Genomic DNA, 175,749 nt, shown 5'->3' on the forward strand with positions numbered 1-175,749 from the left:
TGTCGCGCTCGCGGTCGAGCGCGTCTGAGCAGGGTCTGACGACACGGTTCGCTGCGGGGCGCTGGCTGGCGTCGCAGGCGAACCGGGCAGGTTTCGCGCATGACAAGCAGCCAATAACAAGCGCGGGGTTCCGGTGCGTGCCGCGCCCGCGACGCGGGCGGTTGCGCATCGAAGCGGTGGGGCGGCAGCAGGTACGATGCCGCCGCCCCGCATTCATCGATTACTTTTTTGTCGGTAATTTATAGGATGACTAAGCGAATTGCAGTTGTGACAGGTGGAATGGGCGGTCTTGGCGAAGCGGTCAGCATCAGGTTGAACGACGCGGGCCACCGGGTAGTCGTCACGTATTCGCCGAACAACGCCGGCGCGGACCGCTGGCTGACCGAGATGCATGCGGCCGGCCGCGAGTTCCATGCGTACCCGGTGGACGTGGCCGATCACGATTCGTGCCAGCAATGCATCGAGAAGATCGTGCGGGACGTCGGCCCGGTCGACATTCTCGTGAACAACGCGGGCATCACGCGCGACATGACGCTGCGCAAGCTCGACAAGGTCAACTGGGATGCGGTGATCCGCACGAACCTCGACTCCGTGTTCAATATGACGAAGCCCGTCTGCGAAAGCATGGTCGAGCGCGGCTGGGGTCGCATCGTCAACATCTCGTCGGTGAACGGCTCGAAGGGTTCGGTCGGCCAGACCAACTATGCAGCCGCGAAGGCGGGCATGCACGGCTTCACGAAATCGCTCGCGCTCGAGATCGCGCGCAAGGGCGTGACGGTGAACACGGTGTCGCCGGGCTACCTCGCGACGAAGATGGTGACGGCGATCCCGCAGGACATCCTCGACTCGAAGATCCTCCCGCAGATTCCGGCGGGCCGGCTCGGCAAGCCCGAGGAAGTCGCGGCGCTGGTCGCTTACCTGTGCTCGGAGGAGGCCGGCTTCGTGACGGGCTCCAACATCGCGATCAACGGCGGCCAGCACATGCACTGACGCGCGGCGGCCCGCACGGCGTTCGCGCACGTGTCGGGCCGCGTTCCGCACTATCCAGTGCCAGGGCGGCGGCAGGCGCGCCGCTTCGGCCTCGCATACCGGAGAACGCATGGGCGACACCTGGATGGGACTCGCGATCGGCGGCACGGCACTGGCCGTCGCGTTGACGATGGCGGTCTCGCTCTACTGGCTCGAGCGGCGCCGCGCGCGGCTGCTGCGGAACTTCGATCATCGCGATTGCTGGCTCGTCGCGTACGGCAGGTGCTTCGCGCGCAGGCCGGCACGGCCGGCCCGCCGCGTGCGCGGGGCGCGTTGACGGCGCCAGTACCGCGCTAGTGACGCCATGATCGATGCACGGTCACGCGTCGCGCGCAGGCAGCCTGCGCGCGACGCGCGTGATCAATCGCTCTTGTCGCTCTTTCCGGACGACTCGCCCGAGTCGCTCTTGTGGAAGATCCGCTTCGTCGTGCGCTTGGTGGCATCCCAGCCTTCGCGCGACGCATGCGCGACGCCGTGCCCGACCGCCTTCGCGGCGCTCGCGGTCGCATGGCCGAAGCTGCGTGCCGCTTCGCCGGTCTTGTGTGCGGCTTCCTTCGAATCGCGCTTGATGTCCTGCTTCACTTCCGACATGTCCGCGTGCGCGATCGGGCTGATCAGCGCCAGAACGAGCGCGGTACCAATGAACTGACGAACTTTCACGACCTGGTTTCCTTGGGGTTTGCCTCTTCAGCGAGGATTCGTGGCGCCGGCTGGCGCCGGTTGAAACGCGCCGGCGGCCGATGCGTCGAGCATCACCGCGGCGCGGCCGGATAGCAGCACGCGATCGCCGCAGCGCACCGCGAAACCGTACAGCACCGAGCGGTCATCGCCGCTCACGCGTTCCGCGTCGACGACGAGCGGTTGCGCGAACGTGTCGAGCCGGTCGACGAACGCGTCGACGTTGCGCACGCTCGCGAGATAACCGGCGCGCGGGCGTGCTTCGCGCGCGCCGAGCAGCGCGCCGTGCACGGCCATTGCCTGCGCGGCGTATTCGATGCCGCAGACCGACGCGAGCCGACCGTGCGAGCGCAGCGGGTTGTGCGGATCACGATGGCTCGTCGCCGTGCAGCGGATCCGTTCGGCATCCCATGCATCGACCGTATCGAGCACGCACATCGCGCCGCCGTGCGGAATGTGCGCGGCGATCCATGCGTGGTCGAGCGGCGGCGCAAGCGGGCGTGTGACGGTCATCACGCACGCTCCGAGAAGGATTCGGGCATCGCGACGTCGACCTGCACGCGCGTATCGGCCAGATAGTCGAGCACGACACGCGTCGAACGCCGCGCGGCGAGTGCGTCGAGCAGCGGCAGCACGCGCGCGGCCGGATTGCCGGCGCGCAGCGCGTCGAGTTCGGCATTCGCCAGTGTCGTCGCGGGCGCGTCGGTGAGCTGCACGTCGATGCGGGCGAGTGCACGTTCACTCGCGTCGGGCGCGAGCACGAGCGCGATGCCGAACGCGTCGCCGATCGGCCGCACCGCGCGCAGCGGTTCCGGATAGTCGGTGTCGTACGCGATCAGCAGCGTCGGCATGCGATCGACGACGACCTGGCACAGGCTTTCGAGCAGGCCGGCGGCAAAGCTGCCGTCGTGCGCGCACAGCACGTTCGACGTCGCCATCGCGCGGGTCGCGATGCTCCAGTAGCCGGCCGGCGCGTTGTGCACGGAGTTGTGGAAACGCGTCGGCGACAGCTGGCGATCGTCGCCGGCCAGCGTTTCGCAGATCGCGTGGCAATTCTGGCCGTCGCCGCCGGATGCGCTGAACACGGTCGCGAGCGTCGCCGCGTCGCGGCCGCTCGCGGCCACCGCTGCGTGGCCGACCGCAAGCGCCGTGCGCACGACAGGGCCGGTGCGGCGCCGCTCGGCCGACGGCAGCCCGGCCGGCGGCGGCAGTTCGGTGCGCGCGGGGGCATAGGGTGCGTGGCCCGCAAGCACGTCGGCCGCGTGCGGCCAGTCGTTCAATCCGGGCCCGACGAGGCCGATGCTTTCGATGTAGGCGGTGAGTGTCATGGCGGGCCTCAACGGCGTGCGTGATCGGCGCGGCCGAGGATCAGGCTGCAATTCGTGCCGCCGAAGCCGAACGAATTGGAGAGTACGGCGCGCATGCGCGCGTCGCGGCTCGCGAGCACGTAGTCGGCCACGAGTGCCGGGTCGGGTTGCGTCGTGTTGACGCCGGCCGGCACGAACTGGTCGCGCAGCGCGAGCGCGGCGACGATGGCTTCGAGCGCGCCGGCCGCGCCGAGCGTGTGGCCGGTCGCGCCCTTCGTCGAGCTGCACGGCGTGCTGGCGAACAGCGCGCCGACCGCGCGGCTTTCGGCCGCGTCGTTGCTCGGCGTCGCGGTGCCGTGCAGGTTCACGTAGTCGATGTCGTGCGCGCCGAGGCCGGCGGACGCGAGCGCCTGCTCGATCGCGGTGCGCGCGCCGAGCCCCTCCGGATGCGGCGACGACATGTGATGCGCGTCGCTCGATTCGCCGATGCCGAGCAGCAGGATCGCGTCATCGTCGAGCGCGGCGGGCAGCTCGGGCACACGCTCGACGAGCGCGAACGCGGCGGCCTCGCCGATCGAGATGCCGTCGCGCGCGACATCGAACGGCCGGCACGGCTGGCGCGACAGCAGTTCGAGCGAATTGAAACCGTACAGCGTCGTCAGGCACAGCGAATCGACGCCGCCGACGACTGCCGCGTCGATCAGCCCGGCTTCGATCATGCGTCGCGCGGAGCCGAACACCTTCGCGCCGGACGAGCACGCGGACGAGATCGCCATCGCCGGCCCGCGCAGCGCGAAGTACGCGCGCACGAATGCGGCCGGCGAATACGGGTTGTGCGTCTGCGCGTAGCGGAAATCGGCCGGCAGCGCGCCGCTCGCCGGATCGCGGCGCTGGTATGCGTGCTCGGTCTCGAGGATGCCGGCCGTGCTCGTGCCGACGAACACGCCGACGCGCGCCGCGCCGTAGCGGGCGACGGCCGCCGCGACACGGGCGTCGAAGCCGTCCTGCGTGAGGCCGAGCTGCGCGAGGCGGTTGTTGCGGCATTCGAAGTCGGCGAGGTCGGCGCGCACGGGGTGCGCATCGACGCCGTCCACCGCGCCGATCCACGTGTCGAGATCCGCGCGCTCGAAGTGGCACGGCGTGAGCCCGCCACGCGCTTGGCGCAGCGCATCGAGGGTCGCATCGAGGCCGCGGCCGATGCAACTGGTGGCGGTGAAGTGCGAGAGCAGGAGAGGGTTCACGAGGGTCGTATCCGGTGGCCGGAACGGGCGCCGCGGCAGGGCTGGCGGGCGCGCCGTTCGAGGTCAGATTTTATCAAACGGGGGGGCCGGAACGCCCGGCTGGCCGGGCGGTTCGGGCGCGAGCGCCGCGCGCAGCGTGGTCCAGTGCAACTGCGCATCGGCGGCTGCGCGCAACACCGCCTGCAGCACGTCGAGCACGACCGGTTCGCCGCGCGCATCGCGTGCCGCATGACCGTCGTGCACCAGCAGGATGTCGCGCGCATCGAGACCGTGCAGCAGGCGACGCGTGACGATCGCGGCATCGCGGGCGCGCGTGTCGAAGCCGCGCCGCGTCCAGCTGGCGAGCTGCAGGCCGAGTTCGCACAGCACCGGTTCGAGAAACGGATTGCGCAGGCCGGCCGGCGCGCGGAAGAACAGCGGGCGGGTGCCGGCGATCTCGGTCAGCGTCTGCTGCGCGGCCGCGATCTCGCGCCGCAGCGTAGCGGGCCCCGACAGCGAGAACGTGTGCCGGTGCCGCTGGCTGTGGTTCTCGACCGCATGGCCACGCGCGACGATTGCCTCGATCCACCGAGGATGGCGGCGCGCAAGATCGCCGATGCAGAAGAACGTCGCACGTGCGTCGTAACGATCGAGCAGGTCGAGTACGCGCGGCGTGACGTCCGGGTCCGGGCCGTCGTCGATCGTCAGTGCGATCTTGCGGCCGGCGCCTGCCGGCAGGCGCGTCCAGTTCGGGCCGAGCAGCGCGCTGCGCGGCCACAGGCCGGCGGCCGTCAGCGCGAGATGCGACGCGACCACACCGCCGACGGCCCACGGCCACGTAGCCGGTTGCGCGATGACGGCGGCTGCCGCACCCGCGTGCAGCGCGGCTGTCCCCGCGATCAGCGGCGTCGGTTTCCAGCGGCGCGTATTGCCGGCCTGGTGCGATGGAACGGACGACGGCGCGTTCATGCCGGACTCCGTTGATGACGCGCGCCGGCCGTTGCGGCACGCGGCGCGAGAATCGCCGCGAACGCGAGCGCGAGCATTGCACCGGGGCCGACGGTCAGCCCGAAGGTCTCCAGCAGCGGCACGCGCGACAGCGCGAGCAGCCCGAAGCCGGCGACCGTCGCGAGGTTCGCGATCAGCAGCGACACGAGTGTGTAGGGCGTCACGGGCTGCGCGTCGTCGCGCTTGCAGAAGAACAGCGCGTAGTTCGAGCCGACCGCGACGATCAGCAGCATCCCGACGAGATGCAGGATCGTCAGTTGCACGCCGGCCAGCGCGAAGCCGGCCGTCACGACCAGCACGGCCGCGACGAGCGGCGCGAGCGCGCGCACGGCAACGCGCGGCGAACGCAGCGCGATCAGCATCAGCACGGCGATCGCAGCAAAACCCGCGAGCGATAGCCGGATGTCCTCGCGTACGTAGCTCACGTACAGGCGATCGGCTTCGGCCTTCATGTCGACGAACAGCGCATCGGGCACACCCGCACGCGCGACGGCCGCGCGAATCGGCGTCGCATCGAGGCCGGACGCCGGCTGCGCGGTGCGTGCGGCATCCGGCGCGCGCAGCGACAGCATTGCGCTCCAGCGGCCGTCACGTTCGGTCAGTAGCGCATCGACGGCGAGCGCCATCGACGTGCCGCGCAGGTCCGCGCGCGTGAGCAGCGGCGCATGGCGGGCGGCGTCGACGTCGGCGATGAACGGCGCGAACAGGTCGGGCTTCACCGCGATCGGCTGGTTCGCGACGGCGTCGCGCATCCGGGCGGCCAGCACGCTTGCATCCGGCAAGCTCGCCTTCCGCGCGCGCTGCGCGGCATCGCTCGGCAGGTAGCGCGCGGGGCTTTCGAACCCGGCGAGCACGCCCTGGTCGACGAGCGGCTGCAATTGTGCGGCCACGTGTTCGGCGCCTTCGAGCGCGGCTTGTTCGGTCGGCGCGGCAATCACGACGAGGTAGCGCACGTCGGGCGCGCCGACGTCCGCGCGCAGCCGCGCGTCGAGCGCCTGCGCTTGCGCCGGCACGGGGCTGAGCGCGGCGAGCTCGCGGCTCCACAGGCCGTCGCGATGCAGCACGAGCGTCGCGATCGCGGCAACCACCAGCACGGCGAGCGGCCAGCGCAGCCGCGGCGCGGCATCGGCCGCGCGCGCGAGCACCGCGCCGACGCGCGACACGTCGCGGATCGCGACATGTTCGCCGCGCAGGTGCGGCAGCACGAAGCGCGTGACGAGCGCGGCGGCCGTCAGCCCGACGATCGAATACAGCCCGAGCTGCACGAGGCCCGGGAATCCGGAGAACAGCATCGACGCGAAACCGCACACGGACGTCAGCACGCCGAGCCGGATCGTCGGCCAGTACGCGGCGACCCATGCGCGCGTCGCATCGCCCGGGCGCGCGGTGCCGCGCGTGCCGGCTTGCGCCGATTGCACGAACAGGTAGATCGAATAGTCGACGGCTTCGCCGATCAGCGTCGTGCCGAAGCCGAGCGTGAGCCCGTGGACCGTGCCGAACGCGACGCTGACCGCCGCGATCCCGGCCGCGACGCCCGTCAGTACCGGCAACAGCCCGAGCACGAGTGTGCGCGGCGAACGGTACAGCGTCAGCAGCAGCGCGACGATCAGCACGACGCTCGCCGTCGACAGACGCTCGACGTCATGCCGGATCGTGTCGCGTGTGTCGACCGAGAACACGCCGGGGCCCGTCATCGCGAGCGTGGTTGCGGTTGCATGCGGCACGGCCTGCTTCGCCACGGCGAACGCGCTCCGCACCGTGTCGATCGCGCGTGCCTGTGCATCGGTATCGGAGCCGGCGGCAGCCGTCTGCACGACGAGCACCGCGCGCGTGCCGTCGCGCGATGCCCACACGCCGTCGCGGCTCGCCGGTTCGGCCGCGCTGTCGAGCTGGTCGACGAGCGCGGTGACTTCGCCGGTCGGGTCGCGCGGCAGCATCGCCTTGGCCACGAGGCCGGCCGACGAACTCAGCAGGTCGAGGCTGTCGCCGAGCGCCTGGTGCAGGCCGTCGGCGCTGAAGCGCTGCGGCGTGACGGCCGGGCTCAGCAGGTAGCGGTGATCGAAGACGAACTGCCGGTCGCGCGCATCGTTCGCGGCTTCGCCGTTGTGCACGGCCGCGAATTGCGGATCGGTGCGCAGTGCGCCGGCGACGCGCCGCGACAGTGCGGCGCGCGTGGCCGCATCGCTGCCGTCGATCGCGACGAGGATCAGCCGCGACACGATGCCGTCCCGCAACTGGTCGACGAGCACGCGCTGTCCGGCGCTCGGCGAACTCGGCAGGAACGCGGACAGGTCGGCCGTGAAGTGTGCGCGCCCGATCGCGACGCCGCACGCGACGAGCGCGAGCAGCCACACGAGCACCGCGCGCTGCCGCCACACGTGCAGGTGGCGGGCGACGGGTGACGGGCGCGTGCGTTCGTCCATCAGTTCGCGGTCGCCGCAACGGGTTGCAGGCGCATCACCGAATGGTCGCCGTCGGCCTGCCGGATTGCGACGCTGCGCAATACGTCACGCGTGCCGTCGAGCGTGATCGTGCTGACGACCTTCAGCATCCGGGAGTCGAGCGGCGTGAGCGTCAGCGTCCAGTCGTCGCCGTGCCCGGCGAGCGCGACGTTGTATATCTGTTCGAGCGCGAAGCGGTTGCCGGCGAGCGTCGCGCGGATGCTGTCGATGAACGCACCGAGTTCCGGATAGCGCGCGAGCGCGAGCGTGAACTTGCGGTTGTTGCGCTCGACGGTGAGCATGTCGCCGTCGACGACGAGGTGTTCGGGCTTCGGGCTCAGCGTGTGTTTTTCCAGATGATCGGGCGCGACGAACACGAGCTCGCCGGACGATTCGACCGGCTGCGTGGCGATCGACAGGTACTTCGTCTCGGTGAACGTCGCGCGTCCGGACTTATGCTGGGCGAGCGTCGACATCAGCCGGTCGAGGTTCCATGCCGGTGCCGTGTCGGCCGCGTGCGCGGGCACGGCCAGCGAGATCGCGGCGGCGGTGGCCGCGAGCAGGCGGGCGGCGCGGCGCGGCGCGAGCGGAAGCAGAAAGCGGCGAACGGCGGTCATGCGTCGGAATCCCTCGTGGCGGGCAGGTCGGTACCGGCGTGCGCCATGTCGCGGCGCGCGGCCGGGGCATCGCCGCCCTGCCAGAAATCGAAATAGTTGAACCAGTTGTACGGCGCCGCACGGCAGTACTTGTCGAGCAGCGCGACGTAGCGCGCGAGTGCCGCGTCGACGGCAGCCGCGCGCGCGTCGCGCCGCACGTCGGAGAAGTCGGCGAGCGTCTCGAAGTGCACATCGTAGCGGTTGCCGTCGCGATAAAGGCCCGTCATGAAGATCACCGGGCGCTTCAGCATCGCGGCCATGTACAGCGGCCCGAGCGGAAACGCGGCCGGCTTGCCGAGCAGCGGCAGCCGCCGCAGCGACGCGGCGGCGTCGTCGAGCAGCGTACGGTCGGCGAGCATGCCGACCATGCAGTTCGCGTCGAGGCGCTCGCGCACCTTCAGCATCGAGTCGACCTGCCCGAGCGGAATCACTTCCGGCTTCGCGGCCGGGTTCACCGCGGCGAGCGTCGCGTTGATCTTGCGCGCATTCTTCTCGTACATCGTGACGACGACGCGCAGGTCCGGATGCGTGCGGCCGATCGCGCGCACGACCTCGAAGCTGCCGAGGTGCGCGCCCATCAGGAACGCGCCGCGGCCGCCCGCGAGCGCATCGTCGACGAGCGTCTCGCCGTGCAGCCGGATATCGAACAGGTCGAAGCGCCCGTTCATCAGGTAGACGCGGTCGTGAATCGTCGCCGCGAACGTGAACACGTGCCGGTACACGTCGCGCCAGCGCACCGGGCGGCCGAGCACGCGGCGCAGGTAGTCGCGCGACGCGGCGCACGCGACCGGCGAAAACAGCACGAAGTACGTCGCGATCAGGTGCAGCACGATGCGCGCGCGCTGCCGGCCGAAGCGCAGCGAGATCCATGTCATCGTGCGCAGCAGACCGGCGTTGCTGCGCTCCTGGCGTTCGGCCCACGCGGTGCGCTTCATGGCTGCGCGCCATCCTGCGCGGCCGGCGGCGCGGACAGCACGCCGGTTGCGATCTCGCGCGACCCGGCACGCAGCGTGAAGCGGATCGCGCCGCTGGGCGCGGCGGCGTACGCGAGATCGAGCGGTTCACCCGGCGCGACCGGGCTCAGGAATTTCGCGGAACCGAGCCGCCACGCGTGCAGCGGGCGGTTCAGCGCGGTACCGATCGCGTGGATCGCATGGTCGAGCAGCACGACGCCCGGCACGACCGGATGGCCGGGGAAGTGGCCGGGCAGCGCCGGATGGTCGGCGGGAACCGTGAACGCGAGTGCGCGCGCGGCGGCCGTGTCGCGTTCGGGCACCGGCGCGGCCGCGGTGCGCGCGTGTTGCGCGACGAGCGCGGCGAGCACGTCGCGCGGCAGTTTGCCCGTTTCGTTGCGCGGCAGTGCGTCGACGAACACGAGCGGGCGCGGCATGAACGCGGGATCGATCCTCTCGCGCAGCGCGCGCTGCAGGTCGGCGGTCGTAAGTGTCGGCGCGACGACGAGCGCGACGAGGCGCGTGATCGGCTCGAGGCGAGTGTCGTCGTGCGCCGGTGCGGCTTCGTCGGGCATGAAGAACACGCCGTCGACCACCTGCGGAATCGCGTTGAGCTGATGGTTCAGGTACGCAAGCGACGTGCGCTTGCCGGCGATGTTGACGAGGTCGGCCTTGCGGCCATGCAGCAGGAACCGGCCGTCACCGAGCAGTTCGAGCGCATCGCCCATCGGCACGGGCGCTTCCACGTGGCCGCCCGACACCCAGACGGTCGGCCCGCTGTCGTCGTCGTCCGGTTCGTCGCGCGCGTCGAGGCGGATCTCCGGGAACAGTTCCCACGTCGCGCCCTGCGACGTGCGGCGGGTCGCGATCTGGCCGGTCTCGGTGCTGCCGTAGATCTCGACGAGCGGCGCGTCGAGCGCGGCCTCGGCTTCGCATGCGAGCTTTTCCGACAGCGGCGCGGTGGCCGACAGCACGAGCGCCGCCGGCGGCAGCGCGTGGCCGGCGGACAGCAGCGCGCGCAGGTGGATCGGCGACGTGACGAGCACGCGCGGTTGCGGGATCGCGTCGAGCTCGTCGCGGATGTCGACCGGGTAGAACGGCTGGCGGTTGCTGAACGCGAGGCCGCCGATCAGCGCAAGCAGCACCGTCGACTCGAAGCCATACATGTGCTGCGCGGGCACCGTGCCGATCAGCGTGGCCGCGCGGCCGTCGAGCAGGCCGAGGCGGTCGGCCGCCGCACGCACGCAGCCGACCAGGAAACCCCAGGTCTTGCGGTGCGGCACCGGCGCGCCGGTCGAGCCGGACGTGAACACGTAGGCCATGATCCGCGCCGCATCGATCTGCGGCACGGCGAACGGCGCATCGCTCGCAAGTTCGCCGGGCGCGGTGTCGGGATACGCGAAGCGCGGCAGGTCGATCGTGCAGTCGGGCGCGTCGTGCAGGCAGAACGCGTCGGGTGCGAACGAGGCGAGCTGGCGGACCATTTCCGGCGTGTGCGTCGACGGCAGCAGGCTGATCTTGCCGGCGACGAGCGCCGCGCACAGGCTGACCGCGAAGCGGTAGCGGTCGCGGCACACGTTGAATACGTGGCCGCCGGCGGGCAGCGCGGCGGCCACGCGCGCGACGTCGGCGACGAACGCGCGCACGGTGACGGGCGTGCCGTCGCGCCAGGCGATCGTCTGGTCCGGCGAGGAATGGAATACCAGCGGGTGAGTCGGCATAAATCGGTCAAGACGGGAGCGAAGGCCGGCGCGGCCGCGTGCGCGGCGGCGCGCCGGTCATGAATTCATCGGGACGCCTGCGACGCGTGTGTCGTCGCGCGATATGCGCGCACCGCGTCGACCATCCGCGGCCGCGGTTCGTGCGGCAGCGCGAAACGCCGGCACGCATGCTCGGCGGCGAACATCACGGCGACGAGCGGCAGCGACAGGTAGTTCGCGAACGTCGACCACGTGACGATCGGCGCGGTCGCGAACAGCAGCGTCGACACGGCGGCGGTCGCGACGAAGAACAGCGTCCACGCGAGCGTGATCTGCCGCGTATAACGGGCGACGGCCGGCGTGACCGTGCCGTGGATCATCGCCGCGAAGCGCGTGCACAGTGGCACCTGGCCGGCTGCGAGCGTGCGGCCGAACAGCAGCGCCATCGCGAGGTTGAAGCTCGCGTGTTCCAGATACAGGCCCCATTCGAAGTGCTGCGCGAGCGGCGCGCGCGCGGCCCACAGCGCGGCGGCGGCCAGCAGCCAGGCCGGCGCGAGCCAGGCGCGCCGTGGCGAGCGCAGCGCCGCGCCGAGCGCGAGCAGCAGCGGCGGCACGAGCGCCATCGCGAGGCCGAAACCGTGCGCGCCCGGCGTCGCGGTCGCGTAGTGCGCGCCCACCTGGTAGGCCGCCACGGCACCGACCGCCGCGGCGCCGCGCAGGACGGACAGCAGCCTGGTCATCGGCCGCCTCCATGCGCGCGGCGCGGGCACCGGCCGGCGGCCGCGGCACGCCGGCGGACGAGCGGTCGAACCGGAACGGAGCGGAAGGTTGGACGCGGCATGACTGGAGACATCTAGCGGATCGTGGCCGGACGCGGTGGTCGGGCCGTCAAACATCATATGAATGGCGGCCGGGACGCGGGTCCGGGCCGGTGGTCGGGTATGCTCATTTTAGGGCCGCGGCACCGCGTGTTCGGGGCCGGTGCGACCGGGTTTTGTAACCGATTGTATGGGACCGGACGAACGGTTTCGCGGGGTCGGTCCATTTCCATCCAAAGCGGCTCAAGCGTCTCGTGCATTCGCGTGCCGAAACGGGCCGCGGCGCCGGCTCGCCAGTCTGTAACCATTCGCGGTATACGACCCGATACCCTTCGTCTAGAATCCGCGTAACTTTTACAAACAATCCCCAAATAACGCAGGCGGGGAAGCCGGCAGACGCCGGAGGGACGGAGATTTGCACGCGCCGGGCGTGCACGACAGTTGCCGTTTCCGGGCGCCTCCCGCTGCCATGGGCCGCCTGCTCGCACGCATGATGAACGCACTGGAACAAGAGCTCGCCACGCTGATCATCGGCGAACTGAATCTCGAAGATGTCCCGCTCGACACAGTGACGGCCGACACCCCGCTGTACGGCGAAGGTTTCGGGCTCGACTCCATCGACATCCTCGAAATCGCGCTGCTGATCTCGAAGAAATACGGCTTCGAGCTGCGCTCGGACAACCCGGACAACCAGAAGATCTTTGCGACGCTCGGCGCGCTGGCCGCGTACGTCGCCGCGCATCGCACGAAGTGACGGCAGCGCGCAATAAATGACGGCATGCGGCGGCGATCGGCATACGAATCGACGCCGCGTCGATCGAGGTGAAACGCGATGAACGGAGCAATTCGATGCGGGCGCTCGTGACGGGCGGCAGCGGCGCACTCGGGCAGGCGATCTGCGCGGCGCTCGCGCAGGCCGGCCATGAGGTGTGGGTGCATGCGAACCGCCATCTCGCGCAGGCGGAGGCGGTCGCGCAGCAGATCGTCGCGGCCGGCGGCGTCGCGCACGCGATCGCGTTCGACGTGACCGACGCCGATGCGACGCTCGCCGCGCTGAAGCCGTTCATCGACGAGTCGCCGGTGCAGATCCTCGTCAACAACGCGGGCATTCACGACGACGCGCCGATGGCCGGCATGTCGCACCGGCAGTGGCACAGCGTGATCGACGTGACGCTCAACGGCTTTTTCAACGTCACGCAGCCGCTGCTGTTGCCGATGATCCGCACGCGGCGCGGGCGGATCGTCAACATCGCGTCGGTGGCCGGCGTGACCGGCAACCGCGGGCAGGTCAATTACGCGGCCGCGAAGGCGGGGCTGATCGGCGCGACGAAGTCGCTGTCGCTGGAGCTCGCGTCGCGCGGCATCACCGTGAACGCGGTGGCGCCCGGCATCATCGAATCGCCGATGGCCGAACAGGCGTTCCCCGCCGAACGCATCAAGCAGCTCGTACCCGCGCAACGCGCGGGCCGGCCCGACGAAGTCGCGGCGATGGTCGCGTATCTCGTGTCCGACGCCGCGGCCTATGTGACGGGGCAGGTGCTGTCCGTCAACGGCGGGCTCGCGTGATGGCGCGCGCCGCGTCCGTCGAGTAACGCAACGCGGCGCAGGGCCGTGTTGCCGCGCGGCCTGCGCCGCATAGTGAGGAAATCGAAGTGTCCGTACATCCAGTCGACGCCGAACGGCGCCCCTGTTCGCTGCCGTCCGCCACCGCGCCGTTCGCGCAGGGCGGCGACCGCGCACTGCGGCTCGTCCAGATGAGCCGTGCGCGGCTTGTCGCGTTGCTGGACGATGCACGCTTCGAACACGTCCTGCCGGGCGCGTTGGGTGCGGTGTGCATCGGCGCGGCAGGCTCGCATGCCGATGCGGTGGAACGGCTGCTCGCCGATCGCGTGCCCGGCCTGCCGGTCGCACCGGTGCAGATGGCGCTGCTCGGCGCCGATGCCGCAGCGGACGATGCCGTCTGCGAAATCTGGCAATGCGATGCGCGCGATTTGCGCAGCGAACGGCGCGGCGCGCTGCACTACCGCTACAGCGATACGGCCGGCCTCGTGTTCGGCAGCATCGTCGTGCACGAGACGCACGCCACGCGCGACGGCGATATGCCGCTCGAGCGCGCGACGTTCGACGCATACCGCATGCTGTTCGACCTGCTCGATACGCTCGACATGCCGCATCCGCTGCGCATCTGGAACACGGTGCCGGCGATCAATGCGGTGCAGTTCGGGATCGAGCGCTATCGTCAGTTCAATATCGGCCGGCAGCATGCGTTCGACGCGTGCAGTCGTGCGCTGACGGGCGGCGTGCCGGCCGCGTGCGCGCTCGGGTCGGTCGTGCCGGTCGCGGGCGATGCGCCGCCGGCCGCGCCGCTCGCGATTCATTTCCTCGCGAGCCGCACGCCGGCCGATCCGGTCGAGAATCCGCGCCAGGTCAGCGCGTACCACTACCCGGCGCAGTACGGCCCGCGTGCGCCGACGTTCGCGCGCGCCGCCGCATGGGCCGATGACGACGCGGCGCCGGTGCTGTTCGTCTCGGGCACCGCGAGCATCGTCGGGCACCACACCGTGCACCACGGCGACGTCGTCGCGCAGACGCGCGAGACGGTCGCGAACCTCGCGGCGGTGCTCGAGCAGGCCGCGCGGCAGGGGCATGGCCCGTTCTCGCTCGCCGATTTGAGCTATCGCGTCTACGTGCGCGACGCCGGCGATACCGCGGCGCTCGCCGCGATCGGGCGCGTGCTGCGCGATGCGGCCGGCCCCCGCGTGCGGCCGCTGTTCGTCCACGCGGACGTGTGCCGCGACGACCTGCTGGTCGAGATCGAGGCCAGCGCCGGGCATGCAATGGAGTGGCTGTCATGAAGCGCGAGAACCTCACGATCCGGCAACCGGCGCACGACGTCGACGATGTCCTGGTCGACGAAGCCTGCCGCCATTCGTCGGCAAGTCATAAACTTTTGTCAGGATCCCCGTCTTCGCAATCGGCTGTTTCCATGTCCAAGCTGCACGCCTCGTCCACCCATCTCGTGCTGATCCCGAGCTACAACCCGGGCGTCAAGGTCGACACGACCGTGCGCAATGCGCGCGCGCAGTGGAATCCGGTGTGGGTCGTCGTCGACGGCAGCACCGACGGCAGCGCCGAACGGCTGCAGGCGATGGCCGAACGCGATCCCGGCTTGCGCGTGATCGTGCTGCCGGAGAATCGCGGCAAGGGCGCCGCGGTGCTCGCGGGGCTCGATGCGGCGGCCGCGAGCGGCTTCACGCACGTGCTGACGATGGATTCCGACGGCCAGCATCCGGCCGACCTGATTCCCGCCTTCATGGCCGCCTCGCAGGCCGAGACCGACGCGATGGTGCTCGGCGTGCCGAAGTTCGACGCGAGCGCGCCGCAGTTGCGCGTGCAGGGCCGCCGCCTGTCGAACGCATGGGCCGACCTCGAGACGCTGTGGGCCGGCATCGGCGATTCGCTGTACGGGTTTCGCGTGTATCCGGTCGCGCCGCTCGCGGCGATCATGCGCCGCCAGCCGTGGATGCGCGGCTTCGACTTCGATCCAGAAGCGGCCGTGCGGCTGTGCTGGGCCGGCGTGCGCCCGATCCGCATCGACGCGCCGGTGCGTTATTTCGGCCGCCATGAAGGCGGCGTCTCGCACTTCCACTATGGCCGCGACAATGTGCTGCTCGCATGGATGCACCTGCGCCTGTTCACCGGCTTCGTGGTGCGGTTGCCGATGCTGGTCGCGCGGCGGTTGACGCGACGCCGCAACCAGGCTGCCTGAGCGGCGGCTCGCCCGTTCTCCCTCCCGATCGTCGCCCGGGTGCGACGATTGCCACGATTTTCGTCGCCAATCCGGCGACGGATCGCTGCTTCATTTCGATTCGTCGAGTAATGAACGTGTCATCTGATGTAAACATCTGGTAATTTTCTGCCGGATTATGCAAAATCGCCGCTCCCAAATACAACTATCGAGGGATTCCGGGATGCAACTCAAGAAAGCGGTAGCGGCGTGTGGCGTGGCGTTTCTGTTGAGCGCATGCGGCGGGGTGCAAGGCCTTGACGCGAACAGCCTGACGTCGGCGGGGACGAACCTGTACAAGGCGGCGACGCTGTCGGACAGCGACATCGCCGCACTGTCGAACGAATCGTGCAAGTCCAGCGACGCCGAGTCGAAAATCGCACCGGCGAACAGCGCGTACGCGAAGCGCCTGACGAAGGTGATGAAGGGCTTCGGCGACATGACGCTGAACGGCCAGAAGATCAACTACAAGGTCTACATGACCAAGGACGTCAACGCGTGGGCGATGGGCAATGGCTGCGTGCGCGTGTACAGCGGCCTGATGGACATGATGAACGACGACGAGCTGCGCGGCGTGATCGGTCATGAAATGGGCCACGTTGCACTGGGCCACTCGAAGAAGGCGATGCAGACGGCGTACGCGGTGAGCGCGGCGCGCAGCGCGGCCGGCGCGGCATCGCCGGGCGTGGCGGCACTGTCGAGCTCGCAGCTCGGCGACATCACCGAGAAGTTCATCAACGCGCAGTTCTCGCAGACGCAGGAAAGCGCCGCGGACGACTACTCGTTCGACCTGATGAAGCAGAAGGGCATGAGCCAGAAGGGCCTCGTCACCGGCTTCCAGAAGCTCGCGCAGATGGACGGCGGCCAAAGCTCGATGATGAGCTCGCACCCGTCGTCGGCGAGCCGTGCGCAGCACATCCAGGATCGCATCGCGAAGGGCAGCTGATCGCGCCACGCGCATGACGAATCGCCGGCCCGCGCCGGCGATCGGCACGCGAAGGGAAAAACCCCACGCTCGTTCGGGCGTGGGGTTTTGTCTTTTTGGGCCCGGCTGTGCGCCGCTTACGGCACCATGCCCGGCAGCACGTACGCCTGCACGAGCGTGATCAGCCCGACGATCACCGCGAACAGCAGGCTGTGCCGCACCGTGAAGCGGAACAGCTCGGACTCCTTGCCGACGAGGCCCGTCGCCGCGCAGGCGACCGCGATCGACTGCGGCGAGATCATCTTCGCGGTCACGCCGCCCGTCGTGTTCGCGGCGACCGCGAGCGTCTCGGGCACGCCGAGCTGATGGGCCGTGGCCTGCTGCAGCGAGCAGAACAGCGCGTTCGACGACGTGTCCGAGCCCGTCAGGAACACGCCGAGCCAGCCGAGGAACGGCGAGAAGAACGGGAATGCGGCGCCCGTCGCGGCCAGCATCAGCGCAAGCGTCGACGACATCCCCGAGTAGTTCGCGACGAACGCGAACGCGAGCACGAGGCCGATCGACAGGATCGGGCGCGTCAACTCCTTCAGCGTCTCGCCGAACGTGACGAGCGCGTCGCGAGGCTTCATCCGCAACAGCGCCATCGAGATCAGCGCGGTCACGAGGATCGCGCTGCCGACCGCCGACACCAGATCGATCTTCAGCACCGCTTCGAGCGCCTTCGGCGTCGCGGCGATCGGCGCGGTCTTCACGACGAGCTGGTCGAGCCCGGCCACATGGAACTTCAGCACGGTCGACGCGAGTGCGCCATGCGCGGCGAACAGCGCCTTGAACGGCGCGATGCTCCAGACCGTGACGACGGCCGTCAGGATCAGGAACGGCGACCACGCGCGCACCGTCTGCGCGAGCGTGTACGGTGATGCCTGCCGGCTCGTGCCGGTGCCGGTGCCGAAGCCGTTGCGCGAGCCCGTGCCGCCGAAGCCCGCGAGCGCAGCGCCGCCGCCGGACGCGACGAGGCCGCCGGCCGGCTGTTTCGCGGTGCGCGGCTGCCACACCTTCAGGAACGCCGCGAGCGCGACGAGGCTGACGAGCGACGACGTGATGTCCGGCAGCTCGGGCCCGATGTGGTTCGACGTGAAGTACTGCGTGACCGCGAAGCTGCCGCCCGCGACGAGTGCGGCCGGCCAGGTCTGCCGCACGCCGCGCAGCCCGTCCATCATGAACACGAGCCAGAACGGCACCGCGAGCGACAGCAGCGGCAGCTGGCGGCCGGCCATCGCGCCGATGTGGAACGGATCGATGCCCGTCACCTGCCCGGCGACGATGATCGGAATGCCCATCGCGCCGAACGCGACTGGCGCGGTGTTTGCAATCAGGCACAGTCCTGCCGCATGCAGCGGCTTGAAGCCGAGCCCGACGAGCAGCGCGGCCGTGATCGCGACGGGCGCACCGAAGCCGGCGGCGCCTTCGAGGAATGCGCCGAACGAGAAGCCGATCAGCAGCATCTGCAGGCGCTGGTCGTCGGTGATCGACAGTACGGACGCACGGATGACGTCGAACTGGCCGGTTTTCACGACGATCTTGTACAGGAACACGGCCGCGACGATGATCCACGCGATCGGCCACAGGCCGTAGGCGAAGCCGAAGCCGGCCGCGGCAAGCGCCTGCGGCACGGGCATCCCGTACGCGAGGATCGCGACGCCGAGCGACAGCAGCAGCGTGATCGCGGCGGCGACATGGCCTTTCATCCGCAGCGCGGCGAGCGCGATGAAAAAGAAGATGATCGGAATCGCGGCGACGAATGCCGACAGCCCGAGGCTGCCGAGCGGCGTGTAGATCTGATGCCAAACCTGCATGGGTGTCTCCTCCATGGATTTATTGGGGTACGGGTTTGAAAGCGAATGGGCTATTCGGGCTGGTCGCGCGCGCGCAGCAGGTCGGACAGGCTGCGCGGCGCCGGTTCGAGCGGCGTGCGGTGCTGTGTCCAGCCCATCTGTTTCGCGGGTGTCAGCGCACGCAGGCGCGTCGCGGTCCAGCGGAAGGCGCGGTACGCGCGCGGATGCGCGAACGCGCCCGACCAGAAGCGCCACACGAGGTCTTCCGCGCGGTTGTAGTTCGCGCCCTGGCCGCGCAGCGGATGCGCGACGGGTTCGTCGGGCTTGCGGTTTGCCTCGGTGCGCAGCCGCACGAGCAGCTGCGGGATCGGGATCCGCACCGGGCAGACCTCGCCGCATGCGCCGCACAGCGTCGACGCGGTCGGCAGATCGGCCGTCGCGTCGAGGCCGAGCAGGTGCGGCGAGATGATCTTGCCGATCGGGCCCGGGTAGGTGGTGCCGTACGCGTGGCCGCCGATGCGCGTGTAGACGGGGCAGTGGTTCATGCACGTGCCGCAGCGGATGCATTGCAGCGTCGCGCGCAGCTGTTCGTCCGCGTATGCCTGCGTGCGGCCGTTGTCGAGCAGCACGAGATGCAGCTCGCGCGGGCCGTCGCGTTCACCGTCGCGGCGCGGGCCCGAGATCAGGTTGAAGTAGGTCGTGATCGCCTGGCCGGTGGCCGAGCGCGTGAGCAGGCTCGACAGCGGCACGATGTGCTCGAGCTTCTCGACGACCTTTTCGATGCCCATGATCGCGATGTGCGTGTCGGGCACCGTCGTCGACAGGCGGCCGTTGCCTTCGTTCTCGACGAGCCACAGCGTGCCCGTGTCGGCCGCCGCGAAGTTCACGCCCGAGAGGCCGATGTCCGCTTCGGCGAACGCGCGGCGCAACGCGCGACGGCCGGTCTGGATCAGTTCGTCGACGTCTTCCGTGTAGCGCGTGCCGGGGATGTGTGCCTCGAACAGCTCGGCGATGTCGCCGCGCGTCTTGTGGATCGCCGGCATCACGATATGCGACGGCTTCTCGCCCGCGAGCTGCACGATGAACTCGCCCATGTCGGATTCGATGCAGTCGACGCCGTGCTCCGCGAGGTAATGGTTCAGCTCGATTTCCTCGCTCGCCATCGACTTGCCCTTGATCACGCGGCGCGCCTTCTTCGTCTGCGCGATGCCGAGCACGATCGCGTTCGCGTCGGCGGCCGTCTCGGCCCAGTGCACGTGCACGCCGGCTTCGGTGAGCTTCGTCTCCAGCCGTTCGAGCAGCGCGGGCAGTTGAGCGAGCGCGTGCTGGCGTACGGCTTCGCCGAGATCGCGCAGTTGTTGCAGTTCGGCGTCGTCGGGGAATTGCGTCGCGCGCTTGCCTTGCAGGAAGTCCATCGCGCCGCGAAAGCTCTGACGCAATGCGGGATCGTCGAGCGCGGCACGCGCGCGGGCCTTGAAGTCGCCGGGCGCGACGAATTGCAGCGTGTGGTCGCTCATCGCGGCTGGTCCTCGCTGGTGGGTACGGTCGACCGGACGGCCGAATCGGTGACGATCACGACCCACAGGCGGCGCGGGCCGTGTGCGCCGTAGGCGAGCGTCTGCTGGATGTCGGAAGTCTTCGACGGGCCCGACACCAGCACGAGATTGGTCGGCATGCCGGCGTGCCAGCGTTCCGCATGCACGGCTGCGTGCAGGTCGGCATGCAGCGTGTTCGCGTGAACGAGCGCGACATGCAGCGGCGGCACCAGCGACACCGTGCGCGGCGAGCCGGCATCGGGTGCGAGGACGACGGTGCCGGTTGCCGCGATGCCTGAGCGCGCGACGGTGAAGCCCGCGTCGATCGTGTCGAACAGTTCGGCTTTCCATGCGTCGATCGGCCGGTCGAACGGTACCGGTGCGACTGCGTCGGGCAGTGCGCGGGCGAGCGCGGCGGATTCGGCGCGGGCCGGGTCGAGCAGCAGGCGGCGCACGCCGGCATCGGCGAGGCGCGCGGCAAGCTGCGCGGGCCATGCGTCGGCGGTCGCGCACCAGACGTCGGCGTGCGACGCGGCCAGTGCGGTCTGCATGGCCTGCGCGAGCGCGTGCGGGTCGCGTTCGGTCGATGCGCGGCGCGTGTCGTAATGCGTGTCGATGCGTGCGTCGAGCGCGGGGGCGGCCGTCGCGACGACGCCCGGCGCGGCGGCGCGCAGGCGCGCGAGAATGGCGGCGCGCGCGCTCATCGCTTGTCTCCGCGCAACGACGCGGCGCCGGCCGTGCGCCGCCACAGGAAGCTCGCGAGATGCTCGACCGGCAGCGCCGCACCGGCCTTGGCCGCGGCGTGGCCGATGTTCAGCAGGCAGCCGCAGTCGGCGGACACGAGCCGGTCGCAGCCGGTCGCGCAGGCCGACGCGACCTTGTCGCGCACCATCGCGCCGGAGATGTCCGGATGTTTCAGCGAGAACGTGCCGCCGAAGCCGCAGCATTCGGATTCGCGTTCGTGTTCGATCCGCGTGACGCCCGGCAGCGCGTCGACGAGCGCGACACCATGCACGCGCGTGCCCATCTCGCGGCGTGCCGCGCACGAGGTGTGCAGCACGACGCGCTCGTCGGGCCCGGCGCTGGCCGTGGCCGCGTCGAGCTGCACGTCGAGCACGTGGACGAGGAATTCAGCGAGTTCGTAGGTCCGGTCGGCGATCGCGCGGGCCTTCGGGCCGTTGACGGGGTCGTCGGCGAACAGCGCGGGCCAATGGTGCCGGATCATGCCCGCACACGAGCCGGACGGCACGATCACGGGCCACGCTTCGGCGAACAGGTCGAGCTGCGCGGCCGCGACGCGGCGCGCTTCGTCGGGATTGCCGCTGCTGTAGGCCGGCTGCCCGCAGCAGCTCTGGCCGCGCGGATAGTGGACGGTCAACCCTTCGCGCTCCAGCAGTCGGACCGCGTCGAGCCCCGCTTCGGGGACGAACAGGTCGACCAGGCAGGTCGCGAACAGATAGACGTGCGTGGGGGCGGCGGCGGGGTACTGCCTTTCGTTCATGTCTCGCTCCAGAGGCGACGGCCCGGCATGCGGGTCGACGATTTCGCTGCATAATTCCCGCGACGGCGCCGCAGCTCAAATTGGTTGGGCCAATCGGCGCGACAGGCATTCCGCGGGGAGACGCGACGATGGCAGCGATGACGGCACGAGGCCGGACCGAAGTGGTGATGCGCAAGATCGAGACGGCGCTGCTCGACGGCACCTGGCCGGCCGGCGCGCGGCTGCCGGCCGAGCGCGTGCTCGCGCAGCAGTACGGCGTCGCACGCAATACGGTGCGCGAGGCGACGCAGCGGCTCGTCGCGCGCGGGCTGCTGCAGAGCCGGCGCGGCGCGGGCGTCTACGTGACGGACCAGCTGCGCGCGGGCATTGCCTCGCCGTGGGGCCAGCTGGTCGCCGATCATCCGGCGCTGCGCGATGACATCCTCGAATTCCGCCGCGTGCTCGAAGGCGCGACTGCGTATTTCGCCGCGCTGCGTGCGGATGCGAACGACCGGCGCCGGATCCGCACGCTGCTGCGCGAGCTCGAAACCGCGCACGCGAACGGCGCGGCGGCCGTCGAAGCCGCGACCGACGCGAAGCTGCACGAGGCGATCGCGCTCGCGTCGCACAACACGATGTTCCTGCACCTGCATACGAGCGTGATCGGGATGCTGCGCGAGCACATCTCGATCAACGTGGCGGGCATGACGACGCACGACGAGCAGGCGTCCGAGCTGCTGTTGCTGCAGCACCGCGTCGTGTGCGACGCGATCTGCGCGCAGCGGCCCGAAGAGGCGCGCACCGCGATGCAGACGCATATCGACTACGTGCGCAGCCATTTCGAGCGCAGCGGCGATGCGCAGTGAGATTGGTTGGACCGCTTCGGGTCACGGCCCGTCCGGCGGGCGAATCAGGCGTGCGCGGGCATCGCCCCCGGCAATCCGCCGCGCGCGAGCTGCCGGGAGCCGCCGGGAGCCGCCCGCGCGATTGACCGGTTTATCGGCCGCCCACTAGAATCGGCCGGAACCGCGCGCCAGCCGCGCGCCGCGGCGAATGCGGACCGTCGTTCCGCCAGTCGAGGAAGCTCCCGTGCTCACGTCTTTCATCCGGCGCGCGCCGGCCGCGCCGTCATGGCGTGCCGCATGCCGCCCGGCCCGTGCGCTGGCCGTTTGCGCACTGCTGTCGCTCGTCGCCGCGTGCGCGACGCATCCGCCCGCCACCACGCTCGATCGCCCGGTTTCCCACGCGCTGCCGCCCGATACCGCGACGCCGTTGCGCGACGCACTGGCCGCGCCCGAGGCCGCGCATCCGGGCCAGTCGGGCTTCCGGCTGCTCGCCGACGGCGCGCAGGCGCTGCAGATGCGCATCGCGCTCGCACGCGCCGCGACGAAGACGCTCGACATGCAGTACTACATCACGACCGAGGACACGACGGGCAAGCTGCTGCTCGCCGCGGCGCTGTACGCGGCCGATCGCGGCGTGCGCGTGCGGATGCTGGTCGACGACCTGAACTTCCGCGATATCGACCGCGTGATGGCCGCGCTGAACACGCATCCGAACATCGAGATTCGCGTATTCAACCCGTTCGGCGCGTCGCGGCAGCGGATGGTCGAGCGCACGACCAACTTCTTCACGCGGATCGACAGCTTCACGCGCCGGATGCACAACAAGGCGATGATCGCGGACAACCAGATCGCGATCGTCGGCGGCCGCAATCTCGGCGACGAATACTTCAGCGCGAGCCCGACGCTGCAGTTTCGCGATCTCGACGTGCTCGCCGCCGGCCCCGTGACGAACGACGTCTCGGCGAGTTTCGACACATACTGGTCGAGCGCGAGCAGCTATCCGTTGCGGGTGCTGAATCATCAGGCTTTCGATCCGAAGGATCTCGACGCGATGCGCGACGAGCTGCGCAACCATTGGCGCCAGAACGCCGAGCCGTACAACGCGAAGCCGCTGAATGCGACGCCGCTCGCGCAGCAGATTGCGCGCGACGAACTCGGGCTCGTGTGGGCGCCGGCCGAGTTCAAGGTCGACGCGCCCGACAAGGTCGCGCAGCCGACCGACGCGTACGTGAGCCCGCCGATGCAGCGGCTCGTCGAGCTGACGCGCGGCGCGCAGCAGGAATTCCTCGCGTTCTCGCCGTACTTCGTGCCGCACGACGCGGGCGTGAAGATTCTCGGCGACACGACCGCGCGCGGCGTGCGCGTCGCGATCCTGACGAATTCGCTCGCCGCGACCGACGCGGTCGCCGTGCAGGCCGGCTATGGACCCTACCGCGTGCCGCTGCTGCAGCACGGCGTCGAGCTGTACGAGTTCAAGGCGCAGCCGGGTCGCCAGCGTCCGCGCCTGTTCGGATCGCGTTCGCGCGCGAGCCTGCACGCGAAGGCGTACGTGATCGACCGGAAAATCCTCGTGATCGGCTCGATGAACCTCGATCCGCGTTCCGCGCACCTGAATACCGAGTTGGCGCTGGTGATCCATAGCCCGACGCTCGCCGAGCAGGTCGCGAAGATCTTCGCGCGCGCGACGCAGCCGGACGAAAGCTATCGCGTGAGCCTCGTCGCGCCGGCCGGCGGCGGGTCGCCCGAACTCGAGTGGACGGGCACCGACGACGGCAAGCCGACGACCTATCACGTCGATCCGCACGCAGGGCTGATGCGCAACCTGATGACGGGCATTTTCATGCTGCTGCCGGTCGACGACCAGCTTTAAGGGGACGGAAGCGCTCCGGCTAAACCCGCGTTAACGCGGTATGGGGAAGGTGATATGGTTGTGCACGCAACCATCGTGGCGGCATGGCAGTTCGACGACACGGCCCGACGGCCCGCGCCACGCACACCCGCAACCGGAGTTCCCCATGCAACGTGTACCGAACCAGCCGTTCACGCGTCCGGCCCGCTTCTCGGAAGCCGAATGGCAGGCGCGCATGCAGCTCGCGGCCGCCTACCGCATTTTCGATTACCTCGGCTGGACCGAGCTGATCTACAACCACATTTCGCTGCGCGTACCCGGCGAGGACGGGCATTTCCTGATCAACCCGTTCGGACTCCATTACCGCGAGGTATGTGCGTCGAACCTCGTGAAGATCGACATCGACGGCAACCTGATCGGGCATTCCGACTGGCCGATCAATCCGGCCGGCTTCACGTTCCACAGCGCGATCCATGCGGCGCTGCCCGACGCGCACTGCGTGATGCACGTCCATACGACGCCCACGATGGCCGTGTGCTGTTCGCGTGACGGGCTGTCGTTTTCCAACTTCTATTCGGCGCAGCTGTACGGGAAGATCGCGTATCACGACTTCGAGGGCATCACCGTGCATCTGGAGGAGGGGCGGCGCATCGTCGAGAGCGCGGGCGGGCGGCCCGTGCTGCTGCTGCGCAACCACGGGCCGGTGACGATCGGCGCGACGCTCGCGCAGACGTTCTCGCTGATGTGGCTGCTCAACCGCGCGTGCGAGGTGCAGGTCGCGACGCATGCGATCGGCGATGCGCTGCCGATCGCGCCGCCGGTGCTCGAAGGATGCGTGCGCGATTCGCTGAATTTCGATCCGAAGCATGGCGCGGGGCAGGACGCGTTCGACGCGCTGCAGCGTATCGTCGATCGCATCGATCCCGGCTATCGCGCGTGACGTGCCGCGTGTGCCGGCGGCGCAGGCAAAAAAAACGCGGCCGGGTGGCCGCGTGAATACTCGCAGACTCCTTCGGACGAAGGAAACAAGCAACTGTGAAACGAAGTGTAGCGAAAGGCCGCGCGCGGATTCAGCCGTCAGGCTGCAAAGGTCCGTTCCAGCTTGACGCAGACTGACGTGACGCTGCGCGTCGCGCTGCGACGGTTCGCAGCATGGCCGTTCGGTGGGCTCCCGCAACGGCGGCGATCGACTACCATCCTATCTGGCGCCCCCGTTCGGGCGGCGTACAACGTCGTACAAGGAGAGTCCATGCTCAAGCTGCGTTTGCTCCAGGTCGCGTTACTCGCGGGCGTGCTGGCCGCCGGCAGTGCCGCCGCCGAAACGGTGCGCCTGTCCGCCAGCCTCCAGCCATCGAGTGAAGTGCCGCCCACGGCGACCAAGGGTTCGGGTAGCGTCGACGCCACGTACGACACGGCCACCCATACGCTGCAGTGGATCGCAACTTACGAACACCTCACGGGGCCGGCCACTGCCGCGCATTTCCACGGGCCCGCACCGGTCGGCCAGAACGCCGGCGTGCAGGTGCCGATTCCGAAGGACGAGCTGGCGAGCCCGATCAAGGGTTCGAAGGAACTCACCGACGCGCAGGTCACCGACCTGATGGGCGGCAAGTGGTACTTCAACGTCCATACGAAGGAGCATCCGGCCGGCGAGATCCGCGGCCAGGTGATGCCGGCGAACTGAGCGCCGGTGTTTGATTTAGAGGCACCTGTCGAGCGGTGCGGGAGCGTTCGCACGTACCATCGTCACACTGCGATTACGGAGTGCGTCCGATGAGTTGGCAAAGCAAGTTCGCCTGCTGGCTGCTGCGCTGGCAGTTTCGTCCCGAAACCACGCGTGAGGTGCTCGATCCCGCGCGTGCGCGGCGCTTTACCGACTTGCGGATGGTCGTGCCGCGCCGCGCGCCGTCGGGCTACCGGCTGCGCCAGTGTCATGGCGCAGGCGACGCGCCGCTGCGCGGCGAATGGCTCGAGCGCACCGACGCGAGCGCGGTTCGCGGGCCCGGCCGCACGCTGCTGTACATCCATGGCGGCGGCTATTACTTCTGTTCGACGAGGACCCACCGGCCGCTCGTGTTCGGCCTGACGAAGCGCGCGGGCGTGCGCTCGTTCTCGCTCGACTACCGGCTCGCGCCCGAAAACCGCTTTCCCGCCGCGCTTGACGACGCGCTCGCTGCCTATCGGCAACTGCTGGCGCTCGGTACGCCGCCCGAGTCGATCGTGCTCGGCGGCGATTCGGCGGGCGGCGGCCTCGCACTCGCGACGCTCGTCGCACTGCGCGACCGCGGCGAGCCGTTGCCGGCCGGCGCGATCCTGTTCTCGCCGTGGACCGATCTCGCGGCCACCGGCGCGACGTTGCGCACGAACGACGGCGCCGATCCGATGTTTGCCGGCGCGGCGCTGCCGAAGGCCGCGAAGCTGTACCTCGGCGACACGCCCGCGACGCATCCGTACGCGTCGCCGCTCTATGCGGACTTCACGGGCCTGCCGCCGCTGTATATCCAGGTCGGCAGCACCGAAGTGCTGCTCGACGATTCGCGCCGCGTCGCCGAGAAGGCGAAGGCGGCCGGCGTGGCGGTGGAGATCGAGGTGTGGCCGGACATGCCGCACGTATGGCAGCTGTACGCGCCGATGGTGCCGGAAGCGCGCGACGCGCTCGACCGTGCGGCCGCGTTCCTGCGCCGCGTCGCGGTCGAGCGTGCGGTTCAGCGGGTCGGCGAGGCGTCGATCGCCTGATAGGCGGCCTTGACGGCCACCGAGCCGTACTTGCGCTCGAGCCGGCGCACCGTGAAGTGGCCGTGTGCCATCTGCTGGAAGTGGTCGATGAACAGCGTGTTGACGGTCGCGCCGAGCACGGCGCCGATCGCAGGGATCGACTTCGCGGCCATCTGCTCGGTCACCTGCACCGAGAAGCGCGACGCCACCGTCTGCACGAGCTTGAACACGGCCGCCGAGCTGTGCGCGGCGATCCCTTTCGTCGTGATGTCCGACGACGCCTTCGAGATCGCCTGGGCGAGCGCGCCACGCAGTACGAAATAGCCGAGGTCGGCGTCCTCTTCCTGCTTGTCCGGGTTGCCGCCCATGCCGAGCACGGCCAGGCATTGCAACTGCGTATCGACCGACGTCAGGTCTTCGCCCTCGCTGCGCGCGATGTCGCACACCGAGCGAAAGATCAGCGTGGTCGTCACCGGCAGTTCGACCGGCAACGCGAGAAAGCCGAACGCACCGCCCGCCGCGCCGGTCGTCGCGACCGCGAGCTTGTGCAGCAGGTTGCTCGGCTTGTCGGGCTCGGCGTCCGGCGCCGGCGGCTTGCCGAGCGTGCGCAGCGCGATGTTCAGGCACTTGCGCAGCGCGAGCTGTGTCGCATCGTTGATCTTGCCGGTCGCGAAATCGGGCAGCCGCGCGATCATTTTCTCGACCGGCGCGCCGAGCATGCCGGTCAGCTTCATCGTCAGCGACGGGCTTTCCAGCACCTGCTTCGCGCGCCACAGCGCGTCCCGATCCTCCTGCGAAAGCGTCGTTGCAGGGGTGATTGAAATCGGTTCCATCTTTCTCCTTGGCGTGAACAGGCCCTAAACCGTCGCCCGCCTAGATTACTCCGCCATGCTAGAATTTTGAGATTGTTTGACTCGTCAAAAGTTGCACCAACAAAAAATGGCTGTCCACACTGCCGCCCATCATTCGAGCGGGCAAGTCCTGCCGTTCCGCGAATCGCTGATGGCGATGATCGGGATCTCGTTCGTGACCATGCTGGTCGCACTCGACCAGACCGTCGTCGGCACCGCGCTGCCGACCATCGTCGCCGAGCTTCGCGGTTTCGACCTGTACGCTTGGGTCGCGACCTCGTACCTGCTCAGTTCCGTGATCACGGTGCCGATCTTCGGCCGCCTCGGCGACTATTACGGCCGCAAGCCGTTCGTGATCGTGTCGATCGTCGTGTTCACCGCTGCATCCGTGCTGTGCGGGATGGCCAACGACATGCTGTACCTCGTGCTCGCGCGCGGGCTGCAGGGGATCGGCGGCGGGATGCTGGTCGGCACCGCGTTCGCGTGCATTCCCGACCTGTTCCCCGATTCCGTCGTGCGGCTGCGCTGGCAGGTGCTGATGAGCTCGGCGTTCGGCATCGCGAACGCGGTCGGCCCGTCGCTCGGCGGCGTGCTGACCCAGTCGTTCGGCTGGCGCTCGGTGTTCTACGTGAACCTGCCGGTCGGCCTGCTGTCGCTGTTCTTCGTGTGGCGCTACCTGCCGCACCTGCGCCACGTCGCGCACGATCGCAAGATGCGGCTCGACTGGCCGGGCGCGCTGCTGATCGCGCTGTCGCTCGGCGCGTTGCAGCTGTTCGTCGAATGGCTGCCGAAGTACGGCGTCGCGAGCTGGGCGTCACTGCTGCTCGTCGTCGCGGTCGCGGCCAGTGTCGGCCTGTGGCACTGGGAGAAGCGCTGCGCGCAGCCGATTCTGCCGTTCGACATGTTCGGCAACCGCGCGCTGTCGGCGCTGTTCGTTCTCGCGATCCTCGCCGGCTTCTCGATGTTCTCGCTGCTGTTCTACGCGCCGCTGCTGTTCCAGGGCGGCTTCGGGATGTCGCCGAAGGAAGCCGGGCTCGTGATCACGCCGCTCGTCGTGTTCATCACGATCGGCAGCATCATGAATGGCCGCGTCGTCACGCGCATCCGCAATCCGAACGCGATGCTGCACGTCGGCTTCGTGCTGTTCGCGATCGCGTGCGCGGGCATCGTCGTGTCGACCCACACGACGCCGACCTGGATGCTGATGGCGCTGATGGTCGCGGGCGGCATCGGGCTCGGTTTCGTATTGCCGAACCTCACCGTATTCGCGCAGCAGGCAGCCGGCCGCGAGCACCTCGGCATCGCGACGGCGCTGCTGCAGTCGCTGCGGATGGTCGGCGGGATGCTCGGCACCGCGCTGACGGGCACGCTCGTCAACCAGATGTACTCGGGCGGCGTGCGCAACGCGCTGACGGCCGATCATGCGATGCAGTGGCATGCGCAGCTCGCCGATCCGCAGATCCTGATCGATCGCGCAGCGCAGGGCGGTCTCGTCGCCGAGCTGACGCGTGCCGGGCATAATGGCGCGCTGCTGCTGGAAGCGGCCCGCGAATCGCTCGTCGGCGCGATTCACCTGGGCGTCGCGATGGCGGCCGTCATTGCCGTGGTGTCGGTGTGGCAGTGCCGTCGCGTACCGCCGATCGCGCTGCGGCGCAAGATCGAGCCGCACGTCGCGGCCGATTGACCGATCAGGCGATTCAACGATTCAACGATTTACCGGAAACGAAATCAGCGCATGGAAGAACAGGACCGCGTCGCGATCTTGCAGCAATTCGGACGCACTTATCGCGCGTTCATGACAGCGTTCGAAGCGCACGTCGGGCAGCCGATGCCGCGCTGGCGCATCATGGTCGCGCTGCACACGATGGGCGGGCATTCGTCGCAGAAGAAGCTCGTCGAAGTGCTGCGCATCGATCCGGGCGCGCTCACGCGCCAGTTGAAGTCGCTCGATGCGCTCGGCTGGATCCAGCGCGAATCCGATGCACGCGACAACCGCGTGACCAACGTCACGCTGACGGACGAAGGCCGCGCGGCATTCGACGCTTGCCTGCCGCGCCGCAAGGCGTTCATCGAACAGACGATGGCGCAGTTGCCGGACGATGTGCTGAATGCGTTGTCGGGTGCGCTCGCGATGCTGGAAACGCGCATCGCGGACGTCGGTCCGGCGCCGGTCGCGCGCTGAAACGCCGGGCAGGGCGGCGCGAGCGCGCCGCCGGCCGGCACATCATCCCTTCCCGATTCGATTCAGGTTCACAGCTCGATGCGCGTGCCCAGCAGCGCGAGGAACTGCGCGAGCCAGGCCGGGTGCGCGGGCCAGGCGGGTGCGGTGACGAACGGCGCGTCGGTCACGGCCGCGTCGACCGGAATGTCCGCGTATTCGCCGCCCGCGAGCTTCACCTCGGGCGCGCACGCCGGGTAGGCCGAAATGCGCTTGCCGCGGATCACGTCGGCGGCGGCGAGCAGTTGCGCCGCATGGCAGATCGCGGCGATCGGCTTGCCGGCTTCGGCGAACTCGCGCACGAGCGAGATCACCTTCGGATCCAGTCGCAGGTATTCGGGGGCACGGCCGCCCGCGATCGCGAGTGCGTCGTAGCGCGCGGCGTCGACGTCGTCGAATGCGGCATTCAGCGTGAACTGGTGGCCAGGCTTCTCGGTGTAGGTCTGGTCGCCTTCGAAATCGTGGATCGCGGTCTTGATCTTGTCGCCCGCGCGTTTGCCCGGGCAGACTGCATCGACGTGGTGGCCGACGGCCTGCAGCGCCTGGAACGGCACCATCGTTTCGTAGTCTTCGGCGAAATCGCCGGTCAGGAACAGGATCTTCTTCGCGGCCATGGCTTTCTCCAGTGAAGCAGCGTTGAAGGCCCGTTCGCGCCGTGCGCAACGGCCGCGAGGGGCCCCGAGGACGAAAGCGCAGTGTACTCCGGCAGATTGAAGCGCGCGTGACGGCCGCCCCGCGCGAGCGGCGGGGCGGGGCGCGCAATGGGCGTCAGAAGAACGTTTCGACGACTTCCGTCACGCGGAACTGCGGATCGAGCACGAGCACCTGGCGCCACTTGTCGAACGTCAGGCACGGGTGCGAGATGTCGAACGCGACCATGTCGCCGACCTTCACGTCCGCGCCCGGCGGGATCTGCAGGTACGCGTGCTGGTCCATCATCCCGGTCACGGCCCAGCCTTCGCTCGCGGCGACGTCGCGCGGCGCGGTGTCGCGGCCCGGGCGGAAGTGGCGCGCCGGCTCGGGCAGGCCCGCGTCGAACGCCGCGTCGCGCTTGCCGAGCGCGACGATCGCGCGGTCGGCTTCCGGCACCGACTGCACGTACGCCCACAGCTGCAGCGCCGGCAGCAGCCCTTCGCCCATCGTGCGCGCGATCGGGTTGCGTGCGAACACGTCGGTCTGCGCCTTCTTGTAGATGCCGACGTCGTGCGTCAGGTAGCAGCCCGGACGCAGCACGACTTCCGCGAAGCCCGCGTCGGACGCCTTCCTGAACTCTTCCGCGACCACGTCGTACCACGCCGAACCGGCGCCGGACAGGATCGCCGGCGTGCGCGCGAAGCGGCCTGCCTCGGCGAGTTCGCGCGTGAGCGCGACGGCTTCCTGCAGGAACGTGCGGATCTCGCCTTCCTCTTTCAGCACGCCTTCATAGAGTTCGATGCCGGCCAGCTTCAACGTGTCCGGATAGCGCGCGATCGCGGCCAGCACGGCCTCGCGCTGCGCGGCATCGCGCACGCCCGCGCGGCCGCCCGGCACGCCGAGCTCGATCAGCACGTTCAGCGATTTCTTCGCGTCGCCGAAGAAGCGGCCGAGCTGGTCGACGCTTTCCGCGGAATCGACGAGGCAGAAGAATTCGAAATCGGGATCCGACAGCAGCCCGGCGATGATCGTCATGTTCTGGCGGCCGACCAGCTGGTTCGCGAGCAGCACGCGCCGCACGCCGCCGTGATACGCGGCCTGCGTCTGGTGCGCAGTCGCGAGCGTGATGCCCCACGCGCCGGCGTCGAGCTGGCGGCGGAACAGTTGCGGCGCCATCGTCGTCTTGCCGTGCGGCGCGAACTGCACGCCATACTTCTGGACGAATGCCTGCATCCAGTTCAGATTGTGTTCGACGCGGTCTTCGTAAAGCACGGCGGCCGGCAGGCTGACGTCTTCGGCGAGCAGGTTCCATTCGAGCCGGCCTGCGTCGCCGAGCGGCACGCTCGCGCTCGGCAGATTGCCCAGACCCTTGCCGAACGGGTCGATCGTCGCTTCCTGATAGTTTGTAACTTTCATGTCATCCCGCTCCATCATCACTATGCATTGCACTGAAGTTGACACGCAGATGGTACAGAAAGTAGCATCTGCGCGGTGATGTTATTTAGTAACATCAAGCTTCGCACCCTTATCCGCAGATGAATACGCCCGCATCCCCGTCCGCTCCGCTCGCGGCCCCGCTCCAGCCGGCTGCGGCCGCCGCGCCGGTCCTCGACATCGTCGCGCGGATCGCCGAATGCGCGCCCGAGCTGCGTGAAGCCGAGCGCAAGGTCGCCGCGTTCATCCTCGCCGATCTTGCGCGCGCCGCGCATGCGAGCATCGGCGCGCTCGCGCGCGACGCGGAAGTCAGCGTCGCGACGGTCACGCGTTTCGCGAAAGCCGTCGGCTGCCGCGACGTACGCGAACTGAAGGTGCTCGTCGCGCAGGCGGCGGCCGTGGGCCAGCGCTTCCTGGTGCCGTCCGACGACGCGCCGGCCGACGATGCGAGCCCCGCGTCGATGGTCTACGACGAGATCCGCGTGGCGCTCGCGCACAACCATCAGTTGCTGCGCAACACGTCGTTCGAGGCAGCGGCCGACCTGCTCGCCGGCGCGAAGATGACGTACGTGTACGGGCAGGGCGGCGGCTCCACCGCGCTCGCCGACGAGCTGCGCTTCCGGCTCGTGCGCTTCGGCCGGCCGGTCGCGAGCTATCAGGACAGCGTGCTGCAGCGCATGGTGGCCGCGACGCTGTCGCGCGACACCGTGGTCGTCGCGCTGTCGGTGAGCGGGCGCGTGCCCGAGCTGCTCGAAAGCTGCCGGCTCGCGAAGCGCTACGGTGCGAAGCTGATCGCGATCACCGCGCCGGCGTCGCCGCTCGCGAAGCTCGCCGACCACCTGATCCCGGTCGTCGCATTCGAAACCGATTTCATTTACAAGCCTTCGACATCGCGTTACGCGATGATGATGGCGATCGACGTGCTCGTCACCGGAGTCGCATTGCGGCTCGGCGATGCGGGCCGAGAATCGCTGCGCCGCATCAAGCATGCGCTCGATGCGCACCGCGGCGGCGGAGACCGTCAACCGGTAGGAGACTGACCATGCATTCGCATCCCGAAGCCGCCGATACGCTGATCGTCGGCGCGCAGCTGTACGACGGCACCGGCGCACCGCCCGTCACGCGCGACGTCGCGATCCGCAACGGCCAGATCGCCGCGATCGGCAACCTGTCGAACTGGCTGGCCGAGAACGTCGTCGATGCGAACGGTCGCGCGTTGGCGCCGGGCTTCGTCGACGTGCACACGCACGACGACACGCACGTGATCCGCGCGCCGGAGATGATCCCGAAGATTTCGCAGGGCGTGACGACCGTGATCGTCGGCAACTGCGGGATCAGCGCATCGCCGGTCACGCTCGCCGGCGATCCGCCCGATCCGATGAATCTGCTCGGCGAGCGCGGCGCGTTCCAGTACCCGACCTTCGCCGATTACGTCGCGGCCGTGAACGCCGCGCATCCGGCCGTCAACGTCGCGGCGCTCGTCGGTCATACGGCGCTGCGCAACAACCAGATGGACCGCCTCGACCGCGCGGCGACCGACGGCGAGATCGCCGGGATGCGCGCGCAACTTGAAGAGGCGCTCGCGAACGGCGCACTCGGCCTGTCGTCGGGCCTCGCGTACGGCTCCGCGTTCGCGGCGCCGGCCGAGGAAGTGATGGCGCTCGCCGAGCCGCTTGCGAAAGCCGGCGCGCTGTACACGACGCACATGCGTACCGAATTCGACGCGATCCTCGATGCGATGGAGGAGGCGTACCAGGTCGGCCGCCATGCGCGCGTGCCGGTCGTGATTTCGCACCTGAAATGCGCGGGCCCGTCGAACTGGGGGCGCAGCACCGAGGTGCTCGCCTCGCTCGAAGGCGCGCGTCGTTACCAGCCGGTCGGCTGCGACTGCTATCCGTACAGCCGCAGCTCGTCGACGCTCGACCTGAAGCAGGTGACGGGCGACATCGACATCACGATCACGTGGTCGGAGCCGCACCCGGAAGTCGCGGGCAAGCTGCTGAAGGCGATCGCGGCCGACTGGGGCGTGACCGAGCAGGAAGCCGCGCAGCGCATCCGCCCGGCCGGCGCCGTGTACCACAACATGTCGGAGGACGACGTGCGCCGGATCCTGTCGCACCCCGCGACGATGGTCGGCTCCGACGGCCTGCCGAACGATCCGCTGCCGCATCCGCGGCTGTGGGGGGCGTTCCCGCGCGTGCTCGGCCATTACGTGCGCGACACGAACCTGCTGCCGCTCGAGGAGGCGATTCGCAAGATGACGTCGCTGTCGGCGCGCCGCTACGGGATCGCGAAGCGCGGCGAAGTGCAGGTCGGCTACCACGCCGATCTCGTGCTGTTCGATCCGGCGCGCGTGATCGACGCGGCGACGTTCGAGAAACCGCAGCAGCCCGCGCACGGGATCGACGCGGTGTGGGTGAACGGCGTGCTGACTTATGAAAACGGCCAGCCGACCGGCGAGCGCGCCGGCGGCTTCGTCGCGCGCGGCGAGCGCGTGGCGGCGAGTGCCGACGCCGCGTTCTGAGCGCGGCGGTTGTTCCGATCTTCCGCGCGTGCCGCAGCCGGCGCGCGCATCCGTAACCGAAATGTGAGGAGTGAAACGATGAAGCGATATGGCGTGGGCGAAGCGAAGGGAACCGGCGGCCAGGTGATGCCGTTCGCGCGTGCGGTCGAGGCCGACGGCTGGCTGTACGTGTCGGGCCAGACGCCGATGGTGAACGGCGAGGTCGTCGAAGGCGGGATCGTCACGCAGTCGAAGCAGACGATCGAGAACGTGATCGCGATCCTGAAGGAAGCCGGCTACGGCCTCGAACACGTCGTGCGCTGCGGCGTGTGGCTCGACGACGCGCGCGATTTCGCGTCGTTCAACAAGGTGTTCGTGTCGTACTTCGGCGAGCATCCGCCGGCACGCGCGTGCGTGCAGTCGAGCATGGTCATCGACTGCAAGGTCGAAGTCGACTGCATCGCGTACAAGGCGCCGGCGAAGTAACGCCGCAACGGCGAGCCGCTACGCAACGGGCCCGGCGCATTTACGTGCGCCGGGCCCGTTTTGTCATGTGCCGCGCACGGTTCGACCGTTGCTCGACACTCCTGCGGCGGCAACCGCCGCAACGCCACCCGCCGGTTCATGTAATGTGCCGCATGACCATACGGACGGGAAATACATGGAATGGGCTGCGCTGGTGCCGGAGCTGATCTGCTCGGACCTTGCCGGAAGCATTCGCTTCTATCGTGACGTGCTGGGATTCCGGATTCGCTTCGAGCGTCCCGAAGACGGCTTCGCCTATCTTGAAATCGGGCGGGCTCAGTTGATGCTCGAGCAGTACAGCCCGGAGGGCTGGCTGACCGGCCCGCTTGAGCCGCCGTTCGGGCGCGGGATCAATTTTCAGATCGAGGTCGATGCGCTCGACCCCATTCTCGACAGGATTCGCGCCGCGGGCGTGACGCTGTTCGTCGAGCCGCGTACGTCCTGGTATCGGGAGGACGAGATCGAGCATGGCCAGATCGAGATGCTGGTACAGGATCCCGACGGTTACCTGCTGCGCCTGGTGGAGATCCTGCCGGAGCGGCCGGCAAGCGGGTGAGCGCGGGCCGTCCGCGCTCCCGCGCGCAATGAAAAACGGCCCGGCCGGTTGAATCCGGTCGGGCCGTTTTGTCCGGGGTGGCGGCCACGCGTCGCCAATCGGGCACTGCGAACTGCGGCGGTCACCCGCCGTCGTCACTGCCGCGCGGTGCGTGCGTTGTCCGGCATCGGCTGGTTGTAGTTGGTGCGGAACGGGTTGATGTCGAGCCCGCCGCGACGCGTATAGCGCGCGTACACCGCGAGTTTCACCGGTTTGCACGCATGCAGGATGTCGAGGAAGATCCGCTCGACGCACTGCTCGTGAAAGCCCGTGTGATTGCGGAACGAGATGATGTAGCGCAACAGGCCCGCGTGGTCGATCTGCGGCCCGACGTAGTGGACCTGCACGCTGCCCCAGTCGGGCTGGCCCGTGACCGGGCAGTTCGAGCGCAGCAGGTCGGACACGAGCGTCTCCTCGACCGGCGCTTCGTCCTCGGCTGCCGACAGCAGCGACGGATCGGGTTCGTAGATGTCGGTATCGAGGTCGAGGCGGTCGAGCGACAGCCCGTCGAGCTCGTCCATCTCGAGCTTGCCGAAATCGTGCGCCGACACGAGCTGCACCGACACGGTCGCGCCGCATGCGGCCGACACGTCGCGTTTCAGCACGTCGCGCACCGCGTCGATCGAGTCGAACTTCGACTGCGCGAACGAGCCGAGATACAGCTTGAACGACTTCGATTCGACGATGGCCGGCGATTCGGCCGGCACATAGAACGTTGCGACCGCGACCTGCGGCTTGCCGCGTGCATTGAGCCACGACAGCTCGTATGCGTTCCAGATGTCGGTGCCGAAGAACGGCAGCGCCGACGTGATGCCGAGCTGCTCGCGCGCACCGGCGCGCGGGATCGGGAACAGCAGCGACGCGTCGTACTGCGCCGCGTAGACGGTGGCCTTGCCGAGCGGGGAATGTTCGGGATTCATCGTGTGACGCCTTTACGACAGGAAGAGGCGGTAAGCCGGGTTGGCGCTCTCTTCGACATACGGATAGCCGAGTGCCGCGAGGAAGCGTTCGAATTCGGCGCGATCGGCCTGCGGCACCTGCAGCCCGACGAGGATCGAGCTGTAATCCGCGCCCTGGTTACGATAGTGGAACAGGCTGATGTTCCAGTCCGGCGCCATCGACGACAGGAACTTCATCAGCGCGCCCGGCCGCTCCGGGAATTCGAAGCGGAACAGGCGCTCGTCGAGCGCGAGCGGCGAGCGGCCGCCGACCATGTAGCGGATGTGTTCCTTCGACAGCTCGTCGTGCGTCAGGTCGACGCTCTTGAAACCGTGCGACTCGAAGTTCGCGGCGATCTCCGCCGATTCGCCGCGCCGCTTGATCTGCACGCCGACGAAGATGTGCGCGGACTGCGCATCGGCGATCCGGTAGTTGAACTCGGTGACGTTGCGGTCGCCGACGAGCGAGCAGAAGCGCTTGAAGCTGCCGCGTTCCTCGGGGATCGTGACCGCGAACACGGCTTCGCGCGCCTCGCCGACTTCCGCGCGTTCGGCCACGAAGCGCATCCGGTCGAAGTTCATGTTCGCGCCGGACGTGACCGCGACGAGCGTCTGGTTCTCGATTCCTTCGCGTTCCGCGTACAGCTTCGCGCCCGCGACCGCGAGCGCGCCGGACGGCTCGAGCACGCTGCGCGTGTCCTGGAATACATCCTTGATCGCCGCGCACAGCGCGTCGGTGTTGACCGTTACGACGCCGTCGAGGAATTCGCGGCACAGCCGGAAGGTTTCCTCGCCGACGAGCTTCACCGCCGTGCCGTCCGCGAACAGGCCGACCTCGCTCAGCTCGATGCGCTCGCCGGCGTCCAGCGACTGCGCCATCGCGCACGAATCCTCGGCCTGCACGCCAATGACCTTGATCTCCGGGCGCACGGCCTTCACGTACGCGGCGACGCCGGACGCGAGCCCGCCGCCGCCGATCGGCACGAAGATCGCGTGGATCGGGCCCTGGTGCTGGCGCAGGATCTCCATCGCGATCGTGCCCTGGCCGGCGATCACGTACGGATCGTCGAACGGGTGGACGAACGTGAGGTCGCGCTCCTGCTGCACCTTGACCGCGTGCGCATACGCGTCGCTGTACGATTCGCCCGCCTGGATCACCTCGACGCTCGGGCCGCCGTGCGCGCGCACCGCATCGACCTTCACCTGCGGCGTCGTGACCGGCACGACGATCACGGCCTTCACGCCCATCCGGGCTGCCGAGAAGGCGACACCCTGCGCGTGATTGCCGGCCGACGCCGTAATCACGCCGCGCGCGAGCGCGTCGGCCGGAATGTGCGCCATCTTGTTGTACGCGCCGCGCAGCTTGAACGAGAACACCGGCTGGTTGTCCTCGCGCTTCAGGTAGACGGCATTGTGCAGCCGGGCCGACAGGTTGCGGGCGGGTTCGAGTTCCGTCTCGATCGCGACGTCGTAGACGCGCGCGGTGAGGATTTTTTTCAGGTAATCGTGGGGTGCCATGGGCGCTCGCGTGCAGTGCGGAAGCAGACGGTAAAGGATCAATGATAGCGCCAAGGGTCCGCCCGCATGCAAGCGGCATGCCGGGCGAGCGGTCGCGGCGGCGCGCGCAGGGGGCGTGCGCGACACGAAACGTCCTTTTTTTACCGGCTTAACCGTACGGTTACCGACCGGACGGGCGGCGAATGATCGCACGAAACCGCGCCGAACCCCGCCCGGCGCGGCTGGAGGCGATAGCCCCACGACCTGTCCGGCGTGTCACGGATGGCCCGATCATGGGTTAGAATTCCGTTTTGAATCAAGGATCGGAAGATGCAGAGGCACCCTCGGATCGCACCGTTGAAGCCGACGCTGCGCGCAGCCAGCCCCGCGGCCGAACGGCATGCGCGCCGCGCGCGATCGTGCTGATCGTTCCGAGTGCCGCCAGGCCCTGTCGCCGGCCAGGAGGGGCAAGTCGCCCGCTCCGGCCCCATGAAGGACAGCCGCGCGCCTGGTAACAGAACAGATTTCCCCAAGATTGCGCCCACGCGCTTGCCGACGCCCGTGCACGGTGTATCGGCCCTCCGAGTCGTCCGAACATGAACGCACCACAAGTTTTCGATCCGCATGGCGCGGCCGCCGCCGTCGCCGCTGACCCCGCGCCCCGCTTGCGCGAGATTCCCTATAACTACACGTCCTTCTCGGATCGCGAGATCGTGATCCGCCTGCTCGGCGAGGAGGCGTGGTCGGTGCTCGACGAACTGCGTGCCGAGCGCCGCACGGGCCGCTCGGCACGGATGCTGTATGAAGTGCTCGGCGACATCTGGGTCGTGCGCCGCAATCCGTACCTGCAGGACGACCTGCTCGACAACCCGAAGCGCCGCGCGCTGCTGATCGAGGCGCTGAACCACCGCCTGACCGAGATCGGCAAGCGCCGCAGCGCGGATCTCACCGAGCACCGCGACGACGCGGGCCGCGAGCGCGCATCGCGCGTCGAGATGCTCGAAACCGCCGCACAGCGCGCGGTCAACGAGTTCGCCGACGAATTCGAGAAGATGGCCGACCTGCGCCGCCGCGCGACCAAGGCGCTCGGCCGCTGCACGGAGAAGGACAATATCCGCTTCGACGGCCTGTCGCGCGTGTCGCACGTGACCGACGCGACCGACTGGCGCGTCGAATACCCGTTCGTCGTGCTGACGCCCGACACCGAAGCCGAGATCGCGGCGCTGATCAAGGCGTGCTTCGAGCTCGGCCTGACCGTGATCCCGCGTGGCGGCGGTACCGGCTACACGGGCGGCGCGGTGCCGCTCACGCCGTTCTCCGCCGTCATCAACACCGAAAAACTCGAACAGCTCGGCGCGGTCGAGCTGACCGAACTGCCGGGCGTCGCGCACAAGGTGCCGACGATTTTCTCCGGCGCGGGCGTCGTCACGCGCCGCGTGACCGAGGCGGCCGAAGCGGCCGGCTACGTATTCGCGGTCGATCCGACGTCGCTCGACGCATCGTGCATCGGCGGCAACGTCGCAATGAATGCGGGCGGCAAGAAGGCCGTGCTGTGGGGCACCGCGCTCGACAACCTGGCCTGGTGGCGGATGGTCGACCCGGACGGCAACTGGCTCGAAGTCACGCGCCACGAGCACAACCAGGGCAAGATCCACGACATCGCAGTCGCGCGCTTCGAGCTGAAGTGGTTCGACGGTGCGTACGCGCCGGGCGAGAAGCTGCTGAAGACCGAGATGCTCGAGATCGAAGGCCGCCGGTTCCGCAAGGAAGGGCTCGGCAAGGACGTCACCGACAAATTCCTCGCCGGCCTGCCGGGCGTGCAGAAGGAAGGCTGCGACGGGCTCATCACGTCCGCGCGCTGGGTGCTGCACAAGATGCCCGCGCACACGCGAACCGTCTGCCTCGAGTTCTTCGGCCAGGCGCGCGAGGCGATCCCGAGCATCGTCGAGATCAAGGATTACCTGTTCGAAACGTCGAAGCAGGGCGGCGCGATCCTCGCGGGCCTCGAGCACCTCGACGAGCGCTACCTGCGCGCGGTCGGCTACGCGACCAAGAGCAAGCGCAATGCGTTCCCGAAGATGGTGCTGATCGGCGACATCGTCGGCGATGACGCCGACGCGGTCGCGCACGCGACGTCCGAAGTGATCCGGATGGCGAACGGCAAGAGCGGCGAAGGCTTCGTCGCGATCAGCGCGGAGGCGCGCAAGCGCTTCTGGCTCGACCGCAGCCGCACGGCCGCGATCGCGAAGCACACGAACGCGTTCAAGATCAACGAAGACGTCGTGATCCCGCTGAACCGGATGGGCGAGTACACCGACGGCATCGAGCGGATCAACATCGAGCTGTCGCTGAAGAACAAGCTGCAGCTCGTCGATGCGCTCGAAGCGTTCTTCCGCGGCGGCAACCTGCCGCTCGGCAAGACCGACGACGCGAACGAGATCCCGAGCGCCGAACTGCTGGAAGATCGCGTGCAGCAGGCGCTGGAGTTGCTCAAGCGCGTGCGCGCACGCTGGGAATTCGTGCGCGACCGGCTCGACCAGCCGCTGCGCGAGGCGCAGCACTATCTCGTGCAGCTCGGCTACGAAGCGCTCGCCGAGAAGTTCGCGGATCGCGCGGACGAGCAGCCGGGCGCGACCGTGTTCCACATCACGCAGGACCGCACGGTCCGCATCTCGTGGAAGCAGGAGATCCGCGCGGAACTGCGCGCGATCTTCAACGGCGGCGCGTTCAAGCAGATCCTCGACGAAGCGCAGGCGATCCACAAGCGCGTGCTGCGCGGCCGCGTGTTCGTCGCGCTGCACATGCACGCGGGCGACGGCAACGTCCACACGAACATCCCGGTCAACTCCGACAACTACGAGATGCTGCAGGACGCGCACGCGTCGGTCGCACGCATCATGAAGCTGGCGCGCTCGCTCGACGGCGTGATCTCCGGCGAGCACGGGATCGGCATCACGAAGCTCGAGTTCCTGACCGACGACGAGATCGCCGAATTCCGCGCGTACAAGCAGCGCGTCGACCCGAACGGCCGTTTCAACAAGGGCAAGCTGCTCGACGGCGCCGATCTGCGCAACGCCTATACGCCCAGCTTCGGGCTGATGGGCTACGAATCGCTGATCATGCAGCAGTCCGACATCGGCGCGATCGCCGATTCGGTGAAGGACTGCCTGCGCTGCGGCAAGTGCAAGCCGGTGTGCGCGACGCACGTGCCGCGCGCGAACCTGCTGTACAGCCCGCGCAACAAGATCCTCGCGACGTCGCTGCTGGTCGAGGCGTTCCTGTACGAGGAGCAGACGCGCCGCGGCGTGTCGATCAAGCACTGGGACGAGTTCAACGACGTGGCCGACCACTGCACGGTGTGCCACAAATGCGCGACGCCGTGCCCGGTGAAGATCGACTTCGGCGACGTCACGATGAACATGCGCAACCTGTTGCGCAAGATGGGCAAGAAGAAGTTCAACGCCGGCAATGCGGCGGGCATGTTCTTCCTGAACGCGACCAATCCGCAGACGATCAACATCGCGCGCAGTGCGATGATGGGCGTCGGCTACAAGGTGCAGCGCTTCGCGAACGACATGCTGAAGAAGGTCGTGACGAAGCAGACGCAGCACCCGCCCGCGACGGTCGGCAAGCCGCCCGTCGTCGAGCAGGTGATCCACTTCGTCAACAAGAAGATGCCGGGCAACCTGCCGAAGAAGACGGCGCGCGCGCTGCTCGACATCGAGGACAACAAGATCGTGCCGATCATCCGCAACCCGAAGTCGACGACCGTCGATTCGGAAGCGGTGTTCTACTTCCCGGGCTGCGGCTCCGAGCGCCTGTTCTCGCAGGTCGGCCTCGCGACGCAGGCGATGCTGTGGGAAGCCGGCGTGCAGACCGTGTTGCCGCCGGGCTACCTGTGCTGCGGCTATCCGCAGCGCGGCTCGGGCCAGTACGACAAGGCCGAGAAGATCGTCACCGACAACCGCGTGCTGTTCCACCGCGTGGCGAACACGCTGAACTACCTCGACATCAAGACGGTGGTCGTGTCGTGCGGTACCTGCTACGACCAGCTCGCGGGCTACGAATTCGACAAGATCTTCCCGGGTTGCCGGATCATCGACATCCACGAGTTCCTGCTCGAGAAGGGGATGAAGCTCGACGGCGTGTCGGGCACGCGCTACATGTATCACGACCCGTGCCACACGCCGATCAAGACGATCGACCCGGTGAAGCTCGTCAACGAGCTGATGGGCGCGGAGAAGGACGGCTACAAGATCGAGAAGAACGATCGCTGTTGCGGCGAATCGGGCACGCTCGCGGTCACGCGCCCGGACGTGTCGACGCAGGTCCGCTTCCGCAAGGAAGAGGAGATCCGCAAGGGCGCCGCGAAGCTGCGCGCGATTCCCGTCGTGGCCGGCGATGCGCCGGCGCCGGCCGCCGCGGCCGCGAACGGCCCGGACGTGAAGATCCTGACGAGCTGCCCGTCGTGCCTGCAGGGCCTGTCGCGCTACAGCGAGGATGCGAACCTCGAAGCCGACTACATCGTGGTCGAAATTGCGCGCCAGGTGCTCGGCGAGAACTGGATGGCCGATTATGTCGCACGTGCCAACAATGGCGGGATCGAGCGCGTGCTGGTCTAATGCGGGCATGACGACCGCCCGACCGGGCCAGGAATGAGCGGGCGCCGGCGCGGCAATGCCGGCGCCTGTCCACATGGGAGCGACGATGGAATGCGTGTTTTGCCGTGAAGACGGCGGCGATCTGCTCTGGCAGGACGATGCGGTGCGCGTCGTTCTCGCGACGGGCGAGCACGACTACCCGGGCTTCTGCCGGGTGATCTGGGGCGCGCACGTGGCCGAGTTCTCCGATCTCGGCGAATCCGAGCGGGCCCACCTGATGCGCGTGGTCTACGCGGTCGAGCGGGCCGTGCGCCGCGTGATGCAGCCGAACAAGGTGAATCTCGCGAGCCTCGGCAACATGGTGCCGCACGTGCACTGGCACGTGATCCCGCGCTTTTCCAACGACGCCCACTTCCCGCAGCCCGTCTGGGCGCCGCGCCAGCGCAGCGTGTCCGAGGCGCTGTTGCGCACGCGCGCCGCGCAGGCCTCGCTGCTGCACAATGCGGTGCGCGAGGAAATTCAACGCATGACCGATTCGAGGCAACCATGAGCGGTTTGACTTCCACGACGCCGATTCCGTCCGGCGTCGTCGTGCACGCGGTGTCGCGCGTGCTCGAATTGCAGTACCCGAACGGCGACAGCTACCGGATTCCGTTCGAGCTGATGCGCGTCTATTCGCCGTCGGCCGAGGTGCGCGGACACGGGCCCGGCCAGGAGACGCTGCAGACCGGCAAGCGCGAGGTGACGATCACGGCGCTCGAGGGCGTCGGCAACTACGCGCTGCAGCCGACGTTCTCCGACGGCCATTCGACCGGCATCTACTCGTGGGATCTGCTGTACGAACTGGCGACGCAGCAGGATGCGCTGTGGCGCGACTATTTCGACAAATTGAAGGCAGCGGGCGTCGAGCGCGACGCCCCGATGCAGGCGGCCTCCGCGTCGCACGGCCACTGCCACTGAAATCGACGGCGCCCGCTCGGCGCCGTCTTGCCATTTACTGAGGATCAACGCGATGAGCAAAACCCACTTCGGCTTCGAAAGCGTCGAGGAAAACGAAAAAGCGAAGAAAGTGGCGGGGGTGTTCCATTCGGTCGCGAGCAACTACGATCTGATGAACGACCTGATGTCGGCGGGCATGCACCGCGCGTGGAAGGCGTTCACGATCGCGCAGGCGAACGTGCGCCCCGGTTTCAAGGTGCTCGATATCGCGGCCGGCACCGGCGACCTGACGAAATCTTTCAAGAAGGCGGCCGGGCCGACGGGCGAGGTCTGGCATACGGACATCAACGAATCGATGCTGCGCGTCGGCCGCGACCGGCTGCTCGACAAGGGGATCGTGACGCCGTCGCTGCTGTGCGACGCGGAGAAAATTCCCTTTCCGGACAACTACTTCGATGTGGTCACGGTCGCGTTCGGGCTGCGCAACATGACGCACAAGGATGCCGCGCTGGCAGAGATGCGCCGCGTGACGAAGCCCGGCGGCCGCGTGATGGTGCTGGAATTCTCGAAAGTCTGGGATCCGCTGAAAAAAGCGTACGATCTGTATTCTTTCAAAGTATTACCGTGGCTTGGTGACAAGTTCGCGAAAGATGCTGAAAGTTACCGGTATCTTGCTGAATCTATCCGGATGCACCCCGATCAGGACACGCTGAAGACGATGATGGAACAAGCGGGCCTCGATGCCGTCAAATATTACAATTTGTCAGGTGGCGTGGTAGCTTTACACCTAGGAACCAAGTACTAAGGGGTTCTTTCCATACATTCGCCTTACATCTGGAGAAGCTGATGTCCGAAACGCGTTCGTTGTTCAACCGTAGCAAGCCGTCGAAGCCGTGGGCTCGACGGGTCGGCACGCTGCTGATGGTCGGCCTGCTCACGGCCGGCACGTTCGCATCGCTCGACGCTGAAGCCAAGCGCATGGGCGGCGGGCGCAGCATCGGCCGGCAGAATTCCACCGTCACGCAGCGCCAGGCCACGCCGCCCGCGCAGCAGCCGATGCAGCAGGCCGCGCCGTCGCAGGCGCAGCGTGCGAATCCGGCCACGCCCACGCCGGCCGCGCAGCCCAACCGCTCGCGCTGGCTCGGGCCGATCGCCGGCCTCGCGGCCGGTCTCGGCATCGCGGCGCTGCTGTCGCACTTCGGCCTCGGCGGCGCGTTCGCGAGCATGATGGCGAACGTCATCGTGATTGCGCTGCTCGCGATGGTCGGCATCTGGCTGATCCGCAAGTTCATGAACCGCCGTCGCCCGCAAGAGCCGGCGTACTCGGTCGGCGGCTCGGCGTCGTCGTCGGGCGGCTACTCGCAAAGCCCGTCGTTCCAGCAAGGCAATACCGGCAGCAACTATGCCGGCAGCGGCAGCAGCTATGCGAACGAAGCGCAGGGCGTGTTCGGCGGCGGTGCAGCGGCCGCCGGCGCGGCAGCGGCTACGGCGGCACCGCTCCAGGTGCCGGCCGGCTTCGATTCCGAAGCGTTCCTGCGCAGCGCGAAGGTCTACTTCGTGCGCCTGCAGGCGGCGTGGGATCAGGGCAACCTGGCCGACATCCGCGAGTTCACGACGCCCGAAATGTTCGCCGAAATCAAGATCGACCTCGATTCGCGCGGCAACGAGGCGAACCAGACCGACGTCGTGCAGCTCGACGCGGAACTGGTTGCCATCGAGGATCGCGGCATCGAGCAATCGGCGAGCGTGCGTTTCCACGGCCTGATCCGCGAATCGGCGAGCGCGTCGGTCGCACCGTTCGACGAGGTGTGGAACCTGTCGAAGTCGGGCAGCCAGGGCTGGCTGCTCGCGGGTATCCAGCAGATCAACACGCACTGAGCGTGCCCGGCGGCCCACGCCGCCGGGCACCCGGACGACGGCCGCCGCACTGCGACCGCTTGCCGCCCGGGTGTGCGGTCAGGCACGGTCTGCCGACGATCCGACGTTACAATAGAAACCCGCGTGGGCGCCCGGCCTGCGCGGGTTTTTTCTTTCCCAGCCCGATGACCTTTGCCGCCAAGCCATTTGCTGCTGCTGTCAATCACCTGCTCGCGCGCGAATCATGGGCGCGCGACCGCCTGATTCCTTATGCGGGCAAGACTGCCCGGATCGACGTGCCCCCCGTGACGCTCACGCTGCTGGTGCAGCCCGACGGCTATCTGTCGGCCGTCGACGCGCACGATGCGCAACAGGTCGACGTGTCGATCGCGCTCGCCGGCGACACGGTCGCCGCGTTCCTGCAGGGCGGCCAGGCGGCCGTGATGAAGCACGTGAAGATCGAGGGCGACGCGGAATTCGCGACGCAGATCGCGAAGCTGGCCGAGCACTTGCGCTGGGAACCTGAAGAAGATCTCGCGAAGCTGGTCGGCGACGCGGCGGCATACCGGATCGCGACGGTCGTGCGCGACGCCGGTTCGCGCGCGCGACGCACCGGCCGCAACGTGCTCGATTCCGTCGCCGAATACTGGCTCGACGAGAACCCGCAAGTCGTCCGGCGCACGTCGCTCGGCGGCTTCGACGCCGAACTGGCGCGCGCACGCGATGCGCTCGCGCGGGTCGAAAAGCGGGTCGAGCGACTCGAACAAAAAATCGGCGCGCGCACGGGCCCAGGCCCGCGCGGCGCGCACTGAGGGCCGCAGGGCATGCGCATTTTCCGTTTCATCAAGATTGTCTACACCGTCATCCGCTTCGGTCTCGACGAAGTGATGCTGTCCCGGATCGACGACCGGCGCGTGAAGCTGCTGTTGCGGATCACGACGATCGGCCGCCGTTATTCCGATCCGCCCGCCGTGCGGCTGCGTCACGCGCTCGAAAGCCTCGGCCCGATCTTCGTGAAGTTCGGCCAGGTGCTGTCGACGCGTCGCGACCTGCTGTCGGTCGATTTCGCGAACGAACTCGCGAAACTGCAGGACCAGGTGCCGCCGTTCGATTCGGCCGTCGCGATCTCGATCATCGAGAAGTCGCTCGGTGCGCCGGTCGACGAGCTGTTCGACGAATTCGAGCGTGAGCCGATCGCGAGCGCGTCGATCGCGCAGGTGCATTTCGCGAAGCTGAAGCAGGGCGTGCATGCGGGCAAGGCCGTTGCGGTGAAGGTGCTGCGCCCGAACATGCTGTCCGTGATCGACTCGGATCTCGCGCTGATGCGCGACATCGCCATCTGGACGGAGCGCATGTGGGCCGACGGCCGCCGCCTGAAGCCGCGCGAGGTCGTCGCCGAATTCGACAAGTACCTGCACGACGAACTCGACCTGATGCGCGAGGCCGCGAACGGCAGCCAGCTGCGCCGCAACTTCGCGGGCCTCGACCTGCTGCTCGTGCCCGAGATGTTCTGGGATTTCTCGACGTCGCAGGTGCTCGTGATGGAGCGCATGACGGGTGTGCCGATCAGCCAGGTCGAGACGCTGCGCTCGGCCGGCGTCGACATCAAGAAGCTCGCGCGCGAAGGCGTCGAGATCTTCTTCACCCAGGTGTTCCGCGATGGCTTCTTCCATGCGGACATGCACCCCGGCAACATCCAGGTGAGCCTCGACCCGAGTACGTTCGGGCGCTATATCGCGCTCGATTTCGGGATCGTCGGCGCGCTGTCCGATTTCGACAAGAACTACCTCGCGCAGAACTTCCTCGCGTTCTTCAAGCGCGACTACCACCGCGTCGCGACGCTGCACCTCGAATCGGGCTGGGTGCCGCCCGAGACGCGCGTCGAAGAACTCGAAAGCGCGATTCGCGCGGTGTGCGAGCCGTATTTCGATCGTGCGCTGAAAGATATTTCGCTCGGCCAGGTGCTGATGCGCCTGTTCTCGACGTCGCGCCGCTTCAACGTCGAGATCCAGCCGCAGCTCGTGCTGCTGCAGAAGACGATGCTGAACGTCGAAGGGCTCGGCCGCTCGCTCGACCCCGAGCTCGACCTGTGGAAGACCGCGAAGCCGTACCTCGAGCGCTGGATGACCGAGCAGATCGGCCTGCGCGGCTGGTACGAGCGCTTCAAGGTCGAGGCGCCGCAGTGGAGCAAGACGCTGCCGCAACTGCCGCGCCTGATCCATCACGCGATGGCCGCGCGCCATGACGCACCGCGCGCCGCGAGCGAGGACCTGATGCGCCAGATCCTCGTCGAGCAGAAACGTACCAACAGGCTGTTGCAGGCGCTGCTGATCTTCGGCCTGTCGGTCGGCGTCGGCGCGCTGGCTGCGCGCGTGCTGTTCGCGCTCGCGTACGGCGCCTGACCGAAAGGAGCAACGCGATGTCCGATCCGAAGCAACCGGCTGCACCGACGGCCGCCGATTTCGCGACGCGCGACCCCGGCAACGCGTCGTTCTGGGACGAGCGCTTCGAGCGTGGCGTGACGCCGTGGGAATTCGGCGGCGTGCCCGAGGGCTTTCGCGCGTTTGCGCATCGGCTCGAGCCGTGCACGGTGCTGATTCCCGGCTGCGGCAGTGCGCAGGAGGCCGGGTGGCTCGCACAGGCCGGGTGGCCCGTGCGCGCGATCGATTTCGCCGCGCAGGCGGTGGCTGCCGCGAAGGCGCAGCTCGGCGCGCACGCGGACGTCGTCGAGCAGGCCGATTTCTTTACGTACCGGCCGCCGTTCGACGTGCAGTGGGTGTACGAGCGCGCGTTCCTGTGCGCGTTGCCGCCGGCCATGCGCACGGGCTACGCGGCACGGATGGCCGAGCTGTTGCCCGTGGACGGATTGCTGGCCGGCTATTTCTTCGTGATGGCGAAACCGAAGGGGCCGCCGTTCGGAATCGAGCGTGCGGAACTCGATGCGCTGCTCGCGCCGCACTTCGAGTTGATCGAGGATTTGCCCGTGACCGATTCGCTGGCCGTGTTCGAAGGGCATGAGCGCTGGCTCACGTGGCGCCGCCGCTGATGCACGGGCGTAGCGGCCGTTGCCGGATCGCGCCAGGGTTTCGGCTATAATTCAAGGTTTTGCAAGCTGTTTCCAGTTTCCGCGGGAAAAATATCATGCCGATCTACGCCTATCGATGCGAAGCGTGTGGTTTCGCGAAGGACGTGCTCCAGAAGATGAGCGACGCGCCGTTGTCGCAGTGCCCGGAATGCGGGAAGGATGCGTTTCGCAAGCAGGTCACTGCCGCGGGCTTCCAGTTGAAGGGTTCGGGTTGGTACGTCACCGATTTCCGCGGCGGTTCGGGTGGCGCCAGCGCGCCGGCGACCGCGTCGGCTGACGCGGCTGCGGCGGCGCCCGCCGCGGCGGAGCCGGCAGCGGCCGCGCCGGCCGCTGCGAGTTCCGAAAGCACGACGTCGACGAGCGCCGCGCCCGCCCCGGCTGCAGCGCCCGCCGCCAGTAGTTGACCGTCGCGGTCCGACCGGGCCGCGACCACCCCGCGCCGCCGCCGGCGCGGTTCATTGACGGCAGATGATGAAAAAGACGACCCTGAAATCGGTGTTTCTGACCGGCCTGCTGGTTCTCGTCCCGCTCGCGATCACGCTGTGGGTGCTCGGCCTCATCATCGGCACGATGGACCAGACGCTGCTCCTGCTGCCCGAATCGTGGCAGCCCGAGCGGATGCTCGGCTTCCATCTGCCGGGGATCGGCGCGGTGCTGACGCTTGCGTTCATCTTCGTCGTCGGTCTGGCCACGCGGAATTTCGTCGGCCAGAAGCTCGTCACCTGGTGGAACGCGGTCGTGCGTCACATCCCGGTCGTGGGGCCGATCTACACGAGCGTCAAGCAGGTGTCGGACACGCTGCTGTCGAGTAGCGGCAACGCGTTCCGCAAGGCGCTGCTGATCGAATATCCGCGCCGCGGCTCGTATACGATCGCGTTTCTGACCGGCACGCCCGGCGGCGACGTGCTCAATCATCTGACGGAAGAATACGTGAGCGTGTATATCCCGACGACGCCGAACCCGACGTCGGGCTTCTTCCTGATGCTGCCGAAGAGCGAAGTCATCGAACTCGACATGTCGGTCGATGCCGCGCTCAAGTACATCGTCTCGATGGGCGTCGTGGCGCCTCCGGCGCCGGCTCCGGCGCCCGCCCGCCGCCCCGTCGAGCCGCCGCTGTAAGTAAAGAATCATCGCCCGGGCCGCGCGTTGCGGCGCCCGTTGATCAAACCGAACGAAAGCAAACATCATGTCGATGCGTACTGAATACTGCGGTCTCGTGACCGAACACCTGCTGGGCCAAACCGTGTCGCTGTGCGGCTGGGTGCAGCGCCGCCGCGATCACGGCGGTGTGATCTTCATCGACCTGCGCGATCGTGAAGGCCTCGTGCAGGTAGTGTGCGACCCGGATCGCGCGGAGATGTTCGCGACCGCCGAAGGCGTGCGCAACGAGTTCTGCGTGCAGATCAAGGGCCTCGTGCGCAACCGTCCGGAAGGCACGGTCAACGCCGGCCTGAAGAGCGGCAAGATCGAAGTGCTGTGCCACGAACTGAACGTGCTGAACGCGTCGGTCACGCCGCCGTTCCAGCTCGACGACGACAACCTGTCGGAAACGACGCGCCTCACGCACCGCGTGCTCGACCTGCGCCGCCCGCAGATGCAGCACAACCTGCGCCTGCGTTACCGCGTCGCGATCGAGGCACGCAAGTACCTCGACGAGCAGGGCTTCATCGACATCGAAACGCCGATGCTGACGAAGAGCACGCCGGAAGGCGCGCGCGACTACCTCGTGCCGTCGCGCGTGAACGCGGGCCAGTTCTTCGCGCTGCCGCAGTCGCCGCAGCTGTTCAAGCAGCTGCTGATGGTCGCGAACTTCGACCGTTACTACCAGATCACCAAGTGCTTCCGCGACGAAGACCTCCGTGCCGACCGTCAGCCGGAATTCACGCAGATCGACTGCGAAACGTCGTTCCTCGGCGAGCAGGAAATCCGTGACCTGTTCGAAGACATGATCCGTCACATCTTCAAGACGACGATCGACGTCGATCTCGACGCGAAATTCCCGGTGATGCCGTACTCGGAAGCGATGGCGCGTTTCGGTTCGGACAAGCCGGACCTGCGCGTGCAGCTCGAATTCACCGAGCTGACCGACGCGATGAAGGACGTCGACTTCAAGGTGTTCAGCACGCCGGCCAACGCAAAGGACGGCCGTGTCGCGGCACTGCGCGTGCCGAAGGGCAGCGAACTGTCGCGCGGCGACATCGACGGCTACACGGAATTCGTGCGCATCTACGGTGCGAAGGGCCTCGCCTGGATCAAGGTCAACGAGAAGGCGAAGGGCCGCGACGGCCTGCAGAGCCCGATCGTCAAGAACCTGCACGACGCATCGATCGCGGCGATCCTCGAGCGCACCGGTGCTGAAGACGGCGACATCATCTTCTTTGCGGCCGACCGCGCGAAGGTCGTCAACGACAGCCTCGGCGCACTGCGCCTGAAGATCGGCCATTCGGAATTCGGCAAGGCGAACGGTCTCGTCCAGGCCGGCTGGAAGCCGCTGTGGGTCGTCGACTTCCCGATGTTCGAATACGACGACGAAGATGCACGCTACGTCGCGGCACACCACCCGTTCACGAGCCCGAAGGACGAGCACCTCGAGTACCTCGAGACCGACCCGGGCCGCTGCCTCGCGAAGGCGTACGACATGGTGCTGAACGGCTGGGAAATCGGCGGCGGCTCGGTGCGTATCTATCAGGAAGAAGTGCAGAGCAAGGTGTTCCGCGCGCTGAAGATCGGTGCGGAAGAAGCGCAACTGAAGTTCGGCTTCCTGCTGGACGCGCTGCAGTACGGCGCGCCGCCGCACGGCGGTATCGCATTCGGTCTCGACCGCATCGTCACGATGATGGCCGGCGCCGATTCGATCCGCGACGTGATCGCGTTCCCGAAGACGCAGCGTGCGCAGGACCTGCTCACGCAAGCGCCGAGCCCGGTCGACGAGCGTCAGCTGCGCGAACTGCACATCCGCCTGCGTCAGCCGGAACAGCCGAAGGCGTAACGCGTTTGGCACCCGGTCGTGTGTGCGGTCACGCGCACACGACGCACATGAAAAAGGCGCGCGATGCGCCTTTTTCATTTTTTGCGGTACAGTCGCAGCACTTGCCGCCCGTTCGGGGCACATGCCCGACGCACGGCCCTGTGCCGCATGAAACAACGATGACGAAGCCGCCGAAAATCCCCGAATCCGTTCTTGTCGTGATCTACACGCCCGACCTCGATGTGCTCGTGATCAAGCGTGCCGACCAGCCCGATTTCTGGCAATCGGTCACCGGCTCGAAGGACGCGCTGGACGAGCCGCTCGCGCTCACCGCCGCGCGCGAGGTGGCGGAGGAAACCGGCATCGCGATCGGCACGGCGGACGTGCCGGCCAGCGCGCTCGTCGACTGGCGTCACCGGATCGAATACTCGATCTATCCGCAATACCTGCACCGCTATGCGCCGGGCGTCACGCGCAACGTCGAGCACTGGTTCGGCCTGTGCGTGCCGCATCGCGTCGGCGTGACGCTGTCGCCGCGCGAGCACGTCGACCACGCGTGGCTGCCGTTCCGCGAGGCGGCCGCGCGCTGCTTCTCGCCGTCGAACGCCGAGGCGATCCTGCAACTGCCCGCGCGCGTGGCCCTGTCGCGCGCGCCGCACGGCTCGTCCGCATGACGGCGGAAGCCCGCAAGCGCTTCGCGCAATTGCGGCAGATGTTCCTGCAGGAACGCGGCTCCGCCTCGCGGCTCGCGTTCACGTCGGGCAACACCGTGCGGCTGTGCGAGAGCGGCGGCGCGTTCTTCCGGGCCCTGATCGAACGGATCGATGCGGCCCGCGAGCAGGTGATGCTCGAAACCTACATCTTCTGCGACGATGCAGCCGGCCGGCCGGTGTCGGACGCGCTGATCCGTGCGGCGCAGCGCGGCGTGCGCGTGCGCGTGATCACCGACGGCATTGGCACCGCGCGCCTGCCGCTGTTCGACACGTGGGTCGAGGCCGGTGTCGAACACTGCATCTACAACCGCTTCCTGTTCGGCCGCTTCGGCTTCTCGCGCACGCATCGCAAGCTTGCGGTGATCGATCATGCGGCCGCGTTCTGCGGCGGCATCAACATCGTCGACGACTACGCGCAGAACGGCACGACGCTGCCGTTTCCGCGCTGGGATTTCGCGGTCGAGATGGCAGGGCCCGCGGTGTCCGACGTGCGCGCGGCGTTCGAGCTGCAGTGGCACCGGATCCAGTTCGGCCACAAGCCGTATGCCCAGTACGCGGCCGGGTTGCACGGCGGTGAAGCGTTCCCCGACATGTTCCGGCGCTGGATGCGCAGCCACCGGTGGATCAAGGCCGGCGCACTCAGGGTCGTGACGGAGCCGAGCGTCGCGTTCGTCGCGCGCGACAACGTCGTGAACCGCCGCGCGATCGAGAAGGCCTATCTCGCGGCGATCGGCCAGGCGCGCCAGCGGATCCTGCTCGCGAATCCGTACTTCATGCCGGGTCGCAAGCTGCGCCGTGCGCTGACGGGCGCCGCACGACGCGGCGTCGACGTGCGGATCCTGATCGGCCGCAAGGAGTTCGCGGCGCTCGATACGGCCGTGCCGTTCCTTTATCACGCGCTGCTGCGCGCGGGCGTGCGCGTCGCCGAATACGACAAGACGATGCTTCATGGCAAGGTCGCCGTGATCGACGACAACTGGGCGACGGTCGGCTCGTCGAACCTGGACGCGCTGAGCCTGATGCTGAACAATGAAGCGAATGTCGTGCTGGTGCGTTACGATGCTGTCACGAACGAACTGCGCGACGCGATCGCGGCTGCGTTCGCCGATGGCCGGGAAATCGACCCCGCGCGCTTCGCCGCGCGCCCGCGCATCGAGCGTTTGCTGAACTGGCTTGCGTACACCGCATATCGCGTCGTGATGAAGGCGCTGACGGTCGGCGGTTACGACTGACGCAGACTAAGCATTCACTTCAAAATATCTGTCCGCACGTTCGTGCGGAAAAGCCGCTCCGGTCCCGCCGGAATCGCGCAAAATAGCGGCTCGGTTAGACACCGGTTTCTAATAATTTCCTTGTTTCGCGAGCGGCCGCACTCAATAATAGTACGGCCGTTCGATTTTATTCGAACCCCCGAACGGTTACAGAAATAGCTATGCGAAAAGGCGAACAGACGCGTGCCGCGATACTTGAAGCTGCTTTGGACCTCGCCAGCCGTGACGGGCTGGAGGGGCTGACGATCGGCCTGCTGGCCGAGCGCATGCAGATGAGCAAGAGCGGTGTGTTCGCGCACTTCGGATCGCGTGAGGACCTGCAGGTCGAGGTCGTCCGCGAGTATCACCATCGTTTCGAAAACGAGGTGTTCTTTCCGAGCCTGCGCGAGCCGCGAGGCTTGCCGCGCCTTCGGGCGATGCTGGCCCGCTGGACGGAGAAGCGCATCCAGGAGGTGACGACGGGATGCATCTACATCAGCGGTGCGGTCGAGTACGACGACCGGCCTGACAGCCCCGTGCGCGAGCAGTTGATCGCGAGCGTGACAGCCTGGCGTGCCGCGATGCTGCGTGCCATTTCGCAGGCGAAAGAAGAAGGCCATCTGCGTGCGGATACCGATCCGGACCTGATGCTCTTCGAGTTGTACAGCTTCACGCTCGGCCTGCATCACGACGCCCGCTTCCTGCATTCGCCGGACGCCGTGCGCCTCACGTGGGCCGCGCTGGAAAAGACGATTGTTTCGTATCAGAGCGAGAGCCGTTAGCGGCGCGTGACCCGCCCGCCAGGAGCTCGAGCCGTTTTGCCCACCTTTGGAGAGAGTCATGGGACAGTACGCCGCGCCGCTGCGCGACATGCAATTCGTGTTGCACGAGCTTCTGAACGTCGAAGCCGAAGTCAAGCAAATGCCCAAGCATGCGGACCTCGACGCCGACACGATCAACCAGGTCCTCGAGGAAGCGGGCAAGTTCTGCTCCGAGGTACTGTTCCCGCTGAACCAGGTCGGCGACCGCGAAGGCTGCACGTATGAAGGCGACGGCGTCGTGAAGACGCCGACCGGCTTCAAGGAGGCCTACCAGCAATACGTCGAGGCCGGCTGGCCGGCGCTCGGCTGCGATCCGGAGTACGGCGGCCAGGGCCTGCCCGCGTTCGTGAACAACGCGCTCTACGAAATGATGAATTCCGCGAACCAGGCCTGGACGATGTATCCGGGCCTGTCGCACGGCGCCTACGAATGCCTGCACGCGCACGGCGCGCCGGAACTGCAGAAGGCCTACCTGCCGAAGCTCGTGACCGGCGAATGGACCGGCACGATGTGCCTGACGGAGCCGCATTGCGGCACCGACCTCGGCATCCTGCGCACCAAGGCCGAACCGAACGGCGACGGCTCGTACTCGATCAGCGGCACGAAGATCTTCATCTCGAGCGGCGAGCACGACATGGCCGCGAACATCATCCACCTCGTGCTCGCGCGCCTGCCGGACGCGCCGCAGGGCACGAAGGGGATCTCGCTGTTCATCGTGCCGAAATTCATTCCCGACGCAGCGGGCGAGCCGGGCGAGCGCAACGGCATCAAGTGCGGCTCGATCGAACACAAGATGGGCATCCACGGCAACTCGACGTGCGTGATGAACCTCGACAACGCGAAGGGCTGGATGGTCGGCGAGCCGAACAAGGGCTTGAACGCGATGTTCGTGATGATGAACGCGGCCCGTCTCGGCGTGGGCGCGCAAGGTCTCGGCCTCACGGAAGTCGCGTACCAGAACTCGCTCGCGTATGCGAAGGATCGTCTGCAGATGCGCTCGCTGACGGGCCCGAAGGCGCCGGACAAGCCGGCCGACCCGATCATCGTGCACCCGGACGTGCGCCGCATGCTGCTCACGCAGAAGGCCTACGCGGAAGGCGCGCGCGCGTTCACGTACTGGTCCGCGCTGCAGATCGACAAGGAGCTGTCGCACGGTGACGAAGCCGTGCGCAAGGAAGCCGCCGACCTCGTTGCGCTGCTCACGCCGATCATCAAGGCGTTCCTGACCGATAACGCGTTCGAGTGCACGAACCACGCGATGCAGATCTACGGCGGCCACGGCTTCATCTCCGAGTGGGGCATGGAGCAGTACGTGCGCGACGCGCGGATCAACATGATCTATGAAGGCACGAACTCGATCCAGTCGCTCGACCTGCTGGGCCGCAAGGTGCTCGGCGACATGGGCGCGAAGCTGAAGAAGTTCGGCAAGCTCGTGACGGAATTCGCGGAAGCCGAAGGCGTGAAGCCGGAAATGGCCGAGTTCATCAACCCGCTCGCCGACATCGGCGACAAGGTGCAGAAGCTGACGATGGAAATCGGCATGAAGGCGATGCAGAACCCCGACGAAGTCGGTGCTGCGGCCGTGCCGTACCTGCGTACCGTCGGCCACCTGGTGTTCTCGTACTTCTGGGCGCGCATGGCACGCCTCGCCCTCGACAACGAAGCGTCGGGCGACCCGTTCTACAAGTCGAAGCTCGCGACGGCCCGCTTCTACTTCGCGCGTCTGCTGCCCGAAACGGCGTCGACGATCCGCGCCGCGCGCGCCGGCTCGAAGACGATGATGGAAGTCGACGAATCGCTGTTCTGACGCGAGTCCGGGCGGTGCGCGCCGCGCGCCGCCCGAACGCAACGGTTCCTGGTACTCACTTCGCCGTGCAGCCCTCACAACCCGCGCTGCACGACACTATCCGGAGACATCCCGTGAGCAATTTCCTGATTCGCAAGGTCGCCGTGCTGGGCGCCGGCGTGATGGGCGCGCAGATCGCCGCGCACCTCATCAACGCACGCGTGCCGGTGCTGCTGTTCGACCTGCCGGCCAAGGAAGGCCCGAAAAACGCGATCGCGCTGAAGGCGATCGAGAACCTGAAGAAGCTGTCGCCCGCGCCGTTCGGCGTGAAGGACGACGCGAAGTACCTCGAAGCTGCGAACTACGAAGACGACATCGCGAAGCTGGCCGAATGCGACGTCGTGATCGAGGCGATCGCCGAGCGGATGGACTGGAAGCACGACCTGTACAAGAAGGTCGCGCCGCACATCGCGCCGAACGCGATCTTCGCGACCAACACGTCGGGCCTGTCGATCACGAAGCTGTCCGAAGGTTTCTCGGACGAGCTGAAGTCGCGCTTCTGCGGCGTGCACTTCTTCAACCCGCCGCGCTACATGCATCTCGTCGAACTGATCCCGACCACGCATACGCGCCCGGAGATCCTCGACCAGCTCGAAACCTTCCTGACGAGCATCGTCGGCAAGGGCGTCGTGCGTGCGAAGGACACGCCGAACTTCATCGCGAACCGCGTCGGCATCTTCTCGATCCTCGCGGTGATCACCGAGGCCGCGAAGTTCGGCCTGCGCTTCGACGAAGTCGACGACCTGACGGGCAGCCGCCTCGGTCGCGCGAAGTCGGCGACGTTCCGCACCGCGGACGTGGTCGGCCTCGACACGATGGCGCACGTGATCAAGACGATGCAGGACAACCTCGCCGACGATCCGTTCTTCCCGGTCTACCAGACGCCCGCCGTGCTCGCCGAACTGGTGAAGCAGGGTGCGCTCGGCCAGAAGACGGGCGGCGGTTTCTACAAGAAGGAAGGCAAGGCGATCAAGGTGCTCGACGCGAAGACGGGCACCTACGTCGACGCGGGCGCGAAGGCTGACGAAACCGTCGGCCGCATCCTGAAGCGTCCGCCGGCGGAGCGCCTGAAGCTGCTGCGTGAAACGGACCATCCGCATGCGCAGTTCCTGTGGTCGATCTTCCGCGACGTGTTCCACTACATCGGCGTGCATCTCGAGTCGATCGCCGACAACGCGCGCGACGTCGACCTCGCGATCCGCTGGGGCTTCGGCTGGAACGAAGGCCCGTTCGAAGGCTGGCAGGCCGCCGGCTGGAAGCAGGTCGCCGAGTGGGTGCAGGAAGACATCGCGGCCGGCAAGGCGCTGGCAAACGTGCCGCTGCCGTCGTGGGTGCTTGAAGGCCCGGTCGCCGAGAAGGGCGGCGTGCACACGGCCGAAGGCTCGTGGGCGCCGGCTGCGCAGCGCTTCGTGCCGCGTTCGGACCTCGCGGTCTACGACAAGCAGGTATTCCGCGCACCGCTGCTCGGTGAAGCAGGCGCCGATCCGAAGACCTACGGCAAGACGCTGTTCGAGACCGACGCGGTGCGTGCATGGGTCGACGACCGTGCGGGTGAAGACGACGTCGTGATCGTGTCGTTCAAGTCGAAGATGAACACGATCGGACCGAGCGTGATCGACGGCCTCGTGCAGGCGATCGAGCTCGCGGAGAAGGACTACAAGGGCGTGGTGATCTGGCAGCCGACGTCGCTGAAGCTCGGCACGCCGGGCGGCCCGTTCTCGGCCGGCGCGAACCTCGAAGAGGCGATGCCCGCGTTCATGATGGGCGGCGCGAAGGGTATCGAGCCGTTCGTGAAGAAGTTCCAGGAAGGCATGCTGCGCGTGAAGTACGCGAACGTGCCGGTCGTCGCGGCCGTGTCGGGCATCGCGCTCGGCGGCGGGTGCGAGCTGATGCTGCACAGCGCGAAGCGTGTCGTGCACGTCGAAAGCTACATCGGTCTCGTCGAGGTGGGCGTCGGCCTCGTGCCGGCGGGCGGCGGCCTGAAGGAAGCGGCGCTGCGCGCAGCGGACGCCGCGACGGCCGCGAACGCGACCACCGACATCCTGAAGTTCGTCACGAAGTCGTTCGAGAACGCGGCGATGGCGAAGGTCTCGGCGTCCGCGCACGATGCACGTGCGATGGGCTACGTGAAGCCGTCCGACACGATCATCTTCAACGTGTTCGAACTGCTCGACACCGCGAAGAAGGAAGCGCGTGCGCTGGCCGCCACCGGCTATCGCGCACCGCTGCGTGCGAAGGACGTGCCGGTCGCAGGCCGCTCGGCGATCGCGACGATCAAGGCATCGCTCGTCAACATGCGTGACGGCCGCTTCATCAGCGACCACGACTACCTGATCGCGAGCCGCATCGCCGAAGCCGTGTGCGGCGGCGACGTCGAAGCCGGTAGCCTCGTCGACGAGCAGTGGCTGCTCGCGCTGGAGCGCCGTGCGTTCGTCGAGCTGCTCGGCACGCAGAAGACGCAGGAACGGATCATGGGCATGTTGCAGACCGGCAAGCCGGTGCGTAACTGAGCGAGCGGATAAGGCAAGGAGTCTCAAATGAGCAAACAATTGCAAGACGCATACATCGTCGCCGCTAGCCGCACGCCGATCGGCAAGGCCCCGCGCGGTGTCTTCAAGAATACGCGCCCGGACGAGCTGCTGGTCCACGCGATCAGGTCGGCGGTCGCGCAGGTGCCCGGCTTCGACACGAAGCTGATCGAGGACGCGATCATCGGCTGCGCGATTCCGGAAGCCGAGCAGGGCCTGAACGTCGCGCGCATGGGCGCGCTGCTCGCGGGCCTGCCGCAGACGGTCGGCGGCGTGACGGTCAACCGCTTCTGCGCGTCGGGCATCACCGCGCTGGCGATGGCGGCCGACCGCATCCGCGTCGGCGAATCGGACGCGATCTTCGCGGGCGGCTGCGAATCGATGAGCATGGTGCCGATGATGGGCAACAAGCCGTCGATGTCGCCGCACATCTTCGATCGCAATGAAGACTTCGGCATTGCGTACGGGATGGGCCTGACGGCCGAGCGCGTCGCCGAGCAGTGGAAGGTGAGCCGCGAAGACCAGGACGCGTTCTCGGTCGAGTCGCATCGCAAGGCGCTGGCCGCGCAGCAGGCCGGCGAGTTCAACGACGAGATCGCCGCGTACACGATCACCGAGCGTTTCCCGAACCTCGCGACGGGTGAAGTCGACGTGAAGACGCGCGAGATCGCGCTCGACGAAGGCCCGCGTGCGGATACGTCGATCGAAGGCCTCGCGAAGCTGCGCACGGTGTTCGCGAACAAGGGCTCGGTCACGGCCGGCAACAGCTCGCAGACGTCGGACGGCGCGGGCGCGTTGCTCGTCGTGTCGGAGAAGGTGCTGAAGGAATTCAACCTGACGCCGCTCGCGCGCTTCGTGAGCTTCGCGGTGCGCGGCGTGCCGCCGGAAATCATGGGCATCGGCCCGAAGGAAGCGATTCCGGCCGCACTGAAGGCTGCCGGCCTGAAGCAGGACGATCTCGACTGGATCGAGCTGAACGAGGCGTTTGCCGCGCAGTCGCTGGCGGTGATGCGCGACCTCGGCCTCGATCCGTCGAAGGTCAACCCGATGGGCGGCGCGATCGCACTCGGCCACCCGCTCGGCGCGACCGGCGCGATCCGCGCGGCGACCGTCGTGCACGGCCTGCGCCGCCGCAACCTGAAGTACGGGATGGTCACGATGTGCGTCGGCACCGGCATGGGCGCCGCGGGCATCATCGAACGCCTGTAAGCGGGGCGCGACGCAAAGCGACGACGGTGCGCGGGCCACGAGCTCGCGCACCGTTTTTTCATTCCGATAGAGGAAAGTCAAGGAGACGGTTGTGGCCGAAATTCAAGTGGAACGCGCCGAAGGCGTGATGACGATCACGATCGCGCGCCCGGCGAAGAAGAATGCGCTGACGGCGGCGATGTACCAGACGATGGCCGATGCGCTCGCCGACGCGCAGGAAGACAAGGCGATTCGCGTGATCCTGCTGCGCGGCAGCGACGGCAATTTCACCGCGGGGAATGATCTCGAGGATTTCCTGAAAGCGCCGCCGAAGGACGACACCGCTCCGGTGTTCCAGTTCCTTGCGCGGATCAGCAGCGCGAGCAAGCCGATCGTGGCCGCGGTGCCGGGCCTGGCGATCGGCGTCGGCGTGACGATGCTGTTGCACTGCGATCTGGTGTACGCGGCCGACACCGCGACGTTCTCGCTGCCGTTCGCGCAGCTCGGGCTGTGTCCGGAAGCCGCGTCGAGCGTGCTGCTGCCGCGCCTGGCCGGCCATCAGGTCGCGGCCGAGAAGCTGCTGCTGGGCGAGGCATTCGACGCGCTGGAAGCGCACCGGATCGGCATCGTGAACCGCGTGCTGCCGGCTGCCGAGCTCGACGCATTCGCGGCGAAGCAGGCGGCGAAGCTCGCGGCGCTGCCGGCGGCATCGCTGCGCGTGACGAAGGCGCTGCTGAAGGATACGGGCGGCGTGGCGACGTCCGCGCGGATGGCCGAGGAGGCGGGCCACTTCGCCGCGATGCTGCGCGCGCCGGAAGCGCGCGAGGCGATGACGGCGTTCTTCGAGAAGCGCAAGCCGGATTTCCGTCAGTTCGACTGACGGAGCTGGGCGCGCCGGGGTCTGACCGCCGGCGCGATCCCGTGGTCGCAGTCAGGCCGTGCCGTAGTCGACGTGGCCGGTTTCGCGGCAGAAGCTGACGAGTCGCAAACCGGCCGCCTTCGCGATTTCGATCGCGAGCGACGACGGCGCGGAGATCGTCGCGACCATTGGAATGCCGACGCGGGCGGCCTTGCGCACGAGCTCGTAGCTCGCGCGGCTCGACAGGAACACGAAGCCGTCGGTCGCGTCGGCGCGCGCCAGCACGAGCGAGCCGATCAGCTTGTCGAGCGCGTTGTGGCGGCCGACATCCTCGAATGCCATCCGGATCGCGCCTGTTGCGTCGCACCACGCGGCCGCGTGCAGGCCGCCGGTCAGTTTCGTGAGCGCCTGGTGCGCGGGCAGCGCCTGCGCCGCATGCGTGAGCGCGTCGGGCGCGAGGCGCGCGAGAAAGCCCGTGTCGGGCACGCGTTCCGGGGCGAGATCGAGCAAATCGATGCTTTCGATCCCGCACACGCCGCAGCCCGTGCGCCCCGCGAGCGCGCGGCGCCGGTCCTTCAGCGCGGCGAACGCCTGCTGGACGACCTCCAGGTGCACTTCCGCATGCGGCAGCGGCGCATCGGCGTGCAGGATCACCTCGATATCCTTGATGTCGCTGCCGCGCGCGACGATCCCTTCGGAGATCGCGAAGCCGACCGCGAACGCTTCGAGGTCGCACGGCGTACACATCATCACCGCGTGCGAAATGCCGTTGAACACGAGCGCGACCGGCCATTCCTGGCCCACGTAGTCGTGCGCGGTTTCGACGACGCCGCCGCGCGTGCGGCGCACGGACAGTTCGATCGCGCCGCGCGGTTCGTCGCGCAGGTCGTCGCGCAGTCCATCGGATTGGGTCGGATTCACGAGCACTCCCGTTGATTCGAAGCACGGCCGGCGACAATCGCACCGCCGCCCGCGCGCAGAGGTTCTAAAATACCTCAGGCAGGCCGGCCGCGCCGGCATCCGCCACGTCAGGTAACGACCATGGGACTCAGCGACGCTCCGTTGCTCTTCAACTTCGAACACGATTCGTCGGAAAACTTCACGTACATCCCGATGATCGTGCGTTTCAATCTCGACCGCTTCGGTCTGCGGATTTCGCTCGAACAGTGGCAACTGCTGCCGCTCGAGGACCGCAAGCTGCTCGCGCGCTTTCCGGCCGACGACGACACCGCGATCGAGCCCAACTTCGATCATGCGTTGTTCGAAATGCTGCGCACGCACGCGGATCTGGAACCGTCATGGTTCCAGCCGGACGAGCAGCCGACCTGGCGCGCCGTCGACACGGTGCCGGAGACGCTCGTGCAGCAGAGTGCGCTGGCCGGGCTGACGGCGCCCGCGCTCGCGCAGTGGCAGCGGCTCGCGCCGTTCCAGCGCTACGTGCTGGTCAAGCTGTCGCGCAAGCCGAAGCTGAATCACGATTTCCTGCCCGCGATGCGGGAGTTCGGGCTGACGGCCACGCACTGACGCGACCGTGCGCCGCACGGTCGCGGCGCTCGCCGGTCAGAGCGGCGGCAGTTGCCGCGGCTTGCGGTCCGTGCCGGTCGCGACGTACGTGAGCGTCGCTTCGGTGACCTTCACGATTTCGCCCATCAGGCGCATGCGCTGCGCGTACACCTCGACGTCGACCGTGATCGACGTGTTGCCGGTGCGCGTGATGGTCGCGTAGAAGCTCAGCAGATCGCCGACGAATACCGGCTGCTTGAACACGAACGAGTTGACCGCGACCGTCGCGACGCGGCCGTTGGCGCGCTGGCTCGCGGGGATCGAGCCAGCGATGTCGACCTGCGACATGATCCAGCCGCCGAACACGTCGCCGTGGACGTTCGCGTCGTGCGGCTGCGGGACGACGCGCAGCGCGGGCTGCATCTGCGGGAGTTCGAGGGTCGAATCGGTCATGGCGGGGGCTTTCATCCTGTAATAAATGTGCCGCCGCGCGCAGGCTGGCCGGCGAGGCCGCCGGCAGCGGCGCGAAGCGGCTTCTGCGACAATACAACGTTCGCAAATTGTACGAGAAAGCGCGCGAGCCGGCCGTCGATACACGCGTCGGGCACCGCCACCGAGACTTCCCCCATGCGCCGATTTCCTGCTTCCGGCGAGCCCGCGCCGGCTTCGACCGGGCCCCGCAACGACTGGCAGACCATCCGGTCGCTGCTGCCGTACCTGACCACCTACAAATGGCGCGTCGCGCTCGCGCTCGCCTGCCTGATCGGCGCGAAGGTCGCGAACCTCGGCGTGCCGGTCGTGATGAAGCGCATCGTCGACCACCTGTCCTACGTGCAGCAGATCACCGCGCTCGGCCGCGCGGAGCAATCGGCCGGCATCGTGCTCGCGGGCGGCGTCGGGTTGCTGGTCGTCGCGTATGCGTTCGTGCGGTTGTCTACTTCACTGTTCACCGAGCTGCGCGAAATCCTGTTCTCGAAGGTCACCGAGAGCGCGGTGCGCCAGCTCGCGCTGCAGGTGTTCCGGCACCTGCACGGGCTGTCGCTGCGGTTCCATCTCGAACGCCAGACGGGCGGCATGTCGCGCGACATCGAGCGCGGCACGCGCGGTATCCAGCAGTTGATCTCGTATTCGCTGTACAGCATCCTGCCGACGCTCGTCGAGGTCGGGCTCGTGCTCGGCTTCTTCGTGGTCAAGTACGAGGCCTATTACGCGTACGTCACGTTCGCGGCGCTGGTCACGTACATCGTGTTCACCGTGAAGGTCACCAACTGGCGCACGCATTTCCGCCGCACGATGAACGAACTCGATTCGCGCGCGAATTCACGCGCGATCGATTCGCTGATCAACTATGAGACGGTGAAGTACTTCGGCAACGAGGAGTGGGAGGCGCAGCGCTACGACGAGAACCTGAAGCGCTACCGGAAGGCCGCGATCCGCTCGCAGAACTCGCTGTCGGTACTGAACTTCGGTCAGCAGGCAATCATCGGCACGGGGCTCGTGTTCATCCTGTGGCGCGCGACGCAGGGCGTGCTCGCGGGCAAGCTGACGCTCGGCGATCTCGTGCTGATCAACACGTTCATGCTGCAGCTCTACATTCCGCTGAATTTTCTCGGCGTCGTGTACCGCGAGCTGAAGCAGAGCCTCACCGACATGGACCGGATGTTCGGGCTGCTGTCGGCCGCGAAGGAAGTGGCCGACCGGCCCGATGCGCAGCCGCTCGCGGTGGCCGGCGCGCAGGTGCGCTTCGAGCACGTGAACTTCGCCTACGAGCCGGCGCGGCAGATCCTGCACGACGTGACGTTCACGATCGACGCGGGCACGACGACCGCGGTGGTCGGCCACAGCGGTTCAGGGAAATCGACGCTGTCGCGCCTGCTGTTCCGTTTCTACGATCTCGACCGCCAGGCGGGCGGCGCGATCCGGATCGACGGCCAGGACATCCGCGACGTCACGCAGGATTCGCTGCGCGCATCGATCGGGATCGTGCCGCAGGACACCGTGCTGTTCAACGACTCGATCTACTACAACATCGCGTACGGCCGGCCGACCGCGACGCGCGACGAGGTGGTCGCGGCCGCGCGTGCCGCGCACATCCACGATTTCATCGAAACCTTGCCGAAGGGCTATGACACGCCGGTCGGCGAGCGCGGGCTGAAGCTGTCGGGCGGCGAGAAGCAGCGCGTCGCGATCGCGCGCACGCTGCTGAAGGATCCGCCGGTGCTGCTGTTCGACGAGGCGACCTCGGCGCTCGATTCGCGCTCCGAGCGCGCGATCCAGCACGAGCTCGACCAGATCGCGCGGCATCGCACGACGCTCGTGATCGCGCATCGGCTGTCGACGGTCGTGCACGCGCAGCAGATCCTCGTGATGGACCACGGCCGGATCGTCGAGCGCGGCACGCACGACGAACTCGTGCGTGCGGACGGGTTGTATGCGCAGATGTGGGCGCTGCAGCAGCAGCGCGCGGCGGCCGGCGGGGAAGAGGCCGAGGCCGCGTAGGCACGGGCGCCGCGCGACGCGGTGCGCGGCGGGAACGGGCGGTGTGGTGCCGTCGCGGCACGGCGTGCCGTGCGAAGCGTCCGCGACATTTGATTCCGGATTGGTCCGCCGCCGGTCGGCCGCGCAGTCGTCGGCCTGCCAGGGGATCGGCGGCCGAACCGGCGAACCGGCGCGCGACTGCGAACCGATCAGCCCGCGGCGCGCAGCCGCGCGTCGAGCTCGCCGAGCTGCGCGGGCGTGCCGACGTTCTCCCAGAACCCTTCGTACAATTCGCCGCTCGCGCGGCCGGCTTCGATCGCCGCGCGGTAGTACGGCGTCAGCGCGCGCCGCGTGCCGGGCGCCAGATCGCGGAACATCCGCGTGTCGTACAGGCCGATGTTGCCGAACGTGACACGCGCGGCGCCGTCGAGCGCCAGCCGGCCATCGTCGCCGAGCGCGAAATCGCCGGTCGGGTGGAACGGCGGGTTCGGCACCATCACGAGGTGCATCGCCGGCGTGTCGAGCGCGGCCATCCGCGCGGCGCGCGGCGCGAGCGTCCGGTAGTCGAACGCGCAGTACACGTCGCCGCTGACGGCCGCGAACACGGCCGGCTGCCCGTCGCGCTCGAGCAGCGGCAGCGCCTGCGCGATGCCGCCCGCGGTCTCCAGCGCTTCGCCTTCGGCCGAATACGCGAGCCGCACGCCCCAGCGCGAACCGTCGCCGAGCGCGGCCTCGATCTGCTCGCCGAGCCACGCGTGGTTGATCACGATCGTTTCGATGCCCGCGCGCGCGAGCGCCTCGATCTGCCACACGATCAGCGGCTTGCCGCCGGCTTCGAGCAGCGGTTTCGGGCGGGTGTCGGTGAGCGGGCGCATCCGTTCGCCGCGCCCGGCGGCGAAGATCATCGCCGTGGTCAGGGGTGTGCTCATGTTCGGCCGGGTGTCAGGGCTCTATGGGGCAGTCAAAACGTATAGCCGACGTCGGCCGGCGCGTTGCCCTCGAGCTCGTCGAGCAGCTTGGCGAACGGCACGAGCGGGCGGTAGCGCAGCGCGACCTTGCGTGCATACGCGATGAAGCGCGGCAGATCGTTCAGGTAGTGCGGCTTGCCGTCGCGGTAATTGATGCGCGCGAACAGGCCGAGGATCTTGATATGGCGCTGCAGCCCCATCCATTCGAGCTGGCGGTAGAACTCGCCGAAATCGGGGTCGACCGGCAGGCCGGCCTTTTTCGCCTTTTCCCAGTAGTACGCGAAGCAGTCGAGCTCGAACTCCTCGTCCCAGCTGATGAACGCGTCGCGCACCAGCGACACGACGTCGTACGTCAGCGGCCCGTAGACGGCATCCTGGAAGTCGAGCACGCCCGGATTCGGCTCGCAGACCATCAGGTTGCGCGGCATGAAGTCGCGCAGCATGAAGCCCTGCGGCTGCGCGTGCGCGCTGGCGACGAGCAGCGCGAACGTGCGGTCGAGCGTGCCGCGCATGGCGTCGGTGACGGGCTTGCCGAGGTGGCGGCCGACGAACCATTCGGGCAGCAACTCCATTTCGCGGCGCAGGAACGCTTCGTCGAACGGCGGCAGCACGTCGGGCTTCGACGTGAGCTGGAAGCGGATCAGCGCGTCGAGCGCGTCGCGCATCAGCGGGCGCGCGGCGATCGGGTCGGCCGGGTCGAGCACCGAGATGTACGACGTGCGGCCGAGATCGGTCACGAGCATGAAGCCCGCGTCGAAATCGTGGGCCAGCACGTCCGGCACGTGGTCGCCGGCCGCGGCGAGCAGCTGTGCGACCTGGACGAATTCACGGCACTTCTCGGGCGGCGGCGCGTCGACGGCGATCAGCGTGCCGCCGGCGCTGGTGGCCGATGCGACACGGAAATAGCGGCGGAAACTGGCGTCCGACGACGCGGGCGCGAGGGTCGACAGGTCGAGGGCATAGCGCTCGGCGAGCGGTTGCAGCCACGCGGTCAGGGCGTCGAGGCGGGCGTCGGGCTGGGATGCGGCGGATGGGGGCGTCATGAAACTCGGGGGAGGGGGGAACGTCTTGCCATATAATACCCCACGACTTTTTTGACGCGCCCCGCGTCAGCTTCCGCCGTGCAGGCTCGCCGCCTGTCGCGCCGCCCGCCCGATCGCCTCCCCGGTTTGCGCTCCGCCGCAGTCGCGGTGCGACGGCGCGGCCCGCCGTGCGCGCATGTGCCGTGAAGGTGCGGTTGACAAGGGGCGATTCGCCAAACGATAGATGCCGCCCAAACCGCTATTCCCGAATGTTTTCCCCGGTGACGGGGCGCCGCGCAAACGGCGGCTCGCGCTCGCGCTCCTGGCCGTGCCCGGCCTTGTGCCGGCCGTGTCGTACGCGCAGCTGTCGGGCGCGGCCGCGCAGCCGCAGCCGCTCGACTCGCCGTGGGATCTGCGTCTCGCGCCCCAGCTCGAGGATCGTCCGCTGAAGGACGGCGCGAAGCCGGCCGCCTTCGTGATCGCCGACCACACGAGCGGCACGGCCGAGCAGGACCTCGCCGCCAAGGGTTCCGCCGAGCTGCGGCGCGGCGACGCCGTCGTGAAGGCCGATGCACTCCACTACGATCAGGATACCGACATGGCCGATGCGTACGGCCAGGTCAAGGTGGTCAATGGCGGTACGTCGTTCGCAGGCCCCGAGGCGCACCTGAAGATCGAGGCGAACCAGGGCTACATGACGGCGCCGAAGTACCACTTCAACATGACGGGCGGGTCGGGCAGCGCCGAGCGCGTCGACATGGTCGACAACGAGCGCTCGGTATTCGTCAACGGCACCTACACCGCGTGCCAGTGCTCGACGAACCCCGCGTGGTACATCAAGGGCAGCCGCTTCGACTTCGATACGGGCGCCGACGAAGGCACCGCGCGCAACGGCGTGCTGTTCTTCCAGGGCGTGCCGATCTTCGCGAGCCCGTGGATGACGTTCCCGCTGTCGGGCGAGCGGCGCAGCGGCCTGCTGCCGCCGACGTTCTCGATGAACTCGAGCAACGGCTTCGAGCTGACGCTGCCGTACTACTTCAACATCGCGCCGAACCGCGACCTGACGCTCACGCCGCGCATCATCTCGCGGCGCGGCGCGATGATGGAAGCGACTTTCCGCTACCTGTCGCCGTCGTATTCGGGCACGTTTACGGCCAATTACCTGCCGGATGACCGGCTCGCGCACCGCAACCGCTACGCGATCTACTGGCAGCACCAGCAGAACTTCGGCGGCGGCTTCGGCGGCTACGTCTACTTCAACAAGGTCTCGGACAACACGTATCCCGAAGACCTTGGGTCGATGAACCAGTTCATCAACGGGACGCAGACGCTGTACCAGCAGGAAGCGGGCCTCACGTACAACAACGGCCCGTGGTCGGTGCTCGCGCGCTACCAGCACTGGCAGACGCTGCCGCCGTCGATCGCGCCGTACAGCCGCGAGCCGCAGTTGAACGTGAAGTACACGAAGTACAACGTCGGCGGCTTCGACTTCGGCGCGGAAGCCGACTATTCGCGGTTCCGCATCACGACGGCCGATGCGACCGAAGGCGACCGGATCGTCTTCAACCCGTATATTGCGTACGGCGTGTACGGCCCCGGCTACTTCGTCGTGCCGAAGGTCCAGTACCACTTCGCGTCGTACGACCTGAACTACCTGTCGTCGACCACGCCGAACAGCCCGAAGCGCTTCACCGAGTCGATCCCGACCGTGAGCTTCGACACGGGCCTGATCTTCGATCGCTCGGTGCGCCTGTTCGGCCAGGACTTCATCCAGACCCTCGAGCCGCGCCTGTACTACGTGTACACGCCGTATCGCGACCAGTCGAACGCGCCGCTGTTCGACACCGCGGAATCGGACTTCGGCCTCGCGGAGATCTACCAGCCGAACACGTTCGTCGGCAACGACCGGATCGCGGACGCGAACCGGATCACGGCCGGCCTGACGTCGCGCTTCATCGATCCGCGCACCGGCGACGAACGCGCGCGCTTCGTGATCGCGCAGCAGTACTACTTCGCCGATCAGCGCGTCACGCTGAATTCCGGCCAGAGCGCCGTGCTGGCGCGCCACTCGGACCTGATCGTCGGCGCCGCGCTGAAGCTCGGCTCGGGCTTCATGTCGGAGACGGCGTTCCAGTACAACCAGAACAACAACCAGCTCGTGAAGTCGAGCGTCGGTTTCGGTTACAGCCCGGGCGAGCGCCGCGTGATCAACGTCGGCTACCGCTACACGCGATCGAACACCACGCTCGACAACCAGCCGATCAACCAGTTCCTGATATCCGCGCAGTGGCCGCTCACGCGCCGCCTGTATGCGATCGGCCGTTTCAACTACGACCTTGCCGGAGATCGCGTGGTCGACGGTCTGGTCGGCTTACAATACGACGCGGATTGCTGGGCGCTCGGGGTCGGGGTGCAGCGGGCTGCGAACGGCATCAATTCGTCGGGACAGCAGAATTCGTCGACGCGATTCATGATGCAACTGACGCTCAAGGGCCTGTCGACCGTCGACAACGGCCTTGTGTCCGCATTCCGCGCCGGGGTACCGGGCTACACGCCGCTGCCGCCGCCGCCGCCGCCGATGTCCCGCTTCAGCAACTACGAGTAACGCCGGCTTGTCTGCACCGGTCAGCACGATTTCAATGGAGTTTCAGTGGCAATGAAGAAAAACCTTCGTTTCGCGGCAGTCGTGTCCAGCCTCGCCGCGTCCGCCGCGCTGCTCGCCGCCGCGCCGGCCGCGGCGCAGGCGCTCGGTTCGCCAGGTGCGCAGCTCGCCGACGAAGTCGTCGCGGTCGTCAACAACGACGTGATCACGGGCCGCGAACTCGACCAGCGCGCCGGCCTGATCGCGCGCCGGCTGCAGCAGCAGAACGCGCCCGTGCCGCCGACCGACCAGCTGCGCGCACAGGTGCTGAACCAGATGGTGCTCGAGCGCATCCAGGTGCAGAAGGCGAAGGACGACGGGATCCGTATCGACGACGCGACCGTGCAGTCCACGCTGCAGCGTCTCGCGCAGGCGAACGGGATGACGCTCGAGCAGTACCGCGCGCGTCTCGAGGCGCAAGGCGTGCCCTGGAGCATCTTCACGAGCGATGCACGTACCGAGCTGATGCTGTCGAAGCTGCGCGAGCGCGAGGTCGACGGCAAGATCACCGTGTCGGACGCCGAAGTCGCGAACTACATCGCGAGCCAGCGCGGGCCGAACGCGTCGCAGCAGCAGGACCTGCGCTTCCAGCACATCTTCATCAAGGCGCCGACCAACGCGCCGCAGGCCGACATCGAGGCCGCGCAGAAGAAGGCCGACGCGCTGCTGCAGCAGGCGAAGTCGGGCGCCGATTTCGAGCGCCTCGCGAAGAACAACTCGGAAGCGAACGACGCGAAGAAGGGCGGCGATCTCGGTTTCAAGGCACCGAGCGCGCTGCCGGCCGACGTCGTCGACGCCGCATCGAAGCTGCGCCCGGGCCAGGTCAATCCGACGCTGATCCGCGTGCCGGACGGCTTCGAGATCGTGCGTCTCGTCGATCGCCGCCAGAGCCAGGGTGCGACCGCCGCCGCGCCGAAGATCGTCCAGACGCACGTGCGCCACATCCTGCTGCGCGTCGGTGAAGGCAAGTCGGAAGGCCAGGCGCGCCAGCAACTGGCCGACATCCGCAACCAGGTCGAGGCCGGTGGCGATTTCGCGAAGTTCGCGCGCACCTACTCGCAGGACGGGTCGGCGTCGCAGGGCGGCGATCTCGGCTGGATCAGCCCGGGCGAGACCGTGCCGGAATTCGAGCGCGCGATGAACAACCTGCAGGACGGCCAGATCAGCCAACCGATTCGTACCGAGTACGGCTATCACCTGATCCAGGTGCTGAACCGCCGCGAAGCGGAAGGGTCGGTGCAGCAGCAGATGGATATCGCCCGCCAGGCGATCGGCCAGCGCAAGGCCGAGCAGGCCTACGCCGACTGGCTGCGCGAGCTGCGCGATTCGTCGTACGTCCAGTACAAGATCGGCGGCGTCGCCCCGGCGAACTGAGCGAGCTTCGGATGACCACGCCCGCGCTGCAGATCGCGATCACGACCGGCGAACCCGCGGGGGTCGGCCCGGAGCTGACCGTGCAGGCGCTGCGTGACGCTGCGCAGCGCTGGCCCGACGCACAGTTCACCGTGCTCGGCGATGCGGCGCTGCTCGACGCGCGCGCCGCAGCCGTCGGCGTCGACCGCGCCGTGCTGGCCGGCGGTGCGCAGGTGTCGGTCGCGCACCACGCGCTGGCCGTCCCCGCGCGGGCGGGCACGCTGGACGCCGCGAACGGCCGCTACGTGCTCGGGCTGCTCGACACGGCGATCGACGGTGCGCTGGCCGGCCGGTACGACGCGATCGTGACCGCTCCGCTGCAGAAGAGCACGATCAACGATGCGGGCGTGCCGTTTACCGGCCATACCGAATACCTGGCAGAGCGTACGCACACGCCGCGTGTCGTGATGATGCTGGCGGGCACCGGCGACAAGCCGTTGCGCGTCGCGCTCGCGACGACGCACCTGCCGCTGAAGGATGTCTCCGCCGCGCTGACGATCGACGGTCTCGTCGAGACGCTCGCGATCATCGATCGCGACCTGCGGCGCGACTTCGGTCTCGTCGCGCCGCGCATCCTCGTGACGGGGCTGAACCCGCATGCGGGCGAGAACGGTTATCTCGGCCGCGAGGAAATCGACGTGATCTCGCCGGCGCTGGCCCGTGCGAACGCGCAGCGCATCGACGCGCGCGGCCCGTATCCGGCCGACACGCTGTTTCAGCCGCGCCATCTGGCCGACGCCGATTGCGTGCTCGCGATGTTCCATGACCAGGGCCTGCCCGTGCTGAAGTATGCGACGTTCGGCGAGGGCATCAACGTGACGCTCGGGCTGCCGATCATCCGTACGTCGGTCGATCATGGCACCGCGCTCGATCTGGCCGGCACGGGACGTGCCGATCCGGGCAGCATGATTGCCGCGCTCGATACGGCCGTCACGATGGCGCGCCATCGCCGCGCGGCCTGACGCGGTCCGGCTTTACCTCATTCGTCGTATTTTTCGTTTTACTCAGTCGATGTCGAACAGCAGACAGCACCAAGGCCACTTCGCGCGCAAGCGCTTCGGGCAGAACTTCCTCGTCGATCACGGCGTGATCGATTCGATCGTGTCGACGATCGGCCCCGCGCGCGGTCAGCGTATGGTCGAGATCGGCCCCGGGCTCGGCGCACTGACCGGGCCGCTGATCGAGCGTCTCTCGACGCCCGAGTCGCCGCTGCACGCGGTCGAACTCGACCGCGACCTGATCGGTCGCCTGCAGCAGCGCTTCGGTGCGCTGCTCGAACTGCACGCGGGCGACGCGCTCGCGTTCGACTTCCGTTCGCTCGCGGCGCCCGGCGACAAGCCGTCGCTGCGGATCGTCGGCAACCTGCCGTACAACATTTCCAGCCCGCTGCTGTTTCACCTGATGACGTTCGCCGATGCAGTCATCGACCAGCATTTCATGCTGCAGAACGAAGTCGTCGAACGGATGGTCGCGGAGCCGGGCACGAAGGCGTTTTCGCGGCTGTCGGTGATGCTGCAGTACCGCTACGTGATGGAAAAGATGCTCGACGTGCCGCCGGAATCGTTCCAGCCGCCGCCGAAGGTCGATTCGGCGATCGTCCGGATGATTCCGTACGAGCCGCACGAACTGCCGGACGTCGATCCCGTGCTGCTCGGCGAAATCGTCACCGCCGCGTTTTCGCAGCGCCGCAAGATGCTGCGCAACACGCTCGGCGACTATCGCGAGACGATCGATTTCGAAGGGCTCGGCTTCGATCTCGCGCGCCGTGCGGAGGACGTGAGCGTGGCTGAATACGTCGGCGTCGCGCAGGCGCTTGCGGCGGTGCGCAAGGCCGTTTGACGCGCACGGCGCAGGCCGGACCGGAGGTGTCGAAGAGGCTGCCCGACGGGGCGGCCTTTTTTATTGCGCGCGTGCCTTTCGTTGCACATCACACCCGCCTGCGCGGCGGCGCGTTGACGAGCGCGATGCCGGTCAGCACGAGCGCGGCCGCGGACATGAAGCGCCAGCCGACCGATTCGCCGAGCAGCAGCACGCCGAATGCGACGCCGAACAGCGGCGACAGGAACGTGAAGACCGACAGCCGCGACGCGCTGTAGCGTGTCAGCAGCCAGAACCACGACAGGTAGCTGACGAACGCGACGATCACCGACTGGTACGCGAGGCTTGCGACCGCGATCGGCGTCACGTGCGCGAACGACACCTGCCCGAACAGCGCGGCGAGTGCGACCAGCACGACCGCCGACACCGCGAGCTGGTAGAACAGCGTCTTGCTCGCGCTCGCCCGCGCGAGTGCCGTCGAGCGCACGACGACCGTCGTCGCGGCCCACATCGCGCCGCCGAGAATCCCGAGCGCGTCGCCGGCCAGCCCGGCCAGTACCGATGCGCCGGGCGCGCGAGGCTTCAGGAAGCCGTCCGCGAACGCGAGCGCGATGCCGGCGAACGCGAGACCGACGCCGGCCCATTGCGTGCGCTGCAACCGTTCGCCCGGTGCGAACAGGTGCAGCCCGAGTGCGGTGAAGCACGGCGCCGTGTACAGGAAGATCGCCATGTGCGACGCGCTCGTCAGCGTGAGCCCGAAGAACACGCAGATGAATTCGCCGGCAAACAGCGCGCCGGCCGCGAGGCCCGCACCGAACGTGCCGTCGGCCTGGAACAGCGGCGTGCCGCGCGTGCGGGCCCAGCCCCACAGCAGCCCTGCCGCGATCACCGAGCGCAGCCCGGCCTGGAACATCGGCGCGATCGCGGCATTCGTGCTCTTGATCGCGACCTGCTGGAAGCCCCAGATCGCGCACAGCAGCAACATCAGGCCGACGGCGCGCAGGTCGAGCGCGCGGCGCACGGGGGCGGCGGCGAGGGTGGTCATCGGCGCGCCTCGGCTGATCGGTACGGCGGCGGCAAGGTCGGGCGGGTGGCGCGTCCGGCGCGCTCGAATCGGCGGTTTCGCACGGCAGTGTGGCTTCAGGGAAGGGTAGGTGGTCGCGTTCGGGCGGTGAAGCGCATGCCCGTTTTTGGTGCGAGGTGGAAGGATGTTACCCGATCGGCGTGGTAGCCGGGCGAGCGGGATCGTGCCGTTTTCCGCCGTTGCGAGCGTGCTTGCGCGTATCGCGCCGATGCGCCGTATCGGCCGCCCCCGCTCCGGGCGCCCCGGCGAGTTTTGGCCGACTCTGGTAGAGTTCCCGGTTCTGGAAAGTCCCCACAGGAGTACAAGACATGCGTTTGCTGCATACGATGCTGCGAGTCGGCGATCTCGACCGCTCGATCAAGTTCTACACCGAATTGCTCGGCATGAAGCTGCTGCGTCGCGAGGACTATCCGGAAGGCAAGTTCACGCTCGCGTTCGTCGGCTACGAAGACGAGAGCACCGGCACCGTGATCGAGCTGACCCATAACTGGGATACGCCGTCCTACGATCTCGGCAGCGGCTTCGGCCATCTGGCCGTGGCGGTCGAGGATGCGTACGCCGCGTGCGAGAAGATCAAGGCACAAGGCGGCAAGGTCACGCGCGAAGCGGGCCCGATGAAGCACGGCACGACCGTGATCGCCTTCGTCGAGGATCCGGACGGCTACAAGATCGAGTTCATCCAGAAGAAGTGAGCGCCGGATGAACGGGCCGCGGCGCGCGATGCGCGCGGGCGGCAAAAAGGGCGATGCGGGGTGACCCGCATCGCCCTTTTTTCATGGGCGGCGACGCCGCGTGCGTCGCGTCAAAGCGACGGCAGCAGCTCGGGCGGGTGATGCTTGAGCGTGTGCCGCGCTTCGCGGAACTCGGGGAAGATCGATTCGACGGTCTGCCAGAAGGCCGGGCTGTGGTTCATCTCGCGCAGGTGCGACAGCTCGTGCGCGACGACGTAGTCGATGATCGACATCGGAAAATGGATCAGCCGCCAGTTCAGGCGGATCTTGCCATCGCTTGAACAGCTGCCCCAGCGCGTCGCGGCCGACGACAGCGCATACATCGAATACGTGACGCCGAGTTTTTCCGCGTAGACCGGGAGGCGTTCGCCGAAGATGCGTTTCGCTTCGCCCTGCAGCCAGCCTTGCACGCGATCCTTGATCTGCTGCATGTCGGCCTGCACGGACAGCGGCAGCGACAGACGCAGCGCATCGGCGTCGAACGAGACGGCGCCCGCGCCGAGCGCGATCGTCACCGTCTTGCCGAGATACGGCAGCTGCGCGCCGTCGCGCCAGTCGATCTGCGGCAGCGCGCGCTGCTCGGTGCGCGTCTTCCACTCCGCGAGCTTCGCGAAGATCCAGCGTTGCTTCTCGGAGATCGCCGCTTCGATGTCGGCGAGCGTGACCCAGCGCGGCGCGGTGATCGACAACCCGCTGCCGTCGATCGTGAAGCCGATCGTACGGCGTGCCGAACGTTTCAGCCGGTATTCGAGCACGCGGCTGTCGAGCGCGAACGTGCGCACGCGCGAACGGTCGGGTGCCGGGCCCGGTGCGGGCGGAGCCGTGGGGGCGGCTTCAGGCGGCGCCGGCGGCGTGGTGGGCGCCGACGGTGCGGCGGCCGGCCCGTCGAAGAGAGGCAGATCCATCTGGCGATGATCGAGAGCCACGACGGCAGGCCGTGGCCGCGGACGCTGTTTCATCAGTTCGCTTCTTTTTGTCGTACGCAACGGCTGCAATCCGGGGGCTTCAGGCACGCGCGGCATCGCGCGAGCCGGCATTGCCCGCCTGGCGATAGGAATCGGGATCGATGCGGCGCATTTCCGCTTCGATCCATGCTTCGACCTGCGAGTTCAATACATCGGGTGTCAGCCCGTCGCTGGGGATCGGCTTGCCGATCGACACGGTGACGACGCCCGGGAATTTCGTGAACGAGTTGCGCGGCCACACCCGACCTGCATTGTGCGCGATCGGCACGACGGGCGCGCCGGTTTCGATCGCGAAGCGCGCGCCGCCTGTCTTGTACTTGCCCTGCTTGCCGACCGGCGTGCGGGTGCCCTCCGGGAACATGATCATCCATGCGCCTTCCGACAGGCGCTTCTTGCCCTGGCGGATCACCGACGTGAACGCGTTCTTGCCTTCCTTGCGGTTGATGTTGACCATGTGCAGCAGCCCGAGCGCCCAGCCGAAGAACGGCACGTACAGCAGCTCGCGCTTGAACACATAGCAGAGCGGCCTCGGCATCAGCGCCGGAAACGCGAGCGTCTCCCACGCGGACTGGTGCTTCGACAGCAGCACGGCCGGGCCGTCGGGCAGGTTCTCGTAGCCTTCGATCCGGTAGCGGATGCCGTTCAGCCAGCGCACGACCCACAGCGTGGACTTGCACCAGCCGGCCGCCATCCAGTAGCGCGCGTCGGGGCGCATGAACGGAAAGGCGATGAAGCACGCGGTGGCGTACGGCACCGTGTACAGGACGAAGTAGATCAGCAGCAGCAGGGAGCGGACGAAGCGCATCGGCGTAAGTCTGGCGTTAGGGAGGATGCGCGCGGCGCCCGCATCACTCGTGTTCGTGTGAAAGGAAATCGAGCGCGAACGCGCGCAGGTCGTCATGCACCTTCGTGCCGGGCGGCAGATTGCCCGCGGCGAGCGTCTTCTTGCCCTTGCCGGTCAGCACGAGGTGCGGCTGGAAGCCGACCGCGACACCGGCCTGCAGGTCGCGCAGCGAATCGCCGACGACCGGCGTGTGATCGGGATCGATCTCGAAGCGCTCGGCGATCATCTGCATCATGCCGGGTTTCGGCTTGCGGCAGTCACAGTGATCCTCGGCCGTGTGCGGGCAAAAGAACACGGCGTCGATGCGCGCGCCGACCGCGGCCGCCGCGCGATGCATTTTCAGGTGCATCTCGTTCAACGTGGCCATGTCGAACAGCCCGCGACCGATGCCGGACTGGTTGGTCGCGACGACCACGCGATAACCTGCGTGGTTGAGCCGGGCGATCGCCTCGAGACTGCCGGGCAGCGCGATCCATTCGTCGGGCGTCTTGATGAACGCATCCGAATCGACGTTGATCACGCCGTCCCGGTCGAGGACGACGAGCTTTCGGTTGGGGCTGATCGGCATCGTGCGGCCCTTATGCGGCGAGCTTCGAGATGTCGGCGACGCAGTTCATCTGCTGGTGCAGCGCGGACAGCAGTGCGAGCCGGTTGGCGCGCAGTGCGGGGTCTTCCGCGTTGACCATCACGTCGTTGAAGAACGTATCGACCGGTGCGCGCAGCGCGGCGAGCGCCGACAGCGCGCCCGTGTACGCACGCGCTTCGAGCTGCGATTGCACGTGCGGCGTCACGGCCGCGAGCTGTTCGTGCAGCGCCATCTCGGCGGCTTCGACGAGCAGTGACGGCTGCACCGTGCCGCTCGCGCCGCCTTCCGACTTCTTCAGGATGTTCGAGATCCGCTTGTTCGCGGCCGCGAGCGCTTCGGCTTCCGCCAGGCGCGTGAATTCGCGCACCGCGTCGAGGCGGGCGACGAGATCGTCGACGCGCGTCGGGTTCAGGCTCAGCACCGCGTCGATTTCACCGGCCGTATAGCCGCGCTCGCGCAGCAGGCCGCGCAGGCGATCCATGAAGAATGCGAAGATCGCATCGGTCGACTCGGCGACGCCCGGCACGCCTTCGAAGCGAGCGTGGGCCGTGCGCAGCAGCGACACGAGATCGAGCGGCAGCTGTTTCTCGAGCAGCAGGCGCAGCACGCCGAGCGCGTGGCGGCGCAGCGCGAACGGATCCTTCTCGCCGGTCGGCGCGAGGCCGATGCCCCAGATGCCGACGATCGTTTCGAGCTTGTCGGCCAGCGCGACGGCGGTCGACACGGGCGTGGTCGGCAGCGCGTCGCCCGAGAAGCGCGGCTGGTAGTGCTCGGCGCATGCGAGCGCGACGTCGTCGGCTTCGCCGTCGTGGCGCGCGTAGTACGTGCCCATCGTGCCCTGCAGTTCCGGGAACTCGCCGACCATGTCGGTCAGCAGGTCGGCCTTCGCGAGGCGCGCGGCGCGCTTCGCGTGGGTGGCGTCGGCGCCGATCGCGGGCGCGATCTCGCCGGCCAGCGCCTCGAGGCGCTCGACGCGTGCGAGCGCCGAACCGAGCTTGTTGTGATACACGACGTTCGCGAGCTGCGGCACGCGGTCGGCGAGCGGCTTCTTCTTGTCCTGCTCGAAGAAGAACTTCGCATCGGCGAGGCGCGGGCGCACGACGCGCTCGTTGCCTTCGATGATCTCGCCCGGCGTCTTCGTCTCGATGTTCGACACGATCAGGAAGCGCGAACGCAGCTTGCCGGCGACGTCGGTCAGCGCGAAATACTTCTGGTTCGTCTGCATCGTGAGGATCAGGCATTCCTGCGGAACCTGCAGGTATTCGTCCTCGAAGCGGCACGGGTAGACGACCGGCCATTCGACCAGCGACGTCACTTCGTCGAGCAGCGATTCGGGCATCACGACCGTGTCGCCGTTCGCGTGTTCGTTCAGCTGCGTGCGAATCGTTTCGCGGCGATCGACGAAGTGCGCGATCACGCGGCCCTTGTCGCGCAGCGTGTCGGCGTACGCGCGCGCATGCTGGATCGCGACGAGGCCGTCGGACAGGAAGCGGTGGCCGAGCGTGGTGTCGCCGGCGTCGACGCCGAACGCGGTGACGGGCACGACGCGGTCGTCGTGCAGCACCGTCAGGCGATGCACCGGGCGCACGAACTTCACGTCGGAGCCGTCCGGGCGCTGGTACGTCATGAACTTCGGGATCGGCAGCTTCGCGAGCGCTTCGTCGAGCGCGGCCTGCAGGCCGTCCGCGAGCGTGGCACCGGCCGCCGAATAGTTGATGAAGAAGGCTTCGGCCTTGCCGTCCTGCGCGCGCTCGAGATCGGCGATCGACAGGTTCGGGTGGCCGAGCGCCGCGAGCTTCTTCGCGAGCGGGGCCGTCGGCTTGCCTTGCGCGTCGAGTGCGACCGACACCGGCAGGACTTTTTCGCGGACCTGCTTTTCAGGCGCGACGGCGCGCACGTTCTGCACGACGACGGCGAGGCGGCGCGGCGTGGCGTAGCGTTCGAACACGAGTTCGCCTTCGACGAGGTCGCGCGCCGCGAGGCGTTGCGCGATACCTTCGGCGAATGCGTCGCCGAGGCGCGCGAGGGCCTTCGGCGGCAGCTCTTCGGTCAGCAGTTCGACGAGCAGGGGGGCGGGATGATTGTGCGTCATGATTGGAATAATTCTCGTCTCGTCAGTCCTGATCGATCTTGCGTTCGACCTTGAGCGGCGGCGCCCATGCCGGCTGCGCGGCGTCCTGGGCGTCGGTGGTGAGGCCCGGCACGCCCGGCGGGTTGCCGAGCATCGGGAAGCCGAGCTTCTCGCGCGAGTCGTAGTAAGCCTGTGCGACGAGACGCGACAGTGCGCGGATGCGGCCGATGTACGCCGCACGCTCGGTGACCGAGATCGCGCCGCGCGCATCGAGCAGGTTGAACGTGTGGCCGGCCTTCAGCACGAGTTCGTACGCGGGCAGCGCGAGCTGTGCGTCGATCATCTTCTTCGCTTCCGCTTCGTAGCTGTTGAACAACGTGAACAGCAGGTCGACGTTCGCGTGCTCGAAGTTGTAGGTCGACTGCTCGACCTCGTTCTGGTGATACACGTCGCCATACGACAGGCGGCGCAGCTCGGGGCCGTTCGGGCCTTGCTCTTCCCATTCGGTCCACACGAGGTCGTACACGTTCTCGACCTTCTGCAGGTACATCGCGAGGCGTTCGAGGCCGTACGTGATCTCGCCGAGCACCGGCTTGCACTCGAGGCCGCCGACTTCCTGGAAGTACGTGAACTGCGTGACTTCCATCCCGTTCAGCCACACTTCCCAGCCGAGGCCCCACGCGCCGAGCGTCGGGTTTTCCCAGTCGTCCTCGACGAAGCGCACGTCGTTCTGCTTCAGGTCGAAGCCGAGCGCTTCGAGCGAGCCGAGGTACAGGTCGAGGATGTTTTCCGGCGCCGGCTTGAGCACGACCTGGTACTGGTAGTAGTGCTGCAGGCGGTTCGGGTTCTCGCCGTAGCGGCCGTCCTTCGGGCGGCGCGACGGCTGCACGTACGCGGCGCGCCACGGCTCGGGGCCGACCGCGCGCAGGAACGTGTGGACGTGCGACGTGCCCGCGCCGACTTCCATGTCGATGGGCTGGAGCAGGGCGCAACCCTGCTTGTCCCAGTAGGACTGCAGCGTCAGGATGATTTGCTGAAACGTAAGCATGAAGAGCCTTCGTGGCGCTGGCGCTCCGTTGCGGGCGGCGCTCCGGGCGGGGCCCGGAGGGTCGGCTCGCGCGGCGGCGCGGCTTGTTAGTGTGCTGAAACGCGTAATTTTACCGGATCGGCGACCAGATGCGGCCGGAACGCGGGCGACACCGCCGCCGGCCCGCTTCCGGAGGGTGCGCATGGGCGGCCGGCGCGGCCCGTCCGGCCGTCCGCGGCCCGTCGCGACACGCGTGCCGTGCCGCCGCGCGCGAGCGTTAAGATGCGCATATTGCGGCGCGCGTCACGCGAGCCGCGTCACCGCTTTCCGACGCCGACTGCATGGACGACCCGACCGAACTCCTCATTCCGCTGCTGCCGCCGTTCCTCGCGCTGCTCGGGCAGGCCGCCGACGCGCAGGCGCGCGGCGAGCGCGCCGCGCACGATCTGTGGCTCGCCGCCGCCGCCCATCTGCATGCGGTCGATGCCGATGCACTTGCGCAACTCACGACGGCGCTCGTCGCGCGGCAGCGCACGGCCGACGCGCTCGCGCTCGCCGAGTGCGCGGTGCGCGTGCAGCCGGGCGCGACAGCGTACTTCAATCACGGCTATGCGCTGCAGATGGCCGACCGCCATGCGGACGCCGTCGCGCCGTACCGCGCGGCGCTGGCGATCGATGCCGGCCGGCCGTCGCTGCGCAACAACCTCGCGATCGCGTTGCGGCTGTCCAGCGGCGATCGCAAAGAGGAGATCGCGCTGCTCGACGCGGCCGTGCAGCACGATCCGCAAGACGTGCAGGCGTGGATCAATCTTGTCGTCGCGCGGATCGCGACGCACGACCTCGACGGCGCACTCGCGTGTGCCGCGCGGCTGGCCGACCTCGCGCCCGGCAACGCGCTTGCGATGAACAACGTCGCGATGGCGATGAAGGAGGCGCAGCGCTGGGACGATGCCGAGCGCTACGCGGCGCGCGCATGCGAGCTGGCGCCCGACGATGCATCGTTCCGTTTCAACCTGGCGATCATCCAGCTCGTGCGCGGCAACTACGCGGCCGGCTGGCGCGGCCATGAGGCGCGCTGGGACGGCGCAGGCGAGTTGCGCGGCCGCCGGCCGGTGCTGCCGGGCCCGCGCTGGCAGGGCGAGCCACTTGCCGGCAAGACGCTGCTGGTGTGGGGCGAGCAGGGCCTCGGCGACGTGCTGCAATTCTGCCGCTTCGTCGCGCCGCTCGCGGAGCGCGTGCATCGCGAAGGCGGCCGGCTCGTGTGGAATACGTTCCCGCAGGTCGGCACGCTGATGCAGCGCAGCCTTGGCGCGTACGCGGATGATTTTGGCGCAGGCGGCGGTGTCGACACGCTGCCGGCGTTCGACTACGAGGTGCCGCTGATCGGCCTGCCGCTGATGCTCGGGATGGAAGCGTCGACGCTCGCGTCGTCGGTGCCGTACCTGCGGGCCGACCCCGATGCGTGCGACGCGTGGCGCGCGCGGCTTGCCGGCGAACGTCGGCTGAAGGTCGGGCTCGTGTGGACGGGCAGCGCGGGCCACCAGCGCAACCCGTTCCGGCGCGTCGGGCTCGAGCGCTATGCCGATGCGTTTCGCGGGATCGACGGCGTTGCGTTCTATTCGCTGCAGCCGGGCGCGCACGCGGATGTCGCCGCGGCACGTGCGGCCGGCTTCGCGGTCGAGGATTTCACGGCGGAACTGACGAGCTTCGACGATACGGCCGCGTTCATCGGCGCGCTGGATCTCGTGATTACCGTATGCACGTCGGTCGCGCACCTGGCGGGCGCGCTCGGTGCGCGCACCTGGGTGCTGCTCGACGTGAACCCGCACTGGCCGTGGATGCTCGAACGCACGGACAGCCCGTGGTATCCGACCGCCACGTTGTACCGGCAGTCGACGTTCGGTGCATGGGCGCCGGTGATGGAGGCGGCGAGTCGCGACCTGCGGAGCCTGGCCGCTCAGCCGGATCGACTGGGTCAAGCGGCCCGGCAGGCCTGAGCGGCCTGCCGGTTCGCGGTCGTCGGCCGCCGCGCGCAGCGGCGGCCGTTTGCCTCATTCGGGCTGGTCGGCGCCGGTCTTCCGGCCGTTGCGCCGGCGCAGCCCCGGCCCGAACGTGAAGCCGAACGCCAGCAGCACGAACGACACCGCGAGCACGATGTTGTTGCCGCTCGTCACGTAAGGCGTGAAGCCGCTCGTGCCTTCGATCCGCACATCCAGCGAACCGATCGTGAACGGCTTCAGCTGGCCGAGTACGCGCCCGTGCGCATCGATCGCGGCCGTCATCCCCGTGTTGGTCGAACGCAGCATCGGCCGGCCCGTTTCGAGCGAGCGCATCCGCGCGATCTGCAGGTGCTGGTCGAGCGCGATCGTGTCGCCGAACCACGCGAGGTTCGTCACGTTGACCAGCACGCCTGGCGGCTGCGGATTGTCGCGGATCGTCGCGGCGATTTCCTCGCCGAACAAGTCCTCGTAGCAGATGTCGGCCATCACGGGCTGGTTGTGCACGAGGAACGGCTTCTGCACCGGCGCGCCGCGCGCGAAATCGCCGAGCGGCATCTTCATCAGGTTGACGAACCACCGGAAGCCCCACGGGATGAATTCGCCGAAGGGCACGAGATGGTGCTTGTCGTAGTGATAGATGTCGCGCGAGTTCGGCGTCACGCCGTACAGGCTGTTCGTATAGTCGACGTAGTGGCCGTCCTCGGTCACCGACGCGCCGACCGCGCCGAACAGCACGGCCGAACCCGTCGTGTCGCTGAACTTGCGGATCGCGACGGCGAACGGCTCGGGCAGCTCCTGGATCATCACCGCGATCGCGGTCTCCGGCGTGACGATCAGGTCGGCCGGCTTCTCGATGATCATCTGCTGGTACATCTTGATCGCCGCGTCGATGCCTTCCTGCTCGAACTTGATGTCCTGCTTCACGTTGCCCTGCAGCAGCCGCACGGTAAGCGGTGCATTCGCGGGCACCGTCCACGTGACCTGCGACAGCCCGAGGCCGGCCGCAATGAGCGCGACCGCCACGCCGGCCGGTGCGGCGATGCGCACGCGCGCGTTGCCGCCCGCACTGCCGGGGCCGGGGGCACGCGCGGGCGACGGGCGTGCGGCGGCGAGCGCCTGCACGACCAGCGCGGCGAACAGCGCGAGCACCCATGCGATTCCGTACACGCCGACCACCGGCGCGAAGCCCGCGAACGGGCCGTCGACCTGCGGGTAGCCGCTGGCGAGCCACGGAAAGCCGGTGAACAGCGTGCCGCGCAGCCATTCGCCGAAGGCCCACGCGCTGGCGAACGCGAACGCGCCGTGCCAGGTCGGCGAGAACGGGCGCGGATCAGGGGTGCGGCGATGCCACGCATGACCCGCGCAGAACGACCACAGCCCGGCCGAGAACGCCGGATACAGTGACAGGTACAGCGCGAACAGCACGAGCGCGCCGCCCGCGAGCGGCGCGGCCATCTCGCCGTACACGTGCATGCTGATGTAGAGCCACCAGATGCCGCTGATGAAGTTGCCTAAGCCGAACGCGCCGCCGGTGAGCGCGGCGCCGCGCCAGCTCGACGTGCGCGTCAGTTGCGCGAAAAACCAGACGAATACGACGAGTTGCAGCCAGCCGCCATGCGGCGTCGGTGCAAAGCTGAGCGTATTGGCGGCGCCGGCGAGCAGTGCGGCCGGGTAATGCCAGCGCGGTAGCGCGCGGCCGGGCGCCGGCGCGAGGAGGCCGCCAGCCGGGCGGGACGGGATCGGATCGTCCATGTGAAGCGGAAGTGGGCGAGCGGTTGAAGGAAACGCGGCTGGCGCGGAACGGTCAGTCTTCGTGCGAGGTTTCGGCGCGACGGCTGGCGAGCGGATTGCGGCGCACCAGCAGGACATGCACCTGGCGCGCATCGCCGCGCTGGATCTCGAACACGAGGTTGCCGAGCTGCAGCTTCTCGCCGCGATGCGGCACGCGTCCGAAATGATGGGTGATCAGGCCGCCGATCGTGTCGACTTCGTCGTCGGGGAAATCGGTGCCGAACGCCTCGTTGAACTGTTCGATCTCGGTGAGCGCGCGCACGCGGAAGCGGCCGTCCGGCCCCGAGATGATGTTGCCGGCTTCCTCGTCGAAGTCGTATTCGTCCTCGATGTCGCCGACGATCTGTTCGAGCACGTCCTCGATCGTGATCAGGCCCGCGACGCCGCCGTATTCGTCGACGACGATCGCCAGGTGGTTGCGGTTCACGCGGAAGTCGTGGAGCAGCACGTTCAGGCGCTTCGATTCCGGGATAAACACGGCCGGGCGCAGCATCCCGCGCACGTCGAATTCTTCCTCGGCGTAAAAACGCAGCAGATCCTTCGCGAGCAGCACGCCGATGACGTTGTCGCGGTTCTCCTCGTACACGGGGTAGCGCGAGTGCGCTTTTTCGAGCACGAACGGGATGAAATCCTCGGGCTTGTCGGCGATGTTGATCGCGTCCATCTGCGCGCGCGGCACCATGATGTCGCGGGCGCACAGATCGGATACCTGGAACACGCCTTCGATCATCGACAGCGAGTCGGCGTCGATCAGGTTGCGTTCGTGGGCGTCCTGGAGAATTTCCAGCAACTCGCCGCGGGATTCGGGCTCGGGCGAGATGAAGTCGGTCAGGCGCTCGAGCAGCGAGCGCTTTTCTTGCGGTTTGTCGGTTAGCTTACGACTGGGATACGAATCGTTCATGGTGGTGCGCCCGGGTCATGCCGGAGCGCGCTGTCACGGAGTAGGCAAGGATACACCAAGGGCACGACGCGACCGTGTCACCCTGGCCGTACGGCCAGGGCGGGCTGCGCGCGGGCCCCGCTCGCGGACGGCCGCGCCGGGCGCGACATCGTCCTCGGGTCCATCCTATCTCAGAAAAGGGCGAAGGCGCAGCAGCGGCAAAAAACGGGTTCGGGCAGGCAGGGCCGGCCCGACGCGAGGAAACGACCGGCCGACCGATGGGTGCCGGCGGCAATCTGCCGCATGCGATGGCTGCCGAAGACGGCTGCGGGGAAGAAAGCTCAGAAGCGCATGCCGGCCGAGCAGCCGCCGGCGGCCGCACCGTTGGTCGCGGCGCCGCCGCAGCCCAGGATCCCGCAGCCGGAGAGCGCGACGCTCGCGGCGACGAGCAGCGCGGCGACCTTGCAGCGCGACCAGCGTGACGGTTTCATCGGCGGGAACCTCGTTCGAATGCGCACACGGCGCGGGAGCGCGTGACGGCCAGCCGGGCGTCGGGCCGCGTCACCGGCATCGCGCGAGCAGCCCTTCCAGTGCGCGATCGGGGATGCCGCTCGCGCGCAGCGCGTCGACCGTGCGGCTCACGTAGTCGAGCGTCGTGCCGTAGCGGCCGGTCGCGCAGCTGAACACTTCCTTCACGATCGGGTCGGACAGCTTGCCCGTATAGGTCGGGACGTCGCGGCGCATCACGAAGGCGAGCGCGTTCACGCGTTCGCCGTTCTCGAGCGAGCACGGCAGCCAGGCGGGCCGGTACGAGCCCATGGGCATCTCGCGCTTCCACAGTGTCTCGAGGTGCGGCTGCGCGGTCGGGCCCGACAGCCGGAATGCGATGCCCGAGCACGAGCCGCCGCGATCGAGCGCGAGTACGAGGCCCGGGCGTTCGGGCGTGCCGCGGTTCACGCGCGACCACAGGTACAGCCCGCGGTGGTAGCCGTGCACCTTGCCGCGTACGGCGGCGACGGTCGGCAGACCGGGGTTCCAGATCAGCGAGCCATAACCGAACAGCCAGAGATCCTGCCGGCCGTCCCAGTCGCGCATCGTGTGCGCGAGCGAGGCCGCGAGTTCGTCTTCCGTCAGCAGCCGCCCGTCGCCGATCGCGGGCGGGTAGGCGGACGGGAGCATCGCGGCGTTGCGCATCGTACTGAAGGCTTACTGGTATGGGTTCGGGAAGCCCAGCTTCGCGAGGATGTCGACTTCGAGCGCTTCCATTTCGGCCGCGTCTTCGTCGCTCGTCTCGTGGTCGTAGCCCTGCGCGTGCAGCGCGCCGTGCACCAGCAGGTGCGCGTAGTGGGCCGTGAGCGGCTTGCCCTGCTCATGCGCTTCCTTCTCGACGACCGGGCAGCACAGCACGAGGTCGCCGATCACGGTGCCGTCGGGCGCCGCGTCGTACGCGAAGGTCAGCACGTTGGTCGGGTAGTCCTTGTGGCGGTAGCCGGCGTTCAGCGTGCGGCCTTCGTCTTCGCCGACGAAGCGCACGGTGAGCTGCGCGCTCGCGAACAGCGCAGGCTCGATCCATTCGGCGATCAGCTTGCGCTTGGGCAGCGTCTTGCGCATCTCGCTCGTGATCTCGTCGCCGTACTGCACGGACAGGTCGAGTTCCAGTGCGCGCGGTTCGTCGTCGAGATCGTCTTCGCGCGGCGCGAGCTCGGCGCCCACGTGCAGCGTCACGCTGTCGTAGTGCTCGGGCTGCAGCGCGAGCTTCGCGCGCATCGCCGGATCGTTGTGCTGCGCGACGATCGCGACGGCCGCGTCGCCCGAACTGCCCGACAGGTCGAACATCAGGCTGCGACCGTCCGGGAAGTCGATCCGCAGCCCTTGTGCGTTGACGGTGCGGGCCTTGCCCTTCGCGTCGAACAGCGAAAGACGGGGGGATTCGGGCGCGGCGGACTGGGCGCGACCGGACTTGCGGGAGCGGGAGGATTTCATGACGCGTACGGCGATTGGGACGCGTTGAGGATACACCAAACAGCCGATCCCACCCGCATTCGAACGGGCGAAAAAAAGCCCGGCGCGCCGTGTGGCGGGCCGGGCCGGCAGGCCGGGGCAGCGCCGCGCGGGCGCCGCCCGTCAGCCGTCCTGGTGCTGCGCGTGGAACTCGTCGTACGCCTCGACGATGCGCGCGACGAGCGGGTGGCGCACGACGTCCGCGCTCGTGAAGCGCGTGAGTGCGATGCCACGCACGCCGCCGAGCACCTGCTGCGCTTCGACGAGGCCGCTCTTGTGGCCGCGCGGCAGGTCGACCTGGCTCGTGTCGCCGGTCACGACGGCCTTCGAGCCGAAGCCGATCCGCGTGAGGAACATCTTCATCTGCTCGGGCGTCGTGTTCTGCGCCTCGTCGAGGATGATGAACGCGTGGTTCAGCGTGCGGCCGCGCATGTACGCGAGCGGTGCGATCTCGATCATCTGGCGCTCGAACATCTTCGCGGTCTTGTCGAAGCCGAGCAGGTCGTACAGCGCGTCGTACAGCGGGCGCAGGTACGGGTCGACCTTCTGCGCGAGATCGCCCGGCAGGAAGCCGAGCCGTTCGCCGGCTTCGACGGCCGGGCGCGTCAGCACGATCCGCTTGACCTGGTCGCGCTCGAGCGCGTCGACCGCGCAGGCGACTGCGAGGTAGGTCTTGCCGGTACCGGCCGGCCCGATGCCGAACGTCACGTCGTGCGACAGGATCTGCTTCAGGTACTCGCGCTGCGCGGGCGTACGGCCGCGCAGGTCGGCGCGCCGCGTGTACAGCTTCGGCGCGGGTTCTTCGTCCGGCTCGCTGGCGTCGAGCTGCACGACGGGCTCGTCGAACGGATGATCGGGGTCGCCGCGGAAGCGCACGTCGAGCGTGTCCTGGCGGCCGTTGCCGGTCGTGTGGCGCACCTCGACCAGCGCGAGCTGGATGTCGTCGACCGACAGCGGATCGCGCGCCCGGTTGTAGAAATTTTCGAGCGCGGCGAGCGCGAGCTTGGCGCCGCGCCCGCGGATCGTGATCCGGTGGCCGCGCCGCGCGAGCGTGACGTCGAGCGCCTGTTCGATCTGCCGCAGGTTCTCGTCGAGCGGGCCGCAGAGATTGGCGAGGCGCGCGTTGTCTTCGCGCGGGGCAGTGAATTCCAGTGCTTGGACGGTCTTCAAAGTAGCGTCGGGCTCCTGTTGAGCGTCAATTAGTGGGTGGCCGCGCTCGCGTCGTCGCTGACGAGCACGAGCTCGCCGCGCAGCGAATGCGGGTACGCATGGTTGATCTTCACGTCGATCATCTGGCCGATCAGGCGCGGGTGCGACGCGAGCGGCGCCGGGAAATTCACGACCCGGTTGTTCTCGGTGCGGCCCGCGAGTTCGTTCGGATCCTTGCGCGACGGGCCCTCGACGAGGATCCGCTCGACCTTCCCGACCATCGACTGGCTGATGCGCGCGACGTTCTCCTCGATGGTCGCCTGCAGATGTTGCAGGCGTTTGAGCTTCACTTCACGCGGCGTGTCGTCGTGCAGGTTCGCGGCCGGCGTGCCGGGGCGCGGGCTGTAGATGAACGAGAAGCTCGTGTCGTAGCTCATGTCGTGCACCAGCGCCATCATCTTGTCGAAATCGTCCTCGGTCTCGCCGGGGAAGCCGACGATCATGTCGGTCGACAGCGACAGGTCGGGGCGGATCGCGCGCAGCTTGCGGATCACCGACTTGTATTCGAGCACCGTGTAGCCGCGCTTCATCGCCATCAGGATGCGGTCGGAGCCGTGCTGGACAGGCAGGTGCAGGTGGCTCACGAGCTTCGGCACCTTGGCGTAGGTGTCGATCAGGCGCTGCGTGAATTCCTTCGGGTGCGACGTCGTATAGCGGATCCGCTCGATGCCGGGGATATCGGCGACGTATTCGATCAGCGTCGCGAAATCGGCGATTTCCGACGAGCCGGCCGCCAGCGCGCCGCGGTACGCGTTCACGTTCTGGCCGAGCAGCGTGACTTCGCGCACGCCCTGGTCGGCGAGGCCGGCCACTTCGGTCAGCACGTCGTCGAGCGGGCGCGACACTTCATCGCCGCGCGTGTACGGCACCACGCAGTAGCTGCAGTACTTCGAGCAGCCTTCCATGATCGACACGAACGCGCTCGGCCCCTCGACGCGCGCGGGCGGCAGGTGGTCGAACTTTTCGATTTCGGGAAACGAGATGTCGACCTGCGCGCGGCCGCTCTCGCGGCGCGCGTCGATCATCTGCGGCAGGCGGTGCAGGGTTTGCGGGCCGAACACGAGGTCGACGTACGGGGCGCGCGACACGATCGATGCGCCTTCCTGGCTCGCGACGCAGCCGCCGACGCCGATCAGCAGGCCGGGCTTCGCTTCCTTCAGCTCGCGCACGCGGCCGAGATCGGAGAACACCTTCTCCTGCGCCTTTTCACGCACCGAGCACGTGTTGAACAGGATGATGTCCGCGTCTTCCGGCGTGTCGGTCTTTTCGAGGCCTTCGGAGGCATTGAGCACGTCCACCATCTTGTCCGAGTCGTACTCGTTCATCTGGCAGCCGAAGGTCTTTACGTAAACTTTCTTGGTCATGGGGATTCGCCGTTCGCAGTGGTTGACCTGGGGGCGTCGTCAAGGGTGAATCGGGACGGCCGTGCGCTGCACGCGAAACGCGCGCATCGAGCAGGAAAAGCCGTCGGGAAAGCCCTCCATTATAGCTTTTCGCGCTGCCCTGGGCCCGCGTCGGGTTGCGGCCTCGCGACGTCGATCGGCGGGTTCCGACCCTTGAGCGACGACGCGCCAGCCGTCAGCGGCACGCGTTCAGCAGGTCGTCGTGCGCGGCTTCCTCGCGCGCGAAGTGCTCGGCGAGAAAATCGAGCAGCACGCGCACGCGCGGCGCCATGTAGCGCTTGCCGGGATAGATCGCGTGCAGCGGCGCGCTCTGGTGCCGCCAGTCGGGCAGCAGGACCTTGAGCCGTCCGGCGCGGATGTCGTCGGCGACATCCCAGATCGAGTTCAGCACGATGCCGTTGCCGCGCAGCGCCCACTCGCGGGCGAGGCCGCCGTCGTTGGTCTCGAACGCGGTGGCGAGCGGCACCGTGCAGGTCTGCGTGTCGTCGCCGCGCGTGAAGCGCCACGTATTCATCGGCCCGGACGCCACCGTGATCACGTTGCACTGAAAGCGGGCCAGATCGTGCGGATCGCGCGGCATGCCGTGGCGCTTGACGAACGACGGCGCCGCGCACGGCACGCGCCGGTCCGCGGCGAGCCGGCGGGCGATCAGCGCGCCGTCGGGCGGCGCGGCGAAACGGATCGCGAGGTCGATCTCGTCCTGCCACAGGTTCACCGTCGAGTCGGACGCCGTCAGCGAGAAGGTCACGTCCGGGTAGCGTGCGGTGAATTCGTCGAGCCAGTCGAGCAGCCGGCGGCGGCCGAAATCGGACGTCGCCGACAGCCGCACCCGGCCGCCGACGACGTTGCGGCCGGCCTGCAGCAGCGCGTTTGCGTCGTCGAGCGCCTGCAACGCCTGCCGGCAGCCGTTCAGGTACAGGCGGCCCTCGTCGGTGAGCCGCAACTGCCGGGTCGAACGGTCGAACAGCCGGGTAGCGACCGCCGCCTCGAGCTTGGCGAGGCGCGCGCTCGCGGCGGCCGGCGTGAGATTCAGCTTGCGCCCGGCGGCGGACAGGCTGCCCAGTTCGGCCGCCTCGACGAACAGCCGGATATCGCCCAGTCGATCCATGCGATTTTCCAGAAATATTTGAAAATGGTTCAAACGCCACGCCAATTATCAAATATCGGCATCTTCGGGACAATGCGCACATCCTGCCTTTTGTGCGGTGCGGCACCAATCGGGCGTCGCGTCCGCCGCCTTCCGGAGAACGTCATGCCCATCCCGTTACTGGCGCTCGCGATCAGCGCCTTCGCCATCGGCACCACCGAGTTCATCATCATGGGCCTGCTGCCCGAGGTCGCGCACGACCTCGCCGTGTCGCTGCCGTCGGCCGGCCTGCTCGTGACCGGCTATGCGCTCGGCGTCGCGGCCGGCGCGCCGCTGCTCGCGGTGCTGACGAGCCGCATGCCGCGCAAGGCCGCGCTGCAGTTGCTGATGGCGATCTTCATCGTCGGCAACGTGCTGTGCGCGACCGCGTCAGGCTACGCGATGCTGATGGTCGCGCGCGTCGTCACGTCGTTCGCGCACGGGTCGTTCTTCGGGATCGGCGCGGTGGTCGCCGCGTCGCTCGTGCCGGCCGACAAGCGCGCGAGCGCGATCGCGCTGATGTTCACGGGGCTCACGCTGTCGAACGTGCTCGGCGTGCCGTTCGGCACGTTCGTCGGTCAGCTGCTCGGCTGGCGCGCGTCGTTCTGGATCGTTGCCGCGCTCGGCGTGCTGGCGCTCGGCGGCGTGGCCGCGCTGGTGCCGAACCGTCACGACAGCGGGCCGGTCGGCCTCGGCCACGAGGTGCGCGTGCTGAAGGAGCCGCAGGTGTGGCTCGCACTGCTGATGACGGTGCTCGGTTTCGGCGGCGTGTTCGTCGTGTTCACGTACATCGCGCCGATTCTGGAAACCGTGTCGGGCTACTCGCCGCGCGCGGTCGCGCTGATCCTCGTGCTGTTCGGCGCCGGGCTGACGATCGGCAACACGCTCGGCGGCAAGCTTGCCGACCGTGCGCTGATGCCGTCGCTGATCGCGATCCTCGTCGCGCTGATGGCCGTGATGGCCGTGTTCGCGAAGACGAGCCACCTGCCGGTCGCGGCCGCCGTCACCGTATTCGTCTGGGGGATCGCCGCGTTCGCGACAGTGCCGCCGCTGCAGGCGCGCGTGGTCGAGAAGGCCGCGAGCGCGCCGCATCTCGCATCGACGTTGAACATCGGCGCGTTCAACGTCGGCAACGCGGGCGGCGCGTGGCTCGGCGGCCTTGCGCTGGAGCACGGCTTCGCGCTCGACGCGCTGCCGTGGGTCGCCGTCGCGGTGACGTTCGCGGCGCTCGTCGTCACGTGGTTCGCGATGCGGCTCGACGCGCGCGGCCCGGCACGCGGCGCGGCGCCGGCGGCGCAGTGAGCGACGCGATAGCGGCAGGAAAAGGTTCGCGAGAAACGCATTCCTCCGCGATGCTGATAACGGTGTGAAGATAACTTCGTTTGCCCGTGCAAGGCCGGGTGATAGCGTCTCGATACGCGCCATGGCTGGCGCAACGCGATTCCGATCCCGGCTTACCCCATACGCAGGGCCGCGCAGCGGCCCGGAGGCAATGCTATGTCTTCATCCCTGGCGCTCGTGCGCGACGTGTCTTCCTTCGAGTCCGGCAACGCTGCCGACCTGCGCGCGTCCGCGTCGCTCGACGTCCTCGAGCAGGTCGTCGGCGTGAACCTCGCGCGCTTGCGCGCCGAGCGGCAACTGTCGCTCGATGCGCTCGCGCGGCTGTCCGGCGTGTCGCGCGCGATGCTCGCGCAGATCGAATCGGCGCGCAGCGTGCCGTCGATCAAAGTGCTCTGCAAGATCGCCGCGGCGCTGAAGGTGTCGGTCGCCGCGTTCCTGCGCCGCCATGCGGTGAACGGCTTCGAGCACCTGGCGGCCGAACGCGCGTCGCGCGTCGTCAGCTCGAACGGCCGTTTCTCGGCCCGCGCGCTGTATCCGGAAGGCGAGCCGGCCGCGGCCGAGTTCCACGAATTGCGGATCGCGCCGCTGCATACGGAGCCCGGCGCGCGCCGCGCGCCCGGCACGACGGTCAACCTCGTCGTCAGCGAGGGCACGCTCGAAGTCAGCGTGCATGACCGCCGCCAGTTGCTGGCGACCGGCGACGCGATCGTGTTCGATGCCGATCAGCCGTACAGCCTGCGTAACCCGGGCGACAGCGAAGCGCGCGCGTTCCGCGTGACGGTGAGCCCCGAGGTGCCGCCGCGGTGGCTCGTGCCCGACGCGGCGCACGCGGCTCACTGACCGCACGGCTGGAGCGGAACGGTCGCTTTCCCGCCGTCTCGCGGGAGCGCGGAAGCGTGGCCGGGTGGTCGGCCGTTCGGACGATGCCGTTAGACGGAGTCGTCAGTAAGGTTTTAGGTGTGGTGCGCTGCGCGTCGCGCGCAGCTGTTGTATGCTTGGCCCGCCGTTGATGGGGTACCCCCGTCCGGCAATCAGTGCGTCTTCAGGGCGGGGTGAAATTCCCCACCGGCGGTAGGCTGGCGTAAGCCGGCGAGCCCGCGAGCGCCCGCGCATCCGCGCGGGGTCAGCAGATCTGGTCGAATGCCAGAGCCGACGGTCATAGTCCGGATGAGAGAAGATGTGCAGATAGTCATGTCCGTCAGGGCTGCTTCGCGATGCGTGCGAAGCGGGTTGTCGTTCTGTCTGTTTGCAATGCCCTGGAACGTTTTTCGCCCAAATCGTATTTGCGAGGAGCGTTTCACATGTCCTTGATGTCCCTTTCGTCGGCACCGGCCGACGCCTTTGCCGATCTCCCGTTGCTGGATTCCGAACCGGTGCCGCCGCGCATCGCCGCTGCGCTCGACGCCATGCGCGCAGGCCGTGCGGTCGTGCTGCAGGATGACCACGACCGCGAGAACGAAGCCGACCTGATCGTTGCCGCCGAGCGCATCACGCCCGAGACGATGGCGCTGCTGATCCGCGAGTGCAGCGGCATCGTGTGCCTGTGCCTGACGGACGACACGGTGCGCGCGCTTGAACTGCCGCCGATGGTGCAGACCAACGAAAGCCGCAACGGCACCGCGTTCACGGTGTCGATCGAAGCGCGCGAAGGCGTGCATACCGGCGTGTCGGCGGCCGACCGCGTGACGACGATCCGCGCGGCGATCGCGGAAGGCGCGAAGCCGCACGACATCGTGCGACCCGGCCACGTGTTTCCGTTGCGTGCGCAACCGGGTGGCGTGCTCGCGCGCCGCGGCCACACCGAAGGCACGGTCGACCTGTCGATTCTCGCGGGCCTGAAGCCGGCCGGCGTGCTGTGCGAGCTGATGAATCCGGACGGCACGATGACGCGCGGCGACGACGTCGAACGTTTCGCGCAACGGCACGGGCTGCCGATGCTGACGATCGCGGAACTCGTCGAGTTCCGCGAGGCGCTGGCGGTCGCGCGCGAGCGCTGCTGCGAACCGGCCTGAGCGGCGGGAAAACGGGTGCGTTAGCGCACCCGTCGCAGGCCGGCGTGACCTGACCCGGCCTGGATGACAATCAGGACTGCACGTCGCCGAATTCGCCTCGCATGCCGGCTTCGACGAGCGACGGCAGTTCGTCCATCTTGCGCATGATCCGCGTGATGCCCATCGCGCGCAGCGCGTCCGCGTAGTTGTCGGGGATGTGGCTCGCGCCGACGAACGCGATCGTCTTCATCCCGGCCGCGCGCGCGGCATTCAGCCCCGATACGCTGTCCTCGACGACGATGCAGCGCTCCGGCGCCACACCGAGCGTGTGCGCCGCATGCAGGTAGACGTCGGGGTAGGGCTTCGGCCGCGCCACCTGCTCGGAACTGAATACGCGCTCGCCGAAGATCTCGGTGAGCGACGCACGCTTCAGCGAATTGCGCACGCGCACGAGCCGGCTGTTCGACACCACGGCCGCCGGCAGCGTGACCTTCAGCAGCGCGTCGCGCACGCCGGAGATCGGCGCGAGCGATTGCGCGAGCGCGACCTCGATGTTGTGCTCGATGGTCTCGATGAAGTTCGCGGGCATTTCGATCCCGAAGCGGGATTCGATTCCGGTGAGGAAGCGCGACGTCTGCTGGCCGAATGCCGACTTGGCAGCGGCTTCGAAATCGAGGTTCGGGAACGTGGCGGACAGCGTTTCAAGCAGTACGCGGTCGGCAATGACTTCGCTGTCGACGAGCACGCCGTCGCAGTCGCAGATGAGGTGATCGAGCATGATGGTGACAAAGCAGACAATCGGCGACGCCGATCAATTCGTCATCATACGTGCTTTCACGCGCGCGCCGCGCGCCGTTTCGGCAAATTTGCCCGATCCGGCCGTAGCGTTGCCGCGCTTCATGCAGGCGTGCTGCGGATTGCGTGACGGCGGCGGCCTGTTTGCCCGGGCCGTCGCCGCTTGTCGCGTTACAGCTCGATCACGCGCCCCGTTTTCCACGATGTCATCGCGGCCTCGGCAAGTTCGAGCGCGGCGAGCCCGTCGTCGATCGTCGTCCTGACCGGCGTGCCGTCGCGCAGCGCGTCGACGAAGTGCGCGAGCTCGGCCGCGTACGCATGCCGGTAGCGTTCGAGGAAGAACGGCTCCGGCACGTCCGTCGCGATACCTCCGGCGAGCCACGCGCTTACCTCGGTCGGCCGCACGTTGCCGGCTTGCAGCATCCCGTTGCTGCCGAGCAGCTCGAAGCGCTGGTCGTAGCCGTAGGCCGCGCGTCGCGACGTGTTGATCTGGCACAGCAGCCCGCGCCGCGTGCGGATCGTCACGGCGGTCGAATCGATGTCGCCTGCTGCGCGCACGGCCGGGTCGGTCAGGCAACTGCCGGTTGCGTGCAGCGTCTGCGCTTCGTCGCCGAGAATCCAGCGGAACATGTCGAAGTCGTGGATCAGCATGTCCTTGAAAATGCCGCCCGAGCTGCGGAGGTAGTCGACCGGCGGCGCGCCGGGGTCGCGGCTCGTGACGACCAGCATTTCCGGTGCACCGATCTCGCCGCGCTCGACACGTGCCTTCAGCGCGGCGAACGTCGGATCGAAGCGGCGCTGGAAGCCGATCATGCAGGTCACGCCGGTGCGCCGCACGACGTCCGCGCATGCGCGCGAGCGCTCGATGCTCAGGTCGACCGGCTTCTCGCAGAACACGGCCTTGCCCGCGTTCGCGGCCGCGACGATGAGGTCTGCGTGCGTGTCGGTGCTCGACGCGATCACGACCGCCTGTACCGACGCATCGCCGAGCGCGCGTTCGATGTCGGCAACCTGCGCGCCGTGCGCGTGGGCGAGCGCGTCGGCCGACGGCGCATGGCGGTCGATCACGTACCTGAGCTTCGCGCCCGGATGGCGCGCGAGATTCGCCGCGTGGATCTTGCCGATCCTGCCCGCGCCGAACAACGCGAATTCGATCATTCCGTTCTCCTGTTGATTGGGTTTTGCCGGCACGCGGCGTGTGTCGGCCGCGTGCGGTGGTGACGTATCAGCGATCCGCCAGTTGGCCGCGCACGTAGTCGATGCTCGCCCGCAGCCGGTCTTCGATGTCGTCCGCCTCGGCGATCTCGCTCGCAAACGGTTCGAACGAGAACGCGCCGCGGTAGCCGCGCGCAAGCAGTTCGCGCAGTTGCCGGATGTTGCCGAGCCGGTCGGCGCCGCCGACCAGCACGCGGTGGCCGTCGCGCATCCGGTCGACCGGCAGGCCGGTTTCCTCGACGCCGGAGATATGCACGAGGCCCGTCAGGTTCGGGAAGAAGATGTCCTCGCCTGACAGGTGATGGTGGAACGTGTCGTGCACGAGCCGGAAGACCTGTTCGCCCGCCGCGTCGTAGAGGGCTTTCACCGCGTCCGACTTGCGGCGCAGCGCGCATTCCTCGAAGCCGAGCGGCTCGATGAAGCCGAGCAGGTTGCGCGCTTCGAGGATCGGCTTCAGCGCCTTCAATGCCTTCACGAGATCCGCATGGCGCTCGCCCGCGCCGCGCGTATCGTTGCGGCTGTTGGTCGGGCACAGCACCAGCGCGCGCGCGCCGCATTGCGCCGCGTAGTCGGCCAGCACGGTCGCTTCATCCGCGCGCTCGGCGTTCCATTGCTCGAAGCGCTGCAGCGCGTTGATCGTCAGGATCGTCACGCCACCGGCTTCGGCCGTCGCGCGCACGGCGGCGGCCGGCGTGCCGTCGGCGATCTCGATGCCGTCGAGATCGTTACGGATCTCGATCGCGTCGACACCGAGGCGCCGGCACAGCGCGACGTAGCGGTCGAGCGGCAAGCGCGGCGCGCTCATCCGGTTCAGCGAAAACGTAAGGGGTTGGGTCATCACGGGGCCTCGGTCGGGGTTCGACGCCGGGACGGCAGGCGACCGGCCGGCGCGACCGAGTGCCGCCCGCGTGCGGGGCGTCCATCGGTCGGGCCATCGTTTCCGGTGCATTCGTCGTGGCGAATGACCGTCAATGTAGGACGGCGCCGTCCCGGCTGCATGCGTGGCGTTGCCGAAAAATCGGCAAGAAGACGCTCCATGAGCGGGCGCGAAACGGGTGTGCCCGGCAGGCCCTAGACCGGTTGCAGGTACGGGCTCGTGCGCACATTGGCCGAGCAGAACACGCGGAACTCGACCGGCTCGGCCGGCGGCGGCTGCTCGACCACGCCGCACGCATGCATCAGGTGCTGCAGCGCCGAGATCGCCTGCCCGTCCGGGTCCTGGTCGATCGCGATGTCCATCGTGCCTGCCTCGATGTACGCGCGATGCTGGTCGAGCATCTCGTGGCCGACCCAGACGACGTTGCCGGCCGCGCCGAAGCGGCGCAGCGCAGCCTCGATGCCGGCCGAGCCGCCGCCGCTGTTGTAGATGCCGACCACGTCGCCGGACGCGCGCAGCGCCTTCGCGACGGCGCTGTAGGCGAGGTCGTCCTGATCGAGCGTTTCGGCGATTTCAGTGTCGCAGGCCAGTTCGGGGAATGCGCGCGCCAGTTCGAAGCGGCAGCCGGCGATCCGATCCATGTGGACGCGATAGCCCATCCGGCCGCCGAGCAGCAGCACGCGACCGGGCCGCTTCGCGAGACGGCCGATGCAGTAGCCGGCCGTGCGGCCCGCGCGTTCGTTGTCGATGCCGGCGTAGTGCGAGCGCGCGATTCCGCCGATGTCGGAGACCATCGTGACGACGGTCTCGCCGCGCGCGATCGCGCCGGCCAGCGCATCGCGCACGCGCGGCGTATCGCCGGCAGTCACGATCAGCGCCGCGCGGCGGTACGCGGGGCGCTCGATCTGCTCGGCGAGGCGCGTGCAGTCGGCGGCGGGAAGGATCGCCCGGTGCACGACGACGCGCCGGTCGAGCATCTGCACCGCGCGCTGCAGCGCCTGCTGCAGCCGTCGGTAGAACGGCGTGTCGGTATCGGGCAGCAGTACGTCGACGTGAATCAGCCCGTGCCGGACATCGGGAAGCTGACGCGGCACGCCGAGCGTGCGCGCCGCGGCGACGACGCGTTCGCGCGCGTGCGCCGATACGCTGCCGCGCTCATTCAGCACGCGATCGACGGTCGCGGTGCTGACGCCCGCGAGCTGTGCGATCTCGACGAAACGCGCGGTGCGTTTGCGCCGGCGAGGTGCGGGGGCGGCGGCCATCGTGTCGTCTCCTGTCGGCCAGGGGCGGTGCTTGCATGTTTCCCCGGCATGCGTGCGGCGGGCGCGCGCTGTCGTGAGGGTGCGGGGGCTGGCGGTATGCTGGCGCCGCGACGCGAGTTCGTCAACGACGGGGGCCGGGCAGGCGAGGGGAAGGGGAGTGGCGGGGGATGATGCGCGAAGCGCGCGACGCCGAACGCCGCGCGCTTCGTTCAAACCGCGATCAGATCGTGGAATGCAGGTGCAGATACAGCCCGGCCGCCGCGGCGCCGCCCAGCAGCGGACCGACGACGGGCACCCATGCATAGCGCCAGTCGCTGTCGCGCTTGCCGGGAATCGGCAGCAGCGCATGCATGATGCGCGGCGACAGGTCGCGCGCGGGGCTCATCGCATAGCCGGTCGGGCCGCCGAGCGAGATGCCGATGCCGAGCACGAGCAGGCCGACGGGCAGAGCGTCGAGTGCGCCGAGGCCGACTTGCGGCGATGCGAGGTACAGCACGCCGAGGATCAGCACGAACGTGCAGATCGCTTCGGTCAGCACATTGTGCGTGACGCTGCGGATCGCCGGCGCCGTGCAGAACACCGCGAGCTTCAGGTCGGCATCGGCTTCCCTCGCGAAGTGCTGGCGATAGGCGAGCCACACGAGCAGGGCGCCCGCCATCCCGCCGAGCATCTGCGCGAGGATGTAGCCGCCGACTTTCGACCACGCGAACTTGCCCGCGAGCGCGAGACTGATCGTGACGATCGGGTTCAGGTGCGCGCCGCTGAACGACGCGGTCACGTAGACGGCGACGAATACGGCCATCGCCCAGCCCATCACGATCACGATCAGGTCCGCGCCTTTGCCCTTGGTCTTTGCAAGCAGCACGTTTGCGACCGCGCCGTTGCCGAGCAGCACGAGGATCGCTGTGCCGATGAATTCTGCAATATAAGGTGACATGGTTGTCTCTCGTATGTCGCGGCGGACTCGCGGGTTGCGCGGTCCGCCGGTGTTGTTGTATTTCGTCTGGATGTCTGAAGATTACTGGGCGTCGTCGGCCCATGCCTTCGCCGCGCGTACCGCACGCTGCCAGCCCGACATGCAGCGTTCGACCTGCTCCTTCGGCATCGACGGTGCAAAGCGGCGATCGAGCTGCCACTGGTCGCGCACTTCGTCGAGGTTCTTCCAGTAGCCGATCGCGAGGCCCGCGAGGTAGGCCGCGCCGAGCGCGGTCGTCTCGGTGATCTGCGGACGCACCGCATCGACGCCGAGCAGGTCGGCCTGGAACTGCATCAGCAGGTCGTTCGCGCTCGCGCCGCCGTCGACGCGCAGCTCGCCGATGCTGATGCCCGAATCGGCTTCCATCGCGGCCAGCACGTCGAGCGACTGGTACGCGATCGCATCGAGTGCCGCGCGTGCGAGGTGCGCGGAGGTCGTGCCGCGCGTGACGCCGAATACCGAACCGCGTGCCCGTGCGTTCCAGTGCGGTGCGCCGAGGCCGGCGAACGCGGGCACGAGGTAGACGCCGTCGGTGTGCGGCACGCTCGCGGCGAGCGCTTCGATTTCAGCCGCGCTCTTGATGATGCCCATGCCGTCGCGCAGCCACTGCACGACCGCGCCCGCGATGAAGATGCTGCCTTCGAGCGCGTACTGCACGTCGTCGCCGACCTGCCATGCGATCGTCGTGACGAGGTTGTTCTTCGATTCGATCGGCTTGTCGCCGGTGTTCATCATCAGGAAGCAGCCGGTGCCGTAGGTGTTCTTCACCATGCCCGACGTCGTGCACATCTGGCCGAACAGTGCCGCCTGCTGGTCGCCGGCGATGCCCGCGAGCGGGATCTTCGACGCGAACACGGTGGTCTTCGTGTGGCCGTAGATTTCCGACGAGGCCTTCACTTCCGGCAGCATGCTGCGCGGGATGTCGAGCAGTTCGAGCAGCTCGTTGTCCCATTCGCGCGTGTGGATGTTGAACAGCATCGTGCGCGATGCGTTCGTCACGTCGGTCACGTGCAGTTCGTGCTTCGTGAAGTTCCACACGAGCCAGCTGTCGACGGTGCCGAATGCGAGCTTGCCCTGCCTGGCCTTCTCGCGTGCGCCCGGCACGTTGTCGAGAATCCAGCGGATCTTGGTTCCGGAGAAGTACGAGTCGATCGGCAGGCCGGTCTTCGCGCGCACCTTTGCCTCGAGACCCTGCTTCTTCAGCGAGTCGCAGAAGTCGGCCGTGCGGCGGTCCTGCCAGACGATCGCGTTGTAGACGGGCTGGCCCGTCTCGCGGTCCCAGACGATGGTCGTTTCGCGCTGGTTCGTGATGCCGATCGCGGCGATCGACGTGCCGTTCATGCCCGTGCGCGTGACGGCTTCAGCGGCGACGCCGGCTTGCGTCGACCAGATTTCCTGCGGGTCGTGCTCGACCCAGCCGGGTTGCGGGTAGATCTGTTCGAATTCCTTCTGGGCGATCGATACGATATTGCCCTGGCGATCGAACAGCATCGCGCGGGAACTCGTGGTGCCCTGGTCAAGCGCGAGGATGTACTGGTCCTGCATGTCTCTCATCTCCATCCGTGAATTGGCCTAGTTGTGATGCGCGCCGCATGTGGGGCGGCGCGTCGGTGAGTCAACGTCGGTAAGACAACTGCAACTGCATTCGGATCACGCGTGCGGCGCGTGCGCGGCGGCGAACCATGCGTCGACGGCGGCCGTCACCGTATCGAGCGTGCCTGGCGCGACGTGCAGGCCGAGCTTCGAGCGGCGCCACAGCACGTCCTGCGCGCAGGTCGCCCATTCGGCGTCGCGCAGGTAGCGCAGTTCGGCGTCGTGGATGCCCGGCGCGATTTCGGCGCCGAGATCGGCGAGCGACGTCGCGCCGTCGACCACGCGCTCCGCGCGCGTGCCGTACGCACGCGCATAGCGGCGGGCGAGCGCGGCGGGCAGCCACGGGTGGCGTTTCGCGAACGCGCCGGCAAATACGTCGAACTTCGCGTTCGCGATGTCGCCGCCCGGCAATGCGACACCGGCCGTCCAGGTTTTCGCGTCGCGGCCGAGCGCGCGGCACAGCATGTCGCCGGCTTCTTCCGCGAGCTTGCGGAACGTCGTGATCTTGCCGCCGAACACCGACAGCAGCGGGGCGCCCGCGCCGTCGTCGAGCTCGAGGCGGTAGTCGCGCGTGACGGCCGACGCGTTCGTCGCGTTCTCGTCTTCGAGCAGCGGGCGCACGCCCGAGTAGGTCCAGTGCACGTCGGCCGGCGAGATCTTGCGCTTGAAGTAGCGGTTGATCGAATCGCACAGGTACTGTGTCTCGTCGCGATCGATCGCGACCTTCGCGGGATCGTTCGTGTATTCGACGTCGGTCGTGCCGATCAGCGTGAAGTCGTGTTCATACGGAATCGCGAAGATGATTCGCTTATCCGGGTTCTGGAAGATGTACGCGTGATCGTGATCGAACAGGCGGCGCGTGATGATGTGGCTGCCCTTCACGAGCCGCACGCTATGCTGCGCGCCGCGGCCGAGTGCGCCGTGCAGGACTTCGCCGACCCACGGGCCGGCCGCGTTCGCGATCGCGCGCGCGTGCACCACGCGGATCGAACCGTCGGCGTGCTGCAGCCGCGCTTCCCATTCGTCGCCGTGGCGTTCGGCCGAGACGAGCTTTGTGCGCGTCAGGATCTCGGCACCGCGCTCCTTCGCATCCATCGCGTTCAGCACGACGAGGCGGGCGTCGTCGACCCAGCCGTCGGAATATACGAAGCCGCGCTTGATCGAGTCGATCAGCGGCGCGCCGGCCGCATGGCGGCGCATGTCGATGCCGCGCGAGCCGGGCAGCAGTTCGCGTTTCGCGAGGTGATCGTAGAGGAACAGGCCGATGCGGATCAGCCAGGCCGGACGCAGGTTCGGCATGTGCGGCATCACGAAGCGCAGCGGCCACATGATGTGCGGCGCCGCGCGCAGCAGCGTCTCCCGCTCCTGCAGCGCCTTGCGTACCAGCCCGAACTCGTTGTACTCGAGGTAACGCAGGCCGCCGTGAATCAGCTTCGTGCTGGACGACGACGTGTGCGACGCGAGGTCGTCCTGCTCGCAGAGCATGACCGACAGGCCGCGGCCGGCCGCATCGCGCGCGATGCCCGCGCCGTTGATGCCGCCGCCGACGACGAGCAGATCGTAGCGATTCGGTTGGGTCACCTGCTGTCCTTATCGTCTGTTGAAATAGGGTGAACACGAAATGTTCGGATTCGAAATTTAACGAACGAAATCGAAAAAGTAAAGTTCGAAAAAGCGGGGCCAGTAGCGCGCGGCGCGATCCCGGACGATACTGGCGGAATCGACCGTTTCGCGAGGTGAATCATGCGTATTGGGATGTGGGCCGGCATGTGCGCCGTCCTTCTGGCGGGGTGCGGCGCGGGCACGCCGCCGCTCGCCGGCAACTGGCGGGCGCCGTCGTTCGTCGACCTGCAGACGTCGTGCGGCGGCACGGCGCGCGACTGGGGCGCGGACGCGCAGCCGGTCTACTCGACGCTGTACGACGCGTATGTGGCGAAGCGGTATCGCGGGCTGACCGAAGCGAACTATTGTGCGTTCGTAAACGAACTTTCGGCCCACTATGTGGCGCCTGACGCGGCGGCGCGCGCTGGCTGGATCGCGTATTTCAACGGTGCGCGCGCACAGGCCATCAGTTGGCGGGCGGCGGTCGATCCGACGCTGCGCGGCGGTTGAAGCCGGCTGAGGTAGGCGGGCGGAGCAAGCGGAAGCGACCGCGTGGCCGGGAATCGGGCCGCGCGGTCAGGTCAGGAACAGCGGAATTTCACGAATAGCGGTACTTGATGGATCGCAGCGCGGCGTCGCCGCTCTCGGTCACGCAGTATTTGCGCCCCGAGCCGAGCCCTTCCAGGCGAACGAGCTGCTGTTCGAGCAGGATGTCCAGTTCATCCCGATCCATGTCGCGCTGATCAGGCGCGTCCTTCACAAGCAATAGCGTGGCGAATTCATGCGGACTCAGCATCGTTCTCTCCATGGCAATCGGACTGCCCGCGCGGCCGGCGCACACGCCGACGCGCGATACCCCGCGGGGTATGGCTTGGGGGGAAAGCTGTATTCGCCGGCCCTGCGGTTCGCACACGCCCTGGCACAGGCGGATCGGGCGAACGGGCCGGGGAACTGGAGTCTAGTCGAGCGCGCGGGCAACGACAAATCGTGCCCCGTTAATTTTCCGTTTGACAGAAGCGCTCGCCGCAAGCGGTCCACGCGCAGCGCCAACTTCTTGATTTCACTTGAAGTTTCAGGTGCGGTGCAGCATCGCAGCCGTCATTCCGCGACGTACACCTGGGTGCCGGCGGTGGCCACCGTGTCGGCCATCTCCGGCGGCAGCGGCTTGTCGGTGAAGAGTGCGTGCACCTGGCTCAGGTGGCCCTGGCGCACCAGTGCCGGGCGACCGACCTTCGAATGGTCGGCCACGAGGTAGACCGTGCGCGCGTGCTGCATGATCGCCTCGGCCACGCGCACCTCGCGCGTGTCGAAATCGCGCAGCGTGCCGTCGGCCTCGATCGCCGACGTGCCGATGATCGCGTAGTCGACCTTGAACTGCCGGATGAAGTCGATCGCGAGCTCGCCGACGATGCCCTTGTCCCACGGCCGCACGATGCCGCCCGTGATCAGCACCTCGCAGTCGGGGTAGCCGCTCATCATCGACGCGACGTTCAGGTTGTTCGTGATCACGTGCAGCCCGTGATGGCGGTTCAGCGCGCGCGCGACCTCCTCGGTCGTCGTGCCGAGGTTGATGAACAGCGACGCCTGGTCGGGGATGTGCGACGCCGCGAGCGCCGCGATGCGCCGCTTCTCGTCGTGGAACATCCGCTGGCGCGCGGTGTACGACACGTTCTCCGAGCTGGTCGGCAGGCTCGCGCCGCCGTGGTAGCGGCGCAGCAGGTTCAGGTCGGCGAGCCAGTTCACGTCGCGGCGGATCGTCTGCGGCGTCACCGCGAAGTGCGCGGCGAGATCGTCGACGGTCACGAAGCCGTCGCGCTGCACCCATTCGAGCAATTCCTGCTGGCGCGCGTTGAGGGTGAGGCGGGGATCTCGGGTCATGGCTCGATGGTCGTGTCGTGAGACGGAGCAGGTATTGTAAGGGCGGCAACGCCATTCGGCCGGCCTCGCCCGCACGAGCGCGCACGATTCATGCGGAAATTGCATGGATTCATGTGACAAATGAATTTGTGCGATTCCGCCGATCGCGCTGCAATGACGGATTGCCCGCGCGCGCGGGCGCGTTCATTTCAGCTTTCGACGAGGTGGCATCGATGACAGGCTTCAACTGGCACAACCCGTATCCGACGACCCGCATTCCGGTGTTCGCGCGCAACGTCGTGTCGACGTCGCACCCGCTGGCCGCGCAGGCCGGGCTGCGGATGCTGTGGAAGGGCGGCAATGCGGTCGATGCGGCGCTGGCCGCCGCGGCCGCGATCACCGTCGTCGAACCCGTGTCGTGCGGGCTCGGTGGCGACGCGTTCGCGCTGGTGTGGGACGGCGAGCGGTTGTCCGGGCTGAATGCGTCGGGCGTCGCGCCGGCCGCATGGAACGTCGACTACTTCCGCAAGCGTCATGGCGAGGATGCGCGCGGCATCGCGAACAAGCCGACGCGCGGCTGGGACACCGTCACCGTGCCGGGCGTGATCGCGGGCTGGGAGGCGCTGCACGCGAAGTTCGGTTCGCTGCCGTTCGCGGATCTGCTCGAGCCGGCGATCGAGATCGCGGAGCGCGGTTATGCGGTGCCGCCGATCGTCGCGCACAAGTGGGCGGCCGCCGTGCCCGAACTGCAGGGTCTGCCGGGCTTCGCGGACACGTTCATGCCGCGCGGCCGTGCACCGCTCGTCGGCGAGCGCGTGTGCCTGCCCGGTCATGCGAAGACGCTGCGCACGCTCGCGAAGGAGGGCGCCCGTGCGTTCTACGAAGGTGCGCTCGCCGAGCGCATCGCCGCGTTCTCACGCGAAGGCGGCGGCGCGCTGACCGAAGCCGACCTGCGTGCGTACCGGCCGGAATGGGTCGAGCCGATCGGCAAGCGCTTCGGCCGCCACACGATTCACGAGATCCCGCCGAACGGGCAGGGCATCGCCGCGCTGATCGCGCTCGGGATCGCCGAGCATGCGGGCGTGACCGAATGGCCGCTCGATTCGGTCGACTCGCAGCATCTGCAGATCGAGGCGATGAAGCTCGCGTTCGCCGACATCTATCGTTACGTCGCCGATCCGCGCGCGATGGAAGTCACGCCCGAGCAGATGCTCGACGATGCGTATCTCGCCGAACGCGCGAAGCTGATCGACCCGGCGCGCGCGACGCACTTCGGCGCCGGCCGGCCGCATTCGGGCGGCACGATCTACCTGTCGGCCGCCGACGAGCGCGGGATGATGGTGAGCTTCATCCAGTCGAACTACATGGGCTTCGGCTCGGGGCTCGTCGTGCCGGGTGCCGGCATCGCGCTGCAGAACCGCGGGCACGGCTTCTCGATGGATCCGGCCTCGCCGAACGTCGTCGCGGGCGGCAAGCGGCCGTTCCACACGATCATCCCGGCATTCGTCACCGAGGAGGTCGACGGCCGCACCGAGGCCGTAATGAGCTTCGGCGTGATGGGCGGCGACATGCAACCGCAAGGCCACCTGCAGACCGTCGTGCGGATGCTCGGCCACGGGCAGCAGCCGCAGGCCGCATGCGACGCACCGCGCTGGAAGGTCAATCGCGACTTCACGCTCGACGTCGAATCCACGATGAATCGCGCGACCGTCGACGCACTGGCCGCACGTGGCCATACGATCAAGTCGATCGACGATCCTTACATGGATTTCGGCTCGGGGCAGTTCATCTGGCGTCTCGACCGCGACGATCGCGAGCGCGGCTACGTGGCCGCGAGCGACAGCCGGCGCGATGGTCTGGCGGCCGGTTTCTGACGGATCGCTTCCGTTTTGCGTGATCGACGGGCGGCCGGATGGCCGCCCGTTTCGTTTGGCGCGGCCCATACCATCGAACGGACGCAAGCGGTTTGAAGGACTCGTCTAACGAACGGCAACAGACGCCGTGGAACTGCGCTTGTCGGGTATGGTCAGTGCTCTGGAGCACGAACATCAAAGTCCGGCTAAGATGCCTGCATGGTTCGGCCGGACCAATTCACTATAAACGACGTAAAACGCCGCCTGCGGGAAGGCTGGCGCCTGTGCCGGAGGCACGGGCCGGCCCCCGCGCGACGACTGGGAGCGCACCACCATGGACACTAAAACGACGCATGTCATGCCGTGGCGTATCGAGGACATCGACCTGAACCGGATCGATCGTCAGCGTGCCGCCGCGAACGAGGATCTGTTGCTGTTGCTGTGCGCGTCGTCGTTCATCGAAAGCGGCTCGGATCTCTACACGAGCAATCTGAGCACATTCTTCAATGACGATCCGGAAGTCTCCGCATGGCTCAACAATGCATGGGAGCACGAAGAATTGCAGCATGGCCGCGCGCTGAAGGCGTACATCGCGCACGTGTGGCCCGAGTTCGACTGGGATACCGCGTTCGCGAATTTCTTCGCCGAGTATTCGAAGACCTGCTCGGTCGAGGCGTTCGAGAAGACCCGCGCGCTCGAGATGGTCGCGCGCTGCGTCGTCGAGACGGGCACGGCCACGCTCTATCGCGCGATCAACGAATGCTCGGACGAGCCCGTGCTGAAGGAAATCACCGACAACATCCGCACGGACGAAGTGCGCCACTACAAGCACTTCTTCAAGTTCTTCAAGAAGTACAACCAGGTCGAAGGCAACGGCCGGCTCGCGGTGCTCGGCGCGTTGATGCGTCGCGTGATGGAAATCAAGAACGAGGATTCCGAGATCGCGCTGCGCCACGTGTTCGCGATCCGCTATCCCGATCGCATCGGCGACAATCAATACAACCGCGAGCGCGCGGCGCGCATCAATTCGCTCGTGCGGCGCAACCTGTCGGCCGACATGTGCGTGAAGATGCTGCTCAAGCCGCTCGACCTGCCCGCGAAGATCCAGCCGGGCGTCCACTATCCGCTCACGAAGATCACGCGGCACGTTTTCCTGCGCTGATCGCATCGGCACGGCCCGTCGCGCGTATGCTGGCGCATCCTCATCCGATCCGCACCAGGGCCACGCCATCATGACCGATACCCATCGCCACGCACTCGAACAATGGACGTTCGACGCGTGGCCGCCGGCCGTCGTCGCGCTGTTCGACGGCAGCGCGCTCGAGCGCCATGCCGATTTCGCCGCATCGCTGATCGTCGCGACCGACGACGGACAGTTGCGCACGACGCTGCTCGGCGTCGGCGAGATCTACGCGCACGATGCGCGCACGCTGCTGGTCGCGCTATGGCCGCAGTCGCGGGCGGCGCGCGCGATCATGCAACGGCGCACGGCCGCGTTGACGCTCGTCGCCGACGGCGCGTTCTTTCAGGCGCAATTGAAGATGACGCCGCTCGAAGGGGACTTCGGCGGCCTCGCCGGATTCGCCGCGACGATCGCGCATGGCGATGCGCAGCGGGTCGGCTATGCGCGTCTCGCGACAGGTATCACGTTCACGCTGGAAGGGGATCGCGCCGCGGTGCTCGCACGCTGGCAACGCCAGGTCGAGCACCTGCGGCACGCAGCCGCGCGGCTTCAGTGACCGCGCTGGCCGCTGCGCGACGAACGATTGCGGTTCGCGTGCGCGGCATTGCCGTTCGCCGGGCGTGCGCTGTTGCCGCCGCCGGCCGGACGTCCGCCGCTATTGCCGCCAGCGCCGGCGCCGCCTTGCGTGCGCGGCTTCGCGGCCTTCTGTTGTGCGGCTTTCGGTTGCGGGTTGCCGTCGCGTTTCGCGGCCGGCTGGCCTGAGCCGCCTGCACGCGGCTGGCGATTGCCGCCACCACCACCGCCACCGCCGCGCGGCTGCTGCTGGCCACGGCGCTGCTGGATCGGCTCCGGCTTCGCGTGCGGATCGGGTTCGAAGCCCGCGATGACTTCCTGCGGAATCTCGCGCTTGATCAGCCGCTCGATGTCGCGCAGCAGCAGCTTCTCGTCGACGCACACGAGCGACACGGCTTCGCCGGTCGCGCCCGCGCGGCCCGTGCGGCCGATCCGGTGCACGTAATCCTCGGGCACGTTCGGCAGGTCGAAGTTGACGACGTGCGGCAGCTGGTCGATGTCGATCCCGCGCGCGGCGATATCGGTCGCGACGAGCACCTGCAGCGTGCTGTTCTTGAACTCGGCCAGCGCGCGCGTGCGGGCCGACTGGCTCTTGTTGCCGTGGATCGCCATCGCGCTGATGCCGTCCTTCGTCAGCTGTTCGGCGAGCCGGTTCGCGCCGTGCTTGGTACGCGTGAACACGAGCACCTGGAACCAGTTGTGTTCGCGGATCAGGTGCGTGAGCAGCTCGCGCTTGCGATCGCGGTCGACCGGGTGGATCTTCTGCGCGACGCTTTCGGCGGTCGTGTTGCGGCGTGCGACCTCGATCAGCGCGGGCGAGTCGAGCAGGCTGTCCGCGAGCGCCTTGATTTCATCGGAGAAGGTGGCCGAGAACAGCAGGTTCTGACGCTGCGGCGGCAGCTTCGCGAGCACGCGCTTGATGTCGTGGATGAAGCCCATGTCCAGCATCCGGTCGGCTTCGTCGAGCACGAGGATGTCGAGATTCGACAGATCGATGGTCTTCTGCTGCATGTGGTCGAGCAGGCGGCCGGGCGTCGCGACAACGATGTCGACGCCGCGCTTGAGCGCGTCGATCTGCGGATTGATGCTGACGCCGCCGAACATCACGGTCGAGCGCAGCTTCAGGTATTTGCTGTATGCACGGACGCTTTCCTCGACCTGCGCGGCGAGTTCGCGCGTCGGCGTGAGGATCAGTGCGCGCACCGCGCGCTTCTCACCGCGGTTGTCCGCGTAGAACGTGTGCAGGCGTTGCAGGATCGGCAGCGTGAAGCCGGCGGTCTTGCCGGTGCCCGTTTGCGCGCCGGCGAGCAGGTCGCCGCCGCCGAGGACGGCGGGGATCGCCTGCTGCTGGATCGGAGTCGGCGACGTGTAGCCGAGCTCGTTGACCGCCTTGACCAGCGGTTCGGCCAGGCCGAGAGATTCGAAAGACATAGATACCACTCTTGAGTTTTATGATCGGCGATGCGTCGCGCGGCCCGCGCGGAAAACCTGCATCGCAAAAATGCAAAAGGGCGCGGCCGCGGTTTCCCGCAGCCGCGCCCCGTTTGTGTCAGCCGCTTCTTAGTCGAGCGGCGCGGAACGCAGGTCGCTCACCTGTTGCGGCGAGATCGGCGTACCGTTGTTACCCCACGACATCCGGATATACGTGACAACCGCCGCCACTTCCTGGTTCGACAGCGACTGTGCGAACGGCGGCATCCCGTACGGACGCGGATTCTTGAACGTGCTCGGCGGATAGCCGCCATTCAGCACCATGCGGATCGGGTTGACGGCCGATTCCATCATGATCGAGTGGTTGCCCGCGAGCGGCGGATAAGCGGGCGGCTTGCCGGCGCCGGTTTCGGCGTGGCAGGTCGCGCAGTTGTCCGCGTAGATCTTCTTGCCCTGGTCGAACAGCGCGTTGCCGAACTGCTTCGACGGCTCGTACTGCATGTTCTTCGGCGCTTCAGCCTTCTGCGGGATCGACTTCAGGTACGTCGACATTGCGCGCGTATCTTCGTCGGTCATGTACTGCAGGCTGTTGTGGACCACGTCCGCCATCGGGCCGAACACGGCACCCTTCTGCGACACGCCGGCTTGCAGCAGGTCGGACAGCTCCTGCACGTGCCAGTCGCCGAGGCCGAGTTCCTTGTCGTTCGTCAGCGACGGCGCATACCAGTTCTGCAGCGGGATCAGGCCGCCGGCGAACGCCGACGAGCTCACCGGGCCGCCCATCATGTTGATCGACGTGTGGCACATCGAGCAGTGGCCGAGGCCTTCGACGAGGTACGCACCGCGGTTCCATTCGACCGACTTCGTCGGATCCGGCTTGTACTCGCCTTCCTTGAAGAACAGCGTGCGCCAGCCGATCAGCAGGTTGCGGTTGTTGAACGGGAACTTCAGTTCGTGCGGACGGCTCGGCACCGACACCGGTGCGACCGAGCGCAGGTATGCGTAGATCGCGTCCGAATCCGAGCGCGTGACCTTCGTGTAGCTCGCGAACGGGAAGCCCGGGTACAGCAGGCTGCCGTCCTTCGAGCGACCCGTGTGCATCGCGCGGTAGAAGTCGTCCGACGTCCACTTGCCGATACCGTTCTGGTCGTCCGGCGTGATGTTCGGCGTGTACATCGTGCCGAACGGCGTCGCCATCGGCAGGCCGCCCGCGAACGACTTGCCGCCGCGCACGGTGTGGCACGCGATACAGTCGCCGACGCGCGCGAGGTATTCGCCCTTCTTGATCAGCGCGGCCTGGTCGGCCGGCGTGGCCGCGACGGCGGAAGCGCCGTGCAGCGTGTCGCTGCCCGGCCACAGGACCGGGACGAGGGCGGCGGCCGCGACGATCGCGGCGGCCGAGAGTGCAAACAGGGACTTGCGTTTCATTGTGTCTGTCTCCCTTGCCTTATTGCGGTTCGCTGCCGCAGGCGAGCGGAGTCTTCATCGAACGCGCCGGGGCCGGCACGGGGTTGGCGGGCGCCGGTTGCGCGGCGAGCCATGCGGTCACGGCCGTCACGTCTTCGTCGGAAAGCTTCGATGCGATGTCGTGCATGCAATCCGGTGCCTTCGCGTGGCGGTTGCCCGAGCGCCATGCGCCGAGCTGCGCGCTCAGGTAATCGGCGTGCAGGCCGACGAGGCCCGGGATCGCCGGCTGCATGCCGGTCAGCCCCGCGCCGTGGCAGGCCACGCAGGCCGGCAGCTTGCGGGACGGATCGCCCTGCGTGACGAGCTGCTTGCCGCGTGCGAGCGTCGCGGCCGGCAGCGTCGGCTTCGCCGGCGTCGGGTACGGCGGACGTTCGGCCGAGAAGTGCTCGGCGATTTCGCGCAGGTAGTCGTCGTTCAGGTACGTCAGCAGGTAGTTCATCGGCGGGTACTTGCGCCGGCCGTCACGGAAGTTGACGAGCTGGTTGTACAGGTACTCGGCCGGCTTGCCGGCAAGACGCGGGAAATAATCGTTGTCCGTGCCCTGGCCGTGAACGCCGTGGCATGCGGTACAGCCGCGCACGCGCTCGGCCATGGTATCGGGTGCCTTGAGCGGCGCCTGCTGGGCGTGCGCTTGCTCCGTGGGCTTGGTCTGCGCTTGGGCAGCGCTCATAAGGCCCGCGCCGCCGATCATCAGAACGGCGAGCAGCGGACGGAAGAGGCGTCTTGAAGACACACGAGACTCCATGTTTATTCGTCGGGGACCTTGTCCGGGCTACGATCGGCTCGGCGCATGGACGGCAGGACAGCCGGGCTGCTGCGACGCGGCATTCTATCATCGATGGGTAATGACGGCTATTTGGCAAAAGGGCATCGGTTCCTGTCTGTTTGCGACTTGCGACAATTTGACGCGCATTGCGGCGCCGCTGTGTGAACCGGCGTGCGTTTTCACCATCGAAGACCGTACACTCGCGGGTCGCGCGGCGCCGCCTCCGCCGCTGGTCCAGTCATTTCTCCCGTTTCCGGATTCATCGATGACGTTTTCTACCGTGCCGTTGCCTGCTTCACGCTGTCCGTTCCCTTGCCGCCGCCCTGCCGGCCCGTCGCTGTCGGGAGGGTGCGCGCGATGAAGTTCGACAGCTTGTGGATCGGTCAGGTCGCGCTCGCGGCGCTGATGGACGCCGCGTTCGCGATGGCGGTCGGCTCGGCATTGCTCAAGGCGTGGCTCGGCAAGGACGGCGCACGGCCGGTCATCGCGCCGTCGCATCCGGCGTGGCTGCGCGCGCAACATTCGCTGGTCGCGGCGGCGCTGGCGCTCGTGCTCGCGGATCTCGGCTGGCTCGTCTACGAGGCCGCGACGATGAGCGGCGCGGGGCTCGGCGGCGCATTCGCCGCGATCCCGACCATGCTGATGCAGACGCACACGGGCTTCGCATGGAGCGTCGCGTTCGCCGGCGCCCTCGTGCTCGCGATCGTCGCGCTCGCGAAGCCGGACGGCCCGGTCGCGCACGCGGTGCTGTGGCTCGCGGTGATCGTGGTCGCGGCCGGCAAGGCCTCGCTCGGCCATGCGGCCGATACGGGCGCGCTGTCCGCGGCGGTCGGCGTACAGACGCTGCACCTGCTCGCGACGGCCGTGTGGGGCGGTCTCGTGCTCGCGGGCGGGCTCGCGGTGCTGCCGGCGCTCGGTTCGTCGGTCGCGCGCGGCGCGCTGATCCGCGTCGGCCAGCACCTGTCGCGCACGTCGATCATTGCGGTCGTGTTCGTGCTCGGCACGGGCGCGCTCAACGCGATCCGCGGGCTTGGCGGTTCGCTCGCGCCGCTCGACGGCAGCACGTGGGGGCGCGTGCTGTTGCTGAAGCTGCTGCTCGTCGCGCTCGCGCTCGTGCTCGGCGGCCTGAACCGTTTCTCGGCGCTGCCGCGCCTGCGCCGCACCGCGTCGACGGAGGACGCGCACACGTTCCGCAACATCCTGCATCTCGAAGGGATGACGATGATCGGCGTGTTCGTCGCGGCGGCCGTGCTGTCGTTCAGCGTGCCGGGGTTCGCGGCGCTCGGCTGACCGAGGGTCCGGTGCGGGGCGGGGCAGCGATGCGCGCTGTCGACGCCCCGTCGATCGCAGAAGCAAAAAAGGCCGCCTGTCGGGCGGCCGTGTCGAAGCCGGTGCGCGGCGTGATCGTCGCGCATTCCGGCTCATCTCACCCCTTCATCACCATTCGGCGACACTGCCGTCCGCGTGGCGCCACACCGGGTTGCGCCAGCGGTGGCCCGTCTTCGCCATCTCGCGCACTTTCTCCTCGTTCACGTCGATGCCGAGCCCCGGGCCCTGCGGGATCGCGACGAAGCCGTCCTCGTAGCGGAACACCTCGGGGTTGCGCAGGTAGTCGAGCAGGTCGTTGCCCTGGTTGTAGTGGATGCCGAGGCTCTGTTCCTGGATGAACGCGTTGTAGCTGACCGCGTCGAGCTGCAGGCATGCGGCGAGCGCGATCGGGCCGAGCGGGCAGTGCAGCGCGAGCGCGACATCGTAGCTTTCCGCGAGCGTCGCGATCTTGCGGCACTCGGTGATGCCGCCCGCGTGCGACGCGTCGGGCTGGATGATGTCGACGTAGCCGCCCGCGAGAATGTGCTTGAAGTCCCAGCGCGAGTACAGCCGCTCGCCGAGCGCGATCGGGGTGTTGGTCTGGTTGACGATGTCGCGCAGCGCCTCGGCGTTCTCCGACAGCACCGGCTCCTCGATGAACATCAGCTTGTACGGGTCGAGCTCCTTCGCGAGCACCTTCGCCATCGGCTTGTGCACGCGGCCGTGGAAGTCGACGCCGATCCCGACGTGCGGGCCGACTGCGTCGCGCACGGCCGAGACGTTCGCGATCACCTGCTCGACCTTGTCGTAGGTATCGACGATCTGCAGCTCCTCGGAGCCGTTCATCTTCACGGCCTTGAAGCCGCGCTCGACGACCGCGCGCGCATTGTTCGCGACGTCGCTCGGCCGGTCGCCGCCGATCCACGAATACACCTTGATGCGATCGCGCACCTGGCCGCCCAGCAGCGCGTGCACGGGCACGCCGTGATGCTTGCCCTTGATGTCCCACAGCGCCTGGTCGACGCCTGCGATCGCGCTCATCATGATCGGGCCGCCGCGGTAGAAGCCCGCGCGGTACATCACCTGCCAGTGATCCTCGATCAGCAGCGGGTCGCGGCCGACGAGGTAGTCGGCCAGCTCCTGCACGGCGGCCTCGACCGTGTGCGCGCGGCCTTCGACGACCGGCTCGCCCCAGCCGACGATGCCCTCGTCGGTTTCGATCTTGAGGAACAGCCAGCGCGGCGGGACGACGAAGGTTTCGAGGCGGGTGATTTTCATGACGCGAGTCTCCATGGTTGACCGGCGCGGCCGCTCGGGCGCGGCGCACGGTCGCGTGCTTTCACGGTTATCCTAGCGTAGCCCGATAAAAAATAGTATTAATAGCATTATTGTGCAGATAGTGGGCAGCCGGCCTGCCGGATCAACGGAGAACGATCATTCAACGCGACCTGCATGGACAGACGGCCTTCCGGCTGGCGACGGCGATCCTGCGCGGCGACTATCCGCCCGAATCGCTGCTGCCGCGGGAGCCCGACCTGATGGAGATGTACGGCGTCAGCCGCACGGTGATGCGCGAGGCGCTGCGTACGCTGACGTCGAAGGGGCTCGTCGAATCGAGGCCGAAGGTCGGCACGCGCGTGCGGCCGCGCCGCGCGTGGAACCTGCTCGACGCCGACCTGCTCGACTGGTATGCGCGCGTCGCGCCGCCGCTCGCGTTTGCGCTGAAGCTGCAGGAGATGCGCGAGATGATCGAGCCGTACGCGGCCGCGCTGGCCGCGCGCACGCATACGCCGGAAGCGTTTGCCGCGATCGACGGCGCGGCGCGTGCGATGGCCGCCGCGCGCAACGTCGATGAATGGGTGCGCGCCGACCTGCGCTTTCACCTGAGCGTGCTCGAGGCCGGCGGCAACGAGCTGCTGGTGCCGCTCGGCGCGCTGATCGACCGCACGCTCGAGGCGCAGCTGCATCTGAACGCGCGCCGGGCCGACGTCTACAACGCATCGCTCGCCGAGCACGTGGCCGTCAGCGATGCGATCCGCGTGCGCGACGAGGAGGGCGCGCGCCGCGCGATGGCGACGCTGCTCGCGGTGACGCGCGCGCGGATCGAGATGTCGTGACGGAAAGGCGCGAGCGGCGAGGCGCCGTCAGGCGCTCGCGCAGCCGCCCGGCTTGACGATGCGTTGCGTCGATGGCGGGTACTTTGCGAGCAGGCTCGCCGGCCGCCGCGGGCGTGCGACCAGGTCGCCGCCGCAGTTCGGGCAGCGGCCCTTCAGCACGTCGTCGGCGCAGGTCGCGCAGAACGTGCATTCGAACGTACAGATGCGCGCCTCCGCCGAATCGGGCGGCAGGTCCTTGTCGCAGCATTCGCAGCCGGGGCGCAGTTCGAGCATGATGGTTTTCCTTGGTTGGACAGGGTCGGGGCGGGCGCCGCCGGACGTTGCGTGCGGCGCATGCGAGCGCTACTGTACGCGTTTGGATCGGCCCGGCCAACGGTGTCTGCCCGGATACCGTCGACGCGCACGGGCCGCACCGGGAGACGACCATGCTTTATCGCGGAAGCTGTCACTGCGGAGACGTGAAGTTCGAGGCGGAAGGCGACCTGCAGGGCGTGATGGCCTGCAACTGCTCGATCTGCCAGCGCAAGGGCGCACTGATGTGGTTCGTGCCGCGCGACCACATGAAGCTGCTGACACCCGAAGAACATCTCGCGACCTATCTGTTCAACAAGCACGTGATCAAGCATCGCTTCTGCAAGCGCTGCGGGATTCACGCGTTCGGCGAGGGCATGCATCCGGACGGCACCGCGATGGCGGCGATCAACGTTCGCTGTCTCGAGGATGTCGACCTCGACGCGCTGCCCGTCACGCACTACGACGGCCGCTCGCACTGAGCGGCGCACGGCGGCGCGAACGGTCGCGCGGCGGTCAGGACGGTTGCGCCGACACCGTGTCCGGCGCAGGCGTTTCCGCTTGCGGCGCCGGGCCCGCCGTGCGCGTCCCGGCGTCGGCCGGGCGTTCGATCAGCGGCGCGAGCGCTGGCGCCATCGACTTCAGCAGCTGTACGGCCATCGCGCTCGTGAAGTCGTAGCGGGCCGCGTACGGTTCGTGCGCGGTTGCCGTCAGGACCCCGAAGAACCGGTTGCCGATCACGAACACGAACGTGCCGCTGCGGTTGACCTTGCGCGACTCGATCAGCCGCGCGCCGCGCGCATAGACGTTGAAGCGCTGGTCGCCCGTCCCCGTCTTGCCGTACACGTCGAGCGTCTTGCCGTCGGGCAGCGTGAGGCCGCCCGCAAGGCGGCGCGCGGTGCCGTTGAGCACGACGTCGCGCAGCAGCGTGTGCGCCACGTTGACGATCTCCGGCGACAGCATCGGCTGCGGCTGCGCGGCCGCGCGCACGAAGCGCGTTTCGTACGGCGTGCCCTTCGCGAAGTCGAGCCGCGTGATCGTCTCGGTCGGCGCCTTCTGGCCGCCGTTCGCGATCAGGCCGATCAGTTTCGCGAGCGCGTCGGGCTGGTCGCCCGATGCGCCGATCGCGGCCGCGTAGGACGGCGTGACTTCCGCGAACGGGTAGCCGAGCGCGCGCCACGACTTCGTGATCTCCGCGTACGCGCGCAGCTCGACCATGCGACGGATGCGCCGGTCCTGGGTTGCGTGGTAGCGCGTCTTGTACAGCCACGAGTACGTGTAGAAACGCGCATCGCGGCTGTCGCGCTGGACCTCGGCGAGCGATGCGGCCGGGTGCGCGCGCAGGTAGTTGAGCGTCCACAGTGCGAGCGGATGCACGCTCGCGATATAGCCGCGGTCATTGAGGTTGAAGCGGTCGATTGCATATTTCGCGTAGAGCGCGGCGAGATCGTCGTCGGACAGCGTCGCGGCAGGCGTCCCCTTCAATTGTGCGCGCATCTGCGCATCGAACCATGCAAGCGATTCGTTCGGCGCGACGCTGCGCAGCACCGTCGTGATCTTCGGCGGCGACTTGCGCACGTCGCGCAGCATCAACGCGAGTGCATCGTCGGGCGCCTTGCCCGCATAGCGCGCGTAGTAGCGCTTCACGTAGACCTGGCTTTCGCCGTCGACGAACTGCTGCAGGTAACGCTGGCGTTGCTCGGGGTCTCCAAGCCACGACGACGACGGGCCGGCCGCCTGCAGCGTCTCGTAGTGGACGATGTCGCGCATCAGCCGCACGAACACGAGGTTGACCGAGTGCTCGAACGCCGCGTGCAGCGTCAGGATGCGGCCGTTGTCCGACTTCTCGAAGTTCGAGAACACCTGCGCGCCGCCGCCCGTGTAGAACACGTCGGGGCTCGCCGAGTACTTGCGTTCGACGGCCGCGTCGAGCATCGCCTGCAGCGAGCGGTCGCGCGTATGCGACAGGTAGTCGAGCGCCCAGTGCGACAGCCCGTCGATCGGGTCGGGCTTCACGCGCGCAAGCTCCGCGTTCGACAGGTTCGCGTAACGCGCGTGCAGGTCGGACACGATTTGCAGGTACGTGATCAGCGTGCGCAGTTTCGCGGTCGACCCGAGGTTGATGCGGCCGCCGCGGTTCACGTCGAACGGTTCGTTCACGCTGTCGGTCTGCACGCGCAGCATGTTCGCGCCGTTGCGGTGTTCGTACAGCGTGAAGCTGTACGTGAGGTGCGACGGGTCGTCCTTCGGCGCGAGCATCTCGAAACCGTAAAGGCCGGCGGCCTGTGCGCCGTCGCGTGTCGACGCCCGTGCGAGCCGTTCGGCAACGGCCTGCTGCACGCCGTTGTCGAGCGTACTGGTTGCCTGCAGGTCGAGCTGGTCGAGCTGGTACAGGTCGCCGATGCCGAGCGCCGACAGCAGCGACGCGCGCGCGGACGTCACGGCCTTGCGAGACACGAACGACTGCACGTGCGCGGCGGCCGGCGGCGCGCTGCGTTCGATCTGCGCGGCGAGCGCGGCATCGCGCAGCGCGGGCGAGATCACGCCGCCGGTCGACAGCAGCCGCAGGTAGCTGTCGGTCAGCTTCTCCAGCGCCGGATAACCGCGGTTGAGGAAGTACGACGGTGCGCGCTGCGCGATGATCAGCGACAGCACCTCGCGGAACGTCTTGCCCTGTTCGTCGACATTGTCGCCCGTCGTCGGCGCGGACAGGATCCGGTTCACGTCGTTGAAGTCGCGGCCGTACCACGCAGCGAGACCGTCGCCGATGCCGGTGATTTCACCGACATGCGGCCGCGCGGCGAGCGGCACCGAGTTCAGGTAGCGCACGACGATCGTGCGGCGCGCGAGCATCGTCTGCGGGCCGTTCAGGTACGCGCGCACCGATGCGGATGCGATCTGCCGCAGCTTTTCGGGCGGCGTCGCGGTGCGGCCTTCGGGCGAATGGCGGAACTTCTCGATCTGCGTCGCGAGCGTGCTGCCGCCCGGGCGCGCCTGGTGACGGTTGACGACGTGTAGCGCCTGGTCGGCGAGTGCGCGGCTGAAACGCCCCCAGTCGATCGCCGGGTTGCGGTTCGGCTCGTTCGCGTCGAGCAGGTAGCGATCCTCGATGAACAGCAGCGAATCGGCGACCACGCGCGGCACCGTGTCGAAGTCGGCGTACACGCGCTGCGGGAACACGGTCGCGAACAGCGGCGCGCCGGTCGAATCGAACAGCATCAGGCCGGCCTGGTCCTTCTCTTCGTATGGGAGGAACAACCCGCGATCGCCGAGCGACAGCATCCGCTGCGAATCGCGCGCCTGGTTGCCGATGACGAAGCCGCGCGCGAGCAGCCGCTCCTGGAATGCCGGCAGCATCGCGTAGCCGAGGCGCTGGTCGTACGGGCCGTTCGCGGGGAAGCGGATGTGATCGCTCGGGCCCGTTTCGATCGTGTAGCCGACGTCGCGGGTGAGCTCGGACAGATAGTGCGCCTGCAGCCGTGACGTCTCGATCTCGGTCTGCACGAGACGTGCAACGATCGCCACCGCGATCAGCAGCGCGGCGAGCAAGGACCACTTGATCCACGTCCAGACCGATGCGAGTCCGGTCACGCGCGGCAGGATACGATTTAGCGGCCGATTCATGGCGGCGTCTCCCTGAAAGTGCGGGCTCCGGCCGCACCCCATTAAGGATTAGTGTAGTCCTCCGCAGCGGGCTGCCAAGGGCGTCGACTACCGAGATGCGCCGACGCAACGCGCGTGCCCGTGATGCGCGGCAACGGGCGCTGCGCTGCGATGGTGCGCGCCGCTGCGGCGTAACGTTTGCGCGTTTTGCGCGGCGAAGTCCGCGTGGCAGGGGGAGGCGGCGGCCAGGCCCGCGTGGCCGGGCCGACGGACGATGCACGGATTTCGTGCGCTGCGGCATCGGTGCAATTCGGGCCGGAACCCGTTCGTGAAAGATGAGTGTCGAACGGCGGCGCTACGGGTTTCCGCGATAGCCGCGTGCGCCGGCGACGGGTACGATCGCCGGAGGTGCGGCGCATTTCCGCTTCCGCCCGGAGTCCCATGACGATCCATCCCGTCGCACTCGTGTGCACGGCCATCCTCGGGCTGCTGCTGTTCGGGCTCGGGCTCGTCGTGTCCGTCACGCGCTTTCGGTGCACCACCGGATCCGGGTGTGCGCCCGACCCGACGAACGGGCTGCACAAGGTCGTGCGCGCGCACGGCAACACGGCCGAATACGCGCCGTTTCTCGCGGTGCTGTTTCTCTATTTCGGCGCACACGATCCGTCTCGCGCGATCCTCGCGCTGATCGTCGCGGCAACCGTGTGCCGCTGCCTGCTGGTCATCGGATTGCTCGCCTGGCCGACGATGGCCAACCCGAATCCCGTGCGTTTCATCGGCGCGCTCGGCACCTATCTGTGCGGCGCCGCACTGTGCATCGCGCTGTTCGTCTGAGCGGCGCCGCTACCGCCACAGCAGCGCCGCGCGATCGTGCCGGCGCACGGCTTCGACGAAGCAGTGGATCAGGTAGTCGCAGGCAATCGTGTTCAGCGCATCGCGGCGCGTGAGCACGCCGACCGACACGGCCGGAATCGTTTCCTCCACGTCGATCGCGACCATCCGCTCGCGAATCCAGTCGACTTCCATGAAGCTCTTCGGCACGCACGACACGGTGTCGGTGTGCACCGACAGCGAAAACGCCGCGCTGAACGACGTGCATTCGACGATCGGCCGCGGCGCCGGATAGCCGTGCGCGACGAACACGTCCTGCAGCAGCCGACCGATGCTTTCCGGCGACGTGTTGAGGATCCACTGCGCATCCTGCAACTGCGCGAGCGAGGTGCAGTGACGTAGCGGATTGCTCGCGCGCGTCATCAGGATCAGTTCCGATTCGAGCAGCGGCCGGAACGTGAATTCCGGCGACAGCCGGGCTGCATCGACGATCGCGATCACGAAGTCGAGCGAGCCGTCGCGCAGCCGCGGCAGCGCCGTGTCGAGAAATCCTTCGCGCACGTCGAGGCGGATCGTCGGCATGCGTTGGCGGAACGCGTCGAGCGCGGCCGGCAGGAAGCCGAGCGACATCAGCGGCGTCAGCGCGCACGCGAGCGCACCTTCCTTGCCGCCCGACAGCTGGATCACGTCGTCGCGCGCGTGCTGCATCTCGGCAAGGATCAGCCGCGCGCGTGCATAGACGGCCTGCCCGAAACGCGTGAGCTGCGCGCCGCGCGCATTGCGCGTGACGAGCGGCACGCCGAGATCGAGTTCGAGTTCGCGGATCGCCTTCGTCAGCGCGGGCTGCGACAGGTGGATCGCGCGCGCGGCCGCGCGCAGGCTGCCGTGTTCGGCGATGGCGGCAAGCGCCCGGAGCTGGTGGTGTTTCACGGCGAGGCGGGGCGTGGCGGCAGTGGCGACGTTCGTATCCTACACCGCGTTTCCGCGTGGAAAGCACGCGATAACCGTGCGTTATCACGATCGAAAAATGTCGCTCCGGGCTGCGTATTTTGAATGCCTAGACTGCATGCGCAGGCCGTCGAACGGGCCGCGCACACGACACGCATAACCAGTACGGAGACACACCTTCATGAAGGCGCCCCGAGCGGACAGCATGTTCGGCGGGCATGTCGGCGACGTTGCCGCATCCCCGTCCAATCGTCAGCTGATTGTCGCGATCACGATCGGCAACGGCCTCGAATTCTTCGATCTCACCGTGTTCAGTTTCTTCGCGGTGCTGCTCGGCAAACTGTTCTTTCCCGCGGTCTCCGCGCAGCAGCAGTTGCTGATGTCGGTCGCGACCTTCGGCGTCGGCTTCATCGCGCGGCCGGTCGGCGGTGTCGTGATCGGGCTCGTCGCCGACCGGTTCGGCCGCGTGCCCGCGATGAACCTCACGCTCGTCACGATGGCGATCGGCACCGGGATGATCGGCGTGCTGCCGACCTATGCGCAGATCGGCATCGCGGCGCCCGTGCTGGTCGTCGTCGCGCGGCTGTTGCAGGGCTTTTCGGCCGGCGGCGAGGTCGGCGTATCGACGTCGCTGCTCGCCGAGCGCGCGCCGGCCGGCGAACGCGGCTACTACACGAGCTGGCAGTTCGCGAGCCAGGGCGCCGCGGCGCTGGCCGGTTCGTTCGTCGGCTTCCTGCTGTCGCATTTCCTCGATACCGCCTCGCTCGAATCGTGGGGCTGGCGCGTGCCGTTCCTGCTGGGCGTGCTGATCGCGCCGATCGGCCTCTACCTGCGCGCACGCTTCAGCGCGATCGAGCAGCACGCGCCGGCCGCGGCCGCGCGGCGTTCGTCGGCGGTGCTCGGCACCGTGCTGCGGCGCGACGGCCTCGCCGTGCTGACCGCGCTCGGCCTCGTGGTCGGCGGCACGGCCGCGCACTTCATCGTGCTGTATTACATGTCGACGTACGCGATCAAGGTGCTGCACCTGCCGATGGATGCCGCGCTGTGGTGCGGGATCCTGTCCGGCGCCGTGATGTTCTTCGCCGCGCCGATCGGCGGGCGGCTGTCGGATCGCACCGGCAGCAAGCGCGTCGCGCTGTGGTCGCGCATCGCGCTGACCGTGCTGATCCTGCCGGGCTTCTGGCTGATCCGCGCGGTGCCGTCGATCGCGACGATGTACGCGGTCGTGATGCTGCTCGCCGCGCTGCACTCGATCAACGCCGGCGCGAACGGCGTGATCCTCGCCGAGCTGTTCCCGAAGAGCACGCGCGCCACCGCGCTGTCGATCGCGTATGCCGGCGGCGTGTCGATCTTCGGCGGCTTCGCGCAGTTCATCGTCACGTGGATGATCGGCGCGACCGGCAATCCGGCGGCGCCAGCGTGGTACGTGATCGTCTGCGGCGTGCTGTCGCTCGTCGCGCTCGCGTTCGCATCGGATCGCAGCGAACACGATGCGTGAGCGCTGCCATCCCCATCCTTCCACTTCGCCCCGAACCGTATGACCGCCACCGTCTCGCTTTCGTCCCCGCCCGCCGACGTCACGACCGGCGACCTGTGCGACTTGCCGGCCCGCACGATGCTCGACCTGCTGAAGGCACGGCAGATCAGCGCGTGCGACCTGCTCGATGCGCATCTCGCACGGATCGCGACGGTCAACCCGCGCGTGAATGCGCTTGTGACCGTCGTCGATCCCGACGTGCTGCGCGCCCGTGCGCGCGACATCGATACCCGCTGGATGTGTGGCGAATGGCAGGGGCCGCTGCACGGGCTGCCGGTGTCGCAGAAGGATCTCACCGCGACGCGCGGCGTGCGCACGACCTACGGTTCGCCGTTGTTCGCCGATCACGTGCCGCTGCATGACGCGCTCGTCGTGCGCCGCTGCGCGAGCGCCGGCGCGCTGATGATCGGCAAGTCGAACACGCCCGAATTCGGCGCCGGATCGCATACGTTCAACGACGTGTTCGGCGCGACGCGCAACCCGTGGGACCTGACGCGTTCCGCGGGCGGCAGCAGCGGCGGCGCGGCGGCCGCGCTCGCGTGCGGGATGAATCCGCTTGCGTGCGGCAGCGACATGGGCGGGTCGCTGCGCAATCCGGCCGCGTGGAACAACGTGGTCGGATTACGACCGTCGCCGGGCCGCGTGCCGCGCGCGCCCGACCTGAACGGCTGGACGACGCTCGGCGTCGACGGGCCGATGGCGCGCGACGTGGCCGATACCGCGTTGCTGCTGTCGGCGATCGCCGGGCCGAGCGGCGAGACCGCGACCGAACTCGCGGAACCGGGCGCGCGCTTCGCGCAGCCGCTCGAACGCGACTTCCGCGGCACGCGCATCGCGATGTCGCGCGGCCTGCCCGGCGTGCCGGTCGATCCGGAGATCGCGCGGGCCGTCGATGCGCAGGCGCGGGTGTTCGCGGCGCTCGGCTGCGAAGTCGAATTCGACGATCCCGACCTGTCGGATGCCGAGGACGTGTTCCGCATCGAGCGCGCGTGGATGATCGGCACGCTGGTCGACGGGTTCGACGATGCGCAGCGCGCGGCGCTGAAGCCCGAGATTCACGATGAATACCGGCTGCACCGGTCGCTGACGGCCGCCGATCTCGGCCGCATGTTCGTGCGCAAGACGCGGCTGTTCGAGCGGATGCGTGCGTTCATGCAGCGCTACGCGTTCTACGTGCTGCCGACGACACAGGTGATGCCGTTCGACGTCGACCTGCGCGCGCCTGCGCATGTGCAGGGGGCCGCGAGCACGTCTTACATCGACTGGATGCGCGTGTGCTGGTACCTGTCGTCGACCGAGGCGCCGATCCTGTCGGTGCCGTGCGGCTTCGGCGCGACCGGTTTGCCGATCGGCATGCAGATCGTCGGCCGCTACCGCGACGACTGGGGCGTGCTGCAGTTCGGCCACGCGTACGAAGTCGCGGCCGGCCGCCGCTGGGCTCCACCGGCGGTCGTCGCCGACGCGATGCGCTAGCCGTCTTCCCCGATTTACCCCTGACCGTTCCGGTTCGCTCCGGAGCAGGCTGCGCGCCTGCGGGGGACGCGCACGCCTGCGTTTTGCCATTCGACCCGCGCAATGGAGACCTTCCGATGAAAAAACGGCTGTTGGCAGGCGCGGGCGTCGCGCTGATCGCGGGTGCGGCGCACGCACAGAGCAGCGTGACGCTGTACGGCATTATCGACGAAGGGCTGACCTACACGAGCAACCTCGCGGTCGCCGGCCCGAACGGCGCCGTGAGCGGCAAGCCGGCGTGGCGAATGCTCGGCGGCGTGCAGCAGGCGAGCCGCTGGGGGCTGCGCGGCGTCGAGGATCTCGGCGGCGGGTTGGCGGCCGTCTTCACGCTCGAGAACGGCTTCGACCCGAGCACCGGCAAGCTCGGGCAGGGCGGGCTGATGTTCGGCAAGAAGGCGTTCGTCGGGCTGTCGGGGCCGTTCGGCACCGTCACGCTCGGGCGCCAGTACGACACCAACGTCGACTTCCTCGGGCCGCTCGAGGCCGCCGCGCTGTTCGGCGGCTACATGGTTGCGCACCCCGGCGATCTCGACAACGTGAACAACGCGAACTCGACCAACAACGCGATCAAGTTCACCAGCAACGACTATCGCGGATTCCGCTTCGCGGCCATGTACGGCGTGGGCGGCATCGCGGGTGCGGCGACGCGCAACCAGGTGTGGTCGATGACGGCCGGCTACACGCGCGGGCCGCTCGCGGTCGCGGCCGGCTACCTTAATGCGCGCAACCCGAACGTGTCGTTCTTCGGCACGACCGGCAGCCCCGCGCCGGTCGTCGCCGGCGTGCCGGGCAACAACATGCTGTCGCCCGTATATTCCGGCTATGCGTCGGCGCGCTCGCTGCAGGTCGCGGCGGCGGGCGGCACCTACGCGATCGGCGCGGTGACGCTCGGCGCGATGTACACGAACACGTCGTTCCGCGGGCTTGGCGACCTGTCGTCCGGCCCGAATCCCGGCCGCGTGTCCGGCAACGCGGTGTTCAACAACGTCGAAGCCAGCGTGCGCTACCAGTTCACGCCTTACCTGTTCGGCGGCGTTGCGTACGACTACACGCGCGGCGGCGGCGTGAACGGCCGCGACGGCGCGACCTACCACCAGGTTGCGGCCGGGCTCGACTATTTCCTGTCGAAGCGCACCGACGTGTATGCGACCGCCGTCTTTCAGCGTGCGTCGGGCACCGATTCGACGGGGCACGCGGCGGTTGCCGCGATCAACGGCCCCGGCGCGTCCGCGAACGACCGCCAGTTCGAGGCGCGGATCGGCATTCGGCACAAGTTCTGACGGGCGCGGCGATCGGCGATCGGCAAGCGGCGGCCGCGAGCGGTGATATGCTCGCGGAACGCCCGCGACCGACGGGCGGATTCCGACTGCCCGTGCGCGACTGTGTTGCCGCCGCGCGGCGTTTCCGAGGGAAGAACCGACACATGAGCCGCAAATTCATTCTGAAGGGCGACACGACCGACCACGGCGGCGTGGTGCTCGACGGGATCGCCAACTCGTCGTTCGACGGACGCGAACTCGCCTATCTCGGCGCACCGGTGTTCTGCGCCACGTGCAAGACGACGGGCGTGATCGTGTCGGACGGCGGCGAGCGGACGATGACCGTGATGGGCAAGGTCGTCGCGCTCGAACACGACCTGTGCCAGTGCGTCTGCACGCCACAGCCGAAACTGATTCCGTCGCAGGCAACGGGGACGATCACGGGCTGACGCCCGGCCTGCGTCTCGCGGCGTCGGCGCACGGCCGCTGCCTGTCGTCAGGCGCTGCCTGTCGTCAGGCGCTGCCTGCCGTTTCGATCACGAGGATGCGCGCTTCGCCGAGCGGATGCGCGACATGCTCGGTACCCACCGTCGCGTGGAAGACGTCGCCCGTGTCGAGCACGGTCGCGTACTCGACGCCGGCCTCGCGGTAGCGCATCTCGACACGGCCGTCGAGTACCGCGAACACTTCCTCGCCGTCGTTCACGTGCCATCGATAGGGCGTGTCGGTCCAGTGTAACCGGACCGTGATGCCGTGCAGGTTCGCGATGTCGAGTGCGCCCCACGCGCGGTCCGCCGTGAAGTCTGCACTCCGGATAATGTTCATCGATGGGTTCTCCGGCGCGAATGCGCGTCGTCTTTCCGTCACTTCGTTCGTATCCACGTTCAGCGCGACGTTGCGCGCAGCGCCTGCTCGACGATCGCCTTGCGCTTCGCGAAGCCGGCCGCCGACCGTTCGGTGACGCGCTTCACGACCGCCGCCGGCGCGGTGTCGGGCGAACCGGCAGCGAACGGTGGCGCGGGCGCGTATTCGAGTTGCAGCTGGATCGCCTGTGCTTCTTCGTCCCCCACCAGTTCAGCGGCGATCGTCAGCGCAAAGTCGATGCCGGCCGTCACGCCGCCGCCCGTGATCAGGTTGCCGTCACGCACGACGCGCTCGCGCACGGGCACCGCACCCAGCGGTTCGAGCAGCGCGTGGAACGCCCAGTGCGTCGTCGCGCGCCGCCCGCGCAGCAGGCCGGCCACGCCGAGCACCAGCGCACCCGTGCAGACCGACGTCACATAGCGTGCGGCGGCCGCGCGTTGCTGCACGAACGCGATCGTTTCGGCGTCGAGCAGCAGGTCGTTGATCCCGATTCCGCCCGGAATGCAGATCACGTCGAGCGGCGGGCAATCGTCGAACGTGCAGGTCGGCGTGAGTGCCAGGCCGCTGCTCGACGCGACCGCGTCGCGCGACTTCCAGACCAGATGGACGGCTGCGTCGGGCAGCGACGCGAGCACGTCGTGCGGGCCGGTGAGATCGAGTTGCTGGACGCCCGGAAACACGAGAAGGCCGATATGCAGGGTCATGCGAGGACTCCGAGTAGAAGTGGCGTGCGCCGTTGCCGGCACGGATGGACAGATCGATTCTAGGCGCGTAGTGTTTGGCGAAATTGCCATATCACCCACGTTTTCAGCCAATCGCCATGCCTGCCGCCCCGCGTTCGATCCTGGTCCTCGCGTTCCCGCGTGCGCAACTGCTCGACGTGTCGGGGCCGCTGCAGGTGTTCGCATCCGTCAACGAACTCGCGCTGGAGCGCGGGCAGCCGGCGCCGTATGCACCGCGCGTCGTTTCAGTCGAAGCAGGGCCCGTCGAGACGTCGTCGGGCCTCGTCGTGATGGCCGAGTCGCTGCGCTCGGCCGCGCGTCATCCCGATACGCTGATCGTCGCCGGCGGCAAGGGCGTGCATGCGGCATCGAAGGATGCGCGGCTGGTGCGCTGGGTGCAGCAGCAGGCCGGGCGCGCGCGGCGCGTGGCGTCGGTCTGCACCGGCGCGTTCCTGCTCGCGGAGGCCGGCCTGCTCGACGGGCGGCGCGCGGTCACGCACTGGGCGCGCTGCGACGAATTTGCGGCGCGCTACCCGAACGTGCGCGTCGAGTCCGACCCGATCTTCATCCGCGAAGGCGCGCTGTGGACGTCGGCCGGCGTCACGGCCGGCATCGATCTCGCGCTCGCGCTGGTCGAAGAGGATCTCGGGCGTGCGACCGCGCTCGACGTCGCGCGCGAACTCGTCGTGTTCCTGAAGCGTCCGGGCGGACAGGCGCAGTTCAGCGCGATGCTGTCGATGCAGCGCACCGACGACCGGTTCGGCGAATTGCATGCGTGGATGGCCGAGCACCTGACTGCCGACCTCTCGGTGCCCGCGCTGGCCGAGCGCGTGCGCATGAGCGAGCGCAGCTTCGTGCGCCACTATCGTGCGGGAACGGGCCGCACGCCCGCGCGCGCGGTCGAGCAGATTCGCGTCGAGGCCGCGCAGCGCCTGCTCGGCGAAACGGCGTGGCCCGTCAAGCGGATCGCCGCGCGCTGCGGCTTCGGTTCGGAGGAGACGCTGCGGCGCAGTTTCGTGCGCGTGCTCGGCGTGTCGCCGCAGGGATATCGCGAGCGGTTCGTGCGGTGATGCTCGGGGCCGGATCGGGCCGGTGCGGTTGGCGTCCGGAACTGAACGGGAAACAGACGATTCCCAGTCCGAAGCGCTGAAATTATTCAGGATCGGATAACAATAGGTGGGGGCTTGTGCCGCGCCCGTCGCGCGCTCTATTCTGTTCCGTTGGGCGATTCGAAGGGGGAAGCAGCATGGACCGAATCCAGGCAATGGAAGTTTTTACCCGAGTGGTCGACGCGAACAGCTTCACACGCGCGGCCGACACGCTCGCGATGCCGCGCGCGTCGGTGACGACCATCATCCAGAATCTCGAGGCGCTGCTCGGCGTGCGCCTGATGCACCGGACGACACGCCGGCTGTCGCTGACGCCGGAAGGCGCCGCGTACTACGAGCATTGCACGAAGATCATCACGGAGATCGCGGAGGCCGACGCGAGTTTCCAGACCGGCAACCGCAAGCCGAGCGGCGTGCTGCGCGTCCATATGCCGAGCTCGCTCGGGCGGCGCATCGTGCTGCCGTCGCTGTCGATTTTCCGGCAGCGCTATCCGGACATCACGCTCGAGCTGGGGCTGTCCGACCGCCACGTGGATCCGGTCGAGGAGGGCATCGACTGCATGATTCGTGTCGGGCCGCTCGAGGATTCGTCGATGGTCGCGCGGCGCATCGGGATGCTCAAGCGCGTGACCTGCGCGTCGCCCGACTACCTCGCACGTCACGGCGAGCCGCACGAGATTGCCGATCTCGCCGATCACCATGCGGTGAATTTCCGTTCGAGCCACGGTGCACGCGCGATTCCGTGGGTGTTCATGATCGACGGCAAGCCGTTCGAGGTGCGGATGAACGGCAGCGTCACGGTCAACGATTCGGATGCCTACGTGACATGCGGGCTCGAAGGGTTCGGGATGATCCAGCCGACGCTGTTCATGGTGCTGCCGAACCTGCTCGACGGCTCGCTGGTCGAGGTGCTGCCGGACTGCAATCCGAAGCCGAAGCCGATTTCGATCGTTTATCCGCACAACCGTCATTTGTCGCAGAAGGTGCGTGTGTTCGCCGACTGGATCGCGGAAGTGTTCGAGTCGACGCCGTCGCTGGAAGGTGGTGAGAACTGGCGGGGGAAGGTGGGGGCGCAGGCGGCGCGGGAGCCGCGTAGTTCGGTGGCGGCGTGATGGGCACGGCGCTGTCGGGTTGTCGGCAGCGCCGGTTCTGGATGAGACGCGGCAGAGCCGTTCGCCGCCCGCCTTGGGTATGTGTCGGCAGACACGCCCCCGACACGAGGAATATCCGCGAACCTTGCGTATGATCGACCTACGGTGCCAGCCAGAAAGCACCGGGCGCAGGGGGAAACCGTCATGCACACTGATGATCCGTTCGCGGCGAGCCTGATCGACGACATCTACGCCGCTGCACTGGGCGACCACGGCTGGGAGGTCGTATTGCATGGATTGCGCGTGGCGATGGGCGCGCGCGTGGCCACGTTGCTCACGTACGACGATGCCGCGCAACTGGCGGCGATCAACCACGGTGTCGGCGATGACGACGCGTGGCTCGCGACCTGCCATCGCGACTACGCCCGCGAGTTCTACCTGTACGACCCGGCCGCGCCGGTGGTCGCCGGCTGGGGAGCCGGGCGCTGGTATCGCGACTCGGTCGTCCTGACGTCCGGGGAGCGTGCCCGAAACGTGTTTTATCAGGAGTTCATGCGGCCGCACGGGCTCGGCAGCCTGTCCGGCCTGTTCATCCATCGCAAGGACGGCGACAGTGCGTTCCTGAGCATGGTCAGTGCACTGGATGCGCCGGGCCTGTCGGACGCGCAATGCCGCGCCGTCAGCGCATTGGGCGTCCATGTCAGCCGGGCCTTGCGCATCCAGTCGCGCATGGGCCAGCTGGAAACGCGGGCGGCCATGGCGGAGTCGGCGCTCGATACCGCGCCGGTGCCGGTGTTCCTGTTGGGCGAGCACCGCAAGCTGCTTTTTGCGAACCGGATGGCGACCGAACTGATGGCGGCCGAGCCGGTGCTGCGCTTCGCGCATGGGTGCTTCGCGCCGGAGGGTGTCGCCGACGAGCCGGCCTGGCGGCAAGCGTGTGCGAAAGGCGGCGTCCTGCTGACCCGCCCCGACGGAAGTACGTTGCCGCTTGCGCTCATGCCCGTTCCCGAACGTTCGTCGCTGGCGCGACCCTGGCGTCACGGGGTGATGCTGATGACCGCGATGCAGATGGGCGCGGGGTCGGCGCGGGCGGATCGCCTGCGTCTCTTTTACGGATTGACGGCCAGCGAGGCCGAGGTTGCGGTGCTCACGTGCTGCGACGGGCTGTCGCCGAGCGAATGCGCCGATTTGCGGGGTGTGTCGCTCGCAACCGTCCGCTCACAGATCAAAGCGATCTATACGAAGACAGGCGTTTCTCGCTCGACGGAACTCGTCGGTTTGGTGCTGGCCGTGTGAGCAATGCGGGTGGTTGGCGCTTTCTCCCGGACTCGGGCAGCGCTGGCGAATCGGGCCACGCGAAGTGGTGGCTTGGGAAGGAAGCGGGAAGACACGCGCATCGCTGCGTAATCGACGTTGCCGCGATGTTGCCGATCGTGCGTGGGTCGAGCGGGAGCGTTGAAGTTGCGTGCGGATCGCGGAGCAATGAAAAAAGCCGCTGTTTCTTTCGAAACAGCGGCTTTTCGCATTTGGTGGCGAATCAGGGATTCGAACCCCGGACCTGCGGATTATGATTCCGTCGCTCTAACCGACTGAGCTAATTCGCCGTGAAGAATTGAATTATGTCGGCCGGCAGCCGGGCTGTCAACAGCTTTTTCCATCTTCCGTGAAAAAAGTTGCCGGCGGCCCATGCCGGCCGGGTCGCGGGGGCGGGTTGCCGGCCGCCGGAACACCCGTCCGGCAACCTGCCCCCGTCCGCATGACATCAATCCTGCGCGTAGATGTTCGAGTCCTTCGTCTCCTTGACGAACAGCAGGCCGATCACGAACGTGGCCAGCGCGATCACGATCGGATACCAGAGCCCCGAGTAGATGTCGCCCCTTGCTGCGACGATCGCGAACGCCGTCGCCGGCAGGAAGCCGCCGAACCAGCCGTTGCCGATGTGATAGGGCAGCGACATCGACGTATAGCGGATCCGCGTCGGGAACATCTCGACCAGCATCGCGGCGATCGGGCCGTAGACCATCGTCACGTAGATCACGAGGATCGTCAGAACCACGATCGTCATCGGCCAGTTGAGCTGCGCCGGGTCAGCCTTAGCCGGGTAGCCGGCCCCCTTCAGCGTCGACGCGAGCGTCTTGTCGAACGCCGCGCCCTGCGTCTTCGCGTCGGTCGCCTTGCCGTCGTAAGTCTGGATCACCGTGTCGCCGACCTTGATCTCGGCCTGCGTGCCGGCCGGTGCCGCGACGTTCTCGTAGTTCAGGCCGGCCTTCGAGAGCGCACTCTTCGCGATGTCGCACGAGCTGGTGAACTTCGACGTGCCTACCGGGTTGAACTGGAACGAGCAGGAGGCCGGGTCGGCTACGACCGTGATCGGCGCCTTCTGCGTCGCAAGCTCGAGCTGCGGGTTCGCGTAGTGCGTGAGCGCCTTGAACAGCGGGAAGTACGTCAGCGCCGCGATCAGGCAGCCCGCAAGGATGATCGGCTTGCGGCCGATCTTGTCCGAGAGCGAACCGAAGAACAGGAAGAACGGCGTGCCGATCAGCAGTGCGATCGCGATCAGGATGTTCGCGCTGGCACCGTCGACCTTCAGCGTCTGCGTGAGGAAGAACAGCGCGTAGAACTGGCCCGTGTACCACACGACGGCCTGGCCGGCGGTCAGGCCGACGAGCGCGAGGATCACGATCTTCAGGTTCTTCCACTGGCCGAACGCTTCGGTCAGCGGCGCCTTCGACGTCTTGCCTTCCGACTTGATGCGCAGGAACACCGGCGATTCGTTCAGCTGCATCCGGATCCACACCGACACCGCGAGCAGCAGGATCGACGCGACGAACGGCACGCGCCAGCCCCAGCTGCCGAACGCTTCCTCGCCGATGAACGTGCGTACGCCGAGGATCACGAGCAGCGACAGGAACAGGCCGAGCGTGGCGGTGGTCTGGATCCACGCGGTGTAGAAGCCGCGACGGTTGGCCGGCGCATGCTCGGCGACGTAGGTCGCCGCGCCGCCGTACTCGCCGCCGAGCGCGAGGCCCTGCAACAGCCGCATCGCGATGAAGATCACGGGCGCGGCGATGCCGATCGACGCGTAGCCGGGCAGGAAGCCGACCACGAACGTCGAGATGCCCATGATCACGATCGTCACGAGGAACGTGTGCTTGCGACCGACCATGTCGCCGAGGCGGCCGAACACGATCGCGCCGAACGGCCGCACCGCGAAGCCGGCCGCGAAGCCGAGCAGCGTGAAGATGAAGGCGGCGGTCGGATTGACGCCGGAGAAGAAGCTCTTGCTGATGTAGGCCGCGAGCGAGCCGGCCAGGTAAAAGTCGTACCACTCGAACACCGTGCCGAGCGACGACGCGAAGATCACCTTCTTCTCTTCGCCCGTCATCGGCGAGTGGGAAATTTGCCCGCCTAACGTTGCCATGAGTCGTCTCCAAGTCCCTTGATATAGGTGTGCGGCCGCCTTGGGTGGGCGGGCCTGTCGAGGATTATTGGTACGGAAACTTACGGCGGACTGACTCGCGCGCGCAAAACGACTGCGCGTTAACCCGCGCCGAATCGGCCGCTTCTCGTGTCGATTGTGGTGCGAACGTCCGGTAATTCGCCGGTTTCGGCGCAGTCGGGCAGCACGGCGGCGGCGCGTGTCAGGGTTAATCCGGGGCCGTGCCGGTCAGCGGCAGGCTGACGCGCACGAGCGTGCCGGCGAGACGCGGTGCCTGCTGGTAGACGTGATCGTCGAGCGTCAGCGTACCGCCGTGCTGTGTCGCGATCTCGCGCACGATCGCGAGCCCGAGGCCGCTGCCGTCGCCTTCGCGGCCGAGGATCCGGTAGAAGCGCTCGACGACGCGCTCGCGTTCGGCGGCCGGGATGCCGGGGCCCGTATCCTCGACTTCGAGATGCACGAACCGCGCCGCCGGGTCGGCATGCACGCGCACGGTGATGCGGCCGCCTTCGGGCGTGTAGCGGATCGCGTTGTCGATCAGGTTGCCGAGCATCTCGCGCAGCATCACCGGATTGCCGTCGACGTCGAGCGGCGCATCGTCCGGCGGCCCTTCGTAGCCGAGATCCATCCGCTTCGCGAGCGCGGCCTGCACCCAGTCGCGCACCGCGCGCCGCGCGAGCGCGGCGATCTCGACCGGCTCGAACATGAGCCCGCTCGCACGGTTTTCGGCGCGCGCGAGCGCCAGCAATTGCGTGACGAGCCGCGCGGCTTGCTCGGAACTCGTCGCGATCTGTTCGAGCGAGCGCTGCACGTCGGGCGGGACCGGGTGGCGCAGCGCGAACTCGGCCTGCGTGCGCAGGCCCGCGAGCGGCGTCTTCATCTGGTGCGCGGCGTCGGCGATGAAGCGCTTCTGCAGCGCCATGTTCTGTTCGAGACGCGCGAGCAGGTCGTTGAACGATGTGACGAGCGGCTCGATCTCGGGCGGCGCGCGCTGCGCCTCGACGGGCGACAGGTCGTCGGGCCGCCGTGCGCGGATGTGCGCCTGCAGCGCGTTGAGCGGCGCGAGCCCGCGCGACAGCCCGAACCAGACGAGCAGGATCGCGAGCGGCAGGATCACGAACTGCGGCAGGATCACGCCCTTGATGATGTCGTTCGCGAGCGCGTTGCGCTTGTCGAGCGTTTCTCCGACCTGCACGAGCACGGGCTGCGTGCCGCTCGATTGCGGCAGCGCGACCGTCGTATACGCGACGCGCACGTCGTTGCCGCGCAGCAGGTCGTCGCGAAACACGACGACGCCCGGCGGCGGGCGGTCCTCGTCGCGCGGCAGCGGCATGTCGGCTTCCCCGGCGACCAGTTCGCCGCGCGTGCCGAGTACCTGGAAGTAAACACTGTCGACGTTGTCCGCGCGCAGGAAGTCGCGCGTCTGTTCTGGCAAGGTCAGCTCGGCCACGCCGTTCACCGGATGAATCTGCCGGGCGAGCACGTACGCGTTGGTTTCGAGCGCACGGTCGAACGGGCTGTTCGCGATCGTCTTCGCGACGAGGTAGGTGACGGCGATGCTCATCGGCCACAGCAGCAACAGCGGCGCGAGCATCCAGTCGAGGATTTCGCCGAACAGCGAGCGCGGGCGCGGTGTCTCGGGCGACTCGGTTTCGTCGGGCGGCGCGAACGGGTTCTCGTAGCGCGCGTCGCGCGCATCGTCGGCGGCCGACGACGGCGCGCCGGTCGGGTGGCGGGAATGGGCCGGCGTGGCCATCGCGGCGACGCCCGGTGTCAGCGCAGCGGCGTGCCGGCCACCGCGGGCTGGGGCGCTGTCGTGTCGGCCGGCGCGGCGGGCGCGACCTTCTCGAGGCAGTAGCCGAGGCCGCGCACGGTCGAGATCCGCACGCCGCTCGGTTCGATCTTCTTGCGCAGCCGGTGCACGTAGACCTCGATCGCGTTGTTGCTGACTTCCTCGCCCCATTCGCACAGGTGATCGACGAGCTGTTCCTTCGACACGAGCCGGCCGATTCGCTGCAGCAGCACTTCGAGCAGGCCGAGTTCGCGCGCGGAGAGATCGAGCACGTGATCGTTCGCATACGCGATGCGGCCGACCTGGTCGAACGCGAGCGAGCCATGGCGCACGACGGTCGGGCCGCCGCCCGCGCCGCGCCGGGTCAGCGCGCGCACGCGCGCCTCGAGCTCGTTGAGTGCGAACGGCTTGGCCATGTAGTCGTCGGCGCCGAGGTCGAGCCCCTTCACGCGTTCGTCGACGCTGTCGGCGGCGGTCAGGATCAGCACGGGGAGGTTGGAATTGCGCGCACGCAGGCGCTTGAGCACCTCGAGCCCGGACATTTTCGGCAGCCCGAGATCGAGGATCAGCAGGTCGAAAGTCTGCATCGACAGCGCGGTGTCGGCATCGACGCCGCTCTTCACGTGATCGACCGCATAGCCCGATTGGCGGAGTGACCGGGTGAGGCCGTCCGCGAGTATGCTGTCATCTTCGGCGATGAGGATTCGCATGTTGCTGACCGATTGCCGGCGGGGCGTTCGCGCCGACGCGGCTGTCTCCGGAGTTATTCGTGTACAACGCCCTGCATTGCGGGCTTGCATAAACTACTGTTTTTTTATACAGTGTCTGCATTCGGCGGCGCTTGAAAGCGGGCGCGCCTTTCACAGACGCTGCTCATCATAGCAAAGGACGATTCATGGAAGATAGCAAGAAGGGCTCCGGGATGACCGCCGAGAAGAGCAAGGCGCTGGCGGCCGCACTCGCGCAGATCGAGAAGCAGTTCGGCAAAGGGTCGATCATGCGCATGGGCGACGGCGAGGCGACCGAGAATATCCAGGTCGTCTCCACGGGCTCGCTGGGTCTTGATATCGCACTGGGCGTCGGCGGCTTGCCGCGTGGCCGGGTCGTCGAGATCTACGGTCCGGAATCGTCGGGTAAAACCACGCTCACGCTGCAGGTCATCGCCGAACTGCAGAAGCTGGGCGGCACCGCAGCGTTCATCGACGCCGAGCACGCGCTCGACGTTCAATATGCAGCGAAGCTCGGCGTGAACGTGCCGGAGCTGCTGATCTCGCAGCCGGACACCGGCGAGCAGGCACTCGAAATCACCGACGCGCTGGTGCGCTCGGGCTCGATCGACATGATCGTCATCGACTCGGTCGCGGCGCTCGTGCCGAAGGCCGAAATCGAAGGTGAGATGGGCGATTCGCTGCCGGGTCTGCAGGCCCGCCTGATGTCGCAGGCGCTGCGCAAGCTGACCGGCACGATCAAGCGTACCAACTGCCTCGTGATCTTCATCAACCAGATCCGGATGAAGATCGGCGTGATGTTTGGCAACCCGGAAACCACGACGGGCGGCAACGCACTGAAGTTCTATTCGTCGGTGCGTCTCGATATCCGCCGGATCGGCTCGATCAAGAAGAACGACGAGGTGATCGGTAACGAAACCCGCGTGAAGGTCGTCAAGAACAAGGTGTCGCCGCCGTTCCGCGAAGCAATCTTCGACATCCTGTATGGCGAAGGCATTTCGCGTCAGGGCGAGATCATCGATCTCGGCGTGCAGGCGAAGATCGTCGACAAGGCGGGCGCCTGGTACAGCTACAACGGCGAGAAGATCGGCCAGGGCAAGGACAACGCGCGTGAATTCCTGCGCGAGAATCCGGAAATCGCGCGCGAGATCGAGAACCGCATCCGCGAATCGCTCGGCGTCGTCAGCATGCCCGATGGCGTAGCCAACGAAGCCGAGGCGCTGGACGAAGAAGAGTGATGGTTGTGCGCCGAGGTCAGGCTGGCAAGCCGGAGGAGAGCGACGCGCCCGAAGCGGCGGGTCGTTCCGGCCGGCGAGCAGGATCCTCGGGCGCCGACCGGCGGGTCGCAGGCAGCCATGCCGCGAACCGCACCGCGACGAGGGCATCCGACGATGCCCTCGTTTCGTTTGAGATTACCGCGCCGGACGATCCGTTCGACAACGACGAATCGTTCGACGCACACGACCGGTCACGCCGTCGCGTGTCCGGTGTCAGCTTCCCCGGTGACCGCGCAGCCGATTCCTCAGCGCCGGCAAGGGAAGACGTCTATACACGCAGCAGTCAGCATCCGCGCCGCACGCGCCGTGCGTCCGGCGCGTCTGCCGGTACTTCATCCAGCGACACGCCGGGCGCCGCCGAACGCAAGTCGTCGAAACCGCCACGTTCATTGAAGGGCCGCGCGCTCGGTTATCTGTCCAGGCGTGAATACAGTCGCGCGGAACTCGCGCGCAAGCTCGCGCCTTACGTCGGCGAAGACGAATCGGTCGAGCCGGTGCTCGATGCGCTGGAGAAGGAAGGCTGGCTGTCCGACGCGCGCTTCGCCGAGAGCCTCGTGCATCGCCGCGCATCGCGTGTCGGCGTCGCGCGCATCGTCAGCGAGCTGAAGCGTCATGCAGTGGGCGACACGCTCGTCGAGGAAGTGAACGCGCAGCTGCGCGAGACCGAATGGGCCCGTGCGCAGGCCGTCTGGCGCAAGAAATTCGGTGCACTGCCGCAAACGCCGGCCGAGCGTGCGAAGCAGGCGCGCTTTCTGGCCGCACGCGGCTTCTCGAGCGCGACCATCGTGAAGTTGCTGAAGGTCGGCGACGATTTCCTGATCGACGACTGACCGGTCCGGTCGCGCGCGTGGCGCGCGATTTTGCTGCAATGCAACCACCTCCGGACAGGCGGGAATACCCGCCGTCGCGTCAAACTGTCTCAAATACCCAATATGCTAAAATCCATGGGTTTTCCTCTTCGGCCTCAACCTCCAGCATGCCGCTATCCGAGCCCGTGCCCCGTCAGTTGCGACATCGACGCGCAATCCGAGCGGAAGCTTACGAGCGCGGCGACGGCTTGTGGGACATCGAAGCCTGCCTGACCGACCACAAGCCGCGCGATGTCGCGCTTGCGTCGGGCATCCGGCCCCAAGGCCTGCCGATCCACGAACTCTGGCTGCGCGTGACTATCGATCGTGAACTCAATGTCGTCGACGCCGAAGCGTCTTCGGAATGGGTGCCCTATCCCGGTCACTGTCAATCCGCCCCTCCTGCCTATCGGGCCCTCATCGGGCTCAATCTCTTCCGCAATTTCCGCCGCAACGCGAACCGGCTGCTCGCCGGCGTCGCAGGCTGCTCCCATCTCACCGAACTGTGCGCCGTGCTGCCGACGGCAGCGATCCAGGCGTTCGCCGGTGACGTGTGGAACGTGCGCGAGGAGGGCGGCGAAGGGCCGGATCACGACGGCGCGCACGCCGAACCGCCTTTCCAGCTCGGCCGCTGCCGTGCGCTGCGGTTCGACGGCGAGGTCGTGCGGCAGTACTACCCGCGGTGGTATGGCCCGCTTCGGCCGGATCTGCCCGGTGATGGCAGCACGAAGGAATGAACGGAAATCATTCGAAGAAGCGTCTTAAGCGACTTTTCATCCAACTCTCAGACTGAAGGGAATCACGCATGAAGATTCACGAGTACCAGGGTAAGGAAATCCTGCGGAAATTCGGAGTCGCGGTACCGCGCGGCAAGCCGGCGTTCTCGGTTGACGAAGCCGTCAAGGTGGCGGAAGAGCTCGGCGGCCCGGTATGGGTCGTGAAGGCTCAGATCCACGCGGGTGGCCGTGGCAAGGGCGGCGGCGTGAAGGTGGCGAAGTCGATCGAGCAGGTCCGCGAATACGCGAACCAGATCCTCGGCATGCAGCTCGTCACGCACCAGACCGGCCCGGAAGGCCAGAAGGTCAACCGCCTGATGATCGAGGAAGGCGCCGACATCAAGCAGGAACTGTATGTCAGCCTCGTCGTCGACCGCATCTCGCAGAAGATCGTGCTGATGGGTTCGAGCGAAGGCGGCATGGACATCGAGGAAGTCGCCGAAAAGCATCCGGAACTGATCCACAAGGTCATCGTCGAGCCGTCGACGGGCCTGCTGGACGCGCAGGCCGACGACCTCGCCGCGAAGATCGGCGTGCCGGCTGCTTCGATCCCGCAAGCGCGCGCGATCCTGCAAGGCCTGTACAAGGCATTCTGGGAAACCGACGCATCGCTGGCTGAAATCAACCCGCTGAACGTCTCCGGCGACGGCAAGGTCACCGCACTCGACGCGAAGTTCAACTTCGACTCGAACGCGCTGTTCCGTCACCCGGAAATCGTCGCGTACCGCGATCTGGACGAAGAAGATCCGGCTGAAATCGAAGCGTCGAAGTTCGACCTCGCGTACATCTCGCTCGACGGCAACATCGGCTGTCTCGTGAACGGCGCAGGCCTCGCCATGGCAACGATGGACACCATCAAGCTGTTCGGCGGCGAACCGGCGAACTTCCTGGACGTCGGCGGTGGCGCGACGACCGAGAAGGTCACGGAAGCGTTCAAGCTGATGCTGAAGAACCCGGATCTGAAGGCGATCCTCGTGAACATCTTCGGCGGCATCATGCGCTGCGACGTGATCGCGGAAGGCGTGATCGCCGGTTCGAAGGCCGTGAACCTGAACGTGCCGCTCGTCGTGCGCATGAAGGGCACGAACGAGGACCTCGGCAAGAAGATGCTGGCCGATTCGGGCCTGCCGATCATCTCGGCGGACAGCATGGAAGAAGCTGCGCAGAAGGTCGTCGCGGCTGCCGCAGGCAAGTAAGCGCGCGCTATTGAACACGCATGGCGGCGCGGTTTGCACGCGACGCCAATCGAACAGAGGTCAAAATACATGTCGATTCTGATCAACAAGGACACGAAGGTCATCACGCAGGGCATTACCGGCAAAACCGGTCAGTTCCATACGCGCGCCTGCCGTGAGTACGCAAACGGCCGCGAAGCATTCGTCGCGGGCGTGAACCCGAAGAAGGCTGGCGAAGACTTCGAAGGCATTCCGATCTACGCGAGCGTCAAGGAAGCGAAGGCAGAAACCGGCGCAACCGTGTCGGTCATCTACGTTCCGCCGGCAGGCGCAGCTGCTGCGATCTGGGAAGCGGTCGAAGCCGATCTGGATCTCGCGATCTGCATCACGGAAGGCATCCCCGTCCGTGACATGATCGAAGTGAAGGACCGCATGCGCCGCGAAGGCCGCAAGACGCTGCTGCTCGGGCCGAACTGCCCGGGCACGATCACGCCGGACGAACTGAAGATCGGCATCATGCCGGGTCACATCCACCGCAAGGGCCGCATCGGCGTCGTGTCGCGTTCGGGCACGCTGACGTATGAAGCCGTTGCGCAGCTGACGGCACTCGGCCTCGGCCAGTCGTCGGCAGTCGGTATCGGCGGCGACCCGATCAACGGTCTGAAGCACATCGACGTGATGAAGATGTTCAACGACGATCCGGATACGGACGCAGTCGTGATGATCGGCGAAATCGGTGGTCCGGACGAAGCCAACGCGGCAGAGTGGATCAAGGACAACATGAAGAAGCCGGTCGTCGGCTTCATCGCTGGCGTCACGGCGCCTCCGGGCAAGCGCATGGGCCACGCCGGCGCGCTGATCTCGGGCGGTGCGGATACGGCCGAAGCGAAGCTGGAAATCATGGAAGCGTGCGGCATCACCGTCACGCGCAACCCGTCGGAAATGGGCCGTCTGCTGAAGAAGGCGCTGTAATATTTCCCCGTGGGTTCGTCCTGCAGAAAACGCCGGCTTTGCCGGCGTTTTTTGTTATGCTCGCGCAATGAATTCGTAAGCACCCACCGGACATGCGTCGTGCATGTGCCGACGATGAATCAGGCCGCCTGCCAGGCAGCCACTGTCCTGCACATACCCCATGCTCGAATTCCTGACGTCGCTGCACTGGGGCGCCATTCTCCAGATCATTATCATCGACATCCTGCTCGGCGGCGACAACGCGGTCGTGATCGCGCTCGCCTGCCGCAACCTGCCGGCGAACCAGCGGCTGCGCGGCGTCGTCTGGGGCACCGCGGGGGCGATCCTGCTGCGTGTGGCGCTGATCACGTTCGCGGTTGCACTGCTCGACGTGCCGTTCCTGAAGCTCGGCGGCGGGCTGCTGCTGCTGTGGATCGGCATCAAGCTGATGGCGCCGGCCGCCGACGCGCACGACGACATCAAGCCGGCCAGCCGGCTGTGGGACGCCGTGAAGACGATCGTGATCGCCGATGCGGTGATGAGCCTCGACAACGTGATCGCGATCGCCGGTGCGGCCGAGCAGGCCGATCCGTCGCACCGGATCGCGCTCGTGATCTTCGGGCTCGTCGTCAGCGTGCCGATCATCGTGTGGGGCAGCACGCTGGTGCTGAAGCTGCTCGACCGTTTCCCGATCGTCGTCGCGTTCGGCGCCGGGCTGCTCGGCTGGATCGCGGGCGGGTTGATCGTCAACGACCCGGTCGGCGATCGCTGGGCGGTGCTCGATACGCCGCCGGTGCTCTACGGTGCGAGCATCGCGGGCGCGCTGTTCGTCGTGGCGATCGGCTACGCGCTCAGGAAACGCCACGGCGCGCCGCACGCGCACTGACTGGCCGTCCGGCCGACTGCCGGCTTCGCGGCCCGCTGGCTACGATCGAAACGCCTGCCTTGATCGGCAGGCGTTTTTCGTTTCCGGAGCCTGTCATGTTCGAAGCCTTTTCCGTTTCCCTGTTCCGTCGCGTTGCCGCCGATCTGCGGCGCGCGAATCGGCCCGCGCCGCGCTGGCGGCCGGCCGGCTTCACGCTGATCGAATTGATGATCGTGCTGGCGATCGTCGGCGTCGTCGCGGCCTATGCGATTCCCGCGTACCAGGATTACCTCGCGCGTTCGCGCGTCGGCGAGGGGCTCGCGCTTGCGTCGTCCGCGCGCCTTGCGGTCGCCGACAACGCGGCGAGCGGCGCGAGCCTCGACGGCGGCTACAGCCCGCCGGCCGGGACCCGCAACGTCGAATCGGTGGCGATCGACGGCGACACCGGCCAGATCACCGTCGCATTCACTACCCGCGTGGCCGCGGCCGGCGCGAATACGCTGGTGCTCGTGCCGTCCGCGCCCGACAAGGCCGATGCGCCCACCGCGCGCGTGGCCCTTAAAAAGGGTGCGATGCAGGCCGGTGCGATTGCGTGGGAGTGCTTCGTGGCCGGCAAGGACGCGTCGTCGCTGCCCGCGCCGGGGGCCGGGCCGTTGCCGGTCGATGCCGCGACGCTGCCCGCGAAATTTGCGCCCGCGGAGTGCCGCGCATAGCGCCGGAGGGGGCGGGCGGCGTGCGGGCCGCCGCTTCGGCCGGCCGGGGGCGTTGTTTCGCGCCCGGTCGCGGCGCGACGGCCCCGCACAGAGCGGGGAAAGTTTTGTATAGTGCGCCGGTTGCTGACATCCGGTTCGCTCATGCCTTCTACTTTTTCCCGTTCGTTGTCGCTCGTTGCGCTGGCTGTCGCCCTGATCGTGCCGTACGCGATCACGAATCACACGTATCCGATCCCGACCTTCTATTCCGAGTTTTCCGCGCTGGTGCTGTATCTGCTGGTGGGGCTGTCCGTCGTGCTGCTCACGCGCACCGACCGCCCGGCCGAGCCGTTTGCCGCGCCGGCCGCGTTCGTCGTGCCGTTCGGGTTTGCCGTGGTGCTGATCGCGCAGACCGCGCTGATTCCGCTCAAGGTGCCGTCGATGAACTGGCTGGCGGTCGGCTACCTCGCCGCCGCACTGGTCGCGATGCAGGCCGGCTACGTGCTGGCGCGCGACGGGTTGGCCGAAGCGGTGTCGCGGATGATGGCCGGCGCGTTGATCGTCGGCGGCGTGTTCGCGGTCGGCACCCAGATCGTGCAGTTGTTCCACCTCGAGTCGGCCGTTTCGCCGTTCGTCGTGATGTACAACGTCGCAGTCGACCGCCGTCCGTACGGCAACATGGCGCAGGCGAACCATCTGGCCAGCTACATCGCGTTCGCGCTCGCGGGTGCGCTGTATCTCGTGCAGACGCGCCGGCTCGCGGTGTGGGCGTGGTTCGCGCTGTCGCTCGTGCTGTCGGTCGGTCTCGCGCTGACGGTGTCGCGCGGGCCGTGGCTGCAGGTCGCGGTGATGGTCGTCGCGGGCTTCTGGATGGCGTGGCTTGAATCGCGCCGCGCGCCGGGCAATGCGCGTGCGTGGCTGATACCGGTCGTGCTCGCGGTCGCGTTCATCGCGGTGAACGTCGCGGTGCGCTGGGCCAACGTGCACTATCACCTGAATCTCGCGGAATCGGCGGCCGACCGGATGCGCGACGCGGGGCAGATCGCGCCGCGCCTCGCACTGTGGAAGTACGGGCTCGCGATGTTCCGCGAACATCCGCTGCTCGGCGTCGGCTGGGGCGAATTCCCGTCGCACCAGTTTGCGCTCGTGCGCACGCTCGGCGGCGTCGAGATCGCGAACAACTCGCACGATATCTTCATCGACCTGCTCGCGAAGTCCGGCCTCGTCGGCCTCGGCCTACTCGTCGTCACGCTGGTGGCGTGGTTCGTGCGTGCGGTGCGCGCGCCGCAGTCGAGCATGCGCGTGTTCGGCTTCGCGCTGATCGGCATCCTGCTGATGCATGCGCTGGTCGAGTATCCGCAGCAGTACATGTTCTTCCTGCTGCCGGCGATGTTCGTGATCGGGCTGCTCGAAGTGAAGCCGTTGCGCATCCTGCCGGGCCGCGCCGCATTCGGGTTGTTCGCGGTGCTGTCGTTCGGTGGCGTGCTGGCGGCGGTGCCCGTGCTGCGCGACTACCAGCGCGCGGAAGTGCTCTATTACGGCAGCGATCCGGCTGCGCAGTACCGCGAGGCGCCGTCGCTGCTGTTCGGCGCATGGGGTGAATACGGTGCGGCCACGCTGCTGCCGATTTCGGCGGACGATTTGCCGGCCAAGCTCGCGGCGCATGAGCGCGCGATCGCGCTGCTGCCCGGCGAGACGGTGCTGCGCCGCTATGCGGCGCTGCAGGCGCTGGCGGGCCGCGAAGCCGACGCGCTCGATACCGTCGCGCGCCTGCATGTGTTCGCGAAGGAGTTGAAGGACTGGCCGCAGCAACTGGCGCTGCTGTACAAGCTGTGTGACCAGCAGCCGGCGCTGAAGACGTTCAAGGCGGCCGTCGTTGCGAAGTACGGGGAAGTGCCGGCCGATGCGGCCGACGACGAGGACGACGACGATTCCGATTGATGTGCGCGGCACCCGCCGGAACGGGGTATTCCGGCGTTTGTCGCATTCCGATGCAGCGCGGGCGGGCGTCGGGCAGGGCGGCCCGGCGCGAACCGTGAGAAGCCTGCCGATATCGATTACGTCGCGGATCGTGCGGATTCCGGTCGAATGCGCGGCGATTCGCGTCAACCATTGTCAAATCGCCGCCGCTGACCGGGCGCCGCGTGCACAATGCGCGAAAGCGCTCGCGTGCCCGCTGGCGCGGGGGCTGCCCGGCGTGATGGCAGGCAGCGCCCCGGCCATCCGGGAAGTCCGCCAGGCAGGATCGCGGCCGAGCATCATCGGCCGTGCGGCCGTAACGGGGCGCCGGTCCGATGGCCGCGGCGCAGTGAGACGCACGTGATGCGGGCCGGAGAATACGTCCGGGGCGCGGCGCGTTTGTCCGGAACAGTACCAAGAACGATATTCGACCATGGCTATTCGCTCGACCTACCTGATCCTGCCCGCCGTCGCGATGCTGTTTTCCGGCTGCGCGATGCTGTCATCGTCGCAGGAAAGCAAGCTGACCTGCCACATTCCGCGCGCCGTCTATCCGGACACCGCCAAACCGCTCACTCGCCCGGTGACCGTGCTCGTGCGTGCGTTGATGACGACGTCCGGTGAAGCGCAGAACGTCACCGTGACGACGAGCAGCCGCAACGCGGCGGCCGATCGCGCGGCCGTCGACGCGATGACGCACGCGACCTGCGTGCAGACGGGCGCGACCGCGAATCCGTTCCTGCTGACCCAACCGTTCGTGTTCGAGCCGTCACGCGGCCAGTGAGGCGCGCGGCGCGGCTTGCCGCGCCGTTTGCATCGCTGTCGTCAATCGAGGCGCGCAACCGCTGCGGCATGCGCGTCCGTCAGTCAGTGCTGCGGCATCAGGTTCGCGCCGCGGCAAGCCGGCTCGGCCGCATTGCTCAGTCCGAGCAGCGTAAAGCCATTGCGCTCCTGGCGAATCAGCGCATAGTGTCGCGCGACGGTTTCCCCGCTCTTGCCTGTCAGATCCAGTTCGACCTGAAAGCGGTCCTTGCCGTCCGAGCAGCCGCGCACCGGGCCGTATGCGAACCCGGTATCGGGCGCCTTGCGGGCCTTGTCGAACGCCTGCCGGCCTTTCAGCGCGGCAGCCGCGGCGACGGGTTCACTCCATTCGCGCGCCTGTGCCTCGTTCACATTAAGCCACTCGTCGACAAAATCGCGGCCGTTGACCGCGACGGGCTGCACGCGTTGCACGGTGTCGCCGTCGACGCGGTAGCGGAAGATGCCCGGTCGCGTCATCACGTCGCTGTCGAGCGAGCCGACCGTCGTACGCATCTCGAAGCCGTCGGGGCGGACCTTGAACCGGAGTGCATTGTCGTCGAGCACGTAGCCGTGCTCCGTATGGAACAGCGTGCGTTGCGCGGCCGAACCGTTTGCCGGTGCGAGCACGTCGGCGGCGAACTGGCTCCAGCGCGACGAGCACCACGGCGTGCCGTGGACGACCGCGACCTGGCCGCCGGGCAGTGCCGAGAACCAGAAGCCGCCACCGTACGCACCGCCGATGTCCTTGTAGTCGCCGGCCTGCCAGCGCAGCACGCGCCGCCAGCCGCCGTTCTCCCACGCGTAGGCGGTGAGCAGGTTGTCGTCGCCGCACGCAATGTCGAACCCGGCGCGTACGAAGAGTAGCGGGCGGGAGGCGCCGCCGCGTTCGACGTCGACCTCCGGATTGCGGCCGAACGCCGATTCGCCGTTCTTCGGCTGGACGGATCGCGCCGGCACGCCGAGCGCGGCCGCGAGCGTGCGTTTCAACGCAGCCGGGTCGACGTGTTCGTCGCTGCACGCCAACTGCGCGTCGATCGCGCCGACGAGCGCCTCCTTGTACGCACGCAGTGCATCGCGCAGCGGCGGTGAGATATCGACGTTGCCGCCGCCGTCACCTTGCGGATTGCGGACCTGCTGCACGCGGTGCTGCGCGTCGATGGCCACGCGTGCGGCGGTGTCGGCGGCCGGACAGGTGCCAGCGGCCGATGCGATCGCCGGCAGCATCGAAAGCGCACACAGCAGCGGCGCCGCGTACTTCAGCGTGTTGTTCTTCATCGGTGCTTCGTTCTTCTGATTCTTGATCGTTCGAACGGAGAATCGCTACGGCCGACGATTCTCCGCGAATGGTGCGTGAGTGCGTTGCGACGGGCGCTCAGCCCGCGACGTCTTCCGCCTTCCAGTCCCCCGACTTCCCGCCGCGCTTCTCGCGCACGCTCACGTCGGTGATCACCATCCCGCGATCGACGGCCTTGCACATGTCGTAGACCGTCAGCAGCCCGACCTGCACGGCGGTCAGCGCTTCCATCTCGACGCCGGTCCGGCCGAACGTTTCAACCTGCACGACGCAGTGGACGCCCGGCAGTGCGTCGTCGAGTTCGAATTCGACGGCCACGCGCGTCAGCGCGAGCGGGTGGCACAGCGGGATGAGGTCGGCCGTGCGCTTGGCGCCCTGGATCGCCGCGATGCGCGCGACGCCGAGCACGTCCCCCTTCTTGGCCTTGCCGTCGCGGATCAGCGCGAACGTGGCCGGCAGCATCCGGATCGTGCCGCGCGCGATCGCGATGCGCTGGGTTTCCTGCTTGCCGCCGACATCGACCATGTGCGCATGGCCGGCGGCATCGAAATGGGTAAGTCCTGACATGTCATCCTCTAGTGGAACGGAGTGCGCGTGCGTCCCTCGATCCTGCTTCGCGATCGGCCGGGCCGCCGAATCCTGTACCGGCGCCCCGAACCGATTCAACGTCTCAACGGGCGCTTATCATAGCAGCGGCGTTCGCGTTGCCGAGGGCGCAGATGACGCACGCGCGGCACGGGACAGTCGCCGCGGCGCCGGTACAATGACCCGAATATTCAGACCAAACGCCGCGATGCGCGCTGCTCGCGCGGGACGGCGTCGTTTTCATCCTGCCATGCGTGTCAAACAGTTGCTTGCCGTGTCGCTGTCGGCGGCGCTCGCGCTGCCGCCGGGTGGCCATGCGCAGAGCGCATCCCCACCTCCGCTCGAGCCGGCGACCGGCGGCTCCCCGGCGATTTCCACCGTGCCGTCCGGCATCGCAACCGGCGTGTTCGGCACGTACGGCGGCGCGGAGAGCCGGTTCTCGGGCGCCGGCGGCGCGTCGGCGCCGGTCGCGAGCCTGCGCGCGCCGCTTCGTGCGCTCGAACTGCCCGACCTCGGCGACGGTTCCGGCGGTTCGCTGACGCCGCAGGCCGAGCGCCGGCTCGGCGAGCGCGTGATGCGCGAAGTGCGGCGTGATCCCGACTATCTCGACGACTGGCTCGCGCGCGACTACCTGAACGCGATGGCGGCGCGGCTCGCGGCCGCGGCCGCCGCGCGCTTCATCGGCGGCTATACGCCGGATTTCGACCTGTTCCCGGTGCGCGATCCGCAGATCAACGCGTTCTCGATGCCGGGCGGTTTCATCGGGATCAACAGCGGGCTCGTCGTCACGACGCAGACGGAGTCGGAGCTCGCGTCGGTGGTCGGCCACGAGATGGGGCACGTGCTGCAGCGGCACATTGCGCGGATGATCGGTGCAAACGAGAAGACCGGCTACACCGCGCTCGCGGCGATGCTGCTCGGCGTGCTGGCCGGCGTGCTCGCGCGCAGCGGCGATCTCGGCAGCGCGATCGCGGTGGGCGGGCAGGCGTACGCGGTCGACAACCAGCTGCGCTTCTCGCGTTCGGCCGAGCGCGAGGCCGATCGCGTCGGCTTCCAGCTGCTGGCGGGGGCCGGCTACGACCCCTACGGGATGCCGGGCTTCTTCGAGCGGCTCGACCGCGCGTCGATGGGCGACGCGGGCGTGCCGGCGTATGCGCGCACGCACCCGCTGACCGGCGAGCGGATCGCGGACATGGAGGATCGCGCGCGCCGCGCGCCGTACCGGCAGCCGCGCCAGTCGGCCGAATACGGGTTCGTGCGCGCGCGGCTGCGCGTCCTGCAGAACCGTGCGCCGACCGACATCTCGGCCGAGGCGCGCCGGATGCAGCTCGAGATCGACGACCGCACGGCGCCGAACGTCGCGGCGAACTGGTACGGCATCGCGCTCGCGAACCTCTTGCTCGGCGAATACGACGTGGCCGGCAAGGCACTCGCATCGGCGCGCGCGGCGTTCGATGCGCGCGAGCGGCGCGAAAACGATCCGGACGCGAGTTCGCCGAGCCTCGATGTGCTGGCCGCCGAGATCGCGCGCCGCGCGGGCCGGACCGACGACGCGGTGCGGCTCGCGGCGCTCGCGCAGCGGCGCTGGCCGGCGTCGCACGCGGCGATCGTCGCGCATCTGCAGGCGCTGATCGCCGCGCGCCGTTTTGCCGACGCGCAGACGCTGGCGCGTGCCCAGGCGAAGGCCGATCCCGATCAGCCGGACTGGTGGGACTATCTCGCGAAGGCGAGTGACGGGAAGGGCGATGTGCTTGCGCGGCGCCGTGCGCTCGCGGAGAAACTCGCGATCGACGGCGCGTGGCCGTCGGCAATCCGGCAGTTGAAGGAAGCGCGCGACGCGAAGGACGTGTCGTTCTACGAGCAGTCGATCATCGGCGCGCGGCTGCTGGAATTCGAGGCGCGCTACAAGGAAGAGCGCGAGGACGAGAAGAACGGCCGCGGATAGCGGCCGTCACGCGGCTGCGCGTCAGTTGCCGCCGCCGGCCGGATGGCTGGCGAGGCGCGCCGGGCTCGCGACATAGCCGAACCGGGCGGGCACGTCCGCGCAGACGATGCTGCCGAGCGGCAGCGGGCGGCCGTCGCGCCAGCGCAGCGCGGGCGGCTCGGCATCGAAATCCGCATGATCGGCGAACAGCCCGAGGTCGTGATCGTGCAGCGCCGCGATGCGCTGCGTGCGGCCATCATGAAACAGCACACCGCCCGCATCGTCGAGCCACGCTTCGTCCGGTTCGAACGCTGCGCCCGTCTGGTCGGTGAGCGCGAGCTGCCCGTCGCGCTCCGCGAGCCGGACGACCCACGGCGTATAGGCGAGCTCGACGTACACGCGCTGCGGCCCGTTCTGGAAGAACCACTGGCCCTGCGCATCGCATTCGTAGTTGCGGCCGATGAATGCGTTCAGCGCCGCATGCCGGATCGGCGAGCCGAGTTCGCCGGCCGCCTGCGCCGCGTCGTCGCGCAGCCGCCATTCGCCGCGCCGGTCGAGCAGCAGCCAGCCGGTGCAGTGCGGCACGTTCGGCCATTTTGCGAGCGCCTGCCTGACGATGTCATCCATGGTCGACGAATTTCGAGCAATAGCCGAACACCCGCGCCGACAACCAGTCGAGGCGGCCGGGGAACGGCCCGGTCATGAATCCCGCGTGCCCACCGGCCGCGGGCTGGTCGAGCTCGACGGCCGGCGACACGTCGGCCGGGCCCGGCAGCGCAGATTCGGGCAGGAACGGGTCGTTGCGGGCGTTGAGGATCAGCGTCGGCACGTCGATCGCGGGCAGCAGCGGGCGCGTCGTCGCCTTGGTCCAGTAGTCGTCGGCGTCCGCGAAGCCGTGCAGCGGCGCGGTCACGACTTCGTCGAAGTCGCGCATCGTCACGGCCTGCAGCATCGCTTCGCGGTCGAACAGCCCCGGGTACTGGTCGAGCTTCGCGAGCGCCTTGCGCTTGAGCGTCTTCAGGAAGCTGCGCGTGTAGACCATCGCGAACCCCTGCGACAGCGCGCGGCCGCCCGCGTGCACGTCGATCGGCGTCGAGATCGCGGCGGCCGCCCGCAGGATCGACGTGTCGCTGCGATGCTCGCCGAGCCAGCGCAGCAGCACGTTGCCGCCGAGCGATACGCCGGCCGCGACGAGCGGCCCGCGATGCCGCGCGGCGAGGCGGCGCAGGATCCAGTCGACTTCGGCGCTGTCGGCGAGATGGTAGAAGCGCGGCTGGCGGTTGATTTCGCCGCTGCAGCTGCGAAAGTGCGGTACGACGGCGTGCCAGCCCTTCGCGCGCGCGGCGGCCATCATCTCGAGCGCGTAGTGCGAGCCGGAGCTGCCTTCGAGGCCGTGGAACAGCACGAACAGCGGCGCATCGGGCGGCGGCGCCGCGCTGTCGAGATGCGCGACCCAGTCGAGATCGATGAAGTCGTGGTCGGGGGTTTCCCATCGCTCTCGTCGGTAAGCGACGGCCGGACGCCGTGCGAACAGCGCGGGCACGATGGTCTGGGCATGGCTGTTCGGCAGCCAGCGCGGTGCGCGATAGCGCAATGAATCGTCGTCGGGGGCCGGGGCCCCGGTCAGCGGCGAGGTGGGCGGAGAAGCCGTACTCATGATCGCCCCGCTAATGCGTTGCTTCGTTCTTCGTCAGTGCAGCGGACCCTGCCCGTGACGGATCTTCGCGGCGAATTGTCCGGCCGCCTGTTCGGGAATCGGGCTCGCGTGAATATGCGCGATGCGCCACTCGCCGCGCTCGTGAATCATCACGTACGTGGCGAAAACCATGTCGGGTTCGGCCGTCAGGTCGGCCTGCTGATGCGCTTCGGCGATCGTATAGACGACCGTGCCGAGGCTGTCGTACACGCGGATGTCGAGCGGCTCGATCGTCACGGGGCGCGTGGCGAGCCGGTTCGCGAGCCCGCTGCGGATCTGGTCGAGGCCGTGCAGATGCTCGCCGTCCGCCCATACGCAGCTGGCGAAATCCTCGTCGATCCACAACGCCAGCAGCGCGTCGAGATTGGCATCGGCGACGGCCTGGTAGTAGGCGTTCAGCGTATCGGCAGCGGCTTCGAAAAGGCGGGCAAAACGTGGCATCGGGGTTATCTCTCGCGCGCGTCGCGCGCCGTATTCAGCACGGCGGCCCGGATGGAGCCGCCGTACGCCGGTGAATCGGATTGCCCGGCGCGCCGTGCGACGCTGCCGGTCAGGGTCAGCGCTGCCCGACGAGCATGCCGCGCAAATCGCCGAATACCTGCTCGGGACCGAGTTCGCGCAGGCACTTCAGGTGGCCGAGCGGGCACTCGCGTTCGAAGCAGGGACTGCATTCGAGATGCAGCCATTGTACCTTCGCCAGGTCCGACAGCGGAGGGGTGTGGCGCGGATCGGTCGATCCGTACAGCGCGACGAGCGGCCGGCGCAGCGCGGCCGCGACGTGCATCAGCCCGGAATCGTTGGTGACGACCGCGTTCGCGCGCGCGATCAGCGCGCATGCCTCGGACAGCGACGTCTGCCCGCACAGGTTGCGCACGTTCGGCGCGTGGTCGGCGATCGCCTGTGCGGCTGCCGCGTCCTTCTGCGAGCCGAGTGCGACGATCTGCGTATACGGGAACGACTGGTGAACGATCGTCGCGAGCGTCGCGAAGTGCTCGGGCGGCCAGCGCTTGGCCGGGCCGTATTCGGCGCCCGGGCAGAACACGACGAGCGGCTTGCGCGTATCGAGATTGAAACGCGCGGACACGCGCGCCGTCTCGTTCAGGTCCGCGTCGAGGCGCGGCGCGGGCAGCGTCTTCATCGACTCGGGCAGCTTCGCGCCCGGCGCGTAGGCGAGCGCCGCGTAGTGGGTCGTCATCGGCGGCCGCTCGCCCGACTTGGTCGGGTTCGCGTGCCGCACGTTCAGCAGCCCGTAGCGGTGCTCGCCCGTGTAGCCGATCCGCAGCGGGATGTTCGCGAGCCACGGGATCACCGCGGACTTCAGCGAATTCGGCAGCACGTACGCCGCGTCGTAGCCGACGTCGCGCAGGTCGCTCGCGAGCTGCCAGCGGCGCAGCAGCTGCAGCTTGCCATGCGCGAGATCGGTCGCGTAGACATCGTGGATCTCGGGCATCCGCTCGAGCACGGGCGCGACCCACGAGGGTGCGACGGCATCGATCGCGATGCGGGGATGGAGCTTTTTCAGCAGCGCAAAAAGTGGCTGCGCCATCAATGCGTCACCGATCCAGTTCGGTGCGATAACCAGCGCTCGACGCATCAGGTCGACTTCCGATGTCGTAATGAATCACGGCGCACGGGCGCCGCGTTCGGGTTGCCAGAATGGAGAACGGCGGCGCGCCGGATTTCCGGCTGCGCCGCCTTGCGAGTCGGCGGGCCCGCGGGCCCGGCCGCCCGGGCTCAGTGGCCCTTGACGACCTCGCCGTCGCGCAGCTTGTAGCGCGTGCCGCAGTAGGGGCAGCGTGCCTCGCCGTGCGACACGTCGATGAAGACGCGCGGATGGGCGCTCCAGCGCGCCATGGCCGGGTTCGGGCAGTAGGCGGGAAGATCCTTGGCCGTCAGCTCGACCAGCGGCATTTCCTTGATTTCACTCATGAGACTTTCTCTTATCACTCTTTTGTGGGGCGGTCGGTGGCGCGGCGCGCTCAGACCTTCGTCAGCCAGTGCGCGTACTTCGCGTTCTTGCCCGACACGATATCGAAAAACGCCGACTGGAGCTTTTCCGTGACGGGGCCGCGCGCGCCGCTGCCGATCGTGCGGTTGTCGAGCTCGCGGATCGGCGTGACTTCAGCGGCCGTGCCGGTGAAGAACGCCTCGTCGGCCGTGTAGACCTCGTCGCGCGTGATGCGCTTCTCGATCACTTCGATGCCGGCGTCCTTCGCGAGCGTGATGATCGTGTCGCGCGTGATGCCGTCGAGGCACGACGACAGGTCGGGCGTGTACAGCTTGCCGTTGTTCACGAGGAAGAAGTTCTCGCCCGAGCCTTCCGACACGTAGCCGTCGACGTCGAGCAGCAGCGCTTCGTCGTAGCCGTCGGCCGTCGCTTCCTGGTTCGCCAGGATCGAGTTCACATACCAGCCCGACGCCTTCGCGCGCACCATCGACACGTTCACGTGGTGGCGCGTGAACGACGACGTCTTCACGCGGATGCCCTTCGCGAGGCCGTCCTCGCCGAGGTACGCGCCCCACGGCCAGGCAGCGATCGCGACGTGGATCGTGTTGCCCTTCGCCGACACGCCGAGCTTTTCCGAGCCGACCCAGATGATCGGGCGCAGATAGCCCGACTCGAGCTTGTTCTCGCGCACGACTTCGAGCTGCGCGGCTTCGAGCGTCTCGCGATCGAACGGCACGTCCATCTGGAAGATCTTCGCCGAATTCAGCAGACGTTTCGTGTGCTCGGGCAGGCGGAAGATCGAGGTGCTGCCGTCGGCCGCCTTGTACGCGCGCACGCCCTCGAAGACGCCCATGCCGTAGTGCAGCGTGTGGGTCAGGACGTGGATCTTGGCGTCGCGCCAGTCGATCAGCTTGCCGTCCATCCAGATCTTGCCGTCGCGGTCGGCCATTGACATAGATTTCTCCTGGGATGCGGTTGTATGCAGCGTTGAGCCGGAAAGACGCTTATTTTAGCGTCATTTGGTGGCGACCCGGTCGGTCGGCGCGGGGCCGGCGCTATAATCGTCCGGTACCGATTCCAATAACGATGGGACGTACCGGCAGGAGGCGCCGGCGCCCCGACGAACCGCCCGCTGCGGCCCGCATTCCCATGCTCGCTCGATTGTCCGCCACCGACCGCTTCGCGCTGATCCAGGGCGCGCGTGACTATTCCCCGACATTGATGGCGATCCTCTCCTGGGGGCTCGTCACCGGCATCGCGATGAGCAAGTCGGTCATGACGCTCGGGCAGGCGAGCGCGATGTCGATCTTCGTCTACGCGGGCTCGTCGCAGCTCGCGGTGCTGCCGCTCCTCGCGGCGAAGCTGCCGATCTGGACCGTGCTGCTCACGGCCGCGATGGTCAACATGCGCTTCGTGATCTTCAGCGCAGGGCTTGCGCCCCATTTTTCCTACCTGCCGCTGTGGCGGCGTCTCGCGATCGGCTATTTCAACGGCGACGTGATCTACCTGCTGTTCCAGAAACAGGGCTTTGCCTACGGTCACGTGCCGGGCAAGGAAGCGTATTTCTGGGGGATGGCGCTCGCGAGCTGGGTGTCGTGGCAGGTATCGTCGCTCGCCGGCATCCTGCTCGCGAGCTTCTTCCCCGCGAGCTGGGGGCTGGAGCTGGCCGGCACGCTCGCGCTGATCCCGATCATGGTGTCGGCGGTCGCGAACCGCTCGACGCTCGCGGCCGTCGCGGTCGCCGGCATCGTGTCGCTGATCGCCTTCGACCTGCCGTACCGGCTCGCGCTGCCGCTCGCGGTGCTCGCCGCGCTCGCGGCCGGCTGCACGGCCGACTTCTTCGTCGAGCGGGCCGACTGGCGGCGCATCCGCACCGAAACCGTGCACGAAAAGGAGATCGAATGAGCGCGACGGAGATCTGGATCGTCATCATCGGGATGACGGTCGTCACGGCCGTCACGCGCGCGCTGTTCCTGATCGGCGGCGAGCGCACCGTGCTGCCCGAACGCGCGCAGCGCGCGCTGCGCTACGCGCCGGCCGCCGCGCTGGTCGCCGTCGTGCTGCCCGACGTGCTCGAAACGCCGGCCGGGTTGTCGTTCGCGCTGTCCAACCATCCGTTCTACGCGGCGCTCGCCGGTCTCGGCTGGTTCCTGTGGCGGCGCAGCATGCTCGGCACGATCGTCGTCGGGATGCTCGTATTCACCGCACTGCGCCTGATCTTCTGATGGGCTGCTGCTCCCGCCAGCCGGGCGCGGCGCCCGCGCACCTGCATTGCTGCGTTGCGGCAATGTGTCCGTTGCCGCACGCGATCCCAAATAGGCGGAATTCGCCGCCCGCGGGTCAGTCTGCCGGGTGGATCGGCTAGAATGCCCGTTCGAGATTTTTTACCCGTGCGCGTCATGCGAACCGCCAGCCACGGCCGCATCCGGCGCCCTTTCGCGGCAGCCCGCGCACGTCCCGCGTGAACCCCCTTTCCCCATCCACTACTTCAATTTGTCCAACATGAGCCAAGTCAAGCGTCTTACCGACCTGATCGCCGCCGGCCAGCTCGCCGGCAAGCGGGTGTTCATCCGCGCCGACCTGAACGTCCCGCAGGACGACCAGGGCAACATCACCGAAGACACGCGCGTGCGCGCGTCCGTGCCGGCCATCCAGGCCGCGCTCGACGCCGGCGCGGCCGTGATGGTCACGTCGCACCTCGGTCGCCCGACCGAAGGCGAATTCAAGCCGGAAGACTCGCTCGCGCCGGTCGCGAAGCGTCTCGCCGAGCTGCTCGGCCGTGACGTGCCGCTGGTGTCGAACTGGGTCGAGAACGGCGTGAACGTCGCACCGGGCCAGGTCGTGTTGCTCGAGAACTGCCGTGTCAACAAGGGCGAGAAGAAGAATTCGGACGAGCTCGCCCAGAAGATGGCGAAGCTCTGCGACGTGTACGTGAACGATGCGTTCGGCACCGCACACCGCGCGGAAGCGACCACCCACGGGATCGCGAAGTACGCGCCGGTCGCGTGCGCGGGCCCGCTGCTGGCCGCCGAACTCGACGCGCTCGGCAAGGCGCTCGGCAACCCGGCGCGCCCGCTGGTGGCGATCGTCGCCGGCTCGAAGGTGTCGACCAAGCTGACCATCCTGAAGTCGCTGGCCGGCAAGGTCGACCAGCTGATCGTCGGCGGCGGCATCGCCAACACGTTCATGCTCGCGGCCGGCCTGTCGATCGGCAAGTCGCTCGCGGAAGCCGACCTCGTCAACGAGGCGAAGGCGATCATCGACGAAGCGCGCGAGCGCGGCGCGTCGGTGCCGATCCCGACCGACGTGGTCACCGCGAAGGAATTCTCGCCGACGGCCGTGGCCACGGTGAAGCAGGTCGCCGACATCGAAGCGGACGACATGATCCTCGACATCGGCCCCGATACGGCCAAGGCGCTCGCGAGCCAGCTCGAAAAGGCCGGCACGATCGTGTGGAACGGCCCGGTCGGCGTGTTCGAGTTCGACCAGTTCGGCAACGGCACCAAGACGCTCGCCGACGCGATCTCCAAATCGTCCGCGTTCTCGATCGCGGGCGGCGGCGATACGCTCGCGGCCATCGCGAAGTACGGCATCCACGACCAGGTCAGCTACATCTCGACGGGCGGCGGCGCCTTCCTCGAGTTCCTCGAGGGGAAGAAGCTGCCGGCGGTGGAAGTGCTCGAAACGCGGGCGGCCTGAGCGTGGCGGCGCGCGCAGGGGTGACGAAGGCCGTGCGCTCCGCGAAAGCGGAGCAGCCGGCCGGCGCGGGCAAGCGCAAACGCGCGCCCGCGCGGGCGAACTCCGCCCCGCGCGCACCGGCGGCTGCCGGCGACGCGGCCGACCAGCACCACGAGATTCAGAACAAAGCGATGCCGGGCGCAAGCACCGGCACGCCCCCCGGAGCGGCCGCCGCTGGGCCTGCCGCTTCCGGCTCTCGCAGCGTTTCACCCAGCGCATCCACCTTGATCCAGATGAGGAGTTTCATGCAGCGCGCCACCAAGATAGTCGCCACGATCGGCCCGGCTTCCAGTTCGCCGGAGATTCTGCTGCAGATGATGCAGGCGGGCCTCGACGTCGTGCGGCTCAATTTTTCGCACGGCACGGCCGACGATCACCGCCAGCGCGCCGAGATGGTGCGCGAGGCCGCCCGCAAGGTTGGCCGCGAGATCGCGATCATGGCCGACCTCCAGGGCCCGAAGATCCGCGTCGGCAAGTTCGAGAACGGCAAGACCACGCTCGTGCCGGGGCAGCCGTTCATCCTTGACGCCGCCTGCGAGCTCGGCAACGACGAACGCGTCGGCCTCGACTACAAGGAACTGCCGCGCGACCTGCGCCCGGGCGACCTGCTGCTGCTGAACGACGGCCTGATCGTGCTGACCGTCGAGCGCGTGCTCGGCGACGAGATCCACACGATCGTCAAGGTGGGCGGCGAGCTGTCGAACAACAAGGGGATCAACCGCCAGGGCGGCGGCCTGTCGGCGCCGGCGCTGACCGCGAAGGACATGGAAGACATCCGCACCGCGATGTCGCTCGGCGCGGACCTCGTCGCGGTGTCGTTCCCGAAGAACGCGACCGACATGGAAATGGCGCGTCAGCTCGCGAACATCGCGGGCGCGCCGTACGGCATCAAGCCGAAGATGATCGCGAAGATCGAGCGCGCGGAAGCGATCCCGGCGCTGCAGAGCATCCTCGACGCGTCCGACGGCATCATGGTCGCGCGCGGCGACCTCGCGGTGGAAGTGGGCAACGCGGCCGTGCCGGCGCTGCAGAAGCGGATGATCCGGATGGCGCGCGAGTCGAACAAGCTCGTGATCACCGCGACGCAGATGATGGAGTCGATGATCCACGCCCCCGTGCCGACCCGCGCGGAAGTGTCGGACGTCGCGAACGCGGTGCTCGACGGCACCGACGCGGTGATGCTGTCGGCCGAGACGGCCGCCGGCAAGTACCCGGTCGTCACGATCGAGACGATGGCGGCCGTGTGCGTGGAAGCGGAAAAGTCGGAACACGTCGAGCTCGACAAGGATTTCCTCGACCGCACGTTCACGCGGATCGACCAGTCGATCGCGATGGGCGCGCTGTTCACCGCGTACCATCTCGGCGCGAAGGCGATCATCGCGCTGACCGAATCGGGCGCGACCGCGCTGTGGATGTCGCGTCACTACACGCACGTGCCGATCTTCGCGCTGACGCCGCGCGTCGGCAGCGAGCGCACGATGGCGCTGTACCGCAACGTGACGCCGCTGCACGTGGACTTCAACAGCGACCGCGATTCGGCGCTGCAGGCCGCGCTCGAGATCGTCGTCAAGCAGGGCTACGTGCAGCACGGCGACATGGTCGTGCTGACGGTCGGCGAGCCGATGGGGCAGGCGGGCGGCACCAACACGCTGAAAATCGTGCGGGTCGGCGAGCACTATTGAGCGCCGACTGAGCATCGGGCCGGCCTGGGCGCCGGCAGCCCGGATCGGCTGAAAAACTGATCCGGCACCGTTTTTCACGCGAAAGCCGCGTGGGGTCCGAAGCCCCGCGCGGCTTTTTTTCTCTTTTTTGCCCGCATTGTGCCGTGCGAACGTAACAAATTGCGAGTCGGCGCCACCGGGCGGTCGGAATCGGAGGCGCTTCGCGATAAAATGCGGCTATTCGACGCTCAGCCGCGCCGCGCCACCCCGGTTTGAACGGGAGCGAGCGCCGCGTCGGCGTCAGGGCGCACCGGTTTTCATTCCAAGGAGTTCCACAATGCCTCTCGTATCAATGCGTCAATTGCTGGACCACGCGGCAGAGCACGGTTACGGCCTGCCGGCCTTCAACGTGAACAACCTGGAGCAGGTCCAGGCGATCATGGCGGCGGCGGACCAGGTCGGCGCGCCCGTGATCATGCAGGCATCGGCTGGCGCACGTAAGTACGCGGGCGAGCCGTTCCTGCGCCACCTGATCGAAGCAGCAGTCGAGTCGTACCCGCACATCCCGGTCGTGATGCACCAGGATCACGGCCAGTCGCCGGCAGTCTGCATGGGCGCGATCCGCAGCGGCTTCACCAGCGTGATGATGGACGGTTCGCTCGAAGCCGACGGCAAGACGGTCGCGTCGTACGAGTACAACGTCGACGTGTCGCGCAAGGTCGTCGAGATGGCGCACTCGATCGGCGTGACGGTCGAAGCCGAACTCGGTGTGCTCGGTTCGCTCGAGACGATGAAGGGCGACAAGGAAGACGGCCACGGCGCGGAAGGCACGATGACTCGCGAGCAGCTGCTGACCGATCCGGAGCAGGCCGCCGACTTCGTGAAGCTCACGCAGTGCGATGCGCTCGCGATCGCGATCGGCACGTCGCACGGCGCGTACAAGTTCTCGAAGAAGCCGACGGGCGACATCCTGTCGATCGAGCGCATCAAGGAAATCCACGCGCGCATTCCGAACACCCACCTCGTGATGCACGGTTCGTCGTCGGTGCCGCAGGAACTGCTGGCCGAGATCCGCGAATTCGGCGGCGACATGAAGGAAACCTACGGCGTGCCGGTCGAGGAAATCCAGGAAGGCATCAAGCACGGCGTGCGCAAGATCAACATCGACACCGACCTGCGTCTCGCGATCACCGGTGCGATCCGCCGCTACCTGTTCGAGAACCCGGGCAAGTTCGATCCGCGCGACTACCTGAAGCCCGCGCGCGAAGCGGCGAAGCAGGTTTGCGTCGACCGTTACCTCGCGTTCGGCTGCGAAGGCCAGGCCGGCAAGATCAAGCCGGTGTCGCTCGACAAGATCGCCGAACAGTACAAGTCCGGCGCGCTCGCGCAGGTCGTGCGCTGAGACTGTAGTACGATTGCCCCGCCGCAAGGCCGGGGCTGGCTGCCCGGTTGCCGGATCTGATCCGGCCCCGGCAGCCGTTCCGTCCGGCCGAACGAGGGCCGGCCGGCAACCGCCCGGGCACTGTCGCCCGGCCGGTTCGCCGACGTATTGCAAGACCGCCGTTCCCGCCTGCCGCGGGGAACGGCGTTTCCCTTTTTGTTTGGCTCCTTATCTGCGAAAAGACGATGTCTACCCTTTACGAATCCACGCTCCGCTCGCTGCCGCTCCTCGGTCGCGGCAAGGTCCGCGATAACTACGCGGTCGGCAACGACAAGCTCCTGATCGTCACGACCGACCGTCTGTCGGCATTCGACGTGGTGATGGGCGAGCCGATTCCGAACAAGGGCCGCGTGCTGAACCAGATGGCCAATTTCTGGTTCGACAAGCTCGCGCACATCGTGCCGAACCACCTGACGGGCGACGCGCCGGAAGCGGTCGTCGCGGCCGACGAGGTCGAGCAGGTGAAGGGCCGCGGCGTGGTCGTCAAGCGCCTCGAGCCGATCATGATCGAAGCGGTCGTGCGCGGCTACCTGGCCGGCAGCGGCTGGAAGGAATACCAGGCATCGGGCGCCGTGTGCGGCGTGCAGCTGCCAGAAGGCCTGCAAAACGCGCAGAAGCTGCCCGAGCCGATCTTCACGCCGGCCGCGAAGGCCGAGATGGGCGAGCACGACGAGAACATCACGTTCGAGGAAACCGAGCGCCGCATCGGCACCGAGCTGGCTGCAACGATCCGCGACATCTCGATCAAGCTGTACAAGGAAGCGGCCGACTACGCGGCGACGCGCGGCATCATCATCGCCGACACGAAGTTCGAATTCGGTCTCGACAACCACGGCAAGCTGTACCTGATGGACGAAGCGCTGACGGCCGATTCGTCGCGCTTCTGGCCGGCCGACCAGTATGAAGTCGGCACGAACCCGCCGTCGTTCGACAAGCAGTTCGTGCGCGACTGGCTCGAGGCGCAGCCGTGGGGCAAGACGGCGCCGGCGCCGGCGCTGCCGGCCGACGTCGTCGAGAAGACGGCCGCGAAGTACCAGGAAGCGCTCGAACGCATCACGGGCCAGTCGCTCGCCTGAGCGAGCTTTGCATGGGACCGGAGTAAGTGCTAAAGCACTAACTCCGGTCGACAGGAACAGACGAAATGAGTGAAGTTCAGACTGCCCACACGCACAGCGCGCCGCTCATCGGTGTGCTGATGGGCTCGAGTTCCGACTGGGACGTGATGAAGCACGCGGTCGCGATCCTGCAGGAATTCGGCGTACCGTACGAAGCGAAGGTCGTGTCCGCGCACCGGATGCCCGACGAGATGTTCGACTATGCGGAGAAGGCGCGCGAGCGCGGGCTGCGCGCGATCATCGCGGGCGCCGGCGGCGCCGCACACCTGCCTGGCATGCTGGCCGCGAAAACCACGGTGCCGGTGCTCGGCGTGCCGGTCGCGAGCAAGTACCTGAAGGGTGTCGATTCGCTGCACTCGATCGTGCAGATGCCGAAGGGCGTGCCCGTCGCGACGTTCGCGATCGGCGAGGCCGGCGCCGCGAATGCCGCGCTGTTCGCGGTGTCGATCCTGTCCGGCAACTCGGTCGACTATGCGAACCGGCTCGCCGCGTTCCGCGTGCGCCAGAACGAAGCCGCGCACGCGATGGTGCTCCCGCCGCTGGAATGACGGCGCACCGGCGGCCGCACTGCCAATCCGGCGGCTGCCTGACCTCCCCACTGCGGCGGGCAGCGCCCGCCGCGACCGACCACTGACATGACCGCAACTCCTGATTCCGTTTCCCCGATCCTGCCCGGCGCGTGGCTGGGCATGGTCGGCGGTGGCCAGCTCGGCCGCATGTTCTGCTTTGCCGCCCAGTCGATGGGCTATCGCGTCGCCGTGCTCGATCCCGATCCGACGAGCCCCGCCGGCGCGGTCGCCGACCGCCACCTGCGCGCGGCATACGACGACGAAGCCGCGCTCGCCGAACTGGCCGAGCTGTGCGACGCGGTGTCGACGGAGTTCGAGAACGTGCCGGCCGCGAGCCTCGATTTCCTCGCGCGCACGACGTTCGTCGCGCCGGCCGGCCGCTGCGTCGCGGTTGCGCAGGACCGGATCGCGGAGAAGCGCTTCATCGAGGCGTCGGGCGTGCCCGTCGCGCCGCACGTCGTGATCGAATCGTCGGCGGCGCTCGCCGCACTCGACGATGCCGCGCTCGACGCGGTGCTGCCGGGCATCCTGAAGACGGCGCGGCTCGGCTACGACGGCAAGGGCCAGGTGCGTGTGAGCACCGCGCAGGAAGCGCGCGACGCGCATGCGGCGCTGAACGGTGTGCCGTGTGTGCTCGAGAAGCGCCTGCCGCTGAAATACGAAGTGTCGGCGCTGATCGCGCGCGGCGCGGACGGCCGCTCGGCCGCATTCCCGCTCGCGCAGAACGCGCACCACAACGGCATCCTCGCGCTGACGGTCGTACCGGCGCCGGCCGCCGATGCCGCGCGCGTCGCGGAGGCGCAGCAGGCAGCCGTGCGGATCGCCGATACGCTCGGCTACGTCGGCGTGCTGTGCGTCGAATTCTTCGTGCTGGAAGACGGCTCGTTCGTCGCGAACGAAATGGCGCCGCGCCCGCACAACTCCGGCCACTACACGGTCGATGCGTGCGCAACGAGCCAGTTCGAACAGCAGGTGCGCGCGATGACGCGCATGCCGCTCGGCAACCCGCGCCAGCATTCGCCGGCCGCGATGCTGAACATCCTCGGCGACGTGTGGTTCCCGAACGGTGCCGTGGCTGAAGCCGTCACGCCGCCGTGGGACACGGTCGCCGCGATGCCGACTGCACACCTGCACCTGTACGGCAAGGAAGACGCGCGGGTCGGCCGCAAGATGGGCCACGTGAACTTCACGGCCGAGACGCGCGACGAAGCCGTTGCCGCCGCCACCGCGTGCGCGCAGCTGCTGCGCGTGCCGCTCGACTGAGGCGTCAGCCGATGTCCATCGATCTCCCGAAATCCGTGACGCACGCCCAGATCGACGCGGCCGCCGCGTTGCTCGACGCGGGGCAACTCGTCGCGTTCCCGACCGAGACCGTCTACGGGCTCGGCGGCGACGCGGCGAATCCCGAGGCCGTCGCGCGCATCTACGCGGCGAAAGGGCGGCCCGCGAACCATCCGGTGATCGTGCATCTGCCGCCGGGCGGCGATCCCGGCTACTGGGCCGACGACCTGCCGGCCGACGCGCAGGCGCTGATCGACGCATTCTGGCCGGGCCCGCTGACGCTGATCCTGAAGCGCCATGCGCGCATTCCGGACGCCGTGAGCGGCGGGCAGGATTCAGTCGGGCTGCGCTGCCCGTCGCATCCGGTCGCGCAAGCGCTGCTGGCCGCGTTCAGTGCGCGGCGCGGCGGCCACGGCGGTGTCGCGGCGCCGTCCGCGAACCGGTTCGGCCACGTGAGCCCGACGACCGCGCAGCACGTGCGCGAGGAATTCGGCGACACCGTGCACGTGCTCGACGGCGGCGCGTCCGAAGTCGGTATCGAATCGACGATCCTCGACCTGTCGCGCGGTTTCCCGGCGCTGCTGCGCCCGGGCCACGTGACGCCGCAACAGATCGCCGGCGTGCTCGGCCGCGCGCCGCAGCTGCCGGACGGTAGCGACGCAACGGCGCCGCGCGCGTCGGGCACGCTGAAAGCGCATTACGCGCCGCGCACGCCGCTCGCGCTGCTGCCGTTCGACGCGCTCGAGCCGCTGCTCGCGGCTGCGCAAACGGACGGCGAACGTGTCGCGCTCGTCGCACGCGCATCGCGCGCGGGGCGCTGGGCGCAAGCCGACGGCGTGCATTTCGTCGCGGCACCGGAAGATCCGCAGGCCTACGCTCGCGACCTGTACGGGATGCTGCGTGCGCTCGATCGCGCGCAAGTCGCGCGCATCCTCGTCGAGAAGCTGCCCGAGACCGTCGAATGGATCGCGGTCAACGATCGCCTGGGCCGCGCGGCGGCCGCGTTCGAAGCACGCGACTGACAACCATCGCGCTTCACACATGAAAAAACGCCCGACCGGCGAACCGGTCGGGCGTTTTTGTTTGGGCGCGTGGCCGGCTGCTTACTTGCCGACGCCCGACTTCGCGATCTGCTGTTCGGCGAACTGCGCGAACAGCAAGTGCAGGCGCGTCGTCGGGTGGACCGTGTCGGCGAACATGTAGGTCTGGTCCGCGTTCGCGACCGTGTAGGTCTGCGGCGAGCAGAACAGCGACGAGCCGAAGGCGGTCGCGTTCGCGACGCCGTATTGCGTGGCGGCCTGGACCATCGCCTTCAGGTTACAGGCGGTGTCGGTGTTCGATACGCTGAAGCCGTTCGCCTGGTAGTTGGCCGCGATGCCGTCCTGCCACGTGAACGTGTCGAGCAGCGCGACCTTCGTCGTGTCGACCTTCAGCGCGGCCAGCGTGCCGGCGAGCGTCTGGTTGAACAGCCCCGACAGTTGCGTGAACGCGGCCTGCGTGCCGCCCTGCAGCGCGAGCGGTGTGCCGCCGATGTCCGGCACGTTCGACACGTACACGTGCGTCGCGCCGGCCGCGACGATCTGCTGGACGATGCCGCCGAGCTGCTGCGCGGCCAGGCCGATCGCCTGCGCGGCCGCGAGCTGCGCGGCCGGCGTGTTGCCTTGCGCCTGCGCGACCTGCGCCTGATAGAAGATGTCGTTCGCGCCGCCGTTGACCAGCACGATCTGGCCGGCGTTGAAGCTGCCGTGCTGCGACAGGTACTGCTTGACCTGGTCGGCGATCGGCGTCGTGGTTGCCTGCGCGTAGTCGGCGTTCGGCACGCTCGCATCCGCGTGGCCGATGCCCGGCTGCAGCGTCACGCGCGAGCCGCCCTGTGCGTAGCCGAGGCCGCCGGTGGCTTGCAGCGGAATGCCGAAGCCGCCCTGGTTCGCGGGCTGCAGCGTATCGCCGTAATACTGCGCGACGTTCTGCGTCCACACCTGGCCCGGGTTGGTCGTGAAGCGTCCGCCGCCGAAGCCGAGCTTGATCTGCGAGTAGGTGCCCGCGTCGGACAGGCTGTCGCCGAACGACACGATCTGCATCTTCACGCCCGACGGCGGCGTGTTCGACGCGCTGCTGCTGTTGTTGTCGTCACCGCCGCCGCACGCGGCGAGCAGCGCGAGCGCGGCGCCGGCGATCGCGACTTGCGTGGTGCGCAGCATGCGTAGGCGGGTGCGGGAAGGTGCGTGTTGTTGTGTCTGCATCGTTCGATCTCCTCGTAGATATGGCCTGATGTATTTCTCATCTGCCGCGTGCCTGCTCGGTTCCGGGCTGCGCGGCGGCCGTTGGCTAAAACGGTTTATTGGTCACGCGCAGCCGCCAGCGGCACGGTGCGCGGATCCTGGTTCGCGGCCTCGGCAATCTGCGCATGATAAGCGCTCGCCCATTCGGGCGGGCCGAAAATCGCGCGCAGCTTGTTGCGCCATCCGTCGACGCGCAACGCGTCGGACACCATCGACACCCACTCGTGGAACGTCGCGACGAGCGGGTTGTTCGAGCCGAGCCGCTCGACGATCCCGTACTGCGGCGGATCGTCGGGCGTTTCGTCCACATAGCTGCCGAACAGGCGATCCCAGATCACAAGGACGCCTGCGTAATTGCGGTCGATGTAGCGCGCGTTGCGTGCATGGTGTGCGCGGTGGATCGACGGCGTGTTCAGCACGTATTCGAGCCAGCCTAGCTTGCCGATCGCCTGCGTGTGCACGAAGAACTGGAACGCGAGGTTGATCAGCACGATGCCGACGACCTGTTGCGGCGGAAAGCCGGCGAACGCGAGCGGCAGCCAGAACACCCACATGCCCGCGACGGGGTACATCAGGCTCTGGCGGAACGCGGTCGAGAAATTCATTCGCTCGGACGAGTGGTGCACGACATGCGCGGCCCACAGCCAGCGCACACGATGGCTCGCGCGATGGAACACGTAGTAGAGGAAGTCCTGCGCGACGAACAGCACCGCGAACGACAGCCAGCTGTCGTGCCACGTGAACAGGCGGTAGTGCTGGTAGCAGTACGCGTAGACGGGGATCACGAACAGCCACGCGATCTTGTCGGCGCCCTGGTGCATCAGGGCGAGCGCCGCGTTGCACAGCGTGTCGCGCCACGCGTAGACATGGTCCTGCGCACGTGTGCGGGCGAGGTGCCAGGCCTCCCACGCAATGCAGAGCAGGAAGACGGGCGCCAGCGCGAGCAGAAGCAATTCGACGTCGAATCGCATGGGCGTGTCTCCTTCTTTCCCCTGCAAGCCTTGAGGCCGGGCGTGTGGCCCGTTGTTGATATCGGTCAGGCCAACAGCCTACGCAATCGCCACACGATAGGCGAGGGGGCAGCGTAGAGGGTTCCCTCTGAGGACAGGGTTTCTACGGAAGCCGCACGGCGCGGGGCCGGGCGGTGCGGCCCTGTTTTCCAGGCGCGGTTGGCGCGCGGCGCGTTGCGCGCCGGCGGCGGGGGCGTTTCAAACCGGGCGGCGGGAAATTCAGTGTGCGGAGCCGCGGAAAACGGCACGGGCCGCCCGTGGGGGCGACCCGATGCGTGGTGCGTGGTGCGCGGCGCGTCAGTGCGCGCCCGCGTAGATCCACTCGAGCAGCGTGTCGTGCGCGGCGCGCGCGGCTTCAGCGTGATCGTTGTTGATGAAGCTGACGACGATGTAGCTCTGGCCGTCGGCGCCGCCGACATAGCCCGCGATCGCGCGCACGTCGCGCAGCGTGCCGGTCTTGATGTGCGCGTTGCCGAGCACGCCGGCGTTGGTGAGGCGGTTCTTCATCGTGCCGTCGATGCCGGCGATCGGCAGCGAATCGATGAAGGTCTGCGCGACGGGGCTCGCATTCGCGGCCTGCAGCAGCGCGGCGAGCGACAGCGCGCTCACGTGCTCTTCGCGCGACAGGCCCGAGCCGTTCTCGAGCACGAGGTCGGGCATCGCGATGCCGCTCTTCTGCAGGAACGCCTGGATCACGCGGCTCGACTGTTCGGGCGTCGCGGGCGGCTTGCCGCTGACCGCACCGATCGTCAGGAACAGGTTGCGCGCCATCACGTTGTTGCTGAACTTGTTGATGTCGTAGACGATGCTGCCGAGCACCGGGCTGTGATGCACGGCGAGCGGACGCGCGGTGGTCGGCACCTTGCCTTCGCTCACGGGCCCCGCGATCGTGCCGCCGTCCTGCTGCCACAGCGCGAGGAAGCCGCGCGCGAAGAAGGTCGTGTGATCGAGGATCGCGAGGTTGGTCGTGTGCGCGCCGCAGCGCAGCGGATAGTCGCCGGCGAACGAGGCCGTCATGATCCCGCTGCCGGCCGACAGCGTCGGGCGCGCGGCCGCGGCCGCCGCGCTGCACGAGCCCGAGCCTTCGACGAGCTGGTTGTCGATCGACAGGTTCGCGAGCGGCGGCAACACGTCGACGGCCACCTTGCCGTCGTCGCCCGGCGTGACCGTGAACGATACGGCCTTGAACGCGTACAGCAGCGGATCGGGGCCGACGTTGTACGGCGCGCTGGCGTCGTCGTCGAACGACGGCAGGTCGCGCGTCGACGTCGCGAAGTAGCTCTTGTCGAGCACGAGGCCGCCGGCCACGCGCTTGACGCCGGCCTTGCGGAGCTTGTCGACGAGGTCGATCAGTTCCTCGGGCACGAGCTTCGGGTCGCCGGTGCCCTTGATGTACAGGTTGCCCTGCAGCGTGCCGTCGGGGTCGACCGTGCCGTCCGTATACGCGGTCGTGCGCCAGCGGTAGTCGGGGCCGAGGATCGACAGGCCCGAGAAGGTCGTGACGAGCTTCATCGTCGATGCCGGCATCATCGGCCGGCTCGCATTCCACGCGATCAGCGGCTCGGGATCGCCGACGCGCTCGACGACGACGCTCATCGCCGAGGCCGGTACTTTCGCGCGCTGCAGCGCGACGAGCACGGACGCCGGCAGGCCGGCCGCCCGCGCGGCGGGCGACACGACGGTGGTCTTGCGCGCTTCCTTGTGGGATTTCTTGCGGGCCTGCGCGGACGGTGCGAACGCGAGGGCCGTGCAGGTGGCGACGACGGCGGCTGCGCGCAGGCACAAGCGGGCGCGGGGGGCGAACCGGACGGAAAGATCGGAAATCGGCATGGGCGAATACGGGAGAAGCAGGGGCTCGGGCAGGGCGCGCGGCGGCGCCAAAGCGCACATTGTAGAGACAAGTCCGCGCAGACCCCTTGCAATCCGCCTTACTGTTGCATTGCAGGGTGCCGCGCGCGCGATTCGCGGCGCTACAATGGTCGGCGTGTTTGACTCGCCCCATGGATGCCTGTCCCGATGCGGATACTGCTTGTCGAAGATGATCGAATGATTGCCGAAGGCGTGCGCAAGGCGCTGCGCTCGGACGGCTTCGCGGTCGACTGGGTGCAGGACGGCGACGCGGCGCTCACGGCGCTCGGCGGCGAGACGTACGACCTGCTGCTGCTCGACCTCGGCCTGCCGAAGCGTGACGGCGTCGACGTGCTGCGCACGCTGCGTGCGCGCGGGCTGTCGCTGCCCGTGCTGATCGTCACCGCGCGCGACGCCATTGCCGATCGCGTGAAGGGGCTCGACGCGGGTGCCGACGACTACCTCGTCAAGCCGTTCGACCTCGATGAACTCGGCGCACGGATGCGCGCGCTGATCCGCCGCCAGGCCGGGCGCAGCGAGTCGCTGATCCGCCACGGCGCGCTGACGCTCGACCCCGCTTCGCACCAGGTGACACTCGACGGCGTGCCCGTCGCGCTGTCCGCGCGCGAGTTCGCGCTGCTCGAGGCGCTGCTCGCGCGGCCGGGCGCGGTGCTGTCGAAGAGCCAGCTCGAGGAGAAGATGTACGGCTGGGGCGAAGAGATCGGCAGCAACACGGTCGAGGTCTACATCCATGCGCTGCGCAAGAAGCTCGGCTCGGATCTGATCCGCAACGTACGCGGGCTCGGCTACATGGTCGTCAAGGAAAGCTGACGCGTGAGGTCGATTCGTCATCAATTGCTGATCTGGCTGCTCGCTATCGTCGTCGCGGGCGTGGGCCTCGCGGGCTGGCTCATCTACCGGCAGGCGCTCGCGGAAGCGAACGAACTGTTCGATTACCAGTTGCAGGAAATCGCCGCGGCGCTGCCGTCGGAGCCGTTCTCGCAGGTGTTCGGCTCGCGCACCAACGGCGACGAAGGCATCGTGATCCAGATCTGGAACCGCAACGGCGTGCTGATGTACTTCTCGCATCCGCGTGCGCCGATCGCGCCGCGCGCGGAACTCGGCTTCTCGACCGAGCGCACCGATCGCGGCGAATGGCGCGTGTACGGCGCGATCGTCGGCGACAACGTCGTGCAGCTCGCGCAACCGCTGTCGGTGCGTAACCGGCTCGCGGCGAACGTCGCGCTGCGCACGCTGTGGCCGCTGATCGTGCTGCTGCCGTTCCTTGGCGCTGCCGTCTGGGTGATCGTCGGTCGCGGCCTCGCGCCGCTCGGCCGCGTGACGCGCGCGGTCGAGGCGCGCCGGCCGGAAGCGCTCGATCCGCTGCCCGACGCGCGCCTGCCGCTCGAGGTGCAGCCGCTCGTGCGCGCGCTGAACGGGTTGCTCGCGCGGCTGTCGGCCGCGCTCGATACGCAGAAGGCGTTCGTCGCCGACGCCGCGCACGAACTGCGCACGCCGCTCGCGGCCGTGCAGATCCAGGCGCAGCTCGTCGCTCGCGCGAAGGACGACGCGTCGCGCCGCGAGGCGGTCGCGGATCTCCAGGACGGCGTGTCGCGCGCGACGCGCCTCACGGAGCAGTTGCTCGCGCTCGCGCGAGCCGAACCGGATGGCGCGACGATGCGCGAACCGGTCGACCTGCAAGCGCTGCTCGCCGAATGCGTGGCCGCGCATGCGCCGCTCGCGCAGCGGCGCGACATCGATCTCGGCTTCGAGGAGACGCGCGCGGCGAGCGTCGTCGCGGACGTCGGCGCGCTGCGCGTGATGTTCGGCAACCTGCTCGACAACGCGGTGAAGTACACGCCGGACGGCGGCCGCATCGACGTGTCGCTGACTCGCGACGCGGCCGGTCGCGCGTGCGTCCAGATCGGCGACAGCGGGCCCGGCATCCCGGCCGACGAGCGCGAGCGCGTGTTCGACCGTTTCTACCGCGACAGCTCCGCTCGGGCGCGTACCGACGTGGCGGGCAGCGGGCTCGGGCTGGCGATCGTCAAGCGCGTGGCGGCGCAGCAGGGCGCGACGGTGTCGCTCGGCGACGCGGCCGCGGGCGGCCTGCTCGTCAGCGTCGTGTTCCGCGACGCCGAGATGCCGGCCGAGGCGCCGCAATCGTCCGAATCAGTGTGAAGCGCCGGCAGCCGCTTAAGCCCCGCTTAAGGCTGATTAAGCCTCCTTTAAGTCAGGGTCGTTACGCTGCGTCCTAACAAAGAGGAGGTCCTACGATGAATACCCGATTCCTTGCGCGCGGCGCCGTCGCGGTCGCCGTGGCGGCCGCCCTGTCAGCCGGCTATTTCGCCGGCACCCGCCGCGCCGATCCGCAGATCATCTCGCCCGCGCAGGCTGCCGCCCTGATGCCGGCCGAAGCGGCCGCGAAGACCGGCATCCCCGATTTCTCCGGGCTCGTCGAGACCTACGGCCCGGCGGTCGTGAACATCAGCGCGAAGCACGTCGTGAAGCAGGTGTCGCGGCGCGTGCAGCAGCCGCAGCTGCCGATCGATCCGAGCGACCCGTTCTACCAGTTCTTCAAGCATTTCTACGGCCAGGTGCCGGGCATGGGCGGCGACGCGCAGCCGGACGACCAGCCGAGCGCGAGCCTCGGTTCCGGGTTCGTCATCAGCTCCGACGGGTACATCCTCACCAATGCGCACGTGATCGACGGCGCGAACGTCGTCACGGTCAAGCTGACCGACAAGCGCGAATACAAGGCGAAGGTCGTCGGCGCCGACAAGCAGTCCGACGTCGCGGTGCTGAAGATCGACGCGAGCGGCCTGCCGACCGTGAAGATCGGCGATCCGGCGCAGAGCAAGGTCGGCCAGTGGGTCGTCGCGATCGGCTCGCCGTACGGCTTCGACAACACGGTCACGTCGGGCATCATCAGCGCGAAATCGCGCGCGCTGCCGGACGAGAACTACACGCCGTTCATCCAGACCGACGTGCCGGTGAACCCCGGCAACTCGGGCGGCCCGCTGTTCAACCTGCAGGGCGAGGTGATCGGCATCAACTCGATGATCTACTCGCAGACGGGCGGCTTCCAGGGCCTGTCGTTCGCGATCCCGATCAACGAGGCGATCAAGGTCAAGGACGAGCTCGTGAAGACGGGCCACGTGAGCCGTGGCCGCCTCGGCGTTGCCGTGCAGGGGCTGAACCAGACGCTCGCGAGTTCGTTCGGGCTGCAGAAGCCGGACGGCGCGCTCGTCAGCTCGGTCGATCCGAACGGTCCGGCCGCGAAGGCCGGCCTGCAGCCGGGCGACGTGATCCTGTCGGTCAACGGTTCGCCGGTCGCCGATTCGACGTCGCTGCCCGCGCAGATCGCGAACCTGAAGCCCGGTTCGAAGGCCGACCTGCAGATCTGGCGCGACAAGGCGAAGAAGTCGCTCAGCGTGACGCTTGGTGCGATGGCCGATGCGAAGCTCGCGTCGAACGACGGCGGGCCGGTCGAGCAGGGGCGCCTGGGTGTCGCGGTGCGTCCGCTGTCGCCGCAGGAGCGCAGCGCCGACAACCTGTCGCACGGGTTGATCGTGCAGCAGGCCGGCGGGCCGGCCGCCAATGCAGGCATCCAGCCCGGCGACGTGATCCTCGCGGTCAACGGCCGCCCGGTGACGAGCCCCGAGCAGCTGCGCGACGCGGTCAAGGGTGCAGGCAACAGTCTTGCTCTTCTGATCCAGCGCGATAATGCGCAGATCTTCGTACCGGTCGACCTGAGCTGACCGGTATGGCCGACGGCCGGCCAGGCCGGCCGCGGCGGGCGCCGCCGCCGCTCGATCGCGTGACGCAGCGCCCCGTATGTGTTCCGACCCCAAGGAGAGAGCCATGCAATATCTACGCAACGTGTCCCGATTTGCCGTCGCCGCGGCGTTGGCCGCCGGCCTCGCAGCCGGTGCGACCGGCGCGTACGCGCAGTCGGACGGCTTGCCCGCCGCGCGCCAGCAAGGCGACGTCACCTTCGTGTCCGGCGGCGTCGGGCAGGACGAATCGACGGCGTTCCAGCGCAACGAGTCGAAATGGCCGCTGGCGCTGCGCTTCACCGGCAAGGGCGGCGAGTTCCTGGCCGACGTCCATGTGCGGATCGTCGACGGCAAGGGCGCCGAAGTGCTGAAAACCGACGCACGCGGGCCGTACATGCTCGTGCAGGTGCCGCCGGGGCGCTATACGGTGCATGCGATGTACCAGGGCAACGATGAATCGCGCGCCGTCACGGTCGGCGCGAAGGGCGGCGCGAAGACCGCGTTCCAGTGGAGCGCGCAGTAGCCTGCCGCGCGCGGCCCGGGCCCGGGTCGCGCAATCGGACGAAGTTTCGCCCATAATGAAAGCCACGGCACCCGTGCCGTGGCTTTTTCGTTTCCTGCGCCCGGTTTGCCTGCCGGGCCGCCCGAAGGAGAAACGATGTCCGATGCAGCCGACCCTCGACTCGAAATCGTGCCGAACCGTCATCGTGTGCGCGTGATCCATCGCGGCATCACGTACGCCGATTCGCACCGGGCATTGACCGTGCGCGAAACGGGACTGCCGGACATCCATTACCTGCCGCGCGGTGACGTCAACATGCGCCGGCTCGTGAAGTCGGAGTTCACGAGCGCGTGCCCGTTCAGGGGGCAGGCCGTGCATTTCGACTTGCAGACGGAAGACGGCGTGATCGAGAACGCCGCATGGAGTTACGAGGAACCGAAGGAGGCGGCGTCCGTGCTTGCGCACTATGTCGCCTTCGATGTCGCACGGGTCGACAGTCTCGTCGAGACGTCCTGATGCGGCGCGTGTTCACCGGGGAGGCGTCATGGAACTGAACGACACGTTACGCGTTGCGCTCGCGCCGCCTGTCGTGCGGGAGGCGTTCGAGGATCTCGCGTTGCTGCGCGCGAGCTTCGATCATTGCGAATCGTTCGTGAAGCTCGCACACGGCGAGTTCGCGCTGACGATCACGGTACCGCTCGGCCCGCTGCGCGCGCGCTACGACGTGCGCGTACATGCGGCGGCCGAGCAGGGCGACGCGCAAGGGCAGCCGCGCCGCGTGCTCAACTTCAAGGCACGCGCCGACGGCCTCGGCGCGCTGCGCGGTCAGGTCGAACTGGTGCTGATGCCGGATGACGACGCGAACGCCACGCGTATCGAATACGTGGTCTGGGCGACGGCGAGCGGGCCGCTCGCCGAACTGCCGGGGCGGCAGATCGACAACGCGCTGCGCGACTGGACCGACGATTTCTTCCGCGAGTTCTGCGCGGTCGTGCAGGCGAAGCATGGCCTTGCGCCGAATCGCGCGCGCTCGGCCGCACAGCGCCGCCAGCATGTGTTCCTGCGCCCTGCGTCGCTGATGGCCACGAAGCGTGCGCTGCCGCCGCATCTGGGCGGCGCGCTGACCGGGCGCGCGGCCAGCGCGCTCCCGCATCGCGGTTCGGGCACGGTGCCGGTCTGGGCATGGGCGGCGATGATCGTATTCGTCGCGGTGCTGCTTTATGCGGCACGCTGGATCAACGGCGGCTGAGCGGCCGGCGTTACACCGCGTCGGCGCCGGCTCCGGCGCCGCGAAATTCCCTTCGATACGCAGACGGCGACGTGCCGAGCGCGCCCGCGAAATGCTGGCGCAGCGACACGCTCGACCCGTAGCCGGCTGCCTGCGCGATCGCGTCGATCGATTGTCCGGTGGTTTCCAGCAGATGTTGCGCGCGTGTGAGCCGCTCGGCCTGCAGCCATGCGGTGACGGTCGTGCCCGTCGCCTGCCGGAAGTGGCGCGTGAACGTGCGCCGGCTCATCAGCACGCGTTCGGCGAGCGAATCCACGCTGTGCGCGGCGTCGAGGTGCGCGCGCACCCAGTCGAGCAGGCCCGCGAGCCGCGCATCGCGCGGGTGCGCGGCGACCGGTTGCGGTACGTACTGGGCCTGGCCGCCCTGACGGTGCGGCGGGATCACGAGGCGGCGCGCGATCTGGTTCGCGGCGTCCGAGCCGAAGCGCCGCCGCACGACGTGCAGGCAGCAGTCGAGCCCCGCGGCCGTGCCGGCCGACGTCATCAGGTTGCCGTCGTCGACGTACAGCACGTCGGGATCGAGCTTCACACGCGGAAAGCGTTGCGCGAAATCGTCGGCCCACGCCCAGTGCGTGGTGGCCGGGCGACCGTCGAGCAGGCCGGCCGCGGCGAGTACGTACGCGCCGAGGCACAGGCCGACGAGCTGCGCGCCGCGCGCGGCGACCGCGCGGACCGCGTCGAGCAGTTCGTCGGGCGGCGCCTCGTCCGGGTCGCGCCACGCCGGCACGATCACGATGTCCGCATCGTCGAGCGCATCGAGCCCGTATGGCGCGGTGATCGTGAAGCCGCCCGTCGTCGCGAGCGGGCCGCGCTCGGCCGAGCAGACGCGAAACTCGAACGCGGGCGACGTGGCCGCATCGCGTTCCTTGCCGAACACGACGGACGGTACCGACAGGTGGAACGGACTGATGCCGTCGTACGCGATCACGGCGACGACGGTCGGAACGGGCGGGGCGAGCAACGCGGCAGCGGCCATGACGGGCTCCGGGATGGTGATGGCCCGATTTTATCGAAGAATGGCTGTCGGGCCACTGTCCGCGTGAACGACGCGGCCCGACAATGCATCGCATCGCGCCGCTGGCCGTCCCGTTCCGGGGCGGGGCCGCGCCCCCGGACCAGGAGCCCGCCATGTCGAATTCGAACGCCGTCCCGTCTCCCGCTTCCCATCCTGCTGCCCGCCGTGCGCTGATCGTGATCGACGTCCAGAACGAATACGTGATGGGCAACCTCCCGATCGAGTATCCGCCGCTCGACGTGTCGCTCGCGAACATCGGCCGTGCGATCGACGCCGCGCATGCGGCCGGTGTGCCCGTGATCGTGGTCCAGCATCTCGCACCGGCCGGCGCGCCGATCTTCGCGCCCGGCTCCGACGGCGTCGCGCTGCACGCGGTGGTCGCGAGCCGGCCTTACGCGCACCTGATCGGGAAGACGCAGGCGAGTTCGTTTGCCGGCACCGATCTCGCCGCGTGGCTCGATACGCACGGGATCGACACGCTCGCGGTGGCCGGCTACATGACGCACAACTGCAATGCGGCGACGGTCTATCACGCGGCGCATGCAGGGCTGAAGGTCGAATACCTGGACGACGCGACGGGCGCGCTGCCGTACGAGAACGAAGCGGGCGCGGCGAGCGCCGAAGAGATTCACCGCGCGTACACGGTGGTGTTCCAGTCGAATTTCGCGGCCGTGATGTCGACCGATGCGTGGATCGCGGGCCTGGCCGGCGCACCGGTGCCGGTGCGCGATTCGGTGGCCGCGTCGAACCGGCGGGCCCGCGCGCAGCGCGCGAAGGCGGCCTGATGCGGCGGCAGGGGGCGGGGCGAGCGCCGCGTCCGCTGCGTCGTCAGTCGCCGTCCTTCAGCATCGCCGGGCTGTAGCGCAGCATGTCGAAACAGCCGTCGACGAGCTTTTCCGCATGCTGCTCGGCGTCGATCTCGTCGGGCAGCATCAGCATGTCGCGCACGAAGCCGCTGACGAGTGTGTGCAGCATCAGCGTCGCGCGCCACGTATCGAGCCGCTCGGGCAGCAGCTTGAGCCGCACGGCGCCCGCGAGATCGGCGTCGATCGCGTGGAGCGCCTCGCTCATTCCCGCGCGGTTGCGCTGCAGCAGCGGCTCCAGGTCCGCGACGTATTCGCACTTCATGAACAGGATGCTGAACACGCGGCGCAACTGCGCGTCGCGCTGCACGCCGAGCAGGCACCAGATCAGGATCTGGCGGATCTTCTCGAGCGGATTGCCGCCCGGCGCGTCGAGCGGCATCCGCTTCAGTTCGTCGATCGGCAGAAACACGCGGTCGAACATCGCGTCGAACAGCTCGCTCTTATTTGCGAAGTGCCAGTAGATCGCGCCGCGCGTCACGCCGGCGTGCTGCGCGATGTCCGCGAGCGACGTGTGCGACACGCCCTTCTCGAAGAACACGTGCTCGGCGGCGTCGAGAATGCTGTTGCGCGTCTCGAGCGCCTCCTCCTTGGTACGTCTGACCATGTGCAGGCCTGATTGGATCGATCGTAGGTGAATATAGGGTCTGCAACCCTCGCAGCCGTCATTCAGACGGGCTATGCTTGCGACTGGTAACAATTCGTAAGACTGGACAGCCGGCTGGGCACAAACCGGCTTTTTACATACATTCGTGAATGTATATACAATACCACCCTACGATCGAATGACCCAAGTGGCAATCAGTTAATATCCCACTCTGCTGATTCCCGCCAAAGTACCAGTCCGCAGTTGCGGGGCAACCTGTCGGCACGGAGGTTTCGTGCCGCTTGCTGTATCTAGCAGTCCAGTATTTCAGGTGTTCGATCTGCGCCGTGAGGCGCATCCGTGTTGCGCTCCGGTCGGGTGCGGCACTTATTCCATTGGTTATACACAGAGGTCGCTCCATGCGCGTCGAACGGGTTCCATACCGCTTAATCACTGTCGCGACGGCCGCCGTTTTCCTGGCCGCGTGCGGGAAAAAAGAATCGGCACCGCCGCCGCAAACGCCGGAAGTCGGCGTCGTCACCGTCCAACCGCAAGCCGTACCGGTCTTCACCGACCTGCCGGGCCGCACCAGTGCGTTCCTCGTCGCGCAGGTCCGCGCGCGGGTCGACGGCATCGTGCTGCGTCGTGAATTCACCGAAGGCACCGACGTCAAGGCTGGCCAGCGTCTGTACAAGATCGACCCCGCACCGTACGTCGCCGCGCTGAACAGCGCGAAGGCGACGCTCGCGAAGGCGCAGGCGAACCTCGTCACGCAGAACGCGTTGGTCGCGCGCTACAAGGTGCTGGTCGCCGCGAACGCGGTCAGCAAGCAGGACTACGACAACGCAGTGGCCACGCAAGGGCAGGCCGCCGCGGACGTCGCGGCCGGCAAGGCAGCGGTCGACACCGCGCAGATCAACCTCGGCTATACGGATGTCGTGTCGCCGATCACGGGCCGCGTCGGCATCTCGCAAGTGACGCCGGGCGCCTACGTGCAGGCGAGCCAGGCGACGCTGATGTCGACCGTGCAGCAGCTCGATCCGGTGTACGTCGACCTCACGCAGTCGAGCCTCGAAGGGCTGAAGCTGCGCCAGGACGTGCAGAGCGGCCGCCTGAAGACGAGCGGCCCGGGCGCCGCGAAGGTGTCGCTGATCCTCGAAGACGGCAAGACGTATTCGGAAGCGGGCAAGCTGCAGTTCTCGGACGTGACGGTCGACCAGACCACCGGCTCGGTGACGATCCGTGCGGTCTTCCCGAACCCGGGCCGCGTGCTGCTGCCGGGGATGTTCGTGCGCGCACGAATCGAGGAAGGCGTGAACGAGAACGCGTTCCTGGTGCCGCAGATCGGCGTCACGCATGACCAGAAGGGTCAGGCGGTCGCGATGGTGGTGAACGCCAGCAACAAGGTCGAGCCGCGTCCGCTGAAGACGTCCGGCATGCAGGGTCCGAACTGGGTCGTCGAAGGCGGTCTGCAAGCGGGCGATCACGTGATCGTCCAGGGCGTCGACAAGGTGCGTCCGGGCGCGACCGTGAAGACGGTCCCCGCCCAGCTCGCACCGGCGGCCGATGCCGCGTCGGGCGCTGCTGCCTCCGCCGCGCCGGCTGCCGCCGGTTCCGGCGCCGCTGCTGCAACCGGTGCCGCCGCATCGGGCGCCGCGCCGGCGAGTGCTGCCGCTGCCTCGAGCGCGCAATAACAGGGAGCCTGTTTCATGGCAAAGTTTTTTATCGATCGCCCGATCTTCGCGTGGGTGATCGCCATCATCCTGATGCTGGCCGGGGTTGCGGCGATCTTCACGCTGCCGATCTCGCAGTATCCGACGATCGCGCCGCCATCGATCCAGATTACCGCGAACTAC

The 175,749-nt window shown here is 67.9% G+C and carries 162 protein-coding genes, 1 tRNA gene and 1 riboswitch; of the genes, 90 read left to right on the forward strand and 73 right to left on the reverse strand.

All coding sequences use genetic code 11. The features are described 5' to 3' along the window. Positions 1 to 246 precede the first annotated feature (246 nt). Both phbB and U5809_RS22745 read left to right on the forward strand, forming a co-directional pair. On the forward strand, positions 247 to 990 hold the full coding sequence (phbB, locus tag U5809_RS22740) for an acetoacetyl-CoA reductase (RefSeq protein ID WP_059233189.1): 744 nt from the start codon (positions 247 to 249) through the stop codon (positions 988 to 990). 109 nt (positions 991 to 1,099) lie between these two features. Continuing rightward, positions 1,100 to 1,306, forward strand: a complete 207-nt coding sequence (locus tag U5809_RS22745; protein WP_322088214.1) for a hypothetical protein — start codon at positions 1,100 to 1,102, stop codon at positions 1,304 to 1,306. Positions 1,307 to 1,389: 83 nt separating this feature from the next. Here U5809_RS22745 and U5809_RS22750 read toward each other — a convergent pair whose 3' ends face one another. The 10 genes from U5809_RS22750 to U5809_RS22795 form a co-directional block, all read right to left on the reverse strand. Then, the gene (locus U5809_RS22750) at positions 1,390 to 1,689 is read right to left on the reverse strand and encodes a hypothetical protein (RefSeq protein WP_176050352.1); all 300 of its coding nucleotides are present in this window, start codon (positions 1,687 to 1,689) and stop codon (positions 1,390 to 1,392) included. Positions 1,690 to 1,716: 27 nt separating this feature from the next. Then, on the reverse strand, positions 1,717 to 2,220 hold the full coding sequence (locus tag U5809_RS22755) for a hotdog family protein (RefSeq protein ID WP_322088215.1): 504 nt from the start codon (positions 2,218 to 2,220) through the stop codon (positions 1,717 to 1,719). Continuing rightward, positions 2,220 to 3,035: a beta-ketoacyl synthase chain length factor gene (locus U5809_RS22760; protein ID WP_322088216.1), complete on the reverse strand. Its 816-nt coding sequence runs from the start codon at positions 3,033 to 3,035 to the stop codon at positions 2,220 to 2,222. Before U5809_RS22760 ends, U5809_RS22755 begins: the two co-directional genes overlap by 1 nt. A gap of 8 nt (positions 3,036 to 3,043) precedes the next feature. Continuing rightward, positions 3,044 to 4,255 (reverse strand): beta-ketoacyl-[acyl-carrier-protein] synthase family protein, encoded by a 1,212-nt coding sequence (locus U5809_RS22765; protein ID WP_322088217.1) that lies wholly within the window; start codon positions 4,253 to 4,255, stop codon positions 3,044 to 3,046. 63 nt (positions 4,256 to 4,318) lie between these two features. Further along, positions 4,319 to 5,203, reverse strand: coding sequence for a polysaccharide deacetylase family protein (locus U5809_RS22770; protein ID WP_322088218.1), 885 nt, complete (start codon positions 5,201 to 5,203; stop codon positions 4,319 to 4,321). Beyond that, the gene (locus U5809_RS22775) at positions 5,200 to 7,665 is read right to left on the reverse strand and encodes an MMPL family transporter (RefSeq protein WP_322088219.1); all 2,466 of its coding nucleotides are present in this window, start codon (positions 7,663 to 7,665) and stop codon (positions 5,200 to 5,202) included. The genes U5809_RS22770 and U5809_RS22775 overlap by 4 nt, the downstream gene beginning before the upstream one ends. Beyond that, positions 7,665 to 8,300 carry an outer membrane lipoprotein carrier protein LolA gene (locus U5809_RS22780; RefSeq protein WP_322088220.1) on the reverse strand — a complete coding sequence of 212 codons (636 nt, stop codon included), beginning with the start codon at positions 8,298 to 8,300 and terminating at the stop codon, positions 7,665 to 7,667. Before U5809_RS22780 ends, U5809_RS22775 begins: the two co-directional genes overlap by 1 nt. Then, positions 8,297 to 9,274, reverse strand: a complete 978-nt coding sequence (locus U5809_RS22785; RefSeq protein WP_322088221.1) for an acyl-CoA synthetase — start codon at positions 9,272 to 9,274, stop codon at positions 8,297 to 8,299. The genes U5809_RS22780 and U5809_RS22785 overlap by 4 nt, the downstream gene beginning before the upstream one ends. After that, positions 9,271 to 11,013 (reverse strand): AMP-binding protein, encoded by a 1,743-nt coding sequence (locus U5809_RS22790; protein WP_322088222.1) that lies wholly within the window; start codon positions 11,011 to 11,013, stop codon positions 9,271 to 9,273. The genes U5809_RS22785 and U5809_RS22790 overlap by 4 nt, the downstream gene beginning before the upstream one ends. Before the next feature lie 65 nt (positions 11,014 to 11,078). Beyond that, positions 11,079 to 11,732 carry a hypothetical protein gene (locus U5809_RS22795; protein ID WP_322088223.1) on the reverse strand — a complete coding sequence of 218 codons (654 nt, stop codon included), beginning with the start codon at positions 11,730 to 11,732 and terminating at the stop codon, positions 11,079 to 11,081. 547 nt (positions 11,733 to 12,279) lie between these two features. On the opposite strand from U5809_RS22795, the gene U5809_RS22800 reads away from it, so the two are divergent. From U5809_RS22800 to U5809_RS22820, 5 genes are all read left to right on the forward strand, one after another. Continuing rightward, a complete protein-coding gene (locus U5809_RS22800) occupies positions 12,280 to 12,564 on the forward strand; it encodes a phosphopantetheine-binding protein (protein WP_322088224.1) in 285 nt (94 codons plus the stop codon). A 95-nt stretch (positions 12,565 to 12,659) separates the two neighbouring features. Then, the gene (fabG, locus tag U5809_RS22805; RefSeq protein WP_322088225.1) at positions 12,660 to 13,376 is read left to right on the forward strand and encodes a 3-oxoacyl-ACP reductase FabG; all 717 of its coding nucleotides are present in this window, start codon (positions 12,660 to 12,662) and stop codon (positions 13,374 to 13,376) included. A gap of 86 nt (positions 13,377 to 13,462) precedes the next feature. Further along, positions 13,463 to 14,665, forward strand: coding sequence for an endoribonuclease L-PSP (locus U5809_RS22810; protein ID WP_322088226.1), 1,203 nt, complete (start codon positions 13,463 to 13,465; stop codon positions 14,663 to 14,665). A gap of 131 nt (positions 14,666 to 14,796) precedes the next feature. Then, positions 14,797 to 15,579 (forward strand): glycosyltransferase family 2 protein, encoded by a 783-nt coding sequence (locus tag U5809_RS22815; RefSeq protein WP_322088227.1) that lies wholly within the window; start codon positions 14,797 to 14,799, stop codon positions 15,577 to 15,579. A 202-nt stretch (positions 15,580 to 15,781) separates the two neighbouring features. Further along, positions 15,782 to 16,543 carry a M48 family metalloprotease gene (locus tag U5809_RS22820; RefSeq protein ID WP_176050339.1) on the forward strand — a complete coding sequence of 254 codons (762 nt, stop codon included), beginning with the start codon at positions 15,782 to 15,784 and terminating at the stop codon, positions 16,541 to 16,543. A 116-nt stretch (positions 16,544 to 16,659) separates the two neighbouring features. Here the strand turns inward: U5809_RS22820 and U5809_RS22825 are convergent, their stop codons facing one another. The 4 genes from U5809_RS22825 to U5809_RS22840 are packed head-to-tail and all read right to left on the reverse strand — an operon-like array spanning position 16,660 to position 21,393. Next, positions 16,660 to 18,378: a lactate permease LctP family transporter gene (locus U5809_RS22825; RefSeq protein ID WP_322088228.1), complete on the reverse strand. Its 1,719-nt coding sequence runs from the start codon at positions 18,376 to 18,378 to the stop codon at positions 16,660 to 16,662. 50 nt (positions 18,379 to 18,428) lie between these two features. Then, positions 18,429 to 19,874 (reverse strand): LutB/LldF family L-lactate oxidation iron-sulfur protein, encoded by a 1,446-nt coding sequence (locus U5809_RS22830; protein WP_322088229.1) that lies wholly within the window; start codon positions 19,872 to 19,874, stop codon positions 18,429 to 18,431. Beyond that, a complete protein-coding gene (locus U5809_RS22835; protein ID WP_322088230.1) occupies positions 19,871 to 20,596 on the reverse strand; it encodes a lactate utilization protein C in 726 nt (241 codons plus the stop codon). The genes U5809_RS22830 and U5809_RS22835 overlap by 4 nt, the downstream gene beginning before the upstream one ends. Then, positions 20,593 to 21,393 carry a (Fe-S)-binding protein gene (locus U5809_RS22840; RefSeq protein WP_322088231.1) on the reverse strand — a complete coding sequence of 267 codons (801 nt, stop codon included), beginning with the start codon at positions 21,391 to 21,393 and terminating at the stop codon, positions 20,593 to 20,595. Before U5809_RS22840 ends, U5809_RS22835 begins: the two co-directional genes overlap by 4 nt. A 128-nt stretch (positions 21,394 to 21,521) precedes the next feature. Between U5809_RS22840 and U5809_RS22845 the strand changes: the two genes are divergently transcribed. The 5 genes from U5809_RS22845 to U5809_RS22865 all read left to right on the forward strand — a co-directional run bounded on the left by U5809_RS22845 (position 21,522) and on the right by U5809_RS22865 (position 26,802). Next, positions 21,522 to 22,238, forward strand: a complete 717-nt coding sequence (locus U5809_RS22845; protein ID WP_176050334.1) for a FadR/GntR family transcriptional regulator — start codon at positions 21,522 to 21,524, stop codon at positions 22,236 to 22,238. 223 nt (positions 22,239 to 22,461) lie between these two features. Continuing rightward, entirely contained in the window at positions 22,462 to 24,087 is a 1,626-nt protein-coding gene (locus U5809_RS22850) for a phospholipase D family protein (protein ID WP_322088232.1), read from the forward strand. 145 nt (positions 24,088 to 24,232) lie between these two features. After that, positions 24,233 to 25,006 (forward strand): class II aldolase/adducin family protein, encoded by a 774-nt coding sequence (locus U5809_RS22855; RefSeq protein WP_322088233.1) that lies wholly within the window; start codon positions 24,233 to 24,235, stop codon positions 25,004 to 25,006. Between the two features lie 309 nt (positions 25,007 to 25,315). Beyond that, positions 25,316 to 25,750 (forward strand): CHRD domain-containing protein, encoded by a 435-nt coding sequence (locus tag U5809_RS22860; protein ID WP_176050331.1) that lies wholly within the window; start codon positions 25,316 to 25,318, stop codon positions 25,748 to 25,750. Between the two features lie 89 nt (positions 25,751 to 25,839). Further along, on the forward strand, positions 25,840 to 26,802 hold the full coding sequence (locus U5809_RS22865) for an alpha/beta hydrolase (RefSeq protein WP_322088234.1): 963 nt from the start codon (positions 25,840 to 25,842) through the stop codon (positions 26,800 to 26,802). Here U5809_RS22865 and U5809_RS22870 read toward each other — a convergent pair. Continuing rightward, the gene (locus tag U5809_RS22870) at positions 26,772 to 27,614 is read right to left on the reverse strand and encodes an EcsC family protein (protein ID WP_175847507.1); all 843 of its coding nucleotides are present in this window, start codon (positions 27,612 to 27,614) and stop codon (positions 26,772 to 26,774) included. The two genes, U5809_RS22865 and U5809_RS22870, sit on opposite strands and share 31 nt — an antisense overlap. A 106-nt stretch (positions 27,615 to 27,720) precedes the next feature. On the opposite strand from U5809_RS22870, the gene U5809_RS22875 reads away from it, so the two are divergent. Both U5809_RS22875 and U5809_RS22880 read left to right on the forward strand, forming a co-directional pair. Then, positions 27,721 to 29,316, forward strand: coding sequence for an MDR family MFS transporter (locus U5809_RS22875; RefSeq protein WP_322088235.1), 1,596 nt, complete (start codon positions 27,721 to 27,723; stop codon positions 29,314 to 29,316). 51 nt (positions 29,317 to 29,367) lie between these two features. Next, positions 29,368 to 29,814 carry a MarR family winged helix-turn-helix transcriptional regulator gene (locus U5809_RS22880; RefSeq protein ID WP_282505960.1) on the forward strand — a complete coding sequence of 149 codons (447 nt, stop codon included), beginning with the start codon at positions 29,368 to 29,370 and terminating at the stop codon, positions 29,812 to 29,814. A gap of 68 nt (positions 29,815 to 29,882) precedes the next feature. On the opposite strand, the gene U5809_RS22885 is transcribed toward U5809_RS22880, so the two are convergent. Together U5809_RS22885 and U5809_RS22890 are read right to left on the reverse strand one after the other, a co-directional pair. Next, positions 29,883 to 30,464: a DJ-1/PfpI family protein gene (locus U5809_RS22885; RefSeq protein WP_006487930.1), complete on the reverse strand. Its 582-nt coding sequence runs from the start codon at positions 30,462 to 30,464 to the stop codon at positions 29,883 to 29,885. A gap of 154 nt (positions 30,465 to 30,618) precedes the next feature. Then, on the reverse strand, positions 30,619 to 31,899 hold the full coding sequence (locus tag U5809_RS22890) for an amino acid deaminase (RefSeq protein ID WP_322088236.1): 1,281 nt from the start codon (positions 31,897 to 31,899) through the stop codon (positions 30,619 to 30,621). Between the two features lie 119 nt (positions 31,900 to 32,018). Here U5809_RS22890 and U5809_RS22895 point away from each other — a divergent pair, with 119 nt between their 5' ends. The 4 genes from U5809_RS22895 (at position 32,019) to U5809_RS22910 (ending at position 35,501) form a co-directional block, all read left to right on the forward strand. Next, positions 32,019 to 32,957, forward strand: coding sequence for a MurR/RpiR family transcriptional regulator (locus tag U5809_RS22895; RefSeq protein ID WP_322088237.1), 939 nt, complete (start codon positions 32,019 to 32,021; stop codon positions 32,955 to 32,957). A 2-nt stretch (positions 32,958 to 32,959) separates the two neighbouring features. After that, positions 32,960 to 34,441 carry an N-acyl-D-amino-acid deacylase family protein gene (locus U5809_RS22900; RefSeq protein WP_176050325.1) on the forward strand — a complete coding sequence of 494 codons (1,482 nt, stop codon included), beginning with the start codon at positions 32,960 to 32,962 and terminating at the stop codon, positions 34,439 to 34,441. Between the two features lie 78 nt (positions 34,442 to 34,519). Beyond that, a complete protein-coding gene (locus U5809_RS22905) occupies positions 34,520 to 34,906 on the forward strand; it encodes a RidA family protein (protein WP_006751946.1) in 387 nt (128 codons plus the stop codon). A 175-nt stretch (positions 34,907 to 35,081) separates the two neighbouring features. Beyond that, entirely contained in the window at positions 35,082 to 35,501 is a 420-nt protein-coding gene (locus U5809_RS22910) for a VOC family protein (protein ID WP_322088238.1), read from the forward strand. Positions 35,502 to 35,635: 134 nt separating this feature from the next. Here the strand turns inward: U5809_RS22910 and queF are convergent, their stop codons facing one another. Together queF and ilvA are read right to left on the reverse strand one after the other, a co-directional pair. After that, entirely contained in the window at positions 35,636 to 36,460 is an 825-nt protein-coding gene (queF, locus tag U5809_RS22915; RefSeq protein ID WP_282505955.1) for an NADPH-dependent 7-cyano-7-deazaguanine reductase QueF, read from the reverse strand. A 12-nt stretch (positions 36,461 to 36,472) separates the two neighbouring features. Further along, the gene (gene ilvA / locus U5809_RS22920; protein WP_176050322.1) at positions 36,473 to 37,996 is read right to left on the reverse strand and encodes a threonine ammonia-lyase, biosynthetic; all 1,524 of its coding nucleotides are present in this window, start codon (positions 37,994 to 37,996) and stop codon (positions 36,473 to 36,475) included. 575 nt (positions 37,997 to 38,571) lie between these two features. Between ilvA and U5809_RS22925 the strand changes: the two genes are divergently transcribed. The 18 genes from U5809_RS22925 to U5809_RS23010 all read left to right on the forward strand — a co-directional run bounded on the left by U5809_RS22925 (position 38,572) and on the right by U5809_RS23010 (position 60,651). Beyond that, on the forward strand, positions 38,572 to 42,597 hold the full coding sequence (locus tag U5809_RS22925) for a DUF3683 domain-containing protein (RefSeq protein ID WP_322088239.1): 4,026 nt from the start codon (positions 38,572 to 38,574) through the stop codon (positions 42,595 to 42,597). An 85-nt stretch (positions 42,598 to 42,682) separates the two neighbouring features. Further along, positions 42,683 to 43,126: an HIT family protein gene (locus U5809_RS22930; RefSeq protein WP_282507533.1), complete on the forward strand. Its 444-nt coding sequence runs from the start codon at positions 42,683 to 42,685 to the stop codon at positions 43,124 to 43,126. Then, complete coding sequence (locus U5809_RS22935) at positions 43,123 to 43,536, forward strand: gamma-butyrobetaine hydroxylase-like domain-containing protein (protein ID WP_034188995.1); 414 nt, start codon at positions 43,123 to 43,125, stop codon at positions 43,534 to 43,536. Before U5809_RS22930 ends, U5809_RS22935 begins: the two co-directional genes overlap by 4 nt. Before the next feature lie 52 nt (positions 43,537 to 43,588). Next, on the forward strand, positions 43,589 to 44,320 hold the full coding sequence (gene ubiE, locus U5809_RS22940; protein WP_122946245.1) for a bifunctional demethylmenaquinone methyltransferase/2-methoxy-6-polyprenyl-1,4-benzoquinol methylase UbiE: 732 nt from the start codon (positions 43,589 to 43,591) through the stop codon (positions 44,318 to 44,320). A gap of 41 nt (positions 44,321 to 44,361) precedes the next feature. Then, positions 44,362 to 45,393 carry a Tim44 domain-containing protein gene (locus U5809_RS22945; protein WP_322088240.1) on the forward strand — a complete coding sequence of 344 codons (1,032 nt, stop codon included), beginning with the start codon at positions 44,362 to 44,364 and terminating at the stop codon, positions 45,391 to 45,393. A 164-nt stretch (positions 45,394 to 45,557) separates the two neighbouring features. Beyond that, a complete protein-coding gene (locus tag U5809_RS22950; protein WP_322088241.1) occupies positions 45,558 to 46,184 on the forward strand; it encodes an SCP2 domain-containing protein in 627 nt (208 codons plus the stop codon). A gap of 12 nt (positions 46,185 to 46,196) precedes the next feature. Next, complete coding sequence (gene ubiB, locus U5809_RS22955; RefSeq protein ID WP_322088242.1) at positions 46,197 to 47,774, forward strand: ubiquinone biosynthesis regulatory protein kinase UbiB; 1,578 nt, start codon at positions 46,197 to 46,199, stop codon at positions 47,772 to 47,774. A 17-nt stretch (positions 47,775 to 47,791) separates the two neighbouring features. Beyond that, on the forward strand, positions 47,792 to 48,418 hold the full coding sequence (locus U5809_RS22960; protein ID WP_322088243.1) for an SAM-dependent methyltransferase: 627 nt from the start codon (positions 47,792 to 47,794) through the stop codon (positions 48,416 to 48,418). A 95-nt stretch (positions 48,419 to 48,513) separates the two neighbouring features. Further along, the gene (locus U5809_RS22965; RefSeq protein ID WP_322088244.1) at positions 48,514 to 48,861 is read left to right on the forward strand and encodes an FmdB family zinc ribbon protein; all 348 of its coding nucleotides are present in this window, start codon (positions 48,514 to 48,516) and stop codon (positions 48,859 to 48,861) included. A 64-nt stretch (positions 48,862 to 48,925) separates the two neighbouring features. Then, entirely contained in the window at positions 48,926 to 49,576 is a 651-nt protein-coding gene (locus U5809_RS22970; RefSeq protein ID WP_048242740.1) for a DUF502 domain-containing protein, read from the forward strand. Positions 49,577 to 49,643: 67 nt separating this feature from the next. Then, a complete protein-coding gene (gene aspS / locus U5809_RS22975; RefSeq protein ID WP_322088245.1) occupies positions 49,644 to 51,446 on the forward strand; it encodes an aspartate--tRNA ligase in 1,803 nt (600 codons plus the stop codon). A 158-nt stretch (positions 51,447 to 51,604) separates the two neighbouring features. Further along, a complete protein-coding gene (gene nudB / locus U5809_RS22980; protein ID WP_322088246.1) occupies positions 51,605 to 52,099 on the forward strand; it encodes a dihydroneopterin triphosphate diphosphatase in 495 nt (164 codons plus the stop codon). Further along, positions 52,096 to 53,370, forward strand: coding sequence for a cardiolipin synthase ClsB (gene clsB, locus U5809_RS22985; RefSeq protein ID WP_282505949.1), 1,275 nt, complete (start codon positions 52,096 to 52,098; stop codon positions 53,368 to 53,370). The genes nudB and clsB overlap by 4 nt, the downstream gene beginning before the upstream one ends. 200 nt (positions 53,371 to 53,570) lie before the next feature. Further along, a complete protein-coding gene (locus tag U5809_RS22990; protein ID WP_006751498.1) occupies positions 53,571 to 54,170 on the forward strand; it encodes a TetR/AcrR family transcriptional regulator in 600 nt (199 codons plus the stop codon). Positions 54,171 to 54,228: 58 nt separating this feature from the next. Then, positions 54,229 to 56,016, forward strand: coding sequence for an acyl-CoA dehydrogenase C-terminal domain-containing protein (locus U5809_RS22995; RefSeq protein ID WP_322088247.1), 1,788 nt, complete (start codon positions 54,229 to 54,231; stop codon positions 56,014 to 56,016). Between the two features lie 113 nt (positions 56,017 to 56,129). Next, complete coding sequence (locus U5809_RS23000; RefSeq protein ID WP_322088248.1) at positions 56,130 to 58,565, forward strand: 3-hydroxyacyl-CoA dehydrogenase/enoyl-CoA hydratase family protein; 2,436 nt, start codon at positions 56,130 to 56,132, stop codon at positions 58,563 to 58,565. A 27-nt stretch (positions 58,566 to 58,592) separates the two neighbouring features. Continuing rightward, on the forward strand, positions 58,593 to 59,792 hold the full coding sequence (locus U5809_RS23005; protein WP_014896087.1) for an acetyl-CoA C-acyltransferase: 1,200 nt from the start codon (positions 58,593 to 58,595) through the stop codon (positions 59,790 to 59,792). A gap of 91 nt (positions 59,793 to 59,883) precedes the next feature. After that, positions 59,884 to 60,651, forward strand: coding sequence for an enoyl-CoA hydratase (locus U5809_RS23010; RefSeq protein ID WP_176050311.1), 768 nt, complete (start codon positions 59,884 to 59,886; stop codon positions 60,649 to 60,651). A 51-nt stretch (positions 60,652 to 60,702) separates the two neighbouring features. Here the strand turns inward: U5809_RS23010 and fdhD are convergent, their stop codons facing one another. Then, the gene (gene fdhD / locus U5809_RS23015; RefSeq protein ID WP_322088249.1) at positions 60,703 to 61,557 is read right to left on the reverse strand and encodes a formate dehydrogenase accessory sulfurtransferase FdhD; all 855 of its coding nucleotides are present in this window, start codon (positions 61,555 to 61,557) and stop codon (positions 60,703 to 60,705) included. A 114-nt stretch (positions 61,558 to 61,671) separates the two neighbouring features. On the opposite strand from fdhD, the gene U5809_RS23020 reads away from it, so the two are divergent. Then, positions 61,672 to 62,154: a nitrate reductase associated protein gene (locus tag U5809_RS23020; RefSeq protein ID WP_059233234.1), complete on the forward strand. Its 483-nt coding sequence runs from the start codon at positions 61,672 to 61,674 to the stop codon at positions 62,152 to 62,154. Between the two features lie 36 nt (positions 62,155 to 62,190). Here U5809_RS23020 and U5809_RS23025 read toward each other — a convergent pair whose 3' ends face one another. Beyond that, positions 62,191 to 62,586, reverse strand: coding sequence for an acyl-CoA thioesterase (locus U5809_RS23025; RefSeq protein WP_282505945.1), 396 nt, complete (start codon positions 62,584 to 62,586; stop codon positions 62,191 to 62,193). Between the two features lie 174 nt (positions 62,587 to 62,760). Between U5809_RS23025 and U5809_RS23030 the strand changes: the two genes are divergently transcribed. Next, the gene (locus U5809_RS23030) at positions 62,761 to 64,632 is read left to right on the forward strand and encodes an ABCB family ABC transporter ATP-binding protein/permease (RefSeq protein ID WP_282505944.1); all 1,872 of its coding nucleotides are present in this window, start codon (positions 62,761 to 62,763) and stop codon (positions 64,630 to 64,632) included. Positions 64,633 to 64,820: 188 nt separating this feature from the next. On the opposite strand, the gene murU is transcribed toward U5809_RS23030, so the two are convergent. Further along, positions 64,821 to 65,540, reverse strand: a complete 720-nt coding sequence (murU, locus tag U5809_RS23035; RefSeq protein ID WP_322088250.1) for an N-acetylmuramate alpha-1-phosphate uridylyltransferase MurU — start codon at positions 65,538 to 65,540, stop codon at positions 64,821 to 64,823. Positions 65,541 to 65,572: 32 nt separating this feature from the next. Beyond that, on the reverse strand, positions 65,573 to 66,622 hold the full coding sequence (locus U5809_RS23040; RefSeq protein ID WP_322088251.1) for an aminoglycoside phosphotransferase family protein: 1,050 nt from the start codon (positions 66,620 to 66,622) through the stop codon (positions 65,573 to 65,575). 223 nt (positions 66,623 to 66,845) lie between these two features. On the opposite strand from U5809_RS23040, the gene U5809_RS23045 reads away from it, so the two are divergent. Genes U5809_RS23045 through rsmA form a run of 4 tightly spaced genes read left to right on the forward strand, consistent with a single transcriptional unit; the run spans position 66,846 to position 72,494 of the window. Continuing rightward, a complete protein-coding gene (locus U5809_RS23045; RefSeq protein WP_322088252.1) occupies positions 66,846 to 69,206 on the forward strand; it encodes an LPS-assembly protein LptD in 2,361 nt (786 codons plus the stop codon). A gap of 51 nt (positions 69,207 to 69,257) precedes the next feature. Then, positions 69,258 to 70,616, forward strand: a complete 1,359-nt coding sequence (locus U5809_RS23050) for a peptidylprolyl isomerase (RefSeq protein WP_322088253.1) — start codon at positions 69,258 to 69,260, stop codon at positions 70,614 to 70,616. An 11-nt stretch (positions 70,617 to 70,627) separates the two neighbouring features. Beyond that, positions 70,628 to 71,617 carry a 4-hydroxythreonine-4-phosphate dehydrogenase PdxA gene (pdxA, locus tag U5809_RS23055; RefSeq protein ID WP_322088254.1) on the forward strand — a complete coding sequence of 330 codons (990 nt, stop codon included), beginning with the start codon at positions 70,628 to 70,630 and terminating at the stop codon, positions 71,615 to 71,617. A 49-nt stretch (positions 71,618 to 71,666) separates the two neighbouring features. Beyond that, the gene (gene rsmA, locus U5809_RS23060; RefSeq protein WP_322088255.1) at positions 71,667 to 72,494 is read left to right on the forward strand and encodes a 16S rRNA (adenine(1518)-N(6)/adenine(1519)-N(6))-dimethyltransferase RsmA; all 828 of its coding nucleotides are present in this window, start codon (positions 71,667 to 71,669) and stop codon (positions 72,492 to 72,494) included. An 88-nt stretch (positions 72,495 to 72,582) separates the two neighbouring features. Here rsmA and U5809_RS23065 read toward each other — a convergent pair whose 3' ends face one another. Beyond that, positions 72,583 to 73,518, reverse strand: coding sequence for a DMT family transporter (locus U5809_RS23065; RefSeq protein WP_282505937.1), 936 nt, complete (start codon positions 73,516 to 73,518; stop codon positions 72,583 to 72,585). Between the two features lie 347 nt (positions 73,519 to 73,865). On the opposite strand from U5809_RS23065, the gene gloA reads away from it, so the two are divergent. Continuing rightward, positions 73,866 to 74,249: a lactoylglutathione lyase gene (gene gloA / locus U5809_RS23070; RefSeq protein ID WP_322088256.1), complete on the forward strand. Its 384-nt coding sequence runs from the start codon at positions 73,866 to 73,868 to the stop codon at positions 74,247 to 74,249. A 110-nt stretch (positions 74,250 to 74,359) separates the two neighbouring features. On the opposite strand, the gene U5809_RS23075 is transcribed toward gloA, so the two are convergent. From U5809_RS23075 to glyQ, 5 genes are read right to left on the reverse strand one after another with little or no spacing between them, the layout of a single operon-like run. Then, entirely contained in the window at positions 74,360 to 75,247 is an 888-nt protein-coding gene (locus tag U5809_RS23075; protein ID WP_322088257.1) for a SprT family zinc-dependent metalloprotease, read from the reverse strand. 46 nt (positions 75,248 to 75,293) lie between these two features. Beyond that, positions 75,294 to 76,058 carry a lysophospholipid acyltransferase family protein gene (locus U5809_RS23080; protein ID WP_322088258.1) on the reverse strand — a complete coding sequence of 255 codons (765 nt, stop codon included), beginning with the start codon at positions 76,056 to 76,058 and terminating at the stop codon, positions 75,294 to 75,296. Positions 76,059 to 76,101: 43 nt separating this feature from the next. Further along, entirely contained in the window at positions 76,102 to 76,665 is a 564-nt protein-coding gene (gene gmhB / locus U5809_RS23085) for a D-glycero-beta-D-manno-heptose 1,7-bisphosphate 7-phosphatase (protein ID WP_322088259.1), read from the reverse strand. Between the two features lie 10 nt (positions 76,666 to 76,675). Continuing rightward, positions 76,676 to 78,775, reverse strand: a complete 2,100-nt coding sequence (gene glyS, locus U5809_RS23090) for a glycine--tRNA ligase subunit beta (RefSeq protein ID WP_322088260.1) — start codon at positions 78,773 to 78,775, stop codon at positions 76,676 to 76,678. 22 nt (positions 78,776 to 78,797) lie between these two features. Then, a complete protein-coding gene (gene glyQ, locus U5809_RS23095) occupies positions 78,798 to 79,802 on the reverse strand; it encodes a glycine--tRNA ligase subunit alpha (RefSeq protein ID WP_322088261.1) in 1,005 nt (334 codons plus the stop codon). 320 nt (positions 79,803 to 80,122) lie between these two features. Between glyQ and U5809_RS23100 the strand changes: the two genes are divergently transcribed. Continuing rightward, the gene (locus U5809_RS23100) at positions 80,123 to 81,778 is read left to right on the forward strand and encodes a hypothetical protein (RefSeq protein WP_322088262.1); all 1,656 of its coding nucleotides are present in this window, start codon (positions 80,123 to 80,125) and stop codon (positions 81,776 to 81,778) included. A 54-nt stretch (positions 81,779 to 81,832) separates the two neighbouring features. Here U5809_RS23100 and lnt read toward each other — a convergent pair whose 3' ends face one another. The 8 genes from lnt to U5809_RS23140 form a co-directional block, all read right to left on the reverse strand. After that, entirely contained in the window at positions 81,833 to 83,533 is a 1,701-nt protein-coding gene (lnt, locus tag U5809_RS23105; protein WP_322088263.1) for an apolipoprotein N-acyltransferase, read from the reverse strand. A gap of 52 nt (positions 83,534 to 83,585) precedes the next feature. Beyond that, a complete protein-coding gene (locus U5809_RS23110) occupies positions 83,586 to 84,473 on the reverse strand; it encodes an HlyC/CorC family transporter (protein WP_176050294.1) in 888 nt (295 codons plus the stop codon). 320 nt (positions 84,474 to 84,793) lie between these two features. Continuing rightward, entirely contained in the window at positions 84,794 to 84,943 is a 150-nt protein-coding gene (locus tag U5809_RS23115) for a hypothetical protein (protein ID WP_167361875.1), read from the reverse strand. Positions 84,944 to 85,013: 70 nt separating this feature from the next. Next, positions 85,014 to 85,646, reverse strand: coding sequence for a gamma-glutamylcyclotransferase (locus U5809_RS23120; protein WP_176050293.1), 633 nt, complete (start codon positions 85,644 to 85,646; stop codon positions 85,014 to 85,016). A gap of 12 nt (positions 85,647 to 85,658) precedes the next feature. Beyond that, positions 85,659 to 86,435: an rRNA maturation RNase YbeY gene (gene ybeY, locus U5809_RS23125; protein WP_322088264.1), complete on the reverse strand. Its 777-nt coding sequence runs from the start codon at positions 86,433 to 86,435 to the stop codon at positions 85,659 to 85,661. A gap of 141 nt (positions 86,436 to 86,576) precedes the next feature. Continuing rightward, on the reverse strand, positions 86,577 to 87,623 hold the full coding sequence (locus U5809_RS23130; protein WP_282505932.1) for a PhoH family protein: 1,047 nt from the start codon (positions 87,621 to 87,623) through the stop codon (positions 86,577 to 86,579). 29 nt (positions 87,624 to 87,652) lie between these two features. After that, positions 87,653 to 89,026, reverse strand: coding sequence for a tRNA (N6-isopentenyl adenosine(37)-C2)-methylthiotransferase MiaB (gene miaB / locus U5809_RS23135; RefSeq protein WP_282505931.1), 1,374 nt, complete (start codon positions 89,024 to 89,026; stop codon positions 87,653 to 87,655). Between the two features lie 214 nt (positions 89,027 to 89,240). Next, positions 89,241 to 90,173, reverse strand: a complete 933-nt coding sequence (locus U5809_RS23140; protein ID WP_322088265.1) for a LysR family transcriptional regulator — start codon at positions 90,171 to 90,173, stop codon at positions 89,241 to 89,243. A 144-nt stretch (positions 90,174 to 90,317) separates the two neighbouring features. Here U5809_RS23140 and U5809_RS23145 point away from each other — a divergent pair, with 144 nt between their 5' ends. The 3 genes from U5809_RS23145 (at position 90,318) to ribB (ending at position 93,544) form a co-directional block, all read left to right on the forward strand. Further along, positions 90,318 to 91,493, forward strand: a complete 1,176-nt coding sequence (locus tag U5809_RS23145) for an MFS transporter (protein WP_176050289.1) — start codon at positions 90,318 to 90,320, stop codon at positions 91,491 to 91,493. Between the two features lie 195 nt (positions 91,494 to 91,688). Next, complete coding sequence (locus U5809_RS23150) at positions 91,689 to 92,372, forward strand: helix-turn-helix domain-containing protein (RefSeq protein WP_176050288.1); 684 nt, start codon at positions 91,689 to 91,691, stop codon at positions 92,370 to 92,372. Between the two features lie 194 nt (positions 92,373 to 92,566). Continuing rightward, positions 92,567 to 92,715, forward strand: a riboswitch (FMN riboswitch). 118 nt (positions 92,716 to 92,833) lie between these two features. Beyond that, positions 92,834 to 93,544: a 3,4-dihydroxy-2-butanone-4-phosphate synthase gene (ribB, locus tag U5809_RS23155; RefSeq protein WP_282505927.1), complete on the forward strand. Its 711-nt coding sequence runs from the start codon at positions 92,834 to 92,836 to the stop codon at positions 93,542 to 93,544. Between the two features lie 70 nt (positions 93,545 to 93,614). On the opposite strand, the gene U5809_RS23160 is transcribed toward ribB, so the two are convergent. From U5809_RS23160 to glpD, 7 genes are all read right to left on the reverse strand, one after another. Further along, positions 93,615 to 94,301: an HAD family hydrolase gene (locus tag U5809_RS23160; RefSeq protein ID WP_322088266.1), complete on the reverse strand. Its 687-nt coding sequence runs from the start codon at positions 94,299 to 94,301 to the stop codon at positions 93,615 to 93,617. A gap of 188 nt (positions 94,302 to 94,489) precedes the next feature. Continuing rightward, a complete protein-coding gene (iolG, locus tag U5809_RS23165; RefSeq protein WP_322088267.1) occupies positions 94,490 to 95,476 on the reverse strand; it encodes an inositol 2-dehydrogenase in 987 nt (328 codons plus the stop codon). Positions 95,477 to 95,543: 67 nt separating this feature from the next. Further along, on the reverse strand, positions 95,544 to 96,371 hold the full coding sequence (locus U5809_RS23170) for a TIM barrel protein (RefSeq protein WP_322088268.1): 828 nt from the start codon (positions 96,369 to 96,371) through the stop codon (positions 95,544 to 95,546). Positions 96,372 to 96,604: 233 nt separating this feature from the next. Continuing rightward, positions 96,605 to 97,672: a LacI family DNA-binding transcriptional regulator gene (locus tag U5809_RS23175; RefSeq protein WP_322088269.1), complete on the reverse strand. Its 1,068-nt coding sequence runs from the start codon at positions 97,670 to 97,672 to the stop codon at positions 96,605 to 96,607. 220 nt (positions 97,673 to 97,892) lie between these two features. Continuing rightward, positions 97,893 to 98,609 carry an MIP/aquaporin family protein gene (locus U5809_RS23180; RefSeq protein WP_322088270.1) on the reverse strand — a complete coding sequence of 239 codons (717 nt, stop codon included), beginning with the start codon at positions 98,607 to 98,609 and terminating at the stop codon, positions 97,893 to 97,895. Positions 98,610 to 98,690: 81 nt separating this feature from the next. After that, positions 98,691 to 100,193, reverse strand: a complete 1,503-nt coding sequence (gene glpK / locus U5809_RS23185; RefSeq protein ID WP_322088310.1) for a glycerol kinase GlpK — start codon at positions 100,191 to 100,193, stop codon at positions 98,691 to 98,693. A 105-nt stretch (positions 100,194 to 100,298) separates the two neighbouring features. Beyond that, complete coding sequence (glpD, locus tag U5809_RS23190) at positions 100,299 to 101,822, reverse strand: glycerol-3-phosphate dehydrogenase (RefSeq protein WP_322088271.1); 1,524 nt, start codon at positions 101,820 to 101,822, stop codon at positions 100,299 to 100,301. 162 nt (positions 101,823 to 101,984) lie between these two features. Between glpD and U5809_RS23195 the strand changes: the two genes are divergently transcribed. Beyond that, complete coding sequence (locus U5809_RS23195) at positions 101,985 to 102,353, forward strand: hypothetical protein (RefSeq protein ID WP_322088272.1); 369 nt, start codon at positions 101,985 to 101,987, stop codon at positions 102,351 to 102,353. Positions 102,354 to 102,441: 88 nt separating this feature from the next. Here U5809_RS23195 and U5809_RS23200 read toward each other — a convergent pair whose 3' ends face one another. Both U5809_RS23200 and U5809_RS23205 read right to left on the reverse strand, forming a co-directional pair. Next, positions 102,442 to 102,639 (reverse strand): hypothetical protein, encoded by a 198-nt coding sequence (locus U5809_RS23200; protein WP_166963486.1) that lies wholly within the window; start codon positions 102,637 to 102,639, stop codon positions 102,442 to 102,444. A gap of 302 nt (positions 102,640 to 102,941) precedes the next feature. Further along, positions 102,942 to 103,721: a DeoR/GlpR family DNA-binding transcription regulator gene (locus U5809_RS23205; RefSeq protein ID WP_322088273.1), complete on the reverse strand. Its 780-nt coding sequence runs from the start codon at positions 103,719 to 103,721 to the stop codon at positions 102,942 to 102,944. 212 nt (positions 103,722 to 103,933) lie between these two features. On the opposite strand from U5809_RS23205, the gene U5809_RS23210 reads away from it, so the two are divergent. From U5809_RS23210 to U5809_RS23220, 3 genes are all read left to right on the forward strand, one after another. Further along, positions 103,934 to 105,574 carry a gamma-glutamyltransferase family protein gene (locus U5809_RS23210; RefSeq protein ID WP_322088274.1) on the forward strand — a complete coding sequence of 547 codons (1,641 nt, stop codon included), beginning with the start codon at positions 103,934 to 103,936 and terminating at the stop codon, positions 105,572 to 105,574. 313 nt (positions 105,575 to 105,887) lie between these two features. Further along, the gene (locus tag U5809_RS23215) at positions 105,888 to 106,715 is read left to right on the forward strand and encodes a ferritin-like domain-containing protein (RefSeq protein WP_059233270.1); all 828 of its coding nucleotides are present in this window, start codon (positions 105,888 to 105,890) and stop codon (positions 106,713 to 106,715) included. Between the two features lie 70 nt (positions 106,716 to 106,785). After that, positions 106,786 to 107,292 carry a hypothetical protein gene (locus U5809_RS23220; RefSeq protein WP_322088275.1) on the forward strand — a complete coding sequence of 169 codons (507 nt, stop codon included), beginning with the start codon at positions 106,786 to 106,788 and terminating at the stop codon, positions 107,290 to 107,292. Here the strand turns inward: U5809_RS23220 and U5809_RS23225 are convergent. From U5809_RS23225 to U5809_RS23235, 3 genes are all read right to left on the reverse strand, one after another. Then, positions 107,286 to 108,740 carry a DEAD/DEAH box helicase gene (locus U5809_RS23225; protein ID WP_322088276.1) on the reverse strand — a complete coding sequence of 485 codons (1,455 nt, stop codon included), beginning with the start codon at positions 108,738 to 108,740 and terminating at the stop codon, positions 107,286 to 107,288. The genes U5809_RS23220 and U5809_RS23225 overlap by 7 nt on opposite strands. Positions 108,741 to 108,869: 129 nt before the next feature. After that, entirely contained in the window at positions 108,870 to 110,168 is a 1,299-nt protein-coding gene (locus tag U5809_RS23230; RefSeq protein WP_322088277.1) for a cytochrome c, read from the reverse strand. A gap of 19 nt (positions 110,169 to 110,187) precedes the next feature. Beyond that, positions 110,188 to 110,952, reverse strand: a complete 765-nt coding sequence (locus tag U5809_RS23235; RefSeq protein ID WP_034189042.1) for a c-type cytochrome — start codon at positions 110,950 to 110,952, stop codon at positions 110,188 to 110,190. 378 nt (positions 110,953 to 111,330) lie between these two features. On the opposite strand from U5809_RS23235, the gene U5809_RS23240 reads away from it, so the two are divergent. After that, a complete protein-coding gene (locus tag U5809_RS23240; protein WP_322088278.1) occupies positions 111,331 to 112,263 on the forward strand; it encodes a CopD family protein in 933 nt (310 codons plus the stop codon). 147 nt (positions 112,264 to 112,410) lie between these two features. On the opposite strand, the gene dgoD is transcribed toward U5809_RS23240, so the two are convergent. Then, positions 112,411 to 113,559, reverse strand: coding sequence for a galactonate dehydratase (dgoD, locus tag U5809_RS23245; protein ID WP_282505913.1), 1,149 nt, complete (start codon positions 113,557 to 113,559; stop codon positions 112,411 to 112,413). A gap of 134 nt (positions 113,560 to 113,693) precedes the next feature. Here dgoD and U5809_RS23250 point away from each other — a divergent pair, with 134 nt between their 5' ends. Next, positions 113,694 to 114,398, forward strand: a complete 705-nt coding sequence (locus U5809_RS23250) for a FadR/GntR family transcriptional regulator (protein WP_322088311.1) — start codon at positions 113,694 to 113,696, stop codon at positions 114,396 to 114,398. Positions 114,399 to 114,425: 27 nt separating this feature from the next. Here the strand turns inward: U5809_RS23250 and U5809_RS23255 are convergent, their stop codons facing one another. Further along, positions 114,426 to 114,671 (reverse strand): DUF1272 domain-containing protein, encoded by a 246-nt coding sequence (locus tag U5809_RS23255; protein ID WP_322088279.1) that lies wholly within the window; start codon positions 114,669 to 114,671, stop codon positions 114,426 to 114,428. 152 nt (positions 114,672 to 114,823) lie between these two features. Between U5809_RS23255 and U5809_RS23260 the strand changes: the two genes are divergently transcribed. Continuing rightward, on the forward strand, positions 114,824 to 115,171 hold the full coding sequence (locus U5809_RS23260) for a GFA family protein (RefSeq protein ID WP_176050266.1): 348 nt from the start codon (positions 114,824 to 114,826) through the stop codon (positions 115,169 to 115,171). Between the two features lie 34 nt (positions 115,172 to 115,205). On the opposite strand, the gene U5809_RS23265 is transcribed toward U5809_RS23260, so the two are convergent. Then, positions 115,206 to 118,313 (reverse strand): transglycosylase domain-containing protein, encoded by a 3,108-nt coding sequence (locus U5809_RS23265; RefSeq protein WP_322088280.1) that lies wholly within the window; start codon positions 118,311 to 118,313, stop codon positions 115,206 to 115,208. 420 nt (positions 118,314 to 118,733) lie between these two features. On the opposite strand from U5809_RS23265, the gene U5809_RS23270 reads away from it, so the two are divergent. Then, a complete protein-coding gene (locus tag U5809_RS23270; protein WP_176050264.1) occupies positions 118,734 to 119,126 on the forward strand; it encodes an MAPEG family protein in 393 nt (130 codons plus the stop codon). 9 nt (positions 119,127 to 119,135) lie between these two features. Here U5809_RS23270 and U5809_RS23275 read toward each other — a convergent pair whose 3' ends face one another. Continuing rightward, positions 119,136 to 120,053 (reverse strand): LysR substrate-binding domain-containing protein, encoded by a 918-nt coding sequence (locus tag U5809_RS23275; RefSeq protein ID WP_322088281.1) that lies wholly within the window; start codon positions 120,051 to 120,053, stop codon positions 119,136 to 119,138. Between the two features lie 199 nt (positions 120,054 to 120,252). On the opposite strand from U5809_RS23275, the gene U5809_RS23280 reads away from it, so the two are divergent. The 4 genes from U5809_RS23280 (at position 120,253) to U5809_RS23295 (ending at position 124,828) form a co-directional block, all read left to right on the forward strand. Next, positions 120,253 to 121,569 carry an MFS transporter gene (locus U5809_RS23280; protein ID WP_322088282.1) on the forward strand — a complete coding sequence of 439 codons (1,317 nt, stop codon included), beginning with the start codon at positions 120,253 to 120,255 and terminating at the stop codon, positions 121,567 to 121,569. A 39-nt stretch (positions 121,570 to 121,608) separates the two neighbouring features. Next, positions 121,609 to 123,081, forward strand: a complete 1,473-nt coding sequence (locus U5809_RS23285; RefSeq protein WP_322088283.1) for an amidase — start codon at positions 121,609 to 121,611, stop codon at positions 123,079 to 123,081. A gap of 116 nt (positions 123,082 to 123,197) precedes the next feature. Further along, the gene (locus U5809_RS23290; protein WP_322088284.1) at positions 123,198 to 124,400 is read left to right on the forward strand and encodes a porin; all 1,203 of its coding nucleotides are present in this window, start codon (positions 123,198 to 123,200) and stop codon (positions 124,398 to 124,400) included. 143 nt (positions 124,401 to 124,543) lie between these two features. Beyond that, on the forward strand, positions 124,544 to 124,828 hold the full coding sequence (locus U5809_RS23295) for a PAAR domain-containing protein (protein ID WP_282505907.1): 285 nt from the start codon (positions 124,544 to 124,546) through the stop codon (positions 124,826 to 124,828). Between the two features lie 64 nt (positions 124,829 to 124,892). On the opposite strand, the gene U5809_RS23300 is transcribed toward U5809_RS23295, so the two are convergent. Beyond that, complete coding sequence (locus U5809_RS23300; protein ID WP_282505906.1) at positions 124,893 to 125,204, reverse strand: cupin; 312 nt, start codon at positions 125,202 to 125,204, stop codon at positions 124,893 to 124,895. Between the two features lie 59 nt (positions 125,205 to 125,263). Continuing rightward, complete coding sequence (locus tag U5809_RS23305) at positions 125,264 to 125,947, reverse strand: DJ-1/PfpI family protein (protein ID WP_322088285.1); 684 nt, start codon at positions 125,945 to 125,947, stop codon at positions 125,264 to 125,266. A 116-nt stretch (positions 125,948 to 126,063) separates the two neighbouring features. Here U5809_RS23305 and U5809_RS23310 point away from each other — a divergent pair, with 116 nt between their 5' ends. The 3 genes from U5809_RS23310 to U5809_RS23320 all read left to right on the forward strand — a co-directional run bounded on the left by U5809_RS23310 (position 126,064) and on the right by U5809_RS23320 (position 129,461). Then, a complete protein-coding gene (locus tag U5809_RS23310) occupies positions 126,064 to 127,035 on the forward strand; it encodes a GlxA family transcriptional regulator (protein WP_322088286.1) in 972 nt (323 codons plus the stop codon). A gap of 176 nt (positions 127,036 to 127,211) precedes the next feature. Then, on the forward strand, positions 127,212 to 128,186 hold the full coding sequence (locus U5809_RS23315; RefSeq protein WP_322088287.1) for a LysR family transcriptional regulator: 975 nt from the start codon (positions 127,212 to 127,214) through the stop codon (positions 128,184 to 128,186). A 183-nt stretch (positions 128,187 to 128,369) separates the two neighbouring features. Then, complete coding sequence (locus U5809_RS23320; protein ID WP_322088288.1) at positions 128,370 to 129,461, forward strand: helix-turn-helix transcriptional regulator; 1,092 nt, start codon at positions 128,370 to 128,372, stop codon at positions 129,459 to 129,461. 231 nt (positions 129,462 to 129,692) lie between these two features. On the opposite strand, the gene U5809_RS23325 is transcribed toward U5809_RS23320, so the two are convergent. The 4 genes from U5809_RS23325 to U5809_RS23340 all read right to left on the reverse strand — a co-directional run bounded on the left by U5809_RS23325 (position 129,693) and on the right by U5809_RS23340 (position 134,106). Then, positions 129,693 to 129,769, reverse strand: a tRNA-Met gene (locus U5809_RS23325). Positions 129,770 to 129,927: 158 nt separating this feature from the next. Further along, entirely contained in the window at positions 129,928 to 131,586 is a 1,659-nt protein-coding gene (locus U5809_RS23330; protein ID WP_322088289.1) for an MFS transporter, read from the reverse strand. Positions 131,587 to 131,812: 226 nt separating this feature from the next. Continuing rightward, positions 131,813 to 133,360, reverse strand: a complete 1,548-nt coding sequence (locus tag U5809_RS23335; RefSeq protein ID WP_322088290.1) for a sensor histidine kinase — start codon at positions 133,358 to 133,360, stop codon at positions 131,813 to 131,815. Between the two features lie 17 nt (positions 133,361 to 133,377). Then, positions 133,378 to 134,106 carry a response regulator transcription factor gene (locus U5809_RS23340; protein WP_176050250.1) on the reverse strand — a complete coding sequence of 243 codons (729 nt, stop codon included), beginning with the start codon at positions 134,104 to 134,106 and terminating at the stop codon, positions 133,378 to 133,380. 185 nt (positions 134,107 to 134,291) lie between these two features. On the opposite strand from U5809_RS23340, the gene recA reads away from it, so the two are divergent. The 9 genes from recA (at position 134,292) to U5809_RS23385 (ending at position 143,451) form a co-directional block, all read left to right on the forward strand. Next, positions 134,292 to 135,362, forward strand: coding sequence for a recombinase RecA (gene recA / locus U5809_RS23345; RefSeq protein WP_124453757.1), 1,071 nt, complete (start codon positions 134,292 to 134,294; stop codon positions 135,360 to 135,362). Further along, positions 135,362 to 136,231 carry a recombination regulator RecX gene (gene recX / locus U5809_RS23350; protein WP_322088291.1) on the forward strand — a complete coding sequence of 290 codons (870 nt, stop codon included), beginning with the start codon at positions 135,362 to 135,364 and terminating at the stop codon, positions 136,229 to 136,231. The genes recA and recX overlap by 1 nt, the downstream gene beginning before the upstream one ends. 146 nt (positions 136,232 to 136,377) lie before the next feature. Further along, a complete protein-coding gene (locus tag U5809_RS23355; RefSeq protein ID WP_176050248.1) occupies positions 136,378 to 136,986 on the forward strand; it encodes a DUF2889 domain-containing protein in 609 nt (202 codons plus the stop codon). A 68-nt stretch (positions 136,987 to 137,054) separates the two neighbouring features. Continuing rightward, entirely contained in the window at positions 137,055 to 138,221 is a 1,167-nt protein-coding gene (gene sucC / locus U5809_RS23360) for an ADP-forming succinate--CoA ligase subunit beta (RefSeq protein ID WP_006477915.1), read from the forward strand. Positions 138,222 to 138,290: 69 nt separating this feature from the next. Beyond that, a complete protein-coding gene (gene sucD / locus U5809_RS23365; RefSeq protein WP_006477916.1) occupies positions 138,291 to 139,172 on the forward strand; it encodes a succinate--CoA ligase subunit alpha in 882 nt (293 codons plus the stop codon). 160 nt (positions 139,173 to 139,332) lie between these two features. Then, positions 139,333 to 140,037: a TerC family protein gene (locus U5809_RS23370; RefSeq protein ID WP_322088292.1), complete on the forward strand. Its 705-nt coding sequence runs from the start codon at positions 139,333 to 139,335 to the stop codon at positions 140,035 to 140,037. A 95-nt stretch (positions 140,038 to 140,132) separates the two neighbouring features. Then, positions 140,133 to 140,729 (forward strand): pilin, encoded by a 597-nt coding sequence (locus tag U5809_RS23375; RefSeq protein ID WP_322088293.1) that lies wholly within the window; start codon positions 140,133 to 140,135, stop codon positions 140,727 to 140,729. Between the two features lie 141 nt (positions 140,730 to 140,870). After that, positions 140,871 to 142,649 (forward strand): PglL family O-oligosaccharyltransferase, encoded by a 1,779-nt coding sequence (locus U5809_RS23380; RefSeq protein ID WP_322088294.1) that lies wholly within the window; start codon positions 140,871 to 140,873, stop codon positions 142,647 to 142,649. A 451-nt stretch (positions 142,650 to 143,100) separates the two neighbouring features. Continuing rightward, entirely contained in the window at positions 143,101 to 143,451 is a 351-nt protein-coding gene (locus U5809_RS23385; RefSeq protein ID WP_282505895.1) for a TonB family protein, read from the forward strand. An 83-nt stretch (positions 143,452 to 143,534) separates the two neighbouring features. Here the strand turns inward: U5809_RS23385 and U5809_RS23390 are convergent, their stop codons facing one another. After that, the gene (locus U5809_RS23390) at positions 143,535 to 144,743 is read right to left on the reverse strand and encodes a hypothetical protein (protein ID WP_322088295.1); all 1,209 of its coding nucleotides are present in this window, start codon (positions 144,741 to 144,743) and stop codon (positions 143,535 to 143,537) included. Between the two features lie 97 nt (positions 144,744 to 144,840). Continuing rightward, positions 144,841 to 145,329 (reverse strand): cyclic pyranopterin monophosphate synthase MoaC, encoded by a 489-nt coding sequence (moaC, locus tag U5809_RS23395; protein ID WP_322088296.1) that lies wholly within the window; start codon positions 145,327 to 145,329, stop codon positions 144,841 to 144,843. A gap of 268 nt (positions 145,330 to 145,597) precedes the next feature. On the opposite strand from moaC, the gene U5809_RS23400 reads away from it, so the two are divergent. Next, a complete protein-coding gene (locus U5809_RS23400) occupies positions 145,598 to 147,292 on the forward strand; it encodes a M48 family metalloprotease (RefSeq protein ID WP_282505893.1) in 1,695 nt (564 codons plus the stop codon). A 21-nt stretch (positions 147,293 to 147,313) separates the two neighbouring features. Here the strand turns inward: U5809_RS23400 and U5809_RS23405 are convergent, their stop codons facing one another. From U5809_RS23405 to U5809_RS23430, 6 genes are all read right to left on the reverse strand, one after another. Beyond that, positions 147,314 to 147,898, reverse strand: coding sequence for a DUF2946 family protein (locus tag U5809_RS23405; RefSeq protein WP_322088297.1), 585 nt, complete (start codon positions 147,896 to 147,898; stop codon positions 147,314 to 147,316). Beyond that, entirely contained in the window at positions 147,891 to 148,928 is a 1,038-nt protein-coding gene (locus U5809_RS23410; protein ID WP_322088298.1) for a hydrolase, read from the reverse strand. The genes U5809_RS23405 and U5809_RS23410 overlap by 8 nt, the downstream gene beginning before the upstream one ends. A 33-nt stretch (positions 148,929 to 148,961) precedes the next feature. Further along, positions 148,962 to 149,408: a nuclear transport factor 2 family protein gene (locus tag U5809_RS23415; RefSeq protein ID WP_034178922.1), complete on the reverse strand. Its 447-nt coding sequence runs from the start codon at positions 149,406 to 149,408 to the stop codon at positions 148,962 to 148,964. Positions 149,409 to 149,523: 115 nt separating this feature from the next. Then, entirely contained in the window at positions 149,524 to 150,561 is a 1,038-nt protein-coding gene (waaF, locus tag U5809_RS23420; protein WP_047898928.1) for a lipopolysaccharide heptosyltransferase II, read from the reverse strand. A 140-nt stretch (positions 150,562 to 150,701) separates the two neighbouring features. Continuing rightward, positions 150,702 to 150,896 (reverse strand): zinc-finger domain-containing protein, encoded by a 195-nt coding sequence (locus tag U5809_RS23425; RefSeq protein WP_006749970.1) that lies wholly within the window; start codon positions 150,894 to 150,896, stop codon positions 150,702 to 150,704. A 50-nt stretch (positions 150,897 to 150,946) separates the two neighbouring features. Next, positions 150,947 to 151,870, reverse strand: coding sequence for a branched-chain amino acid transaminase (locus U5809_RS23430; RefSeq protein WP_176050238.1), 924 nt, complete (start codon positions 151,868 to 151,870; stop codon positions 150,947 to 150,949). Between the two features lie 194 nt (positions 151,871 to 152,064). Between U5809_RS23430 and U5809_RS23435 the strand changes: the two genes are divergently transcribed. From U5809_RS23435 to U5809_RS23445, 3 genes are all read left to right on the forward strand, one after another. Beyond that, complete coding sequence (locus U5809_RS23435; protein ID WP_322088299.1) at positions 152,065 to 152,820, forward strand: AzlC family ABC transporter permease; 756 nt, start codon at positions 152,065 to 152,067, stop codon at positions 152,818 to 152,820. Further along, entirely contained in the window at positions 152,817 to 153,140 is a 324-nt protein-coding gene (locus U5809_RS23440; RefSeq protein ID WP_282505889.1) for an AzlD domain-containing protein, read from the forward strand. Before U5809_RS23435 ends, U5809_RS23440 begins: the two co-directional genes overlap by 4 nt. A gap of 277 nt (positions 153,141 to 153,417) precedes the next feature. Further along, the gene (locus U5809_RS23445; protein WP_322088300.1) at positions 153,418 to 154,614 is read left to right on the forward strand and encodes a phosphoglycerate kinase; all 1,197 of its coding nucleotides are present in this window, start codon (positions 153,418 to 153,420) and stop codon (positions 154,612 to 154,614) included. A 157-nt stretch (positions 154,615 to 154,771) separates the two neighbouring features. Here U5809_RS23445 and U5809_RS23450 read toward each other — a convergent pair whose 3' ends face one another. After that, positions 154,772 to 154,900 carry a hypothetical protein gene (locus U5809_RS23450; RefSeq protein WP_256093618.1) on the reverse strand — a complete coding sequence of 43 codons (129 nt, stop codon included), beginning with the start codon at positions 154,898 to 154,900 and terminating at the stop codon, positions 154,772 to 154,774. Between U5809_RS23450 and pyk the strand changes: the two genes are divergently transcribed. The 6 genes from pyk (at position 154,899) to U5809_RS23480 (ending at position 161,742) form a co-directional block, all read left to right on the forward strand. Beyond that, on the forward strand, positions 154,899 to 156,335 hold the full coding sequence (gene pyk, locus U5809_RS23455) for a pyruvate kinase (RefSeq protein WP_034189082.1): 1,437 nt from the start codon (positions 154,899 to 154,901) through the stop codon (positions 156,333 to 156,335). The two genes, U5809_RS23450 and pyk, sit on opposite strands and share 2 nt — an antisense overlap. Before the next feature lie 316 nt (positions 156,336 to 156,651). Next, positions 156,652 to 157,716, forward strand: a complete 1,065-nt coding sequence (gene fba / locus U5809_RS23460) for a class II fructose-bisphosphate aldolase (protein WP_176050235.1) — start codon at positions 156,652 to 156,654, stop codon at positions 157,714 to 157,716. A 224-nt stretch (positions 157,717 to 157,940) separates the two neighbouring features. Next, a complete protein-coding gene (locus U5809_RS23465) occupies positions 157,941 to 158,831 on the forward strand; it encodes a phosphoribosylaminoimidazolesuccinocarboxamide synthase (RefSeq protein WP_175032501.1) in 891 nt (296 codons plus the stop codon). A gap of 65 nt (positions 158,832 to 158,896) precedes the next feature. Continuing rightward, positions 158,897 to 159,418, forward strand: coding sequence for a 5-(carboxyamino)imidazole ribonucleotide mutase (gene purE / locus U5809_RS23470; protein WP_050014544.1), 522 nt, complete (start codon positions 158,897 to 158,899; stop codon positions 159,416 to 159,418). Between the two features lie 87 nt (positions 159,419 to 159,505). Then, positions 159,506 to 160,702, forward strand: a complete 1,197-nt coding sequence (locus U5809_RS23475) for a 5-(carboxyamino)imidazole ribonucleotide synthase (protein WP_322088301.1) — start codon at positions 159,506 to 159,508, stop codon at positions 160,700 to 160,702. Between the two features lie 11 nt (positions 160,703 to 160,713). Beyond that, complete coding sequence (locus U5809_RS23480) at positions 160,714 to 161,742, forward strand: L-threonylcarbamoyladenylate synthase (RefSeq protein ID WP_322088302.1); 1,029 nt, start codon at positions 160,714 to 160,716, stop codon at positions 161,740 to 161,742. Between the two features lie 81 nt (positions 161,743 to 161,823). Here U5809_RS23480 and U5809_RS23485 read toward each other — a convergent pair whose 3' ends face one another. The 3 genes from U5809_RS23485 to dacB form a co-directional block, all read right to left on the reverse strand. Continuing rightward, a complete protein-coding gene (locus U5809_RS23485; RefSeq protein WP_322088303.1) occupies positions 161,824 to 162,963 on the reverse strand; it encodes an SGNH/GDSL hydrolase family protein in 1,140 nt (379 codons plus the stop codon). A gap of 95 nt (positions 162,964 to 163,058) precedes the next feature. Continuing rightward, positions 163,059 to 163,973 carry a sterol desaturase family protein gene (locus U5809_RS23490; RefSeq protein WP_176050231.1) on the reverse strand — a complete coding sequence of 305 codons (915 nt, stop codon included), beginning with the start codon at positions 163,971 to 163,973 and terminating at the stop codon, positions 163,059 to 163,061. A gap of 336 nt (positions 163,974 to 164,309) precedes the next feature. Further along, positions 164,310 to 165,842, reverse strand: coding sequence for a D-alanyl-D-alanine carboxypeptidase/D-alanyl-D-alanine-endopeptidase (gene dacB / locus U5809_RS23495; RefSeq protein ID WP_322088304.1), 1,533 nt, complete (start codon positions 165,840 to 165,842; stop codon positions 164,310 to 164,312). 186 nt (positions 165,843 to 166,028) lie between these two features. Here dacB and U5809_RS23500 point away from each other — a divergent pair, with 186 nt between their 5' ends. From U5809_RS23500 to U5809_RS23525, 6 genes are all read left to right on the forward strand, one after another. Beyond that, entirely contained in the window at positions 166,029 to 166,691 is a 663-nt protein-coding gene (locus tag U5809_RS23500; protein WP_124453804.1) for a response regulator, read from the forward strand. A 3-nt stretch (positions 166,692 to 166,694) separates the two neighbouring features. Continuing rightward, positions 166,695 to 168,041, forward strand: a complete 1,347-nt coding sequence (locus U5809_RS23505; RefSeq protein ID WP_322088305.1) for an ATP-binding protein — start codon at positions 166,695 to 166,697, stop codon at positions 168,039 to 168,041. Positions 168,042 to 168,136: 95 nt separating this feature from the next. Then, on the forward strand, positions 168,137 to 169,621 hold the full coding sequence (locus U5809_RS23510) for a DegQ family serine endoprotease (RefSeq protein WP_282505879.1): 1,485 nt from the start codon (positions 168,137 to 168,139) through the stop codon (positions 169,619 to 169,621). A gap of 103 nt (positions 169,622 to 169,724) precedes the next feature. Then, positions 169,725 to 170,162: a carboxypeptidase-like regulatory domain-containing protein gene (locus U5809_RS23515; RefSeq protein WP_282505878.1), complete on the forward strand. Its 438-nt coding sequence runs from the start codon at positions 169,725 to 169,727 to the stop codon at positions 170,160 to 170,162. Between the two features lie 135 nt (positions 170,163 to 170,297). After that, entirely contained in the window at positions 170,298 to 170,657 is a 360-nt protein-coding gene (locus U5809_RS23520; protein ID WP_322088306.1) for a DUF427 domain-containing protein, read from the forward strand. Positions 170,658 to 170,685: 28 nt separating this feature from the next. Continuing rightward, complete coding sequence (locus tag U5809_RS23525; protein WP_322088307.1) at positions 170,686 to 171,390, forward strand: CoxG family protein; 705 nt, start codon at positions 170,686 to 170,688, stop codon at positions 171,388 to 171,390. A gap of 10 nt (positions 171,391 to 171,400) precedes the next feature. Here U5809_RS23525 and U5809_RS23530 read toward each other — a convergent pair whose 3' ends face one another. Continuing rightward, complete coding sequence (locus U5809_RS23530; protein ID WP_322088308.1) at positions 171,401 to 172,405, reverse strand: helix-turn-helix domain-containing protein; 1,005 nt, start codon at positions 172,403 to 172,405, stop codon at positions 171,401 to 171,403. 152 nt (positions 172,406 to 172,557) lie between these two features. Between U5809_RS23530 and U5809_RS23535 the strand changes: the two genes are divergently transcribed. After that, positions 172,558 to 173,229: a cysteine hydrolase family protein gene (locus tag U5809_RS23535; protein ID WP_322088309.1), complete on the forward strand. Its 672-nt coding sequence runs from the start codon at positions 172,558 to 172,560 to the stop codon at positions 173,227 to 173,229. A 43-nt stretch (positions 173,230 to 173,272) separates the two neighbouring features. On the opposite strand, the gene U5809_RS23540 is transcribed toward U5809_RS23535, so the two are convergent. Then, a complete protein-coding gene (locus U5809_RS23540; RefSeq protein ID WP_176050222.1) occupies positions 173,273 to 173,914 on the reverse strand; it encodes a TetR family transcriptional regulator in 642 nt (213 codons plus the stop codon). Between the two features lie 398 nt (positions 173,915 to 174,312). On the opposite strand from U5809_RS23540, the gene U5809_RS23545 reads away from it, so the two are divergent. Beyond that, positions 174,313 to 175,587 carry an efflux RND transporter periplasmic adaptor subunit gene (locus tag U5809_RS23545; protein ID WP_282505873.1) on the forward strand — a complete coding sequence of 425 codons (1,275 nt, stop codon included), beginning with the start codon at positions 174,313 to 174,315 and terminating at the stop codon, positions 175,585 to 175,587. 15 nt (positions 175,588 to 175,602) lie between these two features. Beyond that, positions 175,603 to 175,749, forward strand: a 147-nt coding sequence (locus U5809_RS34685; protein ID WP_322079918.1) for an efflux RND transporter permease subunit, incomplete at its 3' end; no start/stop codon positions are given.

It is taken from the genome of Burkholderia sp. BCC1999, from assembly GCF_905339975.1.
In the GTDB taxonomy this organism is placed as follows: domain Bacteria; phylum Pseudomonadota; class Gammaproteobacteria; order Burkholderiales; family Burkholderiaceae; genus Burkholderia.

Bases quoted from the DNA above. Each gene is read 5' to 3' on its own strand.
- phbB (WP_059233189.1), top strand. From the start codon at position 247: ATGACTAAGCGAATTGCAGTTGTGACAGGTGGAATGGGCGGTCTTGGC.
- U5809_RS22745 (WP_322088214.1), top strand. From the start codon at position 1,100: ATGGGCGACACCTGGATGGGACTCGCGATCGGCGGCACGGCACTGGCC.
- U5809_RS22755 (WP_322088215.1), bottom strand. From the start codon at position 2,220: ATGACCGTCACACGCCCGCTTGCGCCGCCGCTCGACCACGCATGGATC.
- U5809_RS22760 (WP_322088216.1), bottom strand. From the start codon at position 3,035: ATGACACTCACCGCCTACATCGAAAGCATCGGCCTCGTCGGGCCCGGA.
- U5809_RS22770 (WP_322088218.1), bottom strand. From the start codon at position 5,203: ATGAACGCGCCGTCGTCCGTTCCATCGCACCAGGCCGGCAATACGCGC.
- U5809_RS22775 (WP_322088219.1), bottom strand. From the start codon at position 7,665: ATGGACGAACGCACGCGCCCGTCACCCGTCGCCCGCCACCTGCACGTG.
- U5809_RS22780 (WP_322088220.1), bottom strand. From the start codon at position 8,300: ATGACCGCCGTTCGCCGCTTTCTGCTTCCGCTCGCGCCGCGCCGCGCC.
- U5809_RS22785 (WP_322088221.1), bottom strand. From the start codon at position 9,274: ATGAAGCGCACCGCGTGGGCCGAACGCCAGGAGCGCAGCAACGCCGGT.
- U5809_RS22790 (WP_322088222.1), bottom strand. From the start codon at position 11,013: ATGCCGACTCACCCGCTGGTATTCCATTCCTCGCCGGACCAGACGATC.
- U5809_RS22795 (WP_322088223.1), bottom strand. From the start codon at position 11,732: ATGACCAGGCTGCTGTCCGTCCTGCGCGGCGCCGCGGCGGTCGGTGCC.
- U5809_RS22800 (WP_322088224.1), top strand. From the start codon at position 12,280: ATGGGCCGCCTGCTCGCACGCATGATGAACGCACTGGAACAAGAGCTC.
- fabG (WP_322088225.1), top strand. From the start codon at position 12,660: ATGCGGGCGCTCGTGACGGGCGGCAGCGGCGCACTCGGGCAGGCGATC.
- U5809_RS22815 (WP_322088227.1), top strand. From the start codon at position 14,797: ATGTCCAAGCTGCACGCCTCGTCCACCCATCTCGTGCTGATCCCGAGC.
- U5809_RS22820 (WP_176050339.1), top strand. From the start codon at position 15,782: ATGCAACTCAAGAAAGCGGTAGCGGCGTGTGGCGTGGCGTTTCTGTTG.
- U5809_RS22825 (WP_322088228.1), bottom strand. From the start codon at position 18,378: ATGCAGGTTTGGCATCAGATCTACACGCCGCTCGGCAGCCTCGGGCTG.
- U5809_RS22830 (WP_322088229.1), bottom strand. From the start codon at position 19,874: ATGAGCGACCACACGCTGCAATTCGTCGCGCCCGGCGACTTCAAGGCC.
- U5809_RS22835 (WP_322088230.1), bottom strand. From the start codon at position 20,596: ATGAGCGCGCGCGCCGCCATTCTCGCGCGCCTGCGCGCCGCCGCGCCG.
- U5809_RS22840 (WP_322088231.1), bottom strand. From the start codon at position 21,393: ATGAACGAAAGGCAGTACCCCGCCGCCGCCCCCACGCACGTCTATCTG.
- U5809_RS22845 (WP_176050334.1), top strand. From the start codon at position 21,522: ATGGCAGCGATGACGGCACGAGGCCGGACCGAAGTGGTGATGCGCAAG.
- U5809_RS22855 (WP_322088233.1), top strand. From the start codon at position 24,233: ATGCAACGTGTACCGAACCAGCCGTTCACGCGTCCGGCCCGCTTCTCG.
- U5809_RS22860 (WP_176050331.1), top strand. From the start codon at position 25,316: ATGCTCAAGCTGCGTTTGCTCCAGGTCGCGTTACTCGCGGGCGTGCTG.
- U5809_RS22865 (WP_322088234.1), top strand. From the start codon at position 25,840: ATGAGTTGGCAAAGCAAGTTCGCCTGCTGGCTGCTGCGCTGGCAGTTT.
- U5809_RS22870 (WP_175847507.1), bottom strand. From the start codon at position 27,614: ATGGAACCGATTTCAATCACCCCTGCAACGACGCTTTCGCAGGAGGAT.
- U5809_RS22875 (WP_322088235.1), top strand. From the start codon at position 27,721: ATGGCTGTCCACACTGCCGCCCATCATTCGAGCGGGCAAGTCCTGCCG.
- U5809_RS22880 (WP_282505960.1), top strand. From the start codon at position 29,368: ATGGAAGAACAGGACCGCGTCGCGATCTTGCAGCAATTCGGACGCACT.
- U5809_RS22885 (WP_006487930.1), bottom strand. From the start codon at position 30,464: ATGGCCGCGAAGAAGATCCTGTTCCTGACCGGCGATTTCGCCGAAGAC.
- U5809_RS22890 (WP_322088236.1), bottom strand. From the start codon at position 31,899: ATGAAAGTTACAAACTATCAGGAAGCGACGATCGACCCGTTCGGCAAG.
- U5809_RS22895 (WP_322088237.1), top strand. From the start codon at position 32,019: ATGAATACGCCCGCATCCCCGTCCGCTCCGCTCGCGGCCCCGCTCCAG.
- U5809_RS22900 (WP_176050325.1), top strand. From the start codon at position 32,960: ATGCATTCGCATCCCGAAGCCGCCGATACGCTGATCGTCGGCGCGCAG.
- U5809_RS22905 (WP_006751946.1), top strand. From the start codon at position 34,520: ATGAAGCGATATGGCGTGGGCGAAGCGAAGGGAACCGGCGGCCAGGTG.
- U5809_RS22910 (WP_322088238.1), top strand. From the start codon at position 35,082: ATGGAATGGGCTGCGCTGGTGCCGGAGCTGATCTGCTCGGACCTTGCC.
- queF (WP_282505955.1), bottom strand. From the start codon at position 36,460: ATGAATCCCGAACATTCCCCGCTCGGCAAGGCCACCGTCTACGCGGCG.
- ilvA (WP_176050322.1), bottom strand. From the start codon at position 37,996: ATGGCACCCCACGATTACCTGAAAAAAATCCTCACCGCGCGCGTCTAC.
- U5809_RS22925 (WP_322088239.1), top strand. From the start codon at position 38,572: ATGAACGCACCACAAGTTTTCGATCCGCATGGCGCGGCCGCCGCCGTC.
- U5809_RS22930 (WP_282507533.1), top strand. From the start codon at position 42,683: ATGGAATGCGTGTTTTGCCGTGAAGACGGCGGCGATCTGCTCTGGCAG.
- U5809_RS22935 (WP_034188995.1), top strand. From the start codon at position 43,123: ATGAGCGGTTTGACTTCCACGACGCCGATTCCGTCCGGCGTCGTCGTG.
- ubiE (WP_122946245.1), top strand. From the start codon at position 43,589: ATGAGCAAAACCCACTTCGGCTTCGAAAGCGTCGAGGAAAACGAAAAA.
- U5809_RS22945 (WP_322088240.1), top strand. From the start codon at position 44,362: ATGTCCGAAACGCGTTCGTTGTTCAACCGTAGCAAGCCGTCGAAGCCG.
- U5809_RS22950 (WP_322088241.1), top strand. From the start codon at position 45,558: ATGACCTTTGCCGCCAAGCCATTTGCTGCTGCTGTCAATCACCTGCTC.
- ubiB (WP_322088242.1), top strand. From the start codon at position 46,197: ATGCGCATTTTCCGTTTCATCAAGATTGTCTACACCGTCATCCGCTTC.
- U5809_RS22960 (WP_322088243.1), top strand. From the start codon at position 47,792: ATGTCCGATCCGAAGCAACCGGCTGCACCGACGGCCGCCGATTTCGCG.
- U5809_RS22965 (WP_322088244.1), top strand. From the start codon at position 48,514: ATGCCGATCTACGCCTATCGATGCGAAGCGTGTGGTTTCGCGAAGGAC.
- U5809_RS22970 (WP_048242740.1), top strand. From the start codon at position 48,926: ATGATGAAAAAGACGACCCTGAAATCGGTGTTTCTGACCGGCCTGCTG.
- aspS (WP_322088245.1), top strand. From the start codon at position 49,644: ATGTCGATGCGTACTGAATACTGCGGTCTCGTGACCGAACACCTGCTG.
- nudB (WP_322088246.1), top strand. From the start codon at position 51,605: ATGACGAAGCCGCCGAAAATCCCCGAATCCGTTCTTGTCGTGATCTAC.
- clsB (WP_282505949.1), top strand. From the start codon at position 52,096: ATGACGGCGGAAGCCCGCAAGCGCTTCGCGCAATTGCGGCAGATGTTC.
- U5809_RS22990 (WP_006751498.1), top strand. From the start codon at position 53,571: ATGCGAAAAGGCGAACAGACGCGTGCCGCGATACTTGAAGCTGCTTTG.
- U5809_RS22995 (WP_322088247.1), top strand. From the start codon at position 54,229: ATGGGACAGTACGCCGCGCCGCTGCGCGACATGCAATTCGTGTTGCAC.
- U5809_RS23005 (WP_014896087.1), top strand. From the start codon at position 58,593: ATGAGCAAACAATTGCAAGACGCATACATCGTCGCCGCTAGCCGCACG.
- U5809_RS23020 (WP_059233234.1), top strand. From the start codon at position 61,672: ATGGGACTCAGCGACGCTCCGTTGCTCTTCAACTTCGAACACGATTCG.
- U5809_RS23025 (WP_282505945.1), bottom strand. From the start codon at position 62,586: ATGACCGATTCGACCCTCGAACTCCCGCAGATGCAGCCCGCGCTGCGC.
- U5809_RS23030 (WP_282505944.1), top strand. From the start codon at position 62,761: ATGCGCCGATTTCCTGCTTCCGGCGAGCCCGCGCCGGCTTCGACCGGG.
- murU (WP_322088250.1), bottom strand. From the start codon at position 65,540: ATGAGCACACCCCTGACCACGGCGATGATCTTCGCCGCCGGGCGCGGC.
- U5809_RS23040 (WP_322088251.1), bottom strand. From the start codon at position 66,622: ATGACGCCCCCATCCGCCGCATCCCAGCCCGACGCCCGCCTCGACGCC.
- U5809_RS23045 (WP_322088252.1), top strand. From the start codon at position 66,846: ATGCCGCCCAAACCGCTATTCCCGAATGTTTTCCCCGGTGACGGGGCG.
- U5809_RS23050 (WP_322088253.1), top strand. From the start codon at position 69,258: ATGAAGAAAAACCTTCGTTTCGCGGCAGTCGTGTCCAGCCTCGCCGCG.
- pdxA (WP_322088254.1), top strand. From the start codon at position 70,628: ATGACCACGCCCGCGCTGCAGATCGCGATCACGACCGGCGAACCCGCG.
- rsmA (WP_322088255.1), top strand. From the start codon at position 71,667: ATGTCGAACAGCAGACAGCACCAAGGCCACTTCGCGCGCAAGCGCTTC.
- U5809_RS23065 (WP_282505937.1), bottom strand. From the start codon at position 73,518: ATGACCACCCTCGCCGCCGCCCCCGTGCGCCGCGCGCTCGACCTGCGC.
- gloA (WP_322088256.1), top strand. From the start codon at position 73,866: ATGCGTTTGCTGCATACGATGCTGCGAGTCGGCGATCTCGACCGCTCG.
- U5809_RS23075 (WP_322088257.1), bottom strand. From the start codon at position 75,247: ATGAAACAGCGTCCGCGGCCACGGCCTGCCGTCGTGGCTCTCGATCAT.
- U5809_RS23080 (WP_322088258.1), bottom strand. From the start codon at position 76,058: ATGCGCTTCGTCCGCTCCCTGCTGCTGCTGATCTACTTCGTCCTGTAC.
- gmhB (WP_322088259.1), bottom strand. From the start codon at position 76,665: ATGCCGATCAGCCCCAACCGAAAGCTCGTCGTCCTCGACCGGGACGGC.
- glyS (WP_322088260.1), bottom strand. From the start codon at position 78,775: ATGACGCACAATCATCCCGCCCCCCTGCTCGTCGAACTGCTGACCGAA.
- glyQ (WP_322088261.1), bottom strand. From the start codon at position 79,802: ATGCTTACGTTTCAGCAAATCATCCTGACGCTGCAGTCCTACTGGGAC.
- U5809_RS23100 (WP_322088262.1), top strand. From the start codon at position 80,123: ATGGACGACCCGACCGAACTCCTCATTCCGCTGCTGCCGCCGTTCCTC.
- lnt (WP_322088263.1), bottom strand. From the start codon at position 83,533: ATGGACGATCCGATCCCGTCCCGCCCGGCTGGCGGCCTCCTCGCGCCG.
- U5809_RS23110 (WP_176050294.1), bottom strand. From the start codon at position 84,473: ATGAACGATTCGTATCCCAGTCGTAAGCTAACCGACAAACCGCAAGAA.
- U5809_RS23115 (WP_167361875.1), bottom strand. From the start codon at position 84,943: ATGAAACCGTCACGCTGGTCGCGCTGCAAGGTCGCCGCGCTGCTCGTC.
- U5809_RS23120 (WP_176050293.1), bottom strand. From the start codon at position 85,646: ATGCGCAACGCCGCGATGCTCCCGTCCGCCTACCCGCCCGCGATCGGC.
- ybeY (WP_322088264.1), bottom strand. From the start codon at position 86,435: ATGAAATCCTCCCGCTCCCGCAAGTCCGGTCGCGCCCAGTCCGCCGCG.
- miaB (WP_282505931.1), bottom strand. From the start codon at position 89,026: ATGACCAAGAAAGTTTACGTAAAGACCTTCGGCTGCCAGATGAACGAG.
- U5809_RS23140 (WP_322088265.1), bottom strand. From the start codon at position 90,173: ATGGATCGACTGGGCGATATCCGGCTGTTCGTCGAGGCGGCCGAACTG.
- U5809_RS23145 (WP_176050289.1), top strand. From the start codon at position 90,318: ATGCCCATCCCGTTACTGGCGCTCGCGATCAGCGCCTTCGCCATCGGC.
- U5809_RS23150 (WP_176050288.1), top strand. From the start codon at position 91,689: ATGTCTTCATCCCTGGCGCTCGTGCGCGACGTGTCTTCCTTCGAGTCC.
- ribB (WP_282505927.1), top strand. From the start codon at position 92,834: ATGTCCTTGATGTCCCTTTCGTCGGCACCGGCCGACGCCTTTGCCGAT.
- U5809_RS23160 (WP_322088266.1), bottom strand. From the start codon at position 94,301: ATGCTCGATCACCTCATCTGCGACTGCGACGGCGTGCTCGTCGACAGC.
- iolG (WP_322088267.1), bottom strand. From the start codon at position 95,476: ATGATCGAATTCGCGTTGTTCGGCGCGGGCAGGATCGGCAAGATCCAC.
- U5809_RS23170 (WP_322088268.1), bottom strand. From the start codon at position 96,371: ATGACCCAACCCCTTACGTTTTCGCTGAACCGGATGAGCGCGCCGCGC.
- U5809_RS23175 (WP_322088269.1), bottom strand. From the start codon at position 97,672: ATGGCCGCCGCCCCCGCACCTCGCCGGCGCAAACGCACCGCGCGTTTC.
- U5809_RS23180 (WP_322088270.1), bottom strand. From the start codon at position 98,609: ATGTCACCTTATATTGCAGAATTCATCGGCACAGCGATCCTCGTGCTG.
- glpK (WP_322088310.1), bottom strand. From the start codon at position 100,193: ATGCAGGACCAGTACATCCTCGCGCTTGACCAGGGCACCACGAGTTCC.
- U5809_RS23195 (WP_322088272.1), top strand. From the start codon at position 101,985: ATGCGTATTGGGATGTGGGCCGGCATGTGCGCCGTCCTTCTGGCGGGG.
- U5809_RS23200 (WP_166963486.1), bottom strand. From the start codon at position 102,639: ATGCTGAGTCCGCATGAATTCGCCACGCTATTGCTTGTGAAGGACGCG.
- U5809_RS23205 (WP_322088273.1), bottom strand. From the start codon at position 103,721: ATGACCCGAGATCCCCGCCTCACCCTCAACGCGCGCCAGCAGGAATTG.
- U5809_RS23210 (WP_322088274.1), top strand. From the start codon at position 103,934: ATGACAGGCTTCAACTGGCACAACCCGTATCCGACGACCCGCATTCCG.
- U5809_RS23215 (WP_059233270.1), top strand. From the start codon at position 105,888: ATGGACACTAAAACGACGCATGTCATGCCGTGGCGTATCGAGGACATC.
- U5809_RS23220 (WP_322088275.1), top strand. From the start codon at position 106,786: ATGACCGATACCCATCGCCACGCACTCGAACAATGGACGTTCGACGCG.
- U5809_RS23225 (WP_322088276.1), bottom strand. From the start codon at position 108,740: ATGTCTTTCGAATCTCTCGGCCTGGCCGAACCGCTGGTCAAGGCGGTC.
- U5809_RS23230 (WP_322088277.1), bottom strand. From the start codon at position 110,168: ATGAAACGCAAGTCCCTGTTTGCACTCTCGGCCGCCGCGATCGTCGCG.
- U5809_RS23235 (WP_034189042.1), bottom strand. From the start codon at position 110,952: ATGGAGTCTCGTGTGTCTTCAAGACGCCTCTTCCGTCCGCTGCTCGCC.
- U5809_RS23240 (WP_322088278.1), top strand. From the start codon at position 111,331: ATGAAGTTCGACAGCTTGTGGATCGGTCAGGTCGCGCTCGCGGCGCTG.
- dgoD (WP_282505913.1), bottom strand. From the start codon at position 113,559: ATGAAAATCACCCGCCTCGAAACCTTCGTCGTCCCGCCGCGCTGGCTG.
- U5809_RS23255 (WP_322088279.1), bottom strand. From the start codon at position 114,671: ATGCTCGAACTGCGCCCCGGCTGCGAATGCTGCGACAAGGACCTGCCG.
- U5809_RS23260 (WP_176050266.1), top strand. From the start codon at position 114,824: ATGCTTTATCGCGGAAGCTGTCACTGCGGAGACGTGAAGTTCGAGGCG.
- U5809_RS23265 (WP_322088280.1), bottom strand. From the start codon at position 118,313: ATGAATCGGCCGCTAAATCGTATCCTGCCGCGCGTGACCGGACTCGCA.
- U5809_RS23270 (WP_176050264.1), top strand. From the start codon at position 118,734: ATGACGATCCATCCCGTCGCACTCGTGTGCACGGCCATCCTCGGGCTG.
- U5809_RS23280 (WP_322088282.1), top strand. From the start codon at position 120,253: ATGAAGGCGCCCCGAGCGGACAGCATGTTCGGCGGGCATGTCGGCGAC.
- U5809_RS23285 (WP_322088283.1), top strand. From the start codon at position 121,609: ATGACCGCCACCGTCTCGCTTTCGTCCCCGCCCGCCGACGTCACGACC.
- U5809_RS23290 (WP_322088284.1), top strand. From the start codon at position 123,198: ATGAAAAAACGGCTGTTGGCAGGCGCGGGCGTCGCGCTGATCGCGGGT.
- U5809_RS23295 (WP_282505907.1), top strand. From the start codon at position 124,544: ATGAGCCGCAAATTCATTCTGAAGGGCGACACGACCGACCACGGCGGC.
- U5809_RS23300 (WP_282505906.1), bottom strand. From the start codon at position 125,204: ATGAACATTATCCGGAGTGCAGACTTCACGGCGGACCGCGCGTGGGGC.
- U5809_RS23305 (WP_322088285.1), bottom strand. From the start codon at position 125,947: ATGACCCTGCATATCGGCCTTCTCGTGTTTCCGGGCGTCCAGCAACTC.
- U5809_RS23310 (WP_322088286.1), top strand. From the start codon at position 126,064: ATGCCTGCCGCCCCGCGTTCGATCCTGGTCCTCGCGTTCCCGCGTGCG.
- U5809_RS23315 (WP_322088287.1), top strand. From the start codon at position 127,212: ATGGACCGAATCCAGGCAATGGAAGTTTTTACCCGAGTGGTCGACGCG.
- U5809_RS23320 (WP_322088288.1), top strand. From the start codon at position 128,370: ATGCACACTGATGATCCGTTCGCGGCGAGCCTGATCGACGACATCTAC.
- U5809_RS23330 (WP_322088289.1), bottom strand. From the start codon at position 131,586: ATGGCAACGTTAGGCGGGCAAATTTCCCACTCGCCGATGACGGGCGAA.
- U5809_RS23335 (WP_322088290.1), bottom strand. From the start codon at position 133,360: ATGGCCACGCCGGCCCATTCCCGCCACCCGACCGGCGCGCCGTCGTCG.
- U5809_RS23340 (WP_176050250.1), bottom strand. From the start codon at position 134,106: ATGCGAATCCTCATCGCCGAAGATGACAGCATACTCGCGGACGGCCTC.
- recA (WP_124453757.1), top strand. From the start codon at position 134,292: ATGGAAGATAGCAAGAAGGGCTCCGGGATGACCGCCGAGAAGAGCAAG.
- recX (WP_322088291.1), top strand. From the start codon at position 135,362: ATGGTTGTGCGCCGAGGTCAGGCTGGCAAGCCGGAGGAGAGCGACGCG.
- U5809_RS23355 (WP_176050248.1), top strand. From the start codon at position 136,378: ATGCCGCTATCCGAGCCCGTGCCCCGTCAGTTGCGACATCGACGCGCA.
- sucC (WP_006477915.1), top strand. From the start codon at position 137,055: ATGAAGATTCACGAGTACCAGGGTAAGGAAATCCTGCGGAAATTCGGA.
- sucD (WP_006477916.1), top strand. From the start codon at position 138,291: ATGTCGATTCTGATCAACAAGGACACGAAGGTCATCACGCAGGGCATT.
- U5809_RS23370 (WP_322088292.1), top strand. From the start codon at position 139,333: ATGCTCGAATTCCTGACGTCGCTGCACTGGGGCGCCATTCTCCAGATC.
- U5809_RS23375 (WP_322088293.1), top strand. From the start codon at position 140,133: ATGTTCGAAGCCTTTTCCGTTTCCCTGTTCCGTCGCGTTGCCGCCGAT.
- U5809_RS23380 (WP_322088294.1), top strand. From the start codon at position 140,871: ATGCCTTCTACTTTTTCCCGTTCGTTGTCGCTCGTTGCGCTGGCTGTC.
- U5809_RS23385 (WP_282505895.1), top strand. From the start codon at position 143,101: ATGGCTATTCGCTCGACCTACCTGATCCTGCCCGCCGTCGCGATGCTG.
- U5809_RS23390 (WP_322088295.1), bottom strand. From the start codon at position 144,743: ATGAAGAACAACACGCTGAAGTACGCGGCGCCGCTGCTGTGTGCGCTT.
- moaC (WP_322088296.1), bottom strand. From the start codon at position 145,329: ATGTCAGGACTTACCCATTTCGATGCCGCCGGCCATGCGCACATGGTC.
- U5809_RS23400 (WP_282505893.1), top strand. From the start codon at position 145,598: ATGCGTGTCAAACAGTTGCTTGCCGTGTCGCTGTCGGCGGCGCTCGCG.
- U5809_RS23405 (WP_322088297.1), bottom strand. From the start codon at position 147,898: ATGGATGACATCGTCAGGCAGGCGCTCGCAAAATGGCCGAACGTGCCG.
- U5809_RS23410 (WP_322088298.1), bottom strand. From the start codon at position 148,928: ATGAGTACGGCTTCTCCGCCCACCTCGCCGCTGACCGGGGCCCCGGCC.
- U5809_RS23415 (WP_034178922.1), bottom strand. From the start codon at position 149,408: ATGCCACGTTTTGCCCGCCTTTTCGAAGCCGCTGCCGATACGCTGAAC.
- waaF (WP_047898928.1), bottom strand. From the start codon at position 150,561: ATGCGTCGAGCGCTGGTTATCGCACCGAACTGGATCGGTGACGCATTG.
- U5809_RS23425 (WP_006749970.1), bottom strand. From the start codon at position 150,896: ATGAGTGAAATCAAGGAAATGCCGCTGGTCGAGCTGACGGCCAAGGAT.
- U5809_RS23430 (WP_176050238.1), bottom strand. From the start codon at position 151,870: ATGTCAATGGCCGACCGCGACGGCAAGATCTGGATGGACGGCAAGCTG.
- U5809_RS23435 (WP_322088299.1), top strand. From the start codon at position 152,065: ATGCTCGCTCGATTGTCCGCCACCGACCGCTTCGCGCTGATCCAGGGC.
- U5809_RS23440 (WP_282505889.1), top strand. From the start codon at position 152,817: ATGAGCGCGACGGAGATCTGGATCGTCATCATCGGGATGACGGTCGTC.
- U5809_RS23445 (WP_322088300.1), top strand. From the start codon at position 153,418: ATGAGCCAAGTCAAGCGTCTTACCGACCTGATCGCCGCCGGCCAGCTC.
- pyk (WP_034189082.1), top strand. From the start codon at position 154,899: ATGCAGCGCGCCACCAAGATAGTCGCCACGATCGGCCCGGCTTCCAGT.
- U5809_RS23450 (WP_256093618.1), bottom strand. From the start codon at position 154,900: ATGAAACTCCTCATCTGGATCAAGGTGGATGCGCTGGGTGAAACGCTG.
- fba (WP_176050235.1), top strand. From the start codon at position 156,652: ATGCCTCTCGTATCAATGCGTCAATTGCTGGACCACGCGGCAGAGCAC.
- U5809_RS23465 (WP_175032501.1), top strand. From the start codon at position 157,941: ATGTCTACCCTTTACGAATCCACGCTCCGCTCGCTGCCGCTCCTCGGT.
- purE (WP_050014544.1), top strand. From the start codon at position 158,897: ATGAGTGAAGTTCAGACTGCCCACACGCACAGCGCGCCGCTCATCGGT.
- U5809_RS23475 (WP_322088301.1), top strand. From the start codon at position 159,506: ATGACCGCAACTCCTGATTCCGTTTCCCCGATCCTGCCCGGCGCGTGG.
- U5809_RS23480 (WP_322088302.1), top strand. From the start codon at position 160,714: ATGTCCATCGATCTCCCGAAATCCGTGACGCACGCCCAGATCGACGCG.
- U5809_RS23485 (WP_322088303.1), bottom strand. From the start codon at position 162,963: ATGCAGACACAACAACACGCACCTTCCCGCACCCGCCTACGCATGCTG.
- U5809_RS23490 (WP_176050231.1), bottom strand. From the start codon at position 163,973: ATGCGATTCGACGTCGAATTGCTTCTGCTCGCGCTGGCGCCCGTCTTC.
- dacB (WP_322088304.1), bottom strand. From the start codon at position 165,842: ATGCCGATTTCCGATCTTTCCGTCCGGTTCGCCCCCCGCGCCCGCTTG.
- U5809_RS23500 (WP_124453804.1), top strand. From the start codon at position 166,029: ATGCGGATACTGCTTGTCGAAGATGATCGAATGATTGCCGAAGGCGTG.
- U5809_RS23510 (WP_282505879.1), top strand. From the start codon at position 168,137: ATGAATACCCGATTCCTTGCGCGCGGCGCCGTCGCGGTCGCCGTGGCG.
- U5809_RS23515 (WP_282505878.1), top strand. From the start codon at position 169,725: ATGCAATATCTACGCAACGTGTCCCGATTTGCCGTCGCCGCGGCGTTG.
- U5809_RS23520 (WP_322088306.1), top strand. From the start codon at position 170,298: ATGTCCGATGCAGCCGACCCTCGACTCGAAATCGTGCCGAACCGTCAT.
- U5809_RS23525 (WP_322088307.1), top strand. From the start codon at position 170,686: ATGGAACTGAACGACACGTTACGCGTTGCGCTCGCGCCGCCTGTCGTG.
- U5809_RS23530 (WP_322088308.1), bottom strand. From the start codon at position 172,405: ATGGCCGCTGCCGCGTTGCTCGCCCCGCCCGTTCCGACCGTCGTCGCC.
- U5809_RS23535 (WP_322088309.1), top strand. From the start codon at position 172,558: ATGTCGAATTCGAACGCCGTCCCGTCTCCCGCTTCCCATCCTGCTGCC.
- U5809_RS23540 (WP_176050222.1), bottom strand. From the start codon at position 173,914: ATGGTCAGACGTACCAAGGAGGAGGCGCTCGAGACGCGCAACAGCATT.
- U5809_RS23545 (WP_282505873.1), top strand. From the start codon at position 174,313: ATGCGCGTCGAACGGGTTCCATACCGCTTAATCACTGTCGCGACGGCC.